Raw genomic sequence first — 230,686 nt, 5'->3', positions numbered from 1 at the left:
AAAAGGAGATCCTGCTGGAAAATACATATAAACTCGGATACGAAAGCATGAAGATGAAAACGATCACTCTGAAGCCGGTAAAGCTTGACAGAGAGACGATGGAAAGCGGTAAATATGATGCATTATTTGCCGGATAAGGAGCAAAAATGAAATCAAAAATGGATAAATACAATCTGATACTAGTGGGACTTTTCATGTTCCTGGTCATTCTTACTATCCTATGGAAAATGCCGCAAAAGGAAGACCGGTACGTGCATGTAGGAATTGCAGCGTATGATCTGGATGATACTTTTATGGAGAGTTATATAAAGGATCTGCAGGATAAGATGGAACAGATGAAAATAGAAGGAAAGAAAGTTTCCTACGAGATTTACGATGCAAAAGGAAACAGCCGGAAGCAGGAAAAGCAGCTACAGCGCATGTATGCACAGAAGTATGATGTAATTCTTGTCAATCTGGTAGAGCCGTCTTCTGCGGCAAGCATGATCAATGATGCGGAAGATGCAGACATTCCGGTCATATTATTTAACCGTGAAGCAGATGATAAGGATCTGAAAATTGTAAAAAAAGTCTGGTATGTAGGAACAGATGCAAAAGCAGCCGGAGCCATGCAGGGAGAAATGTTAAAGAAAATCTGGGAGGAACAGAAAGGAAAGATTGACCGGAACAAAAATGGGAAATTGGACTATGTGCTTGTAGAAGGAGAGGAAACACATTTTGATGCCATTCGCCGGACAAATGGATTTCTTAAGTCGAGCGAAGATATGCCTATGAATCAGAGAGCAAATCTGTCAGCGGACTGGAAGAGAGAACTGGCGAAAACAAAATTTGCCAAACTGGATAAAGAAATAATTAACAACGCGGAAGCTGTTATATGCAACAATGATGATATGGCACTGGGCGTCTACGATTATTATAAAAAACATCATTTGCAGATGCCGGTAATCCTTGGAATTAACAATAGCCCGGAAATGAATCGAAAGATCATGACAGGAGAGATCTACGGTACGGTTGACAACAAGATGGAAGACCAGGTTGGACATATTTGTCAGCTGATGAAGGCGATTTTAAAAGAGAATACTAAAAAATATAAGAAAGTCTGGTACAGCACACCTCATGCAATCACGAGGACGAGCCGCAGAGAATAAAAGGCTTAAGATTATAAGCTGAAAGTAAGTATAAAAATAAGCATGAAAAAAGGACCATGCAGTCCGCAGGTCCTTTTTTAGTGACGGTACATTGCTGCGAGATATAAATAATTAGCACCATAGAAATCCATAACCTCGTGCAAGTAATTTTTAATTTTTTTCATCATATCGCTTCACTCCTTTCTCTTGATTACATGGTCATTATAAGATGAAAATACAGATAATGCTTGCCAAATCGGACAAAAAAGTAGACAAATATTGCATTTCAAATATCAAAGTGATAACCTTGGATACAGAGTAAGGCAAAGCAGAAAATAAAAGAGGCGGACAAGAGATTATGCATTTACAATATAAAAATACAAAACAGAATATCCAGGCAGTGCAGAAGAGGGCACGTCACGTTGCGCCGCATCTTCACAATACGCTGGAGCTTGTTTATGTGACGGAAGGAACGCTGGAGCTGGGTGTCGGACAGGAGCTTTATCATCTGGAAACAGGAGACATGGGAATTATATTTCCGGATATCATCCACCATTATCAGGTATTTGGCGCAGATGCACATAAAATTTATCTTGTAAATATAGCGGCAGGAAGTATCGGATCCTTCGGTGAAGAGTTACAGAAATATGCACCTGTCATGCCAGTGATCAAAAGGAGCGAACTGGGAGAAGAGGTTATTTATGCGCTGTACCGTATGATGCTGACGCAGGAAAGGGAGTTCACGATTCTGCAAGCGTATTTACAGATCGTGCTTGCAAGATGTGTACCGCTTCTGGATCTGGATGAAAAATCCAAGGTTGGAAGTGATGATCTGATCTATCAGACAGTAGCATATATTTCAGGATATTTCAGGAAAAATATAACGTTGGATAAGATGGCACAGGATCTGTGCGTAAGTAAATATGCAATTTCCCGTGTGTTTTCGGGAACATTTCACAGCAATTTTAATCAGTATGTAAATGATGCGAGAATCCGCTATGCATGTTCGCGACTGGAAAATACGCAGGACTCGATCATAGAGATCTGTCTGGACAGCGGTTTTGAAAGCCAGCGGACATTCAATCGTGCGTTCAAAGAGCGTTACCGGATGTCACCGAGCGAATACCGGAAAAAATGGAGAGAACATTCCGGTGTTATCAGTTTGTAAAAATGAAAAGAACATCCAGTTATTTTGTGTTTGTAAAAAGAGGACGTTATTATGGAAGATTCTTATGTATTGCAATTATTAAAACCCAAATTTAAAGATTTTCATTTAAGTTTTTGTGGCTATGCAGAATGTGAACCTCTGCATAGCTATGGACCGGCCTCCAGGCCTAATTATATATTACATTATGTAATGAAAGGGAAAGGCATCTATCAGGTGGGGGAAAACAAGTATCATCTGTCAGAAGGACAGGCATTTTTAATTGAACCGGAAAGTCTGACGTTTTATCAGGCAGACAAGGAAGAACCGTGGGCATATCTATGGGTCGGATTTGGGGGGACAGAAGCTTCCAGATTCGTGCGGGATTTGGGACTAAACGGGCGACAGCTGACCTGTGAATGTGAATATGGAGATGAATTAAAAGAAATCGTTTTTGAAATGCTTCGTCATACCCAGTCAACAGCAGAAAATCTGTATTATCTCCAGGGAAAGTTGTACCAGTTTTTTTCGGTGCTGGCACGAGGCATTGAGATTAAAGAATATGCAGATAATACAAAAGAAAGCATGCATGTACAGGAAGCGATTGATTATATTAAAAATTCTTATTCGCAAGGTATCACAGTTGCAGACATAGCAGAATATCTGGCATTAAACCGAAGTTATTTATATACAATTTTTATGAACAGCCTTGGAATTTCGCCAAAAGATTTTCTGACAGAATTTCGGATTTCGAGAGGAAAAGAACAGCTCGTACTTACGGAACAGTCGATTGAAGACATTGCAGTTTCCTGTGGGTATCGTAATTCGCTGGCATTTGGAAAAGTATTCAAACAGAAAATAGGAATGACACCAAGTGTATATCGGAACAGTAACCGTAAGAAGGCGAGAACAAGACTGATTTCTGCACAAAATGAATTGGAAGAATATCAAAAACATAAAACGATTTATGTAAAAGATATTGAGAAAAATAAAGAAAGTAATAGATAAAATGTTCTGAAAGACATCATATACCTAACATTTGGGATATTATTCTTAACAAAATGGTATAACGGATGTCTTTTTTTTCGCGTTATACTTGCATTATGGAAAAAAGGAACAAGTGCACAAGATTCCTCACTCAGATAACAAATAAATAAAGGAATATTAGAGGAGGAGAATTATGGCGACTCAAAAAGAAAATCAGAGAAATTCGCAGTATAAATACGCATCTACGAGAGAAAAATTATGTTTTGGTATTGGAGCTATTGGAAAAGATGCCATCTGTAATCTGGTAGGAGCATTTTTAATGCTTTATTTTACAGATACTTTGTATCTGGCACCGGCATTCGTCGGAGTACTGTTTTTTGTAGCAAGAATCTGGGATGCAATCAATGATCCGATGATGGGAATGATTGTAGATAATACACATACTCGGTTTGGTAAATTTAGAATCTGGCTGGTGATCGGAACTTTAGTGAATTCTGTTGTATTTGTTTTACTGTTCCATAGCTTTCATTTATCAGGAACTGCCTTGTATGTATATGTATCTGTAATGTATATTTTATACGGAATGACTTATACCATTATGGATGTTCCATATTGGTCATGGCTTCCAAACTTGACCAATGATCCGCATGAACGTGAAAAAGTATCTGTCATTCCGAGATTTTTTGCAAGTCTTGCAGGATTCTCAGTAGCAACATTTGGTCTTTATATTATTAATCATCTGAATAAGCTGGCAGGAGAAAGTAATCTTTATGCAGAAAAAGGATACACTTTATTTGCTATTATTATCGCAGTCGTATTTATCATTACGATCGGTATTACAGTATTCAATGTAAAAGAAGAATCTACAGTTGGTGCATCAGCAGAAAAAACAAGTTTGAAACAGGCATTTCACGTAATTGTGAAAAACGATCAGCTGCTTGCTTTTATAGGTTTGCTTCTGACATTTAATCTTTGTACACAGATTGCAAAAAGTTTTGCTGTTTATTATTTCAAATGCGTTTGCCATGATGAATATTTGTATTCTATTTTTGGATTTGCGATCATCGCTGAAATGGCCGGACTTGTATTTTTCCCGAAAATCGCCAGCAAGATCAGCCGTGAAAAAGTGTATGCATTTGCATGTGGACTTCCGATTGCGGGTTTCATCCTTCTTGGAATAGCAGGATATGTTGCTCCGCAGAGCAAGGTATTGGTTGTAATCTGCTGTGCACTGCTGTTCTTTGGTTCAGGACTTTCACTTGGTGTAACAACTTGCTGTATGGCAGATGTAATTGATTATGGAGAAGTAAAATTCGGAGTACGTAATGAAAGTGTAACTTGTTCTGCACAGACATTTCTTATGAAGGCAGCAACAGCTGCTGCAGGTGGATTAACCGGAATCGGACTTCAGATTGTAGGATACAATGCAAAAGCAACAGCTCAAAGTGCAGGAACCGTATTAGGAATCCGCGTATTGATGATTATCATTCCGATTATTCTCGCAATTGTTAGTTTTGGTATTTACAAAAAATATTATATTTTAAAAGGTGAGAAGATGGAAGAAGTTACAAGAAAAGTAAACGAAATGCATGCCAGAAAGCAGGATGCATAATTTAAATATAAAAGAGGTAGTTTATGAGAAAAATTATTTTCCATAAGGAAACAAAAACATTTCATTTATATAATGACAAAATCAGCTATATTTTATGCGTATTAGATAATGGACATTTAGGACAACTGTATTTTGGTAAACGAATTCATGATAAGGCAGATTTCTCCTATTTGGTGGAAAAATGTGGACGACCAATGACATCTTATATTTATGAGTGGGATCGTAGTTTCTCGTTGGAACATATCAGACAGGAATATCCGGTTTATGGGACAACAGATTACAGACATCCGGCAATAGAGTTATTGCAGGAAAATGGAAGCAGAATCAGTGAATTTCAGTATGATGGATATGAGATCTCATCCGGGAAACCGAAACTTTCCGGACTTCCGGCAACTTACACAGAAGCAGAAGAAGAAGCACAGACACTGCGTGTTTTCCTGAAAGATTCTTTGACAGGTGCTCAGCTGGAGTTGTTGTATACTATTTTTGAACAATACAGTGCAATAGCAAGAAGTGCACGTTTAAAAAATAGTGGAAATCAGAATTTACATATATTAAATATGATGAGCTTAAGTCTGGATCTTCCGGACAAGGATTATATATGGATGCAGTTATCCGGTGCATGGTCAAGAGAGCGTTATGTGAAAAACAGAGTTTTAGAACAGGGAATTACAGCAATCGATAGTATGCGTGGAAATTCCTCTCATGAGCATAATCCATTTATAGTATTGAAACGAGAGAATACAGATGAAAATGTAGGAGAAGCCATTGGTGTTAGCCTTATATACAGTGGAAATTTTCGGATACAGGCAGAAGTGGATACCCATGATGTTACAAGAATTACAGCAGGTATTAATCCGACAGGATTTGATTGGAAATTAGAACCTATGGAGAGTTTTCAGACACCTGAAGCAATGCTTGTATATAGTGATCAGGGACTGAATGGAATGAGTCAGACTTTTCAGAAATTATATGCCAAAAGGCTGGCAAGAGGATATTGGAGAGACCGGACCAGACCAATTTTGAATAATAATTGGGAAGCAACTTATTTTGACTTTACGGAAGATCGGCTTGTTGAGATTGCCGGAAAAGCTAAAGAATGCGGAGTTGAATTATTTGTACTGGATGACGGATGGTTTGGCGCAAGAAGAAATGACAGAGCCGGTCTTGGTGACTGGGTAGCAAATCCGGATCTTTTACCAAATGGGATAAAAGGCTTATCTGAAAGAATTGAAAATCTGGGGATGAAATTCGGTCTCTGGTTTGAACCGGAAATGGTAAACAAAGATTCAGATTTATATCGCACACATCCGGACTGGATCATTCAGACCCCGGGAAGGAATACTTCTCATGGAAGATATCAGTATGTACTGGATTTTTCAAGAAAAGAAGTTGTGGATTGCATTTATAATATGATGGAAAAATTATTGTCAGAAGCTAAGATATCTTATATCAAATGGGATATGAATCGCAGCATTACAGAGTGTTACAGTGTAAAACTTCCGGCAGACAGGCAGGGAGAGATATTTCACCGTTATATTTTAGGCGTATATGATTTATATGAACGTCTGACAATGGCATTTCCGGAAGTATTATTTGAATCCTGCGCGAGTGGTGGCGGAAGGTTTGATCCTGGCATGTTATATTATGCTCCGCAGGGATGGACAAGCGACGATTCAGATGCAATTGAACGTCTGAAGATTCAATATGGGACTTCTATGTGTTATCCACTCAGCAGTATGGGAAGTCACGTATCGGTTGTTCCGAATCATCAGGTATTTCGTAACACTCCATTACATACCCGTGCGAATGTTGCATATTTTGGAACCTTTGGATATGAGCTGGATCTGAATAAATTAACAGAGGAAGAAATCAAAGAAGTAAAAGAACAGATTGTATTTATGAAAGAATACAGAGAAGTGTTGCAGTTCGGAACATTTTACAGATTGAAGAGTCCGTTTGATGGAAATGAAACCGTCTGGATGGTGACCAATGAAGATCGTACACTTGCGATTGTAGGTTATTACCGTGTGTTAAATGGAGTTAATCAACCGTATAGTCGTGTCCGTTTACAGGGACTGAATCCAGATATGCTTTATGAAAATGTCTGGAATCATACAGAAAATTATGGAGATGAGCTGATGAACTTTGGACTTATCACTTCTGATGTAACAGCAGGAGAAGTGCCGGGAGATGCTGTCCCGTGTACGGATTTTGAATCAAGAATATATATGTTAAAAGGGAAAAAGGAGTAGGAGGAAAGAAGAACAATGAAAATAACAAAACGGGCTGGGATGATGATTTTAGGAATCTTGTTTATTGGTCTGTGTGTGTCTTTCCTTCGTTTGTCCGGGTTTGGCGTAGATCCTTTCAGTGCAATGAATCTTGGAATCAGTGGATTTATCGGCTGGAGTTTTGGAACATGGCAGTTATTGATGAATGCAGTGATTCTTGTAATAGTATTTTTCCAGGCAAGGCACTGCATTGGTGCAGGAACTATCATTAATATGATTTTTGTCGGATATATCGCAGATTTTGTTTGTTGGCTGGTACAGGATGTAGTACAGATAGAGATGTCTCTTCCGCTTCGTATAATTGCGCTTGTACTCGCCCAGTTAATGGCATCAATGGGAGTTGCATTATATATGGTTGCGGATATGGGAATTGCACCATATGACAGTGTGGCAATCATTATTGAAAAGCTGACACATCAGAAAATCCCATTTCATAAAGCAAGAGTACTTTCAGATGTGGTTGTAGTAATTGTTGGAATTGCATTTGCAAGCGCATCAGGAGCAGGAATCTGGGCTGTTGCAGGAATTGGTACAGTGATCAATGCATGTTTCAACGGACCTTTGATTCAGTTTTTTAAAACAAAACTTGAAAAAATGTAAAGATTCCTATAAAGAAATGTAACAAAAATTTATAACCCCGCAATAAAAAGGAAAAAGAATTGAATTTAAAAGGTTCTTCTATGATCGAATAAAAATCATAGGAGAACTTTTTTTGCAAAAACAGGATTGCGAGGCAGAAAGGCTACGTTTATAATAAAGAATAGAGAATATAAGGGGAAAAAGACAGATGGCAGAAGAGTTAAAAACGAGAAGAATAAACCGGGAGGATATGCTGGAGCTGACGCGTCGCATGACAATAAGCCGTAACTGTTTTTCGAGAGTTGTAGGAGCGTATTTTGATGAAGAAGGATATGTGGATGGTACATTTAATATTCATTTCTTGAAATTATCAAAAGCGGATCAGGGAAAAAATTTGAAGCTTGCAAAGGCAATCCCGTTTGCAGATACAAACAGGCAATTAAAAGAATATGTATTTCCGGAGACGGCAAAAAAGCCGGGAAGTATTTGGCAGCTTCTGATGGCATTGAAAGAGTGTGAACTCAAAAATGACGGACTTCTGGAAACATTTTACGAAATCCTGGGAGAGAAGCTTAACCAAAACAGGGAATATGGATTTTATCTGTTTTATGGCTGCTATGATGTGCCGAGAAAAGGCAACGACAAGACAGAACAGTGGGAATCCGAAGAAGTATATCCGTTCCTGACAGGTGTATTTGCGCCGGTCAGTGGAGATTACGAAATGGGAGAGCCACAGTTTGGCTTTTTATTTCCAGCATTTTCAGACCGGAGTGGAGATCCCGGAGCGATTGCATGGTATGAGAAGAATGCAGACAGACCACATGAGGAATTCTTACAGCTATTGCAATTAATGTGATTACAGAGTTTGCGCTTGATTCTGACAGAAGATAGAAAAATCAGCAAAAGACAGAAGTATTATTTAAAGGGGGATAAAAGATGTATTATGTACCGGATGGCACACAAATGTGTGGCTATTATGAATGTGAAGAGTGTGGGAACCGTTTCTTATCGCTTACGGTAGGACCACAGATGGTTTGCCCGGCATGCGGTGAACAGCCGGATATGGAGATCGGCCCGGATGAGCCGATGCCTGTGATAGAAGAATCGGCAAAATTATTACAGGTGATCCAGGGCGAAGATGAAGTAGAGAAAATGGATACTTTGCTTTCACTTGCGGTAACAGGCGGAAATGAAGAATGGCTATAACGAGCATAAAATACAGCAAAATCCTGATCACGGCACTGGTTGTATTCTGTATGGTAAAAGCAATCAATGGAATTTCTAAAAAGCTGGTCAAAATAGAAGATGACGGGGCAGAACCGACTACAAAACAATGCCCGTTCTGTAAAAGCGAGATCGCCATTGATGCGGTGAAATGCCCACATTGCACATCCGATTTATTGTAGGCATCAGATTATACTACAAGTATAATTTACAATTGATGGAAAAGATGTTATCCTAGATTGCATAAAGACTAAAAAGCGGTTCCAAGAGAAGAACCCGGAAAGGAAAAAGATATGTTCACAATGATCAGTAAAATTAATCTTAACAGCGAACTTAAACACGAAGCACTGCGCATACTTCCGCAGGGCTATGATGTTATACGTTTAAACCAGATGAAACTTTATTGGGATTTGTGTAGAAAACGCAGAGAGTAAGGATATAAGAAGACTTTGCGTGTAATAAATACATAGATTTTCAGGATCGCTTATCTGGTTAGGGTAAGCGGTCTTTTTTATATAATGGAAAATTGTATTTTCCATTATATAAAAGGCTCCGGCAGGATGTGCACTGCGGCGTACAAGGATGATGTCGCAAGCGACTGCCGCAGGCGCTAGAATGTGCCAAGGCACATTCTATATTCGATTACAGGGGAGGAGAAAAAGAAGATGTTAGAAATTAAAGGAAAGGTAAATACAGCCATCTGCTATGCGAAAGTTATAGAGGATGAGGCGATTGAGCAGATACGCAGAATGTGTGATTACGATATGACTGCAGGTTCAAAGATCCGTATTATGCCGGATGTACATGCAGGTAAGGGATGTACAATTGGAACAACTATGACAATTAAGGATAAAGCAGTACCGAATGTGGTAGGTGTAGATATTGGTTGTGGTATGTATACAGTCGATCTCGGAAAAATAGGTATTGATTTTGAAAAACTGGATGAAGCCTGTCATTTTATTCCGTCAGGGATGCACGTCTGGGACGGACGTCAGGAAAGATTTGATCTGACAGGACTTAGATGTTATCGAAATCTTAAAGATACCAGAAGACTGGAGAGATCTCTTGGAACTTTAGGTGGAGGAAATCATTTTATAGAGGTGGATCAGGCTTCGGATGGTACGAAATATTTAATCATCCATTCAGGAAGCCGTAACCTCGGCAAACAGGTGGCTGAACTTTATCAGAAACTGGCTGTAGATCTCGACCGTGGCTATGGTGCATATTTTGAGAAACGGGATGAGATTATCAGAACGTATAAAGAGCGAGGAAGAAGAAAAGAAATTCAGGATGCTTTGAAAGAACTTAAACATCAGACTTATGAGATTCAGCCGTCTATGCCAGATGATCTCTGTTACCTCTCAGGAAAGTATCTTGAGGATTATCTCCATGATGTGGAGATATGTCAGAGATTTGCGCGCAGAAGCCGGGAGAAAATGGCGGAAATTATTCTGGAGAGAACAGGTATGACCGGCGGGGAAGCTTTCCATACAGTGCATAATTATATTGATACAGGAGAAATGATTTTAAGAAAAGGAGCGATTGCAGCCCATAAAGATGAAAAAGTGCTTATCCCGATCAATATGAGAGATGGAAGTGTTCTTGCGGTAGGAAAAGGAAATCTGGAATGGAATGATTCTGCACCTCACGGTGCAGGAAGGATTATGTCCAGAACGAAAGCAAAAAATGAGCTTAATCTGGACCAATACAAAAAAGAAATGGCAGGAGTATATACAACTTCTGTTAATGAAAATACTTTAGACGAGGCACCGATGGCATACAAGTCACTGGAAGACATTATTGATGTGATTCGTGAATCTGTAGATGTCATAGATGTTATGAAACCGATTTATAATTTTAAGGCTTCCGAGTAGAGCAAAGAGATTTTCTATCCCGGAAGACCGAAAAAGGGAGGGAAAATTATGTTTGCGATGCCAGTAATTGATATGGTGGCAACTGGAAAGAATATCGAGAGAATGAGAAAGGCAGCAGGTTTGTCTGTGCGGGATCTGAAGGATGTATTTGGCTTTGCAACTCCGCAGGCAATTTATAAGTGGCAGCACGGAACTGCGATGCCAACGATTGACAATCTTGTAGTACTGGCAGCACTTTTGCAGGTTAAGGTTGATGATATTCTTGTAGTTGCCAAGATCAGTCAGGTGAAAATAAGTGCATGAAAATAAGTAGAAGAATTTAGGAATGGTAGATTATCTCAAAGAGATAGGAGCTGTTCCTTTTTTATTGTAAAATTAATATTTTTAAAAACATAAAGACATGATATTATATTGCTAAAGAGCCAACGGTATTAGAAAAAGTTATATTTATAAAGTTGGTTGCTCACAAGGAGGATGAAGTATGCCAAAATATGATGTGAATAATTGCGCGGTGAGTTCCTTACTGGCAAGTATTAAGGCAGAAGAAATTGCAATACCAGAGATTCAAAGACCATTTGTGTGGGATAGTACAAAAGTCAGAGATCTTATTGATTCTTTATATAATGGATTCCCTGTAGGATATATTATTGTTTGGCAGAATCCAGATGTTAAACTGAAGGATGGGCGTATTTCACAAGGGAAAAAAGTTCTGATTGATGGACAACAAAGAATAACGGCTTTGACAGCAGCTATAGTTGGAAATGAAGTAATTAACAGTAACTATAAACGTGTTCCTATTAGGATTGCGTTTAATCCTTTAGAAGAAAAATTTGAAGTGTTGAATCCAGCGATTCAAAAAGATAGTATTTGGATACCGGATATTTCAAAGGTATTTGATGGGAGTTTTAATGCTTTTGGGTTTGTTCATGAATATAGCCAGGCTAATAATATTACAGACTGGGAACAACAGAAAAAACTTTCAGATATTATTACTAAATTGATGTCTATTCAGAATAATAATCTGGGGATGATTACATTGTCTCATGAATTGGATATTGACACTGTAACGGAAATCTTTATACGTATTAATTCCAAGGGAGTAGTTTTATCACAGGCAGATTTTGCTATGTCAAAAATATCATCTAATGAAAATTATGGTGGGAATTATATTAGAAAAATGGTTGATTATTTTTGCCATCTTAAACAAGAGCCGACAGATTATGTTGATATCAAAAAGAATGATGCGGAATTTGCTAAAACGATAGAATTTGCATCTATTGAATGGGTTGCAAAGGAAACAGAAGACTTATATATTCCCGATTATACAGATGTTCTTCGTGTTGCTTTTACTTATAAGTTTCACAGAGGGCGTATTTCAGATCTTGTAAATCTTCTTTCGGGCAGAGATTTTGAGACCAGAGAATATAAAGAAGAAATTGCTGAGACTTCGTTCAAAGAATTACATGATGGTGTGATAAAGGTTGTCAATGAAACAAACTTTAAACGATATATTATGATTTTAAAATCTATCGGTATTGTAAATGCACATCTTGTCAGATCTCAGAATGTGTTGAATTTTGGCTATATTTTATATCTCACATTAAGAGAAAAGGGTATAGATGCAAATAGAATAGAAAGTATTGTAAGGAGATGGCTTGTACTGACTATGCTTACAGGAAGATATTCAGGATCGCCAGAATCTCGCTTTGATTATGATATTAAACGGTTTGTGGATTATGAGAATCCAGAAGAGTATTTGACTATGGTCGAAGCGGGCGAATTATCAGAGGCGTTTTGGGAACATGTACTTGTACAACGTTTAGATACATCTGTGGCAAGTAATCCATATTTTAATGTGTATCTTATGGCACAGGTTAATGCCAAAGATAAGGGATTTTTATCTACACATATTGATGTTCAATCTATGCTAGAACAAAGAGGGGATGTGCATCACCTGTTTCCCAAAAAATATCTTCAAAAGAATGGAATTACTTCAAGAGGTATGTATAATCAAGTGGCGAATTATGTTTATCTTCAACAAGAGATTAATATCAAGATTAAAGACGATGCACCGTTTATTTATATGAGAGAGGTATTAAAGCAGTGTGAAACGAAAAAGCCAGTCTATGGAGGTATTGTAGATCATGAAACATTAAAACAGAATTTGAAAGATAATTGTATTCCAGAAGAATTTTGTACAATGAGTTTGGAAGATTATCCAGAGTTTTTAGCTAAGCGAAGAGTGCTAATGGCAGAAAAGATTCATAAGTATTATTTAACCTTAAGTTAAAAGACTTTTTTGATTATTGAATTATCGGTTGCGGATTCACATAGTGACTGTTATAATCGGTACATGGGTGCTACCATAACGGTAGGCGGTTAGTCCCTCTCCAGAGGGACTGTGACTCTCTGATTACATAGAAACCTGTAAAGGAATCTGGTGGAAAGGAGGGCTGAGCCAATGAGTATTGTGGATTTCATTGCAGTTGTGAGCTTCGGCATCACCTGTTTTTGTGCCGGATACACATTCGGCAAAGATAATAATAAGACACAAAAATAACCGCCCCTGTCTGCAAACTAAGCGGTTACTTTTGTAAGTAATAAATATGTGGACTAACCGTCTATCGGTAGTACCCTTTTCTATAATCATATTAACATGCATTTGTGGAAATGTCAAAAATTTTAATCTTAGTGATCTTTAGACATTTATCATTATGTTTCGCTTTTGATCTTTACGGGTTGCAGTTCTTGCACGGCTCATACCCCGAATTGATGAGCTCAGAGCGTTTTCCGGTATATGCTTTCTTATTCTTATCTTTCATCATCTTCACGCTCCGGCAGTCCGGTTTGTGAAATTTGTTCGTGTTCTCGTTAATGATGTAAGTTCCTTTTGCGGAACTCTGTCCGGTACGGCGTGAATCTTTCGCAGAGCTGTCGCCAGTCTCATAATTAATCTTGATTCCCGGCTGTACGTTATACACATATACGCAGTAGGAAATGCCTTTGCCTTTGTCTTCAACAGATTCCGCTTCCATCAGTACACCGTCAGCCAGTAAGTTTTTATCCGTATATATCGGCGTTACCCGGTACAGAACGTGGTTGTTTGTCTCTTTTACATAGTCAGCAACCATATTTTCAAAAGGCAGCATGCCATCTACATTCAGATAGCGCGTTCCGGTCATGAGATTACTTTCGTTCGCATTTTCTGCGGTGAGCTGATAACCGATCAGATGACAGCGGTTGTAGAGGTATTTGCCGTCTACGTTGTTGTACTTCACTGTGTGCCAGCCGGAAGGTTTGACCATACCGATCCGTCCGCGCTTTTCCGTTGGCATGGTTGCTTTGCAAACATTGGCATAAGCAGTGCGGCAGCGGCCGAGCGCATCTAATTTGCTGTACTTTTCAAAGACTTTTTTCGTCAGGTCCGACTTCTTAAAAAATGGTACATTGTTATGAACCTTGATATAAGGCGAACCAGAGTACTTCGGTATCTTAGAAGTACTTACAGCCGAAGTTTTTGCCTTAGAAGCGGCAGCCTTTGTCTTGCCTGCGGTATCAGAATCGGCAGTATTACCGGAATCCGCCTGTGCAGATGTATCATCCGAATTGTCTTCGGCATTCGTATTTTGATCTTCAGATGAAGCAGATTCCTGCGTAGTCGTTTCTTTAGAAGACGAAGACTGTGAACTGTCCCCGGCATCCGCACAGCCACCGAGCACCAGCACACCGGCAAGTATAATATTTGCAAGTAATAACTTTAATTTTTTCATCTTGTCCATATCTCTCTCGTTATCTTATCGTGTGAAAATCCCTTGAACTCCTTCTGGTCTGCCAGAGTCCAGCCGTGCAGATCAATGTCAAAATAATAATCAGCCGGGTAAACACGATTCCAGTGATACAGAACAATCTCATCCAGTCTCGATTCATCAATCAAATATTGTCCGTTTTCAATAAAACAATAGTCGTTGTCATCTGCCTGGATCAGAAAATTATTTGCAACCTGGATCCGGGATGTATCGTCCGTTTCAAACTGTTCAAGACTGTATTCATTCATCCAGATCCGTTCCGGCATCGTATAGGCAAGAATGTCATGACGCACTTCGCGGTCCTTCGACTGACGACGCCGGTTGAACATCATGCCATTGTTGTCATCAACGCAAATAATAAGTTTCATGTAAGCTCCCCTTTCCCTTACTAATGGTAGTGGTTTTATTATACCACAGATGACGAAACTATGTTCGTATAAATTTTACCAGAAATGAATCGTTTAAAATTAAAAGTTGCACTTGTGCTTGCCGGAAGAAGTCACAACTATGAATCCGAGCGAGTGGCATTTACAGCCGCCAATAAATTACATCAGAAATTCCGGGAGCATCATAAATCCATGTGTTGCCGAGGGCATTCTTGAATTTATTGACAAGATATCAGAAAATGTATAGGACGGAACCGGCTTAAACGATTGTACCGGGATGCATTTCGATATTATTTACTGAGAATATCTACAGTATGCGATCCGGCACCGACAAGCTCCGGACGTTCACATATGGTCAGATGATAACGGATAAATGCTTCAAATGTGGCTTCATCCATTGCATTTAATACCGGACGCATATAATCCGAAGGACCGTCGGCTGAAATGACCTTAATCCGTTTCAGACCGGCGGCTTTATTATAGGCATCCATATCTTCAAGCCGTACATAATCATAGAGATCTTCCGCTTCCGGCTGTACACGGAAATCTTTGCTGATCTTGCCATTTTCCAGACATTCGAGAATGTGATTCTGCCTGAACCCGTAAGTCAGGATACTGTATTCATTCATGCAGTATGCAACAAGCATGACACCATCATCTTTCAGAACACGTTTCGCTTCTTTCAAAGCCTGTACTTTCTCTTCTGTCGTGAGCAGATGATACATTGGCCCAAAGACGAGCACCATGTCAAATTCATTGTCCGGGAACCGTGAAAGCTTCAGGGCATTTCCCTGATAAGCTTTGACGGTACTGTTTTTCTGCTTTAAAATCCCAAGATTGTATTTTACGAGCTCGACAGCCGTAACATCGTAGCCTTCTTCGGCGAGTGCGACACTGTAACGTCCGGTTCCTGCGCCGACATCCAATATTTTCGCATGAGGATCATCCGGCAAATAGGCATGGATATATTTCATGGAAGTTGTAAATTCTACCTGCCCGTGCCGGCTATTCAGACGCTTCTCTTCATTAAATTTATTATAGTATTTTTCTAATTCTGTCATCATAGTAAATAAGGCTCCTTCATAAGTCGCTGAGTTCGTTTAAAAGTATAGCATATTCTGAGGATTTTGAGAGGAAATCACAGAATTTTTACCATTTTCATGGGAGATTTGAAAAGTTAGATTCGGTATGGTATGCTAGAAAGGCAAAAGATAGAGAACAAGTAAGAATAAAGGAGGAATCTATCACTATGATAAATTGGAAGAACACAGATACCCTGGCTTCTTATCAGGAGCTTGCAAATGTAAAACGTGTGAATCTTGCAGAAGCAATGTCCGGTGAGCAGGGAGCAGAGCGTGTGAAAAATTACAGCGTTTCTATGACAGAGGGACTTAATTATAATTATGCTGCAAAAGAAGTAGATGATACTGTGATCGATGCACTTGCCAAACTGGCAGATGAAGCACAGCTTGTTGATAAATTCGAAGCACTTTACAACGGAGAAGTAATTAATACAGGAGAGAACCGTCTTGTACTTCATCATCTGACACGTGGACAGCTTGGAGATAAAGTAGTGGCAGACGGTGTAGATAAACGAGCATTCTATGTAGAACAGCAGGAGAAGATTGCTGATTTTGCAAACAAAGTACATGCAGGAGAGATTGTAAACGGAGCCGGCGAGAAATTTACAACTGTCGTACAGATCGGTATCGGCGGAAGTGATCTAGGACCACGCGCAATGTATCTGGCACTTGAAAACTGGGCAAAGAAAAACGGTCTGTTTAAAATGGAAGCTAAATTTATCAGTAACGTAGACCCGGATGATGCGGCAGCAGTTCTTAATTCCATTGATGTTGCACATTCTATTTTCGTACTGGTATCCAAGTCCGGAACAACATTAGAGACCCTGACCAATGAATCTTTTGTAAAAGATGCATTAAAGAACGCAGGGCTGGATGCAAGTAAGCATATGATCGCTGTAACAAGCGAGACATCACCGCTTGCAAAGAGTGATGATTACCTTGCAGCATTCTTCATGGATGACTATATCGGAGGACGTTATTCTTCTACATCGGCAGTTGGTGGAGCTGTACTTTCACTGGCATTCGGACCGGAAGTATTTGCACAGTTTCTGGAAGGAGCAGCGGCAGCAGACAAATCTGCAATGAACAAAGATGTGCGTAAGAATGCGGCACTTCTGGATGCTATGATCGGAGTATATGAGAGAAACATCCTTGGTTATCCGGCAACAGCAGTACTGCCTTATTCACAGGCTTTAAGCCGTTTTCCGGCACATTTACAGCAGCTGGATATGGAATCCAATGGTAAATCTGTAAACCGTTTCGGAGAGCCGGTAGATTACGTGACAGGACCGGTGATCTTCGGAGAGCCTGGAACAAACGGACAGCATTCTTTCTACCAGCTTCTGCACCAGGGAACAGATATTGTACCGCTTCAGTTTATCGGATTCAAGAACAGCCAGATTGGCACAGATGTTGTGATTCAGGACAGCACAAGCCAGCAGAAATTATGTGCAAACGTTGCAGCACAGATTGTCGCATTTGCATGTGGTAAATCTGACGAAAACCGCAATAAGAACTTCGAAGGCGGACGTCCGTCAAGCATTATCATCGGAGAGAAGCTTGATCCGAAGACATTAGGTGCGCTGCTTGCTCATTATGAGAATAAAGTAATGTTCCAGGGATTTGTATGGAACCTTAACAGTTTTGACCAGGAAGGCGTACAGCTCGGAAAAGTCCTCGCAAAACGTGTACTTGCACACGAGACAGACGGAGCACTGAAAGTATTCAGCGATCTGTTGAATATTTAATATACGAAACAGTTTAAAAAAGGGGTAGTCCGAATAAGGATGCCCTTTTTTAGATATGTGTAAAATTGGATGTAGTAGCCAGATTATGAATAATGATCATGGCATCATAATAAAAGAAAAAAATCCCCACAGCTTGTACCGATTTATTAACAGAATGGATACAGGCTGTGGGGTATTATTGTTATAGAAGTGTTATTAATAAATTATGGCAACTATATTATAAAGTTGTATTATTAAATGACCCAATAGTATTTAGCGCACGCAGATATAAACCATATAAGCTGCATACATCAGAAGCATAAGGATACCTTCTTTGCGGTTGATCTGCTGCCTGGTCCATGCAAATGCAAGAACGATCACGCTCATAATAATGAGCAGGATAATGTCGATGACATTTTCCATCAGGAATGAGATCGGGCTGATCACAGTTGCAATTCCGAGTACGAATAAAATATTGAAAATATCTGATCCGATGACATTGCCAAGTGCCATATCAACTTCGCCTTTTTTAGCGGCGACCAGTGAGGTGACAAGTTCCGGAAGACTGGTTCCCATAGCAACGATCGTAAGTCCGATCAGTGTCTGACTGAGTCCCATCCTGGAAGCAATGGACGATGCACCGTTAACAACGAAATCTCCGCCAAATTTGATTGCGATCATACCTCCGATAATAAAGACAAGACTCTTCCATGTTGGCAGGATTGCAATATTTTCTTCTACAAATTCAGCCTGTTCTATCTGGCCTGACTGTGCGGGATCCGAGAGAACTGCTGCACGGGCTTTCTTTGCAGACTGGATCATCCAGAGCAGATAGCCGACAAAAAGAACCAGGAAGATAATTCCGTCAATGTGTCCGAGTGTCATGCCGATATAGCCGAGTACAAGCATCAGTGCCGCACAGATGATAGAGAGCGGAAATTCCTTCTTCAGTGTATCCTGGCGGATCGTCAGAGGCGAAAATAATGCGCAGGCGCCACAGACAACCATCAGATTGAAAATGTTCGATCCGATGACATTGCTGACGGCAAGGCTGTTGTTATTTGCAAGTGACGCAGTCACGCTGACTGCACATTCCGGAAGACTGGTTCCCATAGCAACGATCGTCATACCGATGAGCATGGCAGGAACATGGAATTTCTTAGCGACAGAAGAACTTCCTTCGACAAAAAAATCCGCTCCTTTGATAAGTAACACAAATCCAATCACGAGAATCAGAATAGCTTTTAATAATTCCATTTTACGAAATCCTTTCTGAAATTTTTGAATAAATAATGTATTTTATATTTATATAATGATACCCAAATTTGGAAGCCTGAATCCACATGAGATTGCTCATGAGCGGATGAAAGACTTGCTGGACATTACATCTATTCTATTACATACAGTGCTAAAATGCAACAGAATTAGAAACCCCTGTTTTTAACAGTTATGTTACTAAAATGAGGTAGAAAAGCCATATATTCTATGGTATCATAAACAAAATATATTTTTCCTTAGAAAGAGAGAATCATTATGCAGGTAGATGAATTTGAAATATCAAAACCAATCGATCTTAAGAAGCTGTTCCGTCTGCTTGCGTAGCTTCTTGAACGGGACATAATAAGCGCAGAAAATAACAATAAAAATATCCCCATTGTGTGTGGTGCCACAATGGGGATATTTTCTATATTTTGTTGTTAAAATAAGGGGGCTTTTTTATACGCTCGGCTCAAGCGCTTCCTCAGATTCAACAGCTTCTGTAGTTTCTGCGATAATTTCTTTTACAAGTATTCCTTTCTTCTCGCGGATGCGTTTGAAAACTGTTCCGCCTATAAATCCTGCAAGTAAACCGCCTGCTGCTGCAAATGCAAGAGAGATTACAACAGTTCCCGGCGCATTAAATGCAAATGGTGCAAGAAGTCCAGGAATTGGAGAAGCTGTACCAGGCGCATTATTCACAATGTGGAATACCGCCGCTGAGATACCTGCAAGTCCGCCGCCAAAGAAATTCGAACAATAGATAGGAATTGGATTGGCAGTTACGATCGGGGCCTGTGTTAAAGGCTCTAACATAACGCCGATTACGTTACCTCTGTTACCAAGTTTCAATTTGTGGAATATCATACCGTTTGTGAAAGAACCACCAAAGCATGCAACTGCGGCAATACCCATTGGAAGTCCTGTCAGCCCTAACATGGCTGTCAGTGCCATAGAACTTAACGGTGATGTACAGATCATTTTCATAATACCACCGAGCAAGAATCCCATAACGATCGGGGACTGATCGGTTGCTGCTGAAATTGTAAGACCGATTCGTGATAATAAGATGTTCACACCCGGTTCTACACTTACAACGATAATACGTGCGATTGGAGCGACTGCAAGAGCACCAACGATTACGTTCACACCTTCCGGAAGTTTCTTTTCAATAATCGGTGCAACAAATCCTACGATATATCCTGCGATAAATCCAGGAAGGATTCCGTAACCTGCAACGGCTACACCGGCTACTACTCCGTATAACGGGTTAGCTCCCATACAGATTGGAACCATGATTGCCGCTGCAACACCACCCATGCTTCCGGATGTGGTTCCAACCTGTTTTAAAAATGAAATACCAAACAAATCTCCGCTGATATAGCTGTGAATTGCCTCGACAAGGAATGTTGCAACGGCTGCATCTGCCATACCTGACATTGCAAGCGATCCCTTCGGCATCTTAAGACTGAACAGTGAAAACACTGCTAATGTTGCGACCAATAAAGCTACACCTGATAAAACTGTTACCATACGTTACACCTCTCAACTTTCTTTGATTTAAAAATTCTATAAGTCCGTCCGTTTATTGATAGGTATAATATATATGCACGGTTACAAAAAGTTTCAATAGGTGACAATATGCATACAAATAAGCGCGATTATTATAAATCATTGTGCATTTTGACAACGAAAAGCGAGAGAAGTCAGAAAATGACGAATCTTCAAATTACCGTGTCTGACAGTTTTTTGACGAATACAATCCATTTCTTTCCGCACCTGTTCAAAATTGTAAAGTGTACTGGAATAATCAACGAAGATCTCGTTTGAGTAATCATCTAGACCGAGATGTGCCAGATTGACAAGACCGTTAAACGCAGTACGGCGGATACGCTGCTCCATGGACTTCGGATTATCACAGAATTTACTGCACAGTTCGCTGACAGTCATTGTATCCACGCTTTCCGGGTGCATACACATGTATTTGACGATCGTAATAATATCTTTGCTACCGGTATCGCCTATAATTCCGAGACGTGTAAGGATCGTGCGCAGATTTGCCTCAATCTGCTGCTCATTTGCTGACTTGGAAACAGAGGATTTGTTTGTGTCAGGGGTAAAAATATTATGCATCTGCTGAACCATCCGTTTCATGGAAAGACCGTCGCTGACTTTGCGGATGATGGATTCCACTTCTACGCTGTTGATTGGTTTCTGGATGAAAAATTCTACACCGGCTTCATAGGCAGAAGCAATCATATCCTTGGAAGAAACCTGTGACAGCATAATATAGGCTGCGTCCGGAAGAATTTTTTTCGCCTGCTTGATGAAAGAAATGCCGTCCATCTCCGGCATAAGGAAATCGACAAGAACGATGTCCGGGCGCATAACAGGCAGATCTGCCAGTGCCTCTGCTGCGTTTTCCGCACTTCCGCAACAGACACCGAGTCCACGCGTATTTACGATCAGTTTTAAAATGTTTGTAATGTTTTTATCGTCATCTATAAAATAAAAAGACATCATGATTTGATCACCTCAATTTGATTCTTTGGTATGCTTACTGTAAAAGTTGTATTTCCCGGCACGGATGCCAGTTCGATTGAACCGCCGAGACGTTTTTCGACAAGATCTTTCACAAGACCAAGACCGATTCCACGGCTTACTTCCCCGGTTTCAAAATTAATTTTGGTTGAGAAACCGGTATTAAAAATCTCATCTTTGTATTCAACCGGGATTCCCGGACCGTCATCTGTAATTTTGAAAATGACAGCTTCATCCTGGGAAAATATGGAAATCATAAGAGTTACAGTCTGTTCCTGTGCGGCTTCCAGTGCATTGATGAGAAGATTCCGGAAAATGGATAACAGCTCATAATGTTTGGAAGTATAAAAATTTGTTTTGCAGATAAATTTAAAATTCAGTGTCTTATCCATGGAATCAGCAAGTGTAAACATGGAAGTCTTAAGCAGTGTGAAAATCTCTTCCAGATACATGCCGTCCTGTTCGACTTCCTCGTTCAGTGCTTCGGAAATTCCACGCATGATCAGAAGGTATTCTTTCTTGATCTCGTGGATATCTCTTGCAGTTGCCAGAGCGGAAGTAGATAATTCTGCCGGAACATCGGCCTCCGTCAGCTCCTGATATAATTTGTAAGAATGATTCATTGTCTCTTCAATAAGCAAAGTATTTTTCTGCATCCAGACCATTTCCCCATTCAGTTTGGAAATGAGAAGAACGAGGCGCTGATAACGCTCTTCATGTTCCTTTTTCAAAAGAAGCATCCGGTATTTTTCAAAAAGTGTCAGAATCAGCCAGACCACACAGGAGCGGAAAAAAGCTGTCAGGAAAATACCTGTCTGCAGGCGGATATGAAATGCGGAAATATCCAGACGTACAAGCAGTTCCAGAAAGTTTGCCACATAGTCAATTACGGTCAGAACGAGTAGTGTGTGATTTCGGTTCGGATATTCTGAAAATGCAGTTGTGTCTATATCTTTTCGCTGCGTCAGTTTTCTGAAAAAGCTTTTGCCGGAAGATTTCCATGATGTTATATTTTTAACATATATATATAGAAGAAACCCGTAGCAAAGATAGAATGTCATTTCTGGAAAATACCGGGAAATCGGTGCTGTAGTATCTGTTACGATCCATGCAAGCAGCATACGGAGTGAACAGACGCCGACTGCTGAAAGCACTGTCACCGGAATCAGTGGAAAATCCTGGATCAGAAATGTCATGGCAGACAAAAAAATCACAGCAACAGATAGCTGAAAGTTCCGGGTGAACAAGCTGATGCTAAGCTGTGAGAGAATAATAATGACTGCACTGTAAAAACATGATTTCTTTATCGGTATGTTCATTGTAAATTATCCTCAGTGAAAAAATTCTGTTTGCATATCGTGGCGGGTTCCAAAGTTTGTCATCCATATATGAGCAAGCTCATATGGATTTAGACTTTTGAACCCTAGTATCATATCTAGTGTATCTGACAAAATGACGAAAATCAATAGTTATACTATGATTATTTTTGTTATATTTATAATAACATAACAAAATATTTTTTGACAAATATTAGAGGATTATTGTAAACTATAAACAGTTTCCAAAAGACTGCATTACGGATTGGTATGGTAATTGCAGAGGGGTAACAAATCTAATAAGAAAGAAGGAACAACAAATGACAGTACCAGAGAGACTCGAAGCACTTCGCAAACGGATGGAGGAGAAGAAGATTGATGTTTATGTAGTGCCAACCGCTGATTTCCATCAAAGTGAATATGTTGGGGAACATTTCAAGGCGAGAAAGTTCATCACAGGATTTTCTGGTTCCGCAGGGACAGCAGTCATCACAAAGACAGAGGCAAGACTGTGGACGGACGGACGTTATTTCATCCAGGCTGCAAAGCAGTTGGAAGAATCTACAGTAGAGCTGATGAAGATGGGAGAACCGGGTGTGCCGGAGATGAATGCTTACATCGAGAAAGTGTTACAGGCAGGGGAAACACTTGGATTTGACGGAAGAGTAGTATCTGTCGGAGAAGGTCAGGGCTATGCAGACATTGCAGCAAAGAAAGACGCACATGTGAATTACCAGGAAGACCTGATCGATGAGATCTGGAGTGACCGCCCGGCAATGTCAGAAGAACCGGCATTTGATCTGGATGTGAAATATGCAGGAGAGACGGTTGCTGACAAACTTGCAAGAATCCGTAAAGAGATGAAGGATGCAGGAGCGAATACACATGTAATGACAACACTGGATGATATCTGCTGGATGCTCAATATCCGTGGAAATGATATTGATTTCTTCCCGATGGTATTATCTTATGCGATCGTTACAATAGATGGCGTAGAGCTGTATATTGATGAACGTAAACTGGATGATGCGTTGAAAGCAAAGCTGGCAGCAGATGGTGTGAAACTTCATCCGTACAATGACATTTATGAAGATGTGAAAAAGTTTACAGAAGATACAGTTGTGATGGTTGATCCAGGTAAACTGAACTATGCAATTTTCAATAATATTCCGGAAAATGTGAAAACAATTGAGCAGAGAAATCCGGCAATTCTTATGAAAGCAATGAAGAACCCGGTAGAGATCAAAAACATCCGCAAAGCCCAGATCAAAGACAGTGTAGCTCATGTCAGATTTATGAAATGGTTGAAAGAGAATGTCGGAAAGATGAAGATCACAGAGATGAGTGCGTCAGACAAGCTGGATGAGTTCCGCGCAGAGATGGGCAATTTCATCCGCCCGAGCTTTGAGCCAATCTCTTCCTTTGGAGAGCATGGAGCAATTGTGCATTATACATCATCTCCGGAGACAGACGTTGAGCTGAAAGAGGGACAGCTGTTCTTAACAGATACAGGCGCCGGATTTTATGAAGGATCTACAGATGTAACAAGAACTTATGCATTAGGCGAAGTGCCGCAGATCATGAAAGACCATTTTACATTGGTTGCGATCAGTAACTTGCAGCTTGGCAATGCAAAATTCTTAGAGGGATCTACAGGTATGGTTCTGGATATCCTTGCAAGAAAGCCTTTCTGGGACAGAGATTTGAACTTCAATCACGGAACAGGACATGGAGTTGGTTATCTGCTTAATATCCACGAAGGACCGACTGGATTCCGCTGGAAATACCGCCCGGGCGAGACTGAGCCGCTTGCAGAAGGCATGATCATCACAGATGAGCCGGGAATCTATATTGAAGGTTCCCATGGTATCCGTCTGGAAAACGAACTTCTGACAAAGAAAGGAACTCTGAACGAATATGGACAGTTCATGTATTTTGAAGCGATTACACTGATTCCGATGGACTTAGATGCCATCAACCCGGATATCATGACAGCAGAAGACAAGAAGCTGCTCAATGATTATCATGCGAGAGTATACGAAGTGATTTCGCCATATCTGAATGACGAAGAGAAAGCATGGCTTGAGAAATACACAAGAGCAATTTAACAGAGATAGAGAACTTCATGGCTGGCGCTTCCCGTTTCCGGGGGCGCCGGCTTTATTGCTATATAATTTAGAAAAATTGAAAAAATCACAAAAAAACACCTCAAAAAAAGTGTATATTTGGTTAATCTGTTTGTTATAGAAGAGATATAATAAAACCGTAACAAGAAAACCTACTTAACACACCTCTTTGTATTGTAAGACAAAGTCGAAGGATGCTAAGCATATCAGATTTTTGGAGGAAAAGATAAATGAATACTTTAAAAGCTGAAAAAAGAAGCATGGACATCAAAGCAAAGAAATTAAGAAGAGAAGGATTTGTTACGGGCAATGTATTTGGCCGCGAGATGAAAGAATCTGTTCCGGTAAAAATGGACAAAAAAGAAGTAGAAAGCCTTCTGAAGAAGAATAATAAAGGAAGTCAGGTTATGCTTGATGTTGACGGAACAAAACATAACGTACTGATTAAGGATATTCAGTTTGATCCGATTAAAAAACAGATCAACGAAGTAGATTTTCAGGCATTGGTAAGCAACGAAGCTGTTCACTCTGTAGCTGAGATCGTATTGGTTGATGCCGAGAAAGTAACAACAGGTGTATTGGAAGAACATCTGGAAGAAGTAGCATTTAAGGCATTACCGAAAGACCTTGTAGATAAGATTGAAGTCAATGTAGGCGATATGCATGCAGGTGATACAATCAAAGTAAAAGATCTGGATATTGCCAAGAATCCGGAGATTACATTATCTACGGATCCGGAAGCACTGATTGTAAGTGTAACAGAAGTTCATGCATCAGCAGATGATGAAGAAGCTGAAGACGGAGAAACAGCAGAAGCATAATATAAAATGCCTGGATAGAAAATTTGAGATTGTAAAAAATAAGAAGCACATTCTGACGCAAAGATGAGAAGCGTTAGGATGTGCTTTTTAATAATAGAAAACGACAGCCACTTACGACCGTCGTTTTTGATATAGTAAATTATGTTATTGCAGTTTATTTCACTGTAAGTGTCTTGGAGAAACTTACTTTCGTACCGGTTTTCAATTTAGCAGTGATCTTCACCTTACCGGTTTTGGAGCCCTTCTTCACAATTCCGTTCTTATTGACAGTAGCGATATCTTTATTGCTGCTGGTCCAGGTAAAGCTGGATGGATTAAGAATTGGGCGTGCATACATGTATGGACTGTTGTAGTCGGTATACAGTCGCATGGAAGGATTTTCATTGTAGAGCTGATCGATGGAGGAGCGTATTGAAAAATATTTCTTTTTCAGATATTCATTCTTGGTGTCTACATTTTTCGTGTATTTTACCTTGGATTTGGACTTCTCTACTTTTTTAACTTTGGTATTACTGAACTCAATAGAGTATGTTACGGAAGTGATATAGCCGTACTCTGTTGTTGTGTAAGTAGCGGCGATACCGGCGCACTTTGCCTTGGAGAGCAGTAATCCTTTGCGGTGAGGCGGAGAAGCAATCCAGGAATCAACAACTGCTTTTGCACTGGTTATGCTGCCTGAAGCACCAAATTCGGAAGGCTCCATGTAGTAACTTCCGCCGATTTCCAGACAGTCTTCATAGCAAATACGTTTATTCAACGTCTTGGTAAGTTTCCCGTTCGGTCTGCGGTGTGGGCTGGTCTGCGGTGTGTAAATATTCAGTTCCGCGCCACGGGTGATTGCAGCTTTTGTAAGATCCTTATCCAGTTTCAGAGCTTTCAGATGTTTTTTCTTACGATATTTGTTCACATACTTTAAAATAGCCTGTGCCTGCTTGTAATCCTGGGTTACAGTAAGGGAAATCTTACCGGTTGACGGTGCCTTGGCATAAGAAGTGGTTGGGCCGGCGAAGCATGTAAGCTCTACTACGAGAGCGGCAGAAAGTGCTGCGCAGGCAAGTCGCTTGAACCATTTGTTTTTCATAGCTTTTCCTCCGATGAATAAATATTCTATAAAATGAGTATATCATACATGCGTATGTATGACTATATAAAAAAGAAATCCCGGCATAATGCCGGAATCCCTTTTCCATTGTATCATCTTATTTTGTTTTTAAAGATTTTACTTTTGACCAGTCAGAGTGGAAGTTTTTCGCTCCGACTTTCTTGTAAGTTCTGATTCTTACATAATATTTCTTGTTCTTCTTTAAGTTCTTAATTGTCTTAGAAGTAACTTTGTTCTTAGAAATTGTAACAGTTTTTACTTTGGAACCAAATCCTTTCTTAACAGAATACTGAATCTGATAACCGGTAACCTGCTTGGTCTGTTTTTTCCAGGTTGCCTTGAATGCTTTTTTGCCAGCTTTTACAGATTTCAGAGAAGTTGCTACCGGGCTGATCTTGAATGATTTAGTGATCTTTCCTGTGTAGTTTCCTTTGAATGTTACAACTGCTTTTGCTCTTCCGACTTTTTTATTAGAAGAATATTTTACAGTATAATCCGTGCCGTTTTTCAGCTTCTTACCTTTTACAGTAACTTTTACAGCCGGTTTGATGGATTTTCCATTGTAAGTATAACGTACTTTGCTTAAGGAAACCTGGTTGGATTTTACAGCCGTTTTCTTAGCAGGCTTATCCTGATTCGGTTTATCCGGAGTTGTTTCATCTGCAGATTTGTATTCAATAACATTGTTGTACATAGAGATGGATCCCATCTTGAAAGTAACGATTCCGTTGCTTTCTGTGAAGTTCAGTCTCTGGAGTTTACCGTTTTTGTCGATGTAGTAAACATTTTTTACAGCTTTTCCTTCCGGAACCACTCTTGTGATTACGAAATCACCGGCTGCCAGTTTGGAAATCTCAGTTCTGTACATGTTGATTGCATCGATATCAACAACTTCATAATCTTTGCCTTCTAATTCATCAACTTTGTAATCTTCTAATACGCGATCGTTGATGTAGTAGCTTCCTTTACCGAAGTTCAGACCTGTAACTGTTGTGTTGTTTGAAGAGCCAACCATAACAACGTCACGGTCATGTTCTGTTCCTTTATCTACGAGGTAAATGCCTCCGACGCTTCCGCAGCTGAAGTGGTTGAATGTGTATTTTCCTGCTCCATATTCGGATTTGTCTTTTACAGTTAATGGGAAGGATTCTACGCCGTATTTGTCGCTTTCTACCTGTACCATGTAGTTGTAATCTTCCATCAGGCTTACGTTGAGGTTTCCTTCTGCATCACTGACACCATTTACAGTTTCGTAAGGGCTTACCAGTTTTACGTTAACATCCGGAACTGTGTTCATGTTGCCTTCTTTGTCTACATAGTATACTGGAAGGCTTACATTGACACGTGCAGCATCTTTTGGATCTTCCAGAGCTGTCTGTCTCTTTGTGAGATCAAAGCTGCTTTCATTTTCATTGCATTTATAGCAAAGTGGTTTGTCACCTGTCTTAGACAGAGTGATGTAATGATTTGGCATCTCGTATTCGGAATCCTCAGCATATACGATGTAGTGATGATCTTTGAACATTTCTACATCCGGAAGTACTCCGTTGTGAGATTTAACAGTAGTTTCAATGGTCTGTGTTGAGCAATTGTAGAATACAAATGTAATATCTTTGTCCAGTGGAGCAGAGCTCTCTGTAGCTTCATTGTATTCATTTACTTTCATATCTTTTAAAGTAACTTTGTCTGCGGCATAAAGTGTTTTTACTTCCTGGCTGTCACCGCATTCATCATCAGAGAACTTCTTGCCGGTTGTATTTTCCTTACCGTCGATTCTCTTAAGATCCAGGTAGTTGTAGTTCAGACGTCCTTCGATATCTTCCACATCATAGCCTTTCAGGACAGCCTGTGTCTTGCCGGCTTTATCCTGCTGGAACTGGAATGGAATACCGCCCAGTTCTTTGTACTGCTTGAATAATGGGTTTGTATCGAAATCAATCTCATAAGTATCATTTTCATCCAGAGTCAGAAGATAGTCGGTGTAACTTTCACCCATAACAACAACTTCACCTTCACGGCTCAGGACAGTTTTGGATTTATTTGTATCCAGACGGGTCATCTTGAAGGATAATCCGCCTTCTGCGTAATAACCGTTGTCAGAGAGCAGTAAGCTCATCCAGCAAGAAGCCGGAACGATACAGCTTGGATCCTGTTTCTTGTCCAGTTTCTTTACAACGATCTTAGTGCATACCTGCTCGTCAGCATCAATACCTTCATCATAGTCATAATAAAGTGGAGCCTGGTTGTCATAACGTGCGTAAATACGCATTAATTTATCACTCTTGTAAGCACCTACGATATTGTGTGTCTGCCAGTATTTGTTAGCTACATCAAAACCAATCTTGTACTGTACTTCGGCTTTCATCTTTACACCGGAGAGCTTACCGTCTTTGGTCGTATAACGTGTAGAGTAGTTATTACTATCCAGAAGGGTCTGCATGTTGATGAGGTCAAATGCCATACCATCTTCTACCGGAGTACCGTCTTCGTATACAACGTCGATATCAGCAACGTTTACATCCTTATTGTAAGGTACTTTTACCGGATCTTTTGCGCCATATTCCTTAACCGTAAGTTTTCTGACAGGTGTCTTTGTGATGGCCTCGGTTTCATTGTCATAATGTAACAATGTTTTGGAATTCTGGGTTGCAGCTACACGAACGAAACCGTCCTGTGCGTAAGCCAGTTCATAATCAGTCCAGAAATCTTCATCTTCGTAGTCATCGATAGAAACTTTATACGGAACACCGGCTTCCAGTTTTAAGTTGGAAAGTTTACCATCTTTTGTAGTGTAGGAAACAGTATCATTTGCTGCATCATCTGTATTATAGAAAGCAAATACATGTCCGTCTTCTACTGGCTTTCCATCTGCATATGTAACCTGTAAAGAAGGAATGGTAACTTTTTCTGGTTTTGAATCATCTGCGCCATATTTCTTAACAAGAAGCTGACGGATTGGAGTTCCGGTAACTTTGTTGTTGGTTGTGTCATAGTAGAATAATGTTTTGGAATTTTCATCTACACCGGCACGGACGAATTCGTCCTCAGCATAAGCCATTTCGTAATCAGCCCAGAAATCTTCATCTTCATCAGGGCTGATACCAAATTTATACTGTTCATTTGCAAGAAGTTCAACATTGTAAATCTTACCATTCTTCACAGTATAAGTATCCGGGTAAGAAGATTCACCGGCGAAAGAGACTTCAATAACATGTCCGTTTTCTACAGGTTTACCGTCTGTGTAGTTAACCGGAACAGAAGGAATGGTAACTTTAACCGGATCTTTTGCGTCGTATTTTTTGATGACTAATTTACGGACAATTTTGTCCGTAATCTTGCCCTCTGTCATATCGTAGTGTAATAAAGTTTTGGAATCTTTATTTACAGCGACACGGACGAAGCCATCCTGTGCGTAAGCCATATCATGTTCTTCAATATAATCCCAGTCATTCCAGCTTAACGTAACTTTATAAGATACACCTGGAACCATTTCGATATTTTTAATTAAACCATTTTTTACTGTATAAGAAGATTGCGCGCCGTCTTCGCTGTTGAAGAAATCTATGGTAACGCCATCTTCTACCATTTTCCCATCAGCATAAGTAACAGGTATAGAATTAATTGTTACTTTCTCGACTGCTTCATCATCATCTTTCTTATCGCCGTCGTCTTTTGCATCATCTTTTGTGTCATCTGCTGCTTTTGCCTGTTTCTTTACAGTTGTTTTTTCTACTGCTTTAGATTTGGCTGCCTTTTTATCAGCAGATTTGTTTTCGACTTTTGCGTCGTCTTTTTGATCTTTCTGATCTTTGGCTTCTGTTACAGTTTCAGCTTTTTTGTCTGTTGCTGATTCTGCTGTGTCCGGGATTGTGATCTTACCGGACTCGTCCTGCTGGTCATCTGTTGCCTCTGTCTGGACTGCTGTGGTATCCACGTCTTTCGCGTATACGAAATTCGTTGGAATCATCGTCAGCGTCATCGCAGAAGAGAGCAGAATTGCGGCAAGTTTTGCAAATCTTTTTTTCATAACTTTCCTTTCCTCTCTTTAAAATTAGTAAAAATTTATAACAGACCACTTTTATTATAACTTTCTATAAGGAAGATTGCATAATCGATAATTATAATAAATGAGGGTATTTATAGGATCTATGAATTTGAATACAGGTGACACAGGAAATATAATAGTATCAAAGTGAATGTGCCGGTGAATGAAATGCCGGGGACTACAATGGGAGGAAAAAGAAAATGAAAAAGAAAGTGATCAGTATTTTGCTGGCGGCAGCGTTGATGATCGGTATGACGGGTATACCGGCAAAGTCCGCATCTATTGGAAATCTGTGCGTACAGGCGGCGGATGCGGTGGAACTTAAGAAGCCGCAGATAGAAACGGACACATCGATGGAAGCCGGACAGCGGGTGACGTGGGATACGATTTATTATGGATATTATCCACAGACGGAGATTGTGTCGGAGAAGACGCAGTGTGGTGCGGCGAAGAATCAGAAGTGGAGTAAAGAATCCGATTATGAAGTTAATGATAAAGTATATCAACAACTGCAAGACGCTAAATATACGAAAAATGGAGATACGGTCATAGATGGTGTAAAATATCGCCGAATCCGAAAGGAAGACAGCACTTTTCCTGCAACAAGCGGACAGGATATCCCACATTATTATTTCTGGGCAAGAAGTGTGACGTATCACTATTTCCGTTATGAACCGATCCGCTGGCGTGTGTTAAATATAGCAGATAAGAATGCACTTCTGCTTGCGGATGTCTCATTGGATGACCAGCTATATAATAGAGAAGCAAAAGATACGACATGGGAACAGTCATCGATCCGGAGCTGGCTGAATGGATATGGAGAGGAAAAAGAGAAGAACTTTAAGGATACAGCTTTCCGGGAAAAAGAGCAGCAAGCGCTTGTAAATACTTCGCTTCAGAATTTGGGAAATTTACATTATGATACGGTCGGCGGATCTGATACGAATGACAGGATTTTTCTGCTTGCGGAAATGGAAGTGTACGGCGGTGCGCAGGCACTGACGCATGGATTTATTTCCAATTATCGTGACGGTGATCCGGGTGCGAGAGATGAGGCGCGTCGCTCCAAGAGCTCCACTTATGCGAAAGCAATGGGCGTGTGGAGCAATTATGAGGATGGATTTATCGGCAACTGTCTCTGGTGGACACGCTCGCCGGGACAGTACCAGAATTATGCGGCATATGTATGCAATTATGGATTTATCCGTAATTATGGGGAATTGGTGGATCGCAATCATATTGGGGTGCGTCCGTCTCTGATCATTGATCTTTCGGATGAGAGCAACTGGTCTTATGGTGGAACCGTTTGCAGTAATGGGGAGCAGAATGTGACAGAAGCTCCGGCATTGAATGTATTTGCAGATCAGAAGATGGATTATGTGGATGAGCCAGATGACGGAAAGAAAGATGATGATAAAAAAGACGACGATAAGAAGGATGATAACAAGAAGGACGATAACACACAGAAGCCGTCAGAGATCAAAGTGAGTTCTGTGAAAGTCACTTCCGCATTGTCGAAGAAAATTGCGGCAGGAAAGAGTGTGCAGTTAAAGACAACTGTCGCACCGGCGAAAGCAAGCAACAGGGCTGTAACGTGGAAGACAAGTAATAAGAAATATGCGACTGTGAACAGCAAAGGACTTGTGAAAACACTGGCAGCAGGAAAAGGCAAAACGGTAACGATCACGGCGACAGCAAAGGATGGAAGCAAGAAGAAAGCAAGCATCAGACTTTCTATATTAAAAGACCGTGTGAAATCTATTTTCATGAAAGGAACGAAAACACTTGCCCGCGGAAAGAGCAGCAAATTGAAAACGACAGTGAAGACGACCGGAAAGAAAGTAAATAAGACACTTCGCTATACAAGCAGTAACCCGAAGTACATAAAAGTCAGCTCTTCCGGTAAAGTCACGGCGCTGAAAAATGCAAAAAAAGGTGCGAGCGTGAAGATCACGGCGATGGCGCTGGATGGAACGAATAAGAAAGCAAGTGTGAAAATTAAGGTAAAATAAAGTAGTAAGCATTATTAATGGAATAGGGCAAAAATAAGAACATAAGAAACTGGAATGAAAGAAGCGCCTGCTTCGCAGATGTTATGAATCTGTGGAACAGTCGCTTCGTGGTTTAATATTCGGAGAAAGTATAATGTACAAATAAAAATCCCAGCAGGCGTATATCTGCTGGGACTTTTAGAGTTAAGATTCTACCGGAAAATCATAATCAAGGATCTTCTCGATAGAACGATTCGTTTCGTAAAATTCATTTTTCAGATAAGCAAGCCGTTCTTCGCCGGATGCTTCCAGATGATAGTAAACACGGATCATCCGCTTCCCGGCAGGCTTCTTATAATCGGAGATATATCCCTTTTCGATAAGTTTGTACAGGGCGGGATAAAGCGATCCCTCCGGAACTGTCAGATAATCGTCCGACAATTCTTTGATCAGTTTGGAAAACTGATATCCGTAGCAGTCTCCCTGCTCTTTTAAAATGTGAAGTAAGAGCATCTCTACAGCGCCCTTTTTGAAATTATTCTGTGCCCGCATAATAGTGTCAATCCCTTCCGTTGCTAACTATTATAAAGAATAAACCTTAAGAAAACAACTATTTTTACATTGCATATACAATAAATATTAATGAAAAATTAAATAAATCTTAAGAAAATTTTCCGGTTGAACTGCATGTAAGTTTCACTGTGCGGGTTACGGTGTCGATGACAGAGTTATTATAATAGTGTTTTGCGGTGGCTGTAGCGCTGGCTGTGTTCTTTGATTTGGATGCGGAGCTGTTTACAATTTTCCATCCATCCGCGCTGGATTTGGCAGATACACTAGAGGAAGTACATTTGGAAGTGCCTGATCCATATGTGAATGTACCGGTTACTTTGACATACCATTGTACAGAGTTGTTGTGGATGTATCGACCGGTTTTAGATTTTGTAACAGTTTTTGAATATGGCTGTATAGAATTGGAAGATTCGTCTTCAATGGTGAAGATGATATAGTCCCCGTTAGAGAAGTATTCAATTTCATCAGACGAAGTTGCTGCTGATACATCAATAGGAAATAAAGCTAAAGATAAAATAATGATAAATGATAATATTTTTTTCATAGTAATAATCTCTCCTTGTGTTATTCAATTGTTTCGATATATAGATTTGGGATTTCTTTTTGACTTTGTATGTATAATTCATGCAGATAAAAGCTGCGTACGCCCGTTACGATGATGACCGCAATGAGAACTGCAACGAACATTCTGCGGATATAGCAGGTAAAACGAAGATTCTTGGTCAGATAAGAAGAATCACAGTTTGAATAATAGTCAGCTACGATTTCTTCGGGATTACCAAGTTCATCACATATTTCAGAATAATTAATAGCGGGATTTTCTTCAGACAGATTGGTCAATGCGGATTTGATATCCTGAAATAACTGCTTTTCCGTTGCTTTATGTATAGGAAGAAAAAGCTTGAGATTCTTATAATATGTTTTACACGCTTTGTTCATTTGTATACCTCCGAATTTGACATAATAATATTTATAAATACATTATATAGTTGATAAAAGAAAAAACAATACATAGAATATCTAAATATATATTGACGGAACAAAAATTGGATGATAATATCAGAATATAGAATGCTGGAAGGAGAAAAATAACGACCAGAGAAGGAGGAATATCTATGAAAGAAAGTCCATTAATACTTTATATTGTTCATTTTATTGTATGTGTTACAGTGATGGTAATGGTATCTCTTGAAATAAGAAAATATGGAACACAGGATATGTTATTATGCGCATTAAAATGGTTTTCACTTACTGCGGTGATAGGTTCGGGGTTCTTTTTGGATGAGAAAAAAAAAAAGTGAAAGAAGAAAGCCGAAAAGAAAAAGAAGAAAGTCGTAATAGCAGGGATTCTGAAAAGCAATGAAACAATCACAGATATTTAATGGACGCGGGAGAGAAAGATTATGAGTAAAAAAGGAAAAGTTATAAGTGCGGTAGTCGTAGTTACTGGATGTCTGGCGCTTGCCGGAAGCGTTGTGCAGAATAATTCCCAGGCAAATGGCAAGGTCTCATTGGAGGGCTTTGGAAAAGTACTGAAAAAAGAATACAAGAATCCAGAAGAGGCTTCCGCAAAAAACTTATATGCGAAGGGAAATTATTCAGAAATTACAAAAACTGATATGGAAAAAGCAATTGCATATTATAAGGCTAAAGGCATGAGCGAAGAAGAAGCAGAAAAAGAAGCTTATAAATATGAAAAAGAAAGCGCAGCATTATGTACAGAGGCAATGAAGGCAGGCTGTAAGGCGACAGACAAAGAAGTGGCAGATTATGTAAGTGATATGCGTGCTGAGTATGAAGGTAAGAAACTGGATGAATCCAGCCAGAAACAAGTTGATGAGATCATTGCACAGTTTGATTCACCGGAAGATTATTGGAAATATGAGAAGACGGTATATCAGAAACTTCTTCCACAGATCAAATATAGAGAGAAGCTGGAGAAGGAGTATAGCGAGAAGCATGCAGGTGACAGCAAGGCTGATTGGGGAAAATACTTTGACAATTACAGGAAAGAAATTGTGGAGAAAGAAGATTTCAAGCTTGTGAAGTAAATATATGTGTTATATCTTTAAAGGGTGGAGAAGATAAAAGGGGATACATCGAAAAGCGCGATGTATCCCCAAGCAAGCTGAGACAGGACGGAGGGATACAAAGAAGTATCTCTTGGAAGAAGTATAAGGGAAAAAGAGATACACAACAAGCCAAGAGCGTATCCCTCAGGGAAAAGAAAAGCCAAAAGGGGATACCCCAACAAGCCAAGAGCATATCTGCAGAACAAAGAAAAGCAACAAGGGAGCTGACTTCACGGATATACAATATATCCGCGGAGCCCAGCTCCCTTGTTTTTTATATATGCATGAAAATTCGTCCTCGGCGGGAGAAGCGAAAAGCAATTCTACTTAAGGAAATACTTCAGGCGTATCCCTACCGCAAAAATTCATTAATAACATGCAGTACGCCATCCTCGTCGTTGGACTTGGTGATGTAATCGGCGCGCTCGCGCACCAGCGGCTGTGCGTTCGCCATGGCAACGCCAAGGCCGGCGGTCTCGATCATCGTAATGTCGTTGTAACCGTCGCCGCAGCAGATCATCTGATCTGAAGTAAGTCCGATGCTGGATAACAGCTTCAGAAGAGAATGTGCCTTATCCACCTGCGGAGGCATGATTTCCAGGAAGAACGGATCGGAGCAGTAGATGTAGAGGTAAGAACGGAAATAATCCGTCACTTCCTTTTGCGCTTTTGCAATAATCTCCGGTTCTCCTGTTACAAGAAACTTGTTCGCCGGTTCTTTAATGCTTGCCGCAAAATCATCCGTCTCGATGATCGGCATGTGATTGATCCGGGATTCCAGTTCGGTATATTTGTTCGGTTTGATTCCGGAGAGGATATTATCTGCTGTATAAGACAAAATATCCAGCCCGTCATATTTTCTTAAAATCTGCAGAAGAGGTTCTACAATATCTCCAGGAAGAGTCTTATTATAGATCGCCTGCATACTTCTGCAATCGGTAATTCTGGCACCGTTAAAAGAGAGAATATAGCTTCCGTAGTCTTCCAGAAGTAGTTGTTTCGCGAGTGGAAGAACTCCCTTGGTCGGACGTCCGCTGGCAAGCACGACTTTCTTGCCCTGCTCCTGAATATCGATCAGAGCTTCCAGAGTAGGTCTGGAGATCTCTTTCTTCGAGTTGGTCAGCGTACCGTCGAGGTCCAGTGCTAATATCTGATATTCCATGGATTCTACACTCCTACAATGCTTCCAGAGCCTCTACCAGTTCAGGAAAATGCATTCCATGAGAAGCTTTGACAAGGACATTGTCTCCCTCTTTCATAATATTTTTCATCTCTGCAAGGAAATCCGCTTTTGTTTCAAACCAGTGTACTTCTGTACCGTCTACGGAAGCACCGTTTGCAATTTCTTTCGCAAGATCTCCGATCGCGCATACAACATCTACACCTTTTTCAGCGGCATATGCGCCTGTCTCGTGGTGCAGTTCTTTTTCATTTGCACCAAGTTCACCCATATTTCCAAGGACAGCAACTTTACGTCCGATCGCCATATCGAGAACATCAATGGATGCCTTTGTAGAAATCGGATTTGCATTGTAGCAGTCATCTAAGATCGTCAGCTTATCGGTAATGATGATGTGGTTTCTTCCCGGAATAGATGGGAGATTCTCAATACCGGCTTTGATTTCTTCATTTGTCAGATCAAGGCTGTATCCGACAGCGGCACCTGCCAGCGCATTGGATACCATGTGGATACCCGGAAGCGGAACAACGCAGTCAAAAGAAGTTCCATTTGGCATGTGGAGCGTACATGAAGTTCCTTTAAGTCCGAGCGGTTTAATATCTGTTGCGCGGAAATCACTGTTGTCACCGGTTCCGAAGAATACAGGCTCTACACCTTTGATCGGACCGGATTCACGTAAAATATCATCATCTCCGTTGAAAATGATGGTCCCGCCATTTTTCATATCCTGGATCATCTGGGATTTCTCCTGGAAGATACCTTCTCTTGTCTTGAAAAATTCCAAGTGGGCAACACCGATGTTCGTGATCACACATACATCCGGACTTGCAACAGAAGAAAGTCTGCGCATCTCGCCGAAGTGGTTGACTCCCATTTCCAGAATAGCAACCTGGTTCTCCTCGTTCATTTCAAAAATTGTGATCGGAAGTCCCCATTCGTTATTGAAATTTCCTAATGTCTTATGAACATTGTATTTCTGGGAAAGTACAGATGCGATCATCTCTTTTGTACTTGTCTTTCCGACACTTCCTGTAATTCCGACAACCTTTACATCGAAAGAATCACGGTACAGTTTCGCAATGTCTAAAAGTGCCTGACCGGTTGATTCTACCAGAATATACGGGTAATCGGTTTCGCCCAGATCTTCATGGGAAACGACACACATTGCGCCCTTCTCGATTGTATCCGGGATAAATTTATGTGCATTTACATTTTCCCCGTCAATAGCGACAAAAAGGTAATCTTTCTCGACTTTACGACTGTCGATTACGACACCTGCTACTTCCTGGGAAAGTTTGGATGTATCGCCGTGATAAGTTCCTTTACAGGCCTTGGTGATATTTTCCAAAGTAAGGTTTTTCATAGAATAAATTCCTCCTTATTGGTAGCGTGCTTTGATTGATTCATCAATGATCTGCTCGCACAGATCACCATATTCCAAACCGGCAGCCTTCGCAGCCTTCGGAATCAGACTCGCCGGAGTCATACCCGGAAGTCCGTTCATTTCCAGACAATAGAACTTACCGTCTGTATCGTCAACGATAAAGTCAGCGCGTGCATACACATCCATGCGTAAAGTGTGAAATGCCTTCTCTGCCATGCGCTTCATTTTCTTCTGTGTCTTCTCATCGAGAGAGACCGGAGGGCAGATTTCCTGTGCGCCGCCTGCCTGGTATTTGTTCTCGTAGTTGAACACACCGTCTTTAGGAATGATCTCTACGATCGGAAGTGCTTTGCCGGCGAGAATACCACAGGCAAATTCTCTTCCTTTGATATAAGGTTCAATTACAACTTCTTCTTCCTGATGGACATCAAAAGACTGATGGATCGCATCAAGATATTCTTCTTCGGTGTGAACGATAAATACACCGATGCTGGAACCGCCGGAGCATGGTTTGATAACCAGTGGAAGATAATATCCCAGCTCGTCAAGCGGGGTATCCTTTGTCTGGCGATTCAGGGAAGTTCCTCGCGGAGTTGCTACACGACTCATTTTAAAAATCTGTTTGGCAACCAGTTTATTCATAGAAAGGGAACAACCCAGAGAATTCGGACCGGTATAACGGATGCCGAGGATATCAAAAGTAGCCTGCAACTTTCCGTTCTCACCGACAGAACCGTGCAGAGCCATAAAAGTAATATCTGCCATACGGCACAGCTCGATGACGTTCGGTCCAAGATAGCAGTCGGACTGATCAGGTCGGGACTTTTTCAAAGCATCGAGATCCGGCATCGTTGTTTTGATACCTTCTGCAATACCAAGTCCGGCGTCCGGAAGATCGAAGACTTCGTCCAGTTTATCCGCATCATAAGGTAGTCCAAAATAAACGTCCAGCAGATAAGCCTGATGCCCCCTTTCGCGTAGTGTTTTACAGATTCCTGCTCCGGAAATAAGTGATACGTCGCGCTCAGGACTGAGTCCTCCGGCTAATACTATAATTTTCATAAAATAAATTCTCCTTACTTAGTCAGATATGCTCATCTGATCAAGCAGCGATTTTTTCACATCGTATAATTTCTGTGATAAATCCACATGGATACGATGTGGGTAGAAGAGACGTTTGGTCTCATCCCAGAGTGTATCCTTCTCTTGCTTGCAGTAAGCTGCAATCTCCATAACAGAAGGAGAGTTGTAGACACATTCACCATTTATGAAGACTGGAACGAGAATCTCACGCATTGTGTATGTGCCACCCGGAAGCCTGGTCTTTTTCCATGTCTCGATTGGATCAAATAATAACAGATCTTCATTGGTGTCATATTCTTCGCCGGCAAAACAGATCAGATCAGCTTTGAGTTTTCCTGTTTCTTTATCATAGATACGATAAATGGTTTTGTTACCAGGATTTGTAATTTTTTCTGTATTTTCAGAAATCTTAATCTTCGGAATAAATTCTCCGTCCTGATTCTTTATGGCAGCCAGCTTATATACACCGCCGAAAGACGGGCAGTCCTTGGAAGTGATCAGATTTGTACCGACACCCCAGGAATCGATGGCTGCTTTTTGCATCTTCAGATCGTGGAGAAGGAACTCATCCAGATCATTGGATGCGCAGATGGTTGCATCTTCGAATCCGGCAGCATCCAACATCTTGCGTGCTTCTTTAGAAAGGTATGCAAGGTCGCCACTGTCAAGACGGATTCCGTATTTTTTGAGGGGATGACCAGACTCTTTAAATTCCCGGAATACACGAATCGCATTCGGTACACCGGATTTGAGAGTATCATACGTATCGACAAGTAATGTGCAGTTATCCGGATACATTTTCGCATAGTTCTTAAATGCAGTATATTCATCCTTGAAGCTCATGATCCAGCTATGTGCATGTGTACCCATGACCGGAACATCAAAAAGCTGTCCTGCAAGAACATTGGATGTGCCGACGCAGCCGCCGATCATAGCAGCTCTCGCACCATAAAGTCCGGCATCCGGTCCTTGTGCACGTCTCAGACCAAATTCCATAATACCGTCGCCGTCTGCCGCAAAGACAATTCGGGAAGTCTTTGTAGCGATCAGTGACTGGTGATTGATGATGTTCAGGATCGCGGTTTCTACAAGCTGTGCCTCCATGATCGGAGCAATCACTTTTAACAGTGGCTCTTTTGGAAATACAACGGTTCCTTCCGGAATTGCATAGATATCACCACTGAAATGAAAACCGCTTAAGTAGTGCAGAAAATCCTCACTGAAAATGTGCAGACTTCTTAAGTAGTCCACATCCTCGTAAGTAAAATTCAGGTTCTTCACATAATCGATCACCTGCTCTAATCCGGCACATACAGAATATCCGTTGCCGCAAGGATTCTGGCGGAAGAAAACGTCGAAAATAACGGTTTCGTTCTGTTTCTCCTCATAGTATCCCTGCATCATTGTCAGCTCATAAAAGTCCGTCAATAACGTAAGATCTTGTCTGTTCATGGTCCCATTTGTCTCCTTTTTTATAAATTCCGTTCCATTATAGCACTTACAGAGAAAAAAGTAAAAGAAAAAAGAAAAGCCAGGCATTAGAGTAATGCCTGGTTCTTCTTAATGGTATCTTCAATAATCTTCTGACAGTTCTGTGAGAGCTGTTTTTTCTGTTCACGGTCCAGATCTTTTGCATAGATCGGCTTGCCATATTCGATGATGACGTGGGTCTTCTTAATGCGCGGGAACTGTTTCTCGAAAATCGAGATTGTGTTATTCATGCTGATCGGTACGATTGGACAACCACTTTTCTCAGCAATTTTAAAAGAGCCGCTGTGGAATGGAAGAACACTTAACTCTTCGCCGGTATTTCTCGTACCTTCCGGGAAAATGCAGATGGAGATTCCGCTTTTTACGTATTCAATTGCTTTGAGGATGGTCTTTAGTCCCTCTTTCGGGTTGTCACGGTCAAGGAAGAGGCAATAAAGGCGCTTCATCCATGTGCGGAGCAGAGGATAGCTCATCATTTCCTTTTTGGCAATGTATCCGGTGCGGCGTTTGCATCGGGAGTAAGTCAGAAGAATGTCAAAATAACTTCTGTGATTGCCAATGAAAAGTACCGGCTCATCCGGGATCCTTTCTTCGCCGATTACAGTGATCTCAGTTCCTGCAATCTTAAGCATAAATCGGAATGCAGCCTGCACCATGCGCAGACATTGATAATCGGCAGCTTCCTGATTAAATTTGCTGATGATCCATTCGATACCCAGTACCGGGATTCCGAGGATCAGATATAAAAATAAAGTAATGACTACCAAAATAAATCTAAACATTTGTATATCCTTTCTTTGCCTGGGGCGCTTAATCAAAGCGTCCATATAATAAGGTAAGTTCACGAAGGGTATCTGCGTATTCCGGTTTCAGATCTTGTGCACGGAAACGCCAGCTCCAGTTGCCGGCGGCTTTTCCCGGCGTATTCATACGTCCTTCATCTCCGCAGAATAAAAGATCCTGCAGCGGATAGATCGCATAAGTGGCAATGCTGGAAAGCGCTGCCTTTATCAGCCCATAACCGATATTCTTCTCATCGGTTGTTCCGGTGTAAGCACAGACTTTTTTGCGGCAATGTTCCGGTAATGTCTCGTACCAGGAAAGTGTTGTAGCATTGTCGTGTGTTCCGGTGTAGCAGACGCAGACCGGAGATTCAAAACGGTGTGGCAGGTATGCATTTTCGTCGGTAGAATCAAAAGCAAACTGCAGAACCTTCATGCCCGGGAATCCGAAATGTTCACGAAGCGCATTTACCTCATCCGTAATGATACCGAGATCTTCTGCAATGATCGGCAGATCGTCGCCGAGTGCCTGGGAGATCGCATCAAAGAGATCCCAGCCCGGCACCTTCGCCCAGTGTCCGTTGACGGCAGTCGGTTCGCCGTAAGGGATAGACCAGCATGCGTCAAAGCCACGGAAATGGTCGATACGCAGGATGTCCAGATTCTTAAGCTGTGTGCGGATACGCGAGATCCACCAGGAGAAATTGCTGTTCTTATGTGCATCCCATGCATAGAGCGGATTGCCCCAGAGTTGCCCGGTTGCAGAAAAATAATCCGGCGGAACTCCCGCAACAGAGAGCGGATATCCTTTCTCGTCCAGGTGGAATAGTTCTTTATTTGCCCAGACATCTGCACTGTCCATGGATACGAAGATCGGGATATCGCCGATGATCTGGATGCCTTTCTCATTTGCATATGCTTTTAGTCTGCTCCATTCTGTGAAGAAGATAAACTGCAGAAATTTGTAATATCCGGCTTCTTTCTGCAAAAGCTGTTTTAATTCCTCTTTGTATTCCGGGGATGGGCTGCGGTACATATCCGGCCAGTCCAGCCAGCTCCTTCCGTCATTGGCGTCTTTGCAGGCGAGGAAAAGCGCATAATCTTCCAGCCAGAAAGCTTCCTTCTGACAGAAGCACGCGAAATCCTGCTTTAGCGGATCGCCCCCGTCTCTTTCGTAAAAACGGTTGTATGCAAGGCGGAAAATGCTGTGTTTCCACGGAATGACCGTTCCGTAGTCTACCTGTGCGCTGTCTCCGGCAGGTGCATCTTTCAGTTCATGGTCGAATAAAAGTCCCAGTTCTTTCAAATGATCCGGGCTTATAAGAAGCGGCTGCCCGGCGAAGGCAGAGAAACTCTGATACGGAGAATCTCCGAAACCTGTATGTGTTAGTGGAAGGATTTGCCAGAGTTTCTGTCCGGCGGCTTCCAGAAAATCAACAAAATGGTATGCCGTATGTCCAAGATCTCCGATCCCATATGGAGAAGGAAGTGATGTCGGATGCAGAAGAACACCCGCCTGTCGTCTGTATTGTTTCATAATTAAGTACTCCTTAGTCTGTTTCAATAAAATTCAGCTGTTTGTGTGAATGTACAAAAGCACATTTTTATGGCAACACTTTTATAAGTATACACTAAAATTGGTATTTTTCATAGGTTCACTGTGTATGATATTAAAGAGAAATTGCAGGGTGAGTGTATGCGGAAGTGGTTGTTGTGTGCAGGACTTGTTCTCTGTCTGTGGATATTGTGTGGCTGTTCGATCCGGAAAGTGGATGACACGCAGAAAAGAAAGGTCGTATATGAAAATGTCCGGAGAGAGGAAATACCGGAAGAATGTAAGAAATGGATTGAAGAAAAGAAACAGGAACCATTTACCCTGACATACGAAGATCAGGGCAGTCTGTATCTGTTCTGCGGGTATGGAAGAAAAAAACAGGACGGTTACCGGGTGAAGGTTGTAAAGATAGAAGAAACTTCCAATACAATTTTCTTTCAGACAGAACTTGTCGGTCCGAAAAGAGGAACCGTAAGAAAAAAGAAGGAGACCTATCCGTACTGCGTGGTGAAAATGAAAGCAGGCGGGAAGATGGTGGTATTTGAATGATACCAGGGGTTCAGGTCTGCAGCCATATGCGCTTGCGCATGAGTGGATGCAGGACCTTGAACCCCGCCCACAACATGAGCATAAAAGTGGGATTTCAATCTCACGATATGCGAATGATGGGGGGAGGATTGTGAGAGTGCACAGCACGGAACAATCCGTGGGTATCATAAAGGATGGTTATAGCTTGATGAAAAACAATAAATAACAGGAAAGTGAGGTTGTCAAAATGGAGCAAAAAGATTATGAAACTCTGACATGCGAGACGCAGGAATTTAGGGGATACAGCCAGGGAAAAACGATTGTAGATCAGTTTTATGTGGATCAGGACTATAACGTGCCGGATGCCAAAAGTGATGTGCAGCGTGTGATCCTGAATGAAGGTACATTGCGCATCGAAGAGCAGAAAATTGTGGACAATTACATACGGATCAGCGGAAAGATACAGTTTCGCATGCTTTATGTGACGGATGACTCTGAGAAACGGCTGTCATCTCTGGAAGGAAGATTTCCATTTGAGGAGCTGGTTTATGCAGAGAAAGTGCCGGAGGGCAGTTTATTTATCAAGAGTTCACAGACGGAACTTACCGTAACGGTGATCCATTCAAGAAAGCTCGGAATCAAAGCACTCGTAGAATTACAGGTTTGTTCGGAACAGCAGAAAGAAGAACATCTGACAAGCGATATTTACAGAGAAGGAAGACGAGGGGAAGAAGGCAGCGAATACGCAGACGGACTGTGCAGAAAGAAGAGACAGGAGACACTTCTGAAAATGCATACGATGAAGCGTGATACATACCGGATCAAAGAAGAAGTACAGATTGGCGGGACAAAAGAAAATATCGGCACATTACTGTGGACTGAAGTCACTCCGGGAAAACTGGACACAAGGATTGGGGAGGAAGTACTTCTGCTGCAGGGTGAAATGCTTGTGTTCTGTTTTTATGAATCGCCGGATGGAAGGCTGGACTGGATAGAGCAGACGGTGGCATATGAAGGAAAGATTCCGTGTTATGGAGCAAAAGATTCCATGTATCACCAATTGTATCCGGTATTTACAGATGTGGCAGTGGAATCGCGCATGGACGAGGAAGGAGAAGTAAGAATTCTTGGCGTGGAAGCAACGCTGGATATGCGGCTGATCGTCTATGAAGAAGTAGAAATGGATGTGCTGGAGGATGCCTATGCGCTGGATGGTGAGTGTGAGATCAAATATAAGGACTGTCCGTGCGAAAAATTACTGATGCAGAATCATACCAAATGTAAAGTGACAGAGAAGCTGACACTTCCGGAGATTAAAGAAGATATTTTACAGATTTGCCACAGCACAGGAAGAGTGGAAGTGGAGAGTACACAGATTACAGAGAAAGGAATCGAAGTGGAAGGTGTATTGCATATCCAGTTTCTTTATATCAAATCAGACGATGAAATCCCGTTTGATGTATGGCAGGGAATGGTTCCGTTTACTGCATTTCTGGAAAGTAATGAGACGAACGATCGGATGCAGGTAGATCTGACGTGGTGCATCGAACAGTTAAATGTCGGACTGCTTGGAAATGCAGAAGTAGAAGTAAAAGCAGTACTTGCATTTCACGGATTCCTGAAAGAAGAAGTGAAAATACGCTGCCCGCAGGAAATGATCTGTCTCCCGTTTGATGCAGAAAAACTGGAAAAACAGCCGGGAATCGTAGGCTACATCGTAAAAGAAGGAGATACGCTCTGGGATCTCGCAAAGCGTTACGGCACAACCGGAGAGAGGATTCTTGAGATGAATGACTGTGAAAAGAATGGACTGAAATCTGGGGATAAAATATTGATTTTTAAGGAAAGTTTAAGTATACTGTAGGTGAATTGTATACAAGATACAAGGTACAGGGTAAAAAGTACAAGGAGAACAAAAGATGGACAGATTAGAACTGAAAGCACTTGGAAAAATTAATCTTGGTCTGGATGTGCTGGGAAGACGGGAGAATGGCTACCATGACGTGCGTATGGTTATGCAGACCGTTTATCTCTATGACCGTATTATTATGAAGAAGAGTAAGACACCGGGGATCAGACTTGAGACGAATCTCTATTATCTTCCGGTAAATGAGAATAATCTGGCTTATCAGGCTGCACAGATGCTGATGGACGAATTTCATATGGAAGAAGGTGTTTCCATACAATTGGATAAACACATTCCGGTGGCAGCAGGCATGGCAGGCGGAAGCTCGAATGCGGCAGCAGTTCTTTTTGGAATGAACCGGATGTTTTCACTTGGCCTGAGTCAGAAAGAACTGATGGAACGAGGTGTTAAGCTCGGTGCAGATGTTCCGTACTGTATTATGCGCGGAACCGTGCTGGCAGAAGGAATCGGAGAGATTCTGACACCATTATCCCCGATGCCGAAATGCTATGTTCTTATTGCAAAACCGGCAATAAGTGTATCGACGAAGATGGTCTATGAGAAACTGGATTCTCACGAAATCGAAGATCATCCGGATATCGACGGTATTTTAGCAGGATTAAAAGCCGGAGATCTGAAGAAAGTTGCAGGCAGCATGGGCAATGTACTGGAGCGTGTAACTGTGGATGCTTATCCGGTGATCGACCAGATTAAGAAAATGATGATAAAAGAGGGCGCGCTGAACGCTATGATGAGCGGAAGCGGACCGACTGTATTTGGAATCTTTGAAGAGAAAGCAACGGCAAGAAAAGCTGCCGATGCGATCCGGGATGCGAGACTGACAAAACAGGTTTATGTGACGAATATACACAATGCAAGGAGAAAAAGATGAAAGAACCGAAATTTAATGTGACAATGAATGAATATCTGCCTCTGCGTGATGTTGTATTTAATACATTAAGACAGGCAATTCTGCGCGGAGAGCTGAAACCGGGCGAGCGTCTGATGGAGATCCAGCTCGCAAATAAGCTTGGCGTCAGCCGTACACCGATCCGTGAGGCGCTTAGAAAGCTGGAGCTGGAAGGTCTGGTAAATATGGTGCCGCGAAAAGGTGCCGAAGTTGCAGACATTACAGAGAAGAGTTTGCGCGATGTACTGGAAGTAAGAAAAGCGCTGGAAGAATTATCCGTACAGCTTGCGTGTGAGAAGATCACAGAGGAAGAGATCGAGGAACTGAAACGGGTAGCAGAGCGATTTAAAGATACACTGGATGATCAGGATGTAACAAAGATCGCGGAAGCGGATGTGGCATTTCACGATGTTATTTATACAGCAACAGATAATCAGAAGCTGATTCTGCTGCTTAACAATCTGCGTGAGCAGATGTATCGTTACCGGGTGGAATATCTGAAAAAAGAAGAAGCATATCCGCAGCTTATCGCAGAGCATGAAGAACTGATCGATAATATTTCAAAGAGAAATAAAGAAGAAGCAACCCGCATCATGTGCGAACATATCGACAATCAGGTTGCAACCGTGATCAATGTTATTCACACAAAAAAAGTTTAAAAGGATTTGAAAATATTTGTATAAATTCCTGTGAAATGTGAAGACTCCCAATAAAAGAAAGGAGTACATAGAACAGGTGAGATATATAAATATAAAAACTTATAGAATTCAGAAGGCAGTCTGTGTTATACTGAGCGTCTGCGCCGCATGTCTTTTATTTTATGTGTTGTGTAACTGTGAAGAAATCAGGGCGCAGAGAGCAATTGATAAGACGCAGCAAAAACTTGCAAAAGAAGTATTGAGATTTCATGTTCTGGCGAACAGCGATAGCAACGAAGACCAGAAAGTGAAAAGGCAGGTCCGGGATGCCGTGCTTGTATACAGAAGCCGGTTACTGAAAAGCGATGGAAATAAAGATACATCTGCAGATGCTGACAGCATGGAACAGGAAGTATCAAGAGCAGAGGCAGAGCGACTTGTGAGGGAGTATTTGCCGGAATTTGAGCAGGAAGTAAACCGGGTGCTTAAAAAAGCGGGTGTAAATTACCGTGCGAAGGCAGTGCTGGCAGATGTCTATTTCCCGGAGAAATACTATGGAAATATCTGCTTCCCGAAGGGATGGTACCGGGCATTAGAGATAAGACTTGGGAAAGCCACAGGGCATAACTGGTGGTGTGTGCTGTATCCGAGCATGTGTTTTACAGAGGCGGTCTGTGTGACACCGGATGAAAAAGGCAGAGAGAACTTAAGAGAAATGCTGGATGCAGATGCGTATGAACTGGTGACGAAGCCGGAAAAGTTCCGGTTAAAAAGCTATTTTTTCGGTGAGAAGCTGAACCGGTGGCTGGCAGACAGATAGATAGAGGAGGAAATGTCATGACAGAGTTTCTGATTAGACATTTTGTAGAAAATTATGAAGATGTGGAAAAGGTGTCTGTGCGGACAGCATATGGAGTGCTGGCGAGTGTCACGGGCATCTTTTGCAATCTTTTTTTATTCGGACTGAAATGGTGTATCGGATTTTTCCTGCACAGTATTTCCATTATGGCAGATGCATTTAATAACCTGTCGGATGCAGGCTCATCCATCATCAGTCTGGTTGGAGTGAAGATTGCAGAGAGACCGGCAGATGAAGAGCATCCGTTCGGACATGGGAGAGTGGAATATATTGCGGCGCTGGTCGTCGCATTTCTTGTGCTGGAAGTCGGATTTACATTTTTTAAAGATGCCATTTCTAAAATAAGACATCCACAGGAAATGCGATTCCAGTTATTTTCGGTAGTCGTATTGATCCTGTCCGTTGCGGTCAAGTTGTGGATGAGCTATTTTAATAAGAAATTGGGAAAAAGGATAGATTCCAAAGTGATGATGGCGGTGTCGGCAGATGCGATCGGCGATGTCATTACGACATCGGCAACGATATTTTCAGTTGTATTTTTAAAGCTGACCGGGTATAATATCGACGGATTTATAGGTCTGGGTGTATCCCTTGTCGTTATGTGGGCAGGTGTCGGTATCGCAAAAGATACGCTGGAGCCATTGATCGGTCAGGCAGTAGATCCGAAAGTTTATTTACAGATCACGAATTTTGTGGAAAAATATGACGGTGTAGTTGGCAGCCACGATTTGATCGTACATAATTACGGACCGGCAAAGAGTATGGCATCAATCCATGCGGAAGTGCCGAATAATGTGGATATTGAAGAATCTCATGCCGTCATTGACCGGATTGAGCGAGAAGCCATGAAGAAGATGGGACTTTTCCTTGTGATCCATATGGATCCGGTTGAGACAGAAGATAAAAAAGTGCTGGCGATCAAAAAAGATGCCGAAGAGATTATAAAAGAGATGGACAAGCGTGTCAGCATCCATGATTTCAGGGTAGTAGGAGGTAGGGATCATAAGAACCTGATCTTTGATATGGTGATTCCTTACGAATATGATAAAGAGAAACAAAATGACTTAAGAGAAGAGTTTGCTCGCAGACTCCGGGAAAAAAATGACCGGTATCATGCAGTGATCACAATGGAAAGGAGCTATGTGGCAAGTGCAGCAGAATAATCATTATACATTTGACAGCAAGGTGCGGTTCAGCGAAGTCGATCATACCGGCCGTATTACCTTACCGGGGATTATCAACTATTTCCAGGACTGCAGTACATTCCAGTCGGAAAGTATCGGACTTGGCGTGGACTATTTTGCGGAACATAACAGAGCCTGGATACTAACTTACTGGCAGGTCGTGATCGAAGAATATCCGCGGCTTGCGCAGGAGATTAATATAGCGACATGGGCGACAGAATTTAAAAGCATGTTGGGAAAGCGTAATTTCTGCATGACAGATACAGAAGGAAAGAAACTTGCATATGCCAATTCTGTCTGGGCATATATGGATATGAAAAAAGGACGCCCGGTGCGGCCGTCCGCAGAAGAAGTAGACCCGTACGGAAGCGGAGAGCCACTGGAGATGGATTATCAGCCAAGGAAGATAAAACTTCCGGAGAGTGCGGTAAAAAAAGAGCCGTTTGCAGTGCGAAAATATCATATCGATACGAACGAACATGTGAATAACTGTCAGTATGTACAGATGGCAATGGAATATATCGAACATACCGGGGATATCAGGCAGGTTCGTGTAGAATATAAAAATTCGGCAGTGTATGGAGATATCATTGTGCCGAAAGTGGCAGCAGAGGAAACAAGAACGGTAGTGGAGCTTTGTGATGAGTCGGATCGGATCTTTGCGACCGTTGAATTCAGCTAATAGGAGAAAAAGATGAATTTACAGAATGAATTAGGAAAAAGAAGAAGTTTAATGGTAGTAAAAATCGTAGATTTCGGTGTATATCTCGGAACAAAAGATGAGAAGGTTCTGCTTCCGAAGAAAGAAGTGCCTGCCGGTATTGAAGTCGGAGATCCGATCGAAGTATTCTTATACAAAGATTCATCCGACCGTATCATTGCAACCACCCGCATACCAAAGCTGATGATGGGAGAAGTGAAGGTACTGGAAGTCGCTGACACAGCGAGAATCGGTGCATTTCTGGACTGGGGTCTGGAAAAAGACCTCCTGCTTCCGTTCCGCGAGCAGACAGCAAAAGTCTCCAAGAAAGACAAAGTATTAGTCGCTCTGTATGTGGACAAGAGCGGAAGACTGTGCGCAACGATGAAAGTGTATGATAAGCTCCGCACAGATGCGCCATACGAGAAAGACGCAGAAGTGAAAGGACGCATTTACGAGATCAGTGATAACTTTGGCGCGTTTGTCGCAGTAGATGATAAATATTCTGCGCTGATCCCGAAGAGAGAAGCGTACGGCAATCTGAAAGTCGGCATGGAAGTCGAGTGTCGCGTAACAAAAGTGCACGAAGACGGAAAACTAGATCTAAGTGTCAGAAAGAAAGCGTTTGAGCAGATGGATGATGATGCAGTCATGATTCTGGGCTATGTAGAAAAAAATGGTGGAAGTATTCCATTTACTGACAAATCTGATCCTGAAAAAATCAAGGAAACTTTTGGAATTAGTAAAAATGCATTCAAAAGAGCAGTTGGCAGATTATTTAAAGAGCATAAGATACAAATTAAGGAGAATGGAATTGAACTTGCGAAAAAATAGGTTCTTGAAATCCTAAAAAAATAAGGTATAATTAGTAGCGTGAGAAAAAGAAAAGAGCTTATCAAGCGTGAATAATGGAAGGAGAGCAATAGAATGAAAGTACAGAATATCAAAGACATCGACGCATTTTTTAAGACAGTTGACGATTGTTCAGGAAGAGTTGAATTAGTAACAGGAGAAGGAGACAGACTGAACCTGAAATCTAAATTATCTCAGTATGTTTCTATGGCAAACATCTTCTCAGGCGGAGAGATCCCGGAGCTTGAGATCATCGCTTATGAGCCGGAAGATACAGACAGACTGATCAAATTCATGATGAACAACTAATTAGAATCAGGTCGCAAAGAGATATGAGAAGGCAGATGGCAGGATATGCTATCTGCCTTCTTGCGTGTATAGGCTTCAGAGAAAGCTGACGTTACAACGTGCACTAATGTTATGCAGATTATGATTATGAAAAATTTAGTTCGGGATAACAAAAAACGCTATCATGGGTGGAAATGTGGTATAATATTCGAGATACCGGGGGCAAAAGCCTGAAACCACTATGTGCAGGCACATGAGTGGTTTTATGGAACAATTCGTATGGTATCTTAACAAAATGAAGAAATATAAGAATACATAAATTATAAAATAAAAAGGAGTCGGAATAGATTATGAGTTTTGCGCATCTGCATGTCCATACGGAGTTCAGTCTGCTGGATGGTTCCAATAAAATCAAAGAATGTGTTTCCAGAGTGAAAGAACTGGGAATGAACAGTGTGGCGATCACAGATCATGGAGTTATGTTCGGCGTGATCGATTTTTATCGTGCGGCAAAGGCAGCAGGGATCAAGCCAATCCTTGGATGTGAAGTGTATGTTGCGCCCGGCTCCCGTTTTGATAAAGAGGCAGTTGGCAATAATGATGACAGATATTATCATCTCGTACTTCTGGCAGAAAATGAGACCGGTTATTACAATTTAATGAAGATCGTATCCAGAGGATTTACAGAAGGCTACTATTATAAACCGCGTGTCGATATGGAACTATTGGAGCAATACCATGAGGGAATCATTGCTTTGAGTGCTTGCCTTGCAGGAGAAGTGCAGAAGAATATTCTCCGGGGAATGTATGGTGAGGCAAAGGCTGCAGCGTGCCGGTACAAAGATATTTTCGGAGAAGGAAATTTCTTTCTGGAACTGCAGGATCACGGAATGGAGGAGCAGAAACTGGTAAACCAGTCGCTGCTTCGTATGTCGCAGGAGACAGGAATTGAACTGGTGGCAACGAATGATATCCACTATACTTACGCAAACGATGTGAAGCCACATGACATCCTGCTCTGTATCCAGACTGGCAAGAAATTGGCAGATGAAGACCGTATGCGTTATGAAGGCGGGCAGTATTACATCAAGTCCGAAGAAGAGATGCGAAAATTATTTCCATATGCACAGGAAGCAATCGATAATACACAGAAGATTGCGGACCGTTGCAATGTGGAGATTGTATTTGGTGAGAAGAAGCTGCCGAAATATGATGTGCCGGATGGTTTTACTTCCTGGGAGTATTTGAATAAATTATGTTATGAAGGACTGGAAAGACGGTATCCGGGAGACGATCCGAAGATCCGTGAACGTCTGGAATACGAGCTTAGCGTTATTAAACGTATGGGGTATGTAGATTATTTCTTGATTGTATGGGATTTTATCAAATATGCAAGAGACCACGGCATCAGTGTCGGACCGGGACGAGGTTCGGCAGCCGGAAGTATTGTATCCTACTGTCTAGGTATTACAAGTATTGATCCGCTCCGGTATCAGCTCCTGTTTGAGCGTTTCCTGAATCCGGAACGTGTATCTATGCCGGATATTGACGTGGACTTTTGCTTTGAACGAAGACAGGAAGTCATTGATTATGTTGTGCGGAAATATGGAACTGACCGGGTGGTGCAGATCGTAACGTTCGGGACAATGGCGGCGCGCGGCGTTATCCGTGATGTAGGGCGTGTTATGGACCTTCCGTATGCATTTGTAGATGGAATCGCCAAAATGATCCCGAAAGAACTGAATATTACACTGGGGAAAGCATTACAGTCCAGTCCGGATTTCAAAAAAGCTTACGATAACGATCCGCAGGTAAAAGAGCTGATCGATATGTCCATGCGTCTGGAAGGACTTCCGAGACATACATCCATGCATGCAGCCGGCGTCGTGATCAGTCAGAAAGCAGTAGAAGAATACGTGCCGCTTTCGGTAGGTTCGGATGGTTCGGTTGTCACACAGTTTACAATGACAACGCTGGAAGAGCTGGGACTTCTGAAAATGGATTTCCTCGGTCTCCGGACGCTGACTGTTATTCAGGATGCAGTGCGCCTGGCAGAAAAGAGTTCCGGCAAAGAGATTGACATCAATGCGATTGATTATAACGATAAAAAAGTACTGGATTACATCGGAAGCGGCGAGACAGATGGTATATTCCAGTTGGAAAGTGGCGGTATGAAAGGGTTCATGAAGGAACTGAAACCACAGAATCTGGAAGACATTATCGCCGGTATCTCGCTGTACCGTCCGGGACCGATGGACTTCATTCCACAGTATATTAAGGGAAAGAACCATCCGGAGTCGATCACTTACGACTGCCCGCAGCTGGAACCGATCCTTGCGCCGACTTACGGCTGTATCGTATATCAGGAACAGGTTATGCAGATCGTACGTGATCTTGCCGGATTTACACTGGGACGAAGCGACCTTCTGCGCCGTGCCATGTCCAAGAAAAAGGGTGACGTGATGCAGAAAGAACGGCAGGCATTTGTCTACGGAGACGAAGAAGGCGGTGTGCCGGGCTGTATCGCAAATGGAATTGACGAGAAGACGGCAAATAAGATCTATGATGAGATGATTGATTTCGCCAAATATGCATTTAACAAGTCACATGCGGCGGCTTACGCAGTTGTATCTTATCAGACAGCCTGGTTAAAATATTATTATCCGGTAGAGTTTATGGCGGCGCTTATGACGTCTATGATCGATAATCCGCCGAAGGTTGCAGAATATATTTATAGCTGTCGTCAAATGGGAATCGAGATCCTGCCACCGGATATCAATGAAGGTGTCGGTAACTTTTCGGTACAGGACGGAAAAATCCGTTATGGCCTTGCGGCGATTAAGAGTATCGGTCGTCCGGTCATTGAATCAATCGTAAGAGAGCGGAATGAACGCGGAAAATTTAAGACACTGAAAGATTTTATCGAGCGCCTTTCCGGAAAAGAAGTGAATAAACGTACGATTGAAAGTTTTATCAAATCCGGTGCATTTGACGGGCTTGGAGGCACGAGAAAACAGTTCATGATCATTTATGTGCAGATTGTGGATCAGGTGAACCAGGAACGCAAATATTCCATGGCAGGACAGCTTTCGCTGTTTGATATGGTGGACGATGACCAGAAAGCAGAATTTGATATTCCATTGCCGAAGGTCGGAGAATATGAAAAAGAGACAAGGCTTGCATTTGAAAAAGAAGTGCTGGGCGTCTATCTGACTGGACATCCGATGGAAGAATACGAAGAAAAATGGAGAAAGAGTATTTCCAAAACGACGTTGGACTTCCAGCTTGATAAAGAAACCGGTGCAGCGAAAGTGCATGATGGCGCAAAAGAGATCATCGGAGGAATTATCGCGACGCTTGCCATTAAGTATACGAAGACCAATAAAACGATGGCGATCCTGACACTGGAAGATCTACTCGGAACAGTGGAAGTAGTCGTATTTCCGAGAGATTATGAAAAATACAAAGAATATCTGCAGGAAGAAAATAAAGTATTTATCCGCGGACGCGTATCGGAAGAAGATGACGCACCGAGCAAACTGATCTGCGAATCGGTAGTTCCATTTTCCCAGACACGCAAAGAACTGTGGCTCCAATATGCAGACAAAGATACATTTCTTGCACAGGAACAGATGCTCTATGATCTGATCGGAAACTCTGACGGAAGAGACGAAGTTGTCATTTACTGCAAGAAAGAACGTGTTGTAAAACGGCTTGGAAGGAACCGGAATGTACAGGTTGAAACTGGCTTATTAAGCAGGCTTAGGAACTATCTTGGCGACTCTTGCGTGAAAGTAATCGAAAAAAATATTGAAAACATTTGATAATTCATGTAAAATGGTGCACGGATGGATAAATTATATTAAAATAAGTAAGGATAAATGATGGAGGGATGATCATGGCAGACAAAACAATACGTACGATTGGTGTTCTTACCAGTGGTGGAGATGCACCGGGAATGAATGCGGCAATCCGTGCAGTAGTAAGAACAGCGTTGGGTAAAGGCCTGAAAGTCAGAGGAATCAGAAAAGGTTATCAGGGTCTTATGAACGAGGAAATTATTGACCTGTCAGCCAGAGACGTATCAGACATTATCGAGCGTGGAGGAACAATTCTCCAGACAGCACGCTGTAAAGAGATGCGTACAGAAGAAGGACAGCAGAAAGCAGCAGCTATCTGCAAAAAATATGGAATTGACGGACTGGTTGTAATCGGTGGAGACGGTTCCTTTGCAGGAGCACAGAAGCTTGCAAACTTAGGAATCAATACGATCGGACTCCCAGGAACAATCGACCTGGATATCGCATGTACCGAGTATACAATCGGATTTGATACAGCAGTTAATACTGCAATGGAAGCAATTGATAAAGTACGTGATACTTCTACTTCCCATGAGAGATGTTCTATTATCGAGGTTATGGGAAGAGATGCCGGATATCTGGCACTCTGGTGCGGTATTGCCAACGGAGCTGAGAAGATCCTGATGCCGGAAGAGCATGACTTTGATGAAGCAGCAATCATCAAAGACATTCAGGAGAGCAGAAAACGTGGCAAGAAGAACTATATCATCATCAATGCAGAAGGTATCGGAGATTCTATCAATATGGCGAAGAGAATCGAAGAAGCAACCGGTATGGAAACAAGAGCAACTGTTCTGGGACACATGCAGCGTGGTGGAAGCCCGACATGTAAAGACAGAGTGTATGCTTCTATTATGGGTTCAAAAGCAGTAGACCTTTTGCTGGAAGGAAAGTCAAACCGTGTCGTTGGTTACAAACATGGTGAGTACATTGATTTCGATATTGATGAAGCACTTGGAATGCATAAGAGTATCCCGCAGTATCAGTATGACATTGCAAAACAGCTTGCGCTGTAAGAGAATGAGATAAGAATGATGACGAAGGATGTATTATTAACAATTTCCGGTCTTCATTATGATGAATTTTCCGGTCGGGAGGATGACAACGAGCCAATCGAAGTCATCACCCCGGCTGCTTATTATCTCAAGAATAATAAGCATTACATTATATATGAAGAAGTTGTGGAAGGTATGCCGGGAAGTATTAAGAACAAGATACGGATATCCGGGGAAGATCAGCTTGAGATATTAAAGAGCGGTCTTTCAGGCACGCATATGGTATTTGAAAAAGACAAGATCCATATGACTCCGTATGAGACGCTGTATGGTGAGCTTCTCCTTGGCATATATACAAAGGATCTGAAAGTAGAAGAATCCGACGACCGGATCAATATCCGGATAAATTATGAGCTGGATATTAATGGCGATAAAGTTGCCGACAGTGAGATTAAGATGTGTGTAAAAGCAAAATAAAAAGGACAGGTCGGTAAAAGCCTGTCCTTTTTATAAAATCATTTTCATTTTACTTGTTTCTCAGTCTTGCGAAGAATCCCTTTTTCTTTTCCGGTGTTTCAAGCGGACCACGAAGTCCTTTGACACCTGTAATGTAAATACCACTGACTGTGGCTTTTACTTCTTTCTTAACAGGGATTGTAGGATAAACCTGAGCATCGCACATCAGAGTCATTACCTTCGGCCCAACCTTTGCTTTAACAACCGGTACTTTGGAACGGCGAAGATACTTCGGCGTGTTCTCCAGTACGATCGGCGGGAAACCTGCATCTTTGAGACGAATACGACCTTTATCAATAACCAGCATGGATACGGTCTGCTTAACAGCATCTAACTGTTCCTGCTGTTCGGCCTGCTTCTTCTCAGCTCTTTTCCCGAGGAAATATAATGCAATGCATGCAATGATTAAAACGACTAAGATCACTAATAAGACAATCGTTAATTTACTCACAGCGAACCTCCTAAAATCTGTTTTTCACGAAGTACATTGTATCATTCTTTTGACGCAAGTGCAAGAGATTTGAGATTTTAGCAGGGAACTTACATAACAGGGGAGGTGTTTAGAATGTTTATTGCGGCAGGTCATATGATCAGTGAAGCATATTTATGGCTGATGGATCATTTATTTATCATCAATCTCGTATTTTCAATTCTGATTATTTTCTTTCAAAGACGGGATCCGACGACCGTATGGGCATGGCTTCTGCTGCTTTATTTTTTGCCGGGACTTGGATTTATTCTCTACCTTGTATTAGGGCAGAATTTCCATAAAGACCGAATGTTCAAGATGAAAGAAATTGAGGGCGAGATCAAACATGCGGTGCGAAGGCAGGAAGAATCGATCTATCGGCGGAAGTTGAAGCTCCGTGATCCGGAACTGGAGCGTTTTAAGAGCCTGATTCTCTATAATCTGAACGAAGGGGAGGCGGTGCTTACCGATAATAACGATATCCGTGTGTATACAGACGGAAGGGAGAAATTTGATGCACTGTTATCCGAGATGGATCATGCGAGAAATTATATTCATTTGCAGTATTATATCATCAGGAATGATGAACTCTGGCAGGAAATGGAGGAAGTACTTTTAAGAAAAGCCAGACAGGGTGTGGAGATCCGAGTCCTTTTTGACAGTATGGGATGTCGTGGAATGAAGAACAGCGATTGGGATCGTCTGGAAAAAGCCGGCATTCAGGTGGCAGAATTTTTTCCGGCAGTATTAGGAAAACTGCAGCTTCGTGTGAATTACCGAAACCACCGGAAGATTGCAGTGATCGATGGAAGAATCGGCTTTGTCGGCGGATTTAATATTGGAAGAGAGTATCTGGGAAAAGATGAGAAATTCGGATACTGGAGAGATACCCACATTTGTATTGAAGGAGCGGCGGTCACTTCGCTTGCAGTCCGTTTTGCACTGGACTGGAATTATGCAGCGAGAGATAATATTTTTCTGGAGGATCATTTGTTTGAACTGCCGACTTATATCCGGAACGGGCGTGATCCGGTGCAGATCATTTCCAGCGGACCGGACTCACATAGTCAGGAGATCCGTAACAATTATCTGCGCCTGATCCATATGGCAAGAAAAAATATTTTTATACAGACGCCGTATTTCATACCAGATGATGATATCCGGGACGCGCTTATTATCGCAGCAAAATCCGGAATTGACGTGCGCGTGATGATCCCGTGTAAGCCGGATCACCCATTTGTATACTGGGCGACTTATTCTTACATCGGTGAGATGGTGGAGGCAGGCGTGCGATGTTTTACTTATGACAATGGATTCCTGCACAGCAAATGCCTGTGTATCGACGGCCTTGTCACCTGCATGGGAACTGCCAATATGGATATCCGTAGCTTTGCACTGAATTTTGAAGTAAATGCAGTAATCTATAGTGCAAGGACAACAAAACAGTTGGAAGACGCATTTGAAAATGATATGACAAAAAGCTCTCTTGTGACAAAGAAATCTTACGAGCAGAGAACGCTTTTGATCCGCTTCAAAGAGCAGTTCTGCAGGCTGTTGTCTCCGGTGCTTTAATTCGACAGGATAATGCCCGCCAACATAGCGTGTTCTGTGAAATAAATGTGAAAAGGGTAGGCATAAGGGGGAGAATGTGGTATAACATAATAAGGCTATGGGTTCGCATGTGCGAATGCGTAAATATATTTTCGAGGTGAACTATGAAAAAGAAAGCAGCAGTATTATTAACAGGAATTATGACGGCATCTCTTCTGTTGTCAGGATGTCAGAGCAGTAAAGGAATCGAGAATGACAACTTGAAGATTTCACAATACAAGGGTGTGGAAATTGATGAGGTAGACAAAGCTGATGATGTAACGGATAAGGACGTGACAGGTTTCATTGATTCTGTCCGGGAGTCTAATGCGAAGACAAAGACGATCAAGAATCGTGCAGTTAAGAAAGGTGACACCGTTACAATCGACTTCGTTGGTAAGATGAATGGCAAGAAATTCGACAACGGATCTGCAAATAACCAGAAGTTAAAGATCGGATCTAACACATTTATCGAGGGATTTGAAGACAGTATCATCGGACACAAAGTTGGGGACAAGTTCGTATGGAATGGAAAATTCCCAAAAAACTATTCCGAAGAGCTTGCAGGTAAGAAAGTTAGTTTTACAATTAAGGTAAAAGCAATCACAGAGTCCAAGACACCGGAACTGAATGATGCATTTGTTAAGAAAGTTTCAAGTAAATCCAAGACAGTTGCAGAGTATAAGAAAGAAGTAAAGAAAAAACTGGAGCAGGAAGCACAGGATACATATACAGAATCTGTTGAGAGTGGCGCATGGGAGAAAGTTCTGTCTAATACAAAAGTGAAGAAGTATGACGAGAAAGAACAGAAGAAGATGGAAAACGCATGGATCAGCCAGTACAAACAGTATGCAAAAGCTTACAACATGGATTATAGCAAGTTCCTTGAGCAGCAGATGGGTATGACAGAAGAAGAATTCAACAAACAGGTAAAAGCTGCTGTTAAAGATACGATGAAGCAGAACATGGTAACAGAAGCGATCGCAGACAAAGAGAACATCAAGATGAGCAAGAAAGACTACAATAAAGAGCTGAAAGCAATTGCCAAGAGTTATGGATACAGCTCTAATGTAGATGCGCTCAAGAAAGCATTTGAAGAGCAGGATCTGAAAGATGCGGCACTGAAGAATATAGTAAAAGAATGGCTTGGAAAGAACTGCGTTCAGGTTGCCAAGAAGTCCAGCGATTCAAAGAGCTCCAGTGATTCAAGCAGCTCAAGCAACTAATCGGACAGCTGCATAGAGCAAAATATGAGATTTAATTTCAATAATAAAAAACAGCGTCACAGGAATGATATTTAAATCGTTTCTGTGACGCTGTTTTTATATGATAGAAAATTACATTTTTTATTATATAAAAGCCTCCGGCGGGATAAGTGATTTACTGATCTCTTAAATACTATAATTTTAACCGGTAAACTTTAACCGGACGCCCCTTAGAAGTAGTTGACCTTGTGTGGGCAATAGTAGCGGCACCGCCATTTTCCAGATTGCGGAGAATGCGGTTTGCATTCCGGACAGTAACGCCCATATGGTCTGCCAGCTCATTTGTTGTAAGGTCGTATGAACCGGTCATTTTAATGATGGAGATTAGTTTCTGGATCGTTAATGTAGAGAGTTTGCAATTCTCTGCAATTTTAAAGATGTTATCCGAAAGATTTTGCGGAAAACTCGGAAGCTGTGAAGAACCGAGCGGTCCGACGAGCTGATTGGTCTCGTTCATCACAAAACTTCCATCTGTATTCCAGGATTCCCGCAGGGCATTTTCCGCATGCTTTTTCGCATCTGTAATATTTTTCCCGATTCCATAACCAACTGCGGCAGAGATGTCGTAATTTTTTTTCAACATTGCGATAATATATCCAACCTCGAAGTTTTTGGTAATCATGGCAACTACACGGTGAGTGGTATAAATGTAGTAAACGTTGGATTCTTTCTGCAAAATGGCGTCGATCAGAAACTCTTTCTTGATATTCTGAATAGCGTCTTCCAGTATTTGGTCAGTTTTATCAGAAACAGACGGTTCATGCGCAGCAATTGCGATTGCTGCAGGCAGATTCTCGCGGTATTTTTCCAGTCTGATCTGGGACAATAATTCCTTGATTTGGGATTCTAACTGGTCTTTTACAGGATAAAGAAAATAATAAGGAACTCCGTGTTCTTCTAATAAGGGGATTGTACTGCTGTAAGAGCAGAATACCATATCGATTTTATCCTGTTTCCAAAGATCGATAATTTTCAATGCAATATTCATTTCAATCATGGAAAAATCGCCGATTGTACTTTTATTTGCCCACTGATCCATCGTAAGTGCCAGATTATTTAAATTCAGTTTATGGATGAGATAATCAACAGAAGCATGTTCATAATTATCCGGTGATTGAATAATCGGAAGCATAAAGTCAAAAATACAGCGCTTTGGATCCAAATCACGGCGCTCAAGAAAAAATTTTACAAGAGCGTGGTAAAAGGAAATCATATCTGCGTGAAAAGATACAACCGGCTTTTTAAATTCTCCTACATGATGTTCGATTGCAGACAGGGCTGTTGTACCACTGACCATAAAACCGTCAGCAATGGTTTCGTATTTTTTATAGATATCTGCGATGTGTTCAAAATTTGTATAATCTGCGATTGTGACATCACATTCTTCTTTAAATTCTTCAAAAGCTTTTTCAACAAAAGGATGAAGATATGTACTCGTTATAATTACAATCTTTGTTTTCATGAAATTCTCCTTTCCTTCGTATATTTTACTGAAAAAATGCACATAATTCAAGGCGAAAAATTGTAAATTATAGCAAAAATCACAAGGAGCTATAGAAAAGTGTTGACTGATATATTGAATACGGCTATGATTATTCCATAAATATTCCATAAGTGTTCCGCAAATATTCTAAATATATTCTACAATTTAAAAATTAGAGTAAAGTATAAAAGAAAGATGCTATTAAGAAGGAGGAGACGATATGAACTTTTATGAGAGAGCGAAGGAACTGAGAGAAGAGACCGTTGCTAACCGCCGCTATCTTCATACGAATGCAGAAGTTGGCTTAAATATGCCAAAAGCGCAGGCATTTGTTATGGGAAAATTAAAAGAATATGGCTTAGAGCCAAAAGAATGTGGTCATGGTGTGATGGCAACACTGGGAAAGGGTGGAAAGGTTCTGATGCTTCGGGCAGATATGGATGCACTTCCGATGCCGGAAGAGAGTGGGGAACCGTTTGCATGTCCGTCCGGTCAGGAAGCACATGCGTGCGGACACGATTTCCATGCAGCAATGCTTTTAACAGCGGCAAAGATGCTGAAGGAAAATGAATCTGAATTACAGGGAACAATTAAGTTTATGTTCCAGCCGGCAGAAGAGACTTTTGAAGGAAGCAAAGATATGATTGAGAACGGAATACTAGAGAATCCAAAAGTTGATGCCGCACTTGCCTATCATGTGGCAGCAGGACAGATGCCGGTAGGAATTTTTATGTATAACGATAACGGAACAATGATGTATTCCGTGGACGGATTCAGGATTGATATTAAAGGAAAAGGTTCGCACGGTGCATATCCACAGAATGCCATTGATCCGATCAATATCGGAGTTCACATTTACACAGCTCTGGAAGCAATCATGGCAAGAGAGGTTGATCCGACAAAAGCATGTGTTATGACAGTCGGTAAATTTGAAGGCGGAACAGCTGCAAATATCATCCCGGATACGGCAGTAATCGAAGGAACAATCCGCAGCAATGATAAGCAGGCGAGAGAACTTATGGTACGAAGAATGAAAGAAGCAGCAGTAAAGACAGCAGAAAATTACGGCGGAACGGCAGAGATTACCATGCTTTCAGAAGTACCACCTCTGATCTGTGATCCAAAACTGACCGATGAGATTGTAGAATATATGAAAGAAATGGATATTCCTGGTTTAACTCCATATCCGGGAATTTCAGCAAGCGCATCGGAAGATTTTGCAACAATTGCGGAGAAGATTCCATCTACATTTATCTATCTGTCAGCAGGATATACAGATGAGAGAGGACAGTATGGTGCACACAATCCGAAAGTGCAGTTCAACGAAGACGTGTGCCCAATCGGTTCAGGATGCCTCGCACATTGTGCAACACAGTGGTTAAAAAATAACAATTAAATATAGAACGACAGCAAAAAAGGAGAAAAGGCCAATGAGCCATTAATTTCTTTGAAATTATTTAAAAATACTCAGTATACAGTGATTCTGATTATTGGGTTTATCTGTTATTTTTATCAAACAGCTATGAATGTGTATGCACCGATCGGAGCAATGAAAGTTATGGGCACATCTATCATCATTTACTTTGTAGCATTGACAATTACCGGTATTGCAGAAAGTTACCGATCTGTATCCATTACACCAAGCGCACAGGCAACATTGCAGCCGGAAGATATGGGAGTAGGAAAATCGAATCAGACATACATTAAAAAACCCCTGCATAGATTGTAAAAAACAAACTATGCAGGGGTTTTTATATGAAAGATTACATCGAAGAGCGGGCGGTAGAGATTGCATATTATATCATTGAACATGAAGCAACGGTGCGACAGACAGCAAAACAATTTGGGGTGAGCAAGAGCACGATACATAAAGATGTAACAGACCGTCTCCTGGCGATCAACCCGGCGCTTGCAAAGGAGGCAAGAAAAGTCCTGGACAGAAATAAATCTGAACGGCATATCAGAGGCGGACTGGCTACAAGAGAAAAATATCTGCACCGGCATCTTGAAGAAAAATAATGATTTTTAAATGTCGCGAATCAAATACTATAATAAAGGTCTGAAAATGTGGTAGTAGAGACAGGCGGGAGAATGTGTTCAGGCATTTTCTTCTGCCTGTCTCTGTGATGAAAAAAGATAATAACAGACAAAACAGATTGGCATATATTAAGTCAATAGAAAAATATAAATGACACTTTCAGAGTAAACGGGAATGTGGTACGATAGGTGATGAATTGGAGAAAGTTACAGTAGAATCGAGAGGAAAAATATGATTACAAGAAATTTTCGGAGAGAACAGAAGAGAAAGCGCGTAATGGCATATTTTATCAATGCAACGATAGAATTGATGGAAGAGATCGGGATTGAGAATCTGACGATCCGAAAAGTTGCAGAACGTGCCAAATATAACAGCGCAACTTTATACAATTATTTTGACAGCCTGGATGAGCTGGAAATGTTTGCAAGTGTGAAATGTCTGAATGAATATGTAAAAACATCGCAGATCAAATATTCAGAAGGCAAGAGTATGAGAGAATGGTATCTTGGAGAATGGAGATGTTTTTGCGAGCAGGCATTTCGTCATCCACGCATTTACAACTTCTTGTTTTTCAGCCCGCTTGGGGAGACAAATATGACGGAGATATTTCGTCGGTATTATGAAATTTTTCCACAGGAAAAAGTAGAAGAAATAGAAGAATACGAAGAATTTATGGCAAATGGAGATTTTTATAAAAGAAATCAAATGCTTCTGACAAAAGTATTGCAGGAAAAAGAATATAATCTGACGGATAAAGAAATCAGTGAGTTAAATGAGATGAGTATCCTGATTTTCAGAGGAATGCTGGAGACCATGCGCATTGATAAAAACAAACCTACACTTGAGCAGGCTGTTCATCGCACAGTGCGGTATCTGGAGAATACACTGCGGGTATATCATTTGGTATAAAAAGGTTGCAGTTTGTTAAACTTTGTGATAATATACATAAGAATTATTAGAGAGATATATATAAATGGTTAGAGTTATAAAAATTGGTTAGAAGTTATGAGTAAGATAGATTTTCATTCCCACATTCTGCCGGGAATAGATGATGGAGCCAGGAATTTGGAGACATCGTATAATATGCATCAGATGGCCAGACAACAAGAAGTAGATCTCATGCTGGCGACACCCCATTTTTATGCGTCACAAGACAGAATTGATAACTTTTTAAAGAGGCGTGAAGAAGCTTGGGTTCAGTTCCACGACACTGTCGAAGCGTCGGAAGAGACAGAACCCCGGATTATACTCGGTGCCGAGGTGGCTTTTTTTGACGGAATCAGCCGTGCACGGAATATTGAAAAACTGACCATTCAGGGAACAAATTTAATGTTGCTTGAAATGCCTTTTGAAATATGGAATAGCCAGCAGATAAAGGAAGTAGAGTATCTGATAAAGGAGCGAAAGTTTCAGATAATAATCGCACATTTAGATCGCTTCCTGTGGATCCCCGGTAATAAAAAGTGGATAAAAGAACTACTGGAACTTCCAGTTTCCATTCAGATCAATGCAGATGCATTTGACGGCTGGATGCACACCAGAAATCTTGTAAAGTTATTTAAAGAAGGAAAAGCACATGTTCTGGGAAGTGATTGCCATGGCGCACATCACAGAGTGCCGAATTTGCAAGATGGTCGTGATATTTTAGAGAAAAAAGCCGGAAAAGAAGTACTGGAACAGATTGACAGACAGGGAGAAAAGCTACTGTCTGCGATTTTGAAATAAAGTCAGTATATTACAGAGAGGAGTATATGTGATATGACAAAGAAGAAAGTGATTGTATGCAGTGTGATATTAGGAGTTATATTAATCGGACTTCTGGCATGTGAAGTCATGTACCCGACAGGCGGGCAGGCAATGATCAAAAATCTGGTGGGTTAAGATAAAACGTATAACATTAAATAAGAAGCAAAAGGATAATTACATACAGACATATGAAAGAAGGCTCTTATGAAGAAGCAATACGAAGAACAGGCAGAAAAAAAACGACTGAAAAAGAAAAGTATTATTGCGATTGTGCTTATTATTTTTATGATAGGAGTGATCGCTGGGATTTCCAAAATAGCCGATTCGCGGACGGTGGGTGTACAGAGTACAGATACGGAAAAAGATGAGTCCATTGTTTACAAAGGAGAGACGTACGTTCCGAAGAAAAATATTTCTACATATTTAATAGCGGGAATTGATTCTTCAGACAAGATTAAGAAGCTCAAAGAGTATGATGGAACCGGACAATGCGATACACTTGCTTTGGTTGTACAGGATCGGAGTACAGACACTTGTAAGACGTTAACAATTGACCGTAACACGATGACAAATGTAAAAAGCCTGAGTGATAAGGGAGAATATCTCGCTACTACGAAGATTCAACTGTCACTGGCACATGCGATGAGTCTGAATCATAAAAAACGGGCAGAAAATACAGTAGATGCGGTATCAAATCTGTTTGATGGACAGAAGATTGACGGATATGCCATGGTTAATATGGGAGCGATTGTTCCGGTGAATGATATGGTTGGTGGCGTAATTGTGAAAATTACAGACGAATTTCCAGGAAGCAAAACACTTATAAAAGGAAAGACGGTCACTTTAAAAGGAAACGATGCAGAAACATTTGTCCGCGAGCGTAAAGACGTTGGAGACGGACTGAACGACAACCGTATGAAACGGCAGCAGGTATATGAAGTTGCATTTAAACAGGCATTTTATAAGAAATGCAATGAAAATAAAAAGTTTCCACTGGAAGTTTACAATACATTGCAGGATTATATGACGACGAATATTACAGCGCAGCAGTTTTCCAAGCTTGCAGTATTGATGGCGTCTGCCAAAGCTGATACAAAACTGACGGTGAAAGGAAAAGAAGGTTTTGACGATGACGGATGGCAGACATTTACACCAGATAAGGACAGCTTAAAACAGGTTGAACTGGAGCTGTTTTATAAGAAACAAAAATAACGACAGAGTACTGTCGTTGATAAAGGTATGAAAGGTATAATAAGGAGAAGCAACATGAACCAAAAACAATCAAATGATGAATTGGAAATTGATTTGCTGGAAGTGGCAGGGATGCTTTTAGAAAAATGGCATTATTTACTGGTCTGCTTTTTAGCAGGAGCCGTGTTATTTAATGCATTTGCATTTTTCGGCATTAAGCCAACTTATGAATCAACAGCCAAACTTTACATTGTAACAACATCTGAAAACTCCGTGGTGAATTTAAATGATCTGAACCTCGGAACTTCACTGACATCCGACTATGAACAGTTAATGCTCAGCTATCCGGTATTAGATAAGGTAATCAAAAAACTGGATCTGAATACAACATCAGAGAATCTGAAAAAGGCATATACTTTAACTAATCCGGATGATACACGAATCCTGGAGATTAAAGCGACAAGTACAGATCCGGAGAAAGCAAAAGAGTTAGCTGATACGATGGCGGAAGTGGCAATGGATTATCTGCCGGACACAATGAGTGCGATGACACCCCACTTTGCACAGCATGCGAAAGTTGCAGATCATAAGGCGAATCCAAGCTATGGCAAGTATACAATCATGGGCGCATTGTTAGGACTGATAGCCTGTGCAGGTGTGCTAATCGCAGGATATCTGATGGATGATACGATCCACTCATCCGAGGATATGGAGAAATATTTTGATCTTGTTCCATTGACTTCTATTCCAGATAGTGATCTGTTTATTGAGAGCGAATCAGATATGAAAAAAACAAGAAAAAGGAGGGGAAGAAGATAATGAAAGAATTAGCAATTAATCTTCCGGAACTTCCATATGCAGTAGAGGAAGCAATGAACCGTCTGCGTATTAATATTAAGTTTTGCGGAAATGATACAAAGAAGATCCTGATGACAAGCTGTCTTCCGAATGAAGGAAAGAGTACAGTAGCAATCTTCTTATGGAAAATGCTTGCAGAAGCCGGATTCCCGACAGCCTTCGTAGATGTAGATCTTCGTAATTCCGTTGTAAGAAAAAGATACGATGTAGATTATAATGAAGAGACAAGTGGTCTGAATCATTATTTGTCTGGAATGGCAGAGTATGAGGATGTAGTATATAAGACTAACATTCCAGATGCATACATGGTACCATGTACACAGCTTTTGGAGAATCCGTCCCCGCTTTTGGAAGATGCACGATTCAAGCAGTTATTAGATAAGCTTGCAGAGGAATATCGTTTCGTAATTATCGATGCACCGCCGCTCGGCAGTGTTGCAGATAGCACATTGATTGCATCTATGTGCGATGGAGCAGTATTGGTTGTACGTGCAGGAGAAACATCTAAAACATTAATCCGTCAGTCTTTATATGAGATTGAACAGTCCGGTTGTACACTTCTTGGAACAGTACTGAACCGAGTAGCTGTAAAAGCAAAAAAATATGGTAAATATGGCAAGTACGGTAAATATGGCTATGGATATGGTTATGGATATGTACAGCAGTCAGAAGATAAATCATCCAAATGATAAGGGGGATAAACAAGTCCACGTGGTTAGGACTGTTTATTATAGAACAATTGAAGTAACAAAGTAAAAAAGGAGTTGAGTCCAATGAAGACATTAAAGAAAACATTGTTTCTCATTTTTACACTGACAATGTTGATGGGAATGACAGCTATGGCTGCTAATTCACCTTCTAAATCAACATTCAAACCAACACTGAAGAAAACATCTACAGTGTACAATGGTAAAACTCAGAAAGCTACTATTGTAGTAAAAGATGGCAAGAAAACATTAAAAGAAGGCGTTGATTACAAAGTATACAATACTTCACACAAAGCTGCCGGAAAACATGTTGTAAAAGTAAAAGGTCTTGGTAAGTATGCTGGACAGACATGGAAAGGTACTTATACAATTAAACAGGCAAAACAGACTGTAAAAGTTTCTAGGAGATCTTACACAGTAAAAGCTTCTAAAGTTAAAAAAGCAACTCAGTCTACAAGACTGAAAGTAACTAAGAAAGCTGGTAAGACAACCTATAAGAGCAACTATTCTAAGATTAAAGTTAAAAACGGAAAGATCTATGTAAAGAAAGGTGCTAAGAAAGGTACTTACAAGATTACAGTTACTGTAAAAGATACTAACTACAAAACTGTAAAAAAGACAATTAAAGTTAGAGTTAAATAATTTTGTTAGATTAGCGAAAAATTCCCTGACCACGCAGGGAATTTTTTTATTACCTTTCTTATCTCTTGCCAAGGCAACATTTGTAACGTATAATAGAAATTGTCTTTAAATGTATCCTGTGAGGAAAAGAAATATCCTGCAAAGGAGAAAAGAAGATAGAAATGCTATCTAGGAGGAATTCTTGTGAAGAGAGAATTAGTGATTGTAATTGACTTTGGCGGTCAATATAACCAGCTGGTTGCAAGACGTGTCAGAGAATGTAATGTTTACTGCGAGATTTATTCGTACAAGACAGATCTTGAGAAAATCAAAGCAATGAATCCTATGGGAATTATTCTGACTGGTGGACCAAACAGCTGCTATGAAGTCGATTCACCAACATATAAAAAAGAATTATTCGAATTAGGAATCCCGGTTCTTGGACTTTGCTATGGTGCTCAGCTTATGATGCATGTTCTTGGCGGAAAAGTAGAACTTTCCGATGTAAAAGAATATGGAAAGACAGAAGTATTGGTAGATAAGAAAGATTCCAAGATTTTTGAAAATGTATCAGAGAAGACAATCTGCTGGATGAGTCATACAGATTATATTTCAAAACTTGCGCCTGGATTTGAAGTGACAGCGCATACGGCGAATTGTCCGGTGGCAGCAGCAGAAGATGTAGAACATGGCTTATATGCGATTCAGTATCATCCGGAAGTACTTCATTCTGTAGAAGGAACAAAGATGCTATCCAATTTTGTGCTTGGAGTTTGCGGATGTGCAGGTGACTGGAGGATGGATTCATTTGTGGAAGAATCGATCAAACAGATCCGTGAAAAGGTCGGAAACGGCAAAGTGTTATGCGCTTTATCCGGAGGTGTTGATTCTTCAGTAGCAGCTGTATTGCTTTCCAAAGCAGTAGGGGATCAGTTGACATGTGTATTTGTAGATCACGGTCTTTTGAGGAAGAATGAAGGGGATGAAGTTGAAGCTGTATTCGGACCGGAAGGTTCTTATGATCTGAACTTTATTCGTGTGAATGCACAGCAGAGATTTTATAATAAACTTGCCGGAGTAACAGAACCAGAGAAGAAGAGAAAGATCATCGGAGAAGAATTTATCCGTGTATTTGAAGAAGAAGCAAAGAAAATCGGGGCAGTAGATTTTCTTGTGCAGGGAACGATTTATCCGGACGTTGTAGAAAGTGGTCTGGGTGGAGAATCTGCAGTGATTAAGTCTCACCATAATGTTGGTGGACTTCCGGATTATGTAGATTTCAAAGAAATCATCGAGCCACTTCGTGATCTGTTCAAGGATGAAGTACGTAAAGCAGGACTGGAGCTTGGTATTCCGGAGAAATTGGTATTCCGTCAGCCATTCCCGGGACCGGGACTTGGAATCCGTATCATCGGCGAAGTAACGGAAAAGAAAGTTAGGATTGTTCAGGATGCAGATGCTATTTACCGTGAGGAGATGGACAAAGCCGGAATGAACAAGACAGTCGGACAGTATTTTGCAGCACTTACAAATATGCGAAGTGTAGGAGTTATGGGCGATTTCAGAACATATGATTATGCAGTTGCACTCCGTGCGGTTAATACGATCGACTTTATGACAGCAGAAGCAGCCGAAGTTCCTTATGAAGTATTGAATAAGGTAATGAACCGAATTATTAATGAGGTAACAGGTGTCAACAGAGTAATGTATGATCTGACGAGTAAGCCGCCTGGAACGATTGAGTTTGAATAAATCGAGTTGCTTAAAAAAGCCAGTGTTTATGCGGGTTTCAGCGATTTCGATTAGTCTTTTGATAACAAATTGATAACAGTCATAGCAAGTGCCATTATTCTTGTTATCCAGTGGTTTATGGGTAACGGAACAATTAACAGGTGGCTTGCAGACTAAAGTTCGGAGCTTGACTCTGAACAAATTCCATATTATAAACTAAGCCCTTAGCTGTGGTTAATAACCATAGTTAAGGGCTTTTTTGTCGTTGCCAAAGCATCTGTAGGGAGCTGCCAGTGGCAGGTCCTGTAGGTGCTTATTTATCTTTCAAGTGGTCTTTGAATGCTTCCACGAGAGCGTCACTTAATTCCTGTGATGGAACTTTTGCCCAACGCTGTGTGGTGTCGAACTCTGGATAATGGTAACGCCAGTTATCGTATTCTTCTCTGTTGATTTCTTCGGAAGATAGCTTGTCTGCCTGTTCTTTCCAAGCATACAGCATTTTGAGGAGTTCATATGCTTCTCTGCCTTTGTCCTTGTTGACCTTTAAGCATACCTCTCCGTCTGCTTCACTGACAGTAAGACCGTAAATATCTTCAAGGGTAAACAGAGTGTGCATAAGACCGATATAGCTGTCTATGTCAGGAACATCAAGAGCCTGTGGAGAAACATCAAGCACCTGTGCCAATGCATTTGTAAGGTCTGCTTTCGGTTTGCGTGTACCAGTTTCGTACTGTGCCAAACGCACATCAGCACTCTTTTCTGGAAAACCGATTGCTGTACCGAGATACTTTTGTGTCATACCACGCATTAGTCTGAAAAAATGTATTCTTTCGCTGATAGCCATAATGATACGCTCCTTTTATATTTAGTGAAATAAGTATAGCAGAAATGTTTAGTGGAAGTCAAGAAAAACCGAAACAAAAATGTTTAATATTTTCTTTGCAACCACTTGACAATAGCAAATATGTTTAGTAAAATAAATTACGAATTAAACAAATATGCTTAATGCGACAACTGAATGACCGTCCGAAAAGCCAAACCGCCAAGACCTCGTCGGAGCAAGTTCCGTATCGTTCGCTTGTGTGCAAGCACAAAAGCTCATTCGCTGCACTGCTCCTCCTCTTCCCCAAAAGTCTCCGACTTTTCGGGAACCCCTATACGAGCGAGCGCCTGATGTACTGCGGTGCATTGGGACAGCACAGCGCCTGCCGACAAGCAGGAGTGCCTGTTGGAACTTTAACACGGAGAAAGCGGCAAGCAAAAAATTATTTTAAGAAAGGAAGAAAAAGGATATGGAAAACAGATTTATCCGAGCCGAAGATGTGGCTCAGGAACTAAACGTATCAAAACCTTATGCATATAAACTCATCAGACAATTAAATGAGGAATTGAAAGCAAAGGGCTTTATTACGATTGCAGGGCGTGTAAATCGCCAGTATTTTTACGAAAGGCTCTACGGAGCAGGAAAGGGGGAAATGTAAATGCCGGTATTTAAGAATGAAGATAACGGTACTTGGTATGTGATGGCAAGGTATGTGAACTGGAAAGGGGAACGCAAGCAGAAATGCAAGCGTGGCTTTGCTACCAAACGAGAAGCACAGGAATGGGAAAGAATGTTCAAATTGCAGACTTCTTCAGACCTTGATATGAGTTTTGAAGCCTTTACGGAGCTTTATATCAATGATGTGAAGAACCGTTTGAAGGAAAACACGTGGCTTACCAAAGAGCATATCATACGCACAAAGATACTTCCGTATTTCGGGAAACTGAAAATCAGCGAGATTTCCACAAAGGAGATTATTACTTGGCAGAATGAAATGCTTGCCTATCGTGATGAGAAGAAAAAGCCTTATTCACAGACGTATCTGAAAACGCTGCACAATCAGTTGTCCGCCATTTTCAATCACGCTGTCCGCTACTATGAACTGCGTTCCAATCCTGCGGCAAAGGTGGGAAATATGGGACGTGAGGAACACAAGGAAATGCTGTTCTGGACAAAGGAAGAATACAAGAAATTCTCTTTTGAGATGATGGACAAGCCTGTTTCCTTTTATGCGTTTGAAATGCTTTACTGGTGCGGTATCCGAGAGGGCGAGCTGTTAGCTTTGACTCCGGCAGATTTCAACTTTGATAAGGAAACAGTCACAATCAATAAATCCTATCAGCGTTTGAAAGGGCAGGATGTGATTACTTCTCCGAAAACGAAAAAGAGCAACCGCACGATTAAAATGCCGAAGTTTCTGTGTGAGGAAATGAAAGAATATCTCGGTATGCTTTACGGATTGAAGAAGAAAGACCGTATCTTTACGGTGACGAAAAGCTATCTTCATCACGAGATGGACAGAGGGGCAAAGGCGGCAGGCGTGAAGCGTATCCGCATTCACGATCTCCGTCACAGCCACATTTCACTCTTGATTGATATGGGCTTTTCTGCGGTGGCGATTGCTGACCGAGTTGGTCACGAAAGTATTGATATTACTTATCAGTACGCACACCTCTTTCCGTCAAAGCAGATTGAGATGGCAGAAAAATTAGATGATTTAGGGAAAGGAGATTTTGAAAATGTCAGCTAAGAACAGAGATAACAAAAATCGTTGGAGGAATATCACAGTAGGGTTTCGAGTATCGCCCGAAGAAAACGAACTCATTAACAGAGCTGTAGCTCTATCAGGATTGCCAAAACAGGAGTATTGTTACCGCCGTTGCTTAAATCAGGATGTGGTGGTACAGGGCAATCCGAGAGTGTATAAGGCGTTGAAAACGGAATTTGCCACAGTCCTTGCGGAACTGAAAAGGATTGAAGCAGGAAAAGGTGTGGATGATGAACTGCTGAGTGTAATAGAACTGATTTCCATTATTCTCGGCGGTTTGAAAGGAGAGGATGCGAATGGAGAATAAAAAAGAAATGACTATTCCAAATGTATCTGCGGCAACAGATGCGGAACAGTCACTTTCCAAATGTACTGACAATAGTATAGTCAATCAGGATACGGATTTCAAGGGGTACGAGCAATCTTTTGAAGAAATGCAAAGGGAAATACTCAGACAGTTAGACCCTTCCTATCTGAAAACAGTATCAATGACAACGCTGTATGATACGGTGTTTGAGGTTCAGACACCACTTATCGACGGTCTGCTCCAAAGGGGAACTTACCTTTTCGTAGGTTCCCCGAAAGTGGGAAAGAGCTTTATGATGGCACAGCTTGCCTATCATATCAGCACAGGCACACCGCTTTGGGAGTATAAGGTGCGTAAGGCAACGGTGCTTTATTTTGCCCTTGAAGATGATTACCCACGTTTGCAGAAGCGATTGTTTCAGATGTTCGGTGCAAAGGAGACAGGCAATCTGTATTTCGCAACGGAATGTAAAACGGTCAATGGCGGACTGGAAGAACAGATAAGAGGGTTTATGAGGGAACACCCAGACACAGGCTTGATTATCATAGACACCTTAAAGCGTGTGCGTGAAGCAGGCGGAGCAGATTACAGCTACGCAAGTGATTATGATGTTGTGGCAAGGCTGAAAGCGTTGGCAGACAGTTACAAGGTTTCAATGCTTATTGTTCATCATACACGCAAACAAAAATCGGAAGATATATTCGATATGATTTCAGGCACGAATGGTCTGATGGGTGCGGCAGACGGTGCATTTGTTCTCAGTAAGGACAAGCGTACTTCCAACAATGCCACACTTGATGTTGCTGGCAGAGACCAGCAGGATATGAAAATCCATCTTGTAAGGGACAGCGAGCGATTGGTGTGGAACTTTGCAAAATCGGAAACGGAGATGTGGAAAGAACCGCCCGAACCTCTGCTTGAGAAGATAGCGGATACGCTCTTTTCGGAAAGTGACAGATGGGAAGGAACTGCTTCGGAACTTTGCGAAAGGCTTGCGGTGGATATAAAGCCGAATGTACTTTCTTTAAGGCTCAGTATCAACGCAAGCAGGCTGTTTCGTGATTACGGTATCCGTTATCAGAACAGCCGCACACACGACGGAAGAAAGGTTTCACTTTGGAAAGAAACCGAGCAGACGGCGTGACAAACGGTGTCAAAGGTGTCAATGTTTTTGAGAGCAGCACGCTGTGAAAAACATTGTCACCATCGTCACACTTTGACACCGGATAAAGTTTAGGGGAGTGTGCAGAGAGTGCCTTTTCAAAGGCGGCTCTTTGGTCTCGCCTGCTGGCTCGGTCGGTTCGCAGGCGTGTGTGCCACCGGCACACGCTCACCCCTCGGAGAGCCTTCGGAGAACGCAAAACCTGTTTACAGGTCGCATTTTTGATGGGTGTACCCGTCAAAAGTGCTTTTGCGTTACTTTTGACAAAAGTAACAAAACCTGAGAATGTTGAAATTTACAGATGGGAGATGAAAAAATGCAGAGAACGATAAGTGCAATGGTCGGTAAAGGCTCGGTCAATCACAATAGCCGAAAGTTCCGAGCAGAAAATGTAGACGGAACTCGTACTCATCTCAATATCGACTACTGCAATGAAAATATAAAGACAGTTTATCACGAATTGTTTGATGAAGCATTGGAAAGATACAATGCCAAGCAGATAAGGTCAGACCGAAAGATAAAAGATTATTATGAAAAAATCCGAAGTTCCAAGCAGGAAAAACCGTTCCACGAAATCATTTTACAGGTGGGCGGTAAGGGAAATATGAACGCCGATACGGAAAACGGAGAACTGGCAAAGCAGATTTTAGATGAATACTATCAGGGTTTTCAGGAGCGAAATCCACAGCTTCGGGTGTTCTCGGCTCATCTGCATATGGATGAAGCTACACCACATCTGCACATAGATTTTGTACCTTTTACCACAGGCAGCAAGCGTGGACTTGATACAAGAGTGTCACTAAAGCAGGCTCTTGCAACGCAAGGTTTTAAGGGCGGCAGTCGTGGCGATACGGAGTGGTCGCAATGGATACAGTCCGAAAAAGAACAGCTTGCGGCGGTGATGGAACGTTATGGGATTGAGTGGGAACATTTAGGCACACACGAAAAACATCTTTCTGTTTTGGATTATAAAAAGCAGGAAAGAGAAAAAGAAGTGGCGGCATTAGGTGCGAAAATCGAGCAGAAACAGATTGAATTTGATGTGTTGTCGGAACGAGTATTGAACTATGATAAGGCAAAAGACGAGCTGTCAAATCTTGAAATAGAGCTTGATACTGCACCGAAATATCAGTTGCCAGAACCAGAGAAATTTATGACTGCAAAGGCATATAAAACCAAAATGGCAGAGCCGGTTGTAAGGAAATTGAAGCAACTTGTCAAAACGGTGCTTGCCCGCTGCTTTGAGGGGTGGGACAACTATCATAGGCTGAATACAGCGAATGCACAGTTATACCGCACCAATCAGCGTTTGGAGAAAGTCAATGAAAGATTGACCGAAGAAAACAAAATCCTAAAAGCAGAAAATAAAGATTACAGCCTGCTCCGTAAGGTTTTTGGTCGCAAACAGATAGATGATTTGTTGGAGCAGGCAAGAACAGTTAAAGGTCGCAAGCGTGATAATACACGATCACGATAGACAAAAATCACAGGAGGAAAAGGAAAATGACAAAGACAATTTTTGAAGAAATGGGCGGAACTTATAGACAGGTGGGTGATTATTTATTGCCGAACATCACAGTACCAGCCGAAGAAGAAATAGAGCCGATTGGTTTATGGGGGAAACGACATGCAAGGCATTTAAAGGAACACTATAAAGTGTTATATATGAACCTGCTGACAAGCGGAAAGCTGCATAGTTATCTTGCAGAAGTCGATAAGCAAGCAGAGGATATGTTTCTTCGACTGGTAAAGGAATATGCCGACAGACAAGATGTGACGGAACAATTAAAGAAAGATAATCCCTACGAATGGATTGGAAGAATGAATAATATTCAGGCTTGTGTGAGGGAAGTTGTAGGAACGGAGTTGATTTACACATAAGCGTTTTACGGTATGGTGCTCCTGCGTTTGCTGGAGTGCTGTGGTTGTGGTTGTAAAGAGGTTGTGAAAGATTGAATTTCGTAATGGTTGGATGTATAATTAGGAAGTGAAAATTTTAATTTGCACTTCCATAAGGTGAAATGTATTGACACAAAAAATACAGTATGATAGTATTGCCATTAGAAGAAAGAAAGGCACATTTTGTGTAAGGTGAGGAAATGATTAATAGATAATTTGATTTAAGTAAGACACATATAGTTATTGAGCCTGTAGAGAATAGGTTTGTTTTGTGTACGCTTAAGTTGGATTATCGCAAGAGGCATTTCCTTTGTTTTCCTTTTGGAAAAGAAATAAGGGTCTATTTAGCGAGTCTATTTTTGCGTATGCAAAAAAGACTCGTTTTTGTGTGTTCAAAATAATAATTGGCTCAGACTTCGAAAAGGAGAAACTTTAATGTTGCAGATAAAAAAATTAAATTTAACACATAAAAAAGACCTGAGAATAATTCTTAATGATTTCAACCTTGTGCTAAATGATGGAGATAAGGCAGTTATTATTGGAGAAGAGGGAAATGGGAAATCGACATTAATGAAGTGGATATACAATCCGTCGCTTGTAGAAAACTATATAGAAGCAGATGGGGAAAGGATAATGGGACACGAACGTCTTGGTTATCTTCCGCAGGAGATGCTCGATGAAGATAAGGAAAAAACAATATACGAATATTTTTCTGAAGAGGAAATATTCTGGGAGAAAACGCCTAAAGAATTGTCTGTTATTGCGGGAAAATTTGGAATGAAAAATGATTTTTTCTACAGTAACCAGACAATGGGTAGTCTTTCAGGAGGCGAAAAAGTCAAGACACAACTTATGAGGCTTTTCATTCGCGATGTTTCTGTGCTGTTGTTGGACGAACCTTCCAATGACATCGACATTGCGACGCTTACATTACTGGAAAAAATCATAAATGACTGGAAGCACATTGTGCTTTTTATTTCACACGATGAAACGCTGATAGAGCGTACTGCCAACATGGTGATACATATCGAGCAGATTATACGAAAAACAAAGGCGAGATATACCGTGGCAAAGCTTCCCTATAGACGCTATGTGGAAGAACGGCTTCATAAATTTGAAATCCAAAAACAGCGGGCACTGAGTGACCGTAGGGAGAAAAAGATTCGCGATGAAAAATATCAAAGAGTTATGCAGAGTGTACAAGGTGCATTAAGAAGTTGTACCAGACAAGCACCGTCTGTTGCCAAAAACTTAAAGGACAAAATGCATACGGTTAAGGCAATGGAACGAAGATTTGAAAAAGAAGATGAAAATATGACTCAGATGCCGGAACAGGAAGAAGCAATCTTTGTCAAATTAGGGGATGAAAACTCACACATTCCCGCAGGAAAAACGGTCATAGAATATGAACTTTCAAAGCTTGTGACTCCGGATGGCAAAAGAATTTTAGCAGAAGGAATTCATTTAAAAATAAAAGGTTCAGAAAAAATCTGTATGATAGGAGCCAACGGGGCAGGAAAAACGACTCTTCTAAAAAAGATAGCGGAAGAACTCCTAAATCGGAATGACATTAAAGCAGAATATATGCCTCAAACTTATGAAGACCTGCTGGATTTGGATGTTACACCGGTTGATTACCTTGATAAAACAGGAGATAAAGAAGAGCGTACAAGAATTAGAACATACCTTGGTTCACTTAAATACACACCAGATGAAATGGAGCATCCGATTCGGGAGTTATCAGGCGGACAAAAGGCGAAAGTGCTTCTCTTGAGGATGAGCTTAAGTGGTGCAAATGTTCTTATTCTGGATGAACCGACAAGAAATTTTTCACCATTGTCCGGTCCGGTAATAAGAAAAATGCTCCGAGAATTTCCGGGGGCTGTCATTAGCATTTCTCACGATAGAAAGTATATTGAAGAGGTGTGCGATAAAATATATCAGCTAAATCCTAATGGATTACAGCTAATTGGTGATTGATAACAAAAAGGATGAAAGACTGACAAATTTCAGGCTTTTAGTGAGTTGGAAAGCATACAAAGATTTGAATTTGGAGGATAGATTATGGTACGTACAGAAGATGCATGTGAAATTATAAAATATGCTTTGCAAAACGAAATTAAAGTATATTTAGATGGCGGATGGGGTGTTGATGCACTTCTTAAAAGAGAATCAAGAATACACAATGATATTGATTTGTTTGTTGAACTGAAACATTATCATGATTATATTTATGTGATTAAGCAGCATGGATTTGAGGAAGTAAATACTGATTATACAACGGATGGTCATACTGTCTGGAAAGATGATAAACAAAGAATCATTGATTTACATTGTTTTGAATTTACAGATGACGGAATTGTTTATGAGGGAGATATATTTCCATCAAAAACTTTTTCCGGTATTGGAAAAGTTGGAGATATAACTGTTTCTTGTATTGAACCATTGAGTCAGGTAATGCTTCATTTGGGATATGAACACGATAAAAATGATGTGCATGATGTGATGCTGTTGTGTGAAACATTTCAAATAGCAATACCAGATGAATATAAGGAAAAGTAAAATTTCAGTTTTGTGTTGAATCTCTAAGCAAAATAGCTTATAATTTGACATGCTACATATAGTTATTATCCACAGTTATCGAGTAGGTGTTATCAATGCCGATAACAAAATGATAACATTAGCTCGTATAGGCAGGATAATATGGATATATCAAATAATCAAAAGAACGAGAAACATTACAGAGAATAATTCCTAAACAAAAAGCGTTAGTCTTTGTAGAGTTTGAGTAGCTTGAAAAATCGCGGAAAAGCCCATAAATAAAGGCTTTGCAGAGTGTGAACAGCCTATTGTGGCAACGATATGGCAGCACCAACAAATTTTAGACCTATTTATATGAATAAAACCTTACTGATTTTGAGGAGTCAGTAAGGTTTTTTGTAGCAGACGTCAAAAACGTCCTTCTCATCATGCATATAGATTCTGTTATTCTGGGAGTCGTCCCTCATACATAATGCTGAGTTCACCGTAGACCCGTCCCCAGTTTCTAATGCTCATAGTCCATTTTTTTTGTGGCTTCAAAAGTTGCCAGATACAGGGCTTTCAGGAATGCTGTATCACTTGGAAATACGCTTCTCTGACGGTTGAGCTTACGGTAGGTAGAATTCAGACTTTCAATTGCATTGGTCGTGTAAATAACCTTTCCGACATCCGGTGAAAACTTGAAAATCGGCGTTATTGCATCCCAGTTATCATACCAGTGTTTCATAGAATTCGGGTATTTTGCGGTCCATTTTTCAGTAACACGATCTAGTACTTTTTAAGATAAAGTAGAAATAGTGCAATTTTCACAGGATATTATACAAGAATTATCATAAATCATATATGTCTTTTTGACTATCTTTTTATATCTTCTTAAATGTCCGCAAAGCCTTATTTTATAGGCTCTACGGGCATTTTGCTTTTGTGGTGAACCTCACATATCTAGGTCTATCTTCTTATATTTTCGCTATCAAGCGTGGTTAAAATCGTGGTAAATACTTCTTATGCGATTAGACGCTGAACCTCTGATTTTGCGGTATCTATGGACGCATGAGCATACCAGTTCATTGTGATACTGATGTTTGAATGTCCCATGATATACTGTAAATCTTTCGGGTTCATGTTCTTGCTTGCCAGTCTTGTGCAGAACGTATGGCGTAGCGTATGTGGTGTGATATGTGGCAAGGGGTTATCCTTGTGGTGTTTGTTATATTTCTTTACCATACGGACAAATAAGGCGTTGTAATCAATCGCAACTTTAGGATTGCCTTTCGGATTGACGAACAGAAAATCTTTGTATCCGTCTATCTCTATCAGTTTCCCTTTTGTGCGTTTCCTTATGACCCGTTGAAATGCCTGTATCGTTTCTCTGCTTAATGGCACTTGCCTTGTTCCACTCTTTGTCTTAGGCGTTTCAATATAATAGCCCTGTTCCTTGCTCTTTAATAACTGGTGGTCGATAACCACAACCTCATTCTTGAAATCAATATCGGCTACTGTCAGTCCGCACAGTTCCGAGATACGAAGTCCTGTCTTTAACAGTATCAGCACATCATCATAATACTTGTGATACACGTTATCCGTCTTGATGAATGACAGTAAGGCTTGTTCCTGTTCCTCTGTCAATGCTACTTTCTCTTTGGTATCATTTTCTATGATTTCACTTAACTTGAAATTAAAAGGGTTTTTCCTTACACAATCGTCTTGTATGGCGATATAGAATGACGCTTTTAACGAGCGTTTATGGTTGTTAATGGTGTTATAGGAAAAGCCTTTATCTTTCATGCGTAACGCCCATTCCTTAGCGTCAGAGGGTTTTATCGTATCAATGCTCCTAGCACCTAACTTGTCCTCTTTCAATAACCGCATGAGTTGTTCCCGTTGTTTCTGTGTGCTTTTCTTCACATTTGCCCTCTGTGCGTTCTGTTTGGCGTAGAGTTGGCAAAGCGTCATTTTCTTGCCTGTGCTGTCGATACCGTCCTCAATATCCCGTCTTATCTGCTGTTCCAGTTCACGAAGTGAGGGTTTTTCCCGTTTTTCCTTTGGTGTCGGGTCTGTGGGTGTCAATCTCCAAGCATACACATATTTTGTGTTTCCAAATGCGTCTACATATTTATATAAGTATTTTCCGTCTGTTCGTTGGCTCTCTCCAGTATGCAGGATACGTCCTTTACTATCCCGTCTTTTTTCTTTCATGGTGTCTGCTCCTTTCCTTGTTGGAAAGAGCCTTGATATGACTTGTATTCATCATAACACATACAAGGCTCATTTGCATTAGATTGCGTCCAATTTATCAATGACCTTTTCAAACTGTCGGCGTTTAATCTGTATGCGGTTGCCATTCATAATGAGCCAGCCAGCGTCCTTGTTTTCCTCTGCCAAGCGTCTTAACTTGTTTTCTCCGATACGGAAATACTTTGACGCTTCTTCAATGGTAAGGGTGTATTTTTCCCATACGGGAATGTCGTTGTTATTCATCAGATACCCCCTTTCCCATGTTTCGTGTCATACTGGATATAGGGGATAAGGTCGGTGCGGTCTATCCTCTGTAAGTGGGCGGTTAATTTACTGGAAAGGGAACTGCTGTATCTTGCCCTGTCAAGCATAGTTCCCACTTTTTCCAGTCCACCTAATGCATCATGTTCTTCTAAGAAATAAAAACTTTTGACAGCAGAAATCACGCCACCCTCTGTGAGCCATTGCTGTGTTTCCTCAAGGGAATTATGTAGTTTCGGTACTTGCAGTTTCAAGACTTCCACAGCCCCTAAAAATCGTTCCCAAAACCGACACGTTTTCCATCTGCTCTTATTACTTTCATTTCTGTTTGGCACGACAAAGCGTAGGTTGTTTGCTAATAGCCCGAAAGCCAGTTCCCCAAGTTCCAACGGTCTGTCTTTGAATGTCATGGCAAAAACATGAGCCTTATCATCACGCAGTTGCATTTCTGTCCGTTTCCAACTGCCGACTTCATCAAGTGTCTTATTATGTTTTGAACAGACTTCCTTATCCTTATCATAAAAGCGGTAGGATAATCCCGATTTACCAGCACCGATATAAACAGTCTTTGCGGTGTCGAAATCATCAAACTTGCTTTCGTCAAAGTGGTAGCCCTCACTATTAGAAATAAATTCCTCTTTTTCGCATTTCTTCTTTATCTGCTCTATGGTAAAGAATGGCTTTTCGTTCTTATCATCAATGGCAATATCAAGTCTTGTGAAATGAAAGTTATCCAGTCCGTATCTTCGCTCACAGCGTCGAAACATATCCCCAAAGGTATAATTCCTACTGTCGAGAATACGGAAAATATCATCACAACCTCTGCCAGTCATAACAAGATAACAGCCTAGCCCCTGTGGGTTATCCTCTGTCTTTCTTGCGTCCCCCGATACATAAATATCTCCAATCTGCCAGCGTGCTTGATAAGTCTTGAATTTTATCATTGCTGGATAAACATTGAAAATGTCAGTCGGTAAATCTAAAATGTGCATGATTATATCTTCAGCGGTTGCCGTTTCAAATACAATGCTGATGTAATCAATCTTAACGGATAAATTTTTGTGTGTAGTTATAGTGCATTGCTCCTTTCGTATGCCCCGTTTTTTGCGGGTAAAAATCGTGTTTTTTCCTTTATTTATCACAGTTTCTAGGTACTATGACATGTATACGCAGGGCGGTGTTACATATACGCCCTTTATGAACGCCTAAAGGCGTTCCCTTTCTTCCTGTGTCTGATCCGTTCTTAACGCTCACGAGCCTTGTAAGACTCGTGGCTAAACGGAACAGCCCCAGTCAGAAACCTTATTTTCGGTCTGATAGTCCATGCTTATTCATGCTATCAAAATGAAAATACATCTTTTCTATGCTTACTCAAGCGTGTGATTGACCCTAGCGTGCTTAATCACCCTATCTAATACGATAATAACGCCATTAGAATTACTTGTCAAGAAGTTTTGATTGACTTTTTGATAAATATTAAGTATGATATGCTTATAAACACCGAGAAAAGCAACGAAAGGAGCGGTTATACTAAGTTATGGAACATTATGAAAAGAAAATCAGTTTCTTAGGAGAGAATATACAGACCATAAGAAAACACAGAGGAATGAAACAACAGGAACTTGCGGATAAAATCGGTATCAATATGCAGAGCCTTTCCAAGATTGAACGGGGTGTGAATTATCCTACCTTTGACACATTAGAAAAGATAATGGACGTGCTGGGAGTAACGCCCAATGAATTATTATCAGGAGAATGGAAGTATATTGACCACACCGAACCATATATCATGGATATTATCAAACGGGAACAGGACTTCAATGTTTCCTTAGATTATCTGTCTGAAAATGAATTTTTCAATGATGAAAAAGAATGCAGATTTTACATGGAAACCAAACTCATACAGTATATTCATAACTACATTACCAATGAGGTTACGGAGTTAGAAGAACTTATGGAAATCAAGCAGTTGATACAACGTCAAAAAATAGAACGCATGATGAAAGTACATAAGGAAATGCGAGGGTTAGACCGATACAGAGAACAGCCCAAAGAGTATAAATACCATGACCCTTATGATGACTGGATATTCCGTCAACTTGCGGACATAGACAGCAGAAATAACATTCCCGACACTTCGCCACAGTTAGATTTTGATGAAACGGACTATGAAGATTATCTGAAAGAGAAATGGAACAGAGGTCTTTAATTTTCCTCTTGAATGAAAGATACAGCAAACAAAAAGCCCAGTAAAGAGTGCAAAGCACCACCAATGGTGGCAAGGCTCTTGACAGGGCTTTTTCTTTTCTGTGGTTGGTAATCAAGAGGAAGAAAGAAAAAGTGTGTATTTTTCAAGACAGAAAAATGTCAAGGGGGGGTGTGCTGATTTTTGTTGTGGCGGATATATGGAACTGTTATAATATGGATATGTTTAAATTACGTTATAAGCAAGAATATTCTGCTGATTTGTCAAAAAACATCATTGCAACTGCCAGTTGACATATTTCCATATCTAAATGGTGGCTATGCAACTGATAATATTGCTAAAATTACACCATGAAAGAAAGGAGTGTTAGCTAATGAATATGGCAGACAGAATACAATATTTAAGGAAATCAAAAGGAATATCACAAGAGGAACTTGCGGATAAAGTTGGAGTTTCAAGGCAGGCTGTTTCCAAATGGGAAAGTGAACAAAGTACGCCTGACTTAGAAAAAATAATTATAATGAGTGATTTTTTTGGAGTAACAACTGACTATATCCTAAAGGGAATTGAACCAGTAGCAGACAAAGAACAAAAAAATAAAGAGCTTACGAGTAAGGTACTTTATATATCATCAACAGCTTTTGTTGCTATTGGGCTGTTTTGTGCATTTGGTAATTGGTATGCAGAACAAACAATGGAAGCAGTTTGGGGTTCAATGATTATTCAAGCTATAGGGATTGTTGGATATTTTATAGCGAGAATACTATCGGAAGAAAAATCCCCCTTTTATGTAAATTGGCTTAATATAATCGGAGTTGCTTTTATGCCTATTTCTATGATTACAGGATATATTTCAGGATTGGTTTTCAAACTAGAAGGGTGGATTGCACCTTATCCGATAGGAATATTTCATACTTTAGTTTTCGTGTTAGTATTCTTTGTAGTTGTGATTGCAAGCTATATTATTCTAAAGAAACAAACAAAATAGTGATTACCTTTATTTTGCAAAAGCAGTTAGTCTTAGGATTGACTGCTTATTAATAAAAGACACCACTTCAATGTGTCAATGGTGTCTTTTTAGTGCTATTTTATCGTCATATCAAGGCTCGTTTAATCGTGGTATATTCGTGGTAAAATGAGTGTTTTTCTATACTTCGAAAAGCTTGAAAGTGTAATATTTATAGGGATAATCAAAAATCAGATATAAAGTTTACATAGAAATATATTGTATTATTGATATAGTATTCTTGAATTGTATGTGAGGAGAAAACTATGGCAGCTGAAAGAAAAACATTAACACAGTTATCTGTGCCAATATGCTTAGAAACTTTATTTTATATGCTTTCAGGTATGGTCGATACGCTTATGCTATCATCTGTAAGCGACCAGGCTGTAGGAGCAGTGGGAACAGCAAATACATATATAGGTGTTTTTATTATCATGTTCGGCGTAATATCGTCGGGTATGATAGCTGTTATGTCACAAAATATCGGAGCCGGAAGACCGGGGATAGCGTATCAGGCAAGACAACTTGGACTTATATTCAATGCATTGATAGGTATCGTAATGTCTGTAATTCTTGCTACTTTTTCTGGTGGGATACTTCGAATCGTAAGTATTGCTCCGGCTTTGCTTGAGCCGGCTGAAATATATCTTAGAATTGTTGGCGGCGCATGTTTTTTAAATGCACTGATTCCTATTTTCTCCAGTTATTTGAGAGTGTTTGGATATACAAAACATTCTTTGATAGGAACTGTTGTTGGAAATGTTCTCAATATAATACTTAATTCAGTATTCTTATTTGTATTCAACTGGGGTGTAATGGGAGTTGCTGTTGCCACGGTTATTTCAAGAGTTGTAAATCTTATTATTGTAGTAGGTATGGGGGCTGTGCTTATAAAAGCAAAACAGAGTCCTGAGCGAATTGCATCAAGAAAGATATTTGCGCAGATTGTTAAGATTGGTTTTCCTTCTGCGCTTGAAACAGCACTTTACAACATCGCAATGACCTTTATTGTGCGTTTTATGAATCAGATGGATGTGGATGGAATGAATGTTACAGCACGCTCATATGCTGTACAGATTGCAAATTTTTCATATTGTGTGGGAGCTGCCCTTGCTCAGGCAAATGCAATTATGACTGGTTGGAGAATTGGAGCAAAAGAGTTTGAGGAATGTAAAAGGGGAACGAGAAAAGCTGCGATATACGGTATCATCACAGCGACCTGTTTTTCCGTGACATTTGCATTGGCAGGACATTTTATCGTGCATATATTTACTGATGATACACAGATGATAAATCTTGTGGTAAAGTTGTTAATAGTAGATGTCTTTCTTGAATTTGGAAGGGTAACAAACCTTGTATATGGTCAGGCATTAAAAACGAGTGGAGACGCACTTTTCCCGGTTATACTAGGTGCAATATTTATGTATTTGTTTGCAGTTGGCGGAACTTATTTTCTCGGAATACACATGGGACTTCTGGCTGTAGGATCACATATTGCTATGGCAGGTGACGAATGTGCGAGAGCTGTGGGAATGGTACTTAGATGGAAGAGTGGAAAATGGAAAAGTAAAGGTCTTATAGAAGTATAGGAGAGATTATGTACTTTGAATTAAAGGAAAATAAACCGCATGGTACAAAGGATGATCCGTTTAGTACATATTATATAAAAAATGAGGGACGATCATTTCAGATACCGGTACATTGGCATGATGAACTGGAAATTATATATGTAAAAAGTGGGTTTTTGACTGTAAGTATATCAGGAGAAAATTACATTGGAACCCCCGGGGATGCTTTTGTAGTGTCGCCGGGCAATCTGCATTTCATGGGTTCACAGACTGGAGAAGTGGATTATTTTACTTTCCTTTTTCCACTTGAATATATCTCTTTTTGCACAGATGACATGTTAGATGATAAATTGCTTACTCCATTAAAAAATGGTCATTTGATGATAAGACCAAGGATCAAGGATGCAGCAAAAGAGTTGTGTGAGCAGTTGGCCGAAATATATATGGCAAAAAATGATGAAAAGAAGTTGGAAATAGCTGTTCAGATAAAGACAAAAATAATTCTTTTACAATTTATTCTTCACATGTGGGAGAATGGATTTATAATCGAAAATGATAAAAGTGGAAGAAATACTGTAGAAAAAGAGATGATTTCATACATACAGCAGAGTTTTACAGGGGAGATATCATTAAAGGAATTTGGGGAACAGTTCCATCTTTCTGAAAAATATGTATCGCAATATTTTAAAGAACATTTTCATATTACGCTTTCAAAATATGTTACATATTTGCGGTTGGAGCATGCAAAACAGTTGTTACAAAATTCGGACATTCCAGTTACAGAGGTTGCAATGCTCAGTGGCTATCAGAATATAAGTTATTTTATCAGAAGCTTCAAAAAAACATACGGAGTGTCTCCGTTAAAATATAGAAAAAATGAGCCGAGTACATGGATTTAGCGGAGTGTGAAAGAAACATAAACGATGTTACAAACAAAAGGTTAGGGAACAACTGAAAGGGAGTTTCCTAACCTTTTGTTGTATAGAGCTATTATCAGTCTGCTCAATCAATAAATAATCAGGCAATTAAAGAAACTTAAATAACTTTAAATAAACTTAAATAAACCAGCAGGTGCTTTTATTGTACACCTCTTTTGTTATTCTATAGCTATCAAAGAAACACGACATGCCGGAGAGCCGGTCACAATAGCAAGGAGAGTGGCAAATATGAAAGGTTATACAACAGCACAGGGATATATGGGATATGTAGACGGAAGTTATATGTTATTCGCAAGTGAGGACGATTATTTGGAATATGTAGAAGGATAAAAGGAAAGCGTTGAGGAAAATATTATGAATGAGAAACAGATAATAAAATTGATTGGTGCAAGTATTTTTGCAGTGTTATTTCTTTGGGGAGTGTATGTATTTTCCGGATATTACAGCCAGTGGCAGGAAAAGAAAGCGCAGCAGGAGCAGCACGCAAGAGAGCAGATGGCAGAACAATATATGTCATCTTATACAGAGAAGCTGCAGAAGACACTTGAAAAAGCCGGACTGGAAGGTGTGGAGGTTTTGTATCAGTATGACAAATATTCGGGATCGACGCCGGAGTATGATGAATATGGCAGAGAAATAGAAGATGATGAGGATGAAGACAGTGCTATCTGCGATGAAGATGGTGATTATCCATTTTCGTACAGTGTTGAGTTTACATGTGTGAAGTTGGATGAAATTTATAATGAAAACAAAAGCTATAAAGAAGTCTGTAATTATATGAAGCCGGCATATGATATACTGCAAACATCCCAGGTAGAGCGAAAGTTTCTTAACTACAAAAACGACAGGAATGTGGTTGTGTATACGAACGTCTCTGATAAGATGGACATAAAGACGAAAGCTGGATGGTATATTCTTACGAAAAAGGGAGACGATGAGTACATTTTGACAGATTCAAAGAGACAGCAGTTGTATGCAGATGAGGCAGAAGAAGATGATTATGACGATGCAGATGAGTACGAGGATACAGATGAGAATGATGAAGATGACAGTGACGCGAGCGGCGGTCCTGTTATAAAAGCTGGAGGAAGACTCATGGGAGAATCTGATTCGAAAGACACGTCTGACAGCGATAATGATACGACGAGTTCTAAGAACACACAAAAGAAGAAAAAATATGATCCGTATGACGTGTATGATTATGATGATCCAGACGATTTTGCTGATGAGTGGGCAGAAGAATTTGGAGATGGAGATTACGACAATGGGTATGATGATGCATATGATTACTGGGAGGAGAAGAACAGGTAGGGGAATTATTATTTTGTGATAAGTTTTTAATAAATAAAGTGCTTGCATAAAAATAGAAATATATAATATAATTTATTTACGAAAACAAATTTGCTATTTGGACAGAACGAACGGAGAGTAAAAACAGCAGTTATAGCAGTTTTTACTCTCCGTTCTGCTATTGATAAATAAAAAAGAGCTTGCATAGCAAGCTCATCCACACACTGTGGGTCACATCAAAGTGACGATTTGAATAAATTCTTATTTGAACTTATGATGTAAAGTCTAATATGGTACTAAACTTGTCTTTAGTATAGAGAATATTGGAAATAAAGTCAATATAAAATAAACAATTAATAAAGCAAAAGGGAGGAAAACAATGGATGGTAATTACTATTTAGGTCTGGACATGGGTACTAGTTCTTGCGGATGGAGTGTTACAGATGAAGAATACCATGTTTTAAGAAGACATGGGAAAGCATTATGGGGAGTGCGTCTATTTGAAGGTGCTAAGACAGCAGAAGAAAGGCGTATGCACAGGACAGGCAGAAGAAGACTGGACAGACGAGGTTGGAGAATTAATATACTGCAGGAGTTATTTGCAGAAGAAGTCAGTAAGATCGATCCGGGATTTTTTTTGAGAATGAAAGAAAGTAAGTATTATCCGGAAGATAAAAGAGACATAAACGGGGAGCGTCCAGAGCTTCCATATGCATTATTTGTTGATCCTGAGTTCACAGATAAAGATTATCATAGAGAGTTTCCAACGATTTACCATTTGAGAAAATGGCTGATGGAGACAAAAGAAGTACCAGATATTCGATTGGTTTATCTGGCACTGCATCATATGATAAAACACAGGGGACATTTCTTGTTATCGGGAGACATAGAGCAGGTTAAAGAGTTTAAAAATACATTTGAAACATTTATCCAGAATGTTAAGGATGAAGAACTGGACTTTGATTTAGAAATAACAGAAGAGAAAATATTGTATATTGAGGAAGTTTTAAGTAATAAGAATATATTAAAATCAACAAAGAAAAGCAGACTGGTAAAAGAACTTGGTGCCAGGACAAAGTGCGAAAAGGCGGTGATTACTCTTCTGACTGGTGGAACAGCTAAATTGAGTGACATTTTTGCAAATGAAGAGTTGGATGAAAATGAACGACCTAAGATCTCATTTGCTGACAATGGATACGATGAGTATATAGATTCTGTAGAGGCAGAACTTGGAGAACAGTTTTATATTATTGCATCGGCAAAAGCTGTCTATGACTGGTCTGTATTAACAGATATTCTGGATAGATGCACTTCTATTTCCGAAGCAAAGATTAAAGTATATGAAAAACATAAAGCAGACCTTCGCTTATTAAAGGAAGTGGTAAGAGAAAATTTTTCTAAAGATATTTATAAGAAAATATTTGTTGTGTCAGATGCCAAACTTGCCAATTATCCAGCCTACATTGGAATGACGAAAGTGAATGGTAAAAAGACTGCATTGGGAGGGAAGCAATGCAGTCAGGAAGACTTTTTGAAATATCTGAATAAAACAATTGTGGAAAAACTGCCAGAGAGTGAAGAAAAGACATATTTGAAAAATGAAATAGAGACGGATCAATTTTTGCCGAGACAGGTTACAAAAGATAATGGAGTATTGCCATACCAGATTCATAAGTATGAATTACAGAAGATTTTGGATAACCTTAGTGCTCGTATCCCGGTGATTGCTGAAAATAAAGAGAAATTAATACAGCTATTTACTTTCAGAATTCCATATTATGTCGGACCGTTAAATAAAGTAAAAGAAGAAAATGAACCGAAGTATACCTGGGCTGTAAGAAAGAGTGAAGATAAAATTTATCCGTGGAATTTTACGGATATCATAGATGTTGAGGCAAGTGCAGAAAAGTTTATAAAAAGAATGACGAATAAGTGTACATATTTGATTGGCGAGGATGTACTTCCGAAAGATTCATTACTGTATAGTAAATACAGGGTATTGAATGAATTGAATAATGTTCGCTTGGATGGAAAAGAAATATCAGTAGAATTAAAGCAAAAAATCTATGAAGGTGTATTCTGTAAAAGAAGAAAAGTACGTCAAAAAGATTTAAAGAACTTTCTGCTTAGGGAAGGAATTGCAGAAAGAGATGTTGATATTACTGGAATTGATGGAGATTTTAAGGCATCGCTGACGGCTTACCATGATTTTAAAGAAAAATTAAGCGGAATAGATTTAAAACAAAGTGAAAAGGAAGAGATAATACAGAATATTGTATTATTTGGAGATGATAAAAAGCTATTAAAACAAAGATTAGGGAAACTATTTCCAAAGCTGACAGATAAACAGAAAAGCAGTATAGCAGCTTTGTCTTATCATGGCTGGGGAAGATTTTCAAAAAAATTTTTAGAGGAGATAACCATACCAGCGCCGGAAACAGGCGAAGTATGGAATCTTATAACTGCATTATGGGAAACAAATGAAAACCTGAGTCAGTTATTAGGGAAGAAGTATCAATTCAGTGATCAAATCAAAGAGTATAATGAGGAACAAAATAATCCAACATTGTCGTATAAAACTGTAGAGGAACAATATGTATCTCCGGCAGTAAAACGTCAGATATGGCAGACGTTACAAGTGATAAAAGAAATAAAGAAAGTAATGGGAAAAGAGCCGGAGAGAATTTTTGTTGAAATGGCAAGAGAATCGCAGGAGAGTAAACGGACGGAGTCTAGAAAAAAACATTTGATGGATCTCTATAAAGTATGTAAAGAGGAAGAAAAGGAAATATATGAGAAATTAGAAAAGCATGAAGAACAACAGCTTAGGAAAGATAAATTATTTTTGTATTATACTCAGAGAGGACACTGTATGTATTCTGGAGAACGCATTGAATTTGATGATCTGTGGGATAATACGAAATATGATATTGATCATATATATCCGCAGTCCAAAACAATGGATGATAGTTTAAATAACCGCGTACTTGTAAAAAAGGAATATAATTCTAAGAAATCTGATGATTATCCAATAAATTCCGATATACAGAAAAAACAAGGTGGATTCTGGAAAAGTTTGTTAGATGGTAATTTTATTACAAAAGAAAAATATAAACGTTTAGTCAGAAAAACAGAACTTACTTCGGATGAACTGGCTGGGTTTATTGAGAGACAGATTGTTGAAACAAGACAGAGTACAAAAGTTGTTGCAGATCTATTAAAAAAAGTTATGCCGGATTCAGAAATTGTGTATGTGAAAGGCAGAAGTGTATCTAAATTCCGACAGGATTATGATTTTGTTAAAGTGCGTGATATGAACGATTTGCATCATGCAAAAGATGCATATTTAAATATTGTAGTAGGAAATGCATATTATACGAAATTTACCAAAAATGCGGTTTGGTTTATAAAAGAAAATCCGGGCAGATCATATAATTTAGAGAAAATGTTTATCCATGATATTTCCAGAAATGGAAAAGTAGCATGGAAAGCAGGAGATAAGGGAACGATAAAAACTGTTCGAAATGTAATGAATAAAAATAATATTCTTGTAACCAGAAGATCTTATGAAGAAAAGGGTGGACTGTTTGACCAGCAGATTATGAAGAAAGGAAAAGGACAGGTTCCGGTTAAAACGAGTGATGAGCGGTTACACGACATTAATAAATATGGTGGCTATAATAAGGCGGCTGGTGCATATTTTATGCTTGTCAAATCTACTGATGCAAAAGGAAATGAACAAAGGACGATAGAATTTGTTCCGATTTATAAAAAAGATTATATAGAACGGAGTAAAGAAAATGCACTGGAATATTTGCGTGAGATTATGAAAGAACGGAAATTGTCAAAGCCGGTTATTCTGATTAATAAGATCAAAATTGATACTTTATTTAAAGTAGATGGATTTTATATGTGGTTGTCCGGAAGAACAGGAAAACAATTGATTTTTAAAGGTGCAAATGAATTATTATTATCAGATGAAGAAACTAAAATACTAAAAAAGGTTATAAAATTCATAAATCGGAAAATAGAAAATAAAAATGTGAAGATTGTGGCGTTTGATGGTATAAACGAAGCAGAACTTACACATTTGTATGATGTATTTGTGAGTAAATTACAGAATACAATTTACAAAATCAGACTTGGATTGCAGGCATCAACCTTGATAGACAATAAAGGGAAGTTCGAAAAACTGAGTCTGGAAGATAAATGTACTGTATTAGCAGAAATATTACATTTATTCCAATGTCAAAGTACGATGGCTAATTTAACATTGATTTCAGGACCGGCGAAGGCTGGATCAATAAAAATAAATAATAATATAACAAAATGTAAACAAATTTCTATTATAAATCAATCTGTAACTGGAATATATGAAAAAGAGATTGATTTATTAAAACTATGAGCTGGCGTATAATTGTTATTTCTAAACGGGCAAAACTGGATCTGCAATTGGGATACATGGTTGTACGAAGTGAAGAAGTAACAAAAGTAGTATTAAGTGAAATATCAACAATTCTAATAGAATCAACAGCTGTATCATTGACTACCAGTTTATTGGCAGAATTGACGAGAAGAAAAATCAAAGTGATATTCTGTGATGAGAAGAAGAATCCTTCGTCAGAATTAATCGGCTATTACGGTAGTCATGATACAAGCAATAAAATCCGGAAACAGATTGCCTGGAAAAAGAACACAAAGGAGGCAGTATGGACGGAAATAGTAACAGAAAAGATCCGGAAACAGAAAGAATTGTTAGAAATGTTGGGAAAGGAAGAAGCGGAGCTTTTATTATCTTATTTAAAGAAAATAGTCTGGAATGATACAACTAACAGAGAAGGACATGCTGCCAAGGTTTATTTTAATGCATTATTCGGACTGGATTTTACAAGGACAGAAGACAATAATATTAATGCTGCATTAAATTACGGGTATTCTATTATCTTGTCGACATTTACAAGAGAAATAGTTGCCAATGGATATATTACGCAGTTGGGATTATTTCATGATAATATGTTTAATCAATTTAATTTAGCGTCCGATTTGATGGAGCCGTTTCGTGTTCTGGTTGATCGTGAAGTAAAACAGATGAAATTGGACAGTTTTGAGCATGATGAGAAAATGCAGTTGGTAAACATTTTGAATCAAGAAGTATCAATAGATGGAAGAATACAGTATGTAAACAATGCAATAAAGATTTATTGTAAAAGTGTGTTTGATGCTTTAAATGATGATGATAGTTCTCTGGTTCGGTTTTACAGGTTTGAGTTATAGGTTTATGCGAGTATTAGTATTTTTTGATCTGCCGGTATTAACAGCAGAGAATAGAAGAGCGTATACCAGATTCCGAAAATTCTTACTTAAAAATGGCTTTCTGATGTTACAGGAATCGGTATATTGTAAATTAGCTTTAAATGGAACGGCAGTTAACGCAATTGTAGATAATGTACATAAGAATAAACCAGAGGAAGGGTTGATTCAGCTTCTTACAGTTACAGAAAAGCAATATGCTAAGATGGATATTGTTGTTGGAGATTTAAAGAGTGAGGTTTTAGATACCGATGAAAGGTTAGTGGTTTTGTGAAATTAGTTCATCCGGAATTAAGCAGAGCAATCATTGATGATACTGTTGATTATACAGAATGGATAATTGAGGCAACAGAAAGATTCGCGGCATTTGTATATGAACTGAAGAATCAATGTGACGGAAATGATGGAAGGTATGTACTATCTGATGCCGATAAAGAACTGGGAATATCAAAAAATATGGATATTGTATTTGATATTTTCAGCATAGATATCAACAGTAAAAAGATAGTGAATAAATTATATGAGGAAATGCAACAAGTTGCCTATTCTGAAAAGTTGTATGTAAAAACGCAAGAGATAGCACAAAGTATACAAAAATATATTTTAGAATTAGAACAGGAAACAGATTATATACTTACATTTACAGAAGATGTTGACTGGATGGCAATATTTAAAGCATTACAGGTACAGCATGAAATAATAGAGGAAGATTATTTTGAAAAACTGATTCGTTATATTAAAGTTGCAGCGGTAGTCATGAAGTATAAGATTTTTGTATTTGTAAATCTCCGGAGCTATTTGTCAGATTTGCAAATGCAAAAACTTATCCAAGAAGCAATTCATCAGGAAGTAAAACTGATATTTGTGGAAAATTGTGTAAAAGATTGCATGGGAGAGGGATTAAGGTATATTATAGATAGAGATCAATGTGAAATCTATTAAATGTGTTTGAGTACCTTGTTTTGCGCAAATGATGGCGGTTCATTTTTGAATTTGAGGTTTGAGAATGATGTAAAAACGTATGGTACTGAAACTTAAAGACATTAATTGATGGGGCAACAGGTGTTTGAGAATGATGTAAAAACGTATGGTACTGAAACAGGTTACACTTGAATACAGTGTTGTTGAATGTTTGAGAATGATGTAAAAACGTATGGTACTGAAACCCAAGGAGCTGTGGGGCAAGACTGGGGGCGTTTGAGAATGATGTAAAAACGTATGGTACTGAAACTAGCAACTCTGCTGCTTCCTTGTCTCTCGTGTTTGAGAATGATGTAAAAACGTATGGTACTGAAACCGATCCGATCAAGGCGCGTTTCCTCCGGCGTTTGAGAATGATGTAAAAACGTATGGTACTGAAACAAAAGTTTTTCAGATATAACCAAGATTCCTGTTTGAGAATGATGTAAAAACGTATGGTACTGAAACTCTGACTTCTGCTGTTCGTGCATTTCTCTGTTTGAGAATGATGTAAAAACGTATGGTACTGAAACAAGATATGCTAGATTGAGTCCATGTTATCGGTTTGAGAATGATGTAAAAACGTATGGTACTGAAACTGTCATGGAACAACGTGCTGAATTACTTAGGTTTGAGAATGATGTAAAAACGTATGGTACTGAAACTGATCACAGTTACTTCTCTTCTCTGACCTGGTTTGAGAATGATGTAAAAACGTATGGTACTGAAACTTGTAAGCCCTGCATCTAATACAATTATTCGTTTGAGAATGATGTAAAAACGTATGGTACTGAAACCACAATTATTTACTTCCGGTCGATTGCTCCGTTTGAGAATGATGTAAAAACGTATGGTACTGAAACCCGTGTTATCAGCTTACACCTTTAAGGTGCGTTTGAGAATGATGTAAAAACGTATGGTACTGAAACGATACACTTGACGGACATCTTCTCCGTGGTGTTTGAGAATGATGTAAAAACGTATGGTACTGAAACGCAAATAAAAGCATACAGACTTGTAGATAAGTTTGAGAATGATGTAAAAACGTATGGTACTGAAACACGACTCCGAGTGATACGTCTGTCGCAATTGTTTGAGAATGATGTAAAAACGTATGGTACTGAAACACAGTGGGTGGTTACTTATCAGGAAATGTTGTTTGAGAATGATGTAAAAACGTATGGTACTGAAACGGTATAATGTTATCCAACTGTGAACAACTGTTTGAGAATGATGTAAAAACGTATGGTACTGAAACACAGATAGTTACTTTAAAGATTTATCAAGCGTTTGAGAATGATGTAAAAATGTATGGAACTGAAACTCTTCAGCCGATACAATACGTTCCGGCATGTTTGAGAATGATGTGAAAATGTATGGTACTGAAACACAGATTCGACAGTTACAGTATCCACTGGTGTTTGAAAATGATGTAAAAATGTATGGTACTAAAACTGATAAGTAATCGGTTATAAAAAAAGGAACTTGAAATTGATGTGAAAACATATAAACTATAGCATACATTAAGATTCTCCCCATTAAGTTTGAGAGTGATGTAAAAGAATACGGAATTAAAAGTACAATTGTCCCCAATTTGGGTGCGTGGATGTTTGAGAAAGATTGTAAAGTTAATATATATGGAAACTAAAATCAATGTAATCTATTTATATTTGAGAATGATGTAAAAGGTTAAAGGCGGCAAGTTTTTTGCTGTCTTTATTTGTTTTAAAGCTTACAAAAGTCGCTTTATCGTATACCTATTTTGCTATGCTATAACTATCAAAGAAACATAAACGAAAAACGTTTTTTCTATTGATGTATTAATTATAAATAATTTCCTGTATAATATTGGAGAGGCAAAATTTGTAAAAACAAATTTAAATTAAAGATAATATATGAGGTGTTAGTTTTGAGCCATGAATTGAAGAGCATTAACGAATTTAATATAGAAAAATACTTAAGAGAAAGCAAGGACAGAGGAGCCAATATTATGACACTTAGACAACAATCCGAGTATATCATCCGTCATGCACTCCACAGCGTTCTCCCGGATGAGGCGGTAAAAGCTGTTCTGACCGGGGATAGATTCCGTTCGGTTGTGGATGATAGTGGAAAACTATATCTTGTTGCAATCGGGAAAGCCGCATGGCAGATGGCGCAGGCGGCAGTAGAAATATTGGATGATCGGCTGGATGGCGGAATCGTTTTGACAAAATATGACCATGTAAAGGGAGAAATCCCGCACGTAGAATGCCTGGAAGCAGGGCATCCGGTTCCGGATGAGAATTCGTTTGAAGGAACGCAGAAGATACTTGACATGACGGCAGGGCTGAGTCCGGAAGATGTAGTATTATTTCTGATTTCCGGTGGTGGATCGGCATTATTTGAGAAGCCGCTTGTATCCGGCAAAGAGCTGGAAGATGTTACAAAGCAGCTTCTTGCCAGTGGCGCAAATATTAAAGAAATGAATACGATACGGAAACGCCTGTCGGCGGTAAAAGGTGGTCGATTTGCTCAGCATGTCGCACCGGCGAAGATATTTTCGATTGTGCTCAGTGATATTATCGGTGATCCGCTGGATATGATTGCATCCGGTCCGGCATGTGCGGATCAGAGTACCTGTGAGGAAACACTGGAGATTGCAGACAGGTATGGATTAAAGCTGAAGGATTCCATAAAGGAGCTGCTGAAAAAGGAAACGCCGAAAGAATTGTACAATGTCGAGACGGTCATCAGTGGAAGTGTGAGTGCGCTTTGCACAGCTGCAAAAGAGGCTTGTGAGGAACTGGGCTATGAGTCGGTCATTTTAACAGACCGGCTGGACTGCGAAGCGAAAGAAGCAGGGGCGTTTCTCGCATCGATTGCGAAAACACACTGTTGTAATATGCAAGGAAATAGGTGTGGAGATATTCCGCAGAATATGCAGCAAAATGAACAGCAGAAGAATACAAATAAGCTTGCATTTATTGCAGGCGGTGAGACGGTTGTACATTTACATGGTACCGGAAAAGGTGGACGCAATCAGGAGCTGGCGCTGTCGGCGGCAATCGGTTTAGATGGAATGGAAGGCGTAGCACTTTTCAGCATTGGAAGTGACGGAACTGATGGCCCGACGGATGCCGCAGGCGGTTATGTGGATGGAAAGACTTGCGAAATGTTGCGAAAACATAAGACAGATATTTACCACGAGCTGCGTAATAACAACGCGTACGCAACTTTGGAGAAATGTGATGGACTGATAAAAACAGGTCCGACCGGAACGAATGTAAATGATGTTACAGTTTTGCTTATAGAAGAAAGAAATATTTAACATTGCCAGTGTAATTATATAATGAATAAGAGAAGGAAAGGAAAACAATGGATAAAAAAGCACTTTATGAAAGATTTGAATTTCGGAATATAGAACAAGGAGAAGCGGAACAGGCAGCAGAGATTGAACGAATCTGTTTTCCACCAAATGAAGCCTGCTCTGAGAAAAACATGTGTGACAGAGTCAGGGATATTTCGGAACTATTTCTCGTTGCAGTAGATAAGGGAAATGGAAAGATTGTTGGATTTTTGAACGGACTTGCGACAGACGAGCCAAAACTTCGGGATGAATTTTTTACTGACGCCGGTTTACATAACCCGAACGGGAAAAATATTATGCTGCTGGGACTGGATGTTTTGCCGGAATATCGTAGACAAGGACTTGCAAGAGAACTGGTTGCCGTGTATTTGCAGAGAGAACAGGCGAAAGGGCGCAGCGAGATTATTCTTACCTGCCTGGATGCGAAAGTAGAGATGTATGAAAAATTTGGCTTTATTGACCGTGGCATATCTGACTCTGTCTGGGGTGGCGAAGAGTGGCACGAGATGAGTGTAGTTTTGGAAAAATAATAGATTTTTTGAAAATAGCAAAAATTTTGCCGGGTGGTTTAGGATGGAAAATACATTCACGGGGAAATGGATTAAAATTTGAAATAATATAGGCAGATCATAAAATAATTTATATTATGGTTTTATTTAGATTTAGTGATAAATAAAATCAGGAAAGCAGGTAAAAAATTATGGAATTTAAATATTGCAAATTAGAGATTTTTATTCCGGAAACGAAAATATTGGAACTACAGAAAGCGTTACAGAAAGTGGACGCCGGACATATTGGGAATTATGATTCCTGCATGTCAGTAAGTCAGGTGACGGGATATTGGAGACCGTTAGATGGATGTGATCCGTATATTGGCGAGAATGGGAAAATAAGCAGCGAACCGGAGGCAAAAGTAGAAGTGACAATCTATGCAGAAGCGGCGGAGCGGACGATTCAGGCAATCAAGGAAGTGCATCCGTATGAAGAACCAGTCATCAACGCAATTCCAATCTGGAAGACGAGCTTTTTATAAAAAAATAGTTAGATGTTTTAGTTTCAACATTATATAAGTTATTATAATCAGAATATGTATGGAAGCGTTACAGAGGAATTTTAAGAAAGCGGGGAATAAAAAATGGTACGAATGATAATGCATGATCCGGTGTTTTTGAGTCAGAAATCAGAGCCGGCAACAGAAAAGGACAGACAGATCGCAGTCGATCTGCTGGATACTTTAAAAGCACACGAAGAAGGCTGTGTTGGCATGGCTGCAAATATGATCGGTGAGAAGAAACGGATAATTGCAGTGAATATGGGATTTATGAATGTGGCAATGTTCAATCCGAAAATCATAAAAAAATCAGGGAGATATGACACAGAGGAGGGGTGTCTTTCGCTGCCTGGAGTGAGAAGCTGCACAAGATATCAGGAAATAGAAGTGGAATATCAGGATATAAATATGAAGAAACAAAAGCAGAAATATTCTGGCTGGATCGCACAGATCATTCAGCATGAAGTAGACCACTGTGAAGGGATATTGATTTAGTCGAGAACTGGGTGAAGCCAGAACAAGATTAGGTGATTTGGAATTGATTTTTTAATAAATAAAAGAGAACGAAAATGAGCCAGTATAATAATTGATGTTACACTGGCTCATTTATAATATCTGTATTAAGTTCCCAGGTAAGTATGACAGGAAATACAGAACGGATGTTCCTTATCACTTAATTTTTCCAGAAGTCTTAATGCTGCTCCATTTACTGAAATAGGTCTTTTTACTCACCTTTTTATAAGCACGGACGCGAACCTGATATTTCTTTCCTTTTTTCAGAGATTTCAGTGTTTTGATCTGCTTGCCCGTCGTAATAGTTTTCCATTTTTTTGTACCCTTTACACGGTAGGCAACCTGATATGCTTTGCCGTAGTAGCCGGACGGCTTCTTTGCAAATTTGACAGAAAGAGATTTCTTCTTAGGAGTCAGTTTCGCAATTTTCGGCTTTGTAGAAACAACCTTCGGCTTTGCTGGTGTAGAAGGTTTCAACGGTGTAGATGGCTTTGACGGTTTGTCATTTGAATTGTCAGCAGGATTTTTCGGTTTTGATGCAATTTTCCATGTAGAACCATTTTTCGCAAGCTCGTATTTAGTAGAATCAAAGCCCCATTTGATCTCCGGAGCATTATTTGTAAGCTGAATCGGTTCGATTTCAGAGCTGGTAGAAATAAAAGTTCCACATGCAATACTTGTGACCGCTCTTTCACCGGAAATATCAAGAGCAGGAGCACCCTGATAAGTGCCACATTCAATGGAAAGAGTGGCATCACCTTCAATTGCGCCGCCATTTACCTTTACGGCAGGTGCAGAGACGGTTTGCGAGTACGTGCCGTCATCCAGTGTCAGTGTTCCCTGGTTTTCCAGAAGAACAGTTGCATATTTTCCGGAGGAAATGGCACTGCAGTTATGAAATGCTGCATTTCCGTAGAGCATATAATAGCAGGAACCTGTGCTTGTGACCGTACAGTCAGTTATTTTAAGATCAGAGCCTTTCACAGACTGCTGAATTGCCATTGGATTGCCGGAACCACCGGTTGCCTGGTTGGCGATAGTTATATCAGAAAGTTCCAATGCCCCGGCAACATTGAGGGTAGTGATCTCCTGTGTGTTCGGATATTGACCGGAGGTAGAGATAATTGCCTTCGATATGTCTTCGCCGGAATTTGTAATCCGGAAAACGGCAAGGTTATCTGCTCCGGAGCCACGCACAGAAAATCCATTTGCTTTTTCAAATAAAATGGAATGGTTGTTAAGATCCAGTGTCAGATCCTGAGTCAGATAAGTGATCAGATAATCCGAGCAGGTCAGATCACTTGTAAGTTTTACCGTTGAATCATCCGGCGAGATGTATGTACCGCCATTTTGGGTAATGAAATTTTCCAGACCGGTTTTATCGCTGATTGAAGTGGCTGCCATTACGTGAACCGGCTTCGCAAATAAAATCATACCTGCGCTTAAGAACAGTGCAGTAATCGCAATCATGACGAGCCGGGAAAGATGATTTATTTTTTTTAGTATGTGCATAAATCCTCCTTAAAAAAAACGGTCCTGCCAGAAAGGCAAGACCGTTCAAAATACTTCAATATATAAGACTTGCTTATAATTTCATGTATTTGATTATTTTAATGTTACAGTGATTTTTACAACTGTTCCTGCTTTAGGAAGTACGTCTTTGTTACCCATTGTTTTAATATCAGCACCGGAAACAAATGGCATATCTTCGTTTGTTACAACACCTGCGTAGCAGCTGCATGTGCAGAGCAGGCATCCTGATTTGTAAGAAGCAGATACGTCTTTGCTGTTAGAGAATACTTCATCGATTGTAACCGGGCTGCCATCTACAGATGTTAAAGTATCAGCCATGGAAACTGTTTTGTCTCCCCATGATACGTTAACGTCTACATGAGTGTAGTCTTTGTTGTCACCATTTTCCGGGGTAATATATTCACCAGATTTGATTTTGTGTCCACCAGGAGTTGTATTCCATGGTGTTCCGCCAAGCTCTGCCATTGCGTCAGCAAAGTCAAGACGATCGCATAATCCTTCGAACAGGCACTGATTTCCAAGTGAGCATCCTGTTGTGGACATATAGTGTTTTGTTGGCTCTTCTAAGTATTTACCGTTCAGTACACCATATACAGAGATTGTCTTGTTAGCTTTGTCTACGCTTACCGGAACAGTGCTTTTAACAACTGTATTTCCGGCAGCGTTCCATGCAGAAGCACCACCTTCAAGAACAATGATCTTGCCTTCGCTTACACCAAGTGCTTTTAAGTAGTTTACAGATTTGTTTGCATATTTGTTACCAGAGTAGCATTCTACAACATAGAATTTATTCGGGTTCGCTTTTACTGCTGCTTCAAGGTTAGCTTTTGATGTTTCATCAGAAAGATCAGCACCGTTGTTCTCACGCAGTGGTGTAGAAACAGCACCGTCAATATGTCCTGCAGCATAAGTTACAGCGTCACGCAGGTCAAATACTACAAATGGAGTATTTCCAGCTTCCAGATTTGCTTTTAACTGGTCAACAGTCATACCATTTACAAAATCAAATCCACTTGTTGATTTGTAAGATTTAACGAGGTAGTTTGCTTCTGTCCAGCCGCCCATACCACCTTTTAATGTGTAAATGTTAGATGGATTCACACCTTTTTCTACGAGAGTAGAAGCAGCGGCTTCAGCGTATCTGTTACCTGAGTAGCAGATGATTGTATATTTCTGATCTGCGGAGTCACCTGCGATTGCTTTTTCAACGTTGGCAGCTGCAGTAGCTTTGTCGCTTCCGGAAACAGCACCAGCCTGATCAGCAGAAACAGCGCCAACGATGTGGCTTTTTGCATAATCTTCAGCTTTACGTGCATCGATTAATTTATAAGACTGTGTGCTGTCAATATCAGCTTTTAAATCAGCAGCAGATACAGTAAGTCCAACAATTGTTGAATGATTTGCATCCTTCCATGCTTTAGCGCCGCCTTCAAGAACGATAATCTTGCTTTCGCTCACACCAATCTCTTTTAAGTAGTTTACAGCCTTTGCAGCGTAGTTGTTACCAGAATAACACTCAACAACATAGAATTTATTCGGGTTAGCATTTACAGCAGCCTGCAGATTTGCTTTAGACTGATCATCAGACAGATCTTTTAAAGCACCATCTACACTCTCACGAAGAGGAGTGGAGATAGAAGGTTTGATGTGTCCTGTTGCGTAAGATGCAACGTCACGCAGATCGAATACTACGAATGGAGTTTTTCCATCGTCAATATTAGCTTTTAACTGATTAACAGTCATACCGTGAGTAAAATCTGTTTTACTCTTGTCAGATGTGTAAGATTTAACACAGTAATTGTCATAATCCCATCCACCGGCATCTTTTTTCATTCCACCCGTTAATGTGAAAATATTTTTGTTGCTAATACCAGCTTTGATCATAATCTCAGTAGCTGCCTGTGCATAGCGGCTTCCGGAATTGCATACAACTGCATATTTTGTACCTGCAGGATCATTTTTGATTGCAGCTTCAATATTCTTTGTAGCAGATGCCACATCAGTACCTGATACAGCACCGTCAACGTCAGCAGAAACAGCACCGGCAATATGAGATTCAGCATATTTAGCAGCCTGACGTACATCTAAGATTTTGTATTCCTGTTTTCCGTCGATATCAGCTTTTAATTCTTCTTTTGAAATATAGTTATATGGAGCTTTGTATCCATCAACAGCGATTGTGATTGTTACAACAGTACCTGCTTTTGGAAGGTTCGCGGAGTTTCCAATCGTAGTTCCACCCATTGCAACATCTTCACTTGCACAGATACCTGCATAACAGCTTGATGTACAGATTTCGCATCCGGATGGGATTGCTTTCTGAACAGCACCACTGTTAGCGTATACAATAGTTCCTGTATATGCTGACTTGTCAGCATTTTTAATCGTATCCTGCATTGCAACAGCATCATGTCCTGCCCAGGAAACGCTGATATTCAGTTTAGAATAATTAGCGTTTGTTCCTTTTTTGTCTTTTACGGCGGCAATAGATTCACCATTCGCTAATACAGTTTTTGAATTTGTATTCCATGCAGTTGCTCCGAGAGAATCCAGTGCATTTGCCAGATCAATACGGTCATTCAGACCTGTGAAGATCGGATTGCCTCCGGAAGCTCCAAGATTAGCAGTCACGAGATAATGCATAGTTGGTTTTTTAAATGCAGAAGCATTTAAGATACCTTTTAAAGTAACAGTTCCGGCTTCTGTATCAACTTTAACCGGCTCAGTTACAGTGATAAGGCATGTAGCTTTTTTGCTTCCACCTTTTTCAGTTGCTGTGATTGTAGCCTGTCCTGCTGCGATACCTTTTACAACACCTTTGGAAGTTACAGTAGCAACTTTTGTATTGCTTGATTTCCATGTAACACCCTGATTGTAGAATCCAGTAGCACCTTTTACAGTAGCTTTTAAAGTAGTTGTCTTTCCGGAAGCTACTGTCTTGGAAGTTGTGTTCAGCTTAACAGAAGAAGCTTTCAGATCTTTTACTGTGATCTTGATTGTAGATTTTACTTTCTTGTTCGTCTTGGAAGTAGCAGTGATTTTTACAGTACCTTTTTTCTTACCAGTAACAATGCCTTTAGAAGATACAGTAGCAATTTTCTTATTGCTTGATTTGTAGGTTACAGATTTGCTTGCATTAGAAGGTTTTACAGATTTAACAGAAACCTTCACTTTACCCTTGATATCTACTGTTTTAGAAGTGGCTTTGAGGGTAATCTTTGTTGGCTTTCCTTTTACTGTGATCTTGATTGTAGATTTTACTTTCTTGTTCGTCTTGGAAGTAGCAGTGATTTTTACAGTACCTTTTTTCTTACCAGTAACAATGCCTTTAGAAGATACAGTAGCAATTTTCTTATTGCTTGATTTGTAGGTTACAGATTTGCTTGCATTAGAAGGTTTTACAGATTTCACGGAAACCTTCACTTTACCCTTGATATCTACCGTTTTGGAAGTAGCTTTAAGGGTAATCTTTGTAGGCTTTTTGGAAGCCGCCTCACTGTTCATGCCTGTAGAAGCTGCCATAGTAAGAACTACAGCAAGTGAGAGCATAAACAGGGAGATTTTTTTGATTGTTGTTTTCATAATAACAACTCCTCCTTGTCTTACCGTTAAAAACGGACACTTTGTATCTATTTAAGTATAGTTTCATATATAAATATAAGCAAATTGATAATATCTATAAAATGACTAAATAATAGATAATATCTATAAGATGAAAAATAGCCTAAATCCCAGTAAAATTGTGGGCTTTAGGCTATTTGTTAAATAAATTATTTATTAGCTTAAATAGAAGAAAAAGCAAGAATTTGACATTATCCTTCAATAGCAATCTGTTTCTTATTTTCTACGGCAGGTTTGGCTTCTTTTTTCGGAATGGTCAGTTTCAAAATGCCATGTTTGAAGCTTGCTTTAATATCTTCTTCAGTTACATCCTTGCCAACATAGAAACTTCTCTGGCAGGAACCGGCATAACGTTCACGACGGATATAATGTCCGGTTTCTTTTTCTTTCTTATCCTGCTCCAGTCCTTTTGCGGCACTAATCGTCAAATAACCATCGTTTAACTCAATGGTAAGCTCATCTTTCTTAAATCCAGGAAGGTCAATATCGAGAACATAACTGCCTTTTCTCTCGCGGATATCGGTCTTCATTAAGTTGTGAGCTCTGTGTCCGTAAAGTTTCTTCTCCATACGATGTTCATCTTTGTCATTATAAAATGGGAATCTGAAAAAATCATCAAATAAATTATCATTAAAAATACTAGGCATCATCATAAGTCATTCCTCCTTGAATCTCTATCTATATTATGTGCTACCGGAGCTTTTCACTCCGGCTATGAGCAACTTGTCGACTATAAGTTTAATTATAAGATTATCCTTCGATGGCAATCTGTTTTTTGCTTTCCACAGCAGGTTTAGCTTCTTTTTTCGGAATGGTCATCTTCAAAGTGCCATCTTCGAAACTTGCCTTAATATCATCTTCTGTGACATCTTTGCCAACATAGAAACTTCTCTGGCAAGAACCGCTGTAACGTTCACGACGGATATAATGTCCATCTTTATCTTTCTCATCGTTGTTCGTATCTGTGCTTGCGCTGATTGTCAGATAACCATCATTCAGTTCAGCCTTTACATTATCTTTCTGTACGCCCGGCATACTCATCGTCAGTTCGTAATCCTTTTCGTTTTCCTTAACATCTGTGTTCATAAGGCTTGTGTCACTATAACCCCATGCATTCCAATCATCATCAAAGAAATCGTCCAATAAGTTCTCTCCAAAAATACTAGGTAACATCATAAGTCATATCTCCTTTCAAAAGACATTCATAAAATATAATTAAGCACTGTCGGAGAATCCGATGTGTTGTTGTCTCATAGGAACATCTGGAATCAAGATCCTTTCTTTTTATCTCTCTTCCTTTGTTCTAACTGTACTATAACATCTATTATTAGCACTGTCAAGAGGTGAGTGCTAATTTCTGGAATTTTTTTATTAACTGAAAAACAAACTTCTATTATGTGGCATATTTTTCTGCAAAGTAAAACAAGGGGTGGCATTTAGTCTTACAATCGTTTATCCTATAAGAAGTACAGTGCTTTCATGTTCTATTACACAGATATAATATAAAACGTAAGATTCCAGACAGACAAAAGAAAGCGAAAACATATAGGGGATAAGAAAATGATAAGAAACATAGATATGAAAGAAATCTCGGATGGTAATTTATATACGGCAAATGACATGGTAAAAGCAGATTGTCAGGACTGCAAAGGCTGTTCTGCGTGCTGCCGTGGTATGGGTGATTCCATTGTGCTGGATCCTTATGATGTTTGGCAGATGAGTGCCGGGCTGGGTGAGACATTTGAAGAATTAATGAAAGGAAAGATCGCGCTCGGAGTTGTGGATGGCATGATCCTGCCGCATCTTGACATGGATGACGGGACGTTAGGCTGTCCATTCTTAAATGAAGCTGGCAGATGCAAGATTCATGCATTCCGTCCGGGAATCTGCCGGTTATTTCCGCTTGGACGATTTTATGAAGAAGATGGATTTAAGTATTTTCTGCAGATCCATGAATGTCAGAAGAAAGACCGAACGAAGATTAAGGTGAAAAAATGGCTTGGCATTGCAAATCTCAAAGCATATGAAAATTACATTACTTCCTGGCATGCTTTTCTGAAAAAATGCGAGACGGCAATGGCAGATTTGAGTGCGGAAGAAGCAAAGATTTTGCAGATTTTCATTTTGCGGACATTTTATCAGACACCATATCAGGCAGAACTTGCCGCTGGGGATGCATTTTACAGTGAATATGAAAAACGCAGGGAACTGGTGCGGATGAAGCTGGATTTATAATACAAAAAGTGAAGAAACAGGTGTAGGAAATATGAGAAATATTACAATCGGAATACTGGCGCATGTTGATGCGGGAAAGACAACACTTTCGGAAAGTATTTTGTATTTGAGTGGCAAATTAAAAACGTTGGGAAGAGTGGATCATAAAGATGCATTTCTGGATACGCATGAACTGGAGCGGAGCAGAGGAATTACGATATTTTCCAAACAGGCGGTATTTCCACTTGATCCGTGGCAGGTGACTTTGCTGGATACACCGGGACATGTGGATTTTTCAGCGGAGATGGAGCGTACTTTGCAGGTCCTCGATTATGCGATTCTTGTGATCAACGGAGCAGACGGAATCCAGGGACATACAAGGACACTCTGGAGCCTCCTGAAACGCTACAATGTACCGGTATTTTTATTTGTAAATAAGATGGATCAGGAAGGAACAGACAGGAAACACCTGCTGGAAGAACTGAAAAATGGACTGGATGACCAGATTATGGCATTTGATGTAGAGAAAGATACTTCTTTCTATGAAAATGCAGCAATGGGAGATGACCGGGCGCTGGAAGAATACCTGGAGGCAGAGAAACTTACGGAAGAGACAATTGCGGGACTGATCATGGAAAGAAAGGTATTTCCGTGTTATTTTGGATCTGCGCTTAAAGTCGAAGGTGTACAGCAATTGCTGGACGGGCTGGCAGAGTATATGGAAACGAATGCAGATGAACCGGCAGATTTTGGCGCGCGTGTGTACAAGATTTCAAGAGATGATAAAGGAAATCGTCTGACACATATGAAAGTGACATCCGGGAAACTGAAAGTCAAAGAAGTTCTGGAAAATCATCCGGAAGATGGTGAACACTGGGAAGAGAAGGTGAACCAGATCCGCATTTATTCAGGGGATAAGTTTGAGGCAGTTCCGGAAGTTTCGGCTGGAACAATTTGTGCAGTGACAGGCCTTAGTATGACAAAGCCGGGAGAAGGTCTCGGAGTGGAGGCGGAGAATGTGGAGCCGGTGCTGGAACCAGTACTGACTTATCAGGTGTTATTGCCGGAAGGATGCGATGTATCGGAAATGCTCCGGAATCTGCGCCAGTTAGAAGAGGAAGATCCCCTGCTTCGTGTTGTATGGAAAGAAGAACTGTCGGAGATTCATGTATGTCTGATGGGAGAAGTGCAGATCCAGATTCTGCATGAGCTGATCTTAGAACGCTTTGGCGTGGATGTAACATTTGGGGAAGGCAATATTGTATATAAAGAGACAATTACGAACCGCGTAGAAGGCGTCGGACATTATGAGCCACTGCGCCATTATGCAGAAGTGCATCTGATCATGGAACCGGGCGAGCCAGGAAGTGGTCTTACATTTGATACGATCTGCAGTGAGGATGATCTGGACAGAAACTGGCAGAGACTTATTTTCACACATCTGGAAGAAAGAGAGCACAGGGGTGTCCTTACTGGAGCGCCAATCACAGATATGAAAATCACGCTGGCGGCAGGAAGAGCACATTTAAAGCACACGGAAGGCGGTGATTTCCGTCAGTCTACTTATCGCGCGATCCGGCAGGGACTGATGCAGGCGGACAGTGTGCTGTTGGAACCTTATTATGCATTTGAACTTGAGATTCCGGCTTCAGTAACAGGAAGAGCGCTGAATGATATGCAGAGGCTGGCAGCAGAGGCAGAGGCGCCGCAGCAGGAAGGCGATCGGACACGGATCAAAGGGCTGGCACCGGTGGCAACCATGCGCGATTATCAGAGAGAAGTTGCAGCTTATTCTCATGGAGAAGGAAGGTTTGCTTGCGTATTTTCCGGATACCATCCTTGTCACAATGCAGAAGAAGTTATAGAGGCAATTGGCTATGATGCGGAGCGTGATATGGAAAATCCGGCAGGTTCCGTATTCTGTTCGCACGGAGCAGGCTATTATGTGCCGTGGGATGAAGTGCCGGAGCATATGCATATAGAAAGCCAGCTTGCACGGATAGAGGCTGCCGAGAGACAGGCAGAAGAAGCAAAGATGGCAGAGAAAGAATTGAAAACTGCCGGAAATCAGAATCCAGGGGCAGGTGAGAAATATTCCAATACATGCAGAAGAAGCAATTTTGTCGGGAAGACGGCTCCGGGCGCCGGTTATGGAAGCTGGGAAGAAGAGAAAGAACTGGAAGAGATTTTCATCCGCACGTATGGAAAAATTGAGCGGAAATTATCGGATACTACAAGAACGGTTGCTACACCGGTGAAAAAGAAAAAATCGCAGGAGCATTTACCGGAATATTTGCTTGTAGATGGTTATAATGTCATTTTTGCGTGGGACGAGCTGAAAGAGCTGGCTAAAGACAGCATTGAAGCGGCGAGAGACCGATTGATGGATATTCTGTGCAATTATCAGGGATATAAAAAATGCACAGTGATCCTTGTATTTGATGCATACAGAGTGGAAGGTCCATATCTGGAAATCCAGAAATACCACAACATTCATGTTGTATTTACGAAGGAAGCGGAGACCGCAGATCAGTATATCGAAAAAGTTGTTCATGAAGTGGCGAAAAAATACCGTGTAACGGTAGTGACTTCCGATGGAATCGAGCAGGTTGTCACTGTTGGTCAGGGTGCAAATCTGATTTCTTCCAGAGAGTTTTATGAAGAAGTCGAGATTATGAAAAAAGAGCTGCGGGAAGAATACATCGAGCGTCATCATGGTGGGAAAAATTATCTTTTTGACCACATGGATGAGGAACTTGTCAAGCGAATGGAGAAATTAAGACTGAGTGACGAAGAGATTGAAAACTGGTAGAGAAATCAGTGGATGAACCTACATTCGGTGAGTGCGGCGGCAAAATAAGAAAGTGAAGATCACTGCGCAGGCACTGGATGGAACCAGTAAGAAAGCAATTGTGACGATAAAAAAAGGGGACGGGGATTTTCTAGAAAATCCCCGTCCACTTTTTAAGACATTACCATATCACCGCGATAAAATATCACCAAATTACATACCTCTGACTTGTTTATTGATCGCATCCTGCATCAGGCAGTAGTTGACAATGCCAAATCCCAAAATCCCGATGACCAGATACAGAATGTTGGAATTTCCCTGAATCCTGTTAATACGATCCGTGCGCTCACCCATTTTATACATCCAGTATAAGTTATAAATGTTACAAGTGACAATGGATAAGAGAAATACCATGCCGCCGGATGTCGCATATGGTTCACCGGCAAGAGCATTGATCTCGTCATTTAGTTTGATCATCCAGTAAATACCGTAAATTCCACACGTTACGATCGATAAGATTACACAAAGCGGAATGTTTCGTGGCGTGATAACAGAATTTTGCTGAAAATTGTTATTATAACCGGTATTTCCATAAGTATTGTTGGCATTATATGCATTATTTCCCGTATAATTATTGTTGGTATTGTAATTATTATCGGTATTGTAATTATTGGTATAGCCGTTATTATCAAAAGTTGTCTCTTTTTCGTTGGAAGAATGAGTGTAGCTGTACGCATTCTCATTTTCGGTTGTATTATCAGTCTGACTGGAAGTATCTGAGTAACTGTATGTGTAGGTATTCTCGCTTGCATGTTCGTCAGAATGAGAAGTTGCGTTTTCAGTAGCTTCATTTGAAGAAGTTCCCTCAGAATTCTCGCTTGTATTGGTGTCAGATGGGGAGTCAGCAGAAGCATCCTCCGGCGCAGTGTAAGCTGTCATAAACGGATTTTCATGCATATGATTGCTATTGCCAGTGTCAGTCTGCTCAGCATTATTGGTAGAATCTGTTGTGTGATCGTTAAGATCTGCATTTGTCTCGCTATCAGAGAGTGGTGCTCCACACTCTGGGCAGTGTTTGTATGCGTCGTCGCAAGGGGCGCCGCATTTTCCACAAAATTTCATGGAAATTCCTCCTTATGTTCTGTGAATGAAAGGGAATCCGGTTAAAACCGGATTCCTTTAAAATTTATTTGTCTGTAATTTCGCTGTGTAGCTGCTGCAAGGATTTTACTTCGCCATTTCCATGTTCTTTCACATAGCGGATTCCTTTTGCAGTTGCTCTTGCAGCAGCGATGGTTGTCATGTAAGGAATCTTTGCCTTGATCGCAGCTTTACGCAGGTAACTGTCATCATTTACACTGTCTTTTCCGACCGGTGAGTTGACGATCAGGTCGATCTGACCATTGGTGATTGCATCCAGCGTGTTCGGACGACCGCCTTCGGAAAGTTTGTTGATGCGTGTAACATCAATGCCGGCTTCCTTGATCAGCTCATAAGTATTTCCGGTAGCAACCAGTTTGAATCCATCATCAGCGAATGACTGAGCAATCTCTACAACTTCAGCTTTGTCTTTGCGGTTTACAGAAATCAGTGCCGTTCCGGAAAGCGGAAGCTTGGACTGTGTTGCTTCCTGTGCTTTGTAGAAAGCTTCTCCGTAAGTTTCGGCAAGTCCGAGAACTTCACCGGTAGAACGCATCTCAGGTCCTAAGATCGGATCAACTTCCTGGAACATGTTGAATGGGAAGACTGCTTCTTTTACTCCGAAATACGGGATATTCTGTTCTTTTAAGTCAGCAACCGGCGATTTGCGTCCGGTCAGTTCGGAAGTGATGATGTCTGTTGCAAGCGGTACCATACGGATGTTGCAAACCTTTGAAACAAGCGGTACAGTACGGGATGCACGCGGGTTCGCTTCCAGAACATAAACTTTTCCGTTTTCAATTGCATACTGCATGTTCATAAGACCTTTGACATGCATCTCTTCTGCGATCTTGCGTGTATATTCTTTGATCGTCTGTACATTTTCTTCGGAAATGTGCACGGACGGGATAATACATGCAGAGTCTCCGGAGTGTACACCGGCAAGCTCAATGTGTTCCATAACAGCCGGTACAAATGCATGATTTCCGTCGCTGATCGCATCTGCCTCACATTCCAGTGCGTGGTTCAGGAAACGGTCAATCAGGATCGGACGATCCGGAGTTACGCCGACAGCGGCTTTCATGTATCCTTCCAGACTTTCGTCATCGTATACAACTTCCATTCCGCGACCACCGAGAACGTAAGAAGGACGAACCATAACCGGATAACCGATTTCTTTTGCAATGGCAAGTGCCTCTTCTACAGTAGTAGCCATTCCGGATTCTGGCATAGGAATCTCAAGTTTATCCATCATTTCGCGGAAAAGATCACGGTCTTCTGCAAGGTCGATAACAGATGGAGAAGTTCCGAGGATCTTCACACCGTTTCTTTCCAGATCAGCAGCCAGGTTAAGCGGTGTCTGTCCGCCGAACTGTGCAATAACACCAACCGGTTTTTCCTTTTTGTAAATGCTTAATACATCTTCCAGTGTCAGTGGCTCAAAGTATAATTTATCAGAAGTATCATAATCTGTAGAAACTGTTTCCGGGTTACAGTTTACAATAATTGTCTCAAAGCCGAGTTTCTTGAGTGCTAAAGCTGCGTGTACACAGCAGTAGTCAAATTCGATACCCTGTCCGATACGGTTTGGACCGCCGCCAAGGATCATGATCTTCGGTTTATCTGTATTTACCGGATTCTTATCTTCAGCGTTGTAAGTAGAGTAGTAGTAAGCGCTGTCTTCGGTACCACTCACGTGTACGCCTTCCCATGCTTCTTCGCATCCAAGTTCGATTCTGCGGTTACGGATATCGTCTTCCGGAACTTCCAGGATCTGGCTTAAATATTTATCTGAGAAACCGTGTTTCTTTGCGGCAACGAGTGCATCATCTGTCGGAAGAGCTCCTTTCTTCGCAGCAAGTGCTTCTTCTTCGTCTACCAGTTCTTTCATCTGCTCAATGAAATATGTTTTAACTTTTGTAAGATCATAGATCTCTTCAATTGTAGCACCTTTGCGGAGCGCTTCATACATAATGAAATGACGGTCGCTGGATGGTGTAATGAGCATTTTCAGAAGCTGATCTTTGCTCATGTTGTTGTAGTCTTTGGCATAACCAAGACCGTAGCGTCCGGTCTCGAGACTGCGGATTGCTTTCTGGAAAGCTTCTTTGTAAGTCTTTCCGATACTCATAACTTCGCCGACTGCACGCATCTGTGTTCCGAGTTTGTCTTCTACACCTTTGAATTTCTCAAATGCCCAGCGTGCAAATTTGATAACAACATAATCGCCGTCCGGAACATATTTATCCAGAGTTCCGTATTTACCGCATGGAATATCTTTTAAAGTTAATCCGGAAGCCAGCATTGCAGATACAAGTGCAATCGGGAAACCGGTAGCTTTGGAAGCAAGAGCTGAAGAACGGGAAGTACGCGGGTTGATCTCGATAACGACAATTCGGTCGGAAACCGGATCATGTGCAAACTGTACGTTCGTTCCACCGATAACTTCTACGGAGTCAACAATTTTATAAGCCTGCTCCTGCAGACGTTTCTGACACTCTTCGGAAATCGTCAGCATCGGAGCTGAACAGAAGGAATCTCCTGTATGTACGCCAAGAGGATCAATATTCTCAATAAAGCAGACGGTGATCATATTGCCTTCTGCATCACGGACGATCTCTAATTCCAGCTCTTCCCAGCCGAGTATGGATTCTTCTACAAGCACCTGTCCGACAAGACTTGCCTGTAATCCTCGTGCCATAACGGTTTTTAATTCTTCTTTGTTATAAACAAGTCCGCCGCCGGCGCCTCCCATAGTGTAAGCCGGACGAAGAACAACCGGATAACCAAGTTCGTCTGCAATGGCAAGACCTTCTTCTACGCTGTAAGCAACCTGGCTTTTGGCCATTTCGATGCCCAGTGCATCCATGGATTTCTTAAATTCGATACGGTCTTCACCACGTTCAATGGCATCTACCTGTACACCGATAACCTGTACATTATATTTGTCCAAAACCCCTTCTTTGGCAAGTTCGGCGCAGAGGTTCAGTCCGGACTGTCCTCCAAGGTTCGGAAGCAGTGCATCCGGGCGCTCTTTGGCAATGATCTGTTCCAAACGGTCTACGTTCAGAGGTTCAATATAGGTGACATCGGCTGTTTCCGGATCTGTCATAATCGTAGCCGGGTTTGAGTTTACCAGTACGATTTCATACCCCAGCTTACGCAGTGCTTTGCACGCCTGTGTTCCGGAATAGTCAAACTCGCACGCCTGTCCGATGATGATCGGGCCGGAGCCGATGATTAGTACCTTGTGAATATCTGTTCTCTTTGGCATATCGTGATTCCCTCCTGTGACATGTAATGTAAAAATCTCTTGTTCTATTATATAGATAGAACAAGAGATTGGCAAGAACACATCTTATAAACTTTTTAATATTTATACAAAATAATGAATAAATAATGCATAAGTGATAACAGCTAAGGAAGTTCCACGATTACCGGAAATAGTTTTATTTATATTTTTTCTCTAATGAAAAGCCGTGTCCGCGCACTTCACTGACATGGCTTACAACAACGAAACTTTCCGGATCAATCTCGCGGATGATCTTTTCAATCCGTGGAAGCTCGCGGTTGGAGATTACGCTGAAGATCATCTGGGTTGGCTCATCCATATAACCGCTCCGGGCAGACAGGGCTGTCACGCCGCGGTCCATTTCTGTAATGATTGCCTGACGGATCTTTTCGTGTTCGTTGCTCATGACTTTCACTTCGATACGTGTTGTGCCAAAGACGAGTAATTTGTCGAGTACAATCGTGTAGATCATGACAAGGATGATTCCGTAGAGTACATTGTCAACCGGGTTATAAGCTGCCTGGAAGATCAGAATTGTAAAGTCAAATACATACAGGCTTACAGATACCGGGATGCGGAAAAAATGATTCAGCACCAGCGGTGGGATATCCATACCACCGGTGGAAGCACCGCTCCGGATGACAATGGCAAGTCCAATACCGATACCGAGTCCGGAAAAGATGGTACACAACAGTATATTGTCAGTCAGCACCAAATCACTGAAGAGTCGGTTGAAAAATTCCAGTGAGATCGGATAAGCGAATGTACTGATGATCGTTGTCAGGGCAAATTTTTTACCAAGAACGATGAAACCTACGATCAGCATTGCGATATTAAAAATTAAAATAACGCCGGAAATATTAAACCCGGTATAATGTTTTACGGCAAGTGCGATACCGGTTGTACCACCGGTCATCAGGTCAGAAGGGAGAAGGAACAGTTTTAATGCCAGAGCATAGATCATATTCCCCAAAATGACCACAAGTACAGACATGATTTTCTGAAAAACAGTTTCTTTCTTATGCATAGATAATTCTCCTCTTTTGTTTTATTTTATGTTGTCGGCAACCTCTGAACCGACACATATATTTTCCTGGTCAGCTGATTCAAAATCAGCATACATATTTTCCTATTCAGCTGCTTCAAGATCGACAGGTATCGCTTCCTGTGCAGCTGTTTCAAGACCGGCAAGCAGATTCATAGGTTTAAAGCAGAAATGATTGCAACAATGAGAAAACAAACTCTTCCCGCAAAGCTTCCGGCAAACTGATCACCATATGCATCCCCAAGATCCGGGATCAGTGCTGAAAATAGGTTCAGAAAGCGGGTGAAAAACAGGCTTAACGGAAATTGTAAAAGATCCAGAAGAAGCCGAAGCTTCAGATTTTCTTTCTTCTTATTATAAATATTCTATTGAGGTTCATAACGGATAAAATGCCCAACATTTTTATCATATCACAAAACTTGCTTTCTACGCCAGAAAATATTATATTAGTGCCAGACGCTTTTTTTAATTAAGATATAAAAACAAATCATTATATAACCATGTTCGACAGCAAAAGGAGAGACAATATGGAAATCAGTATTTTATTAATGAAACAGATTGCAGAACTATTTCTGATGATCCTGATGGGTTACCTGGTAGTGAAAGCCGGTATTGTAACGGCGGAGGATAGTAAAGTGCTATCTAAAATTGTATTGTATCTGGTAATTCCGTGTGTGATCATTCATGCGTTCCAGGTAACCTATACGAAAAATACGGTAAAGGAATTAGAACTTGCATTTGCGGCATCGGTCTTATTGCAGATCATTTTGCTGATCGCAGTATGGGCAATTGCCAAAGCTTTGAAAATGGATGAAGTAGAATTGGCATCGGTATATTATTCAAATTCAGGAAATCTGATCGTACCGCTGGTAACATTTATCCTGGGTGAAAAATGGGTGCTCTGCGGCTGTGTTTTTATGAGCGTGCAGCTAGTGTTTATGTGGACACATGGGAAAAAGATTATCAGCAGAGAAGAGGGAATGGATTGGAGAAAGATCGTATTTAATATCAATATGATCGCAGTTGTACTGGGAATTATTTTATTCTTTTTACAGATTAAACTTCCGGAAATCGTGGATGGAACAATGAGTGCGGTTGGTGTTATGATCGGACCGGCGAGCATGATCGTTACAGGAATGTTACTTGCCCAGATGAGCTTGCAACAAGTGTTTGCGAATAGACGGATTTATTTTGTGACAGCATTAAGACTTGTGGTTGTACCGATGATATCCTTACTCCTATTAAAATTCAGTCATCTGATCAGCTGGCATTCGGATGGAAAGAAGATATTGCTTGTTGTATTTCTGGCGGTGATCACACCTTCTGCATCAACGGTAACGCAGATGTGTCAAGTGTATGGAAATGATTCAAATTATGCAAGTGCAATTAATGTGATGACAACATTGTTATCCATTCTGACAATGCCGCTAATGGTATATGCATTTGAAGTTTTGATGTAAAATACGGTTTGTAAAAGACATATTTATTTGTCTGTATGATTAATTTGTATCAATAAGTGGAAAACCAAGTAAAACAGAGCGTTTCGGTGGGTTTAATACATATAGACACAACCTATATTTACAATGATATATTCACAATATCAATTATACGAAATACAGATTTGATGATACAATGAGCGAGAGTAAATAGAAAAGAGAGGATAATAACATGTGTCAGAATGAGAGAGTAAAAGATGCAGACAAATGCATCCACTGTCATGTCTGTCAGGAGAATTGTTCCTTTTTGAAAAAGTATGGTCTTGATATAGGTGATACCGAAAAGCTTAATAAGCTTGCGTATCACTGCTTTTTATGTGGCAAATGTTCAGAAGTCTGTCCGGTGGGGATTGACGGACAGGGAATCATTATGGATATGCGCAGAGCCAGCGTTGCATCTGACGAAGGCGCGCGGGTGAACAAAGAGTACAAGCGGACCATTTTTGAAAAAAAGGAATATTCATATCGCAATTATAGGCATGTGACAGAGAAGAGTGTGTTATTTCCGGGATGCAATTTCCCGTCTGTATATCCGAAGACAACAAAAGTTCTGGTGGAACTGTTTGAAAAAGAAGCCGGGATCGGTGTGGTCTATGACTGCTGTGGAAAACCAATCGCAGATATAGGAATGGAAGACGAAGAGGAACGTATTATGCAGGGAATTCAGAAGCGCATGGATGATGCAGGGGTGACAGAGGTCATTACGATGTGTCCGAACTGTTATGCGTTTCTGAAGCCAAGACTTACGATCCGTGTAGTGAACATTTATCAGAAATTAAAGGAACTGCATCTGGGTGAGAAGTGTCTGCCCGGCGGTACGATGTTTCGTCCATGCCCTGACAGAGAAAAGGGAGAATGGCTCACAGACATTGAGGCGTTTTCAGACGCAGAATTTCAGACATTGGAGGATATCCAGTGCTGTGGCCTTGGCGGCCAGGGATGCGCCAAAGAACCGGAGATAGCAAAAAGCTTTGCTGAGACAGTGAAGAAGTATCCGCAGACGATTTATACATATTGCGGCTCCTGTGCAGGCAATCTGACCAGAAACGGCTGTAAGCAGGTACGTCACGTCCTGCCGGAGATTCTGGGAACAAAAGAAAAACCGGATACGATCAAATCCCTGATCAATCGTATGCGGACAAAGTATCTATAGAAACAAGAGAGAACAAAAGGAAACAAAGAAAAAGGAGAACAAGAGGTGGAAACAAAAAAACGAAACAAATGGCTCAGTAAGATTATAGTAATCGTGTTGATTGTAGGATGTGTGGCAGTTTATTTCTGCGTACCGAGTGTAAATAAGCTGATGAATCGTATTTTTGCAGCATTTGCAAGCGGCGACTTTACCGTTGTCAAAGAATTCGTTGCATCTTACGGTGCATATGCAGCAGCTGTGTCTTTTGCATTGATGATCTTACAGTCTGTAGCAGCCCCGCTTCCGGCATTCCTGATCACATTTGCGAACGCAAACTTATTCGGATGGTGGCAGGGAGCGATTCTTTCCTGGTCAAGTGCGATGGCAGGAGCAGTGCTTTGCTTCTATATCGCAAGAATTCTGGGAAGAGATGTAGCTGAGAAGCTTACAAGCAAAGCAGGACTTCAGCAGATCGATGTCTTCTTTGAGAGACATGGAAATTTAAGTATCCTGATCGCAAGACTTCTGCCGTTTATTTCATTTGATTATGTAAGTTATGCAGCAGGTCTTACATCTATGTCTTTCTGTGGATTTTTCGTAGCTACAGGAATCGGACAGCTTCCGGCAACCATCGTTTACTCTTATGTGGGTGGTATGCTGACCGGAGGAGCAAAACTGCTCGTAACAGGACTTCTGATCTTATTTGCTTTATCAGGTCTTATCGTTCTGTTCAAACAGTTATATAATGAAAAACAGAAAAAGAAAACAAAATAATTTTATAATATCAAAGGTTTATGACTGTGATTTTAATCAGGCGATCGATCTGCCGATCGGATCGAAAGCAACGATTATGGACCTGGTAGGGACTCCGTATAAAAAGCGTAAGATTCTGTTTGACAAACATTGTTATGCAGGAAAATAGAAATAAAGGAGACAAGAATATGAACCAGAAGGCAAATGAAATTAAAGACAACTTTATAAAAGGATATGACTGTTCACAGGTAGTGTTCCGTCATTTTGCAGAGCGGTTTGACTTAAGTGAAGACGAAGCAAACCGTATTGCTGCCTGTTTTGGAGGTGGCATGATGTTAGGATCTGTCTGTGGTGCTTATACCGGAGCGCTGATGGCGATCGGTATGAAGTATGGACACACAAAAGAAGAAGGACTGATGGACCAGAAGAATGTCATGATCGGAAAATACATGGAGTTTAAGAATCGTTTTGAACAGGAATATGGTTCTGTAAACTGCAAAGAGATCATCGGTTATGATGTGTCTACACCGGAAGGACTTCAAGGGGCATTAGACAGCGGAAAGATGACAGAGTTCTGTCCGTGTCTTGCAGAAAAGGTGATCCAGATCACAGAAGAAATATTAAACGAAGATTAAGAGGAGAAATGGTATGAAGAAGTTTATCAGATGTATGGGTGTCGGACTGCTGGCTATGATGCTTGTAGTTGGATGCGGAAGCAAAGCAAAAGGAGTATCGGACGACGATTTGGTTTCCAAGGATTCTTTTAAAGGAGAATACCTGATAACCGCAAAAGAAGCGAAGAAACTGATGGGCGATGACAATGTAATTTTTCTTGACTGCCGTGGCGAGAAATATTCTAATAAAGAGACGATCAAGGGTGCAGCAGCTACAAGCTGGCAGGCACTTGGAACATGCGAAGACAAATATGGCAAGCAGGGCGATGAGAACTGGGGAAAAGTTCCACAGCCTGCAGAGTTATCTAAAAAACTCAGCAACCTCGGCCTTGATCCGAACAAGGAAATCGTTCTCTTAGGTGAGACACTTGGAGGATGGGGAGAAGATGCCCGTGTTCTCTGGGAGCTGCGCGTAGCAGGTTACACAAACCTTAAGATGGTTGACGGTGGATACGAAGCGCTGGTAAATGCCGGAGCTGAGACACAGAAAGGACCTTCCAAGTTAGACAAAGTAGATGTGAAGATCGACAAACTTGACATGACACATGACATGGAAACAGAAGAACTTCAGAAGAACTACAAAGATTACAAGATCGTTGATGTTCGTACAGATGAAGAGTATGAAGGTGCTAAGAAATATAACGAAGCAAAAGGCGGACATCTTCCGGGAGCAATCCATATTCGGTATACAGATCTTTTCCGTGAAGACGGAACATTAAGATCACAGGCTGACATTGATAAGATGTTAAAAGATGCGGGCATTTCCAAAGATGACAAGATCGTAACTTATTGCACAGGCGGTATTCGTTCCGCATATATGCAGCTTGTACTTGAAATGGCAGGATGCAAGAATACATGGAACTATGACCAGTCATTCTGGAGATGGGCTGTAGTCGGAGATGTTGAAAAATAGGAATTAACAAATTATCAGTGATTGAAAGATGATAATTCAAGAGCAATCACATCCGTTTTAAGAGAGTCGGTTATGCGACTGAATAAAAATAGGGTGTGGTTGCTCTTTTTATCTTATTACGTGTTTTGTGCAAAAGTATATGGCGTAAATAAAAAGCCAGCAAATCAGCTGGCTTTGATAAAATATATAGCATGTAATATAGTGTATTACCTTATAGTGGGTCAGATAATATTTACATTTATATCCGTCCGTCGATTTATTGTAAAACATTCAGTTTCACATTCTTCTTACGAAGGAAGATACTTGCGACTGCGCCTAGTACCATCAGAATAATTCCGACAGTCAGAAGCATTCGTCCGATTCCATAATGAACCATAGAAGAAAACTGCTGTAATTTATCGGCGGCATCTTTGTATTCCATAAGAAGGAAGAAAACACCGACACATGATCCGATCAGGCTGATAATATCAATACGGAAGAAGTTAATAACCGCCACTGCCAGGATCACTGCAAGAAATAATTTTCCGTCATTAGTGTCAAAAAGAGTGACTGTCTGGGAAAAACCAAGAATAGATACCGTGGCAAATGTCATAAACATGGATATAAATGCAAGGAAGCATCCAATCCAGGTGACAATATTTCCAATTGTAAAATTTCTGCGTACTTTTGGTGCAGGAGCTGTTGTCATATCAGAGGCGGTATAATTCATTGAACCTGCTACAGAAGATTTTGTGTGGTCTATTGTCTGTGTCGGATGTGTGCGGTTATGCGATGCTGTTTTTGCAGTCTGCTGAGTTCGATGTTCGTGGTTATGTGGTGTAGGATGCGCAGCCTCATTGTGTGGTGTCTGCTTGTGTGACGCTGTAGCTTCGAAATGCTGCTGTGTATGCTGAGCTTTAGCAGAAACAGGGGTTCCGCAGTCAGGGCAGAATTTTGCACCATCTGTTAGCTGCTTTCCACAATGTTTACAAAACATAATAATTCTCCTTTGTGTTCGTTAAGTTTTAGCTTAGTTTAGCATTGATAGCATAAAAATGCAATTTCCCTTTTAAAATTTACGGAGATTCTTCATAATGCTAATATTTACAATGATATTTTACTATGATAAAATTTACATGATACCAGAGCAGCACGGAACAATCCGTGGGTATCATAGGTATCGATAGAGCCTGCATATCCGCAGGAACTATACAGGAATGAGGAGGAAGAAAAATAGTGTTTTGTACGAAATGTGGGGCGAAACTGCCCGATAACGCAAAGTTTTGTCCGAAGTGTGGCAATCCATGCACAATAAAAAAGCAGTTTTCTGAGCAGGTGAATCAGACTTTCCGGTCAACCGAACGGAAAATGGAAAGTGAGATACACAATGTAAAACAGAGCTTTAGCAGTAATAATCAGATGCCGGCAGGAAGAAAAGAGAGACTGCAGGATGACAGAAGTCTTGCCATATACATACTGCTGTCGATCGTTACCTGCGGAATCTACAGTTATTATTTCATATATAAAATGGCGCATGATGTGAACATTGCATGTGAAGGCGATGGAGAGATGACGTCCGGTCTGGCTGCATTTATTATATTGTCATTCCTGACCTGTGGAATTTATTCATTCTACTGGTCTTATAAAATAGGAAACAGGCTTTGCACCAATGCACCGCGCTACGGAATGACATTTCCAGAGAACGGAACAACTGTATTAGTGTGGGATCTGATCGGAATTTTATTATGTGGTTTGGGACCGTTTGTTGCAATGCACATCCTGATCAAGAACAGTAACCGGATTTGCAATGCATATAACAGACAGAACAATTTATAACAGATGAGAGACATTTAGGGCTGTTATATGCTTTGCGAAAGCAAATCTTGAAAAGATATAGGGAGGACGATATATGGCGATGCTGGATAAAATGAAAGACTCGATCAATGCCGCTGGTCAGGGAATATCAACAAAGATAAAAGATGGACTGGAGAGTGAGCGGATTTCTGCGAAAATCAGAGATGACGAGAAGATGATAGAGAAACTCATATATCAGGTTGGTGTGCAGTGTGTGAAACGGCACGCAGAGGAAGCGGGAACCGAATATGAAGAATTATTTGCTGAGATCCGTAGATTGCGTGCACAGATTGAGAAAGAAAAAGAAGAACTGCGTCTGGCCACAGAAGTAAAACCATGTCCACAGTGTGGATATGGCAATAAGATAAGTTCCAAATTCTGTGTAAAATGTGGCTCTTCATTGACGGTAAAAGAGAATCTGGAAGCCTCAAATATAAAAGAAAAATATTGTACAAACTGCGGTTTCAAAAATGATGGTGACGCTCTGTTCTGCATTAACTGTGGAAATAAACTGGAAGAAGAGAGCCGACAGACAATGCCGGAGCCAGAGCCAGAAAATATAAGGATGCCGGAGCCGGAGTCAGAAATGCTGGCAGAAGCAATATCGGAGAATGTGCCGGAATTAAAAGCAGAGTCTGAATCTGAGCCGGAAGTACTGGCAGATATTGAAGAAGCTCTGGAAGAGACAGCGCAGGAGATTACGGAAGAAGAAAAAATAAAAGAAGAAAATTAAGAATAATAAGGAAAGAAAAAGTACGGAGGAAGAAGTAAGATGGGAGAGAGAGCAAGATTTTGTCCTAACTGCGGCCGGCCGATAGAGCCGGGTGCAATGTTCTGTGCACATTGTGGACACAAAACAGAAACCGAAGAGGCACCGGCTGTACATGAAACACCAGATGCAAATGAGGAATTTGCAACCGAGTGGCCGGACGAGCAGGAAGAAAGAGTACAGAAGAATGAGCCGAAAGGATCAAAAAATCTGGTTATTATACTTGGCATTGTATGTGCTGTTATGGCGGTGGTGATTATCGCACTCGTTGTATTTGGACTTGGAAGGTCCCCAAAAGAGACAAAACCAGAGACAAAAACGGAAACAACAGAGCAGAAAGAGCCGGAAAAAAAGGAAGTAAAAGATTCCAATGAGCCAAATGATTCTATAAATCAGGCGATTACACTGGAAGAAGGAAAACCAGTGACCGGCTATATCGATTCCAAAGATGATGTGGACTACTTTGTGATTTCGACACAAAAAGAAGGTACTGCGGAAGTGAAGTTCAGTTATACACCATCCAATGACCAGGGTGGACTTGGCTGGAAAGTAAATTATCCGGATAAAGGAACAACTAAGACAGAACTGTGCATGCTTGGAGAAGGAACGAAAACATTGAAGTTTGAACTTCAGAAAGGTGATAACTATATTTTTGTTACCGGTGATACCGAAGCTTCTAAGAAAATCGAAGACGTAGTGACAGAAACACCGTATTATATTACGGCTGAGAGTATCAAAGTAAAACAGACAGCAAAGAAAAAGACGAATAACAATGCAAATAACCGTGGCGATACAAGTAAGATCATTGTTATCAATCCATATGATAATCAGAGACACTATATCAGTTCCAGCGGTTATGTAATTCCGTACAGTTCGGATTATCTGCTTGATTATTCAGATATCAGCGGGCTTTCCAGTGCGGAACTCAGACTTGCAAGAAATGAAATCTATGCAAGAGAAGGCCGTCTGTTTGATGATCAGTCATTGCAGGTATATTTTGATTCACAGGCATGGTATAACGGATACATTGCTCCGAAAGATTTTAAAGATTCTTATTTAAGTCCGATAGAAAAGAAGAATGTAGATTTCATCAAGAAATATGAATAAGAAGAGCATAGTATTTATTAAGGAATATAAATAAAAAGAACAAACAAGAAACGCGGCAGGCGAAAATCTGTCGCGTTTCTTATTTTACATAGTTTTTACAATCCTGCGATTTTGGATTTTACAATCGACCTGTATGATACATAACTGTAAAGAACATATTGCAAAATATCCAAATCAAAGGAGACAAAGAAAATGAAATTGAAAAAGTTTATTACAGTAGTAGCAATGACAGCAATGGTCGGAACACTTGCAGTAGGATGTGGAAAATCCGACAGTAAAGATAACGGCAGTGATAAGAAGAGCGAGTCAAGTTGGGATTCATCAAACGATATCACAATCTTATCCAGAGAAGATGGCTCAGGAACGAGAGGAGCATTCATTGAACTGTTCGGCATTGAAGAAGAGAAAAACGGTGAGAAAGTGGATATGACAACAGATGAAGCACAGATCACAAACAGCACATCTGTTATGATGACAACAGTAGCAGGCGATGATTATTCTATCGGTTATGTATCACTCGGATCTCTGGATGACAGCGTAAAAGCACTGAAGATTGACGGAGCTGAGGCAACAGCAGAGAATATCAAAGCAGGAAAATATAAAGTATCCAGACCATTCAACATCGCAGTAAAGAAAGATATGAAAAATGAAGTTGCAAAAGATTTCATCAATTATGTGATGAGTGAAGAAGGACAGAAAATCGTATCTGATAACGGATATATTCCGGTAGACGGAGCAAAACCTTACTCTGGAAAAGAAGTTTCCGGTAAAGTAGTTGTCGGTGGATCTTCTTCTGTATCACCGGTTATGGAAAAACTGATCGAAGGTTACAAAGCAGTAAACAGCAAAGCAAATGTAGAACTTCAGACAACAGATTCTACAACAGGTATGACTTCAACAATCGATGGAAGCTATGATATCGGAATGGCATCCCGTGAACTGAAAGATGATGAAGCCGCTAAATTACAGAACACAGTCATCGCAACAGATGGTATCGCAGTCATCGTAAACAAGAACAACACAACAGATGAACTGTCAGCAGATCAGGTAAAGACCATTTACACTGGCGATGCAACCACATGGGATGAGGTAGTAAAATAATATGAAAAGAAAAGCATTGACTGAAATAGTCATGCAGGTAATCTTCTTTGTTGCCGCCTGTGCTTCGGTGCTGGCGGTAGCACTCATTTGTATCTTTTTGTTTGCAAATGGTATACCTGCAATGAAGGAAATCGGATTTGTAAAATTCCTGACGGGAACGCTCTGGCGTCCGAAAAACGAGATCTTTGGTATTTTCCCGATGATCGTAGGAAGCTTATATGTTACAGCAGGAGCGATCATTATCGGTGTCCCGATTGGAATATTAACAGCAGTATTTATGGCGTACTATTGCCCGGAAAGAATCTATAAACCTTTAAAAGCAGCAACGGAACTTCTTGCCGGAATTCCTTCTGTTATTTACGGATTCTTCGGACTGGTTGTAATTGTACCGTTAGTCAGAGAGTTTGGCCGGACTATGGGATTTCATGGAAATGGAAACAGTATTCTGACTGCGTCTATTTTACTTGGAATGATGATCTTGCCAACTATTATCGGACTTACAGAGTCTTCGCTTAGAGCAGTCCCGGAACAGTATTATGAAGGGGCAGTGGCACTTGGAGCTACTCACGAACGCTCTATTTTCAGAGTTGTCATCCCGGCAGCAAAATCTGGAGTGATCGCAGCACTGGTTCTTGGAATCGGCCGTGCAATCGGAGAAACGATGGCAGTTATCATGGTTGCAGGAAACCAGGCAAGAATGCCGGAAGGCATTTTCCGCGGTGTACGTACACTGACAGCCAATATCGTAATTGAGATGGGATATGCAGCAGGACTGCACAGAGAAGCGCTGATCGCAACAGGCGTTGTGTTGTTCGTATTTATTCTGATATTGAATTTCAGCGTAGCACTTTTGAAGAGGAGGAGTGAACATGAGTAGACAGGGAGGTTCTGTAAAAGAAAAACTGAAAAGCTACAAACGGACACCAGGCTCTTTCATCGTAATGCTTTTAGTTTTGCTTGCAGCAATTATTACATTTGCAGCGTTACTTTTTCTGATTGCCTATATTCTGGTCAATGGAGTACCGTATCTGAAACCGTCACTGTTTTCATTTACCTATACTTCTGACAATGCATCACTTATGCCGGCGCTTATCAACACATTGATCATGACAGCGTTATCACTTCTGATCGCAGTTCCGCTTGGTATATTTTCGGCAATCTACCTTGTGGAATATGCAAAACGTGGAAATAAATTCGTAGAGATCATCAGACTGACGACGGAGACGTTACAGGGAATCCCGTCTATCGTATATGGCCTGTTTGGTATGTTGTTCTTCGTAACATTCTGCCACTGGGGATTCTCCATTCTCGCAGGAGCATTTACATTGTCAATTATGGTATTGCCACTGATTATGCGTAGTACAGAGGAAGCATTGAAATCTGTGCCGGATTCTTACAGAGAAGGAAGTTTTGGACTGGGAGCCGGAAAACTTAGAACGGTATTTCGGATTGTTCTTCCGTCGGCAGTGCCTGGAATCCTTGCAGGTGTAATCCTTGCGGTCGGACGTATCGTCGGAGAAACAGCGGCACTTATCTATACTGCAGGAACACTGGCAAAGATGCCAAAGAATGTAATGAGTTCCGGACGAACACTGGCAGTTCATATGTATAATCTGGCAAGTGAAGGACTTTATATGGATCAGGCATATGCAACTGCTGTTATTCTGCTTGTCCTTGTAGTTGTCATTAACACACTGTCAGGAATTGCAGCGAAGAAACTTACAAAATCGTAAGAACAGACAGATTTAGGAAAATGAAAGAGGAACAGTCATGAGTAAAATTAGTATTAGTAATATGAATCTTTATTATGGCGATTTCCATGCGTTAAAAGATGTGAATCTGGAAATTGAGCCAAATAAAATCACAGCATTTATCGGACCGTCCGGCTGTGGTAAATCAACACTTTTAAAATCTATCAATCGGATGAATGATCTGGTAGAAGGCTGCCGGATCGAAGGCGATTTAAGACTGGACGGTAAAGATATTTATAAAGATATTGATGTAAACCTGCTTCGTAAACGTGTTGGTATGGTATTCCAGAAACCGAATCCGTTTCCGATGAGTATCTATGACAACATCGCATTCGGACCGCGAACACATGGAATCCATTCCAAAACAAAACTGGATGATATTGTGGAAAAATCGCTCCGCAGTGCGGCCATTTGGGATGAATGTAAAGACCGTCTGAAAAAGAGTGCGCTTGGAATGTCCGGTGGACAGCAGCAGAGACTCTGTATTGCCCGCGCGCTGGCAGTACAGCCGGAAGTACTTCTGATGGATGAGCCGACATCCGCACTGGATCCGATTTCAACATCGAAGATCGAAGACCTTGCGATGGAACTGAAAAAAGATTATACTATTGTCATGGTAACACACAATATGCAGCAGGCTGTGCGTGTATCAGATAATACTGCCTTTTTCCTGTTAGGAGAAGTGATTGAATACAATGAAACAGAGAAATTGTTCTCGATTCCATCAGATAAGAGAACAGAAGATTATATTACAGGGAGGTTTGGTTAAGATATGCGTAATAAGTTTGATATGCAGTTGGATTTATTAAATGAGCAGCTCACACATATGGGTGAATTATGTGAAGTTGCAATCAACAGAGGAACAGAGGCACTGAAAAAAGGAGATTTAAAACAGGCAGCAGAAGTCATTCGTGCGGATGAAGAGATTGATCAGATGGAAAAAGATATTGAGAGACTGTGCCTGAAACTTCTTTTGCAGCAACAGCCGGTGGCAAGAGATTTAAGGCAGATTTCTGCGGCTCTTAAGATGATCACCGACATGGAACGAATCGGTGACCAGGCATCAGATATTGCGGAAATCATTATTTCTGAGAATAAGTCAGAAGCAACAGATATCCAGACGATCGGTCAGATGTCAGAATCCGTTGCAAAGATGGTGCGTGACAGTGTGAATGCCTATGTAGAAAAAGATCTGGAGCTTTCCAGACAGGTAATGGAAGCGGATGATGCAGTGGATCGTCTGTTTGAGGAAAATAAGCAGGAGCTGATCAATTTTATTTCTGATAATAAAGGTGTGCAAGGCAAGAAGGCAATCGATCTTATCATGGTTGCTAAATATCTGGAACGAATCGGCGATCATGCGACAAATATTGCAGAGTGGGTAGAATTTTCAATTACCGGAATCCATAAGGACAGCCAGGTATAACCCCACGGAAAACGAGGAGAAGACGATGATATTTTGTGTGGAAGATGACAGCAACATTCGGGAATTAGTAGTATATACGCTGGAGACAACAGGATTTCAGGCAAGAGGTTTTGAAGAGGGAAAAAGCTTTCTTGAAGCGCTTGCACTGGAGACACCGGATCTGATATTAATGGACATTATGCTTCCGGGAGAGGACGGTATTTCGCTGTTAAAACGCTTGAAAAACTCTTCCAAAACAAGAGATATACCGGTAATTATGGTCACTGCGAAAGGTGCAGAGTACGACAAAGTAAAAGGGTTGGATCTTGGAGCAGATGATTATGTGACGAAACCATTTGGCATGATGGAGCTGGTATCCCGTATCAAGGCAGTGCTGAGAAGAAGTGGTGCGGCAAAGAAGAAAGCAGAAGATATCATTGTGTCCGGTAGTCTGGAGATTAATACGAAGAAGCACGAAGTGAAAGCGGACGGTGAAGTGGTCGGCCTGACGCTGAAAGAATACGAGCTTCTGAAGAGACTGATGGAGAACCCGAATATTGTTATGACAAGAGATTCTCTGCTGGAAGAGATCTGGGGATATGATTTTGACGGTGAGACGAGAACGGTAGATGTACATATCCGGACATTAAGACAGAAACTGGGAAAGTGTGGCGAACGTGTAGAGACCGTTCGCGGAGTTGGATACCGGATTAGTGAATAGGAGTCAGAGATACTATGAAGTTAAAGAACAAGATACAAAATAGTATGACACTGGTAGTTATGACAACGCTGTTAATCGCGTATGTCATAACTACTTTTGTTGTTTACAGACAGACATTACATCTGATGGAAAATGAGATCCATCAGGAAGCGGATTATATTAAAACGGCAATCGAGAAGACAGGAGAATCCTATTTAAAAGAAATGGATGATGTGCGCCGGACGACAAGAGTAACGTTGATCGCAAGAGATGGGACCGTATTATATGATTCCGGTGAAAATGCGATTGAACGGGAGAATCACAAGAACCGGCCGGAGATAAAAGCGGCGGAAAAAAGCGGTACCGGTCAGGATATCAGAGAATCCAAAACCATGCAGAAAGAAATGTTTTATTATGCAGTGCGCCTGTCCGACGGCAGTGTCTTACGTGTATCTAAATCCATGGACAGTGTATTCCGTACAGCAATGAATATTCTGCCGTTCACGGGATTGATTGCTTTCTGTATGATTGTATTTGCCTATTTTCTGTCGCGCTGGCAGGTAGGAAGACTGATCCATCCAATTAACACGCTGGATCTGGAGACTCCGCTGGATAATGAGATATATGAAGAACTGACACCTCTTTTACAGAGGATTGATCAGCAGAACAAACAGAAAGACCTGGTTGCACAGATGAGAAAAGAATTTTCGGCGAATGTTTCCCATGAGTTAAAGACTCCTTTGACTTCGATTTCCGGTTATGCGGAGATCATGAAGGACGGACTGGTGCGCCCGGAAGACATGAAAGGATTTTCAGAAAGAATTTACCATGAGGCAAAGAGGCTTATCACGCTGGTAGAAGATATCATCAAACTTTCCAGACTGGATGAAGGTGTAGTTGAACTGGAGAAAAAAGAAGTAGATCTCTATGATCTTACAAGAGAGATTTGCAGCCGCCTTGCATCCAATGCTTCTGCAAGACATGTGCATGTAGAGATGACCGGAGAACCGGTTATGTTCAGAGGCGTGCGTCAGGTGCTGGATGAGATGCTTTATAATATTATAGAAAATGCAATCAAATATAATAAAGAAAATGGTTCTGTCAGCGTCTGGGTAGGAACGACGTTACAGGGCAAGAAAGTCATTGTGCAGGATACGGGTATCGGGATTCCGAAGGATGAAGTGGAGCGGATCTTTGAGCGCTTTTACCGTGTAGATAAGAGTCATTCCAAAGAAACCGGCGGAACCGGACTCGGACTTTCCATTGTTAAACATGGTGCACTCATGCATGATATTAAGATCCATGTGGACAGTGAAGTTGGAAAAGGAACGCGCATGGAACTTACATTTGCAGATAAAAAAGAAAGTGCTCAGTAATTATTTAGGAAATCTTAAGAGAATGATAAATAAGTTCTTAAGATTTAATGTGTATGCTTCTGTATGAAATGGAAATAGCTTAAGTAACAAAGAGCTGGAAATTAAAATATACAGGAGGTTGCACCTATGAATAAAATATCGATTATTGTACCGTGTTATAACGAAGATGCGGCTCTTCCGATTTATTATAAAGAAATGTGCAAGATTATGGCTCAGATGAAAGAAGAGGAATTTGAGCTGATCTTTGTAGATGACGGATCTACAGATCATACGCTGGCAGAGATGAAAATACTGCATGAGAAGGATGAACGGTGTCAGTATTTTTCTTTTTCAAGAAATTTCGGAAAAGAAGCGGCAATCTATGCAGGACTTAAAAATGCCACGGGAGAGTATGCGGCAATTATGGATGTGGATCTGCAGGATCCGCCGTCACTGCTGCCAAAGATGTATGAGATTTTACAGACAGAAGATTATGACAGTGTGGCAACGAGGCGTTCTACAAGAAGTGGAGAGCCGAAGATCCGTTCCTTTCTATCTGAAAGCTTTTACAAATTTATTAACCGTATTTCCAAAACAGAGATTGTAAACGGTGCCAGAGACTACCGTCTGATGAAAAGAAATATGGTAGATGCCGTGCTGAAAATGAGCGAATATAACCGGTTTTCCAAGGGAATTTTCGGCTGGGTAGGTTTTCGTACAAAATGGCTGGAATATGAAAATATTGAGCGCTCCGCAGGAGAGACGAAGTGGTCCATGAAGAAATTATTTTTCTATTCCCTGGAAGGAATTACAGGATTTTCCGTAGCTCCATTGTCACTTGCTTCCGTGATCGGTGTAATCTTCTGCGTGGTATCCTTTTTGATGATCATTCTGATCGTTGTGCGGACATGCATCTGGGGAGATCCGGTTTCTGGCTGGCCATCGCTGGCATGTATTATCTTCCTTGTCAGTGGTGTGCAGCTTCTGTGTACCGGAATTGTTGGAGAATATCTGTCCAAGACTTATCTGGAGACAAAGCGCAGACCGATTTTTATCCTGAAAGATTCAAGCGAACCGGATAAGGGGTTAAAGCATGGTACAGTCTAAAGAATATTTAAAAATATGGAAAAACAGGCAGCAGTGGAAACAACTGCTGCCGTATATTTTACTGGCATTATTAAGTGTGGGGGCATGCTGGTTTTTTGCCGGAAGATACGGAATCTTTGGCGCAAAAGTAGACTGGATCAGCCAGCACAGTGTCATACCGGAACTGTTCCGTCAGCAGTTTTACGATACCGGGAATTTCTTTCCGGATTTTACACTGCAGGCAGGCGGCGGGCAGAATATTTATAATTTTGCTTACTATGGTCTGTACAGTCCGGCAATCCTTCTGTCATATCTGTTTCCGTTTGTAAGCATGAGTGATTACATTATGGCAGTCAGTGTGGGAAGTCTCGCACTTTCTGTAATGCTTTTACATTACTGGCTGAGCCGCAGAGGGTTTAACCGGAAAATCTGTTTTGGAGTCAGCCTGCTTTTTCTGTTAGCAGGGCCGATGATCGTGCAGTCTTACAGCCAGATCATGTTTGTAAATTACATGCCGTGGCTGTTACTGTCCTTTCTTGGCGCAGATCGCTATCTGGACTTTGTAAAAATCATCCGGGAAGAGGCAAAGCTGCATCCGGTGCGGGAAGGTGTCAGAGCACATACTATTTTAATCATTGGTGTCTGGGGGATGATTCTTACCAGCTTTTATTTCAGTATCGGGGGGATGCTGGCGCTCGCAGTATACGGACTGTGCCGATATATAAAGATGGAAGAAAAAGCAGAAGGCGTGGCAAAAGTGACAGTCTGGAGAGATTTCATAAAAGCGGCAGCAGGGTATGTTTTTTCGATGGGAATCTCCGTTTTGTTAAGCGGAATACTGCTTGTGCCGACTGCGTATTCGCTCATGCAGGGGAATCATATTCAGTCCGGCTATACATGGAAAGATCTGTTATTTCCCAAAATGCCGGTAAAAGAGCTGTTCTATCAGTCATATGGTGTCGGACTTACTACACTCCTTCTTACGGTATTGCTTACCGGGCTGTTTTACCGGAAATGGCAGGAACGGCTGTTAAGCCAGATCAGTCTGGTTCTTCTGGTGATTCCGGCATTTGCATGGATTTTGAATGGCGGCTTATATATCCGCGGAAAAGTATGGATTCCATTTCTGCCATTATTCTGCTATATGATTGCCATATACATAAAGAAACAGACAGAGAAACAGGTAAATGTAAAGATAAGTGCCGCAGTATATCTGGTGACATTGCTTTTTGTCTGGCATACAGATACAAAATATAGTTTTATATTGCTGGCAGAAGGTATTGCATTGCTGGTGTTTTATCTTGCATTCTGTTATTTGGCTGTCTGCCGGAAAAAGAAAGGGCAGGAGCTGTGGCTGCTCGTTCCGTCCGTCTGTTTTCTGGCTGTATTTTTAACTGTCTGTATGCCAAATAAAATCCGTGTTCTGGAACCGGAATTTTATAAAACAGTAACGAACCGTTCATACAGCCGATTAGAACAGAAAATAGAAAAGAAGATGACAAAAGCGGTGAAAAAAGCAAATGGCGATTCTGGAATGTATCGCATTGAAGAGGTCGGAAATTCCAGATTCAAGGCGGCAGATTTAAACCGTATCCGTGGGAGAAAGCAGTATCTGTCATCCATTTATTCTTCAGCGTACAGTACAGAGTATCAGAATTTCAGAAAAGATACTTTCGGAGTGGAACAGCCATTCCGCAATCTGATGATGCAGTCAGTGTCGGAGAATCCTGAGTTCCGTTCCCTGATGGGTGTGCGTTATATTCTTTCAGAGAAAAATGTACCGGGATACCGGAAGATCATGCAGGATGGGAAAGTGGCAGTTTATGAAAATAAAGAGGTACTCCCGATGGCATATGTAACAGATCAGACGATTTCAGACAGTGAATATGACAGCCTTAAGTATCCATATAATCAGACGGTATTTGAGAAAGCTGTCGTTGTGCAGGGTAAGGAAGCACAGGCTGTACAAAGTATAAAATCAGAAGGCAGTAAAGACAGACAAATACACAATGTGACTGCGCAGAGTGTAAAAGCAGGAACGAAAGAAGTTCAGAATGTGACAACTGGAGATAAGAAAAAAGACGATATAGAGAAGCTTAATATATCTGGCAGCTTCTGGAAGATCCGCACCAGAAAGCAGACGCAGAAGGAGATAACTTTTGGACGGAAAGCAAAAGAGGGAGAAGTTCTTTACGTCCGCTTCCAGGTGAAGAATCACCGCTGCGGTAAAGATGTCGCTGTGTGGCTTAACGGTGTGCGCAATAAACTGACGGCAAAGACGCATATTTATTATAATGGAAATACAATGTTCACATATGCCGTTGCGCTGAACAAAGGAGAAGAAAAAGCGAAACTTCTGCTGGACAGCGGAGATTATGATGTGAAAAATGTAGAAGCATATATGGGACAGACAGAGCAGACATTTTCTTATCATACATTCCAGACGGACTGGAAACGTACAAAGGGTAACCGGATCGAAGGAACAGTAAAAGGAATGGCGGATGGATATTTTGTTACGTCTGTTCCATATGATAAAGGCTTTACTGTTAAAGTAGACGGTCATACTGTGAAGACAGAGAAGGTAAACAAAGCGTTTTTAGGATTTCGCATTGGAGCAGGAACGCATCGTGTAAAAATAACGTATCACTCACCCGGAAAACGGGCAGGCATGCTTGTTTCGTTTGTCGGAATTTTCCTTTTTGCCGGGTGGATGGCTTTAATTTCTTTACAAATAAAAAGGATATCGGTATAATACCCTTACGTGGTCAGAAGACCTGGAAAAAAGGAGAATAAATCATGAGTGAAAACGTATTAGCCGTAGTGGCAGGAAAAAAACTTACAGAAGCACAGTTTGAAGCGTATTTAAAGAGCGTTCCGAGAGAGCAGCAGATGTATGCACAGAATCCACAGTACAGAGAACAGTACAAAGAGCAGTTTATCGATCTGTATCTGTTTGCACAGCTTGGAAAAGATGAGAAGATGGATGAAACTGACGAGTTCAAAGAGATCATGGAAGGAGCAAGAAGAGACATTCTGGCACAGCTTTCCATGAGAGATATGTTAAAAGATATTACAGTAACAGAAGAAGAGCAGAAGGCTTTCTATGAGGAAAATAAAGCACAGTTTGGCAAAGGTGCAACAGTAAGCGCAAAACATATCCTGACAGATTCTGAAGAAAAATGCCAGACAATCTTAAAGAATATCGAAGCAGGTGAAAAGACATTTGAGGATGCAGCAAGAGAGTTTTCTACCTGCCCATCCGGAGCAAAAGGCGGAGACCTTGGCGAATTTGGCAAAGGTCAGATGGTAAAAGAATTTGAAGATGCAGCATTTGATGCAGAGATCGGCAAGGTGGTCGGACCGGTAAAGACACAGTTCGGATATCACCTGATCAAAGTTGAGAAGAAAAATGAGCCAAAGACAGCAGAATTCGAAGAAGTAAAAGGTCAGATTTATCAGCAGTTATTAGGCAAAAAACAGAACGATGCTTATGAAGCGAAAGTAAAAGAATTAAAAGATAAATATTTAAAATAGTTTTTACGTTTTGAAAAAGAACCGTTTACTTTTCCCTGTTATCCTTATATAGTTAGAGGAGAAAGTGAAACAGGAGGATCAAAGGTATGCCAGCATTATATGCACACGACCGTTTCGGAGAGAAAGTATCGGAAAAATCAGACGGAGAATTAAAAAATATCATATTCAAATATTATAATCAGTATGAAGTCGGCCTGCAGGGACCGGATATCTTATTTTTCTATCGCCCATATCACGGGAATGATGTAGCAAAATACGGAAGCCACCTGCATGCCGTTTCTGCTTTACCATTCTTTGAGCATGCAGCGAAAGTTGTAAACCATTATGGAAGAGACAGCGCGCAGTATGCTTATCTTCTGGGATTCATCTGTCATTATACACTGGACAGTGAATGTCACCCTTATGTCAGCGAGATGATGGAGAAGGAACACGTTTCCCATCTTGCGATAGAATCCGAATTTGAGAAATATTTACTAAAAAAAGACAAACAGCATCCACTGGCTTACCGCCTGGACCGGCTGATCACTGCAGACAAAGAAACTGCGCTGGCGATCGCACCATTTTATGAAAATATTTCGCCAAAGACAGTGAAAGAGTCTTTGCAGTGGCTGAAACTTGTCAAACGTTTCCTGCGCGCGCCCGGAGCGTTGAAAAGAGGATTTCTGAATCTGTTATTTACAGTTGTGCCGGGATTTGGATTCTGCAAAGATCTGATGCACCAGAAACAGGATAATCCAAACTGCACAGAGAGCAATTACGGACTTTACAAACGGTTCCGGAGAGCAGAAGATGTCGCAGTACGGCTGATGGAAAGTTTTGATGAAAGCCTGAAATACGGACAGGATCTGGAACAGCGTTTTAACCGCACATTTGAGTAAGAAAATAAAAAATGTGGATAAACAGGGATAAAGAGACGAAGACAGTGGAAAAGAGGACAGACATGGAGAATAAAAAACTGACAAAACTGGAAAAATACTGGATTATGTATGATGTGGGAAACTCGGCATTTGTAATGCTGATCGCGACGATCATACCGATCTATTTTAACTATCTGGCAAAATCTGCCGGAATATCGGAAGTCAATTATCTGGCATACTGGGGATATGCGGCATCCGTATCTACTGTGATTGTGGCGGTGATCGGACCGGTCCTTGGATCCATTGCAGATATGCAGAATTACAAAAAGCCATTATTTACCATCAGCATGATGGTCGGAGTGATCGGCTGTGCGGCAATGTCATTTCCAACATCATGGGTGGTATTTCTTGCTGTATTTGTGATCGCAAAAGTTGGTTACAATGCCAGCCTGATTTTCTATGATTCCATGCTGGTAGATATAACAAGCACAGACCGGATGGACGAAGTGTCCTCCCAGGGGTATGCGTGGGGATATATCGGAAGCTGTATTCCGTTTATCCTGTCGCTTGTTCTCGTGTTAATGTATGAGAAGATTGGAATCACGATGCATATGGCGATGACAGGCGCATTTATTTTAAATGCAGTCTGGTGGGCAGTCGTAACGATTCCGCTACTTCGAAATTACAGACAGAAAAATTATGTGGCCGTGCCGTCTCATTCGGTAAAAAACAGCTTTAAACGCCTCGGACAAACATTTATGGATGTGCACAAAGAGAAGAAGATTTTCTGGTATCTTCTGGCATTTTTCTTCTTTATTGACGGTGTATATACAATCATTGAGATGGCAACAGCTTACGGAAGTGCGCTTGGACTGGACTCTACAGGACTTCTGCTGGCACTTCTTGTGACGCAGATTGTAGCGTTCCCGTGTGCGCTGATCTGTGCAAAATTATCCGGAAAATATCCGACAGAGCAGCTGATCGGAGTATGTATTGTGGCATATATCGGAATCGCATTATTTGCGATCCAGCTGGATAAACAGTGGGAATTCTGGACACTTGCTGTACTGGTCGGTATGTTCCAGGGAGCGATTCAGGCACTGGCGCGGTCGTATTTTGCGAAGATCATTCCGGCAGAAAAATCCGGGGAATATTTTGGGATTTATGACATATGCGGAAAAGGAGCATCCTTTATGGGCACAACACTTGTCGGAATAGTGGCGCAGGTGACCGGCGTGGCAAACGCAGGCGTGGCGGTGATAGCAGTTTTGTTCGTTATTGGATACATTTTATTTAAGAAAGCGGTAAGAGCATAAGAGATGAAAGGGCAGAAGAAAAGCCGGTATGCGAGGTTTGTGTTCGCATACCGGCTTTTCTTCTGTATTGTCATAGTATCTGGAGAAAGCTGCCAATGGCAGCTGCCTTTGCTGTGTCTTGCAACGTACATTTTAACAGGGTTTACAAATATCCGCCGTCTAGGCCGATGATCTGTCCGGTCAGATAAATCGGTGAATTGACAAGATTTACCGTTGTCTGGGCAACTTCTTCCGGTGTGGCAAATCTGCCGGCTGGAATTTCTTCTTCTAATTCTCTGCGCTCTTCCTTATTAAGCCATTGATTCATAACGGTATCTATAACACCGCATGCAATGGCATTTACCGGGATCTGGCTTGGCGCAAGTTCTTTTGCAAGTGCGCGCGTCAGTCCGTTGACACCTGATTTGGCAGCAGAATAAGCAACTTCACAGGATGCACCGGATACGCCCCACATGGAAGAAATGTTAATGATATGTCCGGATTTTCTGGATACCATTTTCGGGATGGCTTCCCGGCAGCAATAGAAAACAGAAGACAGATCGGTCTGTATCACACGGTTCCATTCGTCATCGGTCATGTCACTTAACAAACCAAGATGGGAAACACCTGCATTGTTGACAAGCACATCAAGGGCATTACATTCGTTGTAAATGCTTTTGAAGATGTTGCGGACATCATCTGGATTGCCAATATTGCCAGGTACGCAGGTTGCGGCACCTGGATATTGTGCTTCTATCTCCTGCTGTACTTCCCGGAGTTGTTTTACAGATGAGTTACAATTTAAAAATACATGGTAGCCACAGTCTGCAAATGCATGTGCGATTGCCCGCCCAATCCCACGGGAAGCGCCTGTGACAAGAATTGTTTTGTTCATAATCGGAATCCTCCTTACGGATATTATTATACTGTCTCGTGATTGATATTTAAAGTTGTAAATGGTATCATGAAAGAAGAAATTCATACGGAGGAAACCAGCATGATAGACAAAGCGAGAGAATTTGCAACGAAGGCGCATGACGGACAGTTTCGAAAAGGAACGAAAAGACCGTATATCGTCCACCCGATAGAAGTCGGGGATATTGTTTCAACGATGACGACGGATGAAGAAGTTATAAGCGCGGCTATTCTGCATGACACGATTGAAGACTGTGAGGGCGTGACAGAAAGGATGCTGGCCGAGCTTTTTTCAGAGAGAGTGGCAGGAATGGTTGCACAGGAGAGCGAAGACAAGTCCAGAACATGGATGGAGCGCAAAAGCGCTACGATCGAGCACCTGCGTACAGCGCCGCAAGAAGTGCAGATGATCGCACTGGCAGACAAGCTGTCCAATATGCGGGATATTGACCGTGATTATCCGATTGCCGGAGAGAAGCTTTGGGAACGCTTCCGCATGAAAGACAAAGAGATCATCGGCTGGTATTATAAAGGAGTAAGAGATTCTCTGAGAAAAGCATTTGCCGGTGTAGAGGCGTATGAAGAGTACTGCCGTCTTGTGGCAAAGAATTTTGAATAAATCTTAGAAAATGAATAGTTTTTTAATTGAATTTTGTAACGTGATAAAGTAATATAGTATATGATGTCAGGGGTAAAAGCATGAAACCATAATATGCCAACGTCGGACAGAATTGTGGAAGTACGGAATAATTCGTATGGCATTTTAAAAGAAAGGCAGATAATATGGCTGAGATTCGCCAAAGGATTGTATTTCATGGAAGAGTACAAGGAGTAGGTTTCCGTTATACCGCCAAATATCTGGCACAGTCACTTGGACTGACCGGCTGGGTAGAAAATGAATTTGATGGTACGGTTGTAATGGAGATTCAGGGCAGAGAGCCGATGATCCATAAGCTCCAGGAAGGACTGAACCGCAATAGCTTCATAGAGATTGAATGGATCGACACGGAAAATATACCGGTGGAACCGGAAAGCTGTTTTTATGTACGGTGATGGATGCAGTTCGGAATAGAAAAAGAACATTAAAAGATATAAGTTGGAGTGTTTAAGATGGAAAAGATAAAAAAAGAGAGCATAAAAAACAGAATTGTAACGGCTGCGTGGCAGTTGTTTTACGAAAAGGGATACAATGGAACGACAGTAGACGATATTATTGAATTATCTGGAACATCAAAAGGTTCTTTTTACTATTATTTTAATACAAAGGATGAGCTGTTGAACACATTGTCTATGATCCTGGATGATTTCTATGAAGAACTGGAAGTAAAGATGGATGCCAATATGAACAGTTTTTATAAGTTGTTATATATAAATTATGAAGCACATTCTATGATTGAAGAGAAGATCAGCATTGATCTGCTGGCATCTTTGTATTCGACACAGCTTGTGGCTCAGGGAGAAAGACATTTGCTGGATCAGAACCGAAGTTATTATAAACTGGTAACGAAGATTGTGGATGAAGGGCAGAAGAAAGGACAGATCCGCAGTGACATGCCGATAAGTGAGATTACCCAGTATTATGCAATGTGTGAGCGTGCACTTGTATCCGACTGGTGTCTGAACAAAGGAGTATACTCGCTGGGTGAATACAGTAAAGAATGCATGCCGATTATGCTGGAACACTTTAAGGCATAAGCAAATTTTGGCGGATAGCTATACAGCAAAAGGGAGAAGAAATTATTCTGGAAAAATAAAATAAAAAAATTTCAAAAAACCCTTGTCAAAATAAAAATGATATGATAATATATAACTCGGTCGCGTGAGTAACATGTTAAGCGATCGACACGATAATGTATCTTTTGGCTCCATGGTCAAGCGGTTAAGACATCGCCCTTTCACGGCGGTAACACGGGTTCGATTCCCGTTGGAGTCATTACCCAAGTAATTGGGAAGATGCCGATGTGGCTCAATTGGCAGAGCAGCTGATTTGTAATCAGCAGGTTATCGGTTCGAGTCCGATCATCGGCTTAGTTCCTAACAGGGACTTAATGATTTGGACCTTTAGCTCAGTTGGTTAGAGCAATCGGCTCATAACCGATCGGTCCTGGGTTCGAGTCCCCGAAGGTCCATATGGCCCAGTGGCTCAGTTGGTTAGAGCGCCGCCCTGTCACGGCGGAGGTCGAGAGTTCGAGTCTCTTCTGGGTCGCTTGCTTATCACATATGTGAGTAAGCGATAACAATTTGATATGGGATCATAGCTCAGCTGGGAGAGCATCTGCCTTACAAGCAGAGGGTCATAGGTTCGAGCCCTATTGGTCCCATTTCGTGATAATAGTTTGTCACGATTTGCAAGTATTAGAATCACGAAATGTGACGCGATGCTTCGCATCGATGCACACGATTCCTTCGGAATCGGCGCGATTCACCTTGTATGCCGCAGTGGCGGAACTGGCAGACGCACAGGACTTAAAATCCTGCGGGACTTATACTCCCGTACCGGTTCGATTCCGGTCTGCGGCATTAGTGGAACAAGTTCAGAGAATCACTTTTTTAGAGTGGTTCTCTGAATTTTTTTTTATTATTTAATATATAGTGCCAGGAGAGTATAATAGGCATAGAGATTTGAAATTCAGGAGGAAATGCGAATGGAATTTATAGATATGTTGAAAAAAAGACGGAGCATCAGACAGTATACAAAAGAAGCGGTTACAGGAGAGCAACTGCAACTGGTAATAAATGCAGGATTATTATCGCCATCCAGCCGTTCGATCAGGCCATGGGAACTGATCGTAGTGCAAAATAAAGACACATTGCAGAAAATGTCCGAATGTCGTGTTGGTTCGGCAAAAATGCTGGCAAATGCGTCTGCCGCAGTTGTAGTGATAGCCAATGCGGAAAAATCGGATGTATGGACGGAGGACTGTTCAATTGTGATGTCTAATATGCACCTGATGGCAGACAGCCTCGGGCTTGGAAGCTGCTGGATCCAGGGACGTTTACGGGAAACATCGGACGGACAGTCTACGGAAGAGTATCTGCGGGATATATTAGGATATCCGGAGAAAATGCATCTGGAAGCTGTTTTATCATTGGGAATCCCGGCTGTTCATCCGGAAGGACATTCGCTGGATGAGATTCCGGAAAATAAAGTGCATTATGAAAAATATGAAAATTAATATACAGACAAAAGGTAATAATGTGATATTCAAAATAACAGGTGACGTGGAGATATTGGAAACGATTATTGAGAGCGAAAAAATTATTTGAGAAAAATATATTTGGGAACTTGACATATATTGATAGTCGATATATAATTAAAGCAAATAAAAGGAAAGTTCCTGAATATTTTTTTACTCTTCACTATCGACAATCGATATAATATATTGAACGATATAAAGGGTGAAGAAAAAGTTAAGAGAGGAGAGATTTGTATGACACTTAGTAAGAATCAGGTATCCGGTAATACAGCAATGCTGATCTTGAAATTGATTTCAGAGAAAGATATGTACGGCTATGAGATGATCGACACACTGGCGAAGCGTTCAGACAATGTATTTGAACTGAAGGTTGGTACACTTTACCCGCTGCTTCACGGAATGGTGCAGTCAGGGTATCTCAAGTGCTACTCTCAGGAAGCGAATGGAAAGCTTCGAAAGTATTATCAGATCACACCGAGCGGGAAGAAATATCTTGCAAAGATGACAGAAGAGTGGAACCGCTACGCATCCGCAGTACAGAATCTGCTGCAGGCAGAAGTGTAGAAGATGTGTATGAAGATACGAACAGGGGGTGCGAGATTATGAAAGAATATGAATATTTAAAACGTCTTGGAAAATGTATTTCTAACGGTTCTGTAAGAGGAGAGATTTTGGATGAATATAAGGCACATCTGGAAGACTGTCAGGAGGCGCTTATGAAAAATGGCATGAGTAAAGCAGAAGCCGAGGAGGAAGCAGTAAGACAGATGGGCAATCCGGAAGAAGCCGGCAATGAACTCAATCAGATCCATGCGAGAGTGCTTGATTTCAGTATGTTCTGGTGGATGATGTTCTTTGCATTTTTAGTACCGGTATTTGAAGTTATCAGCAGACTTGTAACAGCAGGGAAGTATGGAATCGTGGGATTTTTGAATGAGTATCAGCAGATGGATAAGATCCCGTTGCAGGTACACCTGGTAGTCGGAACAGCAATCCTGTGTTACGGAATTATTTTAAGTATCTGGGAGAAATATTCCGGAAAGGAACTGTTCTATGCGTATGGAAGGAACTGGAAAGGAAGTTATCTGACGAACAGCGGAACCGTAATGGCATTGGCAGGTCTGATCTGTTCAGCAGCAATTCCGGTCAGAGGATTTGTAAAAGGAATGATCGGCGTGTTTGCAGCAACAGTGTTGAATATCATTATCCGGACAGTGATGAATCTGATTCGTAACCGCAGAGAGCAAAAATATCTGTGGGAGATTGGATTTGCTGATACAGAAATTACCTGGAACGGCAAAGGTACGATCTGCGGTGGCAATATGAAAGTCCGCGCGAGAGCATCCGAAGAAGGGGCTGTAATCCCGTCAGGTGCACCGATCATGGTCGTAAGTATGGAAGGATTCAAGCCGGTAGTGATAGCAATATAAAGCGTACAAGTGCGAATGATACAGATTGTGATGAATGGCGAAAAGAATAAAAACCAAGATGCAATTTGTAAAATGAGTTTGTTTTCTTAGTGTTACATGATAAAATAGAATCAAGTGAAAAGCGAAAAGATCAGTATGCATTTGCATATTGGTCTTTTTGCCGCTATAGAATTTGGATGAAGCTGCCAGTGGCAGATTCATCAATGAAATAATTATAATAAACAAAAGAATGGTAAGTGACGAACAAAAAGGGGATTGTTTGGAATGTCAGAGAGAACTTTTAAGAAAAATGAAATTACAGAGGGTGTGATCTGGAAACAGTTATTGATCTTTTTCTTCCCGATCATGCTCGGCACACTGGTACAGCAGTTTTACACAACTGTGGATACGATCATAGTCGGAAGATTTGTCGGCAAGGCAGCGCTTGCCAGTGTGGGTGGACCGGCAGCAGTTATTGCGAATATCGTTATTACTTTTTTTAACGGCCTTGCCAATGGTGCAGCGGTCATTATTGCCCAGTATTATGGATCAAGGGATGAGAAAAGACTGCACGTGGGATTACATACTGCATATGCATTTTCCATTATGACCAGTATTGCGGTTACAGTAGTTGGAGTGATCGGAACGCCGCATTTTTTGAAATGGATGAACACACCGGAAGATATGATGGCAGATTCGACCATTTATCTGCGGGTATATTTTTTGGGAATTATTTTTACCCTTGTGTATAATATGGGAGCAGCGATCATGCGTGCAGCGGGGGATTCCAGAAGACCTCTTCTGTATCTGGTCGTATGCAGTGTGATGAATATCATTCTGGATATTGTGATGGTTGTATTCTTACATATGGGCATTGCAGGAGCTGCGCTGGCGACGGTGATTTCGCAGTGCATCAGTGCGGCGTTGGTTACCTATTCGCTGATGCATGCGTATGATGTGATGAAACTGAAGCTCCGTGAAATTCGTATGAACATGTCTGTACTTGCAAAAGAATTAAAAATCGGGATTCCGGGAGCACTGCAGGCATGTGCTTACGGTGTGACAAATGTCATCATCCAGGCAGTGGTAAATGGATTTGGGACAGACACAGCAGCGGGCTGGGCGGCTTATGGAAAGCTGGATATGATCTTCTGGACGGTCAACAGTGCGCTTGGTGTTGCGGTTACAACTTTCGTTGGTCAGAATTACGGAGCCGGTAAGATGGATCGTGTATACAAGAGCATTCGTGTCAATCTTGGAATTTCCTATTTATTTAACGGAGTTGTGCTGATTGTACTGTATGTTTTCTGCGAACCGCTGTATCATCTGTTTACGACCGATCAGGCAGTCATAGATATCGGAGTTTATATGCTCAGATTCCTTGTGCCAAGCTACCTGCTAAGCGTACTGCTTGAGAATCTGACCGGCGGACTGAGGGGCTTAGGTGATGTGTTGTGGCCGACGATCTTTACGTTTGCAGGATTATTCTTTGTGAGATTGCCTTGGACGATGATCATGACGCAGCTCCATCATAATGTGGAGACTTTACTGATTAGTTACCCGCTTGCGTGGGGGACAACGATTATTTGCCTGATTCCATACTATTTTTGGAGAAAAAAGAAGAAAATGTTGCAGATTGCTTGACCTTCAAGTGACTTGATAGTGTATTGTTGAGCCATCAAAAGAGATGATCATCATATATTATCAGGAAAGAAGGAAGTAGGATGCGAGAGAAAAGAGGTTATAATATGAATATCAAAGAAGTTGAGAAAGTTACCGGACTTACGAAAGCAAATATCCGGTTTTATGAAGAAGAAGGGCTGGTGTGCCCAAAACGAAATGAACAGAATAATTATCGTATCTATACAGAGGTAGAGATAAAACGTTTACAGGAAGTAAAAAAATTAAGACTGCTTGGAATTTCCATTCCGGAGATCCAGAAGATCTATGCGGAAGAATTATCATTGCAAAAAGCAATGGAAAGACGTTTGAAAGAGATTAGGGAAGAGGAGCGATTACTTCAGGAGACAAGGGCAATCTGTCAGGAAGCGATTCGCGCGAACTGGAATCTGAATGAGATTGACCGGTTAGAAATCAAGGAGTCAAAAGAAGAGTGGCAGGAGCGGCTCAGAAAATTAATGACAGAAGACCTTGTGCAGACAAAACTTACGAGAAATGAGCTCAATAATACAATTGGTTTGTTGTTCAGTGCAGGTATGCTGATCAGTATGCTGACCGTGTATTTTATAAATGTTACCTGGATAAAGAATTATATGTATATTGGAGTTGCAGCAATTGGAGTGGAAGTTGCGTTTCTGATCATATCTGCGATGTCCTCCGATATAAAAGTACATATGGGTATACTGTTTGCCGGGGCGATTGCACAGCCAGTCGCACTTACTGCGGTGATGGGATTTGTAATGGAACTGATACATGATTCGCAGAAATCACATACTGCGTATATGAAGATGGAATACCATTATATTATCGGGCTTTATGTTCTGACATTGCTTTTAGGTATCTTACTCTGGCTTGGCTCTAAAGTCTGGAAAATGGCATTACAGTCACTTGCCGTTACACTGCTTATTGGAATCATCGGTGTGGGTGTGCTGACAGGTGGATTTTATGTTTCTTACAGAGGACTTCTGGGAATGCAGGGTTCGCTTATATTTGCAGCCGGAGCGCTGGTATATGTAGTAACAGTTCTTGGTGTATGGCAGCATGCCAACAGTGACTGGAAAGCATACAACCGTTATCATGGCGTGTATACAGCGGGGCAGATGGTTAATGTATTTGCTACGATTATGAGTGCAGTTGGATACAACAGCTGGCGTAACTGGAGAAGATAGAGTGAGAACAGATAGACAGGTGGATTATGATTTGGAAGACTCCGCAGATTTGTGGAAAGATTACGGAGAGAACAACATTGATTTTCGAAAAAAACAGAGTTTTGGTTATTCCAGGGAATTGTAATCAGAATCTGTGTGTGATACTATAAATAAATAGTATCAAAAACAAAGGAGATTTTACGATGAACTTTTTGGAAGAACGGATTGTAAAAGATGGGATTGTAAAAGATGGAAATGTACTGAAAGTAGACAGTTTCCTAAATCATCAGATGGATATTGAACTGTTTAATGAGATCGGTAAGGAATTTAAGAGACGTTTTGAAGGCAAGAATATTAATAAGATTCTTACAATAGAAGCTTCCGGTATCGGAATTGCCTGTATTGTAGCACAGTATTTTAACGCACCGGTTGTATTTGCGAAGAAGACGAAGAGCATCAATCTGGAAGGTGAGATGTATGTAGCAGAAGTAGAATCTTTTACACACAAATGCAAGAACCAGGTTATTGTTGCGAAGAAATTTTTAAGCGAAGATGACCATGTGTTATTAATTGATGATTTCCTTGCAAACGGATGTGCACTTCAGGGATTGATCCAGATTGTGCAGTCTGCCGGTGCAACCGTAGAAGGCATCGGAATTGTAATTGAGAAGGGATTCCAGGCAGGTGGAAGAGTCATCCGTAATCTGGGATTCCAGTTAGAGTCGCTGGCGATCGTTGACAATATGAACACTGAGACAGGAGAAGTTTATTTCAGAGAGCAGTAAAGAAAGACCGGTGCATCAGGTGGTGCACCGGTCTTTTTGAGAGGGTAAAATGAAAAATCTATATAAACTGTTATTCAGTAATTGTCTAGGCGAGGTCCGGCAGACATAAGAGCTACTCCCCAGGCTATACATCCGACGTCCTCTTTAGTTGATACTGTTAGTATATAAGCAAATTGTGACGGCAATATGACAAAAACTGGAAATGTTTATAAAATTTCTTAAGAAAATCTTATCCTAACCTAAAGGATTTTATAATGGTCAGGGAAGGCATTTTTTCTTACAGCGTGTGAATAAATTTCAGGAAATCAGCACGTCCCTGTTCGGTGCATTTATATACACCGGCATCTTCCAGTACGTGTGTGAAGACGTTGCCAACCTCTTTCTGAAGGATTTCCATAATATTTTCTTCTGTAATATTGTCGTAAGTCGGAAGAAATTCTTCTACCCAGTCTGCATGCTTTTCGATTTTTTTGTTTGAACGGATATCTTTGCCATTTACAATGTAATCGGCAAGAAGTTCCAGTTCTTCTTTCAGACGGGATGGAAGTACGGCAAGTCCCATAACTTCGATCAGTCCGATATTTTCCTTCTTAATATGATGATACTGTGCATGCGGGTGATAAACACCTAACGGATGTTCGTCGGTCGTAATGTTGTTGCGAAGTGTCAGATCCAGCTCATAAGTATCACCGTTTTTTCTGGCAATCGGTGTAATCGTGTTGTGCGGTTCACCGTTTGTTTCAGCATAAATAAATGCATCTTCATCCGTATAAGATCTCCAGCAGTTTAATACATGTTCCGCAAGATCGATCAGGCGTGATGTGTCTTTGCTGCGGATGCGAAGTACGGATAATGGCCATTTTACAATACCGGCTTCCACATCTTCATATCCCGGAATCGTTACCGGAAGTTCGATTTTTGCTTTCGCCATGGCGAATGTATAGTGTCCGCCCTGAAAATGATCGTGGCTTAAGATAGAGCCACCGACAATCGGAAGATCGGCATTGGAACCAAGGAAATAATGTGGAAATAATTTGATAAAATCAAATAATTTGATAAATGCAGCACGGTCGATCTTCATTGGCACATGTTCACCATTAAAGACGATGCAGTGCTCATTATAGTATACATACGGGGAATACTGGAATCCCCAGTTACTCTGGTTGATCGTGATCGGAATAATACGGTGGTTTTCTCTCGCCGGATGATTGACTCTTCCGGCATAACCTTCATTTTCCATGCAAAGCTGGCATTTCGGGTAGCTGCTTGCGGCAGCATTTCTTGCGGCAGCGATTGCTTTTGGATCTTTCTCCGGTTTGGATAAATTGATTGTAATGTCAATTTCACCGTATGGAGAATCGACTTTCCACTTCAGGTCTTTTGCTACGCGGTAGCGGCGGATGTAATCACTGTCCTGACTGAATTTATAATAATAGTCCGTTGCTTTTTCTGGGGAAATAGCATATTTTTCCCAGAAAGTTGCCTGTACCTGTGCGGGTCTTGGAAGCAGACAGTTCATAAGCTTTGTGTCGAAAAGATCGCGGTAAACAACGTTGTCTTCAATGATTCCACGTTCTACAGCAATATTTAAAAGGTTTGCAAGGACTGTTTCAAGATCCGGAGAGCCATAAGCCACAGCTTCCGGCTCTTCGTAGTTATCTTCGTGAAAAAGATCTAACAGAAGATTTGTTGTATAGATCCGTTCACATTCCGGTGTCAGTCCGGTTCTGATTCCATAGTCTACTAAATGTCTGATATTTTCATATAACATCTGAATCCCTCCTAGCTCAGACGGTGTGCGCCATCGCCAACTTCTACAACATAGAACTCAGCAGTGTTTCCGGTCTGCTCTTTATATCCGTTACCAACTTTTTCGATAAATGTATCAACCGCATCATTTTTTACAATGCTGACAGTACATCCGCCGAATCCGCCTCCTGTGATACGGGAACCGATAACGCCCGGGATTTCCCATGCAAGGTCTACGAGAATATCGATTTCTTCGCAGGATACTTCGTAATCATTTTTTAGAGAAATGTGGGATTCGTTCATCAATTTACCAAATTCTTCAATATTGTTTGCTTTCAATGCAGCGACTGCACGGATGGTTCGCTGGTTTTCGTATACAGCATGTTTTGCACGGAGCTGTCTTACAGGATCTTTGATTGTATCTTTGTGTGCTTCGAACTCTGCTTCCGTAAGATCGCCGAGAGTAACAATCGGCATTTCGGATTTCAGTTCTTCCAGAGCAGTTTCACATTCACTTCTGCGGTCATTGTATGCAGAATCTACAAGACTGTGTTTTACTTTACTGTTTGTGATAACGATTTTTGCATCTGGGAGTACAACCGGTGCATATTCGTATTCCAGAGTATTTGTGTCAAGGAAAATCGCATTGTCTTTTTTACCCATGGCACTTGCAAACTGATCCATGATTCCACAGTTGCAACCATTGAAGTTATTTTCAGAATACTGTCCGATCTGTGCAATCTCCGGCATCGTAATCTCATCAAATCCAAACATATCTTTTAACACAATACCTGTCAGTACTTCCAGGGAAGCAGAAGAGGACAGTCCGGAACCGTTTGGAATATCACCGTAAATAGCAATGTCCATTCCCTGCGGAAGTTTGTAGCCGCGTTTCTCGAATGTCCACATCACTCCCTTTGGATAGTTTGTCCAGTCTGCTTTTTCATCTGGTACAAGGTCATCAAGACTTGTCTCAATCACACCAAGGGAAGCGAAGTTTTCAGAATAGAAGCGGAGAACACGGTCGTCTCTTTTTCTTGCTACCGCATAAGTTCCAAGTGTTAATGCACATGGAAATACGTGTCCGCCATTATAATCTGTATGCTCTCCGATCAAGTTTACGCGTCCAGGCGCGAAATACGTGCGGATATCTCCGTCGGCACCGAAAAGATTCTGAAAAGTTTCCATTAATTTCTCTGTCATTTTTTATTCTCCATTCTTTTTTATTTTATAGTTGCGATAAATGCTTTGTTGAACTATGATAATAATAATGAGATAAATAAACACTCGCAATAAGAATAATAGACAATACTATAAGAATATTGAGGAAGTGGAAAATGCAGATTAATATTGAAGAGAATCAGAAAGAAATCAAGGAACATGGCAGTTACAGTTTCCCGTTAAATGTAGCTGTGGAGCATATTGAGTCCTATGAGCAGGGTGCATTTTTGTGGCACTGGCACCCGGAGATCGAGATTACGAAGATCGTATCCGGAGAGATGGAATACCACATTAATGAAAAGACATATAATCTGGAAGAGGGCGAAGGCATGTTTGGAAACAGCCGGACGCTGCATGCCGGATACCGGCGTGACCGGAAGGACTGTACATATTTATCCATTACTTTTCATCCGCGTCTGGTTTACGGATATGAAGGGAGTGTTTTTCACAGTAAATATGTGGAGCCGTTGGTTGATGACAGCAGTTTTGCAGCGCTTAAGCTGGAAAAAGATATAGAGTGGCATCAGGACATTTTGCGGCGGATGGTTAAGATCCAGAAACTTATGGATGAACAGCCGGAAGATTATGAGATGCAGATCCAGCAGGAAGTCCTTAGAATCTGGGATTATCTGTACCGGGAATATAGAAAAAGACCGCATGCAAAAGCGGAGAGCGCAGTGCATCTGGAACGTCTCAGGGAAATGCTTTCTTACATGGAACAGAATTACAGCCGTGACATCAATCTGGATGATATAGCAGCACATGTGAATATTTGTAAAAGTGAATGTTGTAGATTTTTTAAGAAACATATGGATATGACCATTCTGGAATATCTGATGTCTCTTCGGATACAGAAAAGTATTCCACTTCTGAAAAAAGGAAAGAGCGTTGCAGAGACAGCCGGACTGGTTGGATTTGCCAGCCCGGCGTATTTTGGCCAGATTTTCAAGCGGTACATGCACTGTACGCCGAAGTCTATACAGAAGTAATAACAAGATTTAAGCAAATTTACGGATTTTCAGCGGCACACCAAGGTCAGCGGTCAGCTTCTTACAGGCTTCAATCTGATCTTCCGGGAGAACATCTACAATGGATAATCTTACCGACGGGATCACTTTATGGGCTTCCTGTGCAAAGGAAAGCATAGCTTCAAAAGCTCCTTCGAAACGAGGTCTTGTGACAGCATTGTATTTTTCGGCATCCGGTGCATTCAGACTGATGGAAAGTGCATCGACAACCGGGGCAAGTTCCGGAACAATATCTCGTCCGTGCTGAAGATTGCCAAGTCCGTTTGTATTAATGCGGATTTTTACACCGTATTTTTCTTTGGCATACTTTGCGGATGCCAGAAGGATGTCGAGCGCACAGGTCGGTTCTCCATAACCGCAGTAAACAAGCTCATCATAACCGGTAAAATCAAAAGCATCCATGGCAGCTTTAATCTCTTCCAGTGTCGGATCTTTTTTGTGCCAGAGTGTCTCGGCATCACCGACACCGTCTTCGTGACTTCGGATGCAGAAGGTGCATCTGCAGTTGCATTGATTTGTAATGTTTGCGTATACCTGATTTTTGTATGTGTATAAAATGTCAGCCATTTTTTGTTCTCCTATCTTAAAGTATTTCATTAGAAAGCTGTCTGCGGCAGCTCAAGCAGATAATATTTTAGATTTACTGATATAAAATCAATTCTGCTTTATTTTTGATATGTGCCTTATCCATTGCACCTGCAAGTACAAGAAAAATCACAGCACTTCCACCGGACTGTACAGCGCTTCCTGCAAAAGAAACGATGACAGATATCCAGGAGCCAAAGAGGATTCCCTGGGCAAGATAATAACCGGTTGCGGAAATAAGAGCGGCGAGGAAAGGTGCAATGATATTACGCCCGTTCAGCATGCGACCGTTTTTACTTGTAAATGGTAATGTGATCAGCATCTTGATTATAATCGTTGCCGGCGCCCACATTGGTGCAGTCAGAAGGTCTGCAAGTCCTCCGCCGATTGCAGCGGCAGCCATCGCATATGGTCTTGGCAGGATCACAGCTGCAACATAGATCAGGGCATCACCGAAGTGGATATATCCACCGTTTGCACCGTAAGGTATATGACAGATATATGCAGTCATCAAGGTGATGATTGCTGCGAATAATCCGGTGACAGTCAATAAAGTAACTGGTTTTTGCTGTTTCTCATTCATTATTAAATCCCCTTTTCTAATCCGGCAGTAAGCATTGCCAGATATTGCTCATAATTTACACCATCATTAGCCGGAATATGTTCCCTGACAGAGTCAGCAAGTGCGGCTTCCAGAAATGTACCGGCGAGTTTAATGGTGGCTGGTACATCATATCCCCTTGCAATCCCTGCGCTTAAGCAGGAGGCAAAAAGATCTCCGGTTCCGGAATAACTGCCACCGATATATGGAAAAGCGACAAGTGTCTGCACTTCTTTTGTAACATAGAGGTTTCCCATTTTGCGAGTTCCGTCATTATCAGAAAAACGGATTCCGGTTACAATAACTTTAGAAGGTCCGGCTTCACAAAGACTCTGTGCCAGCTTCACGATTTCTTTCATCATAGATTCTGCATCGGAAATGGCAACCAGTTCATGATAAGAAGCATCCGTGAGTAATGTCAGCTCTGTCAGATTTGGTGTGATAATGTCAGCGGTCATGGCAAGTTTTTTCATTTTGCGCAACAGTTCGGGAGTGAACATTGCGTAGGTGTGCCCATCGTCCCCCATAACCGGATCGACTAATAAGAATGTGTCCGGTGTGTCAAATGTTTCTACGAAATGAAAAATCTGGTCAATTTGCTGCTCGCTTGCTACGAATCCGGTGTAAATACCGTCAAAAGTCTGCCCCATCTTTTTCCATTCGCTTCGAAAATACTCCATCTTCTCTGTATAATCATCACAATAATAACTCGGATATCCGGTCTGAGCGGATAACACTGCTGTCGGCAGCGGACAGGGCTGCACTCCCATAGCGGCAATGACAGAGATTGCTGCAGTAAGAGAACACCTGCCGAATCCGGATAAATCATTGATTACGGCAATTTTTTTTGTCATAGTGTAACTTCCCTTCATCAAAACTACACTTATCTTAGCACTAAAGTGGTGTGTTTGAAAAAGCCAGATATAACAAAACTAAGCAAGCCAGTTAAAGGAGATAAAAATAGGTGGGTTTCAAGTATAAAATGTGATAAGATAAATACAAATTGAAAAAGTATATCTTAATATTAGAGAAAGATGGGGAATGAATTTATGATTACGCCAATTCAGAAGAATAAAGTATACGAAGATATATCAACACAGATAAAAAAACAGATTGAAGACGGGACCTGGAAAGAGGGAGAACGTATTCAAGGGGAAATAGAACTGGCAAAAGAATTCCAGGTTGGCAGAAGTTCCATAAGAGAGGCAATAAAATCTTTGCAGGTGTTAGGAATCCTGGAGGCGCGGACCGGACAGGGAACTTATATTGCACCGAATGCGTTACAGAGGATCAATGATAATCGTCTGATGGAAATGATGAGCAATGAACATTATTATGATGAGATCTTACAGTGCAGATTAATATTGGAATCTCAGGCGGCTTACCTTGCAGCAAAGCAGTGTACGGAAGAAGATATTGCATATTTACAGAAAAATTATGAAGAGATGGTAGAAGATACGTTACAGGGCCGGGATGAAGAGTCTGAAAAAAAAGGACATGAATTTCATGCTTACATTGTGAAGATGCTTCATAATGATGTGCTGATGGCGCTATATAATTCATTGGTGCAGATGGTTTTGGAGGAAAGAGAAGAGTTTGAAAAGGACTCGGAGCTTGAAGAGGTGTTATCATACCATCGTGAACATGGTGAGGTGATTCAGGCATTAAAAGATCATGATGCCGAGCGAGCTCGAAAGATTGTGGAATATCATTTAACTAGAAAAATGAGAAATAAATAGAATAAAAACATGAGTTGTCTAAATTGTTGCGACAACTCATGTTTTTTTGAAACAATTTCAAATAACTACTTGACTTTTGATGGATTTAATGTATATTAAATGTAAGGTTGTCAGACAACCAGACAATACAAAATAACAAGGAGGATACAAGGAATGAGAAAAAGAGTCTTGAGTGCGATTTTTGCATGCGTCTTTGCGGTTGGACTTCTTGCAGGATGTGCGAATAGTGGTCAAAATGCATCCGGCGAGACGAAAAGTGGAAAAAGAATTTGGAAATTTGCACACACAAGAGCGGAAGGCACGGATAACGATAAACTTGCCAATGAATTTGCGGATAAATTGACGAGTCAGATGGATAATTTACAGATTAATATTTATCCAAACAACCAACTGGGTGATTATACGGTTGTTCAAGAATGCGCAGGTATGGGAGAAATCCAGTTAATGTTAGGATCGATGTCGCCATCTGTTAACTCTACGTTATCTGTACAAATTGCTCCATATCTGGCAACAAGCTGGGATGAAGCAATGGCATTGTATAATTCGAATGACGGAATGGTATATCAGTATGTAAGCGGCCAGTTGAAAAAAGAAAATATCAAACTTTTAGCCGTAATTCCTAAATATTTCGGTGCAATTATGACAACAAAGCCAGCGAAAAATATTGAAACCCCAGGTGCAAAAAAAGGACTGAAAATTCGTGTTCCTCAGCAAAAAGCGTTTGAAGAGTTCGGAACTGCAATTGGCTTTTCCACAACACCGTTGCCGACATCTGATACATTTACTGCGTTACAGACAGGAGTTGTAGATGGTGTGTCTGGTGGTGGTGCAGAACAGTACTGGAACGATTACGGTGAATTGTGTAAATATTTGTATTGTACAAAGACGCATATGGAATGTCACTGGATCTATATGAGTATGGATACCTGGAAAACATTGTCGGCAGAGGAAAAGCAGATTGTGCAGAAGAGTGCAAAAGAAATTGAGGATGAAGCATTTAAACTTGCTAAGAGTAATGAGAAAAAGTACATTAAGTTATTCAAAGAAAAAGGTGTAGAAGTATACGAACCGGGAAATAAAGTAATCGATGATTATCGAGATTATGTGCGGAAAAAGTATGGCCAAAAATTGGTTCTGAATATGGTTCCGTATGGGGCAAGTTGAGTAAGAAGATTCAAAATCAATAGGAGGAAAAAGAGATGAAAGTACTTGGAGAAAAAATAGAACGCTTTCTTGACATAGTTGGAAATGTCTGTGAAGTCGTTTGTTCTATATTGGCTTTATTTATGGTATTCCTCGTGACGTTACAGGTTATTTTACGATTTTTTAATATGCCTTTATTTGGAATTGAAGAATTACTGACATTTCCTACTATTTGGGTATATTTCCTTGGCGGAGCGTGTGCAGCATATACGAATTCCCATATTGAATGTGGAATTGTGAAGGCGGTTTCAAAAAATAAACATGCAGTTCAGATTACAGAAATCGTTTGTAATATCGTTGCCAGTGCATTAGCAATATATGTGTTTGACTGGGCGATACAATATTCGATACATAGTCTGGAAATCGGAAAGAAAAGTGCAGTGCTTGGAATCCCTATGCCAATCGGAGAACTGGCAATTCTTACAGGATTGACACTGATGTGTGTATATACATTAGTCGGAACTGTAAAAAATATCGTTAAATTCAAAGAAAAATGGGAAGAAGGAGGAAATAGATCATGAATGTAATGGTTGCATTTGCAATTTGTATGTGCTTGTTATTGATCCTGTTATTGATAGGTATTCCATTACCGTATTGTTTTGCCGGAGCTTTGATTTTCCTGGTAGCAACTTGTAATGTGCCTGTGAGATCTTTGTTTGTGTGGGGATATTCACAGATGATCAGTACCTCACTTCTTGCAGTACCGATGTTTGTAATAGCAGGAAATTTAATCGCAGAAAGCGGCATGGCAGAGAAACTGGTAGGACTTGCCAGAGTATTTGTAGGAAAAATTAAAGGCGCACTCGGAGTTATCGTTGTTGTCATTTGTGGTATTATGGGAGCTATTTCAGGAAGTGCATTCACCGGAATAGCAGCTCTTGGAGGAATTATGATTCCAGAACTTCGAAGAGAAGGATATTCCAGAGGATTTGCGACTTCTTTGGTGACTTGTTCCTCTATTTTGGGAAGCTTAATTCCACCAAGTGTTCCTCTTATTATTTATGGTTGGGCAACAGGAACCAGTATTCTGGCAGGCTTTCTTTCAACTGTAGTACCTGGAATTTTAACAATTATAACCTTTTCTGTTTTAAATATTGTATATGCAAGAAAATATGCGAATGCTCCGGTAGTAGAAGAAACAGTAGCAGAAGAAAAGCCAAAATCAAAGAAAAAAGTAATCATTGAATCCATTCCTGCACTTATGATGCCTGTAATTATTCTTGGAGGAATTTACGGAGGTATCTTTACTGCAACGGAAGCTGCGTCGGTATGTGCGGTGCTTGCAATTTTATTAGGAATCTTTGTGTATCGCAGATTGAAAGCAAAAAATACACTGAATATGTTACGATCTACAGCATCTTCTATAGGATCTATTTTTATGATGATCTTTTTCTGCCTGTTACTGAGTCAGGCAATGACACAGCTTCAGATTCCACAGATGCTCGTAAATGTATTCCTTGGGTTTACAGATAATAAATATGTTGTTCTGCTGATGGTAAATGTATTTCTCCTTTTTGTAGGAATGATTGTTAATGATACAACAGCAATTATGCTTTGTGCTCCGCTGTTACTTCCATTAATTAATGCATATGGAATCTCACCGGTGCATTTTGCAGCAATTATGGTTGTAAATTTATCGGCAGGATGCCTGACACCTCCATATGCAAGTGTGTTGTATTTCGGAATGAAAATCGGCCATGCGGAATTTGGAGAAATGATGAAAAATACAGCCGTATTTTTACTGATCGGATATCTGCCGATTGTGTTACTTACTACTTATATTGAACCAATTTCTATGGCATTGCCAAGACTGTTTGGCCTTGTGTAAATGGAAGAGGAGAGGAAAATGGAAACAAGTATTTTTGAAATAATAGGACCGGTTATGATCGGTCCGTCCAGCTCTCACACAGCTGGTATGGCCAGAATAGGAATGATGGCAAATCGTATTTTACAGGTGGAAGCAGCTTCTGTCAGATTGACGTTGAGTCCGAAAATGAGAACTACTTATTATGGACATCGTTCTGATGCAGCACTTTTTGGTGGAACGCTTGGAATGTCGGAAAATGATCCGGAGATTCGTGATGCAATTGCAATCGCACATGCGAACGGAGTGGAGACAAAGGTGGATTTTCTGGAAGAAGGAAAATATCCGGAAAATTCAGCCAGAGTTACAGTATATACAAAAGATGGTGAAGAATATTCCGTATTTGGAACTTCAATAGGTGGCGGAAGCATTCTTATCAGTGAAATTGACCGGGTTCCTATGCGCCTGACAGCGGATACCTGGCATGTGATAGTATGGAGTGAAACAGAGCTGGCAAAAGAGACATTTGCAGGAGCAAAAGAAGTACAGCAGGGCATTTCAGAAAAACAAGAATATGTAACGTGTGGTACGTTTCTTGAAAAACCGGATGAGAGTATGCTTGAGTTGCTTCGCGGGCAGAACATGGTGAAAAAAATAAGTCTTGCGTCACCGGTTCTTGCCTATGGATCCTCTAAAAGACATGTAGAATGGATCAGTTCTTGTGACAGCGTTTGTGAATATGCTGAAAAGGAGAATTTAACACTGGCAGAGACTGCTGTCAGATATGAATCCTTACGATCCGGATTTTCGGAAAAAGTAATTCGTGACCGAATGCATGAACAGTGGCTTTTGATGAAAGAATCTGTGGAAAAAGGACAGGAAGAGCATCAGCTGCTCTATGGACTTACCAGTGGAAAAGATGGAAAAATGCTGATGCAGGCAGTGGAGAAAGAAGAGACGATTTCAGGAGGTACGATTCCACTTGCGACAGCAATGGCTCTTGGAGTTATGGAATATAATGGCTCCATGGGATGTATTGTCGCAGCTCCAACTGCAGGTTCCTCAGGAATTGCACCTGGATGCATGACTGCATTGCAACAGGTACATCAACTTTCAGATAAACAGATTGAAGACGGGCTGTTTGTAAGTGCATTGATTGGCGTTATAATGGCTGCTTGTGATGTGTCTTTTTCAGGATCTGTCGGAGGCTGCCAGGGAGAAGTAGGAGTATCCAGTGCAATTACATCAGCAGGTATGGCCAGTATTTTCACTGAAGATAAGGAAGCAATTATGCATGCAATGGCTATTTGTATGAAGAATTTGCTGGGACTTGTGTGTGATCCGATAGCAGCACCGATTGAAGTTCCATGTATAAAGCGAAATGCAGTTGGTGTGGCAAATGCTTATATTTCTTCCGATATGGCTTTGGCAGGAGTAAGAAGCTTTATTCCGCCGGACGAGGTGATCGATGCACTGATTGATGTAGAGAAGCGCCTGCCATCAGAATTAAAGTGTGCAACAATAGGTGGACTGGCATGTACCAAAACAGCTGTGTGTACACGAAAAAAATTAACGCAGTAGATTTTTAACATAGAACCCTATAATATGAAAATGAAAAAGAGACTTACGCATGAATGATATGCTCCCCTTCTATGGAGTGTACAAACAGAGTGAAGTCTCTTTTTCGTTGTTTATAGACAAAAAATATGATAGAATATGTGAGAATTTTAACCTGATAATATTGTATAAGAAGGAATAGAAGAGAAAATGGAAAATCTGATATTTAGTTTAAATGCAACCGTCCCGATTTTTTTACTTATGATCCTGGGACTATTATTCCACAAAATCGGATGGATTGATGATGTATTTGCACAGAAAATGAACAAATTCGTATTTGTGGTTCCGCTTCCGGTTTTAGTGTTTAGTGATCTGGCCACAGTCGATTTTCACGAAGTATGGAATATGAAATTTGTATTGTTTTGTTTTCTGGCAACATTTCTCAGTATTACATTGGTATCATTTATGTCACTGGGGTTAAAAGAAAGAGCTTTGAGAGGAGAATTTATTCAGGCGTCCTACAGGAGCAGTGCAGCTCTTCTGGGAATTGCATTTATACAGAATATATATGGAAATGCAGGAATGGCACCGGTTATGATCATTGGAAGTGTGCCGCTTTATAATATTATGGCAGTATTGGTGTTATCCCTCTTTAAGCCGGGACAGAGTGGACTTGATAAGGCTGTTTTAAAAAGAACAGCTAAAGGGATTGTGACAAATCCGATTATTTTGGGAATTGTGGCAGGACTACTATGGTCTGCACTGGGACTTAAAATGCCACATATTATGCAGAAGACGGTAACAAATATTGGCGGTGTTGCAACGCCGATGGGGCTTATGGCAATGGGAGCTACTTTCGATATAAAGAAGGCATTTGCAAAAGTGAAACCGGCAGCAGTTGCGACGTTTATGAAATTAATCGGTCTTGCAGCAATCTTTCTTCCAATTGCGATTACATTGGGGTTCCGAAGAGAAGAACTGGTGGCGATACTGGTAATGCTGGGATCAGCGACAACCGTAAGCTGTTTTGTTATGGCGAAAAATATGGGACATGAGGGCGTTCTTAGTTCCAGCGTTGTAATGCTTACCACCCTGTTCAGCGCATTCACACTGACAGGCTGGCTGTACATATTAAAAAGCATGAACTTTATATAGTTCATGCTTTTCAAAACTTTTGATACTAATGACAAATTTTGCAAGGCCTTTTCTTTGGACATGAGGCGAGTGATCCTGATTTTACAACACGAGAGCGGCTAAGCGTAGGGCAGCTTCTGGTGCTGTGGTAGACTTGTCCGGAAGGAGTCCAATATACGGTTCCAGAAGTCTTTTTCGGTTTTGCTTTTCTCTTTTTAGTAATGATCCGTACTTTGCACGTAGCTTTTTTCCCGGATTTTAAGGTGACAGTTATTTTAACTTTTCCGTTTTTCTTTGCTTTGATTTTCCCGGTTTGTGTGACAGATGCCAGTTTTTTTTTGCTAGATTTCCATTTTTTTACAGAATCTCCTCTTCCATAGGAAACTTTAAGCTTTTTTGATTTCCCCTTATAAAGCGTTAGCGATTTTGGTGCTATTTTAGCATATGCTTTTATTTTTGGAGTTGTTTTGGTTTGAATGCTGTCGCAATACCAACAAAAGCGTTCTTTTGTACCGGTTCTAAATACAGTTGCTTCTTTTACTACCTCCCATTCAGACCAGTCGTGTGTGCAGACATCAGCATCTGAATCAGCGGCCTGTGCCGGTAATGGCATAGGAAGCAGAACTGTCAGCAATAAAGCGACTAACAGTGTGGTAAATTTCTTTTTCATGATTTCTTCCCTCTTTCTATCGATTATGATAACTTTATTATAAGAAGTAAAAAAGTGAAAGTCAAACCTTAAGGATTTCTGAAATCTGTGTAAAATCCTTGACAAAAACAGAATCGATAGATATGATATTCAGTGAGTTTATACGTAAAGGCGTTGAAGAAGAGGAGTATGTATCATTCCCTGCCAGAGAGAACTGTCCGCAGGCTGGAAGGCAGTTTCAGAATCAGAAGATACAGAAGGTAGCTTTGGATGCCGGATATCTGAAACGACAGGTTACGAACTGGTCAGTAGATTTAAAGATCAGAGGAACAAGTAGGATATCCCGGAGTCGTTCCCGTTAAAGAATAAGATGAGAGATATGGAAGAGTTTCTTCTATATAATAAAGGTGGTACCGCGGTTACAGTCGCCCTTTACGTGTGTAAAGGGCGTTTTTGATTGTCCAAATGTGACCAAAGTGTGAAATAAGAACTTATGAGGAATTATGAGGAGGAAACAATGAGTCAGAACTTAGAGACCACATACAATCCTAAAGAGATTGAATCAAAATTATATGAAAAATGGTGTGAAAACCAGTATTTTCATGCAGAAGTAGACAGAAGTAAGAAACCATTTACAACAGTAATGCCACCACCGAATATTACCGGTAAGCTGCATATGGGACATGCTTTAGACAATACACTGCAGGACATTCTGATCCGTTATAAGAGAATGCAGGGGTATAATGCTCTGTGGATTCCGGGAACAGATCATGCAGCAATCTCTACAGAAGTAAAAGTTACCAATCAGTTAAAAGAAGAAGGAATTGATAAAAAAGAACTTGGAAGAGAGAAATTCTTAGAGAGAACATGGCAGTGGAAAGAAGAGTATGCCGGAACAATCGAAGGACAGTTAAAGAAACTTGGTGTTTCCTGTGACTGGGACAGAGAGCGTTTTACAATGGATGAAGGCTGCTCCAAGGCTGTAGAGCGGGTATTTATCAACCTGCATGAGAAAGGATTTATTTATAAAGGATCCCGTATCATTAACTGGTGTCCGGTATGTAAGACATCCCTTTCTGATGCGGAAGTAGAGCATGAAGAGCAGGATGGATTCTTCTGGCATATCAAATATCCGATCGTTGGAACAGATGATTTCCTTGAGATTGCGACAACACGTCCGGAGACAATGCTTGGAGATACGGCAATCGCAGTACATCCGGATGATGAGAGATACAAAGATATCGTAGGAAAAAAATGTCTTCTGCCGTTGACAGACAGAGAGATTCCGATCGTTGCAGATTATTATGTAGACAAAGAATTCGGAACAGGTGCTGTTAAGATTACACCGGCTCACGACCCGAACGACTTTGAAGTCGGAAAACGCCATAATCTGCCGGAGATCAATGTCATGAACGATGATGCGACGATCAACGAACAGTATGGTGGTAAATATGCAGGTATGGATCGTTACGAAGCAAGAAAAGCAATGGTTGCTGATCTGGAAGAGCAGGGATATCTTGTAAAGGTTGTTCCGCACTCTCATAATGTTGGAACACATGACCGTTGCCACACAACGGTTGAACCGATGGTAAAGCAGCAGTGGTTTGTGAAGATGGACGAACTCGCAAAACCGGCGATCAATGCGATCAAGACTGGCGAATTAAAATTCGTTCCGGAGCGTTTTAACAAGATTTACCTGCACTGGCTGGAAAATATCCGTGACTGGTGTATTTCTCGCCAGATCTGGTGGGGACACAGAATCCCGGCTTACTACTGTGATGATTGCGGAGAAGTTGTTGTATCTCACGGTATGCCGGAAAAATGCCCGAAATGCGGATGTACACATCTGACACAGGACGAAGATACACTGGATACATGGTTCAGTTCAGCGCTGTGGCCGTTCTCAACACTTGGATGGCCGGATCAGAGCGAAGATCTGGATTACTTCTATCCGACAGATGTGCTTGTAACAGGATATGATATTATCTTCTTCTGGGTAATCCGAATGGTATTCTCAGGATATGCACATACTGGAAAAGCGCCGTTCCATACCGTATTTATTCATGGACTGGTAAGAGATTCACAGGGACGTAAGATGAGTAAGTCTCTTGGAAATGGTATCGATCCACTGGAAATCATCGACCAGTACGGAGCAGATGCGCTGCGTATGACACTGATTACCGGTAATGCGCCTGGTAACGATATGCGTTTCTATAATGAAAGAGTTGAGGCAAGCCGAAACTTTGCAAATAAAGTATGGAATGCGTCACGTTTCATTATGATGAACCTGGATGAGAAGAAATTAGAAGAACCTGCAAAAGACAGCTTGCATCCGTCAGATCAGTGGATCTTATCAAAATGCAACACATTGATTAAAGATGTGACAGAAAACATGGATAAATTCGAACTCGGAATTGCATTGTCTAAGCTGTATGACTTTATCTGGGATGAGTTCTGTGACTGGTATATCGAGCTTGCAAAATATCGTATTTACCATGCAGAAGAAGATCCAAAGGGAGCAAATGACGCACTCTGGACATTAAGAAAAGTTCTGAAAGACTCTCTGAAATTACTGCATCCGTATATGCCATTCGTAACAGAAGAGATTTACGGCAAACTGATTCCGGAAGAGGAGTCACTGATGATGTCTGCATGGCCGGAATATGACGAAGCTCTGAACTTTCCGGAAGCTGAGCGCATTGTAGATCACTACAAAGAGATTGTACGTGGTATCCGTAACGTACGTGCAGAGATGAACGTTCCGAATTCAAGAAAAGCAACTGCATATGTAGTTTGCGAAGATCAGACATTATGCGATGGACTTGCATTTATGACAAATTCTGCAAAACAGATGGCTTCTGTGCTGGATCTTGTTATTCAGAAAGATAAAGCAGGAATTGCAGATGACGCAGTATCCGTAGTTGTTCCGGATGCAACTGTATATGTTCCGTTAGAAGAATTGATTGACTTCGATCAGGAAATCGAACGTCTGACCAAAGAAGAAACTCGTTTAAATAAAGAGATTGCCCGTGCACAGGGAATGTTAAATAATGAAAAATTTGTAAGCAAAGCACCGGAAGCAAAAGTTCAGGAAGAACGTGAGAAACTGGAAACTTACAAACAGATGAAAGCACAGGTATCTGAAAGATTGGAAGGACTGAAAGCAAAACAGTCCAAATAAACTAGAAGATATGTAAGGGGATATTATGAAAAAAATTCATATTAAAAAACCGGATATTAAAGGTGCAATTGACAAATTAAAGAATCTGAAAAAAGAAGACGTTATTCGCCACTTTAAGGCACGAAAGGAGCGGCGTGCGAGAATTATTGAAGCGCGCCGCAACAGTGCATTTGCAAGGAAGATGCAGCCTGTTTATAAATTTATGAATCGTTTTTCGCTGGTGTTCCATGCACTGCTTGCATGTATCATCAACTTCGCAATTGAGGCGATTTCCCGTCATTCACTCGTAGAAGCGTGGATTTATATGACGGAATCCCCTTTGGTATTTTTGTATAATGCATTTATGATATTTGTCACATTTTCCATTGTATATTTGTTCAAGCGGAGAGTGTTTGTCCGGATTATTGTCAGTATATTCTGGATGATTCTTGGTATAGCAAACGGCTATATGCTGCTAAAGCGTGTTACTCCATTTAATGCACAGGATCTGAAGATTGCATCAGACGGATTATCACTGATCAATAAGTATCTGGACGGATTTGAGATTATTTTATTTATCGTAGGAATCGCGGCGGTTGTTGTATGGATGATTTCTATGTGGAGACGTGGCGGACAGTATGATGGAAAGATTCACCACGTTCGTGCATTGATTGGAATTGTTGTATGTGCAGTGTTATATGTATTTGTTTCCAATCAGGCAGTAGACAAAAGAGTCGTATCCACATATTTCGGAAATATCGCATTTGCATATGAAGACTATGGACTTCCGTACTGCTTCATGGCAAGTGTGTTCAACACCGGAATTGATGAGCCGAGCGGCTACAGTAAGAAAACGATGGAAGAGATCGGACAGAATGGGAAACTTACGGAATCTAAGATCACAAATGCAAAGACGAAGAAGACAAAACCGAATATTTTATTTGTTCAGCTGGAATCTTATTTCGATGTAGATAATGCAGAATTTTTCAAGACATCTCAGGATGTGTGCCCGAATCTTCATAAGATGTTTAAGAAATATTCGACCGGATATTTCAAGGTACCATCGGTAGGAGCCGGAACAGCGAACACAGAGTTTGAGGTGCTGACCGGAATGAATTTACGTTATTTCGGACCGGGAGAATATCCATATAAGACAATGCTGAAGGATCATACGTGCGAGAGTGCGGCTACTGCATTAGGAAAATTAGGATACGGAACACATGCGCTGCATAATAATGGCGGTAATTTCTACAGCCGTGCGAGAGTATTTAATAATATTGGATTTGACAGTTTTACGAGTAAGGAATTTATGAACATTTTGCAGCTTACAGAGAATGGCTGGGCGAAAGATGCCGTGCTTGTACAGCATATTATGGATGCGATGGATTCAACAAAAGAAAATGATTTCGTATTTACAGTCAGCCTGCAGGGGCATGGTGATTACCCGACAGAGAAAGTAATCCAGAATCCGAGAATTACAGTATCGGGGATCGATGATGAGGCATTGAAGAATAAATGGGAATACTATGTAAATCAGGTTTATGAGATGGATCAGTTTGCCGGCAACCTGATTAAGGCAGTAGAGAAGAGAAAAGAACCGACCGTTGTAGTTTTCTACGGCGATCATCTTCCGACAATGGGCTTAAAAGCAGAAGACTTAAAGAGCCGGTATCTCTACAACACAAACTATGTCATCTGGGATAATATCGGACTTAAGAAACAGGACAGAAATATTCCGTCTTACCAGATCATGTCAGAAGTATTTGAACGTCTGGGAATCCATTCCGGAACATTGTTCAACTATCATCAGACAAGAAGAAAGACGAAGAATTATCTGTCCGACCTGGAGCTTTTACAGTACGATATCCTTTATGGCAAACAGTATGTTTACAATGGCAAGAAACCGATCACAGAAGGACATATGAAGATGGGAATCCGCAATGTAACAGTGAAAAATGTTGTACCGCATCTCGATGAAGGTTACAGTCTGTATGGCGAAAACTTTACTAAATCCAGCAAAGTGTATGTAAATGATGAAAAACAGGATTCCACTTTCTTAAATAATACAAGGATTGATCTGGATGATACCGAGCTTAAGAATGGAGATAAGATTTCTGTTGTACAGATGGGATCTAGCGATACGGTATTCAGAAAGTCAGATGAATATATTTATAAGGATGGAAAACTGACAGTACAAAAAGGAACAGGAACCGATACAACCAAGTCCTGGGTACCACAGGCCGACGGAGATAAATAATGAAACATCAAATACCGGCTAATTATAGGGAAGCTGTCGATTATATCGAAGAGCTTCCCAAGTTTACGGAAAAACATCCGTTAAAGCATACAAAAAAATATTTGGAAAAATTACAGAATCCGGCAGAGAACTGCAAAGTCATCCATGTGGCAGGTACGAATGGAAAAGGTTCCGTATGTGCTTATCTGCAGGCTGTTTTACAGGCAGAAGGAAAAAAAACAGGTTTTTTCACATCGCCACATCTGATCAAGATCAATGAACGAATACAGATTGACAGAGAAGAGATTTCCGATGATACATTTTATGATGTATTCTGTGAAGCGTATCATGTAGCACAGGAAATGGAGCAGGAAGGTGAAGGACATCCTTCTTATTTTGAATTCCTGTTTGGCATGGGAATGAAAGCCTTTGAAAAGGCAGGCGTAGAATATATCATTTTGGAAACAGGACTCGGTGGCAGGCTGGATGCGACCAATGCTGTGGAAAGTCCGGTTCTTACAGTCATCACATCCATCAGTCTGGATCATACAGCGATTCTGGGTGATACAATTGAGAAAATTGCTTTTGAAAAAGCAGGGATTATCAAGGAAGGAGTTCCGGTTATTTTTGACGGAAGCCGGGCAGAGGCGACGGAAGTGATACGGCGCCAGGCGGAGAAAATGCACGCACCTTGCAGAGAAATCTCGAAAAATGCGTTCGAAATCCGTGAAGTTACGAGAAACCATATTGCATTTTCAAGGCGAAATGCTTATGATAAAGATGTTATCTGGCAGGTTCCAATCTGCGGATGTTATCAGGTAATGAATGCGCAGATTGCGCTGGAAGCACTGGAATGTCTGTTAGGAAACTGTGAGAGCGAACCGGACAGGAGGAAGAAGTGGGTTGATGCCGTCGCATCCATTCACTGGGAAGGGCGTATGGAAGAAGCAGCGGAGCATGTGCTTGTAGACGGAGCGCATAATCCGGGTGCGATCGAAGCGTTTGTGGAGAGTATACACCTTTTGTATCCGGAACCGGAACCATTGCCGATAGTAGTATTTTCTGCTGTGGCGGACAAAGACTACGAGTGGATGATTGCATATCTGTGCAGGTATCTGCCGGCAAAGTTATATATTGTAACAGAGATCCCTGACAAACGGAGAGTGTCAGCCGAAGAACTTAAGAAAGTATTTGAAAGATATACGGTCTGTGAAGTTGTGGCTAAAAGCGATATAGGGGATGCCCTTAAGGAAGCTTATGACAGACGGGGAGAGAGTGAGATTTACTGTCTCGGATCTTTGTATCTTGTGGGAGCTATAAAAGAACGAATAGCAGGAGGTAACAATCATGCTGAATTACGATGAAGAAGTGAAGAAGTTTCAGCCGAGTCTGGAAGTAGAAGATATCGAGGGCGCGGTGTATCAGGAAGACTTAAGTGATATGACAGACATTATACGAGAGATGATGGAACAGACGAAATAAAGGGGATTATATGGATTATTCAACGAAACTCGTGTACCAGTCCAACTACTGGTATAATGATGGTCTGAAGCGTGCGAATATCCGGGATCTGTCCGGAGCAATTCTATCGCTCAGACGTAGTTTACAATATAATAATGCGAATGTAGCAGCCAGAAACCTTCTCGGTCTTGTTTATTATGGCAGAGGAGAAGTGGTAGAAGCACTTGTAGAATGGATTCTCAGTAAGAATTTCCAATCCAAAGATAATATTGCCAATTATTTTATTAAAAAGGTACAGGAAGTTCCGGGAGAGCTGGAGCAGGTGAACCAAGCAGTCAAAAAATATAACCAGAGTATTGAATATGCCAGACAGGGTGGCGATGATATTGCGATCATGCAGCTTAAGAAAGCAGTTGCCGCGCATCCGGGTTATGTAAAAGCACGCCAGCTTCTGGCACTTCTGTATCTGAAGAATGAACAGTATTCTATGGCGAGACAGGAGATCCGTGCAGCGCACAGGCTAGATACGACAGATCCGGTGACACTTCGATATATGCATGAACTGAATCAGATCCGAAAGAGCAGAACTGTCAGAATAAAAGATAAGAAAAAAGAAGATTTTGTTTCTTACAATCTGGGAAATGAGACGATCATTCAGCCGGCATCCGGTAATTTTAAAGAAAATCTGGGGCTGCATACAGTTCTGAATATTTTGATCGGACTTGCAGTCGGTGTTGCGGTTATGTGGTTTCTGATCCTTCCGGCGGTATCTAATTCAAGACAGAAGACTGTCAACAAACAGACGGCTTCGTTCAGTGACCAGATCGCAACGCAGGATGCGCAGATTAGTGCACTTAAGAAAGAACTGGAAACTTACCGCTCTTCCGATAAGAAGAATAAAAAATCAAAAGCAACCGCAGCTACAACACAGGAAAGCTATGAGGCGGTGATGAACATTGCTGATCATTACAAAGCCGGTGATATGAGTAATGCGGATATGCTGGCAGAGCTTCTGAAAGTAAATAAGAGCACACTTGGCACACAGGGAAAGAAACAATTTGAGCAGATTACATCATCACTTTATCCGACAATGTGCCAGAAATTGTTTGCTACTGCGACAGCAAATTATGATGTAGCAAATTATGATACCGCGATCAGTAATCTGGATCAGATCATGCAGATGGACCAGGGTTACAATGATGGAAAAGCAATGCTCCTTCTTGCACAATGCTATGAAAAACAGAATAAGACAGACAAGGCTAATACATACTATCAGAAGATTGTCGATAAGTACAGCGGAAAAGAAGCGGCTACAACAGCACAAGAGGCATTGAATAAACAGAATAAACAAAACTAAATAAATATATGAATGTAATTACGAAAGAAAAGGATATGCGAAGAAGCATGTCCTTTTTCTTTACTCAAAAAAGGAGGACACACAATGAAATATGAAGTGCAGGAGAACTGTCTTACTATTTTTCTCCCCGGAGAACTGGATCATCACAATGCAGAAGAAATCCGGAAACGTTCCGATTATCTGATCGACCAGAATCATATTCGGTATGTGATCTTTGATTTTACGGATACGACATTTATGGACAGCTCCGGAATCGGTGTCATTATGGGAAGATATAAACGAATTTATATGCTGGGAGGAGAGGTGTGTGCCGTGCATACAAGTGAAAGAATGAAAAAAATACTGACAATGTCAGGAGTAACCAGGATCATGCAGATTTATGAGGAGGACAGGTAGATGGAAAATACGAATGAAATGGAACTTATTTTTGACAGCCGCTCGGCAAATGAATCTTTTGCCAGAGTAACTGTTGCATCCTTTATGACGTCACTGAATCCGACACTGGAAGAAGTGTCGGATGTGAAAACGGCAGTTTCAGAAGCTGTGACAAATGCCATTATACATGGATATGAAAATGAAGTACATAACATCCGCATCCACTGTAAAACAGAAGGACAGACTTTATATGTAGAAATCTCTGATCAGGGAAAAGGAATTGAAGATGTAAAGCAGGCAATGGAACCGCTCTTTACAACAAGACCGGAACTGGATCGGTCGGGAATGGGATTTTCCTTTATGGAAGCATTTATGGATCTTTTGGAAGTGGAGTCGGAAGTCGGGAAAGGAACGACGGTAAAGATGGCAAAAACTATTGGTAAAGGACGTAAATTATGGATCACACAATCGCTTTGATCAGAAAATCACATGCGGGCAACCGTACGGCAAGAGCGCAGCTTGTGGAAGAAAATACAGGACTTGTCTGGTGTATTGTGAAACGGTATTTTAACCGGGGTGTGGAAGCAGAAGATTTGTTCCAGATCGGAACGATCGGGCTTTTGAAAGCGATTGACAAATTCGATCTGAAATATGAAGTGAAATTTTCAACTTATGCAGTCCCGATGATCGTCGGTGAAATCAAACGCTTTCTGCGGGACGATGGAATGATCAAAGTGAGCAGATCGCTGAAAGAATTGGCATACCGCGGGTATCTCTGCCAGGAAGCACTTGGTAAAAAACTGGGACGCGAGCCATGTATTACAGAAGTTGCTGCAGAGATGCAGGTAGAACCGGAAGAACTGGTACAGGCGTTTGAAGCGACCGGAGAATTGGAATCTCTGCATAAACCAATCTACAGAAAAGACGGACAGGAGCTGACACTGGCAGATAAACTGGCAAGTCCGGCAGAAGAGACGGAAGAAGTGCTGAATCACATGTTTTTGAAAGAATTGCTGGCAAGTCTTAATAAAGAAGAACGAAGACTGATCTATCTGAGATATTTTGCAGAACGTACACAGTCTCAGGTGGGAGAAGAACTTGGTATTTCGCAGGTACAGGTATCCCGGATGGAGAAAAAAATATTAAAAAGTATGCGGGAACAGATCTGACAGGCATATCCATGAATATTTTTTCTGGAACCATCCATACTAATCACAGAAAGAAGGTGAAAGTATGGATGAAACCAGAAAGAAGTTCCGGATATGCCTGATCTGCGTTGTGGCGGCAGCGGTTCTGACCGGTATGATCTATTATTTTGCAGAGTGCAATGCGGCGGAAAGAGAGACGGAAGGAACGCTGGTAGATAGAAGGTGGGAGGCAGAAAGTGGCATCGAACAGTGAAACAATCTATATTAAGGCAGGTCGTAATACAGAAGTAAAGAAACCGGACGTAACATTGGGAGAAGTGCTGGAGATTACATGCGTGAATCCATCAATGGAAGCAAAAGTCCGGTCTCTTCGCCTGTTAAAAGGAATCAACGGTCGTGTAGCGGTATCGGTGCTGAAAGTCGTTTCTATGATACAGGAAGTGTATCCGAACGCAGACGTGCAGAGTATCGGAGAGCCGGATTTTATTGTAACCTATGAAGAGCCGGGGAAAGGCAGCAGATTCATGCAGAGCATAAAAGTCGTGTTTGTGTCCGTGCTGAGTTTTTTCGGTGCGGCATTTTCCATCATGGCATTTAATAACGATGTGGATGCCCCCAAACTTTTCGACCAGATATACACACAGATCATGGGGAATAAACCGGATGGCTTTACCATACTGGAACTGACATACAGTCTTGGACTTGCAGTTGGAATATTGATCTTCTTCAATCATTTTGGAAAGAAGAAATTAACCGTTGATCCGACACCGATGGAAGTAGAGATGCGGCTGTATGAAAATGATATTCAGACAACCCTGATTGAAACATATTCGAGAAAGGAGAGGGAGCTTCATGTGGATCAGACAGATTCTTCTTGCGGTCATAGGAAGTAGTGCAGGTGCGGTGGCAGCAGGTGGGCTGTTTGCATTTATCGCAGAACTTGGCGTAATCTCGGATTTCGCAGACCGGACACACACAGGAGATAGGATCCAGTGGTACGAAACATGCGTAATGCTTGGCGGTATTTTGGGCAATCTGTTCTGGCTCTATCAGATACCACTTCATGGCGGTGTGATACTGCTGGCGGCGGTGGGGATATTTTCAGGGATGTTTGTCGGCTGCTGGGCAATGGCGCTGGCAGAGACCCTGAATCTGTTCCCGGTATTTATGCGGCGTTTTAATCTGGTGAACTGCCTTGCAGGTATTATTTTAGGAATCGCAGCCGGGAAAACACTCGGATGTATATGGATGCTTTTACAGGAGGCGAAATGACAGAATGTTAAATAATGAGATAAATGACAAAAAAGCGCAGGAAATGAAAAAAGAAAACTACAAAAAATATGTAAAACAGAAAACACCGGTGCATGCACTTGGAATAAATATGTTCCGCGCATTCCTGACCGGCGGAATCGTCTGTACGATCGGGGAATTTTTACTGAACTGGTGTGAAAATATGGGAATGACCAAAGAAATCGGTGGAAGCTGGTGTTCATTGATACTGGTATTTTTAAGTGTTCTGCTGACAGGATTCAATATTTACCCGAAGATTGCAAAATGGGGAGGCGCAGGGGCACTTGTTCCGATTACCGGATTTGCCAATTCGGTAGCAGCACCGGCAATTGAATATAAAAAAGAAGGACAGGTCATGGGTATTGGCTGCAAGATCTTTACAATTGCAGGACCGGTGATTTTATATGGAATCTTCACCAGCTGGGTACTGGGTATTGTTTACTGTATTTTCGGGAAAGGAGTCTGAAGATGCAAAGAGGAAAACAGAGTATTATTTTTAAAGAAGGACCATATCTTATAAGCAGTGCATCTGTTGTTGGAAAAAAAGAAGGAGAAGGTCCGCTTGGGGAGTTATTTGATATTATAGAAGAAACTGATCTTTTCGGAGAAGATAGTTGGGAAGAGGCAGAGAGTACAATGCAGAAGGAAGCATGCCAGATTGCGCTCGGAAAAGCAGGTCTTAAACCGGAGGACATCCGGCTGACATTTGGAGGTGATCTGCTACGGCAGGGAATCGTCACATCTATGGGAGCAAGACAATTTGAAATTCCACTGTTCGGTCTGTATGGCGCCTGTTCTACTTCTGGTGAAGCGCTTGCACTGGGAGCTATGTGCGTGGGGGCAGGCTATGGCGAGTATATGCTTGCTGTAACATCCAGTCATTTTGCCTGTGCGGAAAAAGAATTCCGCTTTCCGCTCGGTTATGCCAGCCAGCGCCCCTTGAGCGCGCAGTGGACTGTGACCGGAAGTGGTGCATTCATCATCGGTGCGGATGGAGCACAGAAGAAAAGTCGTGTGAAGATCACTGGAATTACAACAGGAAAGATCATTGATTACGGCTTAAAAGATTCCCAGAATATGGGGGCTTGTATGGCGCCGGCGGCATGTGATACGATCTGGCAGCATCTTAAAGATTTTGGAAGACAGCCCGAAGATTATGACCGGATCATAACCGGAGATCTTGGCTATGTCGGACAGAGTATTCTATTTGACTTGATGAGAAAAAAAGATATAGATATTAAAAAGATGCATATGGACTGTGGAATGCAGATTTTTGATCAGAGTACGCAGGATACACATGCCGGGGGCAGTGGATGTGGCTGTGCTGCGACAACGCTCAGTGCTTATATTCTGCCGAAAATAGAAAGCGGTGAATGGAAGCGTGTATTGTTTGTGCCGACCGGGGCTCTTATGTCTACGGTTAGTTACAACGAGGGAGCGAGTGTGCCGGGGATCGCACATGCGATCGTACTGGAACATGCATAGCATGTGATATAAATGAACGCTTTGGCAGGAGAGAGTATTTCTCCTGCAATTTTACAAAAAAGAAAGGCAGGAAATAAGATGGAATATATCAATGCATTCTGGGTGGGCGGTTTAATCTGTGCGTTGGTGCAGATTCTGTTAGACCGGACGAAACTGATGCCCGGGCGGATCATGGTTCTTCTGGTGTGTACCGGGGCAGTACTTGGCACACTTGGAATCTATGAACCAATTCAGGAATATGCGGGCGCCGGTGCGAGCGTTCCCCTTACAGGATTCGGAAATCTCCTATGGCAAGGTGTCAGAAAGGCGGTTGACGAAGAAGGCGTGATCGGAATTTTTCTGGGAGGTTTCCAGGCAAGTGCGGCGGGAATTGCCGGTGCTTTAATATTTGGATATCTGGCTTCGCTTATATTTGAGCCGAAAATGAAGGAGTAATTGAAAAAGAGATACCAAAAAGATATTAAAAAAATCGAAAAAAAGATTGTGTTCTTCTATAACAAATGGTATTGTAAAAATAGTGAGCTTGTTAAGAATAAATTAAGAAATTGTAAAAAAATAAGCTTAAAAAACAGCATAAGAGACATATTTGTAGGAGGAAGACAATGAATTATGTAGATATACTGATACCTTTTGTCGGTGGTCTTGGAATGTTTATTTATGGTATGCAGATCATGGCACAGGGACTGGAGAACGCAGCGGGAAGTAAGATGAAATCACTGCTGGAAGTGCTGACGAAGAACAAATTGATGGGAGTGTTACTAGGAGCTGCTATCACAGCAGTCATTCAGAGCTCTTCAGCGACAACCGTCATGGTCGTTGGTTTTGTTAATGCCGGAATCATGAACCTGACCCAGGCAATGGGAGTGATCATGGGTGCCAACGTTGGTACAACCGTTACCGGATGGCTCGTATCTTCCGTAGAGTGGGCAGAATTTTTAAGCCCGGAGAAGCTAGCACCGATCGCAGTGATTATCGGTGTGGTTATCATGTTGACAGGCAAGAGACGTACATCCAAAGAGATCGCCAATATTATTGTTGGCTTTGGTTTACTTTTTATCGGTATTTCTACGATGTCATCAGCAGTAGAGCCGCTGAAAGAATTTGACGGATTTGTACAGATGTTTGTTACATTAGGAAAGAATCCGATCCTCGGTATTCTGGCTGGAGCGCTTGTAACGGCAGTGATTCAGAGTTCTTCCGCATCGGTTGGTATTCTGCAGAGTCTTGCGGCAGCGGGATTGGTACCATTCAGTGCAGCTATTTATATTATCATGGGACAGAATATCGGTACTTGTATTACAGCAATTTTATCCAGTGTAGGTGCGAAAAAGAATGCGAAGGCAGCAGCACTTATGCACCTGATCTTTAATATCATCGGAACGATTATTTTCAGTATCATTGCAATCGTTTACTTTACTGTGCTGAATCCACAGGCAGGAACAGGAAATATTACACAGACAGAGATCAGTATGGTGCATACATTCTTCAACATTGCAACGACAGTTATGTTATTCCCGGCATCTAATCTGATCGTGAAAATTGCCAAGAAGATCGGCCGTGTGGATGAAGATGCCAATGATCCGGGAACAGTACTTCTCGATGAACGTATGTTACAGACACCAAGTATTGCTCTGCAGTCTGTGATAAAAGAAACCGTTCGTATGGGCGAGATCGTAAGGAGATCCATTGAAGTTGCAAAAGATGTATTGTATACACAGGATCAGGAAGCAATTGATATTTTGAAAAATGATGAGAGTGATGTTGACAGACTTTGTGCGGGAATTACCAATTATACGATCAAATTATCTTCCTTACAGATCAGTGAGAAAGAGCATCAGGAAGCAGCACATCTGTTACAGGTGCTTTCCGATATGGAACGTGTCAGTGATTACTGTGAAAATATCTCTGAGTTTGCAGAGACACTCCGAGATAAGAAAGCATCCTTCTCTGAGACAGCAAAGAAGCAGTTAAAAGAAATGATTGAGGAAACTGCGAAAAGCTATTTCTATGCACTGGATGCATTTAAAGAGCAGAGCCATGAGAAGGCACTGCGTGTTATTGAAAAAGAGACAAAAGTGGATGACCTTGAGGTGAAACTGCGGAGTCGTCATATTAAGAGACTGTCTAATAATGAATGTAATACAGAAGCGGGTATTGTATTCTTAGATACGCTGGTTTGTATGGAACGTATTTCTGACCATGCAAGAAATATCGCAGAAGAAGTACTCGAAGAGTAATCAGCGGATAAAACTCGCAAAGTGTATTTTATCCGTTGTGAGTAAGACATCCGGACTCGAATAAAAAAATTGGGTAAAAAATGTCATGTATCAGCAAGAACCGGTACATGACATTTTTTGTGTCTTTGTTTACATTTTCATGAATATCGAATTTTAATCATTATAAGACTTTTCGTGAACTTCCGACAGCCATTCCAAGGCCTGCGTAAGTCCATCTGCGGAAAATTCAAATTCCTTCCATTCTTTCTTCTCATCAGCAGTCTTCTCAAAACAATATGGTTCCGGATAGATACATGCTTTTAATGTATCCTCATCTTTTTGCAATAAATAGCGCATACCGTGATGAGAACCGGTATAGACTTCTTTCTTTAAAAATTGTAAAGATAATCCGATTGGTTCCAGCATGATAAAACTCCTTTTTATTCTTCTATAATATGGATTTCCAGATAATCAAAATCAATAGAATCTACAAAATTATCCTGATAAAATCTTGTCTTATCGTGGCGTTTAAATTCATCTATCGTAGATTCCAGCCAGATTGGTTTGCTGAGATCAAATTCATAGCAGATCTCTTCCAGTGCGTGAAAGATCTTATGGGTTCTTGTATCATCTGAATCATCACAGATCACAGTGTCCCGAAGCATATGATTGTCTTTAAATTCTTTGCCCCATAAACGAAACATAAGTGTTCCCTCGCTTTCCTGATAATGAAATGAGTATAGTCGTTTTCTGAGAAAAAGTAAACACTTTTAGAGAGTAAACTTTTTATGGAAGTTGCTTTTTGGCAGAAGCTATGATAGGATTTTTCTAAATGACAAGACACATAACAATACAGATGATGTATTGGGTGTAATTATGAGGTGAGAAAATGGAAAAAGTAAAGAAAGTGTTGGATCGGATTTTTATTGAAGGGTTAAGTGCGATGGCGCAGGGCTTGTTTGCAACGCTGATCATCGGCACGATCATTCAGCAGATCGGAAGTTTTATTCCCGGTCAGGCAGGAACGATACTGTTTGTAATTGGCAAAGTAGCTGCGTCTCTGACAGGAGCAGGAATTGGTGTTGCAGTTGCTTACAAATTTAATGAAAGCCCGCTGGTTGTTGTATCTGCGGCAACAGCAGGTATGACAGGCGCATTTGCAAGTAAATTGCTGGCAGGAACAGTTCTGGTTGACGGAGCAATGGTTTATTCAGGTCCGGGAGAACCATTAGGTGCATTCCTTGCAGCGTATGTAGGGATTTATTTCGGACATCTTGTTTCCGGAAAAACGAAAGTGGATATTCTTGTAACACCAATTATAAGCATCGGAACAGGTTCTGCTGTAGGGCTGATCCTTGGACCGCCGATTTCCGGATTTATGGTGTGGCTTGGTTCGGTTATTAACTGGGGAACAGAACAGCAGCCATTTTTGATGGGAATCATTGTTTCTGTACTGATGGGAATGATACTGACATTGCCGATCAGTTCGGCGGCACTGGGAATTATTTTGAATTTATCCGGTCTGGCAGCAGGAGCGGCGACGATAGGCTGCTGTTGTAATATGGTTGGATTTGCCGTGGCAAGCTACAGAGAGAATAAGATTGGAGGACTGCTTGCACAGGGAATTGGAACTTCTATGCTGCAAGTCCCGAATATTGTAAGAAAACCGATAATCTGGCTTCCGGTGATCCTGTCCAGCGCGGTTTTAGGACCGACAGGCACAGTTCTTCTGCATATGACAGGTAATGCAACCGGATCAGGAATGGGAACGGCAGGATTGGTAGGGCAGATCATGACCTGGCAGACGATGATCGCAAGTGAGGCAGGAGCGGTTGTATTGTTAAAGATTCTGCTGATACAGATTGTGCTTCCGGCAGTCGTAACACTGGGAATCAGTGAATGGATGCGAAAAAAAGGATGGATTCAATTCGGAGACATGAAATTGGATTTCTAAATGCACAGGACATGAATTCATGGTATACTGTTAAGAGGTAACGAAAGAAGAGAAAACAGAAAGCGGGGATGTTAGCAATGATAGGAACCGGAAGAATTCATGTATATTACGGAACAGGAAAAGGCAAGACAACAGCGGCAGTAGGACAGGTGATCCGGGCAGCGGGGAGCGGACTTAAGGTTCTGATGTTTCAATTCATGAAGAACAATTCTTCCAGTGAGCGTGCAATCCTGGAGCAGATTCCGAATGTAACGTGCCTTCCGGGCAGGGATAAGATCAAATTTTACAATCAGATGAATTCTGATGAACGGGCAGAATTAAAGCATTATAACACGAAAGCATTAGATGAGATAATCAAATTCTGTAGTCCGTTTGACGTATTATTTTTAGATGAGATACTGTGCGCAGTTTCTCTGAATCTTCTGAATGAAGATAAACTGATGAGTTTTCTGGAGCATAAGCCGAGAGGACTGGAGATCATTATGACCGGACATGAAGTGTCAGACCGGATCATCCGTGCTTCCGATTATGTGACGGAGATGAAAAAAGTAAAACATCCATATGACAAGGGACAGTCAGCAAGAGAAGGAATCGAATATTAATCCTTAAAAATCTATTAAAACAGGAACAATTTCTGGCCGCTTATGTTATACTCTTCGGGTGCCGCAAGAAGACTTCGAAGGACGGAAGGAGAGAGGCAATCGTGGAGAATGCAATTAAGAATTACGAAGATGTGGACAGCTGGAAGACCATTATGTTTCTTTATAATTCCGCGTTAAAGGAAGTAGGAACGAAACTGGAGATTCTAAATGACGAATTCCAGCATGTACATCAGTACAATCCGATCGAGCACATTAAGACACGTGTGAAGACACCGGAGAGTATTGTGAAGAAGTTAAAAAGATACGGTTATGAGACATCCATAGAGAATATGGTAAAGTACATCAATGATATTGCAGGAGTAAGATTGATCTGTTCATTTACTTCTGATATATACAGATTGGCAGAGATGATTGGAAACCAGAGTGATTTAAAGGTATTATCGATCAAAGATTATATTAAGAATCCGAAAGCAAGCGGCTACAAGAGCTATCACATGCTTGTATCGGTTCCGATTTTCCTGTCAGACAGTGTTGTAGATACAAAGGTAGAGATCCAGATCCGGACGATCGCGATGGATTTCTGGGCAAGTCTGGAGCATAAGATTTATTACAAATTTGAGGGAAATGCGCCGGAATATATCAGCCGGGATCTCAGAGAGTGTGCAGATATGGTGTCAACACTGGATGAGAAGATGCTGTCGTTAAATGAGGCGATCCAGGCGTATGTAGAAGAACAGGAAGAATTAAAAGGACGGAAGAAAAGTGAAGTATCCTAATATTTATCCGGGCAGTTTTATAGACAGACCGAATCGGTTTATTGCTTATGTGGAATGTGCCGGTCGTACAGAGACTGTTCATGTGAAAAATACAGGACGCTGTGCGGAACTTTTGCAGCCGGAGGTACCGGTGTATATACAGAAAAGCGATAACCCTGAGCGTAAGACAGGATGGGATCTTATCGCGGTAGAGAAAGGCGACAGACTTATCAATATGGATTCCCAGGCGCCGAATAAGGTAGCGCAGGAATGGATCTGCGCCGGTGGACTGGTGCCGGATCCGGTACTTGTAAAGCCGGAGTACACATACGAGAATTCCAGATTTGATTTCTATGTGGAGACGAAGAATCAGAAGATTCTGGTGGAAGTTAAAGGAGTTACATTGGAAGAAGACGGTGTAGTCCGGTTTCCGGATGCGCCGAGTGAACGTGCCGTAAAGCATGTACAGGAATTAAAGAAAGCAAGAAAAGCGGGGTACGAAGCGTACGTCTTGTTTATGATACAGATGAAAGGTGTACGCTATTTTACGCCAAACAGGCAGACACATCCGGAATTTGCGGAAGCCTTACAGGAAGCCGCGGATGCAGGAGTAAAGATCCTGGCAAGAGACTGTGTAGTGACGACAGACAGCATGACGCTTGCGGATGAAGTCCCGGTTGTGCTTGGACAGCCTGAGCTTCATGAGATGGCAGAACCATTAACCGGATGGTATAGGAAATACCACCGTGACCTTCCGTGGAGACATCACCCGGATCCGTACAGAATATGGATATCAGAGATTATGCTGCAGCAGACAAGGGTAGAAGCGGTGAAGGGATATTATGATCGCTTTTTACAAGCGTTGCCGACAGTGAAGGATCTGGCAGAGGCGCCGGAAGACAAGCTGCTCAAATTGTGGGAAGGTTTAGGGTATTACAACCGGGTACGCAACATGCAGAAAGCAGCAATCCAGATCATGGAAGAGTATGGCGGTGAATTTCCGGCAGATTATGAGAAAATCCTTGAACTGAAAGGGATCGGAAGCTATACGGCAGGAGCAATCAGTTCATTTGCGTTTGGAATTCCGAAACCGGCAGTAGACGGCAATGTGTTGCGTGTAGTAACGAGAGTTCTGGCAGATGATGCAGATATTATGAAGCAGAGCACGAAGAAGAGGCTGGAGAAAGCGATCGAAGAAGTCATTCCGGCAGATGCGGCCAGTGATTTTAATCAGGGACTGATCGAGCTGGGAGCGATTGTCTGTGTGCCAAATGGCGAACCAAAATGCGGGGAATGTCCACTTAAGAATATATGCCGTGCAGAAAAAGAGGGGCTGACAGATAAGTTACCGGTGAAGAAAAAGGCAAAAGCAAGGCGGATTGAGAAAAAGACCGTTTTTCTGTTTGAAGATCTGCAGGAGATTGCTATCCGTAAAAGACCGGCAAAAGGATTGCTTGCCGGACTTTATGAACTGCCGAATGTAGAAGGGCATCTAAAAAGAAAAGAGGCAGAAAACTATTGCCGTTCTATTGGACTTATGCCGGTAAGAATTAAAAAATTACCGGATGCAAAGCACATTTTCAGCCATGTGGAGTGGCAGATGAAAGGTTATCAGATTCAGGTGGATGAATTGGAGAAGACAAACGAGAAAGGATTTTTGTTCATACATCCGGGAGAGATCCGGGAGAAGTATTCCATCCCATCTGCATTTGCAGCATATACGAAGGACATTATATGATACCAGAATACCAAGTTCGGCACGGAACAATACGCGGGTATCAGAAAAAGAAGAGGAGTGTGATTAGAAGATTACACTCCACGAAAATAAAAAAGAATCGCAATTGACAGATTGGTTTATAGAGATCAGTCAACTGCGATTCTTTTTATTTTAATATTATATTTTATCCTAGATCGGTTGCTGTGACAGCTTCGGTGCCCGCTTTGTCTGTGTTACATAGATCAGCGGATAAATCATAAAGGTAAGTGCCACTGCTGCGATCACATCCGTTACAGAGTGCTGCTTTAAGAACATGGTAGACAGAACAATCAGTCCGGCAAGTCCGTAAGAAACAAACTGGATACCGCGGTGTTTTTTCAGTGCCTGGCTGTGTCCGATGGCGATAGCAGCGCCAAGTGAATTATATACATGAATACTTGGCAGTACATTCGTTGGTGTATCGGTGCTGTAAAGCTGTTGTACCAGTCTTGTAAAAACAGTATCGTTCGCAAATGTGTGCGGACGCAGGTTTAATTCATTTGGAAATACTGTGCAGATGATCAGGAAGATCGTCATTCCGGTGAATAAAAATGCTGTAAGCTGATAATATCCTTTCTTATCCGTAAAGAAGAAATATGCGATCGTTACAGCAATAAATAAAAACCATAACAGATACGGAACAATAAAATATTCTACAAACGGGATATAATCGTCAAGTGGTGAGTGGATCAGATAGTAATGGCTGAATCTGTGCTTCTCCAGATAACAGAACCAAGGCATGTAGATAAAGCTATATAATAAAACCCATGCATGACGATACCGCAGGATAAATTGTTTGATTTTCGTAATGGATTGCATAATTACGCCCCTTTATATAACAAGTCTTATCTAAAGATTAGCTAAGTTTCTCAACGGATTATAACATGAAAAGATAGAATCAACAACAATGTTCATCTATTCTTAATAATTTTCACCATGTTTTTCGAAAATCTGCATATCATAACAGCGTTTGCCTTCCAGCAATGCCTCAGGTGTACGAAGTGTCCAGACAGCTGTAGGTGTTCCAAAGAATTTCCGTAAGAAAGAAACAGTAAATTTAGGAAGGTTTTTCAGTTTATAAGAAATAAAATCCGGTCTGCCAAGAAAATTAAGAAGCAGGTTTTCGGCAAGAAAACGTAAAAACCAGAGTTCTTTCAGAGGATCCTTCGTAAGTCTGGAAGAAAGCTGTCCACGCAGAACTTCCGGAGCATGCCTGCGATACCAGAAAAGTCCCATCGTATTAAAAGACTGAATCATATAATTTCCATGATAACAGGAAAGGGCCTTATGAACATGCTGACAGATAGCGGTGGAACGACCGGGAATTTTCAATTCGATCAGAAGAGGTACCTGTCCGTTTACCAGTGACAGAACATCTTCAAACAGAGGAATCTGTTCTTCTGTATCCTGGAGACGGCATGTTTTCAGCTCCGGAATTGTCAAATCTTCGATCGTGCCGGATTTTTTACAGACACGGTTCAGAGTATCATCGTGGAAAACAACCAGTCTGCCATCTTTGGTGAGATGAACATCCAGCTCAATGCCATAACCGTGGGAAAGCGCCTGCCGGAACGCGGGCATAGAATTTTCTGGAATTCCATTTTCAATACTGTGATATCCACGATGAGCAAAACAGGTTCCACGATACAATTTTAAAAGTTCCTGCCGTTTGCCTGTCCGGGGGAAAAGTAAAAAGAGAACAAATAAACACAGACAAACAATAAAAATGAGTATTCCGTGATACATAAAATACATCTCCTTAACTTAAAATCAGACGAATTTTCTCAGGTTCCAGAGAACAGGTAATTTCTCGTTTTAAATATACCGGTTCTCCGTCTGTATGGACCGCAAGTGGTTTCGGGCTGGTAAAAGTTGCTTTTTTACATTGATATGTATGGATTCCTTTGAAAAATACATGCCATCCTTTAAAAGCGGTTGGCAAAAGCATAAGAATGACAGCTTTCGGGAATCCTTCTACTACAATAACATCCAGAATATCATCAGAAGGATCTGCTTTTGGACAGAAACGGAATCCACCGCCCTCTGTGCGCTGATTCATAGCCGCAGCGAAATAAACTTTGTGAAAAAGTATTTCTTCTGTATCACCGGACAGATCCGTAAGCCGAATGTGCATATCACAGGGTGTCATGGTGAAAATCTGGGAAAGTGCAACGCCAACGTAGGATAGTTTTCCAAGATGCAGCTTATTAAGAAATCGTTTCAGCGGAGAGACGATTACCTGATGGCAGACAGCGGCATCAAATCCAAGACCGGAACTGACAGCAAAACGGCGCCGGCAATAAGGCTTGCTGTCTGTTTCATATTCTGTCACTCCGATATTTAAGTATGCAAAACGGGAAGGCTTAAGGATATGTTTAAGTGCTGTGAGTGGATCCCGGGAAAGTCCCATGCTCCTTGCAAAATCATTGCTGGACCCAATCGGAATGTATCCAAGTGTGATGCCGGACAGATCGCTGATGCCGTCAATGACTTCATTTAAAGTGCCGTCACCGCCAAGAACAATCAGTGTTTCCAAAGATGGATCGGCACACAAATGAGCGGCAAGCTTCGAGGCATGCCGCTGATATTTAGTGAAAAAGACCTGATAAGAGATCTCGTTCTCTTTCAGATATTGTTCCAGTGTGTTCCAGACAGTCTGACCGAGGCCGCTTCTAGAACCGGGATTTACAAGAAAAGTGTACATGATTTAAAATGCTCCGTTCAGATAAGTCTCCAGACTTCGCTTCATATTTCCTTCAAAATCCGCATGTCCTTCTTTCAGACACCATTCAAAAACGTTACCGATCACGATCATACGGATATCGGTTGTAAGAGCTTCCAGATCTCCGGATATCTGTAAAATTCCGGCATCCATGCATTTCTGCAGATAATTGTGGACCGTAACGATCGGATAAGGACGCTCCGTACGGATGAGCGGGTTCAGAGACTGGTTCTTTGGTGTATAGTAATTCGACATAAATTCTACGCCCAGATCCTGGCAGTAATGTACATAATTCAGATAGACGTAGATGATCGCTTCTTTAGCTTCAGCCGGAGAAGCCGGAAGATCAAGAAAATCCGGATTGATGCTCGGCTGCTCTTCTATATAATAAGAAAGAAGATCGTCTTTTGTTTTGAAATGATGATAAAAACTTCCGTTGGAAACCCCAGCTTCGTCACAGATATTTTTAATCGACAATGCTTCATATCCGTCTTTTTGTAAAATATTTTTGGCAGCGGCGAAAATCCGAGCTTTCGTTTCCATAGACTTCTGCTGCTGCTTGGACAATGGTTTTGTTTGTACTGTCTGATTCATGATGATCAAGAATCTCCTTTTTCTTTTATGATAACTTTAAGTATAACATAATAAATAGTTGTTTTCAATAAAACAGAGTGAACTCTGTATTTATTGTTCCATTGCAAGAAAGAGACATTTTCGTTATAATAAGAAAGATTGTGGAAAGCCACAGAAAGTAACATTCAGAAAGGATATAATTATGGATATCAATCAGAAGATTACAGAAGAATTAGGCGTAAAAAAGTGGCAGGTAGAAGCGGCTGTAAAATTAATCGATGAAGGTAATACAATTCCATTTATCGCCAGATACAGAAAAGAAGCAACTGGTACACTGGACGACGAACAGCTTCGTAAATTATATGAAAGACTGACCTATTTACGGAATCTAGAGGAGAAGAAAGAACAGGTACTGGCAAGTATAGAAGAACAGGGAAAACTGACAGAAGAGCTGAAAGCAAAGATCGTTGCGGCACAGACACTGGTCGTGGTAGAAGATCTCTACCGTCCGTATCGCCCGAAACGAAGAACCCGTGCGACGATTGCGAAGGAAAAGGGACTGGAGCCACTGGCATCACTGATTACTTTACAGAAAGCAAAAGAGCCGCTGGAGAAGCTGGCAGAAGACTATGTTAATAAAGAAAAAGGCGTAGAGACAGTCAAAGATGCGCTGGACGGCGCGAAGGATATTCTCGCAGAAGCAGTGTCCGATGAAGCGGCATACAGAAGCTGGATCCGTAAGAGAACCATGCAGAAAGGAACTCTTATTTCCACTGCAAAGGATGAAAAACAGGAGTCGGTTTATGAGATGTATTACGAATTTGAAGAAGCACTCAGCAAGCTGGCGGGACACCGCATCCTTGCGCTGAACCGTGGAGAGAAAGAGAAGTTCCTGACTGTAAAAGTAGAAGCACCGCAGGATGATATCTTACGATATCTGGAAAAACAGATCATCCGCACAGATAATCCGTATACGACTCCGGTACTTCAAGAAGTAGCAGAGGACAGTTATAAACGTCTGATCGCACCGGCAATCGAGCGGGAAATCCGGAGTGAACTGACGGAAAAAGCAGAGGATGGAGCAATCGAAGTGTTCGGAAAGAACTTAGAACAGCTTCTCATGCAGCCTCCAATCACAGGAAGAACCGTGCTTGGCTGGGATCCGGCATTCCGAACCGGATGTAAACTTGCAGTTGTAGATCCGACCGGAAAAGTTATCGGTACAACAGTCATCTATCCTACTGCACCGACAACACCGAAGAAGATCCAGGCGTCCAAAGATTTATTAAAGAAGATCATTCCGAAGTATCACGTATCACTGATCTCAGTAGGAAATGGAACTGCATCCAGAGAATCTGAGCAGTTTATCGTAGAGTTATTAAAAGAGATTCCGGAAAAAGTAGAGTATATCATTGTAAATGAAGCAGGAGCTTCTGTATATTCGGCAAGTAAACTTGCTTCAGAAGAGTTCCCGAATTTTGATGTCGGGCAGAGAAGTGCAGCGTCCATTGCAAGACGACTGCAGGATCCGCTTGCCGAGCTTGTGAAGATCGATCCAAAGTCGATCGGAGTCGGACAGTATCAGCATGACATGAACCAGAAGAAATTAAGCGAAGCACTTTCCGGTGTTGTAGAAGATTGCGTAAATAAAGTCGGTGTCGATCTGAATACAGCATCCGCACCGTTGCTTTCCTATATTTCCGGTATTTCTTCCGCGATTGCCAAAAATATCGTTGTATATCGTGAAGAAAACGGCAAATTTACAAACCGGAAACAATTATTAAAAGTAGCAAAGCTGGGACCGAAAGCATTTGAACAGTGTGCAGGTTTTATGCGTATCCAGGACGGAGATAATCCGTTAGATGCTACCAGCGTGCATCCGGAGTCCTATGCGGCAGCAGAAGAACTTTTGAAGAAGCAGGGATTTTCCGTAGATGATATCAAAGGAGGAAAACTGACAGGATTATCACTTACGATCCGTGATAGAAAACGTCTGGCAGAAGAGCTTGGAATCGGTGAGATCACACTGGAAGATATTGTAAAAGAATTGGAGAAACCGGGAAGAGATCCGCGAGATGAGATGCCAAAACCGATCCTTCGCACGGATGTTCTGGAGATGAAAGACCTGACAGAAGGCATGGTATTAAAAGGAACAGTGAGAAATGTCATCGATTTTGGAGCCTTTGTTGACATCGGTGTCCATCAGGACGGACTGGTACACATTTCAGAATTAAGCGATAAGAAATTTGTAAAACATCCACTGGAAGTAGTAAGCGTTGGTGATATCGTGGATGTCAAAGTTTTAAGTGTGGATCTTAAGAAAAAGAGAATCCAGCTGACAATGAAGGGTATTCAATAAAATAATTTAACAAAAGTAATTTAATAAAAAATACAAAAAAGCGAGAGGTGTTTAGTATGCAGAAAAATTGGGGAAAAACATTGATTACACTTGCCGGAGTATTAGTGGGGAATATCATTCTGGCATTTGCAGTTGCAGCATTTATCGTACCAACAGGTATTGTCATGGGAGGCGCAACCGGTATTGCACTTACGATCACACATTACGTGCCGATGTCCCTATCGGTTGTATTATTAGGTGTAAACGTCATATTGTTCCTGTCAGGAGCTTTTATACTCGGGAAAAAATTTGCAGTTACAACGATTGTAAGTACATTTTTATATCCACTTTGCCTGTCAGTTGTCCAGAAGATACCGGGAATTACAACGCTGACAGATAATCAGCTGCTGTCCGCAATTTATGCGGGAGTGCTTATGGGAATTGGAGTTGGTATCATTGTAAGAGTTGGTGCTTCTACAGGCGGAACCGACATCATAGCACTGATCCTGAACAAAGTGGCACATATTCCACTGGCACCGCTTATGTATGTGGTTGATTTTATTGTGCTTTCTTCACAGATCCTCTTTTCTAATTCAGAACAGGTGATGTATGGTATTTTGAATCTGGTGCTGACAACGGTACTACTAAATAAGGTGATGCTGCTTGGAACTTCACAGATACAGTTGTTTATCATATCTGAGAAATACGAAGAAATCCGGGAAGATTTATTATCCAAGCTTGATCTTGGAACAACGATGATCTATATTGAAAATGGTTATCGTCATGAAAAACAGAAAGGTGTTATGTGCATCGTTCCGAACCGGAAACTGTATTCCACAAAAGAAATGATCCACAGCATCGACCCGTACGCATTTATTACGATTACACAGATCAATGAAGTGCGAGGTCAGGGATTTACATCCGAACGTATCCGTTATCAGGAACTTCCGGAAGACCGGAAACCGGCAGGTGACAGACAGCCTTAGATTTTTGAAAGTCAGACATAATGGATGTTTGTGTGAGATAATACTTCGGCAAAGTTTCACTTGCAATTTAAGAAGTACAGCACTATAATAAAAAACAAAGAGAAAGATTCTTCGGGGTCGGGTGAAAATCCCAACCGGCGGTATAGTCCGCGACCCGGTATGATACGTACCGGCTGAATCGGTGTAATTCCGATACCGACAGTAAAGTCTGGATGAGAGAAGAGTTATGCATAGAAAAAGCAATATTATTACCCCGGTATTTTGTTTGATACCGGGGTTTTATTGTTGCAATAGGAAATTGATTTTCTTACTATATAAAAACTTCAGCAAGATGTAATGCATAGTTCCGGAAGTTTTCTTTCTAAATATAAGTATTTTAAAGGAGACCAACATATGAGTACAAGTACAAAAACAATGGCAGCAGCACAGACAAAGAACAGGACAAAGATCCGTGTAATGGCACAGGTTGGAATGTTATCTGCAATCGCATTAGTATTAATGCTTTTCGAGATTCCGCTTCCGTTTGCACCATCTTTTTACGAGATCGATTTCAGTGAAGTTCCGGTATTAGTCGGATGTTTTGCAATGGGACCACTGGCAGGAGCAACGATTGAATTCATCAAGATCATTCTGAACTTTGCGGTAAATGGAACCATGACAGCAGGGGTAGGTGAGATTGCTAACTTTCTGATCGGATGCGCATTTGTGGTACCGGCAGGTCTGATCTACAAGAAAAAGCATAACCGCACAGGCGCTATCGTTGGTATGATCAGCGGAACATTATTTATGACAATCCTTGGATGTTTCCTTAATGCATACGTATTATTACCGGCTTATGCAAAAGCGTTCCAGATGCCGATGGATGCACTGGTTGGCATGGGAACAGCAGTGAACAGCCACATTACAAGCGTTACAACGCTTGTCATCTTTGCAATCGTGCCATTTAACCTGTTAAAAGGTGTGCTGGTATCGCTGATCGTATTTTTGATCTATAAGAAGATCAGCCCGATATTCCATATGGGAAGATAGAAGAAAATATCAGATAATGATGAAAAAAAAGAAGGACAGAGCCTTGATTTTTAGGGTTCTGTCCTTGCTTGTATTATAATGCAGTTTTCAGCAAGTTGCCATCTGGTGGGAAATACAGGTTTTAATTTTTTTGAAAAAATATCCAAAAAAACTAGAACCAGGCTTCAAAAAATCTGTGAATCTCTTGAAATATTCCCGTAACCGTGTATAATAAACTTTGTTCGGTAATTTTGAACATAAAGTATAGTAATAGAAAACTCCAGAACGAAAATATATCTCGGAGGTGATAGGGTGGATATCGGAAAGAAATTGAAAGAACTGCGTTTGCAAAATGACCTGACGCTGAATGATCTGGCATCCAGAAGCGAGCTGTCAAAAGGCTTTCTGTCCCAGGTGGAGAGAAATCTGACAACGCCGAGTATCGCAACGCTGGAAGATATTCTGGAAGCGCTTGGAAGTAATCTGTCAGACTTTTTCCATGAGGAAGAAGAGCATCAGATTGTATTCGGACAGCAGGATTTTTTTGTGGATGAACAGGAAGGTTTTCAGATTGAGTGGATTGTGCCTAATGCACAAAAGAACCAGATGGAGCCTATTATTTTAACATTGGCGCCACATCAGAAAAGCCGGGAAGTGTCGGCGTTTCAGGGAGAAGAATTTGGCTATGTATTAAAAGGCAGCATAACAATTGTGCGTGGCAAGAAGAAATATAAAGTAAAGGCGAAGGAAACGTTTTATATGGATGGTTCCAGAAGCCATTATTTATATAATCATGGGAGCGGGGAAGCAAAAGTATTGTGGATCACCAACCCGCCGATGTTTTAAACAGACGAGAACGATAAAAGGCTGAGATATTATAGCTGACAGATTATAGAAGGGAGACGTGAGATGGAAGAGAATAAGATCATTGAATTCCGCAACATTGTCAAAAGTTTTGACAGCCAGGTTGTGTTAAAAGGAATCAATCTTGACATTTATGAAAATGAATTTGTAACACTGCTCGGGCCAAGTGGCTGCGGTAAGACAACACTTCTTCGGATTCTGGGAGGATTCCTGGAAGCAGACGAAGGAAGTGTGATTTTTGATGGCGAGGAGATCAGTAATAAGCCGCCGTATGAGCGGGAACTGAACACGGTGTTTCAGAAATACGCACTCTTTCCACATCTGAGTGTTTATGAAAATATTGCATTTGGGCTTAAGATAAAAAAAGTCGGAAAAGACATCATTGACCAGAAAGTCATGAAGATGTTAAAGCTTATCGGACTGGAAGGATTTGAAGACAAGAATACAACACTGCTTTCAGGAGGCCAGCAGCAGCGTGTTGCAATTGCAAGAGCGCTTGTCAATGAGCCGAAAGTGCTGCTTCTTGATGAGCCGCTTGCTGCGCTTGACCTGAAACTCAGAAAAGAGATGCAGTATGAGTTGAAACGGATCCAGCAGGAGGTCGGTATCACCTTTATTTTCGTAACACATGATCAGGAAGAGGCACTTACGATGTCGGATAAGATCGTTGTTATGAAAAATGGTGAGATCCAGCAGATCGGTTCGCCGCAGGATATTTACAATGAACCGGCAAACCGTTTCGTAGCGAACTTTATCGGTGAAAGCAACATTTTATCAGGAACGATGATTGATGATTATAAAGTCATGTTTGATGATATTGTATTTGACTGCGTGGATTATGGATTTAAGAAGAATGAAAAAGTAGACGTTGTCATCCGTCCGGAAGATATTGATATTGTAGATGTAAAAGACGGTAAGATGACCGGAGAAGTTTTGAGTGTGCTGTTCAAAGGTGTTCATTATGAAATCATGGTGGAGACAGTTCCGGGGACCAGCGTTACGGTAAATATGCGTGTCATCCGCAACCACGAAGTGACAAGTGAAGACGGAAAAGAAAAAATCAGTGCAAACAACTTCTATGTTGATGTTGACGATGTGGAAGAAATGGATGATAAAGAGATTATCGCGTTCTCCAATGCGCAGGCATGGGAAGTAGAGACAGATGATTATATATCCATTGCAAAAGTAGAATACGAACTGGAGAAAGAAGAAGGACAGTATCCGGTTACATTTACAACCGCAGATGGAACAAGCATCGAGAGAACAATCTTTGTAGTCAACCAGCCGTTCGTTAAGAATGAAAAGGCAAATGAAGCGGTTATGGCGTTCAACTTCTTCAAAACAGTAGATGAGATCAATGATTCACAGGCATTGGATACAGATCTGAAAACATGGGCAAATGCACAGGGCTGGAAGTTAAGCGATGAAGATCAAAGTGTGGACATCAGTGTAGATTATGACTTTGAACCGGAAGAAGTGACAGAAGGTGTATATCAGATCACATTTTCAACAACCGGTCGCGAATTTAAGATCCATACGACTGATTATTCGGAGGAAGGACAGGAGGTCGGCCTGACATTCTTCCCGGAAGATATTCATGTCATGTCAAAGGTGGTGTACTAGATGAAACGTTTTCAGCAGCTTGCATGGCCGTATATCGTGTGGGCAGTGATGATGCTTGTTCTTCCGATGGCACTGATCGCACTGTATTCTGTAATGAATCAAGGCAACAGCATCATTTCTTTCTCGTTCACACTGGAACATTATGCCAAATTTTTTACCGATCCGGATTTCTTATTAATCCTCTGGCGTTCCATACTGATTGCGGTGAAGACAACCGTTTTATGTCTGCTTCTCGGCTATCCGATCGCATATTATATAGCAAGAAGCACAGAAAAAGTACAGAATATATTGATTTTATGCATTACACTGCCGATGTGGATCAACATGCTTGTGCGAACATACGCATGGATCGGACTTCTGAGCAACGGTGGTATTTTTCAGAAAATACTTGGATTTTTCGGACTTGGAAATGTAGAGCTTCTCTATACAGAGGGCGCCGTACTGCTCGGTATGGTATATAACTTCCTTCCGTTTATGATCCTGCAGATCCAGACGTCCTTAAGCAAGATGGATTATTCGCTGATCGAAGCGAGTGCGGATCTCGGGGCCAGTCCCGCACAGACTTTCCGCAGAATTACTTTGCCACTTTCCATGCCGGGAGTAATTAATGGAATTACGCTCGTATTCCTTCCGGCAGTCAGCTCGTTCTTTATTCCGAAGCTGCTTGGAGGCGGTCAGTATTTCCTCATCGGAAATATGATCGAAAACCAGTTTATCACAGTCGGAGAGTGGAATTTTGGAAGTGCGGTGTCTATGATCATGGCGATTATTATGATGCTTCTGATGATGGCTGTACGGAAAGTGGAGCAGCATAATCAGGGCGGAAAGGGGGTATAAAAGATGAAACAAAAGAAACGACGGATCGGGAAGATCTTGATGGTACTTTCAGTCATCTTTTTCTACCTTCCGATATTATATATGATTATTTTTTCATTTAACGATGGAAAATCACTGACAAGCTTTACCGGATTTTCACTGCGCTGGTACCGGCATATGCTGGATTCCAGCGATATGATGGAGGCGCTCTCTACAACATTCAGTGTGGCGGTGCTGGCTACAATTATTTCCACAATTGTAGGAACAATTTCTGCAATTGGAATAAGTAAGTCAAAAAAAGTTGTGCGTGATCTGATGGATCAGGTCAATAATCTGCCGCTTATGAACCCGGAAATTGTAACAGCGATTGGCTTTATGCTGTTATTTATCACATTCCGTGTGGAAAAAGGCTATGTGACGATGCTGCTTGCGCACATTGCATTCTGTATCCCATATGTCATGCTTTCCGTGATGCCGAAGATCCGCTCACTGGATCCGAACCTGGCAGATGCGGCAATGGACCTTGGGGCGACACCGTGGCAGGCTCTGACGAAAGTTATTGTGCCACAGATCACACCGGGAATCGTGTCCGGAGCGCTGATTGCATTTACCATGTCCGTAGATGATTTTATCATTTCTTATTTCGTAACCGGACAAGGTGTAAAGAACTTAAGTATTATGGTGTATACAATGAGCAAACGTGTGAATCCGAGCATTAACGCCATTTCTACGCTTGTTGTTATGATTATTACGATCGTACTTCTGGTGATCAATATTATGCCAATGCTGGCAAGCAAAAGAAAGAAGACAGATGTAGTCAGAAGAAGGAGAATGTGGATACCGGTCACAGCCGTCTGTGCGGCGCTGGTTGCGGTCATATGTGTTGCGCAGTTCGGTGGAGCACAGAACAAACGTCCGTTTGAAGGACAGACACTCAGGATTTATAACTGGGGAGAATATGTCGGTGAACATATCATTCAGGACTTTGAAAAAGAAACCGGTGCGAAAGTTATGCTGGAGAACTTTGATTCCAATGAACAGATGTACATCAAAGTCGCAAATAAAGAAGCGTATGATATTCTCGTTCCGAGTGATTATATGATTGAGCGTCTGATTTCCGAAGGATATTTACAAAAACTGGATAAATCAAAGCTGACCTGTATGGATAAGCTGAATAAAGCGGTCAAAGGACTGCCATATGATCCGAAAAATGAATATTCGGTTCCGTATTTCTGGGGAACTGTCGGGATTGTCTATGACAAGACAAAGGTATCCGAAGAAGATTTGAAAAAAGAAGGTTATAACATTTTCCTGGATCAGAAATACAAAGGAGATATTTACCTGTATGATTCAGAGAGAGATTCTTTCATGATGGCGTTAAAGTCACTTGGATATTCGATGAATACCAGTGATCAGGGAGAGATTGATAAGGCTTACCAGTGGCTCCTGAAATGCGTGGGAACGATGAAGCCGGAGATCGTGACGGATGAGATCATCGATAATATGGCACAGGCGAGAAAAGCGCTGGGACTTATCTATTCCGGAGATGCAACTTATGTCATGGCGGAAAATCCGAAAATGGGATACTATCTTCCAGACAGCGGAACAAATCAGTGGTCCGATGCGATGGTTATTCCGAAAAATGCCAAAAACGTTGAACTTGCGCATGCATTTATCAATTATGCAAGTGATTACGACGGCGCATATGATAACTCTAGCTATGTTGGCTATACATCTGCCAACAAAAAGGTTATGGAGGATTTACACGGCAAAGGTGGCGAGTTCGAAGGAATCGACGCATATATTCCGAGAACGGATAATAAAAAAGATGAAGTCTTTGAATACAATGAGAAGACGAAGAAGATCATCAGCAATCTGTGGAGCAAAGTGAAGATTGCAGCAAGTAATAAGTAGATAGGTTTTTGGCACATCCAATATATGTAAGTATTGGCAAGGGGAAAGATTGCTGCAGGTAATAAGTGAATAGAGATTCTCGGATTAAGGAATGGACTGAGAAAAGGAATAAGAGCCTGACTTCAAAGTGATAATCCATAAAATAATGGAAATAGCTTAAGAAAGTTCAGGCTCTTATAGTATGCATTATTAATATAACCGGTCGTTAATGTGCTGAAGAATTTGAAAATTATATTTTAACACAGTTCAAACAGTTTCTGTCATATTAATCCCTCGACTGTGAAGAAAAGTCTGTAAATAAGATTCTTCTATGATAATGAAGAGCGAAAAGCTCCCGGTATCAAGGAAATTACAGATCCTCGGAAAATATCGCCGTACTCCGCTTCAGAATTCCTTTCATATATGCAATTGCAGTTCCGTAGTTTGTGATCGGTACACCGGCATCTTCTGCACATTTCAGACGATATTTCATTTCACGCTCATTCAGTGTGCATCCACCACAGTGGATAATTAATTGATACTTATCCACATCCGGTGGAAATTCTGTTCCGCTCTTGAAATCAAATTCCACATTTTCCCCCGTGTATTCACGAATCCAGTTCGGAAGCTTTACCGTCCCGATATCTTCGCACTGACGGTGGTGTGTACAACCCTCACAGATGAGGATACGGTCACCGTCTGAAAGTTTATCAAGTGCACTGGCACCGCGTACAACCGTATCCAGATTTCCTTTATATCTTGCAAATAAGATTGAAAAAGAAGTAAGCGGTATATCGGCAGGTGTCAGCTTGGAGACTTTTGCAAATGCCTGGCTGTCAGTGATGACAAGCGAAGGCCTTGTCCCGAGTTTTTTTAGGGTTTCTTCCAGTTCGGAATCCCTTGTAACAATCGCCGTAGCACCACAGTCTAAAATATCCCGGATTGTCTGCTGCTGTGGGAGAATCAGTCTGCCTTTTGGCGCGGCCTTATCGATCGGAACGACAAGCACAACAAAATCTCCGGGGTGGATCAGATCTGCTACGATCCGGTGGTCATTGTCATCGGACGGGGCAAGGGAAGCAATCTTTTCTTTCAATTCATAAATGTGATCCATATCAGAGGCACTGACAAAAAAAATCAGATCTTCCTGGATACCGTATTTTTCAGCAGTTTGTCTTCGAAGTGCTGTTATGGAAGTATTTGGTGCGGAAGTGACTCTGTAACCGTCTGTATTTTGGATTTGCGTATCACTGGTAAGCAGATCCGTCTTATTAAACACAAGCAGAAATGGAATCTCTTTCGCCTGGATTCGTTTTAAGATAGCCTCATCTTCCGGTGTCATACCAAGAGTGGCATCCATAACAAGAACAGCAATATCTGTTTTATTCAATATCTGATAAGCCTTCTGCACACGGAGCGCTCCAAGTTCGCCCTCGTCATCAAGCCCCGGTGTGTCAATCATGACAACCGGACCAAGCGGAAGAAGCTCCATCGCCTTTAAAACCGGATCAGTGGTCGTTCCCTTTACATCTGATACAATCGCCAGATCCTGCCCGGTCATGGCATTGATCACACTGGATTTCCCGGCATTCCTGCGTCCGAATATCCCGATGTGTACACGCTCAGCGGAAGGTGTATTGTTCATACTCATAAAGAAATCCTCCTTCTGTGGATAAATTGTGTGGATGAGTTGTGGATAAACAAAAGGTAAAAAAAGGGGACGGGGATTTTCTAGAAAAGCCCCGTCCCCTTTTTTAGAATCTAAAATCGCGGCGGTTATCTTCGCGGATAAGTTTTAAATTCTCCAGTACCGTCTTGCGTACCTGCTCATTCGGAACATTCAGCACTTCCTTATCGATCAGCTTGTCACCGATTGCTTTCGTTACCGGTGAAGCGTAGTCCATTAAGTACTCTTCCAGTGTCATAAGTGCATTCGGGTGGCAGCAGTTCTGGATCTGTCCACTCTTGCACAGAGACATGAAGCGGTCGCCGGTTCTTCCGGCACGGTAACAGGCAGTGCAGAAACTTGGGATATAATCCATCTGCATCAGCCACTGTACGACTTCGTCCAGCGTACGGTTGTCAACGACATCAAACTGTTCGGATTTTGCATCTTCCGGTTCCGGTTCACAATATCCACCAACGCTGGTTTTGGAACCACCACTGATCTGAGAAATACCAAGGTGAAGAACACGTTCACGGGTGTTCATTCCTTCACGTGTGGAAATGATCATGCCTGTGTACGGAACCGAGATGCGGATACATGCAACAATTTTTGCAAATGTATCATCATCGATTCCATTTGTAAATGAGCTGGAATCAATATCATCTGCATCACGCAGTCGCGGCACACTGATCGTGTGCGGACCAACGCCGAATGCAGCTTCCAGATGTTCTGCATGCATCAGAAGTCCGGCAAATTCATAGCGGTATTTATCCAGTCCGAAGAGCACACCGATACCAACATCATCTACACCGCCTTCCATGGCACGATCCATAGCTTCTGTATGATAGTTGTAATCGTGTTTCGGTCCTGTCGGGTGTAACTGCAGATAACTTTCTTTGTGATAAGTCTCCTGGAAAAGAATGTAAGTACCGATTCCGGCTTCTTTTAACAGACGGTAGTTATCGACTGTCGTTGCGGCAATATTAATATTGACACGGCGGATTGCACCGTTTTTATGCTTGATATCGTAAATCGTTTTGATGGATTCCAGATAATAATCCATTGTATTGTGCACAGGATCTTCACCCGCTTCCAGTGCCAAACGTTTGTGCCCCATATCCTGCAGTGCGATAACTTCTCTGCGGATCTCTTCTTGTGTTAACTGCTTTCTGGCAATGTGTTTGTTTTTCATATGGTACGGACAGTAAGTACAGCCGTTGATACAGTAGTTGGATAAATATAACGGTGCAAAAAGTACAATACGGTTTCCGTAAAAATCTTTTTTGATCTGTTCGGCGAGCCGGAAGATTTTCTCATTCAGCTCGTCATCCTGACAGGCTAACAGAACAGAAGCTTCTTTGTGAGATAAGCCCTTTCTTAAAGAAGCTTTTTTGATCAATGATTCGATCAGTTCTTTGTTGTTTTTGTTTTCATCTGCATAAGCAAGTGTTTCTAAGATTTCCTCGTGGTTGATAAAATCATCCGCGCATTTTGAATTTACATCATACATGATATGTTCCTCCATAAAATAAGTTGTTAAATGTTCAACGAGTCACCTCTCGAAGTGACAATATTGTAACCGATAGATTTCATGCGACGTTCCAGACAGAAACGACATTCTGCAGCTTCATCTCCGGTACAGATTTTGTTATCGTACAGTGAATAATCCTTGCGGACACTCACCGGCGACAGATTTGGCATTACGACATTGGCGCCTGCCTGGATCCCCAGTTCCCGTCCCTTCGGATGGATCGTGCCAAGCGCTGTTGTGGCAGGAAGCAGCACTTTCGGGAGCATCAGTCTCAAAAGTCCCAGCATAAAAAGTGTCAGTTCCAGCGTTCCGGCTTTTTCATCGGCAAATGGCGTATCGTGGTGTGGAATAAATGGTCCGATGCCGATCATATGTGGATTCAGCTTCTTAATAAATAGAAGATCCTCAGCCAGATGTTCCGCTGTCTGATACGGTGAACCGACCATAAAACCGGTTCCCACCTGATAACCAATGTCTTTTAAATCCCACAGACATTGCTGACGGTTCGCGGCACTTAGCGAAGCAGGATGCAACTTTGCATAATGAGCAGCATTTGCAGTCTCGTGACGGAGCAGGTAGCGGTCAGCACCTGCGTCATAATAAGCCTGATAGCTTTCACGGGATTTTTCACCGATGGAAAGCGTCAGTGCGCAGTCAGGGTATAATTCCTTGATCCGGGAAATGATGTGTACCAGCTTCTCATCTGTGTAAAATCCATCCTCACCGCCCTGCAGGACAAAGGTGCGGAAACCAAGCTCATAACCGGTCCCGCAGCAGGAGAGAATGTCCTCTTCGCTTAAACGGTACCGTTTTGCGTTAGAATTACTCTTTCGTATACCGCAGTAAAGGCAGTCGTTTTTGCAATAATTGGTAAATTCGATCAGTCCCCGGACGTATACGTCGTGATCGTAATAGTGGTGCCGTTCTTCGCGGGCAAGTGCGAAGAGATATTCGGCAAGTTCGGCATTTCGCCCCTCAATCAGCTCTACCCATTCCTCTTTCGTAAGCGCCTGTTCTTTTTTCAGTTTGTCGATCAGCATTTTCAAATGTTCCATAATTTTACACTAAAAAACCTGACGCACATGGCGTCAGGCAGAGTTAGCTTAAAAAGGGGTTACAAGACTCCTTTCTTTAAACGGCATTGAAAATGCACTTACGTTCTGAACGCCTTTTTGCGCAGGGTTACTCCTTTGCAATTAGTACGAATGTATTGTGATTATACCATGAACATAAAACTTTCACAATGAAAATATAGTCACTTTCCACAAAATCTGTTATAATACCAGTCAGCATAAGCAGGAGAAAAGAAATGTTTGGATATGTAACGGCTTACGAACCAGAGCTGAAAGTAAAAGAATTTCATAAATATAAAGGGTATTACTGCGGACTCTGTCAGCAATTGAAGAGAGATTATGGGCATCTCGGACAGCTTACGCTGACCTACGATATGACATTTTTGATCATTATACTGACTTCTTTGTATGAGAAAGAGCCGGATGTAACCAGAGGCAGATGCAAGGTTCATCCATTTAAAAAGCAATTATTTTTAAATAATGAATTTACTGAATATGCAGCAGATATGAATCTGATCCTGGCATATTATCACCTGGTTGATGACTGGGAGGACGAGCACAAAGCTTCTGCGTTGATCGGGAGCAAGGCATTAAAACGCCGTGTGCAAAAGGCAATTCAAAAATATCCAAGGCAGTGCCGGGTGATCAGAGAAGAACTGCAGAACTTAAGCATTTATGAGAAGAACGGATCGACGATGATTGATGAGCCGGCCGGATGTTTTGGCAGGCTTATGGCAGAAATCTTTATCTATAGAGAAGATCACTGGGCAGAAAAATTAAGATGCATGGGATTTTACCTTGGTAAATATATTTATATTATGGATGCTTATGACGATTTGGATAATGATTTGAAAGAAGGCAGCTATAATCCACTGAAAAATATCTGTAGGGAGCCGGATTATGAAGAACGCTGCCGGAATATGCTTTGCATGATGCTCGGTGAAGCAAGTGCGGCATTTGAACAGCTCCCGCTGCTCGTAGACATAGACATTTTACGAAATATATTATATGATGGAGTGTGGAAGCGTTACAGAAAGCTTCAGAAGCAAAAAGAAAAGAAGACAACAGAAGACCAACAAGACAGGAAAGAATAAGAGGTTAGAAAATGAACAAAAATCCATATGACGTACTCGGTGTATCACCGGAAGCCACGGATGACGAAATAAAAAAAGCATACAGAGAACTTTCAAGAAAGTACCATCCAGATGCGAATGTAGACAATCCGCTCAAGGATCTTGCAGAAGAGAAATTCAAAGAAGTGCAGGAAGCGTATGACACGATTGTAAAAGAACGTGAAAATGGTGGCGGTTATCATTACGGATATGGGAATGCCGGAAGTTATACTACAGGAAGCGGTAGCTATGGAAATAGTGGCTATGGCGGTGCGGGCGGTACGACTAGTGTAGAGCGTCAGGCAGTTTATAATTTTATCAATAATCGTCGTTATCAGGAGGCACTGAACCTGCTGAACCGTATGGAAGATCGAAATGCAGAATGGTATTATTTGAGTGCGGCAGCGAATGCGGGTATGGGAAACAATGTCCTTGCGCAGGAGCATGCAGCAAAAGCAGTAAATATGGAACCAAATAATTTACAGTATCGTCAGCTTATGAACCAGTTAAGCTATGCCGGCAGACAGTATCAGTCAAATCCGTACGGTGGCGGTTATGGCTCTGCGGGAACTTGCAGTACCGGAAATTTTTGCTGTGATCTCTGGCTTGCGGATACTATGTGTGAATGTATGGGAGGCGATCTTTGCACATGCATGTAAGAACGCGAAAACTGGCATTTGCAGGCCTGATGCTTGCAGTGACCATTGTGTGCCTGTATCTGGGCAATATCATAGAAAGCAATACGCTGTTCCTTCTTGCCGGGGCATCGTATTTTGTTGGAATTGTATATCGGGAGGCAGGAGCGAAGATGAGTTTGGCATTTTATGTGGGCGCACTCATTCTTGGCTTTTTTGTGACACCGAATAAATTTTACATCCTTACTTACGCGGCAATGGGATTGTATATTTTATTTAACGAGTGGGCATATTTCAAAATCCGCAAAAAAGAAAATATACGCAGACAGTCAGTGGCTTTCTGGATTGTCAAGTATCTGGTATTTAATGTTATGTATCTTCCGGGTATCTGGTTTTTTCAGAAATTATTATTTGCAAGAACGCTTCCGGTATGGATGTTTGCGGGTGTTGTGGCAGCAGGACAGATTACGTTTTTCCTGTATGACAGAGCTTATGAATATGTACAGGGCAGCTTGTGGAATAAGATAAGAAATCGGTGGTAATAGAGCCGGGCTTTAGCAGAAAAAAGATAAGACCCCGTGGTAAATGTACGAAAGGGGAAGCAATCATGGCAGCAAAAAAAGAAACGGAATACATTACACATGCGTTTGAACCGGTATTTGACAGCCATTCAAAAATATTAATGCTTGGGACGATGCCGTCTCCAAAATCGCGGGAAAATGGATTTTATTACGGACATCCGCGCAATCGATTCTGGAAAGTCATTGCGGATGTATGTAAAGAGCCGATACCGGAGACGATCGAAGAGAAGAAAGCACTTGCGTTGAAGCACGGAATTGCCATATGGGATGTGCTGGCAGGATGCGAGATCCACGGCGCGGATGATGCCTCTATAAAAAATCCGACACCAAACGATATGCACCGGATACTGGATTATGCACCAATCGAACAGATTTATGCAACCGGAACAAAGGCAGCGCAGTTATACAGACGCTACTGTGAAGCGCAGACAGGAATGGAAATCATACAGCTTCCGTCCACCAGCCCGGCAAACTGTAGGACGAGCTATGAACAGCTGTATGAAGCATACGCCGGGATACGACTATATTTACGGAGTGATATTCATGACAAAAGAAGAAAAAGTCAGCCGTTTAATTCAATATTTAAAAAATGAAAACAGAAGCTACGATACCCTTGCAGAACCGGTGGATTCTGTGGGAAAACGCAGACTCTTAAGAAGTCTGATGAATGTCCGTTTCCCAGGACCGGCTTTAAATGGTTATATGGAATTACAGGATGAACTGCTTACAGAAGAAGCACAGGAAAAAGGCCTTGTAAAGGTCGAAGAACTGCCGACGGCGGCAGAAGAATTCGGAATCGGGCAGGTGCGTAATGCAGATCGGATGAGCCTGTGGCGCGGTGATATTACGAGACTTCAGGCAGATGCAATCGTTAATGCAGCAAACAGTCAGCTTCTCGGATGTTTTGTTCCATGTCATGGTTGCATAGATAATGCGATCCATTCGGCAGCAGGAATCCAGCTCCGTAATGCCTGTGCAGAGCTGATGGAAGAACAGGGACACGAAGAGCCGACCGGCAAAGCAAAGATCACACCGGGCTATAATCTCCCGGCGGCGCATGTCATCCATACAGTAGGACCGATCGTCGGACTCAAGGTAACAGAAAAACAAAAAGAAGAATTAAAATCCTGCTATGTAAGCTGTCTGAAACTGGCAGAAAAAGAAGGACTGAAAAATATTGTATTTTGCTGTATATCAACCGGAGAATTCCATTTTCCGAATAAACTGGCAGCAGAGATCGCAGTCGATACAGCAGACCGTTTCCTGACCGGTTCGAAGCTGGAGCGGGTTGTATTTAATGTATTCAAAGAAGAAGATTACAATATTTACAAAAAACTGTTCAAGAAGGCATTATTATAGCATATAAAAGCTGTCTTAAAAGGGCTTATAATAGTTTATAAAAAGCCAGAATGAGAAGCTTTGAAAAAATCAAAAAGAAAATTTGAAAAAATATCAAAAAAGTATTGACATATGAAAGCATATGCAATATAATAAATTTTGCTGTGAGACAGTAACACAGTTACAAAACAGCAAATGTGGGCGTAGCTCAGCTGGATAGAGCGTTTGGCTACGGACCAAAAGGTCGGGGGTTCGAATCCTCTCGCCCACGTTTAAAAGCACTTCAGAGAGAAGTGCTTTTTTTATATAATAGGAAATGCAATTTCCTATTATATAAAAAGCCTCTGGCAGGATGCGCACTGCGGCGTACAATGATGATGTCGCAAGCGGTCTACGTTCCACTTCGGTCGTTGCTAAACGAGCGTCACAGGCGCTCAGCAACGCCGCAGGCGCTAGAATGTGCCAAGGCACATTCTTTGTTCTATTTCATCAGAAACATCACAGGTGGATTCTTCGCCGGTATTTCATAAGAGTAATAAATGAACAGATACAATGGAAACGCACATTGATAATTGTATAAAGGCTTTGTGCTATGGTATAATATCACCATAGCATATATTTAAAGTACATACATCTAAGGTACAAAGTCTTTATGGAATTAGAACTGGTATTGTAGTTGTATTAATATTGGAGAATTCTGTTAACAGCAGGAGCGGAAAATAACGAGAGGCAGAGAAGATGAGTAACGGAAAGAAATATGTCATGGCACTGGATGCGGGGACAACAAGTAACCGGTGCATTTTATTTAATGAAAAGGGCGAGATCAAGAGTCTTGCACAGAAGGAATTTACACAGTATTTTCCAAAACCGGGCTGGGTGGAGCACGATGCGAACGAGATATGGTCCACACAGCTTGGAGTTGCGGTAGAGGCAATGAGCAAGATCAGTGCCGAAGCGGAAGATATTGCAGCAATTGGAATTACGAATCAGAGAGAGACGGTTGTCGTATGGGACCGGACAACCGGAGAACCGATCTGTCCGGCAATCGTATGGCAGTGCCGAAGAACTGCCGAATATTGTGACGGATTGAAAGAACAGGGGCTGACAGATAAGATCAGAGAGAAGACAGGACTGATCATTGATGCCTATTTTTCCGGAACGAAGATTCGCTGGATCTTAGAAAATGTAGAAGGAGCAAGAGAAAAAGCGGAGAATGGGGAATTGCTGTTCGGTACGATCGAGACATGGCTGATATGGAAACTGACAAAAGGAAAAGTCCATGTAACCGATTATTCCAACGCATCCCGGACGATGTTATTTAACATCAATACATTGTCATGGGATGAGGAAATATTACAAATACTTGATATCCCGGCATCTATGCTTCCGGAAGTGAAGCCTTCAAGCTGTGTTTACGGTTATGCGGATTCACAGTTCCTTGGTGGGAAGATCCCGATCGCAGGAGCGGCAGGTGACCAGCAGTCAGCACTTTTTGGACAGACTTGCTATCAGCCGGGAGAAGCGAAGAATACATATGGAACCGGATGTTTCCTTCTGATGAATACAGGAGAGAAACCCGTATTTTCCCAGAATGGGCTTGTTACGACAATTGCATGGGGACTGGATGGCAAAGTAAATTACGCATTAGAGGGTTCTATTTTTATCGGTGGTGCGGCAATCCAGTGGTTACGCGATGAGATGCGTCTTATCGATGCGTCTGAAGATTCCGAATATATGGCACAGAAAGTTCCGGACACAGGCGGATGTTATGTTGTACCGGCATTTACCGGACTTGGAGCGCCGCACTGGGATCAATATGCAAGAGGAACGATCGTAGGACTGACACGTGGTGTGAACAAATATCATGTGATCCGTGCCACACTGGAATCTATAGCATATCAGGTCAATGACGTATTAAAAGCGATGGAGGCAGATTCTGGTATTCATCTAAGCAAATTAAAAGTAGACGGCGGCGCAAGTGCTAATAATTTCCTTATGCAGGCAGAGGCAGATCTGACAGGAGCACCGGTAGAACGGCCGGAATGTGTGGAGACAACTGCAATGGGAGCAGCATATCTGGCAGGAATTGCGGTCGGATACTGGAAAGACAAAGAAGATGTCCGGAAAAACCGGGCAGTGGATCATACATTTACACCGGCGATTACAGAAGAAGAACGGAAGAAGAGATTAAAAGGCTGGAATAAAGCAGTCCGCTACGCTTTTGACTGGGCGAGAGATGAGGAGTAGAACGAAAAGATATGGAGAAAAAAGTAGAAGTATTTCATTTTAATTGTGAGGTTTGTAAAAATCATTGCAGTCTGACTGTAGAGGCCGAGGGCGGACAGGTATTTAATGTAACGGGGAACGGTTGTCTGCGCGGATTAGCCTATGCACAGTCTCATCTGCCTGAAGGAAAGGAGAGATAAATTATGAAAGGAAATGTAATTGTAGGACAGTCGGGAGGACCGACAGCTGCAATCAACTCAAGTCTGGCGGGTGTTTACCGCACGGCAAAAGATCGTGGAGCAAAGAAAGTGTATGGAATGCTGCACGGAATTCAGGGATTAATGCAGGAAAAATACATTGATCTGTCGGATCATATCAAGACAGAGCTTGATGCGGAGCTGTTAAAACGCACACCGGCAGCGTTTTTAGGATCCTGCCGTTATAAACTGCCTGCAATCCACGAAGATCAGAGCGTCTATGAGAAGATTTTTGCAATCCTGGATAAGCTTGACATAGAAGCATTTATCTATATCGGTGGAAATGATTCCATGGATACGATCAAAAAATTATCTGATTATGCGATCATTACCGGACATCCGACACGTTTCGTAGGCTGCCCGAAGACTATCGATAATGACTTGGCGCTGACGGATCATACACCGGGATTTGGAAGTGCGGCAAAATATATCGGAACGTCTATGAAAGAGATCATCCGTGACAGTTTCTGCCTGGAATACAGCAAAGGGCTGGTATCCATTGTAGAGATCATGGGAAGAAACGCAGGCTGGCTTACCGGTGCTTGTGCACTTGCGGCAGGCGAAGACTGTGAAGGACCGGATATGATCTATCTGCCGGAGTTGCCATTTGACATTGCTGAATTTGGCAGACGTGTGCGTGAACTGCTCGAGAAGAAGCCATCCGTAGTTGTCGCTGTATCGGAAGGAATACGAACAGCAGATGGCAAATATGTATGTGAACTTGGAAACAGCGTTGATTTTGTTGATGCATTCGGTCACAAACAGTTATCCGGTACAGCTTCTTATCTTGCAAGCTATATTGCGGGCGAGATCGGATGCAAGACACGTGCCATTGAGTTAAGCACTTTGCAGAGATCTGCGTCCCACTGTTCATCCAGAGTAGATATTCTGGAAGCTTATCAGGTAGGCGGTGCGGCAGTGAAAGCAGCAGATGAAGGAGATTCCGGTAAAATGGTTGTTCTACAGCGACTTTCCGATGATCCTTATCAGTGTGGAACCGAAGTCAAAGATGTTCACAAGATTGCCAATGACGAGAAATTAGTTCCGAGAGAGTGGGTTACTGAAGACGGAACATATGTCACCGGCGAATTTATTTCTTATGTAAGACCGTTGATCCAGGGAGATGTGTCACCGGTCATGGTAGATGGTATTCCACGTCATTTGTATACACCAAAAGAACTGAGTCAACGCTAGGCATAGATGTATTCTATAAGTAATTGCATATATAAAAATAACTTATTTTATTAAATTGTATGAAAATGCTATAATACAACTAGAATGTGATTGACAATAGCACCTTCTCCAGATGTCTTCCCCGGCATTTGTGAGAAGGCGCTTTTCGTTGCTATAGCATCCGGAGGAAGCTGTCGGTAGATTTATGGTTGCGGAAGAAAAAATGCTTGCATTTTAGAAATAAATCCAGTATGATAAGAATCACTCAATAAGTCTTAGAGAGTCAAAGGAAATTCTAAATAAAATTTAGTCAGATTAAAATCTAACACAAAACTCAAAGTAAAGTGTCAATTAAAATCCAATACGAAACTCAAAGTAAAGTGTCAATTAAAATCCAATACAAAACTCAACATAAAATTTCATAAAAAGGAGAACAACATGGCATATGAACAAGGATATGATGTACTCCGTCTGATCGAACACAGCGAGAGTTGTTATGTCAGTTCGGAGTATGTAAGAGGAAGAACGCTCATCCGTTATATACGGGAAGAAAAAGAGATAGAGAAAGAACAGTTATTTGCATGGATGCGTAAGATGGCAGGAACGCTTGCGTGTGTACACAAGTGCAGGGGTGCACCTTGTTATCAGTATGTGAATCCATACAGCATGATCATAGCAGAAGATGAGGAATTATATTTCCTTGATCTGAAGGCGGCATCCAACCAGGAGATGCTGATCCGTATGCAGAAGCGGACTATAAGAGAGCATTTCCTGCCGGAGGAAGAAGCCTACTATCAGCGTGCGAGTGTTACATTAGACTTGTACGGACTGGCACGCACGTATCAATATTTACTGGCAGAGACAGAAGTTTTGCCAGATCTTAACAAAAAGGAAATTCTGAAACTGGAAAAGATTATTTCCAGATGTCTGAACCGGCAGTCAAAGAAAGCCTGTCAGTCTGCGCAGGAAATTAAGCACATGATTCCATCATACAAAAACGAAGAAGAAAAAGAACGATCAAAAGGAAAATATTTTCGTAAATGGCTCTATATAGCTGCAGCAGTAGTTGTAATCATACTTGGGCGAAGTATCTTTGCCGGAAATTCCCATTCTACAAATTCATATTCGGAAAAATCCCATGCTATAAATTCCGGGAACGATGTAAAAGCAGCAGAAACCAAAAAAGGGATAGATGAAAAAGAGGCTGCTGCATACACAGCCGGTAAAAAGGAAACTGCAGAACAGATGCAGACTACAGAAATGGAGCTTGGCAGCCTGTATTTTCTGAAACTGGAAGATTATGAGAAGAGCAGACAGCATTTCGAGGCGGCGTGTGCCGGAACAAAGAAGACAGATAAAGAGAGTGGGATCGCCGCAGGGATGGCAGCTGTATCTGCCTGCCTTGCAGAGAAGACACTTCCGGAGGAAGAACTAAAACAGGCTCTTGAACAGACGGCACTTCTGCTGGAAGAGAAAGAAGATGCCATTTACTATCGGTGTGTACTCAAAGGATATACCTGTCTGGATGCGAAAGAACAGCGGGAAGAATTATTGAGGCTTGGGATACAATATCGGGCACTTGGGGAGAAAGAAGGGCAGGAAGAGGTCACGCAGTGGATGGCAATGGCATATGAACAGAATGGAAAAAAGAGTGACGCTGCAAAAATGTATGAAGAGCTGCTTGCAGTGGAAGGGAAAAGGGCAGAGAGAGAAGAATTGTACCGCAAAGTGACAGAGCTTTTTCTGGCAGATAAGAAAAATGATGATGCTATGCGCAGAATCCGGGAAGGAGTGACAGAGTATCCGGATTCCGTGGAATTACAGGTATTAAAATTGCGCGTGACATGCAAAGAGAAAGAAAAAAACCGCAGAGCATGCAGGAAGGTATTAGAAAGAGCTGTGAAAAATCGAACGGACATACAGAAAAATGAAGATTTCCGGAAACTTTTACAGGAACAGGGATTTCAGATGAAAGGAGAAAAAGTATGCGAAAAAGAATAAAAACAATCGGATGTCTGATACTTGTACTCACGATGATCTACGCACAACAGGCAATGCTGTCTTATGCAGGAGACAAGGCTGTAGGAAAAATCACGATCAGAAGAGAAGGAGAGGCAATAGGTTCAGAATCGGAGCCGTCGCCAGAGCCGTCGCCAGAACCAACGCCGGAACCAACGCCGGAACCAGAGCCGACACCAGAGCCGACACCGGAGCCGATTATCAAATTTGAAAAAGAATGTTCAGAGCCGGATGGTGAAAATGGTTATTATGTGACTATTCCGAAAGTGACTCTTCATCATGTCAGTAAACGGGGGGAGACAGTCTTCCGGCTGACACAGGGGGACAAAGTACTGGGAAAAGGAAAACTCACGGAAGAAAATAAGAAATATACCATTCCGAAAGACTGGTTTCGGCAGGGAGAACAGGAACTGGACGTGTGGATGGAAGATGAAAACGGTGAAAAACAAGAGGATTTCCAGTGGGAGAAAACATTCAGAATCGATCTGTCTGCTCCGGAATTTCAAGTATCGGCAGATGGAGGATTTGAAAGCTGGCACAGGAATGAAACGACAGTACATGTAAATGCAAAAGACGAATACAGCGGCATAAAAAACATAACATGCTATGTAAATGGAGAGAAGCAGGCAGAGATAGGAAAGGCAGGTGGAAATTTTGTGATCCGGCAGTCTTCAAGAAATGGCAAACCGGTGCGGGTTCTTTTTGAGACGCGAGATCATGCCGGTAATCAGAACAGACAGGAAAGAAATCTTTATATTGATAATCAGTCCCCAAAAGCTGAAATCAGAGGCGTGACGCCATATATGATTACAAGCAGACCGTTGACCGCTGTGTACAGGGTGCAGGAAGAGAATGTGTTGGATGAATTTCATGCAGAAGTAAAATATGAAAATACAAAGGGCAGGAAGCAGTCACAGGAATTACTGGTGTGGGAAGATCATGGAGAGATGAAGAGAAGTGTTCACAGACTGCGTGAAGATGGAATTTACCGGTTGCATATCTATGCAAAAGACGCTGCAGGATACGAAGTAAAGCAGACAGCTCAGGTGATTGTAGATCAGGAGAATCCGGTGATCCGGTATGTGGATACGCTGGATCAGGCAAAACTAAAAAGCTTTGAATGGAATTACAGAAAAGAAGAACTCATACAGGATTTTACCGGTTACGATTATGAAGTAAGGCTGGATGGAAGATTATATTCGATGGGAGAACGGGTGACAAGAGAAGGAAAGCACATACTGGAAGTGCATGCGACAGACCGTGCCGGGAATACCTCACACGCAAAAGCATTATTTACAATTGATCATACAGCACCGGAGATTGTGTTTGAAGGCGTAAAGGAAGGAGAAAAGTATGAAGGACATCTTACATTTAAAATTGGAGTTAAAGATACAGAAGATATACTCCGAAAGGTGCAGATTAATGGAAAAGAACAACAGCATGTTCAAGGGAAAGCAAGGACCGGATTTTCGATTAAGAAAGCAGGTGATTATGAGGTGATTGCTGAGGCAAAAGATCAGACCGGAAATGTGGCAGTGAAAACGATTCATTTTACAGTACAAAAGAAAAAATCTGTGCTGGAGAAGCTGGTTGAGCCATTGATCCGTCCATTTATAAAAGATGATAATGACAATATCAGTTCCAGGAAGATAAAGAAAGAGCAGAAGAAAAAAGAAAGAGAGCAAGCAAAAACACTGCTCCTTCGAAAAGTCGCAGGAACAGTGCTTGGTATTCTGCTTATTGGTGGAGTAATCTACTCAACCAGTTTTTTGAAGCTGTCTAAAGACTGACCTCTTAACATACGGATACGAGGAAGTACAAGTGGATCATCTCCGACTTTGGCACGACCGTATTCGGTTGTAACCGCACATTTGAAACCGGCATCTTTTACAGCCTGGATACAACTGTCATTGTAATCACCGTACGGATAGGCAAAAGCATCGGAATTGCCACCGATGCGGATCGATTTCTGAAGATCAGCAACGGCATCATTGTGGTTCATGACAGGGAAGATTCCGCCATGTCCGATGTTACCGCCACCCCGGTGCATGTTGTAAGAATGGGACTGGAATGTCATATATTCGCTGGCATATTTCTTCACCTTCTTCTTGCCTTCCAGATTACCGATCAGGAAAGAAGTTACCGGAACCTTATATTTGTTGAAAAGCGGTACACCCAGATTTAAGAAACTGTACGCACCATCATCAAAAGTGAGTACAACGCTCTTCTTTGGAAGAAGCAGTTCGCCCTTGACATATTTTCGGACTTCTTCCCAGGTAGGAAAGTAGTAGTTATTTTCTGTCAGGTATTTCAGTTCCGCTTCGAGATCATGAACTTCGATGAAGTTGTTGTTCAACTGCTCTTTCGGTGGATTATTCTTATCATAAACGTAGTGATACATGCAGATCGCCAGACCGTTTGTCTTATGATCCTGTTCGGTCGCTGTATTTTCGGCAGTCTGCACATCCTTATTAAGACGTGAGTTTTTCTCTTCTTCTGCTTTCTTTTTAGCAGCTTCCTCCGCTTTCGCTTTTTGTTCCGCAGCCTTAGCCTTTTCTTCCTCTGCTTTTTTCTCTTTGGCTTGCTTTGTGGCTGTAATTTGAGCACGTTCCTGCTTCTGTACTTTCTGTTTATAGAAGATAACAGCACCAAGAACTGCAAGCAGGATCAGAAGAATGACAGTCAGCACACAACGCAGACGCTTCTGGCGGCGTACCTGTGTAGAGACAGCTGATCTGTTGTTATGGCGCCTGTGCCCTGAGCTGCTGAGTGAATAATTTTGATTGTGTTGTTTGTGGGCACTTTGCGTTTTCTTGCTTTGAATTTTATTTCTCTGGTGTTTGTGTTTCATAAATTTGTCCCCTCTGTCTCCCTGTTTAACCGAAAAAACCTAGCCTGGGAGTGTGTTCACATTATACAATGCAGATATTAATTTTGCAAATGGAGGAAACACTTACCGCAGGAACATATGGATCAGCTTGTCGTGGATCTTGCGGTAAGGCTGGTAGCGCATTGGAAGATCCAACCAGGTTTTCTTATCAACAATACTCTTGTAATGCGAGAAAGTGCGGAATCCATCTAATCCATGATAGGAACCCATGCCGCTCTCACCGAAGCCACCAAATCCCATATTGCTTGTGGCAAGGTGGATGATCGTGTCGTTAATACAGCCGCCGCCGAAACCGCAGTGGGAAGTCACTTTTTTTGCGATGGCTTTATCAGATGTAAACAGATAAAGAGCCAGCGGGTGAGGCATGGAATTTATTTTTTCGATAACCATATCAAGGTTGTCGTAAGTCAGGATCGGCAGTACCGGTCCGAAGATTTCTTCTGACATGACTGCATCATCAAAAGTAACATTATCCATAAGTGTTGGTGCAATCTTTAAACGACTGCGGTCGTTCTGCCCGCCATATACGACTTTATTCTGTTCAATCAGCCCAAGAATACGGTCAAAATGTTTCTCATTAATAATCTTTCCATAATTTTTATTGGAAAGAGGATCTGATTTGTATTGTTTTTGCATTTGTTTTTTGATCTCGTGGATCAAGTCGATCTTGATGGAGCGGTCACAGTAAATATAATCCGGAGCAACACAGGTCTGTCCGCAATTTAAGAACTTTCCGAAGACAATTCGCTTTGCAGCAAGTTTCAGGTTTGCACTTTTTTCAACAATACATGGACTTTTGCCACCGAGCTCCAGTGTGACCGGAGTCAGGTTTGCAGATGCCTGGCGCATAACTTCTTTCCCAACAGCCTGACTTCCGGTGAAGAAAATATAGTCAAAATGTTCGCCAAGAAGACAGGTGTTTTCCGCACGGCCACCGGTTACGACAGTCACAAACTGCGGATCAAAGCAGTTAGCAACCATTTTTTTAATGAGTTCGCTTGTATGCGGTGAGTAAGCACTTGGTTTTAAAACGGCAGTATTACCAGCTGCAATAGCGTCTATCAGAGGCTCGATCGTGAGCATGAATGGGTAGTTCCATGGGCTCATGATGAGAGTCACACCGTAAGGGGATGGCTTCTTGTAGCTTCTGGAATGGAACTGTGCGAGTGGAGTCAGAACACGCTTTTCTTTCGCGTAAGAGCGTGTGTGTTTCAACATGTGTGTAAGCTCGCTTAAAACCATACCGGTTTCGCACATATAACTTTCAAAAGAACTTTTCCCAAGATCAAGTGCGATCGCTTTTGCAATCTCAGATTCGTGAGACTGCACATAAGCTTTTAATTTCTTCAGTGCGTTGATGCGAAAATCAATATCTAAAGTTGCGCCGGTGTAAAAATACTCCCGCTGCGCAGTAACAATTTCATGAATCTGTGTTTCAGTCATAATTTCAGTCCTCCTCTGGCATGAGCATATAATAGAATTTTTCCAGTTCTTTTGCATTCATCAGGACCGGAACGGGATAGAGCGGATTCGCCTCTTTGTCCGCATAGTGGGTAAGTTTTGGAATATCTGTTTCCTGAATTTCGGCAACTGTATTGCCGATTCCAAAAGTCCGTTTCATTTCTTTGATCGCATCAATAAATGCAGCAGCAGCCTGCGGGGCAGGAGTCTCTTTTGTTGCAATACCGGCTGCAATGGCAAGTTTTTTCAGTTTTTTGTGAATGGATTCTCCGTATTCTTCCAGAACATGAGGAAGCAGGATCGCATTGGCAAGTCCATGCGGCACATTATACTGACCACCCAGCGAGTGAGCGACTGCATGAACGTAACCGACGTAGGATTTGGTAAATGCACAGCCGGCATAGTAAGAGGCGTGAAGCATATTTCTTCTTGCATTTACATTCTTACCATCGTGGTAAGCTGTATCCAGATTTTCAAAAATAAGCTGTACAGCCATAAGCGCATCTTTCCGTGTCGCGTAAGTAGTTGAGTTTCCGATAAATGCTTCAACCGCGTGTGTCAGCGCATCCATACCGGTTGTTGCAGTGATAAATGGCGGAAGACTCAAGGTGACTTTCGGATCAAGAACCGCATAGCGAGGAATCAGAGGAAAATCGTTGATCGCATATTTGTAACGAGTCTGTGCATCTACAATGACAGCGGCAAGCGTTGTCTCACTTCCGGTTCCGGCTGTTGTTGGAACAGCAATCAAGAGTGGAAGTTTCTTATGTACTTTCAGGATTCCCTTCATCTTCGCAAGTGACTGCTTCGGCTTTGCAATGCGGGCACCGACAGCTTTGGCGCAGTCCATACTGGAGCCACCGCCAAATCCGATCAGGGCATCACAGTTATTCTTTTTGTAGAGAACCAGTGCTTCCTGTACGTTGGTTGTTGTTGGATTGGCAACTGTTTTGTCGTAGATTGTGTATGGAATATCTGCCGCTGTTAAGGCATTTTCCAATCTTTTCGTCAATCCGAGAGAGCGGATCCCGGCATCCGTAATAATGAGGACGCGGGAAGAGCCATTTGCCCGGATGATCTCCGGGAGTTTCTTCACACTTGGGATAATCTCCGGCGTGCGGTACGGGAGAAAGGGAAGTGCAATCTTAAATACCGTTTGAAATGTACGGCAGTAAATTTTTCTTAAAGTATGCATGAGTGTATCCTTTCTTAAAAAATAGTATTCCAGCTGCAGTTTGCTTTCTGGAAAGCTTTTGCTTAATAAAAATGATTCTTATTTACAGAGTTCCTTACTTAAATGCTCCAGGTTATCAGCTATGGTAAATAATGTCTTATAAAAAATCTTCCGCTGCGGTTCGGCAATATCTTTGCTTGCTTCTTCTAACGCATGGGAAATAAAGGAGCGCATTTCTCTGGCACATGCCATTCCGACATCTGTCAGATGGGCACGGGAACGGTATCGGTGCGCTGCTCCGGTCGCTTCATAAGCAATGAAGTTCCGGTTCTCCAGATCATTTAAGATGCGGGAAATACCGGCTTTATCCTCTTTGCATAGTTCACATAATCCGGCAGCAGTTAAGCCGTCCGGATGATCAGACAGATAGTAAAGACACATGACATGAGTACTCTTAAGTCCCTGTGACTGCATATAAATCTTCTTGATTTTCTGAATACTCTTATGAATCTGCGCAACATTTGTTGTTAATTTTTCAAAACGATCATCCATAAAAACACCTCAATGTTGATTAATCAACATTGAATATAACACGAATAGAAAGGAAGGTAAAGAGATGTGTGAAAAAAAGACCAATCAATCAGAACAAAATGCAAAAGCAGGAAAGCCACCTGCAGTCTCGAGGGATTGTGCAGACGGCTTCCTTCTTATTAAAAGAACGATCACCAGCCTTGTCATGATCGCATCCAGCCTCTGTAACTACACGATCTTAAGTGCCGCTGCGAAAATGAGCGCGACAGCCGTTATTTTAATGAATGTTGTAATCACTGTGAGCGGTGTGGTTTTGGCTTTGTTTGTCAATCTGAGATATGGTAAACTATTAGCACGTACTGAAAAATAAAACAGGTAATGTGTACACGAAAGAAGCAGCAGTTATCGGAAAACAGGAGGAACAAAATACATGAATCCAGTAAAAGTAAGAAATATAACCATTGGCGAAGGAACACCGAAGATCTGTGTTCCAATCGTCGGAGTAACAAAAGAAGAGATCCTGGAAGCAGGAAAAAATATTTGCACAATCGGAGCAGACGTCATCGAGTGGCGTGTAGACTGGTATGAAAATGTCTTCGATTTCGACCAGGTAGAAGAGACTGCAAAAGAATTGAGAAATGTAATCGGAGAGACTGCACTGTTATTTACCTTCCGTACCGCAAAAGAAGGTGGAGAAAAAGCAATTGAGACAGATGTTTACGTGGCGTTAAATGAAAGAGCAGCAAAGAGCGGACAGGTAGATCTTGTAGATGTAGAAGCATTTACCGGAGAGACGGCTGTAAAACAGATCATCGAAACTGCGCATGCCACAGGTGTGAAAGTAGTTGCATCCAATCATGACTTCCACAAGACACCGGCGCAGGAAGAGATTGTATCCCGTCTCTGCAAAATGCAGGAACTGGGGGCAGATATTCCGAAGATTGCAGTGATGCCACAGAATAAAAAAGATGTACTGACACTGTTATCAGCAACAAGAGAAATGTCAGAAGAGCATGCAGATCGTCCGATCATCACCATGTCTATGGCAGGAACTGGCGTAATCAGCCGTCTCTGCGGTGAAGTGTTCGGTTCAGCACTGACATTCGGTGCAGCAGGAAAAGCATCCGCACCGGGACAGATGGGAGTAGAAGACCTGAAGACTGTACTGGAGTTACTGCACAAGAGTCTGTAATAGAACTGACTTTATGCTTATTTTTATTGTAAAAGACATGGGGAAGATCTGGGGAAAAAAGAGAAAGTGATCGGAGAACTGAAAAGCAGAGGCTTCAAACGCGTGCTCGCAGACAGTGCACTGGCGATGCTAAGTCCGGTTATTATCCTCGGATGTATTTATACCGGTGTGGCATCCCCTATAGAGGCAGCAGCCGATGATCGGAACGAAGAAAAGATAGAAGAAATCCAAAAAAGCGGGACCCAGATACTCACACTGGATGAAATGACAAGAACAGAGATGAAGCAGGCAAGCGCAGGCGTGCGCGAAGCAATCCGGAAGAAAGTATCAAAGAAAATCGCAGATGCATATATGGGAGAGAAATAACGAAGAGCAGGAAAGCCACTGAATGGCAATCCTGCTCTTTATACATCTCACTTCCCTATTGCCACTCCACTCCGAATGCGTTATACTACCAACAGAGTAAAAAAGAGTAAACAAAGTAAATCACCAGAAGGGAGATCTTAGCAATGAAAATCACAGACGATATTATCTACGTGGGAGTGAACGACCACGACATCGACCTGTTCGAGGGTCAATACATCGTGCCAAACGGCATGGCATACAACTCATACGTGATCAAAGACGAGAAAACAGCTGTCATGGACACCGTAGACGCTAACTTTGCAGAAGAATGGCTTGGCAACATCGACACAGCACTGGGCGGTGCGGCACCGGATTACCTGATCGTGCAGCACATGGAGCCGGATCACTCCGCGAATATCGCAAAATTCATTGAGAAATATCCAGAAGCCAAAGTCGTAGCAAATGCCAAAGCATTCCAGATGATGAGCAACTTCTTCCGCGGAATGAACCTTGGAGACAAGAAAGTTGAAGTCAAGAATCAGGAGACACTGTCACTCGGTAAACATGAGCTGACATTTGTCTTCGCACCGATGGTACATTGGCCGGAAGTTATGGTCACATATGACAGTACAGATAAAGTCCTCTTTTCCGCAGACGCATTTGGTAAATTCGGCGCCCTGGACGTAGAAGAAGATTGGGACTGTGAAGCTCGCCGCTATTATTTCGGAATCGTTGGTAAATACGGCAAGCAGGCAGAGAATCTCTTAAAAGCAGCCGAAGGTCTGGATATTCAGACAATCTGTGCACTGCACGGTCCGATCCTTAAAGAGAATCTGGAGCATTACATCGGACAGTACAAGACATGGTCTTCTTACGGTGTAGAGACCGAAGGTGTCATGATCGCATACACATCCGTATATGGAAACACAAAGAAAGCAGCCGAGACACTCGCGTCTGCACTGGAAGCCAAAGGCTGCCCGAAAGTCGTACTCTGCGATCTGGCAAGAGAAGACATGGCAGAGGCAGTCGAAGACGCATTCCGTCATGGTAAATTAGTGCTTGCAACTACAACATACAATGGAGATATCTTCCCGTTCATGAGAACATTTATCGAAGCCCTGACCGAGCGCGGCTACCAGAACCGTACGATGGGTATTATTGAAAATGGTTCCTGGGCGATTACAGCAGGTAAAGTAATCCGCGGACTTTTCGAGAAGAGCAAGGACTTAACATGGGTTGACACAACTGTCAGCATCATGTCTTCCATGAGCGAAGAGAACGAAGCACAGATTGAAGCAATGGCAGAAGAACTGTGCAAATAATATATAAAATCTATATGATATATAGGTTAAATCAATGAATAAAAAAGAATACGACAGTTGACTATCATACAGTAAAGTGCTATCATGCATAAACTGTAAGGCTAATGCATAACGAAGGTATCGAAAAGTAGACTGAAATATAAGCCCTCCTCGCTAAGTTGCAAGAAAAATGCGGGGGGGGATTTTTACCCGGGGATGCAGGTAATCAGGCATTTACGCCCGGATGATACCGTTAATAATAAAACAAAGTGTTCTGTCAGACATGGGGGGACCTTTATGTATTAGTTGCTATTTTGAAGAAAATAGAGTACAATCTAAACGACAATGTCGGTATGAGTTATATTAACACAAGTCTTAAGCTACATCGTAAGAAATACTAGTTTACCCCATACATCAAAGAAATGATATAGGCAAGACCAAAACTACATATACGCGGATGGACTCTTTAGGAAAATAGAGTTATTTATAATTAAGGAAAAAGAAATAAAGAAATAAGTAAGAGGAATGAGTTATGTACAGGAAAGATAGTGAGGGTTGGCTGAAGCATTTTGACTTTTTAGTGTTGGATTTGCTTTGCCTGCAAGTTGCATTTGTGTTGGCGTATGGAATAAGTGGGTATGGATTCTACCCATATAATCTTTTGATTTATCGAAACATGGCAATATTTATTGAGTTTGCAGATATAGTTGTGCTTTTTGCGTGCGGAACTCTAAAAAGTGTATTGAAAAGAGGACATTACAGAGAGTTTCTGGCAACGTTCCAGAATACAATTATGTTAGGTGCAGTAGCGATATCGTATCTATTTTTATTGCAACAAGGACAGAAGTATTCACGACTTGCACTGATTCTTAATATGATCCTTTATTTTTTCCTGACATACATAGTCAGAGAAATCCGTAAATATGCATTGTATAAAAAAATGAAAGACAGCGATAATCGTTCACTGCTGATTATTACAACAAAAGAAGCTGCGGAAAAAGTTGTTTCGAACATGGAAAAACATAATTATGCAAGGTTTCACATTGCAGGATTAGCGATTATAGATGAGAATATGGTTGGGAGCTCTTTTGGTGGTGTTACTGTGGTAGCAAATAGGAGTACAGCACCAGAATATGTATGTAAAGAATGGATTGACGAAGTATTCGTTGTTCTGTCGCCAAATTATGATTACCCTAAAGAGCTGATGGAAGAACTGGGAGAGACAGGAGTAACAATTCATCTGAACCTTGCTAAAATCACCAATGAACCTGGTAAAAGACAATTTATCGAGAAAATTGGAGATTATACAGTACTTACGACAAGCTTAAATTATTCATCTGCAAAACAGCTTTGCGCAAAACGCTGTATGGATATTGCGGGGGGATTAGCAGGGTGTATACTGACAGGTGTTATTTTCTTGTTTGTAGCCCCGATAATTTATATGCAGTCACCGGGACCAATTTTCTTCTCACAGGAACGAGTAGGGAAAAATGGTAAGAAGTTTAAGATGTACAAATTCCGTAGTATGTATATGGATGCAGAAGAGCGGAAAGCAGAGCTGATGAAAGATAACAAACTTGGAGATGGAAAGATGTTTAAACTGGACTTTGATCCTCGTGTTATCGGAAATAAGATACTTCCAGATGGGACACATAAGACAGGAATCGGTGATTTTATCAGACGAACAAGTTTAGATGAATTTCCGCAATTCTTTAACGTATTACGTGGCGATATGTCGATTATAGGTACTCGCCCACCCCTTATTTCAGAAACGAATCTGTATGAGCTTCACCATCGTGCAAGATTGGCAATTAAGCCTGGAATCACTGGCATGTGGCAGGTCAGCGGACGTAGCGACATTACCGATTTTGAAGAAGTAGTTCGTCTTGATAAAGAGTATATCACAAACTGGAATATTGGGCTTGATATAAAAATATTGTTTAAAACGATATTGGTAGTCTTTAAGAAAGATGGATCAATGTAAATCCTACAAGCAGCTTATTTTATAGAGGGAATAAGCTGCAAAAGGATAAATATAAAGATTGCATTTAAAAGAGGAAGTTATGAATAAAAGGAAAACTAATAATTCTCCACTTAAAATTGCAGTTCTTGGACATAAGACAATTCCGAGTCGCCAAGGTGGAATTGAAATTGTAGTTGAAGAATTAACAGTTCGTATGGCAAAACTGGGACATAAAATAACAGTATATAACCGTAGCGGACATCATGTAAGTGGTAAAGAATTTGATGGAAAGAAGTTAAAAGAATATAAAGGAATCCGAATGAAATATGTACCGACAATAGATAAAAAAGGATTAGCAGCAATGAGTGCTTCCTTTTTTGCAGCGGTGGCAGCAGCATTTGGAAAATATGATGTGGTACATTTTCATGCAGAAGGGCCGTGTGCAATGTTATGGTTGCCCAAATTATTCGGAAAGCGATGTATAGCTACGGTGCATGGATTAGATCATCAGAGAGCAAAATGGGGTAAATTAGCCAGTACATATATTATGTTGGGAGAAAAATGTGCGGTTAAATTTGCTGACGAAATTATTGTGTTAAGTGAAGGGGTTCAGGAATATTTCCTTGATACATATGGGAGAGAAACACGTTTTATACCTAATGGTGTAAACAGACCAATCATCCGAAATGCTGAAATTATTAAGAATAAATTTGGTTTAGAAAAAGATAGCTACATCCTCTTTTTGGGCAGACTGGTTCCAGAAAAAGGGCTTAGATATTTGATAAAAGCCTTTAAGCAGGTAGATACTGAGAAAAAACTGGTTATTGCTGGTGGAAGTTCAGATACAGATGAATTTACAAAAGAATTAAAAGAACTGGCAAGGGATGATTCAAGAATTATTTTTACTGGGTTTGTTCAAGGAAAAGAATTAGATGAACTTTATAGTAATGCTTATGTATATACTTTGCCGAGTGATCTGGAAGGAATGCCACTTAGTTTATTAGAGGCAATGAGTTATGGAAATTGCTGTTTGGTTTCCGACATTCCAGAGTGTGCAGAGGTCGTGGAAGATAAGGCGTTGATTTTCAAAAAGTCGAATGTAGAGGACTTGCAAGAAAAACTGCAAGATGCTTGTGACCATCCAGAAATGGTTATGAAAATGAAGAATCAGGCAGCTGACTTTATCTGCGAGAAATATAACTGGGATGATGTCGTAAAGGAAACGATGAAGTTATATAGGAAATGATGAAGAATAATTTTATTGATAAACATCTCTGCTATTGTTTTATCTGGACAGGAAATACGAAATAAAGCAAACTCACAGAAAAGGAAATTAAAATATGCGGATTTTACTTGTAAATAAATTTATATTTCCCAAGGGTGGAGCGGAAACGTATACATTCGATGTGGGAAAAATGTTAGAAGAACATGGGCATGAAGTCCAGTACTTTGGTCTTGAAAATGAAAAAAATATAGTAGGAAATCGAGTAGGATCATATGTGACGAATATGGATTTCTCTCAAGGAATAAAGGCAAATTTAAATGCACCTTTTCGTATTATCTACTCAAGAGAAGCGCGTAAAAAAATTCGTGCGGTTTTAGATGATTTTCAGCCAGATGTAGTACATCTCAATAATATACAGTATCATCTGACCCCTTCTATTATTTTGGAAATTAACAAATGGCGTAAAGAAACAAAAAAAGAATGTAAGATTGTTTACACGACACATGACTATCAGCTTGTTTGTCCCAGCCATGGAATGTTCGATGTGAACATGAAGCCGTGTGAACGATGCTTGGATGGTCATTATATTCATTGCCTTCAAACTAAATGCTTGAAAAATTCCAGAGCAAAAAGTCTTCTTGGAACACTGGATGGATATATGTGGAAATATAGTAAAGCATACTCATATGTGGATGTCTATATTTGCTGTAGTTATTTTCTTAAATCAAAGTTGGACACGCAGAAAAGATTCCGTGATAAAACCATCGGGTTGCATAATTTCAAAAAAGAGATGCCGCACTTGGATAACATTCAAAAAAAGGGTTATGTATTAGAGTTTGGACATCTGTCGCGAGACAAAGGAACAGATACGTTGCTTGAAGTAGCCAAGAAGATGCCAAATACAGAATTTGTGTTTATTGGCTATGGCCCGTCGGTTGATAAAATGAAGGATATTCCCAATGTGAAGTATCTGGGATTTAAGACTGGAGAAGAACTCTATCGCATTATTGCTGAGGCAGCAATCAGTGTTTGCCCGTCTGAATGGTATGAAAACTGCCCGTACTCTGTTATGGAGTCGGTACTTTTGGGTACGCCTGTTGTTGGATCTAAAATGGGAGGTATCCCCGAATTAATTGAGCCTGGTGAAACCGGAGAATTGTTTGAAGCAGGTAATGTGGAAGAACTTATGAAGGCGATAAAGAAAGTTCTTCGAACACAAGATGTATTGGAAAGATATACAAAGAATTGTAGTCAGGTGAATTATGAAACGACAGAGAGCTACTATATAAAACTGATGAAAATATATCGAGGAGAAAAGAATGCGGAACAAATTTCTTCGTAACCAGCTTCATATTGTCAAAGATTATGAGCTGAGAAAACTGCTTTGGCAATCGGGGGGTGGCACAGCGGTTTGTAAAAAATATCTGAAGTTCAGAGATATTGCTCCTGAAAAGCTTACGTTCCCAGAAACACAAGTAGATGAACCTATTTGGTTATTCTGGAATACAGGGTTGGAGCAGGCACCTGAGATAGTAAGGACGTGCTATCAATCTGTAAAAAAATATGCCGGCAGACAAGTTGTTTTGCTTACAGAAAACAATGTGCAGAACTATATAAATATGCCGGATTATCTGAATGAGAAATTAAAAAGCGGAGTCCTTCCATTAGCGATTTATACAGATTTAATGCGTGTAGCATTATTGGAGCATTATGGTGGGACATGGATGGATGCAACAATACTGCTAACAGATGAAATCCCACAGGAAATATTAAATAGTGATTTTTTTGTGTTTCACAATTCACTCGGCGAAATTGATAATCCCGTATTGTATCCGGTCTGGTTCATCCACGCCAAGCAACATAATAGAACGATTTGTGAGATTCGTAATGTTCTGTTTGCCTACTGGAAACGAAATAATCATGTACCAGAATATCTGTTTTCAAATATTGTAATCACACAAATAATGAGGTCATCACCAGAGGTTGAGAAAAAGATGCCTTATTTGAATAGTGACTACAGCGAATATCTGGTTAGAGTATTAGGAGATAGGTTTACAGAGGAAAAATTTAATTGGATTAAGCGGCTTACTGGGATACATAAACTAACCTATAAATTAGAACCATCAATTGATAAGGAGGAAACAGTTTACCATTATCTGGTGCGGAATCTATGAGCCTTTTGAATAGTAGTTTCTGCAAGATAAAGGGAGACAATTAAATTATTATGCTGAATGACTACTATCAAAATATTGGCATGAAAGGCTTTATTCAAAGATATGGAATTGTGAATGCCGTCAAACGAGGGGCATTTATGTTTATCAAATTGCATCTTGTCAAGGATTATGAGGTGCGGAAGGTATTGTGGCAGGAACGAGCTTCTACCAAGATAAAACCATATTTAAAGTATAAAGACACAGATGTTGAGGGGCTTAGCTTTCCCCAAAATGATGTAGAGAATCCGATCTGGATTTATTGGAACAAAGGTATTGAACAGGCACCGATCATTGTTCAGAAGTGCTATGAATCTGTATGTAAACATTCCAATTCAAAAATCATTTTGCTGAATGATCAAAATCTTGCAAATTACATTCGATTGCCAGATTACATTGAAAAGAAAAAGGATGCTGGACAGATTCCGATGGCGGGGTATGCGGATCTGATGAGATTTGCATTACTGGAACATTATGGTGGAACATGGATTGATTCAACGGTATATCTTACAGATCCTATTCCAGATATGATTTTAAATAGCGATTTTTTTGCAGTACGAAATTCACTGCTGTTGATAGATAATCCTGTGCTATATCCTGCATGGTTTCTTCATGCAAAAAAAGGAAACAAAACAATTCGAGAAATAAGAAATGTTGCTTTCGCATATTGGCTCAAAAACGAACATGTAATTGAGTATCTGCCGCCAAATTTGATTATCACTTTGGTGGTAAAAAGCAATCCGGAAGTTGAGAAAGCAATTCCATATATGAACAGTGATTATAGCGAGTATCTTATTAAGGTTTTAGCTGATGATTATTCAGAAGAGAAATGGAATTGGATCAAAAAACTTACAGGTATTCATAAGTTGACATATAAATTAGATGCTGATATTAAACACGGACATAACTTTTATGATTATTTAATTACATCAAGTGACGAGAAGAATATAAAATAATTATTTGATACCAGAATCAAATTAAAAAGAAGAATATGATGACATTAAAAGAAACTAGAATTTGTGATAGTGTATGGAGAATGATGAATGAGACCAAAAATTAGTGTAATTGTACCAATATATAATGCGGAACTTTATCTGGAGCAATGTATTGAGTCCGTATTGAATCAAACGTTGCGAGATATTGAACTATTATTAATCGATGATGGTTCAACAGATAATTCTTTTCTGATATGTGAAAAATATAAAAAAAGAGATAATAGGATTCAATTATATACTAATAAAAATGTGGGGCAAGGTTTAGAAAGAAATTTTGGTATAAAAAAATCTACAGGTGAATATATTGCATTCTTAGATTCGGATGATCAGTATAAGGAGAATATGCTTGAAAAACTGTATCAAAGAGCGATTGAAACAAATGCAGATATGGTTTCTTGTAGAATAGTTGATATGCATGATGGAAAGATCATAAAGGAACATCCACTAAATGATAAAGTTTTAATTGGCTGCAAAGAAATTAAGGCTGCAATGGCTGATATGATTTCTTACGAAGAGAAAGATGGATACTCTGGATGTATTGCGGTATGGGATAGCATTTTCAAAAGAGATATAATTGAAAATGAGGGTATACAATTTTTTTCCGAACGAGATGTTTATTCTGAAGATTTGTTATTTAAGCTGATGTTTATGACACATGCTAAAAAAATAGCCTTTTGCACTGAAGCTGTATATTTATACCGTGTTAATGACACTTCGTTTACGCATCGAATTGATGTATCCGTCTTAAAAAGAATTGTAAATTTATATAATGAAGTTTGCATACTGTTTGGAGATGTTTTGAAAGACTATAATTTGAAACGAAGAATAATTAATCGAACTTTTTTTACCTTGAGATTCAATATAAATAAGATTTCTAAAACGAGAAATGCTAAAGACTTTTATAGAATACTTTTGAATGATCAGGAGATAATGAGTGTTATTGACTTATATCAGCCGACAAATTTGAAAAATATTGTTGTATATTATTCGCTTAAATGGAAATTGATACGAGTTTTTGAGATACTATCTAAAATAAATTGATTTATAGAGGGATATTTATGAGAATAGGAATTATTACGTTTCACAGAGCAATTAATTATGGGGCAGTTTTGCAAACATATGCATTACAGAAATTTTTAAATGTTTCTAACTATGATGCAGAGGTTATAGATTATCGATGTGAACATATGGAAAATTTTTATAAAACATTCACAATAAAGGACAAGTCTGTAAAACAGATTATTAGAGGAATGTTGAATTTTAAAAACACATATAAGAAAAAAAGAGAATTTTACAGATTTTTGGATCAAAATGTCCGAATAAGTACAGAAGTTTATGATAAGTTTAATATAGATAAGGCGAATCTTCGCTACGATAAGTTTATAACAGGAAGCGATCAGGTTTTCAATTTTGCATGTACAGATTTCGATAAAACATATTTTTTACAATTTGTAAAAAATTGTGATAACAAACTTTCCTATGCTGCTTCGTTTGGTATGAAGGAGATTCCAGACAGCTATGTAAATGATTATAAAAGTTTGCTATCAACTTTTTCTGAATTATCTATCCGTGAAAATGCAGGACAACAGATTGTAAAAAAACTAACCGGAAAAGATTCGGAATTATCTGTGGATCCAGTCTTTTTATTGACCGCAGAAGAATGGGAAAAACTTGCAAAGAAACCTAAACTTAAGAATTATATATTAATTTACAAATTGAATACTTCGAATTTGATTTTTGACTTTGCAAGAAAATTATCTAAATTAACGGGCAGAAAAATTGTGGCGTTGAATTTTGATGTAGTAGATCAAATGAAAACTCCGGATATAAAAGGAGTGTATTCGGCATCAGTAGAAGAGTTTTTGGGATATATAAAATATGCTGACTATGTTGTGACTAATTCATTCCATGGAACAGCCTTCTCTGTTATTTTTCATAAAGATTTTTATGTGGAAGCATTACAAAAAGATTTTAAGCCTAATGATAGAGTCGAATCTTTGTTATGTTTAACAGGGTTAGATGAATGTAAGGTGAAAACATTAGAGGATTGTAGATTAAATGTTAGTAGAGATTTTAATTTTGCCGATGATCAGATCAGAAAACAATATATAAAAACAAATCAGTATTTTGAGAGGGTTTTGAATGAAGATGGAAGGTCATTCTAATTTAACTGGTACTAAAACATTAGAAATAATAATTGCTTTACTTATTAATCTGGTTATTTTTTCTACCAATAACAAGTTGATGATGTACACAAAATACCTATCGCTGTTTATAATCGTTTTGTGTTTTGGATTGTTCATTTCAAAAAAAGATTATACAGTAAAATTGAATAAGTTTATAGGTCTATATGTTGCATTTGTTTCAATTCTATTTGTTGGTTGGATTTGGTTTTCTAGCTCTGATGGATCTATAGATTATAGTATATACTTTATTTCGGGCATAAGTATTGTCCTTTTTAGATTTTCAGGAATATTTTATCGCTATTTATTGAAAATCTTCAGGGTTCTATTTTGGATATTTATTTTTTCTATGTTTTTAGAAGCAGCATCGCCGGATATTTTTCATAGATTGTTTGGGTTTGTATCATTCGGAGATGAAACTATGCGTGCGCTTACATCAGGCGGAGCAATCGCAGGTCTCGCTTTTGAAAAGGCATATGCAGCATTTATCTGCAATCTAGGACTAGGGATGATTTTTGCAGAATATATCTGTCATAAATCATATAAATATATTATTCAGAGTCTTATTGTAATGGTAGCTCTAATGATGACGGGAAAAAGGACGCTTTTTATTATACCAATAGCAGTTTTGCTGATTTATGTTATACTTTTTTCTAAAAACAATAAATTTATAAAATTGGCAGGTGTTGGTTTAGGAATTACTATATTTATTATAGGTGCATATGTACTGGTTCCTGGTGCGTCTTTAATCATCGATCGCATTGTGAATAGTGAAGGAGACGTACTTTCGGGTAGAGAAGTGTTTTGGAATTATGCAATGGAAATGTTTCGGCAAAACCCATTGTTTGGAAAAGGGTTTTTATCGTTTAATGATTATGCTTTTTATCGAGGATTTCGATATTATGGAGAACGTTGGAATTATCAGGCACATAATGTATATATTCAGCTTTTGGCAGAAACCGGAATCGTTGGTTTTCTATTAATGACATTACTTATTATCTTGATGCTGTTCAAGATAATATCTGTAGTTAAAGAAAAGCCCGTTTTTTGGAATATACTTTTGATTTATTGGATTATTTTGTTTGGAGTCTATAGTTTTACTGGAAATACATTATATTATCCATGCCAGCTAATTGTTTTGATTATTATTATTCTGTTGGTTTCAAATATAAAAGTAGCGGATTCTTCTTATATGGTCAGTAAAAGAACTATTAAATGGAAGTTTTAGATTTGAGTGGAGGTGTTAAAGTGGAACCGTTAGTGAGTATTATTACTCCGTCATATAATTCTGAAAAATATTTAGATGCATTTTTTATCTCAATTTTGGAACAGGATTATGAAAATTATGAAGTGATTTTTATTAATGATGGCTCAACTGATAGAACTGAAAATATTGTCTATAAGTATAAGGAGAAATTCGAAGAAAGAAACATTCGTTTTGTGTATTTAAAGCAGGAGAATGGTGGACAAGCAAAGGCTATGAATTTGGGCTTTCCATATATTCAAGGAAAATACTTTATTTGGCCAGATTCAGATGACGAATTGTATCGAAACAATATTAGCGAAAAGGTGAAATACATGGAACAACATCCAGATATTCCATTGGCAATGTCTTGGGCTGATTATGTAGATGAGAGTGGAAATGTTATAAAGCGTTTACAAAGAATTAAACCTGAAAAAGATAATTTTTTTGAAGATTTATTATTCAGTAAAAATGTTGTATTTTGTCCGGGTATCTATATTATGAGAACAGATATATTTTTTAAGTATGTGCCAAGTAGACATATAAATGAGAGCCGAATTGGGCAGAATTATCAGATTTTATTGCCAGTAGCATATCACGAAAAAAAAATTGGATACATTGATAAAACATTATATAAGTATATTCTACATAAAAACAGTCATTCTAATAAAGATAATAATAATTATGAAAAAACAATCCGAAGATTTCAAGAACATGAAAATACATTATATGATCTTATAAAGAATATATGTGATGTCAATGATCAGAATATATACACTCGAAAAGTATTTGTACACTTTAATCGTTTTTATCTCCGATTGGCAAATGAATACGGAATGAAAAGTGAAGTAAAGGGTTATTATAACAAATTAAAAGTAGTTGGGGAAAACGGAATTAAACAAAAAATATACTATATTATGGGAATGTTAGGAATAAAGGCAAGGTAAAATATGGGACGCTCAAAAAAATTTATATTGAATTCGGTTACGACAGCATTATTACAGGTCGTAACAATGATTGCAGGGTTTATAACGCCTAGATTTATGTTGACAGCATATGGATCTGAAATTAATGGCTTGATATCATCTATTCTACAGTTTATTAGTTACTTCAATCTAGTAGAGGCTGGTTTGTCAAGTGCAGCGGTTTATTCTTTGTACAAACCTATCGCAGAGAAAGACTACAATAGGATCAACCGGATAATAGTTGCTGCGAAGCACTTTTATGTGAAATCAGGATTCATTTTTGTAGGTTTGGTTGTAATCTTGGCTATATGTTATCCTTTTATTACAGATTCAACTGTTTTAGATCAAACTAGTATTTTCGCTTTAGTTCTTGTGTTGGGAGTTAATGGCTCGTTAGAATTTTTTACTTTGGCAAAATACAGAGCATTGCTTACTGCTGATCAAAGGACATATGTAATTTCATTGGCTTCGATTGTGTATACAGTTTTAAATACTATCATTGTCGTGGCCTTATCAATAATGCATATTAATATTGTCTTGTTGAGAATTATTGCATTGTTATCAATATTTGTGAGAACATTAATATTGTATGTGTATGTTAAAACTAATTACCACTTTATATGTTATGACGTGGAACCTGATTATGGTGCGATGGATAAGAGATGGAGTGCGTTATATTTACAGATAGTTCAAACTGTACAAAATGCATCTCCAGCAGTTATGACAACCATTTTTTCATCTCTTAAAATGGTAAGTGTTTATTCAGTTTATAATATGGTGATGGCTGGGATTAATGGAGTAATGTCTGTATTTTCTACGGGTGTCTCAGCAGGTTTTGGGGAATTAATTGTTAAGAAAGATAAGACAGCATTTCAAAAGGCATATAGTGATTTCGAATATCTTTATTATTTTATGGTTAGCGTTATATATTCTATTACATTAGTTACAATCCTACCGTTTGTAGGGGCCTATACAAGTGGAGTTGATGATATTCAATATACAAATCTTACACTTGCTATTTTATTTGTAGCTAATGGAATCTTATACAATCTAAAAACACCTCAAGGAATGTTGGTGATAGCGGCGGGGTTATATAAGGAAACAAGAGTTCAAAGTACGGTTCAAGCAGCTATTTTATTGATAGGAGGTATTTGCTTTGGAATAAAATGGGGATTAGCTGGAATCATGTTAGCTTCCTGCTTATCTAATTTATATCGTTGTATTGATTTGTACTTTTTTATACCCAAAATGGTAACACATATGACTAGAAAAAGTACTTTGTTAAATATTTGTACTGCAATTTTAATGATTATAGTAATATATGTTACGGCACCAATGCTAATAAAGTTTACGCCAACAAGTCTTATTACATGGCTTTTTTACGCAATCTGTGTTGGAACTTATAGTTTAGTTTTTATTTGTATTTTTCATATTATATTTGCAAGAGACAATTTTAGAACGATACTTATAAGATTGAGAAATATGAAAGGAAAATAAGATGGAAAAGTTATACATAAATAAAGAGGACTGTTGTGGATGTTCAGCATGTTTGAATATTTGTCCTAAACATGCAATTTATATGAAACATGATGAAAAGGGATATTTGTATCCTGAAATTAGAAAAGATTCATGCGTTAATTGCGGATTATGCGAAAAGGTTTGTCCATTAAAAGATAAAGAAAAGAATAAGAAGTTTGAAAAAATAGCTTATGGAGTAAAAAATAAAGATGAGCATGAACGAGCAAAAAGTAGTTCAGGTGGAGTATTTGCAGAAGTTGCAAAATATATTTTGAACAATGATGGCGTTGTGTATGGCGTGGAGATGAACAATGATTTTCAAGTAAAACATGGAAGAGCGACAACGATTGAAGATGCTCGGAAATTTCAAGGCTCTAAATATGTACAAAGTGATAAACATTCGATTTTTTGTATGGTACAGAAAGATCTGAAGGAAGGAAAAGAGGTGTTGTTTACAGGTACGCCATGTGAGGTAGCTGGTTTGAAGAAATATTTGAGAAAAGAATATGATAATTTATATACGTTGGATTTAATTTGTCATGGTGTACCAAGTAGTGAATTATTAAACGCATTTTTAAAGGGAAAAGAAAAGCTGTATTCTTCTCAAATAATAGAACTTAAATTTCGAGAGAAAGTGTATGGGTGGAGAAATCAAGAAATATATATTAAATTTAAAAATGGACGAATATACCATGCTCCTATATGGGTGGATAATTTTTATCGTTTATTTACCAATAATTATATATTAAGAGATTCTTGTTATGCATGTAGATTCTCAAGTATGGAACGACAAGGAGACATAACAATTGGAGATTTTTGGAATCTGAAAAATGTAAATGAGGCATTTGAGGATAAATTGGGCGTATCATCTGTTATCATAAATTCCGAAAAGGGAAAGAAAATATTTGAAACAGTAAAAAATGAATTTGATATAATCGAATGTTCGTTAAATGATATTAATCAGAAAAATTTAAATAGTCCCTCACCTAAACCAGTTCACTATGAAGATTTTCAAAGGCTGATTGCTGAAAAAGGATTCGAGTATTGTTTAAAAAAATACGGATCAATGAAGATGCTTGAAAAAATAAGAAGAGTTTTGTCACCTGTGAAACAAAGATTAAAAGCAATGTTAAGGCATTAAAAGTGGCTGGGAGAAAAAGAAAGTTTATAGTTTAGATAATAAAGGAGGAAAAGTGATGAACACAACATTACTTATTATGGCTGCCGGTATCGGCAGCCGCTTCGGAACAGGAATCAAGCAATTGGAGCCGGTCGATGCTTCTAATCACATCATCATGGACTACTCAATCCATGATGCCATTGAAGCAGGCTTTAACCACATGGTATTTATCATCCGCAAGGATATCGAGAAGGAGTTCAAAGAGGTCATCGGTGATCGCATTGCCTCCATTTGCTCTTCTCATAATGTAACTGTGGATTACGCTTTTCAGGACATTGACGATATTCCGGGAAAACTTCCAGCAGGTCGCACAAAGCCGTGGGGAACCGGTCAGGCTGTGCTTGCAGCGAAGAAGGTCATCAAGACTCCGTTTATCGTCATCAATGCGGACGATTACTACGGCAAGGAAGGTTTCAAAGCCGTACATGAGTATCTGGTGAATGGTGGAAAGTCCTGCATGGCTGGCTTTGTGCTGAAGAACACGCTGTCTGATAACGGTGGCGTGACCCGTGGCATCTGCAAGATGGATGAGCAGAATAATTTGACTGAGGTTGTGGAAACCAAGAACATTGTAAAGACCGCAACTGGGGCAGAAACAGATGGCGTAGCTGTTGATGTGAATTCTCTTGTTTCCATGAATATGTGGGGCTTGACACCGGAGTTTTTGGATGTGCTGGAAGATGGCTTTAAGGAGTTTTTTAAGAAAGAGGTCCCGGGTAATCCTCTGAAAGCAGAATATCTGATTCCCATCTTTATCGGTGAACTGCTGGAGCAGGGAAAGATGTCTGTAAAGGTTCTGAGAACCAATGACACTTGGTATGGTATGACATATCATGAGGATGTCGCAGCTGTAAAGGACAGCTTCAAGAAGATGCTGGAAAACGGCGTGTACAAGGCTGACTTGTTCAGTGATCTCTAAACAATGATGAAAGAAACGATTGATTTATTTGGGAAGATCCTCACAAACATCCTGACTGCGCTATATGAGCCGTTTGGCTTTTCGCTTCTTCTTTCCTTTTTTGCCATGTTTTTCTATCTGTATGCGTATGAACCTACCGCAGCAGGCAAAGGATGGAAGAGCGCCATAGTGACTTGGTATCAGAAATTTAAAGAGAGCGTGTTCTTTCGGAAGATGTTCTTACTGGTTTTCGTGACATCGATGATCTTGTTCCGAACGCTGCTGAATCGGAACCTGTGGCTAAATCCTTTGTCAAATGTCATGGGTGGCTGGGGCATCTGGGAGACCGTGAACGGCGAGCAGAAACTTACAACTGAGTGCATTGAGAACGTGATCATGATGGTGCCGTTCACCAGCATGGTTATATGGACATTTCAAGAGAAAGTGGGCAGTAGCTGGAAGAGGATACTGTGGTATAGCGGAAAGGTAGCGTTCATTTTTTCGATAAGCATTGAGGTGCTACAATTATTGCTTCGCTTGGGTACATTCCAGCTATCGGACATCTTCTACAACACAGTCGGCGGAGTGCTAGGCGGATTGATGTACTGTGCGTTGATGAAGGCAAGAAAGCGTCTATAAAACTGGATGAAATTGTGATATACAGGGAGCGGTAGCTCCCTACATTGCTCGTAATAATCACACACCTCTTCGTGGTGAGCAGCAGGCAACGATCTTATGATCGGCTAAGTGTGAGAAAAACTAGAATGTCAGAAGGAAAAGGTTATGGCTATTATACCAGCCCCAAAAACACATAGTGATGTAGCAATGAATCAGCATCTTATTCCAAGATGTTACATGAAAGCGTGGAAACATAATAGCGGTAATGATCCGAAAGTCTGGTTGTTTGATAAGAGTGTGGGTTATTGTGAATCCAACCCGGAAAATTCGGATTGGACTTTAAGATCCTTTTCTACCAAGGAGATAATGGCAAAAAACGGGTTTCATGACATTAAAGCAGGGTTTTCATATATGCCAGACGAGGCACTTCATGAGATATACGATGACATACTGCAGGTTAATGTGGTATGTGATGGTAAGAATTTGAATAGTCCAGAATTACTTAATCAATATTTTTACGACTTCGATAAATGGGAGATAAAAGATTCTTCTGGAATAGAGTTTACAGAAGATGAAAAAAGACATCTGAAGGAATATTTTAATAATTCAAGATGGACCTTTGTCGAAACTGAATGGGCACACACATATGAAAATAATTGGGGAGAATTTATTCAATCAGTAGAAAATAAGATAAAGCAGGCGTATGCGAATAGAAACACTTCGACAAGTAGCAGTGTGACTCAAGACGAATTGAATACTCTAATGAAATACTGCATGATTTATAACTGGAGAAGCATTGCTGGTAACGAAATATTTAACTCTATTTATGATTTTATACCATTCACAGACGAACTGAAAAATGTAATAATCCCAGAAGCAGATAGAACATATGAAGATGATGTCACTGCGTATGATCAGATGAAGCACGCATCAATAATAAAAGCATTTGTTGATTATCTGCAGTCAGACAGTGGAAAGATGAAAACTATAGAGAGCGCATTTATGCAAAGAGTGGCTCCAGTTTTCTTGATGACGAACGATACGAATCCCTTTATTACATCAGATGTTCCATCTTTTACAAGAGACAGAGCAGATGGTTTAAAGGATATCATATTTGTTGCAACTCCGACGTTGGCTATTGGATATGGCAGAGGTGAGACAGGCAAATTTATAGTGAGTAAATTCTCACAAAATGAAGTGCTGGAATATAATAAGTCTATTGCTAAATATGGAAATAAACTGGTTATTAAGGATCAAAATTATGATGTCAAGCAATTGTTTGTGGGCATTTCAAAAAGAATTACTTGATGAATCTGAGAATATTAGATTTGGAAAGACCGTTTGGGAAGCCACAAAAGTTGTAGCAGTATTTTCTTTTATGATAGAATTTACTCAGTTATTATTCCATCTTGGAACATTTCAAATATCGTGATTATTCCGGGGCTCTCTGAGCCACCTGTCCGGACTTTGAGAGCCACCTG

At 40.9% G+C, this 230,686-nt stretch carries 208 protein-coding genes, 7 tRNA genes, 4 pseudogenes, 1 CRISPR repeat array, 1 riboswitch and 1 other annotated feature (1 of these 222 cut by a window edge); of the genes and pseudogenes, 166 read left to right on the top strand and 53 right to left on the bottom strand.

Annotated features, from left to right (window positions below; all coding sequences use genetic code 11):
- From DW152_RS04015 to DW152_RS03955, 13 genes are all read left to right on the top strand, one after another.
- Window positions 1-137: the final stretch of a hypothetical protein gene (locus DW152_RS04015; RefSeq protein ID WP_117537059.1), read on the top strand. 475 nt of this gene lie to the left of the window's left edge; only the last 137 of its 612 coding nucleotides appear in the window; its start codon lies off the left edge, out of view; it ends in the stop codon at window positions 135-137.
- A 9-nt stretch (window positions 138-146) separates the two neighbouring features.
- The gene (locus tag DW152_RS04010; protein ID WP_118288014.1) at window positions 147-1,148 is read left to right on the top strand and encodes a galactose ABC transporter substrate-binding protein; all 1,002 of its coding nucleotides are present in this window, start codon (window positions 147-149) and stop codon (window positions 1,146-1,148) included.
- 337 nt (window positions 1,149-1,485) lie between these two features.
- On the top strand, window positions 1,486-2,295 hold the full coding sequence (locus DW152_RS04005; RefSeq protein WP_118288013.1) for a helix-turn-helix transcriptional regulator: 810 nt from the start codon (window positions 1,486-1,488) through the stop codon (window positions 2,293-2,295).
- A 51-nt stretch (window positions 2,296-2,346) separates the two neighbouring features.
- Window positions 2,347-3,279, top strand: a complete 933-nt coding sequence (locus DW152_RS04000) for an AraC family transcriptional regulator (protein WP_021860075.1) — start codon at window positions 2,347-2,349, stop codon at window positions 3,277-3,279.
- A 172-nt stretch (window positions 3,280-3,451) separates the two neighbouring features.
- The gene (melB, locus tag DW152_RS03995) at window positions 3,452-4,870 is read left to right on the top strand and encodes a melibiose:sodium transporter MelB (protein WP_021860076.1); all 1,419 of its coding nucleotides are present in this window, start codon (window positions 3,452-3,454) and stop codon (window positions 4,868-4,870) included.
- A gap of 23 nt (window positions 4,871-4,893) precedes the next feature.
- Window positions 4,894-7,125: an alpha-galactosidase gene (locus DW152_RS03990; protein ID WP_118288012.1), complete on the top strand. Its 2,232-nt coding sequence runs from the start codon at window positions 4,894-4,896 to the stop codon at window positions 7,123-7,125.
- A 15-nt stretch (window positions 7,126-7,140) separates the two neighbouring features.
- Window positions 7,141-7,764 (top strand): YczE/YyaS/YitT family protein, encoded by a 624-nt coding sequence (locus tag DW152_RS03985; RefSeq protein ID WP_118288011.1) that lies wholly within the window; start codon window positions 7,141-7,143, stop codon window positions 7,762-7,764.
- 187 nt (window positions 7,765-7,951) lie between these two features.
- On the top strand, window positions 7,952-8,599 hold the full coding sequence (locus DW152_RS03980) for a DUF4317 family protein (protein WP_118288010.1): 648 nt from the start codon (window positions 7,952-7,954) through the stop codon (window positions 8,597-8,599).
- Window positions 8,600-8,679: 80 nt separating this feature from the next.
- On the top strand, window positions 8,680-8,949 hold the full coding sequence (locus tag DW152_RS03975; RefSeq protein ID WP_118288009.1) for a hypothetical protein: 270 nt from the start codon (window positions 8,680-8,682) through the stop codon (window positions 8,947-8,949).
- On the top strand, window positions 8,940-9,149 hold the full coding sequence (locus DW152_RS03970) for a hypothetical protein (RefSeq protein WP_118288008.1): 210 nt from the start codon (window positions 8,940-8,942) through the stop codon (window positions 9,147-9,149). Before DW152_RS03975 ends, DW152_RS03970 begins: the two co-directional genes overlap by 10 nt.
- A 483-nt stretch (window positions 9,150-9,632) precedes the next feature.
- On the top strand, window positions 9,633-10,841 hold the full coding sequence (locus DW152_RS03965) for an RtcB family protein (RefSeq protein WP_118288007.1): 1,209 nt from the start codon (window positions 9,633-9,635) through the stop codon (window positions 10,839-10,841).
- Between the two features lie 48 nt (window positions 10,842-10,889).
- Window positions 10,890-11,144 carry a helix-turn-helix domain-containing protein gene (locus tag DW152_RS03960; protein WP_118288006.1) on the top strand — a complete coding sequence of 85 codons (255 nt, stop codon included), beginning with the start codon at window positions 10,890-10,892 and terminating at the stop codon, window positions 11,142-11,144.
- 178 nt (window positions 11,145-11,322) lie between these two features.
- The gene (locus DW152_RS03955; RefSeq protein WP_118288005.1) at window positions 11,323-13,131 is read left to right on the top strand and encodes a GmrSD restriction endonuclease domain-containing protein; all 1,809 of its coding nucleotides are present in this window, start codon (window positions 11,323-11,325) and stop codon (window positions 13,129-13,131) included.
- A gap of 442 nt (window positions 13,132-13,573) precedes the next feature.
- Here DW152_RS03955 and DW152_RS03950 read toward each other — a convergent pair whose 3' ends face one another.
- The 3 genes from DW152_RS03950 to DW152_RS03940 all read right to left on the bottom strand — a co-directional run bounded on the left by DW152_RS03950 (window position 13,574) and on the right by DW152_RS03940 (window position 16,097).
- On the bottom strand, window positions 13,574-14,611 hold the full coding sequence (locus tag DW152_RS03950; protein ID WP_118288056.1) for a DNA/RNA non-specific endonuclease: 1,038 nt from the start codon (window positions 14,609-14,611) through the stop codon (window positions 13,574-13,576).
- Complete coding sequence (locus DW152_RS03945) at window positions 14,608-15,015, bottom strand: ribonuclease Z (protein ID WP_117537052.1); 408 nt, start codon at window positions 15,013-15,015, stop codon at window positions 14,608-14,610. The genes DW152_RS03950 and DW152_RS03945 overlap by 4 nt, the downstream gene beginning before the upstream one ends.
- 308 nt (window positions 15,016-15,323) lie before the next feature.
- Entirely contained in the window at window positions 15,324-16,097 is a 774-nt protein-coding gene (locus DW152_RS03940; protein ID WP_118288004.1) for a class I SAM-dependent methyltransferase, read from the bottom strand.
- Between the two features lie 185 nt (window positions 16,098-16,282).
- Between DW152_RS03940 and DW152_RS03935 the strand changes: the two genes are divergently transcribed.
- A complete protein-coding gene (locus DW152_RS03935) occupies window positions 16,283-17,863 on the top strand; it encodes a glucose-6-phosphate isomerase (protein WP_117537050.1) in 1,581 nt (526 codons plus the stop codon).
- Window positions 17,864-18,115: 252 nt separating this feature from the next.
- Here the strand turns inward: DW152_RS03935 and DW152_RS03930 are convergent, their stop codons facing one another.
- From DW152_RS03930 to DW152_RS03915, 4 genes are all read right to left on the bottom strand, one after another.
- Complete coding sequence (locus DW152_RS03930) at window positions 18,116-19,099, bottom strand: calcium/sodium antiporter (protein WP_118288003.1); 984 nt, start codon at window positions 19,097-19,099, stop codon at window positions 18,116-18,118.
- A gap of 459 nt (window positions 19,100-19,558) precedes the next feature.
- Window positions 19,559-20,632, bottom strand: a complete 1,074-nt coding sequence (locus DW152_RS03925; RefSeq protein ID WP_118288002.1) for a PTS sugar transporter subunit IIC — start codon at window positions 20,630-20,632, stop codon at window positions 19,559-19,561.
- 138 nt (window positions 20,633-20,770) lie between these two features.
- Window positions 20,771-21,622 (bottom strand): response regulator, encoded by an 852-nt coding sequence (locus DW152_RS03920; protein ID WP_021859657.1) that lies wholly within the window; start codon window positions 21,620-21,622, stop codon window positions 20,771-20,773.
- The gene (locus DW152_RS03915) at window positions 21,619-22,959 is read right to left on the bottom strand and encodes an ATP-binding protein (protein ID WP_118288001.1); all 1,341 of its coding nucleotides are present in this window, start codon (window positions 22,957-22,959) and stop codon (window positions 21,619-21,621) included. Before DW152_RS03915 ends, DW152_RS03920 begins: the two co-directional genes overlap by 4 nt.
- Window positions 22,960-23,276: 317 nt before the next feature.
- On the opposite strand from DW152_RS03915, the gene DW152_RS03910 reads away from it, so the two are divergent.
- Together DW152_RS03910 and DW152_RS03905 are read left to right on the top strand one after the other, a co-directional pair.
- Window positions 23,277-25,064, top strand: coding sequence for an aminopeptidase P family N-terminal domain-containing protein (locus tag DW152_RS03910; protein ID WP_118288000.1), 1,788 nt, complete (start codon window positions 23,277-23,279; stop codon window positions 25,062-25,064).
- A gap of 248 nt (window positions 25,065-25,312) precedes the next feature.
- Window positions 25,313-25,903, top strand: a complete 591-nt coding sequence (locus DW152_RS03905; RefSeq protein WP_021859660.1) for a 50S ribosomal protein L25 — start codon at window positions 25,313-25,315, stop codon at window positions 25,901-25,903.
- Between the two features lie 154 nt (window positions 25,904-26,057).
- Here the strand turns inward: DW152_RS03905 and DW152_RS03900 are convergent, their stop codons facing one another.
- Window positions 26,058-26,984, bottom strand: coding sequence for a CAP domain-containing protein (locus DW152_RS03900; protein WP_118287999.1), 927 nt, complete (start codon window positions 26,982-26,984; stop codon window positions 26,058-26,060).
- Window positions 26,985-27,102: 118 nt separating this feature from the next.
- Complete coding sequence (locus tag DW152_RS03895; protein ID WP_118287998.1) at window positions 27,103-31,032, bottom strand: fibronectin type III domain-containing protein; 3,930 nt, start codon at window positions 31,030-31,032, stop codon at window positions 27,103-27,105.
- Between the two features lie 218 nt (window positions 31,033-31,250).
- On the opposite strand from DW152_RS03895, the gene DW152_RS03890 reads away from it, so the two are divergent.
- Window positions 31,251-33,062: a DUF6273 domain-containing protein gene (locus DW152_RS03890; protein ID WP_118287997.1), complete on the top strand. Its 1,812-nt coding sequence runs from the start codon at window positions 31,251-31,253 to the stop codon at window positions 33,060-33,062.
- Between the two features lie 183 nt (window positions 33,063-33,245).
- Here the strand turns inward: DW152_RS03890 and DW152_RS03885 are convergent, their stop codons facing one another.
- From DW152_RS03885 to DW152_RS03875, 3 genes are all read right to left on the bottom strand, one after another.
- Entirely contained in the window at window positions 33,246-33,593 is a 348-nt protein-coding gene (locus DW152_RS03885; RefSeq protein WP_021859663.1) for a PadR family transcriptional regulator, read from the bottom strand.
- Window positions 33,594-33,702: 109 nt separating this feature from the next.
- The gene (locus DW152_RS03880; protein WP_118287996.1) at window positions 33,703-34,158 is read right to left on the bottom strand and encodes a hypothetical protein; all 456 of its coding nucleotides are present in this window, start codon (window positions 34,156-34,158) and stop codon (window positions 33,703-33,705) included.
- Window positions 34,159-34,178: 20 nt separating this feature from the next.
- Window positions 34,179-34,553, bottom strand: a complete 375-nt coding sequence (locus DW152_RS03875) for a DUF6120 family protein (protein ID WP_118287995.1) — start codon at window positions 34,551-34,553, stop codon at window positions 34,179-34,181.
- Between the two features lie 176 nt (window positions 34,554-34,729).
- On the opposite strand from DW152_RS03875, the gene DW152_RS03870 reads away from it, so the two are divergent.
- Both DW152_RS03870 and DW152_RS03865 read left to right on the top strand, forming a co-directional pair.
- Window positions 34,730-34,915 carry a hypothetical protein gene (locus DW152_RS03870; RefSeq protein WP_118287994.1) on the top strand — a complete coding sequence of 62 codons (186 nt, stop codon included), beginning with the start codon at window positions 34,730-34,732 and terminating at the stop codon, window positions 34,913-34,915.
- A 102-nt stretch (window positions 34,916-35,017) separates the two neighbouring features.
- Window positions 35,018-35,665: a hypothetical protein gene (locus tag DW152_RS03865; protein WP_021859667.1), complete on the top strand. Its 648-nt coding sequence runs from the start codon at window positions 35,018-35,020 to the stop codon at window positions 35,663-35,665.
- A gap of 373 nt (window positions 35,666-36,038) precedes the next feature.
- Here DW152_RS03865 and DW152_RS03860 read toward each other — a convergent pair whose 3' ends face one another.
- The 6 genes from DW152_RS03860 to malQ form a co-directional block, all read right to left on the bottom strand.
- Window positions 36,039-36,848, bottom strand: coding sequence for a Cof-type HAD-IIB family hydrolase (locus DW152_RS03860; RefSeq protein ID WP_118287993.1), 810 nt, complete (start codon window positions 36,846-36,848; stop codon window positions 36,039-36,041).
- 13 nt (window positions 36,849-36,861) lie between these two features.
- The gene (locus DW152_RS03855; RefSeq protein ID WP_021859669.1) at window positions 36,862-38,229 is read right to left on the bottom strand and encodes a UDP-N-acetylmuramoyl-tripeptide--D-alanyl-D-alanine ligase; all 1,368 of its coding nucleotides are present in this window, start codon (window positions 38,227-38,229) and stop codon (window positions 36,862-36,864) included.
- 15 nt (window positions 38,230-38,244) lie between these two features.
- A complete protein-coding gene (locus DW152_RS03850) occupies window positions 38,245-39,312 on the bottom strand; it encodes a D-alanine--D-alanine ligase family protein (RefSeq protein ID WP_118287992.1) in 1,068 nt (355 codons plus the stop codon).
- 18 nt (window positions 39,313-39,330) lie between these two features.
- Window positions 39,331-40,785 carry a nicotinate phosphoribosyltransferase gene (locus DW152_RS03845; protein ID WP_021859671.1) on the bottom strand — a complete coding sequence of 485 codons (1,455 nt, stop codon included), beginning with the start codon at window positions 40,783-40,785 and terminating at the stop codon, window positions 39,331-39,333.
- Window positions 40,786-40,871: 86 nt separating this feature from the next.
- Window positions 40,872-41,606, bottom strand: a complete 735-nt coding sequence (locus tag DW152_RS03840) for a lysophospholipid acyltransferase family protein (protein WP_118287991.1) — start codon at window positions 41,604-41,606, stop codon at window positions 40,872-40,874.
- A 28-nt stretch (window positions 41,607-41,634) separates the two neighbouring features.
- Window positions 41,635-43,170, bottom strand: coding sequence for a 4-alpha-glucanotransferase (gene malQ / locus DW152_RS03835; protein WP_279209072.1), 1,536 nt, complete (start codon window positions 43,168-43,170; stop codon window positions 41,635-41,637).
- A 132-nt stretch (window positions 43,171-43,302) separates the two neighbouring features.
- Here malQ and DW152_RS03830 point away from each other — a divergent pair, with 132 nt between their 5' ends.
- The 12 genes from DW152_RS03830 (at window position 43,303) to DW152_RS03770 (ending at window position 56,358) form a co-directional block, all read left to right on the top strand.
- On the top strand, window positions 43,303-43,710 hold the full coding sequence (locus DW152_RS03830) for a protease complex subunit PrcB family protein (protein WP_118287989.1): 408 nt from the start codon (window positions 43,303-43,305) through the stop codon (window positions 43,708-43,710).
- Between the two features lie 226 nt (window positions 43,711-43,936).
- Window positions 43,937-45,553: a DUF3794 and LysM peptidoglycan-binding domain-containing protein gene (locus tag DW152_RS03820; RefSeq protein WP_021859675.1), complete on the top strand. Its 1,617-nt coding sequence runs from the start codon at window positions 43,937-43,939 to the stop codon at window positions 45,551-45,553.
- Window positions 45,554-45,608: 55 nt separating this feature from the next.
- Window positions 45,609-46,487 carry a 4-(cytidine 5'-diphospho)-2-C-methyl-D-erythritol kinase gene (gene ispE / locus DW152_RS03815; RefSeq protein ID WP_118287987.1) on the top strand — a complete coding sequence of 293 codons (879 nt, stop codon included), beginning with the start codon at window positions 45,609-45,611 and terminating at the stop codon, window positions 46,485-46,487.
- Window positions 46,484-47,164 carry a GntR family transcriptional regulator gene (locus DW152_RS03810; RefSeq protein WP_021859677.1) on the top strand — a complete coding sequence of 227 codons (681 nt, stop codon included), beginning with the start codon at window positions 46,484-46,486 and terminating at the stop codon, window positions 47,162-47,164. Before ispE ends, DW152_RS03810 begins: the two co-directional genes overlap by 4 nt.
- A gap of 76 nt (window positions 47,165-47,240) precedes the next feature.
- Window positions 47,241-47,963 (top strand): stage II sporulation protein R, encoded by a 723-nt coding sequence (locus DW152_RS03805; RefSeq protein ID WP_243059773.1) that lies wholly within the window; start codon window positions 47,241-47,243, stop codon window positions 47,961-47,963.
- Between the two features lie 17 nt (window positions 47,964-47,980).
- The gene (locus tag DW152_RS03800; protein WP_118287986.1) at window positions 47,981-49,165 is read left to right on the top strand and encodes a cation diffusion facilitator family transporter; all 1,185 of its coding nucleotides are present in this window, start codon (window positions 47,981-47,983) and stop codon (window positions 49,163-49,165) included.
- On the top strand, window positions 49,152-49,868 hold the full coding sequence (locus tag DW152_RS03795) for an acyl-[acyl-carrier-protein] thioesterase (RefSeq protein ID WP_021859680.1): 717 nt from the start codon (window positions 49,152-49,154) through the stop codon (window positions 49,866-49,868). Before DW152_RS03800 ends, DW152_RS03795 begins: the two co-directional genes overlap by 14 nt.
- Before the next feature lie 12 nt (window positions 49,869-49,880).
- Window positions 49,881-50,720 (top strand): CvfB family protein, encoded by an 840-nt coding sequence (locus tag DW152_RS03790; protein WP_118287985.1) that lies wholly within the window; start codon window positions 49,881-49,883, stop codon window positions 50,718-50,720.
- Between the two features lie 93 nt (window positions 50,721-50,813).
- The gene (locus DW152_RS03785) at window positions 50,814-51,047 is read left to right on the top strand and encodes a hypothetical protein (protein WP_021859682.1); all 234 of its coding nucleotides are present in this window, start codon (window positions 50,814-50,816) and stop codon (window positions 51,045-51,047) included.
- 329 nt (window positions 51,048-51,376) lie between these two features.
- On the top strand, window positions 51,377-54,850 hold the full coding sequence (locus DW152_RS03780; RefSeq protein ID WP_118287984.1) for a DNA polymerase III subunit alpha: 3,474 nt from the start codon (window positions 51,377-51,379) through the stop codon (window positions 54,848-54,850).
- 74 nt (window positions 54,851-54,924) lie between these two features.
- The gene (pfkA, locus tag DW152_RS03775; protein ID WP_021859684.1) at window positions 54,925-55,902 is read left to right on the top strand and encodes a 6-phosphofructokinase; all 978 of its coding nucleotides are present in this window, start codon (window positions 54,925-54,927) and stop codon (window positions 55,900-55,902) included.
- An 18-nt stretch (window positions 55,903-55,920) separates the two neighbouring features.
- Window positions 55,921-56,358 carry a DUF1934 domain-containing protein gene (locus DW152_RS03770; protein ID WP_118288053.1) on the top strand — a complete coding sequence of 146 codons (438 nt, stop codon included), beginning with the start codon at window positions 55,921-55,923 and terminating at the stop codon, window positions 56,356-56,358.
- 49 nt (window positions 56,359-56,407) lie between these two features.
- Here the strand turns inward: DW152_RS03770 and DW152_RS03765 are convergent, their stop codons facing one another.
- Complete coding sequence (locus DW152_RS03765; protein WP_021859686.1) at window positions 56,408-56,848, bottom strand: hypothetical protein; 441 nt, start codon at window positions 56,846-56,848, stop codon at window positions 56,408-56,410.
- Between the two features lie 162 nt (window positions 56,849-57,010).
- On the opposite strand from DW152_RS03765, the gene cls reads away from it, so the two are divergent.
- Window positions 57,011-58,438, top strand: coding sequence for a cardiolipin synthase (gene cls, locus DW152_RS03760; protein ID WP_442873189.1), 1,428 nt, complete (start codon window positions 57,011-57,013; stop codon window positions 58,436-58,438).
- Window positions 58,439-58,581: 143 nt separating this feature from the next.
- Window positions 58,582-59,682: a trigger factor gene (gene tig, locus DW152_RS03755; RefSeq protein WP_118287982.1), complete on the top strand. Its 1,101-nt coding sequence runs from the start codon at window positions 58,582-58,584 to the stop codon at window positions 59,680-59,682.
- Window positions 59,683-59,854: 172 nt separating this feature from the next.
- On the opposite strand, the gene DW152_RS03750 is transcribed toward tig, so the two are convergent.
- Window positions 59,855-61,183 carry a hypothetical protein gene (locus tag DW152_RS03750; protein WP_118287981.1) on the bottom strand — a complete coding sequence of 443 codons (1,329 nt, stop codon included), beginning with the start codon at window positions 61,181-61,183 and terminating at the stop codon, window positions 59,855-59,857.
- A gap of 241 nt (window positions 61,184-61,424) precedes the next feature.
- Here DW152_RS03750 and DW152_RS03745 point away from each other — a divergent pair, with 241 nt between their 5' ends.
- The 11 genes from DW152_RS03745 to guaA all read left to right on the top strand — a co-directional run bounded on the left by DW152_RS03745 (window position 61,425) and on the right by guaA (window position 70,117).
- Window positions 61,425-62,600, top strand: coding sequence for a M20 family metallopeptidase (locus tag DW152_RS03745; protein ID WP_118287980.1), 1,176 nt, complete (start codon window positions 61,425-61,427; stop codon window positions 62,598-62,600).
- 51 nt (window positions 62,601-62,651) lie between these two features.
- The gene (locus tag DW152_RS03740; RefSeq protein ID WP_330416712.1) at window positions 62,652-62,933 is read left to right on the top strand and encodes a hypothetical protein; all 282 of its coding nucleotides are present in this window, start codon (window positions 62,652-62,654) and stop codon (window positions 62,931-62,933) included.
- Window positions 62,934-62,959: 26 nt separating this feature from the next.
- Window positions 62,960-63,223: a sporulation transcriptional regulator SpoIIID gene (spoIIID, locus tag DW152_RS03735; protein ID WP_117537033.1), complete on the top strand. Its 264-nt coding sequence runs from the start codon at window positions 62,960-62,962 to the stop codon at window positions 63,221-63,223.
- A 250-nt stretch (window positions 63,224-63,473) separates the two neighbouring features.
- Window positions 63,474-64,151, top strand: coding sequence for a TetR/AcrR family transcriptional regulator (locus DW152_RS03730; RefSeq protein WP_243059771.1), 678 nt, complete (start codon window positions 63,474-63,476; stop codon window positions 64,149-64,151).
- Between the two features lie 96 nt (window positions 64,152-64,247).
- Window positions 64,248-64,967: a CpsB/CapC family capsule biosynthesis tyrosine phosphatase gene (locus DW152_RS03725; protein WP_118287979.1), complete on the top strand. Its 720-nt coding sequence runs from the start codon at window positions 64,248-64,250 to the stop codon at window positions 64,965-64,967.
- Between the two features lie 33 nt (window positions 64,968-65,000).
- The gene (locus DW152_RS13555; RefSeq protein WP_279209065.1) at window positions 65,001-65,123 is read left to right on the top strand and encodes a hypothetical protein; all 123 of its coding nucleotides are present in this window, start codon (window positions 65,001-65,003) and stop codon (window positions 65,121-65,123) included.
- A 69-nt stretch (window positions 65,124-65,192) separates the two neighbouring features.
- A complete protein-coding gene (locus DW152_RS03720; RefSeq protein ID WP_118287978.1) occupies window positions 65,193-66,200 on the top strand; it encodes an LCP family protein in 1,008 nt (335 codons plus the stop codon).
- 54 nt (window positions 66,201-66,254) lie between these two features.
- Window positions 66,255-66,998, top strand: a complete 744-nt coding sequence (locus DW152_RS03715) for a YveK family protein (protein ID WP_118287977.1) — start codon at window positions 66,255-66,257, stop codon at window positions 66,996-66,998.
- Window positions 66,998-67,726, top strand: coding sequence for a CpsD/CapB family tyrosine-protein kinase (locus DW152_RS03710; protein WP_118287976.1), 729 nt, complete (start codon window positions 66,998-67,000; stop codon window positions 67,724-67,726). The genes DW152_RS03715 and DW152_RS03710 overlap by 1 nt, the downstream gene beginning before the upstream one ends.
- A gap of 84 nt (window positions 67,727-67,810) precedes the next feature.
- On the top strand, window positions 67,811-68,386 hold the full coding sequence (locus DW152_RS03705; protein WP_118287975.1) for a hypothetical protein: 576 nt from the start codon (window positions 67,811-67,813) through the stop codon (window positions 68,384-68,386).
- Window positions 68,387-68,569: 183 nt separating this feature from the next.
- A complete protein-coding gene (gene guaA, locus DW152_RS03700) occupies window positions 68,570-70,117 on the top strand; it encodes a glutamine-hydrolyzing GMP synthase (protein WP_118287974.1) in 1,548 nt (515 codons plus the stop codon).
- Between the two features lie 292 nt (window positions 70,118-70,409).
- Here guaA and DW152_RS03695 read toward each other — a convergent pair whose 3' ends face one another.
- The gene (locus DW152_RS03695) at window positions 70,410-70,940 is read right to left on the bottom strand and encodes a helix-turn-helix domain-containing protein (RefSeq protein WP_009247529.1); all 531 of its coding nucleotides are present in this window, start codon (window positions 70,938-70,940) and stop codon (window positions 70,410-70,412) included.
- A 448-nt stretch (window positions 70,941-71,388) separates the two neighbouring features.
- Here DW152_RS03695 and DW152_RS03690 point away from each other — a divergent pair, with 448 nt between their 5' ends.
- The 8 genes from DW152_RS03690 to DW152_RS03655 all read left to right on the top strand — a co-directional run bounded on the left by DW152_RS03690 (window position 71,389) and on the right by DW152_RS03655 (window position 78,617).
- Window positions 71,389-71,577 carry a transcriptional regulator gene (locus DW152_RS03690; protein WP_009247528.1) on the top strand — a complete coding sequence of 63 codons (189 nt, stop codon included), beginning with the start codon at window positions 71,389-71,391 and terminating at the stop codon, window positions 71,575-71,577.
- A complete protein-coding gene (locus DW152_RS03685; RefSeq protein ID WP_009247527.1) occupies window positions 71,578-72,669 on the top strand; it encodes a site-specific integrase in 1,092 nt (363 codons plus the stop codon). It abuts the gene before it with no gap.
- Window positions 72,659-72,994 carry a plasmid mobilization protein gene (locus DW152_RS03680; RefSeq protein WP_009247526.1) on the top strand — a complete coding sequence of 112 codons (336 nt, stop codon included), beginning with the start codon at window positions 72,659-72,661 and terminating at the stop codon, window positions 72,992-72,994. Before DW152_RS03685 ends, DW152_RS03680 begins: the two co-directional genes overlap by 11 nt.
- Window positions 72,984-74,138, top strand: a complete 1,155-nt coding sequence (locus tag DW152_RS03675; protein WP_009247525.1) for an AAA family ATPase — start codon at window positions 72,984-72,986, stop codon at window positions 74,136-74,138. Before DW152_RS03680 ends, DW152_RS03675 begins: the two co-directional genes overlap by 11 nt.
- 355 nt (window positions 74,139-74,493) lie before the next feature.
- Complete coding sequence (locus DW152_RS03670) at window positions 74,494-75,633, top strand: plasmid recombination protein (RefSeq protein WP_019190307.1); 1,140 nt, start codon at window positions 74,494-74,496, stop codon at window positions 75,631-75,633.
- A gap of 26 nt (window positions 75,634-75,659) precedes the next feature.
- Window positions 75,660-76,037 carry a TnpV protein gene (locus DW152_RS03665; protein ID WP_009247523.1) on the top strand — a complete coding sequence of 126 codons (378 nt, stop codon included), beginning with the start codon at window positions 75,660-75,662 and terminating at the stop codon, window positions 76,035-76,037.
- 453 nt (window positions 76,038-76,490) lie between these two features.
- Window positions 76,491-78,035, top strand: coding sequence for an ATP-binding cassette domain-containing protein (locus tag DW152_RS03660; protein WP_009247522.1), 1,545 nt, complete (start codon window positions 76,491-76,493; stop codon window positions 78,033-78,035).
- A gap of 84 nt (window positions 78,036-78,119) precedes the next feature.
- Window positions 78,120-78,617, top strand: coding sequence for a nucleotidyltransferase domain-containing protein (locus tag DW152_RS03655; protein WP_009247521.1), 498 nt, complete (start codon window positions 78,120-78,122; stop codon window positions 78,615-78,617).
- Between the two features lie 423 nt (window positions 78,618-79,040).
- Here the strand turns inward: DW152_RS03655 and DW152_RS03650 are convergent.
- The 4 genes and pseudogenes from DW152_RS03650 to DW152_RS03630 form a co-directional block, all read right to left on the bottom strand.
- Window positions 79,041-79,368, bottom strand: a pseudogene (locus DW152_RS03650) (transposase); the annotation flags it as partial.
- A 230-nt stretch (window positions 79,369-79,598) separates the two neighbouring features.
- A complete protein-coding gene (locus tag DW152_RS03640; protein WP_118287973.1) occupies window positions 79,599-80,792 on the bottom strand; it encodes a site-specific integrase in 1,194 nt (397 codons plus the stop codon).
- 78 nt (window positions 80,793-80,870) lie between these two features.
- Window positions 80,871-81,074 (bottom strand): excisionase, encoded by a 204-nt coding sequence (locus tag DW152_RS03635; RefSeq protein ID WP_002610247.1) that lies wholly within the window; start codon window positions 81,072-81,074, stop codon window positions 80,871-80,873.
- The gene (locus tag DW152_RS03630; protein ID WP_268885626.1) at window positions 81,074-82,135 is read right to left on the bottom strand and encodes a replication initiation factor domain-containing protein; all 1,062 of its coding nucleotides are present in this window, start codon (window positions 82,133-82,135) and stop codon (window positions 81,074-81,076) included. Before DW152_RS03630 ends, DW152_RS03635 begins: the two co-directional genes overlap by 1 nt.
- A 494-nt stretch (window positions 82,136-82,629) precedes the next feature.
- On the opposite strand from DW152_RS03630, the gene DW152_RS03625 reads away from it, so the two are divergent.
- From DW152_RS03625 to DW152_RS03560, 13 genes are all read left to right on the top strand, one after another.
- Window positions 82,630-83,301 (top strand): helix-turn-helix domain-containing protein, encoded by a 672-nt coding sequence (locus tag DW152_RS03625; protein WP_008393244.1) that lies wholly within the window; start codon window positions 82,630-82,632, stop codon window positions 83,299-83,301.
- 370 nt (window positions 83,302-83,671) lie between these two features.
- Window positions 83,672-84,286, top strand: a complete 615-nt coding sequence (locus tag DW152_RS03615; RefSeq protein ID WP_008393242.1) for a helix-turn-helix domain-containing protein — start codon at window positions 83,672-83,674, stop codon at window positions 84,284-84,286.
- A gap of 284 nt (window positions 84,287-84,570) precedes the next feature.
- Window positions 84,571-85,893, top strand: coding sequence for an MATE family efflux transporter (locus DW152_RS03610; protein ID WP_118287972.1), 1,323 nt, complete (start codon window positions 84,571-84,573; stop codon window positions 85,891-85,893).
- 8 nt (window positions 85,894-85,901) lie between these two features.
- Window positions 85,902-86,771, top strand: coding sequence for an AraC family transcriptional regulator (locus tag DW152_RS03605; protein ID WP_118287971.1), 870 nt, complete (start codon window positions 85,902-85,904; stop codon window positions 86,769-86,771).
- A 393-nt stretch (window positions 86,772-87,164) separates the two neighbouring features.
- Complete coding sequence (locus DW152_RS03600; RefSeq protein ID WP_118287970.1) at window positions 87,165-88,121, top strand: hypothetical protein; 957 nt, start codon at window positions 87,165-87,167, stop codon at window positions 88,119-88,121.
- Between the two features lie 358 nt (window positions 88,122-88,479).
- A complete protein-coding gene (gene cas9, locus DW152_RS03595) occupies window positions 88,480-92,505 on the top strand; it encodes a type II CRISPR RNA-guided endonuclease Cas9 (RefSeq protein WP_118287969.1) in 4,026 nt (1,341 codons plus the stop codon).
- Window positions 92,502-93,374 (top strand): type II CRISPR-associated endonuclease Cas1, encoded by an 873-nt coding sequence (cas1, locus tag DW152_RS03590; RefSeq protein WP_117536955.1) that lies wholly within the window; start codon window positions 92,502-92,504, stop codon window positions 93,372-93,374. Before cas9 ends, cas1 begins: the two co-directional genes overlap by 4 nt.
- A 4-nt stretch (window positions 93,375-93,378) precedes the next feature.
- Window positions 93,379-93,684 carry a CRISPR-associated endonuclease Cas2 gene (gene cas2, locus DW152_RS03585; RefSeq protein WP_021861462.1) on the top strand — a complete coding sequence of 102 codons (306 nt, stop codon included), beginning with the start codon at window positions 93,379-93,381 and terminating at the stop codon, window positions 93,682-93,684.
- A complete protein-coding gene (gene csn2, locus DW152_RS03580) occupies window positions 93,681-94,352 on the top strand; it encodes a type II-A CRISPR-associated protein Csn2 (protein WP_021861463.1) in 672 nt (223 codons plus the stop codon). The genes cas2 and csn2 overlap by 4 nt, the downstream gene beginning before the upstream one ends.
- Before the next feature lie 56 nt (window positions 94,353-94,408).
- A CRISPR array of direct repeats spans window positions 94,409-95,825; the repeat unit is 36 nt; unit sequence GTTTGAGAATGATGTAAAAACGTATGGTACTGAAAC.
- A gap of 454 nt (window positions 95,826-96,279) precedes the next feature.
- Entirely contained in the window at window positions 96,280-97,680 is a 1,401-nt protein-coding gene (locus DW152_RS03575) for a glycerate kinase type-2 family protein (RefSeq protein ID WP_330411766.1), read from the top strand.
- A 47-nt stretch (window positions 97,681-97,727) separates the two neighbouring features.
- Window positions 97,728-98,249, top strand: coding sequence for a GNAT family N-acetyltransferase (locus tag DW152_RS03570; RefSeq protein ID WP_021861222.1), 522 nt, complete (start codon window positions 97,728-97,730; stop codon window positions 98,247-98,249).
- A gap of 170 nt (window positions 98,250-98,419) precedes the next feature.
- Complete coding sequence (cutA, locus tag DW152_RS03565; RefSeq protein WP_021861221.1) at window positions 98,420-98,752, top strand: divalent cation tolerance protein CutA; 333 nt, start codon at window positions 98,420-98,422, stop codon at window positions 98,750-98,752.
- 102 nt (window positions 98,753-98,854) lie between these two features.
- Window positions 98,855-99,265 carry a peptide deformylase gene (locus DW152_RS03560; RefSeq protein WP_021861220.1) on the top strand — a complete coding sequence of 137 codons (411 nt, stop codon included), beginning with the start codon at window positions 98,855-98,857 and terminating at the stop codon, window positions 99,263-99,265.
- A gap of 174 nt (window positions 99,266-99,439) precedes the next feature.
- On the opposite strand, the gene DW152_RS03555 is transcribed toward DW152_RS03560, so the two are convergent.
- From DW152_RS03555 to DW152_RS03540, 4 genes are all read right to left on the bottom strand, one after another.
- The gene (locus tag DW152_RS03555; RefSeq protein ID WP_117536954.1) at window positions 99,440-100,795 is read right to left on the bottom strand and encodes a fibronectin type III domain-containing protein; all 1,356 of its coding nucleotides are present in this window, start codon (window positions 100,793-100,795) and stop codon (window positions 99,440-99,442) included.
- A 93-nt stretch (window positions 100,796-100,888) separates the two neighbouring features.
- Window positions 100,889-104,398, bottom strand: coding sequence for a rhodanese-like domain-containing protein (locus tag DW152_RS03550; protein ID WP_118287968.1), 3,510 nt, complete (start codon window positions 104,396-104,398; stop codon window positions 100,889-100,891).
- 230 nt (window positions 104,399-104,628) lie between these two features.
- Window positions 104,629-105,090 (bottom strand): Hsp20/alpha crystallin family protein, encoded by a 462-nt coding sequence (locus tag DW152_RS03545; RefSeq protein WP_199537811.1) that lies wholly within the window; start codon window positions 105,088-105,090, stop codon window positions 104,629-104,631.
- A 97-nt stretch (window positions 105,091-105,187) separates the two neighbouring features.
- The gene (locus DW152_RS03540; RefSeq protein WP_021861216.1) at window positions 105,188-105,613 is read right to left on the bottom strand and encodes an Hsp20/alpha crystallin family protein; all 426 of its coding nucleotides are present in this window, start codon (window positions 105,611-105,613) and stop codon (window positions 105,188-105,190) included.
- Between the two features lie 384 nt (window positions 105,614-105,997).
- Between DW152_RS03540 and DW152_RS03535 the strand changes: the two genes are divergently transcribed.
- Complete coding sequence (locus DW152_RS03535; RefSeq protein ID WP_117536934.1) at window positions 105,998-106,672, top strand: YkgJ family cysteine cluster protein; 675 nt, start codon at window positions 105,998-106,000, stop codon at window positions 106,670-106,672.
- Window positions 106,673-106,703: 31 nt separating this feature from the next.
- Window positions 106,704-109,463 (top strand): translation factor GTPase family protein, encoded by a 2,760-nt coding sequence (locus tag DW152_RS03530; RefSeq protein WP_117536933.1) that lies wholly within the window; start codon window positions 106,704-106,706, stop codon window positions 109,461-109,463.
- A 192-nt stretch (window positions 109,464-109,655) separates the two neighbouring features.
- Here the strand turns inward: DW152_RS03530 and DW152_RS03525 are convergent, their stop codons facing one another.
- The 3 genes from DW152_RS03525 to DW152_RS03515 all read right to left on the bottom strand — a co-directional run bounded on the left by DW152_RS03525 (window position 109,656) and on the right by DW152_RS03515 (window position 114,901).
- A complete protein-coding gene (locus DW152_RS03525) occupies window positions 109,656-110,564 on the bottom strand; it encodes a DUF4234 domain-containing protein (protein WP_242992881.1) in 909 nt (302 codons plus the stop codon).
- A 64-nt stretch (window positions 110,565-110,628) separates the two neighbouring features.
- Window positions 110,629-113,856 (bottom strand): carbamoyl-phosphate synthase large subunit, encoded by a 3,228-nt coding sequence (carB, locus tag DW152_RS03520; protein ID WP_117536932.1) that lies wholly within the window; start codon window positions 113,854-113,856, stop codon window positions 110,629-110,631.
- A gap of 175 nt (window positions 113,857-114,031) precedes the next feature.
- The gene (locus tag DW152_RS03515; RefSeq protein ID WP_021861211.1) at window positions 114,032-114,901 is read right to left on the bottom strand and encodes a YitT family protein; all 870 of its coding nucleotides are present in this window, start codon (window positions 114,899-114,901) and stop codon (window positions 114,032-114,034) included.
- A 545-nt stretch (window positions 114,902-115,446) separates the two neighbouring features.
- On the opposite strand from DW152_RS03515, the gene DW152_RS03510 reads away from it, so the two are divergent.
- The 6 genes from DW152_RS03510 to DW152_RS03485 all read left to right on the top strand — a co-directional run bounded on the left by DW152_RS03510 (window position 115,447) and on the right by DW152_RS03485 (window position 119,887).
- A complete protein-coding gene (locus DW152_RS03510; RefSeq protein WP_117536931.1) occupies window positions 115,447-116,379 on the top strand; it encodes an AEC family transporter in 933 nt (310 codons plus the stop codon).
- 208 nt (window positions 116,380-116,587) lie between these two features.
- Window positions 116,588-117,568, top strand: coding sequence for a (Fe-S)-binding protein (locus DW152_RS03505; protein WP_117536930.1), 981 nt, complete (start codon window positions 116,588-116,590; stop codon window positions 117,566-117,568).
- 45 nt (window positions 117,569-117,613) lie between these two features.
- On the top strand, window positions 117,614-118,321 hold the full coding sequence (locus DW152_RS03500) for a TVP38/TMEM64 family protein (protein ID WP_118287967.1): 708 nt from the start codon (window positions 117,614-117,616) through the stop codon (window positions 118,319-118,321).
- Window positions 118,293-118,469, top strand: coding sequence for a DUF3641 domain-containing protein (locus DW152_RS03495; RefSeq protein WP_117536929.1), 177 nt, complete (start codon window positions 118,293-118,295; stop codon window positions 118,467-118,469). Before DW152_RS03500 ends, DW152_RS03495 begins: the two co-directional genes overlap by 29 nt.
- A 19-nt stretch (window positions 118,470-118,488) precedes the next feature.
- Window positions 118,489-118,935 carry a C-GCAxxG-C-C family protein gene (locus DW152_RS03490; RefSeq protein ID WP_021861207.1) on the top strand — a complete coding sequence of 149 codons (447 nt, stop codon included), beginning with the start codon at window positions 118,489-118,491 and terminating at the stop codon, window positions 118,933-118,935.
- Between the two features lie 13 nt (window positions 118,936-118,948).
- Window positions 118,949-119,887 carry a sulfurtransferase gene (locus tag DW152_RS03485; RefSeq protein ID WP_021861206.1) on the top strand — a complete coding sequence of 313 codons (939 nt, stop codon included), beginning with the start codon at window positions 118,949-118,951 and terminating at the stop codon, window positions 119,885-119,887.
- 256 nt (window positions 119,888-120,143) lie between these two features.
- Here the strand turns inward: DW152_RS03485 and DW152_RS03480 are convergent, their stop codons facing one another.
- The gene (locus DW152_RS03480) at window positions 120,144-120,863 is read right to left on the bottom strand and encodes a zinc-ribbon domain-containing protein (RefSeq protein WP_117536928.1); all 720 of its coding nucleotides are present in this window, start codon (window positions 120,861-120,863) and stop codon (window positions 120,144-120,146) included.
- 239 nt (window positions 120,864-121,102) lie between these two features.
- Here DW152_RS03480 and DW152_RS03475 point away from each other — a divergent pair, with 239 nt between their 5' ends.
- The 15 genes from DW152_RS03475 (at window position 121,103) to DW152_RS03405 (ending at window position 136,701) form a co-directional block, all read left to right on the top strand.
- Window positions 121,103-121,702, top strand: coding sequence for a DUF4234 domain-containing protein (locus DW152_RS03475; protein ID WP_021861204.1), 600 nt, complete (start codon window positions 121,103-121,105; stop codon window positions 121,700-121,702).
- Between the two features lie 73 nt (window positions 121,703-121,775).
- Window positions 121,776-122,453, top strand: coding sequence for a double zinc ribbon domain-containing protein (locus DW152_RS03470; protein WP_118287966.1), 678 nt, complete (start codon window positions 121,776-121,778; stop codon window positions 122,451-122,453).
- 39 nt (window positions 122,454-122,492) lie between these two features.
- Complete coding sequence (locus DW152_RS03465; RefSeq protein ID WP_021861202.1) at window positions 122,493-123,596, top strand: YARHG domain-containing protein; 1,104 nt, start codon at window positions 122,493-122,495, stop codon at window positions 123,594-123,596.
- Between the two features lie 192 nt (window positions 123,597-123,788).
- A complete protein-coding gene (locus DW152_RS03460) occupies window positions 123,789-124,697 on the top strand; it encodes a substrate-binding domain-containing protein (protein WP_021861201.1) in 909 nt (302 codons plus the stop codon).
- Window position 124,698: 1 nt separating this feature from the next.
- The gene (gene pstC, locus DW152_RS03455; RefSeq protein ID WP_021861200.1) at window positions 124,699-125,574 is read left to right on the top strand and encodes a phosphate ABC transporter permease subunit PstC; all 876 of its coding nucleotides are present in this window, start codon (window positions 124,699-124,701) and stop codon (window positions 125,572-125,574) included.
- Window positions 125,567-126,430 carry a phosphate ABC transporter permease PstA gene (pstA, locus tag DW152_RS03450; RefSeq protein WP_117536926.1) on the top strand — a complete coding sequence of 288 codons (864 nt, stop codon included), beginning with the start codon at window positions 125,567-125,569 and terminating at the stop codon, window positions 126,428-126,430. Before pstC ends, pstA begins: the two co-directional genes overlap by 8 nt.
- A 37-nt stretch (window positions 126,431-126,467) precedes the next feature.
- Window positions 126,468-127,217, top strand: coding sequence for a phosphate ABC transporter ATP-binding protein PstB (pstB, locus tag DW152_RS03445; RefSeq protein ID WP_117536925.1), 750 nt, complete (start codon window positions 126,468-126,470; stop codon window positions 127,215-127,217).
- Window positions 127,218-127,220: 3 nt separating this feature from the next.
- Window positions 127,221-127,874, top strand: coding sequence for a phosphate signaling complex protein PhoU (phoU, locus tag DW152_RS03440; RefSeq protein WP_021861197.1), 654 nt, complete (start codon window positions 127,221-127,223; stop codon window positions 127,872-127,874).
- Window positions 127,875-127,899: 25 nt separating this feature from the next.
- Window positions 127,900-128,574, top strand: a complete 675-nt coding sequence (locus DW152_RS03435) for a response regulator transcription factor (protein ID WP_021861196.1) — start codon at window positions 127,900-127,902, stop codon at window positions 128,572-128,574.
- Between the two features lie 14 nt (window positions 128,575-128,588).
- Window positions 128,589-129,929, top strand: a complete 1,341-nt coding sequence (locus DW152_RS03430) for a sensor histidine kinase (protein ID WP_021861195.1) — start codon at window positions 128,589-128,591, stop codon at window positions 129,927-129,929.
- Between the two features lie 126 nt (window positions 129,930-130,055).
- On the top strand, window positions 130,056-131,015 hold the full coding sequence (locus tag DW152_RS03425) for a glycosyltransferase family 2 protein (protein ID WP_117536924.1): 960 nt from the start codon (window positions 130,056-130,058) through the stop codon (window positions 131,013-131,015).
- Complete coding sequence (locus tag DW152_RS03420; RefSeq protein WP_118287965.1) at window positions 131,002-133,746, top strand: YfhO family protein; 2,745 nt, start codon at window positions 131,002-131,004, stop codon at window positions 133,744-133,746. The genes DW152_RS03425 and DW152_RS03420 overlap by 14 nt, the downstream gene beginning before the upstream one ends.
- Window positions 133,747-133,790: 44 nt before the next feature.
- The gene (locus DW152_RS03415) at window positions 133,791-134,528 is read left to right on the top strand and encodes a peptidylprolyl isomerase (protein ID WP_118287964.1); all 738 of its coding nucleotides are present in this window, start codon (window positions 133,791-133,793) and stop codon (window positions 134,526-134,528) included.
- A gap of 86 nt (window positions 134,529-134,614) precedes the next feature.
- On the top strand, window positions 134,615-135,406 hold the full coding sequence (locus DW152_RS03410) for a zinc dependent phospholipase C family protein (RefSeq protein WP_118287963.1): 792 nt from the start codon (window positions 134,615-134,617) through the stop codon (window positions 135,404-135,406).
- Between the two features lie 62 nt (window positions 135,407-135,468).
- Entirely contained in the window at window positions 135,469-136,701 is a 1,233-nt protein-coding gene (locus DW152_RS03405; protein WP_118288051.1) for an MFS transporter, read from the top strand.
- Between the two features lie 142 nt (window positions 136,702-136,843).
- Here DW152_RS03405 and ymfI read toward each other — a convergent pair whose 3' ends face one another.
- Entirely contained in the window at window positions 136,844-137,575 is a 732-nt protein-coding gene (ymfI, locus tag DW152_RS03400) for an elongation factor P 5-aminopentanone reductase (protein ID WP_118287962.1), read from the bottom strand.
- A gap of 102 nt (window positions 137,576-137,677) precedes the next feature.
- On the opposite strand from ymfI, the gene DW152_RS03395 reads away from it, so the two are divergent.
- The 16 genes from DW152_RS03395 to DW152_RS03325 all read left to right on the top strand — a co-directional run bounded on the left by DW152_RS03395 (window position 137,678) and on the right by DW152_RS03325 (window position 145,814).
- On the top strand, window positions 137,678-138,214 hold the full coding sequence (locus DW152_RS03395) for an HD domain-containing protein (protein WP_118287961.1): 537 nt from the start codon (window positions 137,678-137,680) through the stop codon (window positions 138,212-138,214).
- Window positions 138,215-138,378: 164 nt separating this feature from the next.
- Window positions 138,379-138,648 carry an acylphosphatase gene (locus DW152_RS03390; protein WP_021861187.1) on the top strand — a complete coding sequence of 90 codons (270 nt, stop codon included), beginning with the start codon at window positions 138,379-138,381 and terminating at the stop codon, window positions 138,646-138,648.
- A 57-nt stretch (window positions 138,649-138,705) separates the two neighbouring features.
- Window positions 138,706-139,290 carry a TetR/AcrR family transcriptional regulator gene (locus tag DW152_RS03385; RefSeq protein ID WP_118287960.1) on the top strand — a complete coding sequence of 195 codons (585 nt, stop codon included), beginning with the start codon at window positions 138,706-138,708 and terminating at the stop codon, window positions 139,288-139,290.
- Between the two features lie 166 nt (window positions 139,291-139,456).
- A tRNA-Glu gene (locus DW152_RS03380) sits at window positions 139,457-139,528 on the top strand.
- Between the two features lie 22 nt (window positions 139,529-139,550).
- Window positions 139,551-139,623: transfer RNA gene (locus tag DW152_RS03375), tRNA-Thr, on the top strand.
- Window positions 139,624-139,650: 27 nt separating this feature from the next.
- Window positions 139,651-139,724, top strand: a tRNA-Ile gene (locus DW152_RS03370).
- 3 nt (window positions 139,725-139,727) lie between these two features.
- A tRNA-Asp gene (locus tag DW152_RS03365) sits at window positions 139,728-139,801 on the top strand.
- 42 nt (window positions 139,802-139,843) lie between these two features.
- Window positions 139,844-139,916, top strand: a tRNA-Val gene (locus DW152_RS03360).
- A 112-nt stretch (window positions 139,917-140,028) separates the two neighbouring features.
- Window positions 140,029-140,115 (top strand) — tRNA-Leu (locus DW152_RS03355).
- Between the two features lie 125 nt (window positions 140,116-140,240).
- Window positions 140,241-140,771, top strand: a complete 531-nt coding sequence (locus DW152_RS03350; RefSeq protein WP_021860733.1) for a nitroreductase family protein — start codon at window positions 140,241-140,243, stop codon at window positions 140,769-140,771.
- Between the two features lie 255 nt (window positions 140,772-141,026).
- On the top strand, window positions 141,027-141,356 hold the full coding sequence (locus tag DW152_RS03345; RefSeq protein WP_021860734.1) for a PadR family transcriptional regulator: 330 nt from the start codon (window positions 141,027-141,029) through the stop codon (window positions 141,354-141,356).
- Window positions 141,305-142,222 (top strand): permease prefix domain 1-containing protein, encoded by a 918-nt coding sequence (locus tag DW152_RS03340; RefSeq protein WP_158570017.1) that lies wholly within the window; start codon window positions 141,305-141,307, stop codon window positions 142,220-142,222. The genes DW152_RS03345 and DW152_RS03340 overlap by 52 nt, the downstream gene beginning before the upstream one ends.
- Window positions 142,223-142,486: 264 nt before the next feature.
- Window positions 142,487-143,845 carry an MATE family efflux transporter gene (locus tag DW152_RS03335; protein WP_021860736.1) on the top strand — a complete coding sequence of 453 codons (1,359 nt, stop codon included), beginning with the start codon at window positions 142,487-142,489 and terminating at the stop codon, window positions 143,843-143,845.
- 80 nt (window positions 143,846-143,925) lie between these two features.
- Window positions 143,926-145,050 (top strand): MerR family transcriptional regulator, encoded by a 1,125-nt coding sequence (locus tag DW152_RS03330; protein WP_021860737.1) that lies wholly within the window; start codon window positions 143,926-143,928, stop codon window positions 145,048-145,050.
- Between the two features lies 1 nt (window position 145,051).
- Entirely contained in the window at window positions 145,052-145,174 is a 123-nt protein-coding gene (locus tag DW152_RS13550; RefSeq protein ID WP_264291350.1) for a hypothetical protein, read from the top strand.
- 58 nt (window positions 145,175-145,232) lie between these two features.
- On the top strand, window positions 145,233-145,814 hold the full coding sequence (locus tag DW152_RS03325) for a xanthine phosphoribosyltransferase (protein ID WP_021860738.1): 582 nt from the start codon (window positions 145,233-145,235) through the stop codon (window positions 145,812-145,814).
- Window positions 145,815-146,091: 277 nt separating this feature from the next.
- Here DW152_RS03325 and galT read toward each other — a convergent pair whose 3' ends face one another.
- Both galT and DW152_RS03315 read right to left on the bottom strand, forming a co-directional pair.
- The gene (gene galT, locus DW152_RS03320) at window positions 146,092-147,585 is read right to left on the bottom strand and encodes a UDP-glucose--hexose-1-phosphate uridylyltransferase (RefSeq protein ID WP_021860739.1); all 1,494 of its coding nucleotides are present in this window, start codon (window positions 147,583-147,585) and stop codon (window positions 146,092-146,094) included.
- An 11-nt stretch (window positions 147,586-147,596) separates the two neighbouring features.
- Window positions 147,597-148,766, bottom strand: coding sequence for a galactokinase (locus tag DW152_RS03315; protein ID WP_021860740.1), 1,170 nt, complete (start codon window positions 148,764-148,766; stop codon window positions 147,597-147,599).
- A gap of 134 nt (window positions 148,767-148,900) precedes the next feature.
- On the opposite strand from DW152_RS03315, the gene DW152_RS03310 reads away from it, so the two are divergent.
- Window positions 148,901-149,773 carry a helix-turn-helix transcriptional regulator gene (locus DW152_RS03310; RefSeq protein WP_118287959.1) on the top strand — a complete coding sequence of 291 codons (873 nt, stop codon included), beginning with the start codon at window positions 148,901-148,903 and terminating at the stop codon, window positions 149,771-149,773.
- 9 nt (window positions 149,774-149,782) lie between these two features.
- On the opposite strand, the gene DW152_RS03305 is transcribed toward DW152_RS03310, so the two are convergent.
- From DW152_RS03305 to DW152_RS03295, 3 genes are all read right to left on the bottom strand, one after another.
- On the bottom strand, window positions 149,783-150,379 hold the full coding sequence (locus DW152_RS03305; protein ID WP_021860742.1) for a TIGR04100 family radical SAM protein: 597 nt from the start codon (window positions 150,377-150,379) through the stop codon (window positions 149,783-149,785).
- A 73-nt stretch (window positions 150,380-150,452) separates the two neighbouring features.
- Entirely contained in the window at window positions 150,453-150,980 is a 528-nt protein-coding gene (locus DW152_RS03300) for a TIGR04002 family protein (RefSeq protein ID WP_021860743.1), read from the bottom strand.
- A 2-nt stretch (window positions 150,981-150,982) separates the two neighbouring features.
- Window positions 150,983-151,852, bottom strand: coding sequence for a pyridoxamine kinase (locus tag DW152_RS03295; RefSeq protein WP_118287958.1), 870 nt, complete (start codon window positions 151,850-151,852; stop codon window positions 150,983-150,985).
- 195 nt (window positions 151,853-152,047) lie between these two features.
- On the opposite strand from DW152_RS03295, the gene DW152_RS03290 reads away from it, so the two are divergent.
- The 6 genes from DW152_RS03290 (at window position 152,048) to DW152_RS03265 (ending at window position 158,456) form a co-directional block, all read left to right on the top strand.
- Window positions 152,048-152,737 carry a FadR/GntR family transcriptional regulator gene (locus DW152_RS03290; RefSeq protein WP_158549875.1) on the top strand — a complete coding sequence of 230 codons (690 nt, stop codon included), beginning with the start codon at window positions 152,048-152,050 and terminating at the stop codon, window positions 152,735-152,737.
- Between the two features lie 153 nt (window positions 152,738-152,890).
- Window positions 152,891-153,901, top strand: a complete 1,011-nt coding sequence (dctP, locus tag DW152_RS03285) for a TRAP transporter substrate-binding protein DctP (protein WP_118287957.1) — start codon at window positions 152,891-152,893, stop codon at window positions 153,899-153,901.
- A gap of 35 nt (window positions 153,902-153,936) precedes the next feature.
- On the top strand, window positions 153,937-154,461 hold the full coding sequence (locus tag DW152_RS03280) for a TRAP transporter small permease (RefSeq protein WP_118287956.1): 525 nt from the start codon (window positions 153,937-153,939) through the stop codon (window positions 154,459-154,461).
- A complete protein-coding gene (locus DW152_RS03275; protein ID WP_118287955.1) occupies window positions 154,458-155,768 on the top strand; it encodes a TRAP transporter large permease in 1,311 nt (436 codons plus the stop codon). Before DW152_RS03280 ends, DW152_RS03275 begins: the two co-directional genes overlap by 4 nt.
- Before the next feature lie 18 nt (window positions 155,769-155,786).
- Complete coding sequence (locus DW152_RS03270) at window positions 155,787-157,325, top strand: L-serine ammonia-lyase, iron-sulfur-dependent, subunit alpha (protein WP_158570016.1); 1,539 nt, start codon at window positions 155,787-155,789, stop codon at window positions 157,323-157,325.
- Window positions 157,326-157,511: 186 nt separating this feature from the next.
- Window positions 157,512-158,456 carry an AEC family transporter gene (locus DW152_RS03265; protein ID WP_118287953.1) on the top strand — a complete coding sequence of 315 codons (945 nt, stop codon included), beginning with the start codon at window positions 157,512-157,514 and terminating at the stop codon, window positions 158,454-158,456.
- Between the two features lie 25 nt (window positions 158,457-158,481).
- On the opposite strand, the gene DW152_RS03260 is transcribed toward DW152_RS03265, so the two are convergent.
- On the bottom strand, window positions 158,482-159,105 hold the full coding sequence (locus DW152_RS03260) for an Ig-like domain-containing protein (protein ID WP_118287952.1): 624 nt from the start codon (window positions 159,103-159,105) through the stop codon (window positions 158,482-158,484).
- Window positions 159,106-159,249: 144 nt separating this feature from the next.
- Window positions 159,250-159,520: a binding site (T-box leader), on the top strand.
- Between the two features lie 81 nt (window positions 159,521-159,601).
- Here DW152_RS03260 and DW152_RS03250 point away from each other — a divergent pair.
- The 15 genes from DW152_RS03250 to DW152_RS03190 all read left to right on the top strand — a co-directional run bounded on the left by DW152_RS03250 (window position 159,602) and on the right by DW152_RS03190 (window position 173,833).
- Window positions 159,602-162,265 carry a valine--tRNA ligase gene (locus DW152_RS03250; protein ID WP_118287950.1) on the top strand — a complete coding sequence of 888 codons (2,664 nt, stop codon included), beginning with the start codon at window positions 159,602-159,604 and terminating at the stop codon, window positions 162,263-162,265.
- Window positions 162,266-162,290: 25 nt separating this feature from the next.
- Window positions 162,291-164,501: an LTA synthase family protein gene (locus DW152_RS03245; protein WP_118287949.1), complete on the top strand. Its 2,211-nt coding sequence runs from the start codon at window positions 162,291-162,293 to the stop codon at window positions 164,499-164,501.
- Window positions 164,501-165,844 (top strand): bifunctional folylpolyglutamate synthase/dihydrofolate synthase, encoded by a 1,344-nt coding sequence (locus DW152_RS03240; RefSeq protein WP_118287948.1) that lies wholly within the window; start codon window positions 164,501-164,503, stop codon window positions 165,842-165,844. The genes DW152_RS03245 and DW152_RS03240 overlap by 1 nt, the downstream gene beginning before the upstream one ends.
- The gene (locus DW152_RS13545) at window positions 165,828-165,962 is read left to right on the top strand and encodes a hypothetical protein (protein WP_021860751.1); all 135 of its coding nucleotides are present in this window, start codon (window positions 165,828-165,830) and stop codon (window positions 165,960-165,962) included. Before DW152_RS03240 ends, DW152_RS13545 begins: the two co-directional genes overlap by 17 nt.
- Window positions 165,963-165,972: 10 nt before the next feature.
- The gene (locus DW152_RS03235; RefSeq protein WP_117536901.1) at window positions 165,973-167,298 is read left to right on the top strand and encodes a tetratricopeptide repeat protein; all 1,326 of its coding nucleotides are present in this window, start codon (window positions 165,973-165,975) and stop codon (window positions 167,296-167,298) included.
- Window positions 167,299-167,382: 84 nt separating this feature from the next.
- Window positions 167,383-167,694 carry an anti-sigma F factor antagonist gene (gene spoIIAA / locus DW152_RS03230; RefSeq protein WP_021860753.1) on the top strand — a complete coding sequence of 104 codons (312 nt, stop codon included), beginning with the start codon at window positions 167,383-167,385 and terminating at the stop codon, window positions 167,692-167,694.
- Window positions 167,695-168,150: an anti-sigma F factor gene (spoIIAB, locus tag DW152_RS03225; RefSeq protein ID WP_117536900.1), complete on the top strand. Its 456-nt coding sequence runs from the start codon at window positions 167,695-167,697 to the stop codon at window positions 168,148-168,150. It abuts the gene before it with no gap.
- Window positions 168,129-168,842 carry a SigF/SigG family RNA polymerase sporulation sigma factor gene (locus DW152_RS03220; RefSeq protein WP_021860755.1) on the top strand — a complete coding sequence of 238 codons (714 nt, stop codon included), beginning with the start codon at window positions 168,129-168,131 and terminating at the stop codon, window positions 168,840-168,842. Before spoIIAB ends, DW152_RS03220 begins: the two co-directional genes overlap by 22 nt.
- A gap of 64 nt (window positions 168,843-168,906) precedes the next feature.
- Window positions 168,907-169,074, top strand: a complete 168-nt coding sequence (locus tag DW152_RS13310; protein WP_021860756.1) for a hypothetical protein — start codon at window positions 168,907-168,909, stop codon at window positions 169,072-169,074.
- Window positions 169,058-169,714 carry a stage V sporulation protein AA gene (locus tag DW152_RS03215; protein ID WP_117536899.1) on the top strand — a complete coding sequence of 219 codons (657 nt, stop codon included), beginning with the start codon at window positions 169,058-169,060 and terminating at the stop codon, window positions 169,712-169,714. The genes DW152_RS13310 and DW152_RS03215 overlap by 17 nt, the downstream gene beginning before the upstream one ends.
- Complete coding sequence (locus tag DW152_RS03210; protein ID WP_117536898.1) at window positions 169,674-170,093, top strand: stage V sporulation protein AB; 420 nt, start codon at window positions 169,674-169,676, stop codon at window positions 170,091-170,093. Before DW152_RS03215 ends, DW152_RS03210 begins: the two co-directional genes overlap by 41 nt.
- Before the next feature lie 4 nt (window positions 170,094-170,097).
- Window positions 170,098-170,577 carry a SpoVA/SpoVAEb family sporulation membrane protein gene (locus DW152_RS03205; RefSeq protein WP_117536897.1) on the top strand — a complete coding sequence of 160 codons (480 nt, stop codon included), beginning with the start codon at window positions 170,098-170,100 and terminating at the stop codon, window positions 170,575-170,577.
- 2 nt (window positions 170,578-170,579) lie between these two features.
- Window positions 170,580-171,596 carry a stage V sporulation protein AD gene (locus DW152_RS03200; RefSeq protein ID WP_186856003.1) on the top strand — a complete coding sequence of 339 codons (1,017 nt, stop codon included), beginning with the start codon at window positions 170,580-170,582 and terminating at the stop codon, window positions 171,594-171,596.
- A gap of 78 nt (window positions 171,597-171,674) precedes the next feature.
- Window positions 171,675-172,031, top strand: a complete 357-nt coding sequence (spoVAE, locus tag DW152_RS03195) for a stage V sporulation protein AE (protein WP_117537107.1) — start codon at window positions 171,675-171,677, stop codon at window positions 172,029-172,031.
- 167 nt (window positions 172,032-172,198) lie between these two features.
- Window positions 172,199-173,833: a Na/Pi cotransporter family protein gene (locus DW152_RS03190; RefSeq protein WP_117536895.1), complete on the top strand. Its 1,635-nt coding sequence runs from the start codon at window positions 172,199-172,201 to the stop codon at window positions 173,831-173,833.
- A 153-nt stretch (window positions 173,834-173,986) separates the two neighbouring features.
- On the opposite strand, the gene DW152_RS03185 is transcribed toward DW152_RS03190, so the two are convergent.
- Both DW152_RS03185 and DW152_RS03180 read right to left on the bottom strand, forming a co-directional pair.
- A complete protein-coding gene (locus DW152_RS03185; protein WP_117536894.1) occupies window positions 173,987-174,238 on the bottom strand; it encodes a GNAT family acetyltransferase in 252 nt (83 codons plus the stop codon).
- 14 nt (window positions 174,239-174,252) lie between these two features.
- Entirely contained in the window at window positions 174,253-174,516 is a 264-nt protein-coding gene (locus tag DW152_RS03180) for a hypothetical protein (RefSeq protein WP_021860763.1), read from the bottom strand.
- 185 nt (window positions 174,517-174,701) lie between these two features.
- Here DW152_RS03180 and DW152_RS03175 point away from each other — a divergent pair, with 185 nt between their 5' ends.
- The 4 genes from DW152_RS03175 to mutY all read left to right on the top strand — a co-directional run bounded on the left by DW152_RS03175 (window position 174,702) and on the right by mutY (window position 178,861).
- A complete protein-coding gene (locus DW152_RS03175) occupies window positions 174,702-175,766 on the top strand; it encodes a PTS transporter subunit IIC (protein ID WP_117536893.1) in 1,065 nt (354 codons plus the stop codon).
- 68 nt (window positions 175,767-175,834) lie between these two features.
- Window positions 175,835-176,368: a cob(I)yrinic acid a,c-diamide adenosyltransferase gene (locus DW152_RS03170; protein ID WP_226976675.1), complete on the top strand. Its 534-nt coding sequence runs from the start codon at window positions 175,835-175,837 to the stop codon at window positions 176,366-176,368.
- Between the two features lie 101 nt (window positions 176,369-176,469).
- Window positions 176,470-177,144 carry a GTP pyrophosphokinase gene (locus DW152_RS03165; protein ID WP_021860766.1) on the top strand — a complete coding sequence of 225 codons (675 nt, stop codon included), beginning with the start codon at window positions 176,470-176,472 and terminating at the stop codon, window positions 177,142-177,144.
- On the top strand, window positions 177,131-178,861 hold the full coding sequence (mutY, locus tag DW152_RS03160; RefSeq protein WP_118287947.1) for an A/G-specific adenine glycosylase: 1,731 nt from the start codon (window positions 177,131-177,133) through the stop codon (window positions 178,859-178,861). Before DW152_RS03165 ends, mutY begins: the two co-directional genes overlap by 14 nt.
- Before the next feature lie 168 nt (window positions 178,862-179,029).
- Here the strand turns inward: mutY and DW152_RS03155 are convergent, their stop codons facing one another.
- The 4 genes from DW152_RS03155 to DW152_RS03140 form a co-directional block, all read right to left on the bottom strand.
- On the bottom strand, window positions 179,030-179,698 hold the full coding sequence (locus DW152_RS03155) for a phosphatase PAP2 family protein (RefSeq protein ID WP_021860768.1): 669 nt from the start codon (window positions 179,696-179,698) through the stop codon (window positions 179,030-179,032).
- A 102-nt stretch (window positions 179,699-179,800) separates the two neighbouring features.
- Entirely contained in the window at window positions 179,801-180,625 is an 825-nt protein-coding gene (locus DW152_RS03150; protein WP_118287946.1) for a glycerophosphodiester phosphodiesterase, read from the bottom strand.
- A gap of 13 nt (window positions 180,626-180,638) precedes the next feature.
- Complete coding sequence (locus DW152_RS03145; protein ID WP_021860770.1) at window positions 180,639-181,583, bottom strand: diacylglycerol/lipid kinase family protein; 945 nt, start codon at window positions 181,581-181,583, stop codon at window positions 180,639-180,641.
- A 3-nt stretch (window positions 181,584-181,586) separates the two neighbouring features.
- Entirely contained in the window at window positions 181,587-182,195 is a 609-nt protein-coding gene (locus DW152_RS03140) for a TetR/AcrR family transcriptional regulator (RefSeq protein ID WP_021860771.1), read from the bottom strand.
- A 181-nt stretch (window positions 182,196-182,376) separates the two neighbouring features.
- Here DW152_RS03140 and DW152_RS03135 point away from each other — a divergent pair, with 181 nt between their 5' ends.
- The 7 genes and pseudogenes from DW152_RS03135 to DW152_RS03105 all read left to right on the top strand — a co-directional run bounded on the left by DW152_RS03135 (window position 182,377) and on the right by DW152_RS03105 (window position 191,723).
- Window positions 182,377-184,533, top strand: coding sequence for a Tex family protein (locus tag DW152_RS03135; protein ID WP_118288050.1), 2,157 nt, complete (start codon window positions 182,377-182,379; stop codon window positions 184,531-184,533).
- 56 nt (window positions 184,534-184,589) lie between these two features.
- Window positions 184,590-185,498 carry a YitT family protein gene (locus DW152_RS03130; RefSeq protein WP_118287945.1) on the top strand — a complete coding sequence of 303 codons (909 nt, stop codon included), beginning with the start codon at window positions 184,590-184,592 and terminating at the stop codon, window positions 185,496-185,498.
- A 103-nt stretch (window positions 185,499-185,601) separates the two neighbouring features.
- Window positions 185,602-185,726, top strand: a riboswitch (FMN riboswitch).
- A gap of 165 nt (window positions 185,727-185,891) precedes the next feature.
- Complete coding sequence (locus tag DW152_RS03125) at window positions 185,892-186,527, top strand: ECF transporter S component (protein WP_021860774.1); 636 nt, start codon at window positions 185,892-185,894, stop codon at window positions 186,525-186,527.
- 291 nt (window positions 186,528-186,818) lie between these two features.
- Window positions 186,819-187,352 carry a helix-turn-helix domain-containing protein gene (locus DW152_RS03120; protein WP_021860344.1) on the top strand — a complete coding sequence of 178 codons (534 nt, stop codon included), beginning with the start codon at window positions 186,819-186,821 and terminating at the stop codon, window positions 187,350-187,352.
- A 63-nt stretch (window positions 187,353-187,415) separates the two neighbouring features.
- Window positions 187,416-188,495 (top strand): annotated as a pseudogene (locus tag DW152_RS13610) (ABC transporter ATP-binding protein); the annotation flags it as partial.
- A 498-nt stretch (window positions 188,496-188,993) separates the two neighbouring features.
- Window positions 188,994-189,830 carry an ABC transporter permease gene (locus DW152_RS03110; RefSeq protein WP_118287943.1) on the top strand — a complete coding sequence of 279 codons (837 nt, stop codon included), beginning with the start codon at window positions 188,994-188,996 and terminating at the stop codon, window positions 189,828-189,830.
- A gap of 3 nt (window positions 189,831-189,833) precedes the next feature.
- Window positions 189,834-191,723 (top strand): extracellular solute-binding protein, encoded by a 1,890-nt coding sequence (locus DW152_RS03105; protein ID WP_118287942.1) that lies wholly within the window; start codon window positions 189,834-189,836, stop codon window positions 191,721-191,723.
- Between the two features lie 349 nt (window positions 191,724-192,072).
- On the opposite strand, the gene hydF is transcribed toward DW152_RS03105, so the two are convergent.
- The 3 genes from hydF to hydE form a co-directional block, all read right to left on the bottom strand.
- Window positions 192,073-193,353, bottom strand: coding sequence for a [FeFe] hydrogenase H-cluster maturation GTPase HydF (gene hydF / locus DW152_RS03100; RefSeq protein ID WP_118287941.1), 1,281 nt, complete (start codon window positions 193,351-193,353; stop codon window positions 192,073-192,075).
- 103 nt (window positions 193,354-193,456) lie between these two features.
- On the bottom strand, window positions 193,457-194,878 hold the full coding sequence (gene hydG, locus DW152_RS03095) for a [FeFe] hydrogenase H-cluster radical SAM maturase HydG (protein WP_118287940.1): 1,422 nt from the start codon (window positions 194,876-194,878) through the stop codon (window positions 193,457-193,459).
- Between the two features lie 26 nt (window positions 194,879-194,904).
- Window positions 194,905-195,954, bottom strand: a complete 1,050-nt coding sequence (gene hydE / locus DW152_RS03090; protein ID WP_118287939.1) for a [FeFe] hydrogenase H-cluster radical SAM maturase HydE — start codon at window positions 195,952-195,954, stop codon at window positions 194,905-194,907.
- Window positions 195,955-196,208: 254 nt separating this feature from the next.
- Between hydE and DW152_RS03085 the strand changes: the two genes are divergently transcribed.
- The 11 genes from DW152_RS03085 (at window position 196,209) to DW152_RS03035 (ending at window position 207,103) form a co-directional block, all read left to right on the top strand.
- Window positions 196,209-197,066, top strand: a complete 858-nt coding sequence (locus tag DW152_RS03085; protein WP_118287938.1) for a DUF5685 family protein — start codon at window positions 196,209-196,211, stop codon at window positions 197,064-197,066.
- A gap of 11 nt (window positions 197,067-197,077) precedes the next feature.
- Entirely contained in the window at window positions 197,078-197,743 is a 666-nt protein-coding gene (locus DW152_RS03080) for a J domain-containing protein (protein WP_118287937.1), read from the top strand.
- Window positions 197,734-198,261 (top strand): hypothetical protein, encoded by a 528-nt coding sequence (locus tag DW152_RS03075; protein WP_118287936.1) that lies wholly within the window; start codon window positions 197,734-197,736, stop codon window positions 198,259-198,261. Before DW152_RS03080 ends, DW152_RS03075 begins: the two co-directional genes overlap by 10 nt.
- A gap of 65 nt (window positions 198,262-198,326) precedes the next feature.
- Complete coding sequence (locus DW152_RS03070; protein ID WP_118287935.1) at window positions 198,327-198,893, top strand: DNA-deoxyinosine glycosylase; 567 nt, start codon at window positions 198,327-198,329, stop codon at window positions 198,891-198,893.
- Entirely contained in the window at window positions 198,844-199,659 is an 816-nt protein-coding gene (locus tag DW152_RS03065; protein WP_118287934.1) for a protein-ADP-ribose hydrolase, read from the top strand. The genes DW152_RS03070 and DW152_RS03065 overlap by 50 nt, the downstream gene beginning before the upstream one ends.
- Window positions 199,660-199,835: 176 nt before the next feature.
- A tRNA-Arg gene (locus tag DW152_RS03060) sits at window positions 199,836-199,909 on the top strand.
- Window positions 199,910-200,376: 467 nt separating this feature from the next.
- A complete protein-coding gene (gene glpK / locus DW152_RS03055) occupies window positions 200,377-201,885 on the top strand; it encodes a glycerol kinase GlpK (RefSeq protein ID WP_118287933.1) in 1,509 nt (502 codons plus the stop codon).
- An 11-nt stretch (window positions 201,886-201,896) separates the two neighbouring features.
- Entirely contained in the window at window positions 201,897-202,064 is a 168-nt protein-coding gene (locus DW152_RS13240; protein ID WP_021860356.1) for a hypothetical protein, read from the top strand.
- A gap of 3 nt (window positions 202,065-202,067) precedes the next feature.
- Window positions 202,068-203,315 (top strand): 6-phosphofructokinase, encoded by a 1,248-nt coding sequence (locus tag DW152_RS03050; protein ID WP_021860357.1) that lies wholly within the window; start codon window positions 202,068-202,070, stop codon window positions 203,313-203,315.
- A 417-nt stretch (window positions 203,316-203,732) separates the two neighbouring features.
- On the top strand, window positions 203,733-205,295 hold the full coding sequence (locus DW152_RS03045) for a hypothetical protein (RefSeq protein WP_118287932.1): 1,563 nt from the start codon (window positions 203,733-203,735) through the stop codon (window positions 205,293-205,295).
- Window positions 205,280-207,103 (top strand): hypothetical protein, encoded by a 1,824-nt coding sequence (locus DW152_RS03035; protein WP_199663796.1) that lies wholly within the window; start codon window positions 205,280-205,282, stop codon window positions 207,101-207,103. Before DW152_RS03045 ends, DW152_RS03035 begins: the two co-directional genes overlap by 16 nt.
- On the opposite strand, the gene DW152_RS03030 is transcribed toward DW152_RS03035, so the two are convergent.
- The 4 genes from DW152_RS03030 to DW152_RS03015 all read right to left on the bottom strand — a co-directional run bounded on the left by DW152_RS03030 (window position 207,067) and on the right by DW152_RS03015 (window position 211,390).
- Window positions 207,067-208,164, bottom strand: a complete 1,098-nt coding sequence (locus DW152_RS03030; RefSeq protein ID WP_117536859.1) for a polysaccharide deacetylase family protein — start codon at window positions 208,162-208,164, stop codon at window positions 207,067-207,069. The two genes, DW152_RS03035 and DW152_RS03030, sit on opposite strands and share 37 nt — an antisense overlap.
- Before the next feature lie 102 nt (window positions 208,165-208,266).
- Window positions 208,267-209,646, bottom strand: a complete 1,380-nt coding sequence (locus DW152_RS03025) for an aldehyde dehydrogenase (RefSeq protein ID WP_117536858.1) — start codon at window positions 209,644-209,646, stop codon at window positions 208,267-208,269.
- A gap of 4 nt (window positions 209,647-209,650) precedes the next feature.
- A complete protein-coding gene (locus tag DW152_RS03020; RefSeq protein WP_117536857.1) occupies window positions 209,651-210,859 on the bottom strand; it encodes an iron-containing alcohol dehydrogenase in 1,209 nt (402 codons plus the stop codon).
- Between the two features lie 78 nt (window positions 210,860-210,937).
- On the bottom strand, window positions 210,938-211,390 hold the full coding sequence (locus DW152_RS03015; RefSeq protein ID WP_117536856.1) for a MarR family winged helix-turn-helix transcriptional regulator: 453 nt from the start codon (window positions 211,388-211,390) through the stop codon (window positions 210,938-210,940).
- Between the two features lie 148 nt (window positions 211,391-211,538).
- Between DW152_RS03015 and DW152_RS03010 the strand changes: the two are divergent.
- The 18 genes and pseudogenes from DW152_RS03010 to DW152_RS02925 all read left to right on the top strand — a co-directional run.
- Window positions 211,539-211,739, top strand: a pseudogene (locus DW152_RS03010) (MFS transporter); the annotation flags it as partial.
- A 60-nt stretch (window positions 211,740-211,799) separates the two neighbouring features.
- Window positions 211,800-212,561 (top strand): type I 3-dehydroquinate dehydratase, encoded by a 762-nt coding sequence (gene aroD, locus DW152_RS03005; protein WP_117536855.1) that lies wholly within the window; start codon window positions 211,800-211,802, stop codon window positions 212,559-212,561.
- A 9-nt stretch (window positions 212,562-212,570) separates the two neighbouring features.
- A pseudogene (locus tag DW152_RS13785) lies at window positions 212,571-212,753 on the top strand (TRAP transporter large permease); the annotation flags it as partial.
- Between the two features lie 317 nt (window positions 212,754-213,070).
- The gene (locus tag DW152_RS02995; RefSeq protein WP_117536853.1) at window positions 213,071-214,228 is read left to right on the top strand and encodes an FprA family A-type flavoprotein; all 1,158 of its coding nucleotides are present in this window, start codon (window positions 213,071-213,073) and stop codon (window positions 214,226-214,228) included.
- Between the two features lie 511 nt (window positions 214,229-214,739).
- Window positions 214,740-216,191 carry a sugar transferase gene (locus DW152_RS02990; RefSeq protein WP_117536852.1) on the top strand — a complete coding sequence of 484 codons (1,452 nt, stop codon included), beginning with the start codon at window positions 214,740-214,742 and terminating at the stop codon, window positions 216,189-216,191.
- A gap of 79 nt (window positions 216,192-216,270) precedes the next feature.
- Window positions 216,271-217,416 (top strand): glycosyltransferase family 4 protein, encoded by a 1,146-nt coding sequence (locus DW152_RS02985; protein ID WP_117536851.1) that lies wholly within the window; start codon window positions 216,271-216,273, stop codon window positions 217,414-217,416.
- 94 nt (window positions 217,417-217,510) lie between these two features.
- Window positions 217,511-218,737, top strand: coding sequence for a glycosyltransferase (locus tag DW152_RS02980; protein WP_117536850.1), 1,227 nt, complete (start codon window positions 217,511-217,513; stop codon window positions 218,735-218,737).
- Window positions 218,715-219,569 carry a capsular polysaccharide synthesis protein gene (locus tag DW152_RS02975; RefSeq protein ID WP_117536849.1) on the top strand — a complete coding sequence of 285 codons (855 nt, stop codon included), beginning with the start codon at window positions 218,715-218,717 and terminating at the stop codon, window positions 219,567-219,569. The genes DW152_RS02980 and DW152_RS02975 overlap by 23 nt, the downstream gene beginning before the upstream one ends.
- Before the next feature lie 50 nt (window positions 219,570-219,619).
- Entirely contained in the window at window positions 219,620-220,561 is a 942-nt protein-coding gene (locus tag DW152_RS02970; protein ID WP_117536848.1) for a capsular polysaccharide synthesis protein, read from the top strand.
- 87 nt (window positions 220,562-220,648) lie between these two features.
- Window positions 220,649-221,641: a glycosyltransferase family 2 protein gene (locus tag DW152_RS02965; RefSeq protein WP_117536847.1), complete on the top strand. Its 993-nt coding sequence runs from the start codon at window positions 220,649-220,651 to the stop codon at window positions 221,639-221,641.
- A gap of 17 nt (window positions 221,642-221,658) precedes the next feature.
- The gene (locus DW152_RS02960; protein WP_117536846.1) at window positions 221,659-222,765 is read left to right on the top strand and encodes a polysaccharide pyruvyl transferase family protein; all 1,107 of its coding nucleotides are present in this window, start codon (window positions 221,659-221,661) and stop codon (window positions 222,763-222,765) included.
- Window positions 222,743-224,011 (top strand): O-antigen ligase family protein, encoded by a 1,269-nt coding sequence (locus DW152_RS02955; RefSeq protein WP_117536845.1) that lies wholly within the window; start codon window positions 222,743-222,745, stop codon window positions 224,009-224,011. Before DW152_RS02960 ends, DW152_RS02955 begins: the two co-directional genes overlap by 23 nt.
- Window positions 223,999-224,973 carry a glycosyltransferase family A protein gene (locus tag DW152_RS02950; RefSeq protein ID WP_242992878.1) on the top strand — a complete coding sequence of 325 codons (975 nt, stop codon included), beginning with the start codon at window positions 223,999-224,001 and terminating at the stop codon, window positions 224,971-224,973. The genes DW152_RS02955 and DW152_RS02950 overlap by 13 nt, the downstream gene beginning before the upstream one ends.
- A 3-nt stretch (window positions 224,974-224,976) precedes the next feature.
- Entirely contained in the window at window positions 224,977-226,488 is a 1,512-nt protein-coding gene (locus DW152_RS02945; RefSeq protein ID WP_117536844.1) for a lipopolysaccharide biosynthesis protein, read from the top strand.
- A 1-nt stretch (window position 226,489) separates the two neighbouring features.
- The gene (locus DW152_RS02940) at window positions 226,490-227,650 is read left to right on the top strand and encodes a Coenzyme F420 hydrogenase/dehydrogenase, beta subunit C-terminal domain (protein WP_117536843.1); all 1,161 of its coding nucleotides are present in this window, start codon (window positions 226,490-226,492) and stop codon (window positions 227,648-227,650) included.
- Window positions 227,651-227,705: 55 nt separating this feature from the next.
- Window positions 227,706-228,608 (top strand): sugar phosphate nucleotidyltransferase, encoded by a 903-nt coding sequence (locus DW152_RS02935; RefSeq protein ID WP_117536842.1) that lies wholly within the window; start codon window positions 227,706-227,708, stop codon window positions 228,606-228,608.
- Window positions 228,609-228,611: 3 nt separating this feature from the next.
- Window positions 228,612-229,226: a VanZ family protein gene (locus DW152_RS02930; protein ID WP_330411763.1), complete on the top strand. Its 615-nt coding sequence runs from the start codon at window positions 228,612-228,614 to the stop codon at window positions 229,224-229,226.
- Window positions 229,227-229,370: 144 nt separating this feature from the next.
- Window positions 229,371-230,513, top strand: coding sequence for a DUF4238 domain-containing protein (locus DW152_RS02925; protein WP_117536841.1), 1,143 nt, complete (start codon window positions 229,371-229,373; stop codon window positions 230,511-230,513).
- The last annotated feature ends 173 nt before the right edge of the window (window positions 230,514-230,686 follow it).

The sequence above is a fragment of the Dorea sp. AM13-35 genome, from assembly GCF_003473885.1.
GTDB lineage: Bacteria > Bacillota > Clostridia > Lachnospirales > Lachnospiraceae > Dorea_D > Dorea_D hominis.
This window is presented reverse-complemented; position numbering and strand designations above follow the sequence as displayed.

Coding starts and splice junctions, on each gene's coding strand:
- DW152_RS04010 (WP_118288014.1), top strand. CDS start 147: ATGAAATCAAAAATGGATAAATACAATCTGATACTAGTGGGACTTTTC.
- DW152_RS04005 (WP_118288013.1), top strand. CDS start 1,486: ATGCATTTACAATATAAAAATACAAAACAGAATATCCAGGCAGTGCAG.
- DW152_RS04000 (WP_021860075.1), top strand. CDS start 2,347: ATGGAAGATTCTTATGTATTGCAATTATTAAAACCCAAATTTAAAGAT.
- melB (WP_021860076.1), top strand. CDS start 3,452: ATGGCGACTCAAAAAGAAAATCAGAGAAATTCGCAGTATAAATACGCA.
- DW152_RS03990 (WP_118288012.1), top strand. CDS start 4,894: ATGAGAAAAATTATTTTCCATAAGGAAACAAAAACATTTCATTTATAT.
- DW152_RS03985 (WP_118288011.1), top strand. CDS start 7,141: ATGAAAATAACAAAACGGGCTGGGATGATGATTTTAGGAATCTTGTTT.
- DW152_RS03980 (WP_118288010.1), top strand. CDS start 7,952: ATGGCAGAAGAGTTAAAAACGAGAAGAATAAACCGGGAGGATATGCTG.
- DW152_RS03975 (WP_118288009.1), top strand. CDS start 8,680: ATGTATTATGTACCGGATGGCACACAAATGTGTGGCTATTATGAATGT.
- DW152_RS03970 (WP_118288008.1), top strand. CDS start 8,940: ATGGCTATAACGAGCATAAAATACAGCAAAATCCTGATCACGGCACTG.
- DW152_RS03965 (WP_118288007.1), top strand. CDS start 9,633: ATGTTAGAAATTAAAGGAAAGGTAAATACAGCCATCTGCTATGCGAAA.
- DW152_RS03960 (WP_118288006.1), top strand. CDS start 10,890: ATGTTTGCGATGCCAGTAATTGATATGGTGGCAACTGGAAAGAATATC.
- DW152_RS03955 (WP_118288005.1), top strand. CDS start 11,323: ATGCCAAAATATGATGTGAATAATTGCGCGGTGAGTTCCTTACTGGCA.
- DW152_RS03950 (WP_118288056.1), bottom strand. CDS start 14,611: ATGAAAAAATTAAAGTTATTACTTGCAAATATTATACTTGCCGGTGTG.
- DW152_RS03945 (WP_117537052.1), bottom strand. CDS start 15,015: ATGAAACTTATTATTTGCGTTGATGACAACAATGGCATGATGTTCAAC.
- DW152_RS03940 (WP_118288004.1), bottom strand. CDS start 16,097: ATGATGACAGAATTAGAAAAATACTATAATAAATTTAATGAAGAGAAG.
- DW152_RS03935 (WP_117537050.1), top strand. CDS start 16,283: ATGATAAATTGGAAGAACACAGATACCCTGGCTTCTTATCAGGAGCTT.
- DW152_RS03930 (WP_118288003.1), bottom strand. CDS start 19,099: ATGGAATTATTAAAAGCTATTCTGATTCTCGTGATTGGATTTGTGTTA.
- DW152_RS03925 (WP_118288002.1), bottom strand. CDS start 20,632: ATGGTAACAGTTTTATCAGGTGTAGCTTTATTGGTCGCAACATTAGCA.
- DW152_RS03920 (WP_021859657.1), bottom strand. CDS start 21,622: ATGATGTCTTTTTATTTTATAGATGACGATAAAAACATTACAAACATT.
- DW152_RS03915 (WP_118288001.1), bottom strand. CDS start 22,959: ATGAACATACCGATAAAGAAATCATGTTTTTACAGTGCAGTCATTATT.
- DW152_RS03910 (WP_118288000.1), top strand. CDS start 23,277: ATGACAGTACCAGAGAGACTCGAAGCACTTCGCAAACGGATGGAGGAG.
- DW152_RS03905 (WP_021859660.1), top strand. CDS start 25,313: ATGAATACTTTAAAAGCTGAAAAAAGAAGCATGGACATCAAAGCAAAG.
- DW152_RS03900 (WP_118287999.1), bottom strand. CDS start 26,984: ATGAAAAACAAATGGTTCAAGCGACTTGCCTGCGCAGCACTTTCTGCC.
- DW152_RS03895 (WP_118287998.1), bottom strand. CDS start 31,032: ATGAAAAAAAGATTTGCAAAACTTGCCGCAATTCTGCTCTCTTCTGCG.
- DW152_RS03890 (WP_118287997.1), top strand. CDS start 31,251: ATGAAAAAGAAAGTGATCAGTATTTTGCTGGCGGCAGCGTTGATGATC.
- DW152_RS03885 (WP_021859663.1), bottom strand. CDS start 33,593: ATGCGGGCACAGAATAATTTCAAAAAGGGCGCTGTAGAGATGCTCTTA.
- DW152_RS03880 (WP_118287996.1), bottom strand. CDS start 34,158: ATGAAAAAAATATTATCATTTATCATTATTTTATCTTTAGCTTTATTT.
- DW152_RS03875 (WP_118287995.1), bottom strand. CDS start 34,553: ATGAACAAAGCGTGTAAAACATATTATAAGAATCTCAAGCTTTTTCTT.
- DW152_RS03870 (WP_118287994.1), top strand. CDS start 34,730: ATGAAAGAAAGTCCATTAATACTTTATATTGTTCATTTTATTGTATGT.
- DW152_RS03865 (WP_021859667.1), top strand. CDS start 35,018: ATGAGTAAAAAAGGAAAAGTTATAAGTGCGGTAGTCGTAGTTACTGGA.
- DW152_RS03860 (WP_118287993.1), bottom strand. CDS start 36,848: ATGGAATATCAGATATTAGCACTGGACCTCGACGGTACGCTGACCAAC.
- DW152_RS03855 (WP_021859669.1), bottom strand. CDS start 38,229: ATGAAAAACCTTACTTTGGAAAATATCACCAAGGCCTGTAAAGGAACT.
- DW152_RS03850 (WP_118287992.1), bottom strand. CDS start 39,312: ATGAAAATTATAGTATTAGCCGGAGGACTCAGTCCTGAGCGCGACGTA.
- DW152_RS03845 (WP_021859671.1), bottom strand. CDS start 40,785: ATGAACAGACAAGATCTTACGTTATTGACGGACTTTTATGAGCTGACA.
- DW152_RS03840 (WP_118287991.1), bottom strand. CDS start 41,606: ATGTTTAGATTTATTTTGGTAGTCATTACTTTATTTTTATATCTGATC.
- DW152_RS03830 (WP_118287989.1), top strand. CDS start 43,303: ATGCGGAAGTGGTTGTTGTGTGCAGGACTTGTTCTCTGTCTGTGGATA.
- DW152_RS03820 (WP_021859675.1), top strand. CDS start 43,937: ATGGAGCAAAAAGATTATGAAACTCTGACATGCGAGACGCAGGAATTT.
- ispE (WP_118287987.1), top strand. CDS start 45,609: ATGGACAGATTAGAACTGAAAGCACTTGGAAAAATTAATCTTGGTCTG.
- DW152_RS03810 (WP_021859677.1), top strand. CDS start 46,484: ATGAAAGAACCGAAATTTAATGTGACAATGAATGAATATCTGCCTCTG.
- DW152_RS03800 (WP_118287986.1), top strand. CDS start 47,981: ATGACAGAGTTTCTGATTAGACATTTTGTAGAAAATTATGAAGATGTG.
- DW152_RS03790 (WP_118287985.1), top strand. CDS start 49,881: ATGAATTTACAGAATGAATTAGGAAAAAGAAGAAGTTTAATGGTAGTA.
- DW152_RS03785 (WP_021859682.1), top strand. CDS start 50,814: ATGAAAGTACAGAATATCAAAGACATCGACGCATTTTTTAAGACAGTT.
- DW152_RS03780 (WP_118287984.1), top strand. CDS start 51,377: ATGAGTTTTGCGCATCTGCATGTCCATACGGAGTTCAGTCTGCTGGAT.
- pfkA (WP_021859684.1), top strand. CDS start 54,925: ATGGCAGACAAAACAATACGTACGATTGGTGTTCTTACCAGTGGTGGA.
- DW152_RS03770 (WP_118288053.1), top strand. CDS start 55,921: ATGACGAAGGATGTATTATTAACAATTTCCGGTCTTCATTATGATGAA.
- cls (WP_442873189.1), top strand. CDS start 57,011: ATGGATCATTTATTTATCATCAATCTCGTATTTTCAATTCTGATTATT.
- tig (WP_118287982.1), top strand. CDS start 58,582: ATGAAAAAGAAAGCAGCAGTATTATTAACAGGAATTATGACGGCATCT.
- DW152_RS03750 (WP_118287981.1), bottom strand. CDS start 61,183: ATGAAAACAAAGATTGTAATTATAACGAGTACATATCTTCATCCTTTT.
- DW152_RS03745 (WP_118287980.1), top strand. CDS start 61,425: ATGAACTTTTATGAGAGAGCGAAGGAACTGAGAGAAGAGACCGTTGCT.
- spoIIID (WP_117537033.1), top strand. CDS start 62,960: ATGAAAGATTACATCGAAGAGCGGGCGGTAGAGATTGCATATTATATC.
- DW152_RS03730 (WP_243059771.1), top strand. CDS start 63,474: ATGATTACAAGAAATTTTCGGAGAGAACAGAAGAGAAAGCGCGTAATG.
- DW152_RS03725 (WP_118287979.1), top strand. CDS start 64,248: ATGAGTAAGATAGATTTTCATTCCCACATTCTGCCGGGAATAGATGAT.
- DW152_RS13555 (WP_279209065.1), top strand. CDS start 65,001: ATGACAAAGAAGAAAGTGATTGTATGCAGTGTGATATTAGGAGTTATA.
- DW152_RS03720 (WP_118287978.1), top strand. CDS start 65,193: ATGAAGAAGCAATACGAAGAACAGGCAGAAAAAAAACGACTGAAAAAG.
- DW152_RS03715 (WP_118287977.1), top strand. CDS start 66,255: ATGAACCAAAAACAATCAAATGATGAATTGGAAATTGATTTGCTGGAA.
- DW152_RS03710 (WP_118287976.1), top strand. CDS start 66,998: ATGAAAGAATTAGCAATTAATCTTCCGGAACTTCCATATGCAGTAGAG.
- DW152_RS03705 (WP_118287975.1), top strand. CDS start 67,811: ATGAAGACATTAAAGAAAACATTGTTTCTCATTTTTACACTGACAATG.
- DW152_RS03695 (WP_009247529.1), bottom strand. CDS start 70,940: ATGGCTATCAGCGAAAGAATACATTTTTTCAGACTAATGCGTGGTATG.
- DW152_RS03690 (WP_009247528.1), top strand. CDS start 71,389: ATGGAAAACAGATTTATCCGAGCCGAAGATGTGGCTCAGGAACTAAAC.
- DW152_RS03685 (WP_009247527.1), top strand. CDS start 71,578: ATGCCGGTATTTAAGAATGAAGATAACGGTACTTGGTATGTGATGGCA.
- DW152_RS03680 (WP_009247526.1), top strand. CDS start 72,659: ATGTCAGCTAAGAACAGAGATAACAAAAATCGTTGGAGGAATATCACA.
- DW152_RS03675 (WP_009247525.1), top strand. CDS start 72,984: ATGGAGAATAAAAAAGAAATGACTATTCCAAATGTATCTGCGGCAACA.
- DW152_RS03670 (WP_019190307.1), top strand. CDS start 74,494: ATGGTCGGTAAAGGCTCGGTCAATCACAATAGCCGAAAGTTCCGAGCA.
- DW152_RS03665 (WP_009247523.1), top strand. CDS start 75,660: ATGACAAAGACAATTTTTGAAGAAATGGGCGGAACTTATAGACAGGTG.
- DW152_RS03660 (WP_009247522.1), top strand. CDS start 76,491: ATGTTGCAGATAAAAAAATTAAATTTAACACATAAAAAAGACCTGAGA.
- DW152_RS03655 (WP_009247521.1), top strand. CDS start 78,120: ATGGTACGTACAGAAGATGCATGTGAAATTATAAAATATGCTTTGCAA.
- DW152_RS03640 (WP_118287973.1), bottom strand. CDS start 80,792: ATGAAAGAAAAAAGACGGGATAGTAAAGGACGTATCCTGCATACTGGA.
- DW152_RS03635 (WP_002610247.1), bottom strand. CDS start 81,074: ATGAATAACAACGACATTCCCGTATGGGAAAAATACACCCTTACCATT.
- DW152_RS03625 (WP_008393244.1), top strand. CDS start 82,630: ATGGAACATTATGAAAAGAAAATCAGTTTCTTAGGAGAGAATATACAG.
- DW152_RS03615 (WP_008393242.1), top strand. CDS start 83,672: ATGAATATGGCAGACAGAATACAATATTTAAGGAAATCAAAAGGAATA.
- DW152_RS03610 (WP_118287972.1), top strand. CDS start 84,571: ATGGCAGCTGAAAGAAAAACATTAACACAGTTATCTGTGCCAATATGC.
- DW152_RS03605 (WP_118287971.1), top strand. CDS start 85,902: ATGTACTTTGAATTAAAGGAAAATAAACCGCATGGTACAAAGGATGAT.
- DW152_RS03600 (WP_118287970.1), top strand. CDS start 87,165: ATGAATGAGAAACAGATAATAAAATTGATTGGTGCAAGTATTTTTGCA.
- cas9 (WP_118287969.1), top strand. CDS start 88,480: ATGGATGGTAATTACTATTTAGGTCTGGACATGGGTACTAGTTCTTGC.
- cas1 (WP_117536955.1), top strand. CDS start 92,502: ATGAGCTGGCGTATAATTGTTATTTCTAAACGGGCAAAACTGGATCTG.
- cas2 (WP_021861462.1), top strand. CDS start 93,379: ATGCGAGTATTAGTATTTTTTGATCTGCCGGTATTAACAGCAGAGAAT.
- DW152_RS03570 (WP_021861222.1), top strand. CDS start 97,728: ATGGATAAAAAAGCACTTTATGAAAGATTTGAATTTCGGAATATAGAA.
- cutA (WP_021861221.1), top strand. CDS start 98,420: ATGGAATTTAAATATTGCAAATTAGAGATTTTTATTCCGGAAACGAAA.
- DW152_RS03560 (WP_021861220.1), top strand. CDS start 98,855: ATGGTACGAATGATAATGCATGATCCGGTGTTTTTGAGTCAGAAATCA.
- DW152_RS03555 (WP_117536954.1), bottom strand. CDS start 100,795: ATGCACATACTAAAAAAAATAAATCATCTTTCCCGGCTCGTCATGATT.
- DW152_RS03550 (WP_118287968.1), bottom strand. CDS start 104,398: ATGAAAACAACAATCAAAAAAATCTCCCTGTTTATGCTCTCACTTGCT.
- DW152_RS03545 (WP_199537811.1), bottom strand. CDS start 105,090: ATGATGATGCCTAGTATTTTTAATGATAATTTATTTGATGATTTTTTC.
- DW152_RS03540 (WP_021861216.1), bottom strand. CDS start 105,613: ATGATGTTACCTAGTATTTTTGGAGAGAACTTATTGGACGATTTCTTT.
- DW152_RS03535 (WP_117536934.1), top strand. CDS start 105,998: ATGATAAGAAACATAGATATGAAAGAAATCTCGGATGGTAATTTATAT.
- DW152_RS03530 (WP_117536933.1), top strand. CDS start 106,704: ATGAGAAATATTACAATCGGAATACTGGCGCATGTTGATGCGGGAAAG.
- DW152_RS03525 (WP_242992881.1), bottom strand. CDS start 110,564: ATGAAATTTTGTGGAAAATGCGGCGCCCCTTGCGACGACGCATACAAA.
- carB (WP_117536932.1), bottom strand. CDS start 113,856: ATGCCAAAGAGAACAGATATTCACAAGGTACTAATCATCGGCTCCGGC.
- DW152_RS03515 (WP_021861211.1), bottom strand. CDS start 114,901: ATGCATAAGAAAGAAACTGTTTTTCAGAAAATCATGTCTGTACTTGTG.
- DW152_RS03510 (WP_117536931.1), top strand. CDS start 115,447: ATGGAAATCAGTATTTTATTAATGAAACAGATTGCAGAACTATTTCTG.
- DW152_RS03505 (WP_117536930.1), top strand. CDS start 116,588: ATGTGTCAGAATGAGAGAGTAAAAGATGCAGACAAATGCATCCACTGT.
- DW152_RS03495 (WP_117536929.1), top strand. CDS start 118,293: ATGAAAAACAGAAAAAGAAAACAAAATAATTTTATAATATCAAAGGTT.
- DW152_RS03490 (WP_021861207.1), top strand. CDS start 118,489: ATGAACCAGAAGGCAAATGAAATTAAAGACAACTTTATAAAAGGATAT.
- DW152_RS03485 (WP_021861206.1), top strand. CDS start 118,949: ATGAAGAAGTTTATCAGATGTATGGGTGTCGGACTGCTGGCTATGATG.
- DW152_RS03480 (WP_117536928.1), bottom strand. CDS start 120,863: ATGTTTTGTAAACATTGTGGAAAGCAGCTAACAGATGGTGCAAAATTC.
- DW152_RS03470 (WP_118287966.1), top strand. CDS start 121,776: ATGGCGATGCTGGATAAAATGAAAGACTCGATCAATGCCGCTGGTCAG.
- DW152_RS03465 (WP_021861202.1), top strand. CDS start 122,493: ATGGGAGAGAGAGCAAGATTTTGTCCTAACTGCGGCCGGCCGATAGAG.
- DW152_RS03460 (WP_021861201.1), top strand. CDS start 123,789: ATGAAATTGAAAAAGTTTATTACAGTAGTAGCAATGACAGCAATGGTC.
- pstC (WP_021861200.1), top strand. CDS start 124,699: ATGAAAAGAAAAGCATTGACTGAAATAGTCATGCAGGTAATCTTCTTT.
- pstA (WP_117536926.1), top strand. CDS start 125,567: ATGAGTAGACAGGGAGGTTCTGTAAAAGAAAAACTGAAAAGCTACAAA.
- pstB (WP_117536925.1), top strand. CDS start 126,468: ATGAGTAAAATTAGTATTAGTAATATGAATCTTTATTATGGCGATTTC.
- phoU (WP_021861197.1), top strand. CDS start 127,221: ATGCGTAATAAGTTTGATATGCAGTTGGATTTATTAAATGAGCAGCTC.
- DW152_RS03435 (WP_021861196.1), top strand. CDS start 127,900: ATGATATTTTGTGTGGAAGATGACAGCAACATTCGGGAATTAGTAGTA.
- DW152_RS03430 (WP_021861195.1), top strand. CDS start 128,589: ATGAAGTTAAAGAACAAGATACAAAATAGTATGACACTGGTAGTTATG.
- DW152_RS03425 (WP_117536924.1), top strand. CDS start 130,056: ATGAATAAAATATCGATTATTGTACCGTGTTATAACGAAGATGCGGCT.
- DW152_RS03420 (WP_118287965.1), top strand. CDS start 131,002: ATGGTACAGTCTAAAGAATATTTAAAAATATGGAAAAACAGGCAGCAG.
- DW152_RS03415 (WP_118287964.1), top strand. CDS start 133,791: ATGAGTGAAAACGTATTAGCCGTAGTGGCAGGAAAAAAACTTACAGAA.
- DW152_RS03410 (WP_118287963.1), top strand. CDS start 134,615: ATGCCAGCATTATATGCACACGACCGTTTCGGAGAGAAAGTATCGGAA.
- DW152_RS03405 (WP_118288051.1), top strand. CDS start 135,469: ATGGAGAATAAAAAACTGACAAAACTGGAAAAATACTGGATTATGTAT.
- ymfI (WP_118287962.1), bottom strand. CDS start 137,575: ATGAACAAAACAATTCTTGTCACAGGCGCTTCCCGTGGGATTGGGCGG.
- DW152_RS03395 (WP_118287961.1), top strand. CDS start 137,678: ATGATAGACAAAGCGAGAGAATTTGCAACGAAGGCGCATGACGGACAG.
- DW152_RS03390 (WP_021861187.1), top strand. CDS start 138,379: ATGGCTGAGATTCGCCAAAGGATTGTATTTCATGGAAGAGTACAAGGA.
- DW152_RS03385 (WP_118287960.1), top strand. CDS start 138,706: ATGGAAAAGATAAAAAAAGAGAGCATAAAAAACAGAATTGTAACGGCT.
- DW152_RS03350 (WP_021860733.1), top strand. CDS start 140,241: ATGGAATTTATAGATATGTTGAAAAAAAGACGGAGCATCAGACAGTAT.
- DW152_RS03345 (WP_021860734.1), top strand. CDS start 141,027: ATGACACTTAGTAAGAATCAGGTATCCGGTAATACAGCAATGCTGATC.
- DW152_RS03335 (WP_021860736.1), top strand. CDS start 142,487: ATGTCAGAGAGAACTTTTAAGAAAAATGAAATTACAGAGGGTGTGATC.
- DW152_RS03330 (WP_021860737.1), top strand. CDS start 143,926: ATGCGAGAGAAAAGAGGTTATAATATGAATATCAAAGAAGTTGAGAAA.
- DW152_RS03325 (WP_021860738.1), top strand. CDS start 145,233: ATGAACTTTTTGGAAGAACGGATTGTAAAAGATGGGATTGTAAAAGAT.
- galT (WP_021860739.1), bottom strand. CDS start 147,585: ATGTTATATGAAAATATCAGACATTTAGTAGACTATGGAATCAGAACC.
- DW152_RS03315 (WP_021860740.1), bottom strand. CDS start 148,766: ATGACAGAGAAATTAATGGAAACTTTTCAGAATCTTTTCGGTGCCGAC.
- DW152_RS03310 (WP_118287959.1), top strand. CDS start 148,901: ATGCAGATTAATATTGAAGAGAATCAGAAAGAAATCAAGGAACATGGC.
- DW152_RS03305 (WP_021860742.1), bottom strand. CDS start 150,379: ATGGCTGACATTTTATACACATACAAAAATCAGGTATACGCAAACATT.
- DW152_RS03300 (WP_021860743.1), bottom strand. CDS start 150,980: ATGAATGAGAAACAGCAAAAACCAGTTACTTTATTGACTGTCACCGGA.
- DW152_RS03295 (WP_118287958.1), bottom strand. CDS start 151,852: ATGACAAAAAAAATTGCCGTAATCAATGATTTATCCGGATTCGGCAGG.
- DW152_RS03290 (WP_158549875.1), top strand. CDS start 152,048: ATGATTACGCCAATTCAGAAGAATAAAGTATACGAAGATATATCAACA.
- dctP (WP_118287957.1), top strand. CDS start 152,891: ATGAGAAAAAGAGTCTTGAGTGCGATTTTTGCATGCGTCTTTGCGGTT.
- DW152_RS03280 (WP_118287956.1), top strand. CDS start 153,937: ATGAAAGTACTTGGAGAAAAAATAGAACGCTTTCTTGACATAGTTGGA.
- DW152_RS03275 (WP_118287955.1), top strand. CDS start 154,458: ATGAATGTAATGGTTGCATTTGCAATTTGTATGTGCTTGTTATTGATC.
- DW152_RS03270 (WP_158570016.1), top strand. CDS start 155,787: ATGGAAACAAGTATTTTTGAAATAATAGGACCGGTTATGATCGGTCCG.
- DW152_RS03265 (WP_118287953.1), top strand. CDS start 157,512: ATGGAAAATCTGATATTTAGTTTAAATGCAACCGTCCCGATTTTTTTA.
- DW152_RS03260 (WP_118287952.1), bottom strand. CDS start 159,105: ATGAAAAAGAAATTTACCACACTGTTAGTCGCTTTATTGCTGACAGTT.
- DW152_RS03250 (WP_118287950.1), top strand. CDS start 159,602: ATGAGTCAGAACTTAGAGACCACATACAATCCTAAAGAGATTGAATCA.
- DW152_RS03245 (WP_118287949.1), top strand. CDS start 162,291: ATGAAAAAAATTCATATTAAAAAACCGGATATTAAAGGTGCAATTGAC.
- DW152_RS03240 (WP_118287948.1), top strand. CDS start 164,501: ATGAAACATCAAATACCGGCTAATTATAGGGAAGCTGTCGATTATATC.
- DW152_RS13545 (WP_021860751.1), top strand. CDS start 165,828: ATGCTGAATTACGATGAAGAAGTGAAGAAGTTTCAGCCGAGTCTGGAA.
- DW152_RS03235 (WP_117536901.1), top strand. CDS start 165,973: ATGGATTATTCAACGAAACTCGTGTACCAGTCCAACTACTGGTATAAT.
- spoIIAA (WP_021860753.1), top strand. CDS start 167,383: ATGAAATATGAAGTGCAGGAGAACTGTCTTACTATTTTTCTCCCCGGA.
- spoIIAB (WP_117536900.1), top strand. CDS start 167,695: ATGGAAAATACGAATGAAATGGAACTTATTTTTGACAGCCGCTCGGCA.
- DW152_RS03220 (WP_021860755.1), top strand. CDS start 168,129: ATGGATCACACAATCGCTTTGATCAGAAAATCACATGCGGGCAACCGT.
- DW152_RS13310 (WP_021860756.1), top strand. CDS start 168,907: ATGGATGAAACCAGAAAGAAGTTCCGGATATGCCTGATCTGCGTTGTG.
- DW152_RS03210 (WP_117536898.1), top strand. CDS start 169,674: ATGTGGATCAGACAGATTCTTCTTGCGGTCATAGGAAGTAGTGCAGGT.
- DW152_RS03205 (WP_117536897.1), top strand. CDS start 170,098: ATGTTAAATAATGAGATAAATGACAAAAAAGCGCAGGAAATGAAAAAA.
- DW152_RS03200 (WP_186856003.1), top strand. CDS start 170,580: ATGCAAAGAGGAAAACAGAGTATTATTTTTAAAGAAGGACCATATCTT.
- spoVAE (WP_117537107.1), top strand. CDS start 171,675: ATGGAATATATCAATGCATTCTGGGTGGGCGGTTTAATCTGTGCGTTG.
- DW152_RS03190 (WP_117536895.1), top strand. CDS start 172,199: ATGAATTATGTAGATATACTGATACCTTTTGTCGGTGGTCTTGGAATG.
- DW152_RS03185 (WP_117536894.1), bottom strand. CDS start 174,238: ATGCTGGAACCAATCGGATTATCTTTACAATTTTTAAAGAAAGAAGTC.
- DW152_RS03180 (WP_021860763.1), bottom strand. CDS start 174,516: ATGTTTCGTTTATGGGGCAAAGAATTTAAAGACAATCATATGCTTCGG.
- DW152_RS03175 (WP_117536893.1), top strand. CDS start 174,702: ATGGAAAAAGTAAAGAAAGTGTTGGATCGGATTTTTATTGAAGGGTTA.
- DW152_RS03170 (WP_226976675.1), top strand. CDS start 175,835: ATGTTAGCAATGATAGGAACCGGAAGAATTCATGTATATTACGGAACA.
- DW152_RS03155 (WP_021860768.1), bottom strand. CDS start 179,698: ATGCAATCCATTACGAAAATCAAACAATTTATCCTGCGGTATCGTCAT.
- DW152_RS03150 (WP_118287946.1), bottom strand. CDS start 180,625: ATGTATCACGGAATACTCATTTTTATTGTTTGTCTGTGTTTATTTGTT.
- DW152_RS03145 (WP_021860770.1), bottom strand. CDS start 181,583: ATGTACACTTTTCTTGTAAATCCCGGTTCTAGAAGCGGCCTCGGTCAG.
- DW152_RS03140 (WP_021860771.1), bottom strand. CDS start 182,195: ATGAATCAGACAGTACAAACAAAACCATTGTCCAAGCAGCAGCAGAAG.
- DW152_RS03135 (WP_118288050.1), top strand. CDS start 182,377: ATGGATATCAATCAGAAGATTACAGAAGAATTAGGCGTAAAAAAGTGG.
- DW152_RS03130 (WP_118287945.1), top strand. CDS start 184,590: ATGCAGAAAAATTGGGGAAAAACATTGATTACACTTGCCGGAGTATTA.
- DW152_RS03125 (WP_021860774.1), top strand. CDS start 185,892: ATGAGTACAAGTACAAAAACAATGGCAGCAGCACAGACAAAGAACAGG.
- DW152_RS03110 (WP_118287943.1), top strand. CDS start 188,994: ATGAAACGTTTTCAGCAGCTTGCATGGCCGTATATCGTGTGGGCAGTG.
- DW152_RS03105 (WP_118287942.1), top strand. CDS start 189,834: ATGAAACAAAAGAAACGACGGATCGGGAAGATCTTGATGGTACTTTCA.
- hydF (WP_118287941.1), bottom strand. CDS start 193,353: ATGAGTATGAACAATACACCTTCCGCTGAGCGTGTACACATCGGGATA.
- hydG (WP_118287940.1), bottom strand. CDS start 194,878: ATGTATGATGTAAATTCAAAATGCGCGGATGATTTTATCAACCACGAG.
- hydE (WP_118287939.1), bottom strand. CDS start 195,954: ATGGAACATTTGAAAATGCTGATCGACAAACTGAAAAAAGAACAGGCG.
- DW152_RS03085 (WP_118287938.1), top strand. CDS start 196,209: ATGTTTGGATATGTAACGGCTTACGAACCAGAGCTGAAAGTAAAAGAA.
- DW152_RS03080 (WP_118287937.1), top strand. CDS start 197,078: ATGAACAAAAATCCATATGACGTACTCGGTGTATCACCGGAAGCCACG.
- DW152_RS03075 (WP_118287936.1), top strand. CDS start 197,734: ATGCATGTAAGAACGCGAAAACTGGCATTTGCAGGCCTGATGCTTGCA.
- DW152_RS03070 (WP_118287935.1), top strand. CDS start 198,327: ATGGCAGCAAAAAAAGAAACGGAATACATTACACATGCGTTTGAACCG.
- DW152_RS03065 (WP_118287934.1), top strand. CDS start 198,844: ATGACAAAAGAAGAAAAAGTCAGCCGTTTAATTCAATATTTAAAAAAT.
- glpK (WP_118287933.1), top strand. CDS start 200,377: ATGAGTAACGGAAAGAAATATGTCATGGCACTGGATGCGGGGACAACA.
- DW152_RS13240 (WP_021860356.1), top strand. CDS start 201,897: ATGGAGAAAAAAGTAGAAGTATTTCATTTTAATTGTGAGGTTTGTAAA.
- DW152_RS03050 (WP_021860357.1), top strand. CDS start 202,068: ATGAAAGGAAATGTAATTGTAGGACAGTCGGGAGGACCGACAGCTGCA.
- DW152_RS03045 (WP_118287932.1), top strand. CDS start 203,733: ATGGCATATGAACAAGGATATGATGTACTCCGTCTGATCGAACACAGC.
- DW152_RS03035 (WP_199663796.1), top strand. CDS start 205,280: ATGCGAAAAAGAATAAAAACAATCGGATGTCTGATACTTGTACTCACG.
- DW152_RS03030 (WP_117536859.1), bottom strand. CDS start 208,164: ATGAAACACAAACACCAGAGAAATAAAATTCAAAGCAAGAAAACGCAA.
- DW152_RS03025 (WP_117536858.1), bottom strand. CDS start 209,646: ATGACTGAAACACAGATTCATGAAATTGTTACTGCGCAGCGGGAGTAT.
- DW152_RS03020 (WP_117536857.1), bottom strand. CDS start 210,859: ATGCATACTTTAAGAAAAATTTACTGCCGTACATTTCAAACGGTATTT.
- DW152_RS03015 (WP_117536856.1), bottom strand. CDS start 211,390: ATGGATGATCGTTTTGAAAAATTAACAACAAATGTTGCGCAGATTCAT.
- aroD (WP_117536855.1), top strand. CDS start 211,800: ATGAATCCAGTAAAAGTAAGAAATATAACCATTGGCGAAGGAACACCG.
- DW152_RS02995 (WP_117536853.1), top strand. CDS start 213,071: ATGAAAATCACAGACGATATTATCTACGTGGGAGTGAACGACCACGAC.
- DW152_RS02990 (WP_117536852.1), top strand. CDS start 214,740: ATGTACAGGAAAGATAGTGAGGGTTGGCTGAAGCATTTTGACTTTTTA.
- DW152_RS02985 (WP_117536851.1), top strand. CDS start 216,271: ATGAATAAAAGGAAAACTAATAATTCTCCACTTAAAATTGCAGTTCTT.
- DW152_RS02980 (WP_117536850.1), top strand. CDS start 217,511: ATGCGGATTTTACTTGTAAATAAATTTATATTTCCCAAGGGTGGAGCG.
- DW152_RS02975 (WP_117536849.1), top strand. CDS start 218,715: ATGCGGAACAAATTTCTTCGTAACCAGCTTCATATTGTCAAAGATTAT.
- DW152_RS02970 (WP_117536848.1), top strand. CDS start 219,620: ATGCTGAATGACTACTATCAAAATATTGGCATGAAAGGCTTTATTCAA.
- DW152_RS02965 (WP_117536847.1), top strand. CDS start 220,649: ATGAGACCAAAAATTAGTGTAATTGTACCAATATATAATGCGGAACTT.
- DW152_RS02960 (WP_117536846.1), top strand. CDS start 221,659: ATGAGAATAGGAATTATTACGTTTCACAGAGCAATTAATTATGGGGCA.
- DW152_RS02955 (WP_117536845.1), top strand. CDS start 222,743: ATGAAGATGGAAGGTCATTCTAATTTAACTGGTACTAAAACATTAGAA.
- DW152_RS02950 (WP_242992878.1), top strand. CDS start 223,999: ATGGAAGTTTTAGATTTGAGTGGAGGTGTTAAAGTGGAACCGTTAGTG.
- DW152_RS02945 (WP_117536844.1), top strand. CDS start 224,977: ATGGGACGCTCAAAAAAATTTATATTGAATTCGGTTACGACAGCATTA.
- DW152_RS02940 (WP_117536843.1), top strand. CDS start 226,490: ATGGAAAAGTTATACATAAATAAAGAGGACTGTTGTGGATGTTCAGCA.
- DW152_RS02935 (WP_117536842.1), top strand. CDS start 227,706: ATGAACACAACATTACTTATTATGGCTGCCGGTATCGGCAGCCGCTTC.
- DW152_RS02930 (WP_330411763.1), top strand. CDS start 228,612: ATGATGAAAGAAACGATTGATTTATTTGGGAAGATCCTCACAAACATC.
- DW152_RS02925 (WP_117536841.1), top strand. CDS start 229,371: ATGGCTATTATACCAGCCCCAAAAACACATAGTGATGTAGCAATGAAT.